This is a genomic window from Tellurirhabdus bombi, assembly GCF_021484805.1.
GTDB classification, from domain to species: Bacteria; Bacteroidota; Bacteroidia; order Cytophagales; family Spirosomataceae; genus Tellurirhabdus; species Tellurirhabdus bombi.
Genome location: NZ_CP090557.1, coordinates 3,228,675 through 3,459,360, shown reverse-complemented (window position 1 = coordinate 3,459,360; position 230,686 = coordinate 3,228,675). Strand labels below are relative to the sequence as shown.

The window sequence follows — 230,686 nt, the reverse complement described above, 5'->3', positions numbered from 1 at the left end:
GGTCTACAACGTTGTTTTCGCCTATCAGGAAGAACAGGCAGGTCGGTTTGCCGCCGAGGCCGCCGTTCGGATTGCCCAGGCCCTGATTGACGCCCAACCTTATGATCTTCAGCAGGATATTGATGAATTAAAACGACTATGCGAGGCAGAAAGGCTCGGTCCCAGTACCTCCGCCATTGTCGAGGCCTGCGCCCGGAAAGGAATTCCCCACATTCGACTCGATGATGACTTCTACATCCAGCTTGGTTACGGTGCCCGGCAAAAACGCATTCTAGGTAGTATTTCGAGCCAGACCAGTTCCATCGCGGTGGACATTGCCTGCGACAAAGCCGAAACAAAAAGGACGCTCGATCAGGCAGGTATCCCGATTGCGGTAGGAACCGTCGTTCAGCACGAAAACGAATTGCCGGAAGCAATCGAGCAGGTAGGCTTTCCCCTGGTCATCAAACCACTGGACGGCAACCACGGTCGGGGCGTTTCGACAAATGTTCAAAATGCCGACGAAGTGCGCCACGCTTTCCATACCGCCCAGACTTGTTCCAATTCCCGGCGTGTCATTATCGAACAGTTTATTTCCGGTCACGATTACCGCTTACTGGTGGTTAATTATAAATTCTGTGCAGCGGCCCTCCGCAAACCCGCCAGCGTTACCGGCGACGGCCAGTCAACCCTGGCCGCCCTCATCGAACAAGCCAACAGCGATCCCCGTCGGGGCAATGGCCACACAAATCTCCTGACGAAAATTGAGATCGACGATTGCACAAAGCATATTTTAATCCAAAATAACCTGACGCTTGAAGCGGTCCTACCAGCGGGTCAGGTTCTGGAATTAAAGAAAACGGCCAACCTCAGCACCGGAGGCACCGCCGTTGACGTCACCGACCTCATTCATCCCGAAATTGCCTTTATGGCCGAACGGGTAGCCCGGGCCGTTGGTCTGGACATCTGCGGCATCGACCTCATGGCCAAAGACATCAGCCTTTCCTTGAAAAAATCGGGTGCTACCGTCATTGAAGTCAATGCCAGCCCCGGTTTGCGAATGCACCTCGCTCCCACCGAAGGCAAAGCCCGGGATGTCGGGCAGGCGATTGCGGACATGCTTTTTCCGGAAGGGCAAAACGCACGCATTCCCCTGGTGACCGTCACGGGTACCAACGGAAAAACCACCACCACCCGTCTGGCGGCACACCTGATTCGGCAAAAAGGCTACCGCGTTGGCTACACCACTACAGACGGCATTTACATCGACGATTTTTGCATTGAAGAAGGCGATTGCACCGGTCCGGGTAGTACCCGAAAAATTTTGCAGGATTCGCTGGTCGAAGCGGCTGTGCTGGAATGCGCCCGCGGAGGAATGTTGCGGTCCGGCCTGGCCTTCGACCAATGTGACGTAGCGATTGTTACGAACGTAGCCGCCGACCACCTCGGCCTGAAAGGCATTCAAACGGTAGAAGACATGGCGAAAGTCAAAGCTGTGTTGCCCGAAACCGTGAAACCGGATGGTTACGCCGTTCTCAATGCGGACAATGACCATACCTACGCGATGCGCGAACGGTTGAGCTGCCAAATTGCGTTGTTCAGCCTTCACCCCAACAACGAACGCATTTTGGCTCACTGCCAGCAGGGAGGTTTAGCGGCTATATTGGAAAACGGGTACATTACGCTTGTAAGTGGCTCAGACCGTATTCTTCTGGAGCAGGTAAACAACATTCCGCTCGCCTTCGGAGGCAACGCTCCCTTCATGATTGAAAATATTCTGGCGGCCACTTTAGGGGCTTATTGTCAGCAGGTTTCGGTGGAACAGCTTGCCCAGGGTCTACGAACATTTATTCCGTCGGCTTCCAACACGCCGGGTCGGATGAATCTGTTTCAATTCAACGACTTTACGATTTTGGTTGATTACTCCCATAATCCGCATGGCTTGAGTGCCCTCGGTGCTTACCTGAACCAAACGACGGCCACCCGCAAAGTTGGTATCGTTGCCGCCGGTCTGTTCGACGAAATCATCATTCGGCTGGACGAAGATTTGCGGGGCCGCTCCGAGGAAAACATCGTTGAGTTAATTCAACAGGGCATTTCAGCCGCGAGGGTCGCGAAACCAACGGTGGTTATTCCTGAAGAACTCAAAGCCCTGGATTACGCCATCCGACACGCCCAGGCGGGTTCACTCATTGTCCACCTGACGGAGAAAATCAGTAAATCCATTGAGATCATCTCTGGTTTTATGGAACTGGAAGAAAATTACAGCGACGAACAAATCCTCGACGGCGTATAGCCTGTTCCGAACGGAGGCCATTAGTCAGTATATAGGTATTATTGCTAATGGCCTCTTTCTCAAAAAGCTTTTTTCGAAATATTCGGCTAGTTTAGCGACCAGAAACCCATCCAACCTGATCACTGAATGAACCGGCAAAAACTAATTGCATTTTCTTCTTTTTTATTTCTTCTTTCCGCTCTGACGGCAACATTTGGACAATCACGCGCAACCATCGCGCAGCTCCGTCAGCAAATTCAGGATACCCTGGCAAAACAGGAGGGCGTTTTTGCCGTTGCTTTTCGCGATTTGAGCAGTGGACAGCAGCTTTTAATTCGGGAAAACGAAACCTTCCACGCGGCTAGCACCATGAAGACCCCCGTTTTAATTGAGGTCTACAAACAGGCCGCCGAAAAACGTCTGGCGCTGACCGACTCTATCCTCATTAAAAATACCTTCCGCAGCATTGTTGATGGGAGTCCATTTACGCTCGGGAGCGCAGCCGACAGCGAAACAAAGCTCTACGATCGAATAGGCCAGAAAATTCCTTTATCGACGCTGGTCTACGAAATGATTATTATGAGCAGTAACCTGGCGACCAATCTGGTCATTGAGTTGGTCGATGCCAAAAAAGTGACGCAGACCATGCGCGACCTGGGGGCCGCTACCATCCAGGTACGGCGGGGAGTTGAAGACTCCAAAGCCTTCGCCCAGGGGTTAAACAATACCACCACGGCCTACGATCTGTTGGTGATTTTTGAGAAAATAGCCACGGGCAAGGCCGTCAGTCCCGAAGCTTCCCAGGCCATGACGGGAATTTTACTAGATCAACACTTCAATTCGATTATTCCGGCAAACTTGCCGAAAGAGGTTCGGGTAGCGCACAAAACCGGCAGCATCACCGGCGTTCATCACGACTCGGGCTTCGTCATTTTACCCGATGGCCGCCAGTACGTGCTGGCTCTTTTATCCAAAGACCTAAAGAACGACAGCGCCGCCACGAAAGCCATGGCTTCGGTTTCTGAGTTAATCTACCGCTTTGTGACTCAGTAATTTTCAGGTTTGAAAATGGACTAGGCTTCCTGAAGAACCCCACCGCTGCTTTATTTTATCGGATCGGCCAAAACTTTACTCCTGACCGGCGGTTTATTGACTAAGTTCTAAAAAAGAGCTTTTAATTTATTTCGTTTTTTATGGCAGAAATTACCAAAACCGCCCTCATCACCGGTGGCTCAAAGGGCATCGGTTACGGCGTAGCCGAAGTCCTGATCAAACAGGGAATCAACGTCGCTATTACCAGCCGCTCCAAGGAGAATGCCGACGAAGCCGCCGCTTCGTTGAACAAAATAAGACCAGATGCCGCCCTCGGACTAGCTGCCGACGTTCGCGATCTGGCCTCGCAACAGGAAGCCGTAGCCGCTACTCTTCAGCAATGGGGACGGCTCGATTACGTCATCGCCAATGCAGGCGTAGGACACTTTGCTCCTATTCAGGAACTTACGCCCGAACAATGGCAGGAAACCATTGACATTAACCTGACGGGTGTCTTTTACACGGCCAAAGCCACGCTGGATGCGCTGAAGGAAACCGAAGGGTATTTCATCACGATTGCGAGCCTGGCAGGAACCAACTTTTTCGAGAAAGGCGCTGCTTACAACGCCAGCAAGTTCGGTCTGGTCGGCTTTTCGCAGGCCATCATGCTGGACCTGCGCAGTGAAGGCATCAAAGTAACCACCATCATGCCTGGTTCCGTGGCTACCTATTTCGATAACCACCAGCCTACTGAAAAAGACGCCTGGAAAATCCAGCCCGAAGACATTGGCCAGATCGTTTCCGATCTCATTCACATGCCCGCCCGGACACTTCCGAGTAAAATCGAGGTGCGTCCTACCCGACCCGGCGGGAAATAAGCCGTTTAGCCCGGAACTTGCTCCGGGCTACTTACCTTCTTCTTTGACGACGATGTGGCTATTGATCGCTAGCAAATCCCGCAACAAATCAGTGTTATTTTCGGGAGCGATATAAATTTCATCGAACCGATTGTATTTTATTGTCAAGCCTTTGGACGCCAGAGCCGGTTTTAAGCCCGCCCATAGGGTCTTCCCTTTGACGATTTCTTTGATTTGCAGGACATCAATCTCACCCTTCAGAAAACCCGATTTGTACTTCAACTTGGTTTGCTCTAATTGGTAGTAGGTATCAACATAAATCCAGAGCAACAGACCAAGTGGAGCGAGTAAAGGCAACAATAACCACGAACTTTGCAGGAACGTAGCTGAATCCAGGATAATAATCGTCACCAACAAAAGCCCAACCGCTAGAATCAGGTTCTTGAAAAATCCTTTCCGATTGGCTTTGTAGACCTTCATCACGTTGGCAACTTTTTTAGTTTAATAGAACGAAAACCCAATTAGCACTACCGAGCCACCTCAATTTTATACTTCTTTCCCTTCATTTTCTCGGTTTTAAGTCGCTCCAGCAAAGCCTTTACTTTGGCTTTTTTTACGGCGGCGAACGAGCTAAAATCCTTTACTTCAATCCGCCCCAGGTCTCCTTTTTCCAGGTCTCCTTTCTGGGAGAAAAAACCGACGATGTCGCCTTTAGCCAGTTTGTTTTTCTTTCCACCGCTAATGTAAATCGTTTGAAATTCAGGCGGTTCTGGTAATCTATAATGTTGGGGAAGTGCTAACTCCTCGATACCCTCCGGCACGTAGCCCGGTCGTGTGTCCTCCCGATAGAGCAGCAGGTAAGCCGTTCCGGAAGCGTGCATTCGGGCTGTTCGGCCATTGCGGTGCACAAACTCCGACTCGTGCGGCGGCAACTGGTAGTGAATCACGTGTTTCATTTCGGGAATATCCAGCCCACGAGCCGCCAGATCGGTGGTCACCAGGTATGAAACGCTCCCGTTCCGAAACTGAATCAAAGCCCGTTCCCGGTCATCCTGTTCCATACCACCGTGGTAAAAGGCTGCGTATACGCCCTGCTCATTCAGAAAGCCACTGACCCGCTCGGCTACCTCGCGGAGGTTGCAGAAAATCAGGGCTGCCTCCGAGTTCAGCGAGCATACCAAACGGAACAAGGTATCCAACTTATCTTTTTCGTCCGAAAGAACAATTTTGGTGGTCAGGCTGCTTTCGCCCACTTCCTCCGGAATAAAATTTAAGGTTATTGGCTCATCTAAACCTGTAAAAGCAGGTAGTTGAATACCCGACGTAGCCGACACCAGAACGCGTTTGCGCAGGTTTTTCAACGTCTCGATAATAAAAGCCATCTGGTCGTGAAATCCCAGTTCCAGCGATTTGTCAAATTCGTCCAGAACCAAGGTTTGCACCTCATCCAGCCGCACCGTTTTTCGGAGAATATGGTCCGCGATACGCCCCGGCGTTCCAATCAACACCGCTGGTGGGCTGCTCAGATTCTGAATTTCCGTGGCCATCGAATGACCGCCGTAACAAACATTAACTTTGTAGCCTGTTCGCAGACTTTTCCATACCTGTTCGATTTGCAGGGCTAGCTCCCGGGAAGGCGACAGAATAAGACACTGAACCCCACGTTGCTCAGGCTGAAGCAATTGCAGCAACGGCAAAAGGAAACCTAACGTCTTCCCGGAGCCAGTAGGCGACAGTAGAAAAACGTCTTTATCCTGCAAAATAGCTTCGTGTGCGGCCTGCTGCATGGGATTCAGGGCGGTGATGCCCAAGCCCGACAGCATCTGTTCGATGGGTTGGTTACTCTTCATCTTGCAAAGGTAACGCAAAACGCACGCCTTAGCGCTTTAGGTTCGCTTCTTCTTCTGCTAACGATGCGCCGGTAATGCCTTCGGTCTTTGTTTTGTGGCCGGGTTCTGCCTCCGCGGGTGAAAATTCTGTCCCGTCGAGGGCATAAGCGATCTTCGTGCTTAAATCCGTATCCTGCGTTGGATCATCCGCCGTTTGGGAAGGAATCCGTCCGACTGGCTCCGATGGCTTTAGTTCGGTTTCGTCCTTATTGGTCTGATCATCAGGCCGGGTCTGGTCAATGATTTCTTCGTCCGCTTTTGGATCGTGATCCATACCCGATGGTACGGCGCTCAGTGGGTGCAGGTTAGGATTTTTAGACGGGTCCATAGCTGTTGTGGTTTGTGAAAAACAAGTATCTTAATAAAACGCAATTCGCTACGGACTGTTTAACGCAAATTGATAGTCCACAAAAAAGCCGCCTCTTTACGAGGCGGCTTTTTTGTGACGCTGCTACTCAGGAGCCTGCGTGGTGTCGGCCTGTTCTGTTGGTGGAGTGGGCGGTAAAAAGAGCGAGTCGCCGGGGTAGCCTTCCATATCCGTCGAATCGGAATCATCTTCCTCTCGCTCATCATCGTCGTTCGGGCCGCAATTGAGGTAATTCTTAGTAATGGTAATGGTCGGTTTTCCAAACGGCCCCTGGAATACGCCCACCGATTTATCTTCGTAGACTTTTTCCAAGAATCGGCCCACCAGCGGCAGCGCCGTTTTGGCCCCCTCGCCCAAGTCCGTAGATCGGAAGTGAATACTTCGGTCATCCCCTCCCACCCAGGCACCAACGACTAGATCCCGCGAAACGCCAATAAACCAACCATCGGAGTTATTTGAGGTGGTCCCGGTCTTACCGCCAATTTCATTCCGGTTCTTAAACAGGTTGTACGACCAGAGATTCTGGGATGTTCCACCCGATTCTTCCAACCCTCCTCTCAGCATGTGCAGCATCAAAAAAGCCGACTCTTCGCGGATAGCCTGTTTTCGTTCCGGCACAAATTCTTCAATGACTTTTCCCGTACGGTCTTCAATGCGAGTAACCAGTAACGGTTCCGTGTAAACCCCTCGGTTAGCAAACGTGCAGTAGGCCGCAACCATCTCATAAAGAGACACATCCGAAGAACCCAGACCCACCGATGGAACGGCCGCCAGCTTGCTTTTAATTCCCATGCGATGCGCATATTGCACCACTTCCTGCGGAGAAGCTACCTCATTGGTTAGTTGCGCCGTAATGGAGTTGACCGAACGTGCCATCGCGCGGCGTAAGGTCATGTTGGAATACGAAAAATAACCCACCGAGTTTTTGGGCTTCCAGACTTTTTCCTCGCCGTTTTCCGTATAGCGGGCCTCAAAAGGCTTGTCCTGAATCCGGTCGCAGGGGCCCATGTTAATGGTCGAATCGTCAATAACCGTAGTGTACACGAACGGTTTGAACGTCGAGCCTGGCTGGCGTTTTCCCTGTTTAACGTGGTCGTATTTAAAAAATTCATAGTCCAAGCCGCCTACCCACGCTTTGATAAAACCCGATTTCGGATCCATCGCGACCATCCCGGCCTGCAAGAACCGCTTGTAATATTTAATGGAGTCGATGGGCGTCATGTACATCTTTTGGGGGCCTTTCCACGAAAAGACGGTCATGCTGTCTTTCTTTTCGTACAGGTAATAGCGCACGGAATCCGGCTCATTCGGGAAGCGCTGTTGCAGGGACTTATACCGTTCTGTGCGTTGCGCCACCTTATCGATAAAATCCGGAATTTCCTGCCCCTTTTCGTCGGTCCACGGGCTGCGGCCTTTCCAGTGGTTGTCAAACGTGCGCTGCAGCTGCTTCATTTTTTCCGAAACCGCATCTTCCGCGTACGTCTGTATCCGGGAATCGACGGTGGTATACACCTTCAATCCATCCGTATATAAATTGTATCCGTTTTCTTCTCCCCATTTCTCTACAAACGCCACCACGGCATTTTTAAAGTAATTGGCCGGTCCCGAGTACGGGTTATCCGACGTATAGCGGGTACGCAGCGGAAGCGCGCTGATGGAATCGGCCTGATGGGCTGTCAAATAGTTGTATTTGGCCATCTGGCCCAGTACTACATTCCGGCGTGAACGTGATTTCTCTTTGTTTATCAGCGGGTTATAAGTCGTCGTGGCTTTTTGTAAACCTACCAAAACGGCGGACTCCTGCACACTCAGGCTATCGGTTGCTTTCCGAAAATAGGTTCGGGCCGCCGTTTTGATCCCGTACGCATTGCTGCCAAAATCGACCGTGTTAAAGTACATGGTCAGGATTTCATTTTTCGTAAAATTCCGCTCTAGTTTAATGGCCATCAGCCATTCTTTCGTCTTAATGATCAAGGTACGGACGAGCGGAATGTTATAAAGCAGCCCGCGGGACTGTTTGCGGCGGGTCTTGAATAAATTTTTGGCGAGCTGCTGCGTAATCGTACTGCCGCCCCCGGCGCTGTTGCCGGTCAAAACTCCATAAACCGCCCGGCCAATACTGCGCGTATCGATGCCCGAGTGCTGATAGAACCGGACATCTTCCGTAGCGATCAGCGCGTCAATCAAATGCTTCGGTAAATCTTTGTACTGGATGGGCGTCCGATTCTCGGTGAAGAACTTACCAATCAGAACTTTGTCGTACGAGTAAATCTCGGATGACTGCGCTACTTTGGGGTCTGCTAGCTCCTCGACGCTGGGCATTTCGCCACCCAGATACAGGAAATTGGTTTCAATAGAGAAAATATAGAAGATGGCAAACGCAATGCCATACAGGAAGACTTTCCATAGCTTCCAGATAGGTTTGAAATAAGGCGATTGGGTATCGAATTTCTCCGCCGTCCAATTTCGTACGCGCTGGCGGACAGAGCGGTAGGACCCTATCCATGAATCGACCCGTTCCTGTCCGGCAATAGCCGCCATCAAGCGATACACCAGGCCCGAAATCCCGGTGCCGATGCGGCTAAAAAAGCCTCCAATAGCTCTCCGGAAGGCACGAAGCCATTCCCCGATTTCACTCATGCGTGTTTTGTTGTCAGTTAATTAGGATAGACCACAACCCGGAAAGCAAAAGCTCCCCTGCTTGCGTAGCTTCAAAGATAACGGATTTTCGCCGCTATTTGATACAAAAAAGCCGATTCATGACATGAATCGGCCGTTTAAAAAGTCTATTTATCATTCGCCATTTCCAATCCTCCACGCGGAAGCTTCCGCAACGAAACACCTGGCCGGCCTTATTTTTTGGCAAACTCCAACGCATCCCCATTGAGGCAATAGCGCAGGCCGGTCGGCTCGGGCCCATCGTTAAATACATGACCCAGGTGCCCTCCACAAATTCCGCACACGACTTCAGTACGTACCATGCCGTGCGTTTGATCCGTAAAATTAACGACATTTTTCTTGTTGATGGGCTGGTAGAAACTCGGCCAGCCGGTTCCCGACTCAAACTTGGCCGCGGAACTGAAAAGCGGCGTTTTGCAGGCGGCACACCGGTAATCTCCGGCTGCTTTGTTTTTGTTCAGGGGGCTGGAATAAGCCATTTCAGTACCTCGCTCGCGCAAAATATAGTACTGCTCTTTGGTCAGAATCTTTTTCCATTCGGCGTCGGGTTTAGACACCTGCCATTTTCGGGTCGGGCGAGGTTCCTGCTGGCTTTTCGACCAGGTAAACGCCATAAAGATAACTACAGCCGCCAGCAAAAAGGCCGCCAATCCATTCATTGACTTCTTCATAGATGCGTTACTGAGCAAATTAAAGGTGTAGAATTCACGAGTTAATCAGGCTTCTGGGCCTAATTAATTAACAAAAAACAGCACTGATTCATTCAAAATCAGGCATTTGTTTTGCCCATGACAACCATGGTTTCCATGGTTGGAGTAGGATTGCCCCCGCGTTTCTCAACGGTAATGGCGAAAGCCTCAGCCCGGGCGAATTTTTTCTGGGTCTGGACAATGTGCAGCCAATCCTGAATGTCGAAAACGCCCGCGTCAACCGGTTTGCCGTCCACAATAGCCCATAGCTGGTACTGCATGTATTCGGGTGGCCGCACCAGTGAATCAACTTCCAGCCGCACCTCGCCGGTCTGGCTGTTCCAAAAGAGCATGACGGGTCCTTTCTGGCCTTTACCCACCGGATCGAGCTGAATGACCCGCGTTCCCGGCTGTTTAGCAACGGCCAGTGTCTGCTCCGTCCGCTTTTCTGATTCCCGGAGCAACCGGATATCTTCCTGAAATAACCGAGCAGAATCCCGCATCATCGCCATGGTCTGCTGGTTCGTGCGAAGTTGAGAATATAGATAGATGGAAAAAAACAAGAAAAGAAGGCCAATCGACGCCGCTGCGATCCAGGTCCCCCGGAAGGCGGGACGTTCCAATGGAATTAATTCCCGAACCGGTACTACGGACTGGGCGTCTTCTTCGGCGGTAGTCTCCTGCTCTTGGGGCGTAAAATCCAGGCTTTTTAATAATTTGTTTTTTACGTCGGCGGGTGGTTCGCGCCGCAATGTCAAAGCATATTGTTCCAGTGCTACCGACAAAGCATCTAGCTCTTGCTTTATTTCGGGATAAATACCAGACAAACACTCAACTTCCCGCTTTTCCTGCGGATTGACTGTCCCCAGCACATATTCCTCCAAGATGCCCGATGCTATGTAATCGTTAATATTCATGGGTTAAACAACTTCTTCAAGTCTTGTAAAGCGGATCGGACACGGGTTTTTACCGTACCCAAAGGCAAGTTCAAACGCTCGGCCGCTTCTTCATGAGTGTACCCTTTAAAATAGACCAGATCAATGACTTCCTGACGATCAGGTTTTAACTGATTCACTTTATCCGGAATATCGATCAGATCGGAGTTGGGCTGATTCGTATTGTGTTGCTGATCAATTGTATATACGAGACCCGACTCATTTTGGATTGATTCGGTAGAATGACTTGTTCGAAGGGCATCAATAGCCGTATTCCGGGCTACATTCAGCAACCAGGTAAACAAACGGCCTTTTTTACTGTCGTAGTTGGGAAAGTTACGCCAGATCTTAACGAATGCATCCTGCAATACGTCGCGAGCAGCTTCTTCATCCCGTATGATGCGGGAAATTACGCCATACAAAGCTGGGCTATACTGATCGTACAGCAAATGAAAAGCCTGCTCCTCCCGCCGCTGGAGTTGTTCGACTAATCGATCTTCGGAAATTGGCAACTGAGAATGTTTCAAGGTAACAATCCGGATAGAGATATTGAATACCCGGTGAGTCCGTTCAAATATAAACGAAAAAAAAGCCGATATGTCTAACTTTCTCCTAATTCTTGCTCCCTAATACACAAAAAAATGCGCCACCGGGCAAGAATCGGATAGAGTAGCGTATATTTGTTGCCTTAATTGACGGATTTTTTTCATGCAGTTGCAGCATAATCGTTATCAGATTCAGGGTGTCGATGTAGTAGCCATGACCGAAACCTTCGGTTCGCCGCTCTACATCTACGACGCCGACAAGATTATTGAAAAGATTGGGAGGCTCCGCTCCGCTTTTCACGGGGTTAATCTCAAGATTAAATATGCCGCCAAATCGCTCACCAATATTTCGATTCTGAAGCTGATGCGGAGCCAGGGCGTTGACCTCGACGTGGTTTCCTTTAACGAAGCCCAACTGGGAAAACTGGCTGGCTACGAACCGCAACAGATTATGTTTACGCCCAGCGGCAATGCGACTGCCGAAATTCAGGAGGCCATTGAAGCGGGGTTGCAGATCAACGCCGATAGCCTGCCCCTGCTTGAGTGGCTGGGCCAGACGTACGGCAGTCAGGTGCCGGTTTGCATTCGCATTAATCCGCACATTGCCGAAGGCGGTAACATCAAAATTTCGACGGGCCACGCGGATTCCAAATTTGGCATTTCGATTCTGCAACGCGATCAGATGCTGGCCGTTGTAAAGCAGTATAACATCCCAATTGTCGGTTTGCACGTCCACACGGGCTCTGATTTCAAGGACGCCAACACCTTCCTGAAAGGGGCCGAAGTCTTGTTCGAATTAGCCAGCGATTACCCCCAGTTGCAATTTCTGGACTTTGGCAGCGGCTTCAAAGTAGCTTACAAAGAAGGCGATCACATCACCGATATCGATGAGCTAGGTCAGAAAGTATCCGTAGCCTTTCAGCATTTCTGCCGTCAGTACGGTCGCGAGCTGGAATTATGGTTTGAGCCCGGTAAATTTCTGGTTAGTGAAAGTGGGTTTTTAGCGGTGTCGGTTAACGTGGTTAAGCAAAACCCAACCCGAACGTTTGTTGGCGTTGATTCTGGCCTCAACCACCTGATTCGTCCGATGATGTACGACGCCTACCACGACATCATTAATTTATCGAACCCCAACGGAAGCCTACAGACCTACACCGTTGTTGGTTATATTTGTGAAACGGACACCTTCGGGACCGACCGCCGCCTTAACGAAGTGCGCCCCGGTGATGTACTGGCGTTTAAAAATGCCGGTGCCTACGGTTTTAGCATGAGCTCAAACTACAACGCTCGCTTCCGGCCCGCCGAAGTGCTGGTCTACGAAGGCAAACCGTATCTGATCCGCCGCCGCGAAACGTTCGAGGACTTGCTGGCGACCCAGGTGATCATGGAATTTGAAGAAGTAATCGTTAATAAGTAATTTCTTAAACGCAGAGGACACAGTATGGGACGCGCGTTTGAATACCGCAAAGCCAGAAAATTTAAGCGGTGGGGGATGATGGCAAAAACTTTCACCCGGATTGGAAAAGACATTGTCTTAGCCGTAAAAAGCGGCGGACCTGATCCCGAATCCAATGGCCGTCTCCGGGCGATCATCCAGAACGCCAAGGCGGCCAACATGCCGAAGGAAAACGTAGAACGGGCCATTAAAAAGGCTTCATCCAAAGACCAGGAAGATTACAAAGAAATCACCTACGAAGGATACGGCCCCCACGGCATCGCTTTTGTTATTGAAACGGCCACGGACAATCATAACCGGACAGTAGCCAACATTCGTAGTTATTTTAACAAATACGGCGGATCACTGGGTATATCGGGTATGCTCGACTTCATGTTTGACCGGAAATCAGTCTTCCGAATTGCCGCCAATGGCATTGACCCCGAAGAACTTGAGCTGGAAATGATCGACTACGGCGCGGATGAACTGGTGCTTGATGAAGAAACCGGTGATCTCATTATTTACGGAGACTTCACCGCCTTCGGTGCCATTCAGAAGTTTCTGGAGGAGAAAGGCTTTGAAATAAAACAAGCTGAATTTGAGCGCATTGCCAACGACTTTAAAGAGCTGACCGAGGAAGAAATTGCCGAAGTAGAAAAGCTGCTTGAGAAAATTGAAGAGGATGACGACGTGCAGAACGTCTATCACAACATGCGCTAATTCGGAGTGACCAAATAAAAAAGCCAGCGGGTAGAACGCTGGCTTTTTTTATATAGTAAGGTCCAAAAGCATCTTTGACAACCGGCAGGAAGCCCGAACTCAAAAAAGAAGATTTCGTAATTCATCCCGCGTCGGTCGTTCCGTCAGCGCCTCATACCGAAGGCCTGACAAATCCAACTCGTCGACAAAAGAAGCGTATTCTTCGACCGAAAAAAGACAAACGTTTTCGTAAGGTTCGTTGAAAAGCTCCACTTCCGTCAACACCGCTAGCTTCTGCAAGTGCTGGTAAAGACCAGGGGTTAACGCGTCCTGCTTAATGATGAAATGCCACATAGGTTTTAAACCAACGACGCTACGGGGGCGGGATTCATGGCTTTTTCCAGCACATCCGACCAGCGTTTCCCTTGTTTATGCATTAATTCTGTCGTAATGGCCGTCTTGAGGGCTTGCACGTTTACTGGCGTTTCACCCGTCATGACCCGGTGCATCGCCGCTGCCATTTCGGCAATGTTGAATCCTTCGACAAACTCACCCATGCCTTCCTTCACAAACTCCATGATGCCCCCCGAATTAAAACCGACAATGGGTTTGCCTAATATTGCCGCCTCCCGCATAACAATCGGGTAAGAATCTTCGCGGGACGTCAAAGCAAAGCCATCGCAGCAATTGAAATAATCGAAGTACCGATCCGCCTGTTCAGTCAGGAAAATAACATTCTGGTGGTACGTTTTAACGTAGCGTTCGGTGTAATACGTATAGGCTGTTTTGCGGGCCGAACCCATCCAGATGAAATAGGTATCTTTGGGTAAATGCTTCAATAACTGAGGCATAATGTCAAAGCCCTTGCGTGGTGACCAGGCTCCGGACATCAACCAGACAAATGCATTGGTCGGAATACCCAGTTCACGGCGTAACTCCATCCGATCCTGCTTGGTTTTTACATTTTCCACGTTAATCAGTCCGTGCATAACGACGGCTTCGTAGCCCATATCTGCCAGGTTTTCCACGACTGTTTCAGAAGCGCAAAGACGCACCAGGGCGTTGTCCAGCATAAACTGAAAATCATCGTACGACTGAAAATCGTATTCCTGCGGCAATTCATGCACGTGTACGACGTAAGGAACCCCCAACTTTACGGCCAGCCGGGCATAATCAGGCATGGCAATGGTATTGATGTACCACAAGTCAGGCTTAAATTCCTGGTGGGCTTTTACCAGCGCGTCGGCGTGGAAAGTCCGTTTGGTAAACCCTTTGTAAATCGCTTCGGATAAATTATACAAGTACCGATACGAATACCCCCCCGTATACTCTTTAAAAGCAGGCACTTCCGGATAACTAGGTACTTTCCCTTCTAAACGGCTAAAAAAACCAAACTCGTGCTTTCCAGTCGGCGCATACTGCATGTAATTCAGAATGGTAGTTACCGATCCTGACCGATCAGCGGCTGGACTGACAAATAAAATCTTCATAAAAATGGGTGGCTTTTCCCTTTAATTAACTAATCACCTTGTTATCAAACAGCTTCAGGGATAGTATCAGCTACAATTAATATTTCGCAAAAATTAAATCCTATGTATGCGTATTGCCCACAAAAGTAACATCCGGCAAAGATAAGGATACTGACTAAACAATTACTTTTTAACCAGGAAATCGCGCGAAGAGTTAAAAAAGCAATCGACTGGAACGTTCCAAGCGTTCCAGTCGATTGCTTTTCATTATTTATCTATCGCATGGTGGTGCCTTCCCGGATGAGCTGCACCCAGCCCTTGACCGACTCCCGGCTGCCCACCCGGCTCGAGCCGCTGAAAAGCACATTGGCCTCGTAGTAGTACAAACCCGACGACAACGCCTGACCCCCGCTGCTGCGACCGTCCCAGCTTACTTCGCCCCCCCGGCTCTCGTACACCTTCGAGCCGTACCGGTTGTAGACCACAAAAACAACCTCTTCCACCTGACGCGGACAAGCCAGCGCCTGAAATACGTCGTTCTTGCCGTCCCCGTTGGGGGTGAACACGTTCGGCAAGGCAAACCAGGGACAACCCTCCTGACACACCCGGTTCGAGGCCGCGCTGGCCACCCCGCTCCGGGTCACCGCCCGCACGGAGTAACAGCCCCCGTAACCGTCCCCCTTCCGGTGGGCGTACACCTGCTCGGGCGCCGCCACACTCCCCAGCAAACTCGCCGTGCTGTCCTCCCGGTAGCGGCTGTAGTACACCTCGTAGCGCGCAATCCGCAAATCGCAGCCCGAACCGCTGCCCACCTGCCAGCTCAGGTTGTTGATGAACTCACTCTGGTTGCAGCCCGACTCGGCACTCAAAGACCCGCAGGCCAGGGAGTCCAGCCGCAGCACCGGCGCGCAGGGACGCGTCGTGTCGATGGGCGAGGCACAAATCCCCTGCGAGTAGTTCTCCAATAGCGGCAGGTTCACCGCCGGACTCACGTACCGACCGACGGTCAGCACCCGGTAGCAGTAGCTGCTGTCAACCGACAAACGCACGCTCACATTCCCGTCAGCCAGCACCTGGTCGGCCCCCGTGTCGGTAAAGCGGTAGCTCCCCCCACCCGTCACGGCCACCCGGGCGATCTCGTTGAAGGGGCCGTTGGGGCCCCGCTGGCTGCGGAAGATGCGGTGCGTCTGGTTGTCGTTGCTCCAGGGCGTGGACGCCTGCCAGGCGAGTGCGATGGCCCCGCTCTGGCCCACCGCCGACAGGCGCACGCTGCTGGCCGCCTCGCTCACGTCCAGCACCGTGAGCTGGCCCGTGCTCGCCTCGGTGAAGAGAAACTCCACCCGGTAGCGGTAGGCGTTGGCCTCCGTGTTCAGGCCCCGGTCCACAAACACGGTGTCCCCCGCCCCCACCGCCAGGCTCGTCGGTCGGGTCTGAATCAGGCTAAAGTCGGTGCCCGCCAGCCCCGTGGCCCGGTAGAGCCGGTACTGGAAAGGCCCCCCCAGGTCCTGGGGGTTCACCCCGATGGGACGCGTCCAGCGCACGGTGATCCGACCCCCCGTGGTGCTGGTGGTGTCCACCGTGACGTGGGTCATCAGCGGCGTCTGCAGGGGCAGGCTCACGCAGGCCTGGGCCGAGGCCACGCTGGCGCCCCCCCGGGGGCGTTCAAACACGGCCACCAGGCGGTAGCTGTACTGAGCCCCCCGCCGCAGGTTCTGGTTGTCGGTGAAGCTCGTCTGGGTGATGGGCACCTGCCCCACCAGGGTGTAGCCCCCCGCCACCAGGGCCTCGCCCCCGTTGGTGCAGGGGTCCAGGGGCAACGCCTCGCAGCCTTCCCGGCGGTAGACCCGCATCTGGGCCCCGGGCAGGGCGCAGTTGTAGGCCCCCCAGTTCAAAACAATCGACCGCCCCCCCGGGCTGGTGCCCGCCTGGGCGGTGAGGTTCTGGGGGCCGGGGGCGTAGATGCGGATCTGAAACGAAGCCAGCGTGGCCAGCTGGGTCTGGTTGCGGGGGTAGTCCACCACCCGCAGGATCACGTCGTAGGGCTCATCGCGGATGTGGGCGCAGTTGGTCTGCCAGCGGAAGTTGGCCGTCAGGGGCGCGTTGACGATGCCCCCGGGGGGCGTCAGGGTGGCCGCCGCCGGGGCCACCAGGGCCAGGGGCTGGCCGTCGGGGCCTCTGTTGAAGGGCCCCCCGTAGTAGGTCAGCTCGATGCGGTTGCCATCGGGGTCGGTGGCCGTGATGGGCTGGTTAATCAGGGTGCCCGCCTCCACGCAGAGGTCTTGGGGCACCCGCAGCTCGGGTCGTTTGTTGGTGCCATCGACGACGATGATCTGCATGTCGCGGACGATCTCGCCGATTTTGATGCCGTTGCGGTATTCTTCTACGATGAAGGCGATGTTGTACTGGCCCCGTTCGGCGGGGGCGTCCCAGCAGACGTCGCCGGTGAGGGGGTCCACCGTCAGGGTAGCCGGGGCGGTGCCGGCCTCGGTCCGGGGATTGCCCCCGATGAGTTCGGGACGGGAATACCCTAAAACGAGTTGAGGACGGCAAAAGTTATCGGGTCCAATGCGTCCGGCCGGGGTCCAGAGTCGGTAGGAAAGGCTATCGCCGTCGGCATCGTAGGCGGCGGGGTTGTGGCAAAACTTCTGGCCCACGCGGGCGGAGTCCAGGGGCGGGTTGAGCATGACGGGGGTGCTGTTCAGCCCCAGCGAAGCATTCACCAGAATCGTCGTCCGCAATTCAAAGCTGGTATTGATTGAATTGGGAATATTCCGGGTCCCTTCGTTCCGGTTCGTAATGGTAGTGATGATGTTATACGTTCCCGGACCCGGGTAGGTGTAATTAATCCGGTAGATGTTAATGGTGGTGTTGGGATTGATGAACCGGCGAGCAACCCGGGGGGCACGGCCGACTTCATTCCCTACCCCAAAACAGATATCAATATCATTTTGCTGATCGGCGGCGGTTTTTCCTCGGTTCTCGTCATAATAAAGCGTAATTGTTATTTCGTACGTATTATTATTGGAGATACGCCGGGTTGTTATCTCACCCGCCCGTACGTGCGTTGCCTGAACATCTGTAACGGACAGAATTAACAAACAACACAGACTTAGGAGGCCAAGTAAATAATTTGCTTTCATACGCAGGATTAGTTCTGTATAGTCAACAACGAACAGAAGAATAGGTTTTGTATGCAAATCCGCCCGAACTGTACGTTGGAGAGGCACATTTCAATGATGTCGGAATCAATATAGACATAAACCTGCTTATAGCTTATAAAATCCTGGTTTCTTTAGCAATGTTGGCCAGAAAAAGCGTAGAAAAGAGCCAATTTTCCGCGTAAACTCCTTCTGATTATGAAGTTCCGAGAAAGGACCTCTCCCTTTTCGGATGTTGATGATCATTTTCCAGACAAAAATAACCGGCACCATGCTCAGGTAATGCAGAATGAGGACCAGGTACGCCCCCACGCCGTAGGATTTTCGGACCCAAAGCAGACAGGACATCTGCAACTGGGGCTTGAAGCGGTTGATCCACGTCATCTGGGCTTGCTGGTATTCCGGCGAGCTGCCGTATTCCAGGTGGACATAATACGCGTCCCGCAAGAGCAGAATCCGGCCTTGTTTCCAAAGCCGCCAGCCCCACTCAATGTCTTCGCCATACATGAAAAAATCGGGATCCAGCTTACCCGCCTTTTCGATGACCGTACGCCGCGTCATTACAAACGAGCCGGGGAGCCAGTCCACCTGGTTGGGATCGTCATACTTCCGCTCCGGCATGAAAAATTCAAGCAATCGGTCGAAAAAAGGAGTCGGAGGCAATACAAAGAAGAATTTCCGAATCTGATTAAAGCCGTTGTGGGCATCGTAATGCACTTTCCCCGCCCGATTGATTTGCATGGGGCTGACCGCCGCCACATCGGGTTGGGTATCCAGCAGCGTAACGCACCGCTTCAGGACATTATCGATCAGTAAAGTATCGGAATTAAGCAGTAAGATGAGCCGTCCACGGGCGGCGTCGATGCCTTTGTTGTTGGCGCGGGCAAAACCGGCGTTGTATCCCATTTCCAGCCAGCGCACCTCCGGAAAGGCTTCTAAGACGATTTCTTTGCTGTTATCGCCGGAATCGTTATCAACAACAATAACCTCGTAATGAACACCTTGGGTATATTCCCGAATTGACGTCAGACAATCAACAATCAATTTTGGTGTCTTGTAATTAACAATCAGGATGGATAAATCAATGGGGGGCAATGGCTGCATGCCCGCAAAAATAGGCTAAAAGAAAGAAAGGAGAAAAGGAAAGCCTCGTTCCTTCTCTCCGCTTGCGACTTTAATACAAGACCCACGTATCTTTTCCGCCGCCGCCCTGCGAGGAATTCACCACCAGCGATCCTTTCCGCAACGCCACCCGCGTCAGACCACCCGGAATTACGTTGATGCTGTCGCCGTAAAGAATATAAGGTCGTAAATCGACGTGTCGTCCTTCGGCGTGGTCGCCAATCAGGCACGGCACCCGTGACAGGGAGATGGTCGGCTGGGCAATGTAATTGCGCGGATTTTCGCGGATTTTCTGCCGGAATACGGCGTGATCGGCTTTGGTAGCCTGGGGACCGATGAGCATGCCGTACCCGCCCGCTTCGTTGGCTTCCTTGACCACCAGGTCCGCGATATTTTCCAGCACGTATTTGCAATCTTCTTCTTCCCGGCAAATGTACGTTTTCACATTCGGGATGATTGGCTCTTCGTTAAGGTAATATTTGATGATGCGGGGCACATACGCATAAATCACTTTATCATCGGCCACGCCCGTGCCCGGCGCATTGGCCAGCGCAACGCGCCCTTTTTTATAAACCTCAAAAATACCCGGAACCCCCAGCATCGAATCCGGATTGAAGACTTCCGGATCCAGAAACGTATCGTCGAGGCGGCGGTAAATCACATCCACCGTCTGAAAACCTTTGGTGGTCCGCATTTTCACATATCCCCCCGAAACAACCAGGTCACGAGCATCGACCAGTTCCACGCCCATCTGCTGGGCCAGGTAGGAATGCTCAAAATAAGCCGAGTTGTAAATCCCCGGCGTCAGCACCACCACCGTAGGGTCGGGTCGGCCGGCAATGTGCTGGAGCATTTGCAGCAGCCGCGTCGGATAATCCGAAATGGGCTGCACCCCCGTGCGGGCCAGTACTTCCGGAAAGGTCTGTTTTAGCAGTTCCCGGTTTTCGAGCATGTAGGACACCCCCGACGGGCAACGCAGGTTGTCTTCCAGGACCATGAACTGGCCATCATCGCCCCGAATTAAATCGGTTCCCGTAATGTGGCACCAGATTCCTTTGGGTGGTTTCAGGCCCAGGCAGGGTGGCAAGAAGCTTTTGCTCGATTCGATCAGATCGCGGGGAACAACGCCGTCATTCAGAATGTGCTGTTCATTATACACGTCGTCGATGAACATATTGATCGCCGTAATGCGCTGAATTAACCCTTGTTCGAGGCGTCTCCATTCGGCGGCAGCAATGATGCGCGGAATGATGTCAATCGGCATAATCCGCTCCGTCCCCTCCCCTTCTGAATACACATTAAAGGTAATTCCCATCGACATCAGCGCCCGTTCCGCCGCGTGCTGCCGACTCATCAACTCTTCCGACGACAGCTGCTCGACCCGTTGCCGAAGCACGTCGTATCCAGAGCGTACCTGGCCGTCGGCCGTAAACATTTCGTCAAAAAAAGCTTCCGTTTGATACGCACTAAATGAAAATGTAGCCGCTCCCTGCGTCTGCTGCTGTAAATTACCACCTTGAAATTGTCCCTGAAATTGCATCGCGGGTAATGATTTAGCAAAAATTATACGCCAATAAAGTTCTTTACCAAAATAAGATATGGCAAATAGCACAAATATCAGCTATAATCCCTCTATATTCCTGTATTGTTCATAGAATATATCGAAAGCTTACTATTCCACTCGATTTTCACCCACTGGATAGAGTTGTTCTGCGGATTCTTTGCTTTGCCCTTTCTTCGGCTATCTTTGTCGCTCCTACCCCTGATCTCTAAACCCATGATTTTGAAGGCTTGGCTGATGCTGTTGGTTGTATGGCTTGTGGCAGCGCAAACGGTGTCTGGCCAATACCTATCTGGAATCAGTTCGAGCAACTACGCCGGGACCAATGCGCTTTACCAGAATCCAGCCCAGGCTGCCGACTCCCGGTTTAAGGTCTACGTCAATCTGGCTACGGTCGATGCCTACCTCAACAATAGCTTTCTGAGTTGGAACGCGCCCTTTTCTTTTCTGTCTTTTGCTACCAACACGATTCCCAATCAATACCGCAATGAGCGGGGCCAGGTGCGGTGGAGCAAGAGTTACCTGCAGGAACGCCTGAACGGACGGCTCAAACAGCTCACCACCGGGGCGGACCTGCGTGGCCCTTCCCTGCTGATTAACCTCAATGAAGAATGGGGGCTTGGCCTCACAACGCGCGTGCGGAGCGGGGTTTCGTTTCGGAAAACATCCGAAGAGTTTGCCCGCGTGCTGCATTATTCGCCTCAAGTGGCGCAGCTGCTCAACCAGGGCAGCACCAGCCAGCAGGGATACGTCAACGGCAACGCCTATGCCGAATTAGCGGCCACACTCGGAAAAGTCCTGGTCGATAACGGCGAAGATTTCTGGAAAGCGGGGGTTACGCTAAAACGCGTCGTTGGTCTCTACAACGCCCATATCCACGTCGACGAAGCAACCCATACTCTTATTCGCGACCCGCAACGACGCGGCTTTACGGCCCTGGATTTTCCGACCATCCGGGGAGCGGTGGGCTACACCTCGCAGGAAGCCTTCGAAAACGCCAGCCCTAGCCCCGGCTGGCTGCTGGGCAACCAATCGGCTGGTGGCGGCTGGGGCCTTGATCTGGGAATTGTTTATGAGTACCGCCCCAACGCCCGCCGGTACCGCTACCGGGATCGGACCGGCAACCACAGCGACGGTTCCGTGAACAAATACAAATACCGCATTTCAGCCGCACTGCTGGATTTTGGAGCTATCCGCTACAAAAATCCCGCTTATGTCAACCAGTATGAGGTCGATGTACGCAACCGGCGGCTCACGCAGGGTTACTTCAATAACATCAAGAGCAGCGACGAAGCCGGCGAGCGACTGGTTAATTTTACGGGCGTACCGGAATCCGCACGCGGAACAAATTATCGGGCGGGTTTGCCAACGGCCTTAAACCTGAGCATCGACTACCAGGCAACCAACCGGCTTTACGTCAGTGGTTTGTGGACGCACAGCCTGGCTGGCGTTCGGTCGAAGGCCATGCAAACGCCTTCTATGGTTGGCGTGGTGCCCCGCTGGGAAAGCCGCTGGCTGGAAGTGTCGATGCCCGTGCTGCTGCAATCCAATTATTCGATGCTGACGGTGGGTCTGGCCGCTCGCCTGGGCCCTGTTTTTGTCGGCACCGACCATCTGGGTGGTCTGATCAATCTGGGCAACCCACGCGGGGTCAGCGTGTATGCCGGGGCGGGAATTCCGCTTTACCGAAAAGCACCCGGCGACCCCAATCCGTGCTGGGATCCCAATGGAAAGAAAAGTTTTTGGAATATCTTTAGACGAAAAAACTAACTGTCGTTATGAAATACCTGATTTATGCCCTGCTGCTGCTTGGTTTTGCTTCCTGCTCCCGAAAAATGACCTCCAGCCCACGGAACATGAACTCAGTTTCGGCCACTGCCAGCCAGCCGGAATAAAAAGATTATTTGACAAGCGGACTTGCCTTGCTAGTAACTTATGAAAAGGAAGTTTTTGTTGTTTGCTATGGCCGCCTGTTTCAACAGCATCTTTGGCTGCAAACAGGGTGTTACTGATCCGCTATCGCCCACAGAAATAGCCATCGTTCAAAATTCACTCGTAAAGAAAATAGATAAAAAAGAACTTGGCTGCGTAAGCTTTGACTATGATCAGGACTATAAAGTAACCCAAACCACTCATTGTCAGGCTCCCTTATCTTACCAAACTTACTCGTATAGAGATCAAACTGTTTTATTTACCTCTTACTACCTTGATACCTTGTTTTTGAACAAAAAGGGTTACGTTTCGAGGAGCAGGCATAACGGCAGCCGGCCTAGCTATTACCCTATCGGAACCTACGAATACAATGAAGAAGGATACTTGGTTAAAGAAGAGTCGTATCATTACGCAAGTCACCGTGAATCAGCCGCCTGGCTTACCTTTTACCATACGTATGCAGATGGGAACCGGGTTTCAACCCTGGTAAAATTTTTGCCGGATTATAAAACCGTAGCTGATAGCGCCCAAATCAATTACGAATACGATAAATCGAACTATAATCCCAACCTGCCCTATGAAGAGTACGATTTTTTCGGGGCAGAAAGCTTCTCTTCCTATTTTACCACATTTGGCAAACACGCCCATACCTTGTACGGTAAAACGAATAAAAACTTACTTAAAGCGGCTCACGTAACCGTTTTTCAACCCAGGTTTACCCATCGCTCATACGGCTATTTTTACGCGTACATTTTTGACGAAAAAAAGAGGCCTAAAACGCTGGAATTATCCCTGAAAATCGACGACGAATTAAGCTCCACCAGATACCACTGGGAATACGAGTATCTAGAAAGACAATGAACTAAGATTTGCCTTTCATGGAAAATCCACGTGAACAAACCGAACTTGGCCTGTTCACGTGGATTTTTATCCTCTTTTGGCCAATTACAAAATAAACTGGCTCAAATCCCGGTTTTGTACCAGGCCGTTCAGTTTCTCCTGCACCATCTCCTGGGTGATAATCACCTGCGAATCAGCGCCGATTACATCGGGAATATCGAACATGAAGTCGTTGAGTAAGTGGCTCACCACCGTCTGCAAACGCCGGGCACCGATGTTTTCCACTTCGGAATTAACCTGAAACGCAATCCGGGCAATTTCGCGCAGGGCACTGTCTTCAAACGTCAGCTCTACCTTTTCGGCTTCCATCATGGCCTCATACTGCTTCGTGAGCGCGTTTTTGGGCGTTTTCAGAATCTGGTAAAAATCCTCTTCCGACAGGCTTTGTAGCTCTACCCGAATGGGGAAACGGCCCTGTAGCTCGGGAATCAGGTCGCTGGGTTTGGAAACGTGGAAAGCACCCGCCGAAACGAACAGAATGTGGTCGGTGTTGATGACGCCGTATTTGGTATTGATGGCGCTGCCCTCCACAATCGGCAGCAGATCGCGCTGCACCCCTTCGCGACTCACGTCGGGCCCGCCGCCCGATCCGCCGCTGCGACCGGAAGCAATTTTGTCAATCTCGTCAATGAAGATGATGCCGGTATTTTCGGCCTTTCGGATCGCCTCTTCCTTTACCTCATCCATGTCAATCAGTTTGGCCGCCTCTTCTTCCAGCATAATTTTCTTGGCTTCTCCGATGGTCACTTTGCGTTTGCGTCCACGTCGGGGCATCATCCCGCCGATCATTTCCTGAATATTCATCATGGACAGATCATCGACGGAGCCGCCAATCATGCCGATATTGGGCGTTTGGGCCTGCTGTACCTCAATTTCAATTTTCCGGTCGTCCATCTCACCCGAACGGATTTTCTCGCGGAAACGCTCCCGTGTCCGTTCGTTCAGTTCTGCGTCCGAATCGGGCACATCCGTGTTGACCGCTTTGTGGCGGTCGTCCATCACAAAGCCCGGTCCGCTCGCCTGCTTGACGGGAGGAATCAGAATATCAAGAATATTGTCTTCTACCAGTTGCTGGGCCCGCACTTTCACTTCTTCTTTCTTGGCGGCCTTCACCATGTTGACCGATTGTTCGACCAGATCGCGCACCATGCTCTCTACGTCCCGCCCCACATACCCTACTTCGGTAAATTTAGATGCCTCTACTTTAATAAATGGCGCATCGGCTATTTTGGCCAGCCGCCGGGCAATTTCTGTCTTTCCAACCCCCGTCGCACCAATCATCAAAATATTATTGGGAACAATTTCACGCTGCATTTCCGGGGCGCTGTTCATGCGCCGCCAGCGATTCCGAAGGGCAATGGCTACGTTTCGTTTTGCTTCGTGTTGTCCGATAATGTATAAATCCAGTTCAGCAACAATCTGTCGTGGTGTTAAATCTTTCAGCGATTGGGTCATGTTTGTTACATTGAAATCATTTCCTGTAACAAATAAACGCACGAAAGCGGAATTGGTGCGAAGCTACCGTGTTTTTTTGGCTACCGGTCCTTAAAATCAAACCCGGAAGTACGTATTTCACTATTTTTTCCGCAGTACATAGCCTACTTTAAAACCAACAACCAGATCAGGATACGTACTGGATCCTGTACTCCGGAAACGATCAAAAGTCAAAATATCGCCCCGGTTCCAGCCAAAAAATTCCCCCTCGAAGACGGGCCGTTCAACCCAGATATGCCGTAGCCCCAGTCCAAAATAAAAATCGATCACAAACGGGCTCAACGGTTCGTTACGCAACGGCAACTGCCACCCCAATTTGACATAGCCCGCCGCAACGTGCCGTTGTTTGGGAGCATATACCTGCTCCCAATAACCACAGGTACCACCTTCACATCCTCGTCCCGCACTGGTGTATTCGTTCAGTTTCATTTGTTTGTAAAAACCCTCCACGGCAAAATACCTGCCCAGCGGGAAAGCCGGGTATCGCTCCGACCGGGGCCGCTTCCGCGAAGCAAGATACCAGCGCAATTCGCTACGCGTCCGCCACGTCTGCAAGCCCGGACGCGATTGCAGAAAGCGTCCGTACCCCGCCTCGGCCTGCCAGGAAAAAGCCCGGGCGAGCCGAACCTCCGCCCCGAACTGCACGGTTGGGTCAAAGTTCAGCAGGCCCATCGGCGAGAATTTCAGCACCACCCGGGACGCTTTGGCGTAGGCATCGTGGGCCAGCGTATCCTGCGCAAAGGCGGTCGAAAATGAAAAAAGAAAAAGGGCAATCGATAGTACTAGACGAATCATGAAGTGGAGAATAGCGCGTAAACGGGTCTTTTGACAGATTTGCTGGAATTACTGAACAATGGGCATGGAACTCAGCAATTCCAGCTTCAGCGGATTGGCGTAGCTATATTGAAAAATGCCGCTTTTACCCGTCACAATCAGGACTTTACTGCTGGGAATAACGTCATACGTTTGAATATCCGTAATAAACTGAACTTCCTGAATGGCGGTCGGATCAGTAACATCGAGTATCCGCAGCCCATGATCGCCTTCGCAGACAAACAGCAAATTGCCGTCGATGCCTAGTCCGTGGGGGTTTTTCATCGGATAGCTTTTCACCAGCTTGGGCTTGGTGAGGTTGCTGATGTCCACAACGTCGAGCGTATTCAGGTTGTTGTTGCGGCAGGTTGTTCCGCTGCGGAGCGTTATATAGGCATATTTTCCCTGGGCCACTACCGGATCACAGCTCTGAAAATGGTCGTAGAAGGACAGCTGTTGCGGGGATTGAGGTTGGGTAATGTCGAAAATATACATCCCGGTCTGGGTGCCGATAAACAGGTTTTGCTGATATGGGAAAATGGTTTCTACCCCAAAGCCCAGCGAAATTTTTGAACCCGCTTTCGGATTGCTGGTTTGGGAAATATCGTACGCCTGTAAGCTACTGTGTCCCACCGTATACAGCGTATTGCCCGCCACGGTGAAGCGCGCCATTGAACCGCCCGTTCCGGTGCCCGGCGACACGGAGTCTTTGCTGCTGAAATCCGCCGAGCAACTGCTCAGCAACGCACTCCCAATCAGGTAGGCTAGGTATTTTTTCATGGTCTGGAATGGGCTTAGGATTAACGGTAGCATTTAGCATTCTGAATCGTCGCCAGTTCCCAGCGAACCACATACCCTTTTTCTGGATCGGGGCACTCGAATTTAACGTTGCGCTCCGCCGGATGATAGGTAGCCGTAAATGAGTTTTCAATCCGTTTGCTCAGCCGAACACTGTGCGGATTGGAAATATCCAACGCCACCAGATCAATCGCGTTATCGGCATAGAGCGTATTGCCTTTCGCGGCCATGTCGTGATTTCCCGGAATGGAAATGAAGGCAATCGGTGCGGGATGAGCCGGGTCGGTATTATCCACCACATGGATCCCCCGTTCTAATTCGTTGATAAACAGAAACCGGTCTTTGATGTAAATCTTACCGGGCCGTTTCAGTGGCTGCGGCTCCAGGGTTTCAACTTTCCGAATATCCGAGTAGGGCGCGTAAACGGGCCGGTACGTAGGCCAGTTATCCGGCAGATCGGGTTCCGCCTGGGGCGTTGTGCAGGCATCGAGTCCCACAAAAAGGCCGAGCAAAACTACCCAGCTTCGTGTCCATATAAATTGCTTCATAGCGCGTTGCGTTTACCGGTAAGACACCCAAACGTTGCCGAGGGTTGGAGCCGTTTGATAAAAGCGTATAAAGTTTATTTATCAATGGTCATGGTCGGTCAATCCGTCGGGGCAAGCGCAAAAAAAAGCGTTTTATTCTGTGCCCATCCGATAGCTCTTGTGGTCGCAAAATAAAACGCTTCTAATGGTCCGAAAAACGCGTTCAGCCCGAGTTGAAACTTCCGTCCGCCCAACTGCGGCAAACGCCGGCTGAATTAGCTTAGTCGATTTCGACGTAATTGAGGTCTTTGCGGAAGGTTTCTTCCAGAAAGGCCAGGGCAATTAAGGCCAGGACAACTGTGAGGACACCGACGCCCAGGGCGCTGTATAACACCCCGAACTCCGTTTTTCCCCACAAAAACAGGGCAGTCAGCGGAATGACGGCACCCCGGACGAAATTCGGCACGGTAGTCGCCACCGTGGCCCGCAGGTTCGTCCCGAACAGTTCGGCGGCAATGGTCACGAACAAGGCCCAGTAACCGTTGGCGAATCCCAGAAAGATACAGACCAGATAAAACGTGTCGATATCTTTCAGCGGTACCAGCAGATAGACGGTCACAAAAACGAACGACAGCAGAATGAAACCCCGAATCGCTTTTTTCCGGCTTTGAAAATACTGACTCAGCAACCCACTGGCCACATCGCCAACGGCCTGACCCGCAAACGATAGCATCACCGCCTTGCCCGCCACCACGGGTTCCGAAAGCCCCATCGCCTGGCCAAATTCCGGTGAGAACGTGATCAGAATTCCGACGACAAACCAAATCGGCAGCCCGACCAGAATGCATTGCAGGTATTTCAGGAAGCGTGTTTTATTGCCAAATAGCATCCGCAGGTCGCCGCGCTTGACCTGCCGCTCCTTCACGACTTCAAAAATACGGGACTCGAATACATTGATCCGCATCACCAGCAAAAGCAGACCTAACCCGCCGCCAATGAAGTAGGAGTTTCGCCACTCGAAAAGGTCCGCGACAAAGTAGGCCATGATGGCGCCCAGAACCCCCATTGTGGCCACAATCGTAGTCCCGTACCCTCTGATTTTCTTGGGTAATACCTCAGTCACCAGCGTGATGCCCGCGCCCAGCTCGCCCGCCAGACCAACCCCGGCAATAAAACGCAACACGGCATATTGCTCCAGCGTGGTCACTAAACCGTTGCCAATATTAGCCAGCGAATAAATCAGGATGGACCCAAAAAGCACCGAGAGACGTCCGCGTTTATCGCCCAGTACACCCCAAAAAATACCGCCCAACAGCAATCCGGCCATCTGCATGTTAAGCAGCAGTACTCCGTCGGACAGAAGCCGGTCGGCAGGTACTCCCAGAGCTTTCAGGCTCGGCACCCGAACGACACTAAACAGAAAAAGATCATACATATCCACCAGATAACCCAGGGCGGCCACCATGACCGGCAGTTTGAAAAGCGCCTGGCTGGTGGATTGCTCAACTTGAGGATGCTCTACCATTTTTTAGGAAAGAAGGGTTAAGAAATCAGTGGTTGAGTTACACCTGCGTTGGTACCGTGTAAGGAGCGCGGTATTTTCGGCTCAGCATGGCGTTCGCTTCTTTGTCGCCGATGAATTCTTCTTTTTTCGGGTCGAATTTCAGGGTACGCCCCAGCCGGTAGGAAATATTCCCCAGGTGCGCGATGCCCGACGACAGGTGCGCCGTTTCGACGGGGCCGTTCAGCTTGGATTTATCCCGCGCCCGAACCGCTTCGATGAAATTCAGGTAGTGATCGCCCCCCGCTTTTCCCGACGGTCCCGGCTCACGGTCTTTCCCCAAAAAGGTTTTGTAGTCGTTGTAGCCATTGACCACCATATACCCTTTATCGCCGTAGAAAATATTGCCGATATCGACGCCATCTTCCTTGTTGGTCATCCACGGACGCACCTCAAACTGAATGACTTTTCCTTCTTTCGGGTAGTTATAGGTTGACGTCAAGACTTCGGGCGTTTCCTTGCAGTCGTTCCAGAGGTATTTTCCACCCGACGACGAGATGACTTCCGGCAGGCCCACGTCCAGCCCCCACATGCACATATCGGTTTCGTGAATTCCCTGATTGCCAATGTCTCCGTTGCCGTAATCCCAGAACCAGTGCCAGTTGTAATGGACGTAATTTTTACTGAAGTCCCGCGTCTTGGCCGGTCCCTGCCAGAGGTCCCAGCTCAAGCCATCGGGCACCGCCGACGGCCCCTGGTTGCCAATATCAGGCCGCCACTTGTAAACGATTCCGCGCGCCATGTAGACCTTGCCGATCAGCCCATTCCGCAGGTGCTTAACAGCTTCCTGAATGGCAGTAGAACTCCGCAGCTGAACGCCGTGCTGCACGATGCGTTTGTATTTATTGGCCGCCTCCACCATCTGCCGACCCTCGAACAGGTTGTGCGACCCGGGTTTCTCCACGTACACATCTTTCCCCGCCTGACAGGCCCAGATGGTTGCCAGAGCGTGCCAGTGGTTGGGCATGGCGATACTAACCGCATCAATGTTTTTATCGTCGTACACCTGGCGGAGGTCCTGGACCTGCTGTACTTTTTTACCGTGTTTTTTCTCGAATTCGGCGGCACGTTGAGCCAACACCACCTTATCGGCATCGCAGAGCGTCACGACCTCCACATTCGGCAGCCTGGAGTAGCCGTCGATGTGATTCTGGCCACGTCCATTAACGCCCAGCACGGCAACGCGCACCCGGTCGTTGGCCCCAAAGGCGTGGGCCGGAATGATCGTCGGTAAACCCAGCACGGCCAGCGAACCCGTGGCGGCGGTTTTCAGGAAATTTCGTCGGGAATCAGCTTGTTCTTTCATGATTAGATTTGGGTCTAGGAATGTAAAATTCGTTTATAAGCGAGGCAGGGTCATGCCTCCGTCAATCATAATCACCTGTCCCGTCGAATAGGGAAAATCGCCCCGCGCCAGCGCTGCTACAGCCCGACCCACGTCGTCGGGATAGCCCCAGCGTTTCTGGACACAAAGCCCTTCTTCGATCAGTTTATCGTATTTACCCGTTACGCCCGCCGTCATATCGGTGCGGATGATGCCGGGACGAACTTCGTACACCGGAATATCAAATTCACCGAGGCGCGCCGCAAACAACTGGGTCGTCATGCTCAGTCCGGCTTTCGCCACGCAATATTCGCCCCGGTTCACGGACGCCACCGTGGCCGAAACCGACGAAATCGTAATAATCGAGCCCACAAAGTCCGGTGCTGCCGCTTTTTGGGCAATCAGCCAGTTAGCCACCGCCTGCGTCAGAAAATAAGGTCCCTGCAAATTGGTCGTCAAGACGTATTCAAAGCTTTCTTCGGTCGCTTCCAGAATATCCCGGCGTTCTTTCGGAGCCACTCCCGCGTTATTGACCAGCACGTGCAATCGCCCGAAATGCGCCTTAATTTTGGCGAGCATCGCCTCCCTCGCCTCTTTTGACGCAATGTCGCCCGGGCAGTAAATCACCTCCGCGCCCAAAGCCCGCAGGTTTTGCAAGGCGTCGGTGATCAGCTCTTCCGAACGCATTCCGTTGATCGCCAGATCAAAGCCTTCTTTGGCCAAATATTCCGCAATGCCGTAGCCAATGCCCCGGCTTCCGCCCGTTACGAACGCGACTCGTTTCATAGCTCCTGAATATCGACCCAACACCGTTTTTCCCAGCTTTCAATGCCTTTTTCGGCCAGTTGAACCCCTTTGGCTCCTTCCCGCAAATCCCACGGAAACGGCTCATCCTTCACCACGTGCTTTAAAAACAGCTCCCACTGCACCTTGAAGGCGTTGTCGAACGGCTCCTGCTCCGGCACCTTCGCCCAGCCTTCAAAAAACTTGATGGGCTGCTCGATGTCCGGGTTCCAGACGGGTTTGGGCGTATTGCCGTAATGCTGGATGTAACACTCCCGCAGACCCGCCACCGCCGAGCCTTTCGTCCCGTCAACCTGCAACGTTAGCAGATCGTCGCGCCGCACTCGCACCGTCCACGACGAATTGAACTGCGCAATCACGCCGCCTTCGAGTTCGAACGTTGCGTAGGCCGCGTCATCCGCCGTGCAGACATACGGTTTGCCCTGTTCGTCGATGCGTTCGGGAATGTGTGTGGCACCCAAGCAGGAAACGGCTTTCACCTTGCCGAATACGTTGTCCAGCACATAGCGCCAGTGGCAGAGCATGTCTACAATGATTCCCCCGTCGTCTTCCTTGCGGTAATTCCAGGATGGACGCTGCGCCGGAATGGTGTGGCCTTCGAAAACCCAGTAGCCAAACTCACCGCGCACGGACAGAATCTCGCCAAAAAACCCGTTCTGAATCAGACGCTTCAGCTTCAGCAAGCCCGGTAACCAGAGCTTGTCCTGCACGACGCCATTTTTCAGGCCCGCCTCTTTGCAGAGATTGTATAATTCCAGCGCGACTTCCGTACTGACCGCCGTTGGTTTTTCGCAATAAACGTGTTTTCCGGCGAGCACGGCTTTCCGAACGCCCTCGGCCCGACGGCCCGTGGTTTGCGCGTCGAAATAAATGATGTTGTGCGGATCGGCCAGGGCTTCGTCCAGGTTGGTGGTCATTTTCTGCACACCTGACTGTTGACAAAGGGCCGCCAGCTTATCGGCGTTCCGGCCAACCAGAATCGGGTCGGGCATGATCACTTCGTCGGTACCCACTTTAACGCCACCCTGTTTGATGATGGCGGCAATGGAGCGTAGCAGGTGCTGGTTGGTGCCCATCCGGCCCGTTACGCCATTCATAATAATGCCTACTTTGTGTTCTTTCATGTGGGTTTTAGGAATGATTCAGGTATGCGTGTTTAATTTTTTCCAAAAATTGAGCTTGATCCTCAGACCAGTAGCGATTGGAGAATATTTCGACTTCATTAAAGTCGGTAAAGCCCGTAGCTTCCACCCAGCTCCGAATCTGCCGAATGTCGATGCAACCTTCGCCCATCAGTCCCCGGTCGTTCAGAAAATCGAGCGTGGGCGTTTTCCAGTCGCAGATGTGAAACGCGTAGAGATGGCCATTTCGACCGCAGCGCGCAATCTCCGCCTCCAGCGTTGGGTCCCACCACAGGTGGTAGACATCGACGGCCACCCCGACATGCGTCGAAGCCAGCTCTTCGGCCATGTCGTTGGCCTGCGCCAGCGTGTTGATGGCCGAGCGGTTGTCGGCATACATCGGATGCAATGGCTCAATGGCCAGTTTGACGCCAACGGCTTCGGCATGGGGCAGCAGGGCGGCAATCCCGTCCTGTATCTGCTTCCGCGACTCCGTTAAAGGTTGGCCCGGAGCGGCCCCGCAAACCAGCACGACGTGCGGCGCGCCCAGTTCGGCGGCTTCGTCGAGCGCGCGTCGGTTGTCGTCAATGGCGGCTTGGCGTCCCGCCGCGTCCGTGTGCGGGAAAAATCCACCGCGACAAAGCGATACCACGGACAGATTATGGTCCCGCAGCAATTGTCCGGTCTGGGCGATGTTCCGGTTCGCCAGCGCATCCCGCCAGACGGTAATGCCCCCGACACCCGCCTTGGCAAACTGTTCGGCGGCCACTTCGATGGGCCAGGGCTTGGTGGTGATGGTATGCACACACAGCCGAGACAGATCGTTGATCGGTTCTGCGCTCATCGGACGGCTCCAAAAAAGGTGTAATACGGTTCGTTTTTGATGACCCGCTGAAGGTAAAGTGCCACCTCTCGCGCGTGATAATCCCCCCACATACAAGACTCTCCGTACGGGATCTGGCTTTCTTCGGGCACGTAATCCCAGCCGTTAGGACGGTGGTAAATTGTGTGCAGCAGCAATCCCTGATGCGCCGAATCGGCGCTTAGGTAAGGCTCTTCCAGCAAGGTGTCCAGCACGGTTAAGCCCGCCTGCCAGTACCGCTGTCCGGCTTCGGTTTCGCCTTTATCACTCAGGTATTTTCCCAGGCGCAATAGCCCCTGCGCCCCGATGGCCGCGGCAGAGCTATCGACCGGCTCAAAGTCATTGAACGGCTCGGCGGGGCGGTCCAGGTAATCGCCCAATTTATGCAGGTTCGGCGCGCCCGTGTCCCAGTACGGAATGCCATTGATGGGCGTATGATCGATGTAAAAATCGCAGGTTGCTTTGGCGGCGCGGAGCATAAAGGCTTCCAGCGTTTCGCTGCCCCCATGCGCCTGAAGGCCCTTTTTATCCAGCGTATCCAGAAATTCGAGTTGCTCGGCAAAGCCGCACATGGCCCAGGCCAATCCCCGCGTCCAAGTCGTAAAGCCCGAATAACCCTGCTGTGAGTTGGGACAGCGGAAATTGCCGTCTTTGGTATTGAAAACGCTTTCGTGCGCCGTGCGGCCCCAAATGTCGTAGGAGTCACGCCCTTCGCCGTAGAAGACCGAATAGTCGGCGGTGGCTTTCATGTGCAGCAACGCGCGTTCGAGCAGATCAATTTTCACGTCGCCCTCGGCCTGAAATACGTGGCCCAACTGATGACTCAGCACCAGCGCCCGGCAGGAACGAATGGTATCGACAAAAAGCGAATGTGGCCCGTTGAACGAGTGAATAAATCCGGCGGGCGTTCCCGCTCCGTTTTTGATGGTGGTCCAGCGGCTGGCCTGCACCGCCCCGGAGATTTTCAGCGCCAGTTCGTAAAAGGCTTTCTCCCACTCGTTATGAGGTAGCTTCCCTTCGTGCATGAGCCGCAGCAGGTTGCCGTAGGTACTGACGTTGTTGAACCCGTGATCGTGCACGCCGATGTGGCTGACGTGGGGGGCCATCACCTCCACGGTTTTTTTCCGACCGGCTTCCAGAAAATAGGTATCGCCGGTGGCGTCAAATTGAAGAATGGACGACCCGTACTGAAAGCCCTGGGTCCACTCGGTCCAGCCCCGGGTGGTGTATTTTCCCTGGACGGTAAAAACGGGCGAGCCTTTGGAAAGATCGTACTCCTGGTCGATCAGGCGGATTTTTTGCGCGGATAGCTCCCAAAACCGTTGCAGTTTTGGACGAAGGTCTGCCGGTTGAATGGCATTATTAATCTGAATCATTAGACAGGTACTAGGTGATTAGGATACCTGTATAAAGGCATTTAGATTAAATAATTACTATTCAAAATTCGTATTATCAAATTATTAACTTCTACCCGATGCCCTGCACGTTCCAATTTGTATATGTGGGCCTTCTTTGAGGTGCTGACGTGGGCGCGAGGTGAAGACATTTAGGCTGCGGCTGTTAAAAAAACTGTCGTGTTTAATTTCCAACAGCTTTTGTAATGCTTCCTGCAACGCGCTATAGCCACAATAATTACACACTGGCCTTTGGGCGCGAAACCCCACTTTTAACGCTCCTTAACATAAACCCGTAAATTCTGATTATCAGGGCCGTATATGTTTCTGATCTGTGCCCATTGAAAAGAATTCTGAGCAAATTACAAATTTACGTGCTACTTTAGTTACCGCTATCCTTACATAATGAACATTGATAATGAGTACGATTAATGAAATTTTTGAATATCCTTCCTTAGTTAGTTATCTTTCGGGAGCTAGTAATTATTCGTGGGTATACTTCCGGGACGGCCGTAAAACGCTGATTAGCAAACCAATCAGCTATTTCGAAGCCCGGCTTCCTCAGTTTTTACGCATCCACAAAACGGCGCTGATAAATCCTACCTGTATTGATCACCTGGAAAATCCGCCGCGCCCTAAGATGGCCGGGAAAATGTATCTGTTCGATGGTACCGTGTTGCCCGTTAGCCGCCGCCGCTGGAATGACATTACCGCCCTGCTACGCTCCCAGGCTCTGGTAGAACTTCCAGTCGAGAATACCCTTTCTGACCAGCCTCCACAAGGCTCGTCGACGATCATCGCGGTCATGGACAGTGCTGAAGACTTTGTTTTGCTGCAAAAAATGGCCGAGAAAAAATGGCCCAACTATACGCTCCTTCCTTTTCAGAATGGATCTGTTTTACCGCGCGTTCTCCAGACCAATCCGGCTGATGATTTACCGGTGCTGGTTATTCTTGACGCCCGTACGGAAAAGACCGATCGGATGATTACGTTACGAGCCCTGAAGTCAGACCCGCGTTTGTGCGTGATTCCGGTTGTTTTGCTCGTTAATCAGGACACCAAGCAGGAAGTAGAGCAGGGCTACGAATGGCAGGCCAACTCAATTATTGCGCTGGGAAAAGTAAGTAGCCTGCTGGTACAGGCCGTGGATGAAACGTTGTACTATTGGTTGAATATGGCTTCGCTACCGCCTCTGGTCATGACCTAGAGGCCTACGTTTTATAGGTAGAATCGCATCTGGGGCAGTGTTACCGTTTCCCACCAGTAAGACCGGAGGCGCTGAAAGTAAATCAGCCAGTCCTGAAATGCAGTTGGCTTGATTAAATAAGACGCTCCACCGTATTGGTAGACTTGCCGAATATCCTCCGGGCTATTGGAAAAACTAAGCACGACCACGGGAATCTGGTTGAATGGTGCAGGCATGCTTTTGATTTGCTGCAAAAGCTGCCAGCCATTCTCGCGTTTGGGCAGGTATAAATCCAGCAAAATTAATTTGGGCAGTTCCCACTCCTGCAACGAGCCATCCTGTAAAAACCGCAGGGCTTCCTGCTCGGAATGAGCGTGCACTGTTTCTACTTCAGCCAAGCAGTGTTCCGCTGCCTTTTTCATTAGATTCCAATGATCGGGATTATCTTCCACGATCAACATTTTGGCATTACGCAGGTTACGTTTCAATGGAGTAATGGTTTTCGAGACGCTACAAATAGAGGCAATGGATTACCTACAAATATACTAAAACAATACCATCCATTTTGCTATTTATTTATAGCTATACCGCATAAATCAACTAGGTATCTATCTGTTGAAACTCGGCTTACCTATCCTTTTTTCTGTCAGACATGAACAATGAATCTCTTTTCGATCAACAATCTGCCCAGTTAGCCACCTTCTTTTTTGTCCGTCGGGAATCGCTTTTAAACCGATGGCGGCTGCTTTGTAACCAGGATGCAACGCTATTGACGGGTAAAAGTCTTTCCCGGGAAGAATTTAATGATCAGATCCCAACCCTTCTGACGATTTTTGACGTCTGGCTGCGGGGCCAGGAATCTTCTCTGAGCGCTTCTGAGAAGGCCAGTGAACACGGTATGCACCGTTGGCACAAAGGCTACGCCCTGGACGAATTGCTCACCGAGCTGGAATACCTACAGGATACCATTAAGGATGAAATTAAAGCGTATCTGCTGCAATACACAGACACCCAGCCGCAGGTCACAATTCAGGCTTTCGAGCAACTGCTTCGCCTGATTAATGAAATGGTCCGGGGTAGTGTCTGGCAGTACAACCAGCTTTATCAACTCCAGGCGGCCAGCCGCGCCGAAAGCCTGCAACATACGCTCGATGAGTTAAATACGTCCATACGCCAGCGTGGGGAGCACCTGCGGATGAGTACGCACGACCTTCGGGGCAGTTTCGGCACCATTGAAGGGGCGGTGGGCATGTTTGAATGGTCCGGGAAATCAGAGGAAGAACGGGAAGAAACATTGCAAATGCTGGTACGGGCCCTGGCCGCCTCCCGTTCTGTTTTGATGAATCTGACCGATCTGGCCCGGCTCGAAGCGGGGCAGGAAACGGTTCAGATCGAATCGTTTGACGTGGGGACTCTCCTGCGCGATTTCATTACGGGCATCCAACCCCTGGCCGAAGAGCGTAAATTGACCTTGACGCTGGACTGCCCGGAAACGTTGACGGTTGAAAGTGATCCGGTTTTGGTGCTGCGCATTATCCAGAATTTGGTTAATAATGCCCTGAAATACACCCCCAAGGGTTGGATTTCGGTTTCCGTCGCCTTTTACGATGAGTCGCACTGGACACTTAGCGTCCAGGACAGTGGCCCCGGCTTGACCAGTCAGGCGCTGGTTCAACTGGCGAGTAAACTGGATCCGTCGGCCGAGTCGTCGGCTACGCTTCTTCCCTTTGTAGCTGACACCCAAACGCGAATTCCAGCCCCGGCCTTAACGACCGAATCACCGACAATGCCCGATGGCGAGGGCATTGGTTTGATGATTGTCAAGCGGTTGTGCGAACTGCTTCATGCCAGCATGGATATTGAAACCCAGGCCGGAAAAGGAACGCTCTTTCGGATCAAACTCTTGCGCCGCACCCAGTCTAAATCATGAAAAAAGTGGGTTTAGTCCTGGGTTGCTGGTTGGTTTCCTTTTTCGCGTGTGGTCAGGCCAATCGGCTTTTGGATCATAATCAGATTGGTTGGTATCTCTATAATGGCGACCACGTCATTCATAAAAAATGGACCCTTCACACTGAATACCAGTGGCGGCGTATTGACTTTATTAAAACCTGGCAGCAATCTCTGGCGCGCCTGGGGTTCCTGTATAGCCTGACCGATCAGGCGCAGGTTGGTGGAGGCTACACGTTTTTCACCACGTACCCCTACGGTACTTTCCCCGTGGCCGACCTCGGCGTTCCAACTCCCGAACACCGCACCTACCAAGACGTGCAGTGGGACAATGAGTTGGGACGCCTCGCCTTGACGCACCGCCTCCGCCTGGAACAGCGCTGGTTGGGCCAACCAGCTTCGCGGGGCAATCGCCGGATAGCCGATTGGGAATACCAGAACCGCGCCCGTTACCAGCTTGAAGGTCGTTTTCCTTTACAGGGGCCTGCCATCGAAGACGGCGAGTTTTATCTTACGTTTCTGGACGAATTATTCATCAGCTTCGGAAAAAATGTGGGCCAGAATGTCTTTAATCAAAACCGGATTCTGGGCGGCGTTGGCTACCAGTTCCAGGATAGCTTCATGATCGAGCTGGGTTACCTGAATCAAATCACGCAACACGCTGACCCGGACCCGCTTACTGGAAAATCCGTTTTTGAGTTCAACAATGGCTTTCGGCTCAACGTTGTTTACAGCCTCGACTTCACCAAATAAACGACGGGACCGAAGCAGGAGACAGCCTTAATTTTCGGGATGGCATTGAATGAACGAACAGGATCATTCCTTGCTCAATGAGGCGCTGACGCTCCGAATCGGTGGGGCTTATGTTACGAAAGCCGTTGTTCCAGCTCAGCCAGGTGCTCTTCGGTAATGTCCAGATGGGTCACAAACCGAACCAGGTGCTTGCCAAACGTCACGGCCAGAATGCCTTTCTCGGCCAACTGAGCCACATAGTCCGCGGCCAGAATAGGCTCCGGCAATCTGAAAATAACAATATTGGTATCAATGGGATAGATCTCTTCGACCTCGGGCAACCGCTCCAGCATGGCCCCGATTTTCCGGGCGCGGGCGTGGTCCATTTTTAGCCGGTTTACGTGGTGATCCAGCGCATAGATGCCCGCTGCCGCCAGAAAACCCGCCTGGCGCCAGCCCCCGCCCATGAGTTTCCGAAAACGCCGGGCTTGCTTGATAAAGTCTTTTTTTCCGAGTAACAACGACCCCACCGGACAGCCCAACCCTTTCGACAGGCAAATGCTAACCGAATCGAACAGTTGTCCATACGCTTCCGGGCTTTCTCCGGTTTCTACGAGTGCGTTGAACAAACGAGCTCCATCCAGGTGCAGGCGCAGGTTATGCGCATCGCAGACTTGTTTGATGGCCGCAATTTCCGGAACGCTGTAGTAACAACCGCCTCCTTTATTGATGGTATTCTCCAGCGAAACAAGGCGGGTGGTTGGTTTATGAATGTCGTCCGGCTGGATATGATCACGCACCAGATCAGGCGTCAGCTTTCCTTTTACGCCCTGGGGCAAGCTCACCGACGCCAGCGCATTGACCGAAATCCCACCCCCTTCGTAGAGGTAAATATGTGACAGAACATCACAGATTACATCGTCACCCGGGCGGGTGTGCGTGCGAATCGCCAGCTGGTTGGTCATGGTGCCGGAGGGGCAGAACAGGGCGGCTTCCATCCCAAACAGGCGGGCCGCTTTTTCTTCCAGAGCATTCACGGTCGGGTCGTCGCCCAGCACGTCATCGCCCACTTCGGCATTAAACATGGCTTCCCGCATGGCGGGCGTTGGCTTGGTAATGGTATCGCTGCGTAAGTCGATTATCATTTGTTGAGAAGAACATTCTAGTAGGCCAAAGGTCGGAAAGTTTCGGAAAAGTTACCTACCAAAGCGGCTTGAAGAACTTGATTTTTCCCGTTCCCACAAAAAAAAGCCATGCCCAATCTGGGTATGGCTTTCCGTCAACTAAACAACAAATACTATTTCAATCCAAAATTTGAGATCCTGAATTCATCTCTACAACCGAATCCTAGCGTTGAAAGCAATTAAGTTTTCAACGCTTTCTTTCTGGCTCTCAGCTATAAAACTCAAATTGCCAAAGTTAAAGTTCATTACTCGTTCATTTTTCATGAATTACGCGGTAAAAGCGCCCTGGAAATCACTCCACTTAAGCTGGTTGGCCTTCCCTCATCGCTTATAGTCATTAGACGAAAAATAAAGCAAAAGTTACAGGGTCACTGACCAGAAAAATAGCCGCCGTTGACGCGTTAATGACGCAGTTCTTTTCGTCTTCATAAAAAAGGAAAGCGAACTTAACCGAAGCGCACCAATTTGAGTTATAGGAGCATACGTTTTTATGAATCAATGATAAACCCGACGACGCCTGTAAAAATTCTATACGCCTTATTGATTTTCTTTCTTATTCAAAGCGGAGGCAGCCCGAGCGCTCTGGCTCAGACAACCATTAACGTCACTCCCGACTCGGCCCGGAAAGAAGTAGTCGTTATGGGTATTTCGCTGGACACGCTTTTAAAACTACCTAAACCACAGGTAGATACAAATTACGTGGCTAGTTACTTTAACTTTCTGCATCTGCATGTAGTCTCCGAAAACCGCGATTATTTTCTGCGCTTGGTAGGCAATGGAAACCGGGCTATTTACCGGCCTAACGGAGCGAATGCCATTGGGCTGGGCGTCAGTTATTCGTGGCTCAATGTTGATCTGACCATTAGCCAGCCGTTTCAGCAACGCATCACGGAACGGGGCCGCACCCGGCAACTGGGCACCGACATCAGCTACAACGGTCGAAAGCTTTGGTTTACCACGAATCTTCGCCTGTATAAGGGCCTATACTTGAACAACCCGGAAATTATTGACCCCGACTGGTTTGACAAATACACTAATTACCCGCAACGGGGCGATATGCGGGGCCATTTGTGGTACAGCAATATTGCCTATGTTTTTAACAGCCAGCGTTTTGCCAACCCGAACCTCCTGCTTAATCGCGAGCGCCAGAAGAAAAGCGCGGGTTCGTTTCTGGTGGGCGCCAGTTTTGCCTTTACCCAGATTCGTGGCAACTCGCCGCTGTTTCCCGCCATAACTCCGCCCCTTTTTGGCGATGCGGCCAGCCTCATTCGCGTGCGGTCGGTTAGCTACAGCCTTAATGCGGGCTACGTGCAGACCTTTGTTTTTCGCAAGTACTTTTACACCACACTGCAATTGCTGCCGGGGGTTGCGCTCCGCCGAACCAGTAACCTCGACCTGAACCAAACTCGCCAGAAACTACCTTTCCGCTCAGGGATTCTGGGCGACACACGCGCCATCCTGGGTTATAACGACGACAAATTTTACGGCAGTCTCGTTTATTCTGTCATCTTTTCATCCAGCAGCCTCACAACCAGCAATGACTTACGGAGCTACTACACGTACTTTCGGCTGATGGTTGGCAAACGGTTTTCCTACAAGCCCAAAGGCTTTCTCAGACGCATTCCTGGTTTCCAATAGATCGTCCGGCAAACCAACATCCTTTCTTTTTCTTAACGTCTGTTAAACAGGCTTTTTCGGTTTACAACTAGCTCAAATACCGCTAAAATATTTTCCTATTCTGTTAAATGCCAGTCATTTATGGAATAATTTTTATTCGTACAAGTTTCTTTCATATTTAAAAACGATGTATTTTTATTCATAAACTCAGTGTCAATTTTTACATCAATCTATAAGCTCGTTTTATGAAGCACATCTCCTCTATCTATCTAAAATTCTGTTGCCTTATTTTATGCTTGAGCTGCACTTTGCTTGCCCAAGCACAGACCCCACTAGCGGCCAATGGGCGGTTGAAGGTGGTTAATCGACAACTCACCAACGAATCGGGCAAGGCCATTCAGCTGCGTGGCATGAGTTCGCACGGCCTGCAATGGTTCGACCAGTGTTACACCCAGGCTTCGGTTCAGGCCTTGGCTACTGACTGGGGCATCGATCTGTTCCGGGCGGCCATGTACGTTGATGAAGGTGGCTACCTGAATAATCAGAGCGGTTTGCGCGCCAAAATCAATCAAATCGTGGACTGGACCGAACAGGCGGGCGTTTACTGCATCATCGACTGGCACGTGCTGAACCCCGGCAATCCCAACGAACGGCTTTCCTACGCCATTGACTTTTTCCGGACGATGGCCCAGACGCACGCCAACAAAAAACACGTGATTTACGAAATCTGCAACGAGCCCAACGGCGTGAGCTGGAGCCAGATCAAAAGTTACGCCGAGCAGGTGATTCCGGTGATTCGGCAATATGCGCCCGACGCGATTATTCTGGTGGGAACACCCAACTGGTGCCAGCGCCCGCAGGACGTGCTGCCCGATCCGCTGACGGGTGCTAACGCCCACAACATCATGTACACGTTCCACTACTACGCCGCGTCGCATTTTTTCCAGAACGATATACGCTCGGTGGTCAATTCGTTGCCCTTGTTCTGTAGCGAATGGGGCACTTCCACGTATTCCGGCGGCGGCAGCCTCGATTTCAACAACGGGCAAAACTGGCTGGATCTGATGGCGGGGCAAAACCCGGCGGGACAGAAAATTAGCTGGTGCAACTGGACGTTTTCCGACGCGGGCGAATCGTCAGCGGGGCTTAATTCGGGCGCTTGTAACGCGCAGCAATGGAACAATACCAGCCCTTCCGGCACCTGGGTTAAGCAAAAAATCCTGAATCCAGCCGACGATTTTGGCCCAGTGGTGCCTTCGGTGGCGATTACGAGTCCTACCCACAACAGCACGGTTGCCATCGGTACGAACCTGATCATCAATGCCAACGTCAGTAATGCAACCGCCACCAAAGTGGAGTTTTACAACGGAGCGACTAAGTTAGGCGAAGACGCCACCGCCCCGTATTCGTGGACCATTTCGGCTATTCAGCAAGGAACGTACACATTAACTGTCAAAGCATTACGGAGCAGCGGCGAGCCCTTGACTTCCTCAGTGGTACAGGTTACCGCCGCCCCGGCTCCCAACCAGTTACCAACGGTCAGTTTGACGGTTCCGGCCAATAACTCGTCTTTTCCGCTCCCGGCAACGATTAATCTGGCGGCCAACGCCAATGATTCAGACGGCAGCATCGTGAAGGTGGAATTCTATAATGGAAACACAAAATTGGGCGAAGACCTCACGGCCCCTTACACGTTTGCCTGGTCCGGTATGGCGGCGGGTACGTATGCGCTTACGGCAAAGGCTTACGACAACCAAAACGCGGTTACCACGTCCGGATCCATCACCGTGATTGTCTATAATGCTGGCGATCCAGATCCAACAGCCGATCTGATTGGACCCAACTGCGTCTTTGCCAATACGACGCAGGTTTTCGAAGTAAATGCCAGCAAACTGGCTAACGCAACGAATTTTTCGTGGTGGTGCACCGGCTCAACACAGAGCGTTACGGCGATTCAGCCCGGTAAAGTAAGCATTAATTTTGGGCCGCATTTTACCGGCGGACAGGTTTGCGTAGGTATCAACTATTCAGCGGCTCCCTGGTATACCCAATACTGCAAAACCGTGACCGTTTGCCCCGGTACGCCAACAACGCCAACCAACCAGGCACCGAGCGTGAGCTTAACCACGCCCGTCAACAATGCTACCTACACCGCTCCGGCCACGGTTGCCCTTGCCGCCAATGCCAGCGATTCAGATGGCAGCATCGCGAAAGTGGAATTTTACAACGGAAACACAAAATTGGGTGAAGACCTGACGGCTCCATATCAGTTTAGTTGGACGAGTGTGGGTGTGGGAAGTTATAGCTTAAAAGCCATCGCAACGGATAATTCAGGAGCAACCGCCACGTCGGCTCTGGTCAATATTACGGTCAATGCACCGGCTCCGGTTAATCAGGCGCCCACGGTTAGCCTGACCAGCCCCACCAACAGTGCTACGTTCACAGCTCCGGCCACGGTCAACCTGGCCGCTAACGCCAGCGATTCGGATGGCAGCATTGCGAAAGTGGAGTTTTACAACGGAAACACAAAACTAGGCGAGGCAACCGCCGCGCCTTATCAGTTTAGCTGGTCAAGCGTGGGAACCGGCAGCTATTCACTCAAAGCTGTCGCGACCGACAATGGGGGAGCAAAAACAGAATCAGGTACGGTAACGATCACGGTTAAAACGACTACTCCGCCGCCAACCAATCCAACCGCCGACCTGATTGGCCCGGACTGCGTGAGCAAAAATGCCGTACAAACGTTCGAACTAAATGCCAGCAAGTTAACCAATGCGACGAACTTCTCGTGGTGGTGCACCGGTTCGACGCAAAGCATCACGGCGGTGCAACCGGGCAAGGCGAGTATCAATTTCGGCCCGTGGTTTACCGGCGGGCAGGTTTGCGTGGGCGTTAACTACTCGGCGGCTCCGTGGTACGCGCAATACTGCAAATCGATCGCCGTGTGCGGCAGCGCCCGTGTGGGTATCAGCGCGGAAGAACGTAGCGGCACAGGCGTCGTTTTCCCGAGTCCAAGCAGCGAAAGCTTCACGTTTGTAGCCCCCAAAGAGGTGAAGCAATTAACCGTCAACGACTTGTCAGGCCGCGAATGGTTACGCTTCGGAGCGCAAGCCAGCGGCCAGCGCCTTACATTCGGAGAGCGACTCTCCCCCGACACCTATCTTATTCAGATTCAATACACCGACAAAACCCAGCAGGTCATCAAAGTCCTGAAAGTGGGACGGTAATTTTCTCTGTATGTTCTGAAAGAAGTGACTGGCCGTCGGCCAGTCACTTCTTTTTTTATTCGGCTTTCTTCACCAGCCGATTCCATTCTGGGTGGCGTTCCAGAAAGTCGATCACGAAGCCGCAACGTGGTACAACTTTCAGATTATGCTGTTCGGCATAGTCAAAAACGCCTTCCACTAGTTTTGAGCCGATGCCCCGCCCTTCCAGGCTTTCCGGCACTTCCGTATGCGTTAACACGAGCGTCTGCTTGTCGCCCCAGCGGTATTCCAAAATAGCCAGATGGCCCTCAACCGACCATTCAAAGCGCTGAATTTCTGTGTTATTTTCAATCCTTACGTCCTTCATTTTATGCATAAAGCACCCTGATCTGGAATAAACGAATTTGTTTATTCGGTAGGCGCTTACGGGCAAAATAGCACCTTTTAGGGAAGAATTTAATCAGTTCGACAAGAAGCGCTTGTCAAAATTCAACCTTTTCGTGAAATTTACTCATTCCTCAATCGATTCTGACTATGGCATCTGTCACGCTCAATATCAACAACCAAAAACACACCATCGACGCCGACGCACAAATGCCCTTGCTGTGGGCCATCCGTGACTTCGTTGGCCTTAAAGGCACCAAGTTCGGCTGCGGTATTGCCCAATGCGGTGCGTGCACCGTCCACCTGGATGGCTCACCCATCCGCTCCTGCTCCTTCCCCGTTTCGGCGGCAACGGGCAAAAAAATTACGACCATTGAAGGGATCGGTACTGAACAGAAACTGCACCCCGTTCAGAAAGCCTGGATTGACGAACAGGTTCCGCAGTGCGGCTACTGCCAGTCAGGGCAAATTATGTCGGCCGTGGCCTTGCTAAAAAACAAACCCAATCCCACCGATACCGATATTGATCAGGCCATGAGCGGGAATATCTGCCGCTGCGGGACCTACGACCGGGTTCGGAAAGCCATTCACCGCGCGGCTAAAACAAGCAAAGAAATCGCTGAAAGTGGAAAATAACCATCTTTACAGCACCTCTTCTCCCTGTATGATCCCTAAAAGCACGTCTCTTCATGAAACCTTCCCCCATAAATCGTCGTAATTTTCTCAAAGCCGCCAGCCTAACCGGAACGGGGCTGTTTCTGGGTTTTTCGCCCCGCGCGAATGGCCCCGCCGAACTGGTAAATATGAGCAGTCAGCTTGGCGAATCTGCCAACGCGGTGCTTTCTTTTGAACTGAATCCGTTCATCATCATCGATAATGCGGGCACTATAACCCTCATTAACCACCGCCCCGACATGGGCCAGGGCTCCTGGCAGGCCGTTCCGACGTTAATTGCCGAAGAACTGGAAGTCTCTCTGGATCAGATTACGGTGAAACAGTCGGATGGTTTGCGCAAATACGGCAGTCAGCTGTCTGGTGGTAGCAGCACCGTTCGGACGGGCTGGCAACGCCTTCGCGAGGCCGGAGCCGCAGCTCGCCTCATGTTTACGCAGGCCGCCGCCACACGCTGGAACCTGCCCGTTGAGGAATGTTACGCCGAAAACGGCACCATCAAACACAAATCGGGCAAAAGCTTGACTTACGGCGAATTGGTTGACGACGCGTCGAAGCTACCGGTTCCGCAGAAACCCAAACTAAAAGCAAAAAGCGACCTAAAGCTGATCGGCAAGCCGCTGCACCGGTCGGATATTCCGTCGAAAGTAACCGGTAAAGCAGAATTCGGAATGGACATCACCGTGCCCGATATGCTTTACGCCAGCATTGAGCACTGTCCGGTTGTACACGGAAAAGTTGTTTCCATCGACGATACCGCCGCCAAAAAAATTCCGGGCGTCAAAGCGGTCCTGAAAGCCGAACGCCCCATGCCGCACCGCACCTCCGAAGCGGTGGCCGTGGTAGCCACCAACTACTGGGCCGCTTTGCAGGGCCGTCGGGCGTTGAAGGTGACTTGGGACAAGGTCGGTTACGACCAGTCGATGACCACCGATCGGTATTTCCAGGAAATGCGCGAAAAAAGCAAACAGGACGGCATTCCGTTCAGTAGCGTGGGCGACTTCAAGGCCGCTTACGAGGCTGCGCCCAAGAAGCTCGAAGGTCTTTATGAAACGCCCTTTCTGGCCCATGCCCCTATGGAGCCAGAAGTAGCCGTTGCCCACGTCAAGGAAGACGGCACCTGCGAAATCTGGGCACCTGTTCAGGGACCCGACGGAGCCATTCAGGAAGTATCTCGGTACCTGAATATCAAACCGGAAGCTGTCAAGGTAAACGTTCCTTTTCTGGGCGGTGCCTTTGGCCGGAAAGCCTATCTGGACTTTGTGCTTGAGGCGGTCTACCTTTCTAAACAGGTCAAAGCCCCGGTCAAAGTGATCTGGACGCGGGAAGACGACGTGACGCAGGGACCCTACCGCCCAGGCGCTTTGAGCGCCATGCGCGGGGCCGTCGACGCGCATGGGAAGGTCGTTGCTTTCGAACATAAATTCCTGAGCGAATCCATTCAGCGACAGGTTTTTAAAGCACCTATTGACGGCAAAGCCGACGAATGGATGAAAGAAAGCATCGGGGCCGAAGAAAGCCCCTATCAGTTCCCGAATGCCATCATCAGTAACCACGTCGTTAAGACGGAGATTCCCATTCTCTGGTGGCGGTCGGTGTATGCTTCCACAAACAGTTTTGGACACGAATCGTTTATGGATGAACTGGCCCACGCCGCCGGGAAAGATCCGCTGGACTTCCGGCTCAGTCTGCTGGAAAAAGCCGAAGGAAAGGCTACCACCCGGTTTGTCAACGTCCTGAAACAGCTTCGGGAAAAAGCCAACTGGGACAAGCCGCTGCCCGCTGGACAAGGCAAGGGCCTGGCTATTTCGCAGTCGTTTGGCAGTTTGTGCGCCCACGCTTTTTTCGTTACCAAAAAGGACAAAGGCGTCAAAGTAGACCGCGTTGTCTCGGTGCTGGATTGCGGGATGTACGTAAACCCGGATAATGTTCGGGCGCAGACGGAAGGCAACATTGTTTATGGAATGACCGCCGCGATCAAAAATCCGATCACGTTTACGAATGGGCAGGCTGACCAAACGAATTTTCATAATTATACGGTCATGCGGATTGAAGAAATGCCCGTCGTTGACATTCACCTGGTTGAAAACGAAGAAGCGCCGGGCGGCGTGGGCGAACCCGGTTTGCCGCCCGTGGCGCCGGCTTTGTGCAATGCCATTTTTGCGGCGACCGGTAAACGAATTCGAAAATTACCTGTTGATATCACTAACCTTGGATAACCGATGATGAAACTGCGCCTTTTGCTACTCAGCCTTATTCTGGTAACTGCCTTTTACGGGTTTAGTCCGCCTAAAGTAGCCCTCAAAGGGGCCTGGCGGCAAACAGACGCCAAACTCGGCCCGAACGTGGTGATAATTGCGTCGGATGGGTATCTGATGCAGACGACTTATGCGCCCGACCGGTACGTCAGTACGCGGGGGGGCGCGTACCAACAAGACGATAAACTGTTGAAACTAGCCGTTGAGTTTGACACGGAAGACAGTACCCGCGTTGGTCAGCCGGAAACCTACGAAATCGGCTTCACGAACCAGCGACTTGTGTTGCTAGGACCAGGCGGACGCCGTGTCTTTGAACGCATCGATGACGCGGCTCCTTCGGCACAAATGGCGGGTTTGTGGCGAATGGCAGGAAATATTGCCGATGACGGACAAATCAAAACGCGGCCCCGTACCGCCCGCAAAACGCTGAAACTTCTAACGGGAACGCGGTTCCAATGGGCCACGATCAACCCGGAAACGAAGCAGTTTTCCGGTACCGGAGGAGGAACATATACCTATAAAAACGGCAAATACACCGAAACCATCGACTTTTTTTCCCGCGATAATAGCCGTGTAGGTCGTTCTCTGCAATTTGACGCTGAATTAAAGGAAAACAATTGGCTCCACCGGGGGCAAAGCTCCACCGGGGGCAAGGTAAGTGAAGTGTGGACGAGGGAATAAGTAGGTTGTGCTTCGTTTATAGCGCTAAATTTTGACTCATAGAGATACTTATGATCATTTGGCGCGTCATAGATGAAGCACACTATATTTACCCTCACTCATTGTCCAATGACCAAAATTTTCCGTCACCTGGTCTGTCTCGGCATTCTGGTAATGGTTGGTAGTAACCACATTACCTATGCCCAGACCGAATCTTCACCATCTTCCACCACGGCCGCACAGAATGACGAGCGCTGTGAGCCCAACGACAAAATCTGGCAAAAGTCGTCCCGATCAGACCTCGTGCCTGTTACGCAGGCTACGATTCAACGTGCGGGCATCCCGGTAGAAAGCCTCGCCCAATGCGATTCGCAGCAAACGTTTATTTTAAAACGGGGAATCTCTCCCTGGCGCATCGGTTTGTATGCCGGTCCAAACACCGCTTGGTGTGGCAGTTGGGATGGAACTTTTGGGGCTGTCAAGCGGGACAATTCGCTTTACAACGGCATTGGTTTTCACCTCTCCACGAATGTCGATTATTTCTTTCCGACAAAATCGCGGTTCCGGTTTGGTTTGGGCGGTGCTTTGGGGTATCAGAATTTTTTCGCCCGACGAGAATACAAGGATTACTTGCTTTCGCTGGCTACCCAACTATCTCCTTCGGGAAGTCCGGCGCTCCGTAACCGGCCTTCGGAAGACTTTTTTCTGGTCGTTGGTCCGGTTGTTACGTTTGATCTGAAGAAAGGAAGTACCCAAACTTGCTCGTCCTTTCTGGAATTGGCCTTGCGTGGCGGCGTCTACCGCTCCGAAGCAGCGCTGGTCGGTGCTTACCTGCCAAACGAAAATAATCAGCTGGTACGCATGGTCATGCCGGGAGATCGGCTTTACCAACCGGGGGGTAATCTGTCGCTGGGCGCATATTTTCCGTTGCGCAACAACTGGTACTGGGGGGTTCAGGCCCAGGGTTTTATTACACGCCAGCAATACTTTATCATTAATGGCGTTCAGGATCAGCTGTTTGAGTTCAGACGCAGCCACGGTGGCTTCAACGCGGGTCTTGGCTTACGCAAAGGGTTTCAGGAGCGAAAAGTAACGCCTGTTAAGGTGGAATGCCCATCCTGTACCGAAACTCCCGTGGTAACGTTTACATATGCAGGTGCTCAACTGAATGGCACTACCCTACCGAACAGCGTTTTGGCCAGTGGTTTTCAGCCTACCTTGCACTGGCAGAATGTTAACAACGATACAATAAACTACGAATACCAGACGCAGTTGTATTACCAGGGCGTAGTGCCCGGAGCCACCCAGGCCGTTTTGGTCAAAGAGCAGTCTTTCGCGCAGACCCGTCAGTTTGAACCATTACCCAATGACGCCTGGAAAGCCGGCTATTATTTTATGACGGTTCAGATGCGCAAAAAAACACCTTGTGGCACCCTCCTATGCGGATTTACGACTACCAGCTTTGCCATTAAAGATACCTGTGCTCAGTGTCGCTACGTTCACCGCTTCGAACCGAAAAAGGTCTATTACAAAGCTAAATGGAAGGACGTGATTCAGGTATGTTATTGCGATACGCGGGAAGTCAACGCTAAAACGATCCGGCGACCTGTTACCCGGTCGCTTGAGTTATCGGAGCCAATGACCGTTGACACGCTGGATAACTCCCGTCTTCATACACCGGAAGATATTCAGAAGCTTTACCTCGTCGAACGACCAGCCTCAACCCTGATCAAAGGGAAAAAGCAGCCCATTCAGGATACGTATATCACAGCCTATGAAGGGATTTACACCGTTGAAGAACTTTGCGAAGACGGCAAGCCGGTTAGAATCGCGTCTTACAACTTGTCACTTAAGGCGAATCATTTGGGCGACTTTGTGATTGATGTCCTTCGCCCCCACGATGCCTCTTTAATTAAAGCGCCGCTTAAATTAAAGCCTTCCGAAAAACCGGCCCCAGCCAATCCGCTTCCGGCGGTAAAGCCTACCCGAAGCACAAAGCAGACAGCGAAAAAAGCGCCTTTCAAGGCTAAAAAGTAGCGCTTTTTCGTCATCATTTCGAAACTCGTTCCGCTCAACGTTGAGCGGAACGAGTTTCAGTTGAGGTTGTTGCGCATGGTCGTCCCCGCGCCGTTTATTCGGGCTTTTTTGGTTCGTAAACCGCGTGTTGCAATCAGGCGGCCAATAAAAATCAGCAAGCCGATAACGAGAATTACGGTCAAAACAGGCAGCAGAATGGCCAGAAAAGATAATCCAAACGACAGAACGTTTTCGGTGCTGGCCACAACCGGGTTTCCCAAGCCTCCCGTAGTAGCAGTAGAGCCAAGCCGCAACATACTCGTGCCGGTCTGAATCAGACTAGCGGTACCACCGCCCGCAATTATCCCCAAGCCCCATTTCAGTAACGGGATGTCTACATCGACAAAGGAAGTTGTCAGCAGCGTACCCGCGGCAAAAGCCAGTGGCATGGCAATTGTATCGAGGGCATTATCGAGCCAAGGAATGTAATAAGCCCCTACTTCCAGCAACGTGGCCGTGGCCAACACAAAGAAAGCGGTCCAGGTTCCCATCCATTCAAAGCCCGGCGTCATGGCAACCCACCCGAATTTTGTAGCCAAACTTGCTACCAACAGCGGCACAAAAACCCGAAAGCCGCAGCACGCGCTCAATCCAACGCCCAGACAAAGACCAAAAATCCATTCCATAATTCTCAAAAGTTAATTGGCCTATCTCCCGTTCAGCCGTAAATAGCCTATTATCAGGACGAATACTAAAATAGATTCATTCATCCTTTCTCTTACTAAACTCATAATTGAATTTTTGTGTTACACCAAAACATATTCCAACTACATTGCCCCCGTGAATCAGGAAACAAAAAGCGGAAAAATCTTCGATTGGGTGACGCTAAAGCGGCTCTTCAGTTTTGTCCAACCTTATCGGCTTCAGTTCGTTAGCCTTATTGCCATTATCTTGATCAGTGCGGCTTTAGCGCCTTTGCTTCCGCTTTTGATTCGCCACACCATTGACCAGAAAATTGCCGCTGGCGACTATCCGGGCCTGACGATGATGCTCGTACTGATGATTGGTGTTTTAGTGATTCAGGCTATTTTTCAGTTTTTGAACACCTATTTATCGGGCTGGCTGGGGCAGCACGTCATTCGTGACATTCGGGTACAGCTTTACGCCAAAGTCCTGCATCTCCGGCTTAAATTTTTCGACAATACGCCCATTGGGCGGCTGGTCACCCGCACGATTTCGGATATTGAAACCCTGGCCGACGTGTTCAGCGAAGGCATGGCCGCCATTGCGGGCGATATTTTGCAGTTGGTGTTGATCATCGCCGTTATGTTCTATACAGACTGGCGCTTGGCCGCTATCAGCCTCGCCGTTGTGCCCCTGATGTTGCTGAGTACGTATATCTTTAAGGAGAAAATTAAAGAGTCGTTCAACGAGGTTCGCCTGGCGGTTGCCAATCTAAATTCGTTTGTGCAGGAACACATAACCGGCATGAACATCGTTCAGATATTCGGTAGCGAATCCATTGAGTCCGTTAAGTTTCGTGAGATTAACAACCAACACCAAAAGGCTCACATTCGCTCGATCTGGTACTATTCAGTTTATTTTCCGGTGGCAGATATTCTGTCGGCTACCGCAACGGGACTTGTGGTCTGGTATGGTGCTAAAGAGATTCTTAATCAGGAGGTTTCGTTTGGTACGGTGACGGCGTTTATCATGTTCATTAACTTGTTTTTCCGTCCAATCCGCATGTTGGCCGACCGATTCAACACGCTACAGATGGGTATTGTCAGTACCGACCGTATCCTGAAGCTGCTGGATAGTGACGAATTTACAGCCAATCAGGGGACCTATAACCCGGAGGCGATGCGTGGCAACGTCGAGTTTAAGAATGTCTGGTTTGCCTACAACAACGAGGACTACGTTCTAAAAGACATTTCTTTTTCGGCACGGGAAGGCGAAACAGTCGCCTTTGTGGGAGCCACTGGAGCCGGTAAATCCTCCATTATCAATCTATTAAGCCGTTTTTACGAAATTAATAAAGGCGAAATTCTCATCGATGGCCGGGACGTACACGACTACGAACTTGGAGCACTGCGCAGAAACATTGGCGTTGTTTTGCAGGATGTCTTTCTGTTTTCGGATACCATCGAAAATAACATTACGCTGGGCGATAAAACCATCCGGCGCGAAACCATTATCGAAGCGGCGAAGCTGGTCGGTGTTCACGATTTTATTGAACGGTTGCCCGGCGGCTACGACTACAACGTCATGGAGCGGGGTTCAACGCTTTCGGTTGGGCAGCGGCAGCTGATTTCATTTGTGCGGGCGATGGTTCATAATCCGCGCATTATCGTGCTCGACGAGGCAACCTCGTCGGTCGATACCGAAACGGAAGAGATGATCCAGCGGGCCATTGGAAAATTGATGAAGGGCCGGACCGCCATTGTCATTGCGCACCGCCTCTCCACCATCCGGGAAGCCAACAACATCATTGTGGTGGACAAAGGCCGGATCATGGAGCAGGGAACCCACGAAGAATTATTGCAACACGAAGGTTTCTACGCAAATTTGTACCGCATGCAGTACAAAGAAGTGCTGACCTAGTTCCAACGGCCCTGCTCAATTATGACTTTTGACGAATACCTACTTACTAAAAAAATTGACCGGCAGCAGTTCCAGCGGCGGGAACCCGGGCGCTTTTCTGAATGGGCGGCTTTGTTTGACCAAATGCATCCAGAAAGTTTTACCACCCACAAAAAATTCCTGATTAATGAGCTCCGCCGGAAGTACCTTATAGGACCGGTGCCAGAAAACCAATAGTTATTTTCATAAAACTAGCGAGAGGTACACAATAGACCAGCTAATATTGGTTACTTTGGGATAAAGTCATTTTCAACATTTTTCTATATGCATTACGATTTTGCCATAGTGGGGGCAGGATACGCCGGAAGCGTATTGGCCGAACGACTGGCTTCCCAGGCAGGCAAAACCGTGCTGGTCATTGATAAACGACCACACATCGCCGGCAACGCTTACGACTATTACAACCAGGATGGGATTCTGATCCATTTGTATGGACCGCACATCTTTCACACCAACTCTCCTGAAGTCTTTTCTTACCTTTCTCAGTTTACCCAGTGGCGGCCTTACGAGCACCGCGTGCTGGCTCAGGTTGAGGGCAAGCTGCTACCGATCCCCATTAACCTGGATACGGTCAATAAACTGTATGGCTTTAACTTCACCGAAGAAGAGCTAGCCGATTATTTCAAGACCATTGGTGAACCAGTTGCACAGATTCGCACCTCCGAGGATGTGGTTATCAGCCAGGTAGGACGGGATCTGTACGAGAAATTCTTCCAGGGCTACACGCGTAAGCAGTGGGGCTTGGACCCTTCTGAACTGGATAAATCCGTTACCTCCCGGATTCCGACCCGCACCAACCGCGATGACCGCTATTTCGGCGATCAGTACCAGTTCATGCCGCTGGAAGGCTTCACCAAAATGTTTGAGAACATGCTCAAACATCCCAACATCCACCTGATGCTTTCGACTGATTTTCAGGAAGTAAAAGAAACCCTGAGCTACGATCAGCTGATTTTCACGGGTCCGGTAGATGAATACTTTGATCACTGCTACGGCAAACTACCTTACCGGTCGCTGCATTTTGTGCACCAGACAGAGGATGTAGAACAATACCAGCCGGTGGCAGTAGTGAACTATCCCTTGGATCACGAGTATACCCGGGTCACGGAATACAAGCACCTGACGGGCCAGGAACACCCTAAGACCAGCATTACGTTTGAGTACCCACGGGCGGAAGGGGACCCTTACTACCCTATTCCTAAACCTGAAAACGCGGAGCTCTACCGTAAGTACAAGCAATTAGCCGACAGCACACCGAACGTTCATTTCGCGGGCCGTCTGGGCACCTACCGGTACTACAACATGGATCAGGTAGTGGCGCAGGCGTTGACGCTGTATAAAAAGCTAGTAGGCGCTGACTCCCTGGAAGATGTTGTCAACGGCGATTCACCTGCCGCTAAATAAGCAAGCAGCCTTAATCCAATAAAAAAAGCCGACGGAGGTGCATCTTCCGTCGGCTTTTTTGTGCCTTAGATTTGGCGACTGGTATCTACTTGCTACCCTAGAATTAGTTTTCTTAAATCGATCTGATCGAGATAGGCTTCCAAAGGATGAGGACGCTGGATGCAGGCCAGATCTTGCTTGCGAAACGTCAGTACGTCCTGAAAATCATATTTATCCTGAAAGTAGGTTGCCTTCGAAAAATACGCCTCCACAAAAAAATCCCCCAAAGAATACAGTTTAACCAGAAAATGCGGCATTTCCCGGCTTAGTAAGAACGTCCCGTTTTGCCTCAGAAAATCAATTTTTTTCATTATAGGCAGCGTGTTATACTCATACTGACTAAGCATAAAATTTCCAATTGTTCAAAGTGAATACTATCTATCGGGCAGTTGATGCGGCGGCGCTGACTTAAGCCTTAAAATAGTTTATCCGTTGTATAAATAGAAACGAAACCTAGCGTACGGGACATAAGTAACACAGGCTTAACAGCCCGCGTTCCGCTAAAGCTTCCAATTTTTTCTTTTTTTCTGTATATTACCCAGACAATCAATCCTTTCTGCATTATGAAAATCCGGCATGTTCTTCAGGGAAAGAAAATCAACACGATTTATTCCGTTGCATCGAGCTCCACGGTTTACGAAGCGCTTGAGCTAATGGCAGAAAAAAACATCGGTGCTGTGCTTGTTATTGACAACGATGAGTTGGCCGGCATCTTCTCCGAACGCGATTATGCCCGCAAGGTAATTTTGCAGAGTCGGGCTTCCCGCGACACGCTTATCGAGGAAGTAATGACCGCCAAATTAATCACGGTCACCTCCGACCAGCCGCTTGAAGATGCCATGCGGGTGATGTCTGACAAACACATTCGCCACCTGCCGGTAGTGGACGAAGGGCAACTGACCGGTATTATTTCCATCAACGATGTCGTCTCTACCATTATCCGAGACCAGAAAGCCCGCATTGATTCCCTGGAAAACTACATTTCAGGCAGTTATTAACGACCCCGTAGCGGCGGGCCTTATCTGGTTTCCGGCTAAGCCCGCCGCTACCGATCACGAAAGTATCCGGCCTGGTAGCTAACTACGATTCCTTTCCCGTATCTTTGCCATACTAAAAACGGCATTTAATAGAATTGGATAAAGCACGGCAAGAAGTAGTACGGCTGTATGGCAACCGCCTGCGGCTACGGGTGTGCGGACTTTGCCTGATCGATGGCAAGTTACTCATGGTTCGCCACCGCGGAATTAACTCAACCGACACGTTCTGGTGTCCTCCGGGCGGCGGCCCCCAGTTTAGCGAAACCGCCCCCGAAGCCCTCGTTCGCGAATTTCTGGAAGAAACTGGCCTGGAAGTTGTTATTGAAGACTTATTGTTTGTCAATGAGTTCATGCTACCGCCGCTGCATGCGCTGGAGCTATTTTTCAAGGTAAAGATTGTGGGCGGACAGCTTGGTCAGGGCTCTGACCCCGAGATGGACACTGACCAGCAGATCATTACCGAGGTGCGGCTCATGACTTTTGAGGAAATAAAAGCCTACCCGGAAACGGAAGTTCATCAGCTATTTCGACAATGCGATACCATGGACGATATCTTTCGTTTGAGAGGTTATCTGAATAAGTAGTGTAACTGTTTTTGTATTTTTTTTAATTTAAGCGATTATTCATAAAACGACAGTGCATCGGCAAACCGAAACTACCTCTACCGTGACGCCAACCATCGCTATTCGGGATAACCGGTTCGCTCAGGAGCCGTTCGATGCTGCGTTGGCCAGCTCATCTCGCCTCTGTCTGGAAATGAGCAAAGATCACTTTCGGTTTTGCCTGATCAAACCAGCTGAAAAACCCGGCCAGCCTTCGCAATGTTTCTGGCTGGAATCCTATTCGTTTCCGACCTTACTGACCGATACCCCGCTCATTCCCTCCCTGAAAGCCATTTATCAGGATCATCCGGTTCTTCAGGCAGCGTTCTGGAAAGACATTACGGTCTCGGTCAATACGCCGGCTTTTACGCTTGTTCCTTCGAAACTTTTCCGGAAAGAATACGCCGCTAACTACCTTCAGCTGATGCGCGGCAGTGCGCTGCCCCTCACGGAACACATTCAGACCTACGTGCATCCGAACGAAGGCTTTCACTCTGTTTTTAATCTGGACATTCGCCTGGCCGACTGGCTCTCAGCCACCTACCCGCTTCAACAGGTCAAAATTGTCCACCAAACCAGTGCGCTCCTCCAGGCTTCGGTAGCACTCAGCCAAAATAGCCCGCAGACGGTCCTGTTCTATTTTGAAGATGAATACGTAACGGCCATTGTGCGGGAGGGCAAAAGCCTGCGCTTCTGCAATAAGTTTGCGTTTAAAAATACGAGCGATCTGACCTACTACCTGCTGTATATCATCACCGAATTGGACCTGGAACCCACCAAAGTGAACGTGCAGCTTTTCGGGGAGATCACTCCTTTTGCAGACACCTATATTTCGTTGAAGCGTTTTTTACCGCAAATGACGTTTGGTACTTCCCTTCCTGAGTTGTTACTTACGCCCGAATTCGACGAAATCCCTGATCACCGCTACGTCAGTCTGTACGGAGCCGGCCTGTTGCTATGAAAAGAATTGCTTTGTTTCCCGGTTCTTTCGACCCGTTCACCAAAGGGCACGAAGATATTGTTTTGCGCGGTTTACAGCTTTTTGATGAAATTGTGATTGGTATTGGCCGAAATGCCAACAAACAACGCTATTTCGGCCTGGATCAGATGGTGCAGCTCATCGAACATACCTTCGAGAAACACCCCAACGTCCGGGTAGAAGCGTACGACGATCTAACGGCCAACGTCGCTCGGAAGCTGGGCGCCCGTTTTTTGCTCCGTGGCCTGCGTAATACCACGGATTTTGAGTACGAAAACGGCATCTCCCAGGTCAACCGCTACATTTACGGGGATGTCGAAACCGTTTTTTTGATTACCTCGCCGCACCTCGCCCCCATCAGTTCAAGCATTATCCGGGATTTACACCGGTATGGCCAGCGCATCGACGACTTCCTGCCCTATCAATTACATTAAGAAACTGTTATTTTTTTCGAAAATAGTTTTATATTGTATTCGCATAGCTCTCTATCATAAACATAAAGGTACCATGCGAGATACATTCATCCACCTGTTTGGTCAACGACTGACCTACAGGGATTTGATGCAATTGTTGGTTGCATTTCTGCTGTGGAATCTTGTCATGATCTGGCACGACCGCTTCCAGGCTTATAAGCCATTAATCGACATGGTTGTGAGCCACAAGTGGATGCAGTAGCTATACCTCTTTTTCGCCTTCGTATACGGCATCAATCACAAAGCGGATCGAACTAAACGAGTTGGTTAGCAAACGCTGGGCCTCCCGGCGATCCACCCATTCGAGCCGTTCAATGTCTTCTTCGGCTTGGGGCATCATGTGCGATTCGTCCCGACACGTCATCAGGTACCACTTTGTTCGCTTCAGGACCCGGCTACCGTTCATGGTATACGTATGCCAGGTGGTACAAACCCGTTCTTCGACCGATACTTTTACGCCGGTTTCTTCTTCTACTTCCCGTTCCGCTGCCATGCGCGATTTTTCGCCCTCATCCAGCTTGCCTTTGGGTAGATCCCATTTACCCCGCCGGAACATAAGCAGCATTTTTTCGCCTTTGAACACCACGCCACCGGCAGCTTTCACGATTTTAAACAAGCTTTTCAGGCGCTCTTCGGCGGCTTTCTTATCAACGGCTACCAGCGTTACCGAGTGCAGATCCAGTAATTTTGTGCTATTGAGCAGCTGAATTAGCTTCTCCACCATAATCGGTGTTGCATTGAGAATGAGCACATGGCCAAGCAAACTATCAGGCCGAAGCGCTTCCAGGCGGGCGTCAATAATGTGGTCGTAATCGGTACTTGACTCAAGAAGAGCTGCCGCTTTAGGGCCAGTGATGCGGATTGGCCGGTCGTCGATGAATACAATCATTCGGCTAAGATAACGGTGAACGGTTCATTGTAGCAATTGACTCGTAAATTTAGCTAAACGTTGTATACTGAAAGAGTGACCAATATTACTATTTTTGCGACAGGCCAACTTATTCCTACGTGGAACTTTTTATAATTCTCTTTCTTATTATCCTGAACGGTGTTTTCTCCATGTCAGAGATTGCACTGGTTTCTTCCCGGAAAGCCCGTCTTGAAACCGATGCAAAAAACGGGGATAGCCGGGCTCAGGAAGCCCTTCGACTTGCCGAATCTCCCAACCGCTTTTTATCAACCGTTCAGATTGGAATAACCCTGATCGGGATTCTGACGGGTATTTTCAGTGGTGACAGCGTTACTACGCAAATTGCCGGACTCATTGGCCAGATTGCCCTTGTCGCGCCCTACGCCAACAGCATTGCCGTGGTTGTGGTGCTGTTTCTGTTGACCTATTTTTCCCTCGTTCTAGGCGAGCTGGTTCCGAAACGGATTGGTCTATCGAATCCCGAAGCTATTGCCAAGGTCATGGCCGGACCCATGAACGTCCTTTCGCGCATTACCTCTCCTTTTATTGCTTTGCTCAGCTTTTCCAGCGATTTACTCATTCGATTGCTGGGCGTTAAGCAAAACGCGTCGGCCGTAACGGAAGAAGAAATCAAGAGCTTGATTCAGGAGGGAACCACGGGTGGTGTTATTGAAGAAATTGAGCAGGAAATTGTGCAGAACGTTTTTCTGCTGGGCGACCGGAAAATCACCTCCCTGATGACCAACCGCCAGGATGTCGTGTTTCTGGATTTAGAAGAAGATATTGAAGAAAACCGGCAGCGCATTATTGAGCACAAACACTCGATTTACCCGCTCTGCCAGGGAAGCGTTGACGAGATTGTGGGCCTGATTCACAGCAAAGATTTTCTGGGTAAAGACCTCGATGAGCAGCTCACGCAATTAGAAAGCATGAAGCGGGAAGCGCTCTATATTCCCGAAAACAACAAAGCCTATCAAGTACTCGAACGCTTCCGGGAGCGGAAACAATACATCGGGATCATTGTCGATGAATACGGCGGCGTGCTGGGCATTGTGACGCTAAACGACATTCTGGACGCGCTGGTCGGCGATATTTCCGATACCAACGAGTTCGGCTTCGAAATTGTGGAACGCGGCGACGGCAGCTTTTTGATCGATGCCCAGATTCCATTTGATGAATTTTTGGATCATTTTGACATCACCGTTCAGAACCGTAAAGACCTAACCGGCTTCGATACCCTCGGCGGTTTTGCGTTGCATATTCTCAAAGACATTCCTAAAACCGGCGAAACTTTTCACTGGCAGTCTTATCAGTTCGAAATAATTGACATGGACAAAAGCCGGATTGACAAAATTCTGATCAAAAAACTCGAAGAAGAGTAAGCTTTTACCAGGTTGGGTTAAGTGTTGATGCTACTCATGCTTAGCTCGTAACGAATAATTCAAGTATGATTGCAAACCAAATTGCCCGGATGTTGCTGGAAGTGCAAGCCGTACGGCTGCGTCCGGAAGACCCTTTTACGTGGAGTTCAGGGTGGAAATCACCCATTTACTGCGACAACCGGCTGACGCTCTCCTACCCGGACGTACGGACTTTCATTAAAAATGCCCTGGCCGACGCAATTCGCCAGCACTTTCCGGATGTACAGGCCATTGCTGGCGTCGCTACCGCTGGAATTGCGCAGGGTGCCCTGGTCGCCGATGTGCTGAATCTGCCGTACCTCTACGTTCGGCCCGAGCCCAAAAAACACGGCATGGGCAACCAGATCGAAGGCCGCGCTGAGGCGGGCCAGAAAATTGTGGTGATCGAAGATTTGATCTCGACGGGTGGCAGCTCCCTCAAGGTGGTCGATGTGCTTCGTCAGGCAGGTACCGAAGTGTTGGGCATGGCCGCCATTTTCACCTACGGGTTTCCGGTGGCGGCGCAAAACTTCACGGACAAAGCTGTTCAGCTGGTTTGTCTGAGCGATTACGAAACGCTTGTTCAGGAGGCGCAGCAACTCGCCTACATTCCCGCCGAAGCCAGTGCGTCGCTGGCAGCCTGGCGGCAAAACCCTGCTGAGTGGGGCGTATAAGAATTTTAGGCGTAGCCCCCGCTACGCCTTTTTTTTGTCTTTATAAATAAACCGGCAATCCGCTTCGCACGGATTCGTCACAGGCAAAAGCAATGCGCAGGCTATTGACCGCATCCTGCAAATGGTCGGTCAAATCCATATCTTCCTGAATGGCTTTCAGGAAATACCGCTGCTCGCGGTTACATAACTCCTGGTGATCCGGCTCGTCCTGCATATCGACCCACGTATCCGCCTGCGTAAATTGATCTTCACCGTTTAAATCCGCGTAGTGTATCCGCAAGGATTCCGTTTTGGTGTGCGAATCAACGTTGTCCGATTTTCCGGCGGCTCCTGCTTCCTTGGCAACGATGGAAACGCAGCCTTTCGGCCCAATCACGTCTTTCACAAAAAAAGCCGTTTCGCTCATCATAGGCCCCCAACCCGCTTCGTACCATCCTACCGAGCCATCTTCGAACCGGATTTGCAACTGTCCGTAGTTGTAATTATTAGCCGGAATCTCATCAGTTAGCCGGGCGCCAATGGCGTTGACTTGCAGTGGTTTCGAGCGGGTCATCTGGCACATCACATCGATGTAGTGCACGCCGCAATCGACAATCGGGCTAAGGCTTTTCATTAGGTTCCGGTGCACCGTCCACATCGTTCCGTGGCTTTGCTGATTGAGGTTCATGCGCATCACCAGCGGTTTACCGAGTTCCTGAGCCACTTCTACGAATTTCTCCCAGGACGGATGATGCCGCAGAATATAGCCTACCACCACCTTTTTACCTGCTTTTTCAGCCGCCGCCACCACGCGTTCGGCCCCTTCGACCGTATCGGCCAGGGGCTTCTCAATAAATACGTGACAGCCCTGCTCCAGCGACCGAATGGCATACGCTTCGTGCGTATCCGGGTACGTCGAAATACAAACCGCATCCGGCTGCGTCGTGGTCAAAGCCGTTTCAAAATCAGAAAACAAGGCATAGCCTCCTCCGAGTCGCTCGTTCAGAACGTCTTTGCTTTTTCCGGTAGATACCAATCCGCAAATTTCAAATTCATCCAGCAGTTGGTAGGCGAAGGCGTGCGAAGCCCCCATGTTACCACAACCAACGACCAGTACACGTAAGGGTTTCATTGAAGTTGACATGAAATCAGTTTCTAAGAAAGTTAATTAAGCCATTAGATCAGCAAAACAAAGATAGTGACAAACATTCACCAATGGAGCCAGTTAATAAAAGCGATTATAGTCAGGCTAACCACACAACCAAACCATTTCAGCCTATGCAACGATTGCCTTTTTCACGCCGGGATTTTGTGCGCCATGTGAGCTTTGCCTCGCTGGCGTTGCCAGGCCTTGTTACCCTAGCTGGTGTGCAGGCGTGCGGAAATAGTGAGCAGAAAACCTCTGAGGAGAAGGAAGCGACCGAAGCAACGGGTAACCGGAAGCTGGGAATTGCGCTCGTCGGTCTGGGAAAATACAGCGAAGAACAGCTGGCTCCTGCTCTGGAAGAAACGCAGTTCTGCCGCCTGGCAGGCATTGTGACCGGAACGCCCGAAAAAGCCGAAAAGTGGAAGAAAAAATACAACATTCCCGATAAGAACGTCTACGATTACAAGACGTTCGACCAGATAGTTGACAATCCCGACATCGATATTGTTTACGTCGTTTTACCCAACGCGCTACACGCCGAATACACCATCCGGGCCGCCCAGGCGGGCAAGCACGTCATCTGCGAAAAACCCATGGCCACCTCGGCGGAGGACTGCCAGAAGATGATTGACGCCTGCAAGAAAGCAGGCAAGAAGCTTTCCATTGGCTACCGGCTTCATTTTGAGCCCCATAACCTGGAAATGATGCGCCTGGGTCAGCAGGAAGTAATGGGAAAAGTGAACAAAATCATTGCCCACAACGGTCAGGTACAGAGTAATGAAACACCCTGGCGGCTGGGCAAAAGCTTGTCGGGTGGCGGCCCACTGCCGGATGTAGGAATCTACGCCCTCCAGGGAGCGATCTACACCAAAGGAGCCATCCCCATCTCGGTAACGGCCAAGTTCCACCCTATTACAGACAAAGAGAAATTCAAGGAAGTTGAAGAAGGTGTTGATTTTCAACTCCAATTCGCGGACGGTTCACTGGCCGATTGCAAAACCAGCTACAACGATAAATACAATCAACTTCGGGCCGAAGCAGCCAAGGGATGGTTTCAGCTAGAACCGGCTTACGCGTATGATGGCCTGAAAGGCGAGACCAGCCAGGGCAAAATGGACATTAAAAATGTCAACCAGCAAGCCCGACAGATGGATGCCTTTGCCGACTGCGTTCTGAATAATAAAGAAACCACCGTTTCGGGAGAGATGGGCATGCGGGATGTACAGCTGATCGAAGCCATTTATAAGGCGGCAAAAACGGGTCAGAAAGTATCCACAAAAGATGTAATTCAGGTTCTGGATCCGGTTGGGAAACAGGCCTGATGCAGGTTTATAGTCATGCTAGGAAAAATTGGTAGTCAACGCTTTCCCTAAGTCGATACGCCAAGCTTTTCCTAGCATGTCGTCCCAAAACAAGACGGCGAACTCAGCCCTATAATCACTGAGCCCGCCGTCGAATAGACTTGGGTTTATTGCAGATTGGCGTCTTCCCGGCTGTTGAACGTATCGCCCTGGTTGATATCGCCCGTTTGAAAGCCTTTTTTAAACCAGTATACGCGTTGCGCTGAAGTACCGTGCGTGAAAGCGTCGGGCACGACATAACCCTGCGTTTCTTTCTGAATCCGGTCGTCACCAATAGCGCCGGCCGCGTTAATGGCTTCTTCGATGTCGCCTTCTTCCAGAATGTTTTTCATTTTTTGCGCGTGATGCGCCCAAACGCCCGCCAGAAAATCGGCCTGTAATTCGAGTCGTACGGAGAGCCGATTATTTTCGGTTTTACTCAACTGGCCCCGTGCCTGCGCCATTTTATCGGTAATGCCCCATTCGTCCTGAATGTAATGGCCCACTTCGTGCGCCACCACATAGGCCATGGCAAAATCGCCGGGTGCCTGAAAACGCTGGGCCAGTTCATCGTAAAACGACAAATCAATGTATAGCTTTTTGTCGCCAGGACAATAGAACGGGCCACTAGCTGCCGACGCCATGCCGCACCCGGATTGGGTTTGTCCCCGAAATAGCACCAGCGTTGGCGGTCGGTATTGCTCCCCCTGCTCGGCCAGCAGTTTCGTCCAGACATCTTCCGTATCCGCCAGCACTACCTTGACAAACGAAGCTGCCTTGTCGTTTTCTGGACTGGTTTGGGTTGCCTGGGTAGTTTGACTTTCTTCGGTTCCTGTCCCTATGTATCCGGACGGATCACCACCCAGCAGATAGATGATAATCGCAATGACGACGGTACCAATACCGCCCCCCACGACCATACCCCCGCCTCCGCTCCCACGGCGGTCTTCTACGTTTTCGCTTTCGCGTCTACCTAACCAACGCATCTGAAATTGAAGTTAAAATTCGGATATATAACCCGCTACCGTTCTGTTTGGTTACGCAAAAATGATTCTAAAAAGTGGCAAACTGTTCATACCTGGTATTTTCACTCCCGAAGGAGCTTGGTTTTTCATAAATAGTTGCTGATTTTTAGACAATTGCCCGCATTTACTAAGCCTGTCACCTTATGAATTCTTCTTTTCTGCCTGTTTGGACAACAAGGGCTTTCTGGAATACTCTCACTACATTTTCGTTTTTTGGCGCGGCCATGAGCGTATTTTTCCAGGAATCGCCGGGTGGCTGCGGCGATTACCCTCAGAACTTTGAAGTTCTTTACCTGGGCGTGAGCATTGGCACTTTTGCGGGACTACTCGTCGGGCTGCTTGCGCCCCGTTTCCCAAGCCTGCATTGGGCCCAACCCGTTGTACTTACCCTCATCCGTTATTTTTTAGCCAGCATACTGCTCAGTTACGGATTTGCGAAAGTCTTTTATTCGCAGTTTCCCCACATGCAAGCCAACATGGACGCCCGGCTAATTGAGCTCTCTCCCATGCGCATGGCGTGGGCTTTTTTTGGGTATTCGCGGGGCTATCAGATGTTTTTAGGTTGGGGTGAAGTCATCCCGGCGCTTCTGCTCCTTTTCCGACGCACAGCCACCATGGGTGCCTTGGCGATGTTTGTGGTAATGCTCAATGTGTTCGTGATCAACATCTTCTTTGATGTTTGCGTCAAACTTAATTCGGGTCTTTACATGGTTCTGGCCCTGCATATTTTGCTCAACGACAGCCATCGACTTTGGCTGGCTTTTTTCACCAACGGTTCAGTCCCGGCGCGCAGGTCGCCTGATCCGATCAAGCAACGCTGGTTGCGCATTACAGGAGTAGTTATCAACGCTTTAATTGTCGGATTAATTCTGCTTACGAACGGACTACAAGCCTACAGGTCTTTCCAGTCTCTCCAGACACGGGGCGTTTCTAGTCTCCTTGACGGTGCCTGGCGGGTTACCGAAATGCAGCGCTGGCACAATCAGAAGTGGCAGCCCCTTACTGAAGACGACTCGACTTACCTGGATCGGGTTTATTTTGAAGGAAGCAACGGGATTCTGAAAGGTCCACTCCGGCGCGACCGCTTTCGCTTTAGTCTGGACGAAAAACATAAAACCCTTGCGCTACAGTTTACTAACCCCCAGAATGAATGGAATACCCCGGCCCGACAATGGAGCTTTCAGACGAGCGATAAAAATCATTTAAAACTAACGGGGCGTTGCGGCAGCGATTCTGTACAGGCTTTTTGCCAGCTTCGCACCGAGAAATTATCGCTTTATTGAGCCGGTTTCTGTTGGCTCACCCAGATAAACATAAGATTACCAATCTTGTTATGGGTGTAGTTCCTCTCTACTTCATCCCAGAAAGCTATGTGGTTTGTTTTTAGTTTATTGGCTGCTCTCTCGGCCGCCGTAGTCGTTACGTTATCGAAAGTAGGCATTAGAAATGTAGACTCCACGGTTGGCTTTGCAATCCAGTCGGTACTTATTTTGCTGGTTTCGTGGGGCATTGTCATTGGACAGGGCAACTTATCCCAATTGTCCCGCATTGATCGGCGCTCCTGGATTTTTCTAATCATCGCGGGTGTGATCACCTGTCTTTCGTCAGTATTTTCGTTTCGTGCCCTGAAGCTGGGAGATGCTTCCAGAGCGGGTTCATTAGATAAAGTCTCTCTGGTTTTTATTATTATCCTGGCAGCGGTATTTCTGAAAGAGAAATTAAACTGGCAGGTTATTGTGGGGGGATTAATGATGGGCGCCGGTGCCATTGTGATTGCGCTGGCCAGAGATACCGGTAATTAAGCACTACCCATAAAAAAGCCGCCCTTGAATCATCAAGGGCGGCTTTTTTATGGCAATCAAAAGGGCTTACCGTGCAACTTCTATGTTTACACGACGGCCTTTGATGGTATTTCCTTCCATCGCATCCAGAACGCGGGTTACCACGTCGCGAGGAACATCTACCAACGTATGTTTATCGAAAATGTCGATGTGTCCAATCGTACCGCCCGGAATGTTGGCTTCACCCGCCAGCGCTCCGACGATATCGCCCGGCCGCACAAAGTCGCGACGGCCAATGCTCACGAACAAACGCACCATGTTGGCTTCACGCTCCCGTGGCTGGCGATCGCGGTCGCTGAAACGACCCCTCTCCTCACCGCGAGTTCCACCGTCACGATCCCGGCCAAAACGACCTTCGCCCCGACGAGCACCGTCCCGGCTTCCACCGTCACGGCTGCGGTCACCAAAACGGCCCCGCTCTTCCCGGCCTGCAAAACGCGAACCGCCTTCCCGGTCGCCTAAGCGGCCTCCACGCTCCCGACGATCGTCGTCCAGCGCCAGATTTTGGTCAGCAAATTCGTTTTTCTCCAGACCCATGCTGCGTTTTACCAGGGCAGCCACAATCTGCTCCGTCGTGAAACCGGCGTGATGCAGGTTTGTCAGCATGTCGTCGTACAGATTCAGGTCCTTATCTTTCTCAATCGTTTCTCTGATCTGCTCAATGAAACGCGCTTTCCGGATACCAACGATATCTTCAAAGGTAGGAATAACGCCCTTTTCGACTTTTACTTTTGTGTAATTCTGAATTTCGCGGAAACGATATTTTTCGTCTTTACCGACCATCGAGAAAGCTTTTCCCGACTTTCCGGCGCGACCCGTCCGACCAATCCGGTGCACGTAATATTCTTCATCCAGCGGAATATCGTAGTTAATTACCGCGTCTACGTCATCCACGTCAATTCCACGAGCGGCTACGTCAGTAGCAACCAGAATGTTGGTTACGCCCGAGCGGAATTTCGACATAACGTTGTTCCGTTGAGCCTGGCGTAAATCACCGTGCAGACCTTCGGCCTGATAGCCCCGGATTTGCAGATCTTCAACGATTTCGTCAACGCGTTTTTTCGTATTACAGAATACGAGCATCAGTTTCAGGTTGTGCATGTCGATCAGACGGCACATCACTTCTACTTTCGCCTTTGGTTTTACTTCGAAATATACCTGCTCAATGTTTTTGTTCGTCAACTCATTTTTGACGACTTTAATTAAGACAGGATCTTTCTGGAAACGCTGCGTGATGGTCATGATCGGCTTCGACATGGTAGCCGAGAACAGAATGGTCTGACGCTCTTCGGGCATTTCTTCCAGAATGCTTTCAATATCTTCCCGGAAGCCCATATCGAGCATTTCGTCGGCCTCATCCAGAATCATCATCCGGATGCTGTCCAGTTTCAGGGTCCGACGTTCCATGTGATCCATCACACGGCCCGGCGTACCGATCACGATATGAACCCCGCTCTTCAGCGATTTAATCTGGCGCTCGATGGAGTCACCTCCGTAAATCGATTCAACCCGAAGTCCTTTTTTATATTTAGCTAATTTTTTAATTTCATCAGCTACTTGAAGGGCCAGTTCGCGGGTTGGGCAAAGCACCAATACCTGCGGCTGACGGCTCTCAATATCAATCAGTTCGAGGGCTGGAATCCCGAAGGCAGCCGTCTTTCCTGTACCTGTTTGGGCCTGTCCAATAACATCACGACCCGCTAAAATTGGAGGAATACCTTCTGCCTGAATGGGCGAAGGGTGGGTGAAGCCCATGTCCGTAACGGCTTTCAAAATGGGTTCCGAAACGTTCAGGTCTTCAAATGTGCGCTGGGGAGCTACTGGTTTTGCGATCTCCTGCACAGCTTCAATTTCTTGATTCATAAAACTTTTTGTAACAATAAAAATGGACGATGAACAAGCGCCGGGTAGGTTTGCGCAGACAGCACGAATTGTGCTTGCTCAAAGCGATGTGCACGGCAGACGAAGACCGCTAAAATAGCTTCTTGTCATGAACCCGTTACAGTTGCGGCTGGAAAGTTAGATATGCCCCACAAAAGCCCCTACGACAACGGATAATGCAACCCCAATCCCGGTCGACATCCGTTGGTGGCTCTGTGAAAGTGAGAGAAGAACTCAAAGGTAAAAACCCCGCTACAGAGAATTAGGACGGATGTCCGCTTGAATAATTTTTACAAAGGTACGCTTTTTTTTGGTATTAGTAAAGGGGCAACATTAAAATTGCATTATTTTATGCCCACATCTAGTCTGCCGAATAGATTTCAAATCCTTTATTGCAATACGGAAAGTATTGCCTGTGCTTTTAACAAACATTCTTCATACTCCGCCTCCGGGTCGGCATCGTACGTAATGGCACTTCCCACCGAAAAAGACAGATAGCCCGTCTTTTCATTATAGAGTATGCTGCGGATGACTACATTGAAATCAAAATCGCCTTCGGGCGTAATAAAACCAACCGCGCCGGAATACAAGCCCCGCCGACTGCTCTCATACTGGTCAATCAACTCCATGGCCCGCACTTTCGGCGCTCCCGTCATGCTGCCCATCGGAAAAGCGTGCCGAATGGCGTCTGCCCAGGACATATTCTCCCGCAAGGTGGCCGATACCGTCGAAATCATCTGGTGTACCTGCTGGAAACTATAGATTCCGAACAACTCCTCTACCCGCACAGAACCGGTTTCGGCACTTCGGGCCAGGTCATTCCGCACCAGATCGACAATCATCAGATTTTCCGCCTGCTCTTTTTCATTGTTCCGCAGGTGATGCTTCAGGCGCTCGTCTTCTTCGATGGTTTTCCCCCGCCGAGCCGTCCCTTTAATGGGCTGCGAAACGAGTTTACGGCCATCTTTTTTCAAGAATCGCTCGGGAGAAGCGCATAACAGATACTGGTCACCTATTTTCTGAAACACCGAAAAAGGCATTGGCGACTTCTCGTTCAATTGCCGATAGGTTTGCAGGGGATCGATAACGGCGTTTTCAGCAAAAAACTCAATGCAATAATTTAGTTCGTACACATCCCCTTCCAGAATGTGCCGCTGAATCTGCCGAACACGCTCTACATACTCGGTTCGGCTAACCCGACACTTTACCTGACCAGGCGCTAGCTTATCAACTGATTTAATTTTAGCAGCCCGCAAATTTGATGCACCTGCATACCCAGCCAGCAATTCGGCAAGTGTACCCCCATCTTCCAGAGACCGGATCACCACAGTATCTGACTCAAAATCAAGCACATGCCGAGGCTGGTAAAAAGAGCAGTCGGGCCAGCCCGTTCGGTTTGGGTGGCGACTTTCCAACGCTTCCAACTTGTTTTTGAGGTCATAGACCCAAAAACCAATCAGAAAATCCGGCTGTTCGTGATGATAGGCCCAAAGCTGTTGAAAAGGATCTTTCCCGGATGCATCGACGGCCTGGTACTTTCCAAGCGCCAGCCGATCCGGGAAAAAACCATGCGGATACGCCAGACTTATCTGCGCCGAACGATTGCTGTTGAAGAATGTTACATCCTCATCCTGATCGATGGCCCACTGTAACAAATCCCACCGCAATGCATCGGTTGGAATGGCGGTCACTCGCTGCTCCTCTCTCACGGGTTGCCGGAGCATTTCTTAGTTAATTCGCAGCCGAACATCCACCGCAATGTCTTTTCCTTCCGCATTTTTTCCAATTCGGAAGGACACTTCATCGTCGGGCTGTAGCTCGTTGAAGTCCGAATCAATCAGGCTGGTATGGTGGAAAAACAGGTTATTGGGCGGGTAGTTAATGAAACCATATCCATTTTTCAGGTTTCGGATAGAGCTGATTTTGGCTTCCGAGTCTTCGTCATCATCAAACGAAAAACCATTCGTGCCGATCAGCACCGGGTTATTTTCATTCAATACCCGGGTAGGCTGCTTTACGAACAGATTCTGAATGAGCGGTTCATTATTCCGCAAATTCCGTTCGATCAGATCGTGCATAGCCACCGGATAAGACACATCTTCCAGCAAATCCTGCGAAGTCCGCGTCACCATCCGCTCGCCTTCGTCGTTGAAATATTCAAAATCCCAGCTCAACACCATGGCCCGCGTACCGAGCGTATTGAGTTTGCGAATCAACGGAACGTAATCACCGTCGGCGGTGATGAGCACCAGTACGTCAAAATGCTTGTAAAAAGTCAGTTCAAAGGCTTCCAGTGCCAACCAGACATCAATGCCTTTCTCCTGCCGGTTCCCCTGGAAAGTCTTTACGGGCAGATAGTGAGTTACTACCCCCTCAGACATCAAAATATCGTCAAAAAGCCGGTCGTAAAAGAGTTGATTACCGCGCTGGCTGGCTTCGTGCGCGTTCAAACGCCCCCGAAAGTAGTGGGCATCGACAATCTGACACAGACGAATGTCCGTGTTTTCTTCTTCGGCAACCTGGTGACGGATAAACTCATGCAGGCCTGAAATGCTAATGCGGCTGCGTCTTTCGTGTGAATAATTGTAATAATTGCTTACATGTAGGAAGTAATTACCATCATAAAATACGGCGATACGTGTCAATTTGCTACTTTTTTTATCCTGCATTTCTAATAAAATAATATATAATTTAAGCTAATTCAGTTTCTTTTCAAGCGTATATGAGCCACCGGCTTGGTTGACAATCAAGACAAATAACTGTCAATCAGTGGCGTATTTTCTTTGCGGTAAGATTTTAAATTAAGCAGTTTCAGTAGGAGGACTTTACGCTATAAGCTGTAGAATTGCAAAGGTAACGGTTTTAACAAATTATGAAAAAAATTCTGCCTTTGCTTTTTTTAGGCCGCTTTTTAGGAAAACACTACCTTTGTCGGGCCTTTTAATGGATTGTATGCAGAACGTACTTTTTATCGACCGAGACGGTACTATCATTATCGAACCTCAGCCAAGTCAGCAGGTCGATTCCCTCCAAAAACTCGAATTTGCCCCTAAAGTGTTGTCTAATCTCCGGCGTGTGGCCGAGGAAACCGATTTCCGCCTGGTTATGGTCACTAATCAGGATGGTTTGGGTACAGATTCGTTTCCGGAAGATACTTTTTGGGAACCGCAAAACAAGATGATGCAAACGCTGGCGGGCGAAAACATTCATTTTGACGCAGTTCACATCGACCGAACTTTTGTCTACGAAAACGCGCCCACCCGCAAACCCGGCACCGGCCTCCTGACGGAATACCTGACTGGCTCGTACAACCTGGCCAGCAGCTACGTTATCGGCGACCGTCTTACCGACGTTCAGCTAGCGGTCAATTTAGGGGCAAAAGCCATTCTGTACCTACCGCCCAACCTTACCCAGAACGCACAGCTAGCCGATGTTACGGGTCTAACGCCCGAAATGGAAGCAGCCATTGCGCTGAAAACCAATGACTGGGACGAAATTTATAGCTTTCTAAAACTGCCCGCGCGTACGGCATCGGTGACGCGGGAGACAAAAGAAACCCAGATTCAGATTGACCTTAACTTGGATGGGCAAGGCCGTTCGGACATCCAGACGGGGCTTGGTTTCTTCGATCACATGCTCGATCAGGTGGCCAAACATTCTGGTGCCGATCTGCACATCCGCGTTCAGGGCGATTTACACATTGACGAACATCACACCATCGAAGATACCGCTTTGGCTTTGGGGGAAGCTTACCGCAAGGCGCTGGGCGACAAGCGCGGAATTAGCCGATACGGCTTTCTGCTTCCGATGGACGAGGCACTGGCGCAGGTGGCCATTGATTTTTCCGGTCGGCCGTGGCTGGTCTGGGACGCTGAATTCCGGCGGGAAAAAATCGGTGAGATGCCTACTGAGATGTTCTTTCACTTTTTTAAATCTTTCTCAGATACCGCACTTTGTAATCTGAATATCAAGGTGGAAGGCGATAACGAGCACCACAAAATAGAAGCCATTTACAAAGCATTTGCGAAATCGATTAAGATGGCCGTCAAGCGTGACCTCAAAGAACTGGACAGTTTACCCAGCACCAAAGGCGTGCTTTAAGCTCTTTTTATTGCGTCTAAATTTCGTAGCAATCGGCGTTCATGCTGGTTTATTTGTTAGTTTTGCAGCATAATCTCATTCAATCTGATACGACTATGTTAATGGATATCGTTACTATTGCGTTTTTTGCGGTTCTGTTGATCGCCGCCTTTATTGCAGGCAAGTGGCTGGAAGGAAAAGAACGCAAGTACTAGTCTTGATTTTCAGACGTATACTGAGGCCCCAAATGGGGCCTTTTCTTTTTTGCGAAAAAATTAGCAGACATTACAACCCTTTCAGATACGCAGGAGTCTTCAGAAAAAGCAAACAAATACCATGAAAAGCAATCTGAAGTTTTCTGCATCTACCTTACTCCTGTTGGCGGGCATTTTATTTGCCGCCTGCGATTCCAACAAAGTTACCCCAACAACTGAAACGCTGGACCCCGTCGTTGTTTCAGCGACTAAATCTGCTCGTTTAAAGCACGACGTTAATCTGAAAGTTACCAAGATTGAAGATAACCGGTGCCCAGCCAATGCAATCTGTATTCAGGCAGGAAGTGCCAACGTATTCTTTACCCTGGAAGCCAACAACGAGACAAAAAGCAGCGAACTCTGTCTGGGGGCATGCAGTCCAACCTCTAAAGTGAGTGACAAGGCCCTTGTTCAGGTGGGAGGCACTGAATATGAAGTTCTGCTGAAAGAAGTAACGCCTTACCCCGGTACAAGCCCAGAGCCCAGAGAGCGGGAAGCGACCATCCAGGTAACTGCTCGTAAATAGGCTATAACAAGCCTTCGTCCGCGAAACTAAAGAAAGCCCGGTCGGTGAAGATAAGATGATCCAGTATCGGTATATCGAGTAACCGTCCGGCTTCTTTCAGTTTACGGGTTAAATCTTTATCCGCTTGCGAGGGTTGCAGACTCCCCGACGGATGGTTGTGAAACAGGATCATCGAACTCGCCAGATGCTCCAGAGCGTGTTTAAAAATAATTTTGGGATCGGCTACCGTTCCAGAAACACCTCCCGTACTAATCTGCACGGGCCTCATTACTTCATTAGCCCGATTTAGCAGCAAAATCCAGAACTCTTCGTGGGGTTTATCCAGCAGATACGGCTTTATCTCTTCGTACGCATCTCGGGAGCTTGTGATCCGGGCGCGTTGTGGCCTATCCTGCTCTTTGCGCCGACGGCCCAGTTCCAGGGCGGCAACAATGCTAATGGCTTTGGCTTCACCGATGCCTTTAAATTTCGACAAATCTTTGACGCTTAACCGGGCTAACTCATTCAGGTTAGAGCCTACGTGCTGAAGAATAACCTTTGCCAGATCTACCGCCGACATATCCCGCGTACCGGAGCCAATCAAAATGGCAATGAGTTCGGCGTCGGTAAGCACCGACCGGCCTTTCAGCATCAGTTTTTCCCGCGGGCGATCTTCTTCGGCCCAGCTTAGAATGCGGCGATTGTTTTCGTAGTTTACGGACGAGGCATCTTTACTCACTTCTAGTAGCTTTTTTTGCGGGATTAGTTACAAGGGGTATAAATGCAAAAACCTTACCCGTTAGTCGAGTAAGGTCAAAGGGAGAACTCCAACGAAAACTTAAGCCGCAGCCGCTACTGACAAGCCATTTACGTACTTGGCCAGTTTCGATTTGTTGTTAGCTGCTTTGTTTTTGTGGATAATGTTCCGTTTTGCCAATTTATCTAGCAAAGATGATACGGTTTTGTACAGCGTTAGAGCTGCGTCTTTCTCAGTAGTCAGACGAAGCTTTTTAATCATCGTACGAGTTGTCTTGTGCTGGAAGCGGTTCAGCAGGCGCTTCTTCTCATTTGCGCGAATCCGCTTTAATGCTGATTTATGATTTGCCATTTTTTATAAAACTGTATTCAGTTGTCTCTCAAAAGGTCTGCAAAATTAGACTTTTACCGTTAACATTCCAAATAAATAGAAATCAGTATTAGCTGGTTTTCTTATTTTTTCGCGATTTGTTAGCTTAAAATGCCCGCCAATCCTGGTTTACATCCATTCTGGATGCGTTTATTGTCTGATATCAGAATTAATGACCATCACGTCTTCCCAATTATCCTGATTCCTTTTAACAAATTCCTGATACTTTTCATTCCTACCATACGTCTCAATATCGGCTTCAGTTTGAAAAGTCAGGTAGTGCATAACGTCATAAGTGGCGGTTTTCCCTTCTTCACTCTTTAACGTGGTCCCGGCAGAGTACGAAATGATCTGTGGAATTTCATGCTTTAGCATTGCAAATTCACGCATATGTTTTTCAACTGCCTCATTTTTAATGCCTTCTTTGAATTTAAAACAGACTATTCGCTGTTTTTGGGCTTTTCTGGCGGGTGAGTAAGCGCCGTAGATGATTAACCCGAAAATACCAAACATCAAAATAATGAATGTGTAGCCTATTGTTTTGCGTTGCATGTTGATTGTATTATGCCAATTTTTCGAAATATAATTCTGTTAAGCACAACCATTTATAAATAAAGTATAATGTTTTCTATTAAAAATGCTATGCTTGGACAAAAGTACCAAATAACGGTTCGGCTGCAAGTTTTCTCTGTAGTTTTTTTTCTAAGCAGCTTGTTGCTTTTACCGGTTCAGGCAAACAATCCTTCATCTGCGCCCGTCTGGGGGTTCTATGCCCACCAGCAAATCAACCGACTAGCAGTCTTTACCTTACCTGTCGAGATGATCCCGTTTTATAAAAAGCATATTGATTATCTGACCGAAAATGCCGTTAATCCCGACAAACGCAGATACGCCGTGGCTGGTGAAGCACCTCGCCATTTTATTGATCTGGATGCCTATGCTGATACGAGTAAAACGACCTTACCGCGTTACTGGCCTGAAGCGGTGACCCGTTATAGCGAGGATACGCTGGCTTTACACGGCATTGTTCCCTGGCATATTCAATTGGTTAAATACCAGCTTACAGAAGCCTTTAAAACCCACAATGCAGGCCGCATTTTAAGACTCTCCGCCGATCTGGGTCACTACATCGCTGATGCCAACGTGCCTCTCCATACTACCCGCAATTACAACGGCCAGCTTAGTAATCAACAGGGCATTCATGGATTCTGGGAGTCGCGCTTGCCCGAATTATTTAGCGCTAAGTATGACTTTCTGGTTGGAATCGCCACTTACGTTGAATCACCACAGAAAGCGGCCTGGCGGGCTGTGTTTAACGCCAATGCTGCCTTGGATTCTGTATTGCGATTTGAAGAGATGCTCACCGCTCAAATGGGAGAGACTAAAAAATATAGCTTTGAAGACAGGAATGGCGTGCTTGTAAAAGTAGCCTCAGCGGAGTTTTCGCGCCAATACCACGATCGACTACAGGGACAAGTTGAACGGCAAATGCGGGCATCGATCAAAATGATTGGTGATTTCTGGTACACCTGCTGGGTAGATGCCGGTCAGCCCGATCTGCGCAAGCTGGCCCGTTTGCCGCTTTCAGGAGTAACCCAAGAAGGGGAAGAAGAAAAGAAAAGCTGGCTAAAAAGGCTTTTCATCGTTCGCAGCGAAGATTGATGCACGAAAAAACGCAAGCCAGATTGTTCAGCTTCTCGCCTCAAGACCTGACTTGCGTTGACTCTTTAGTTAAACAACCAGTGCTTTCATGTACTGGGCATCGATCTCAATGCTTTCCATGGACGACTTAGGGTATTCTTCCTGCTCAACCAGAAAATGCTTCATGCCATTATCAAGGGCGGCCCGCACAATCTTTTTGTAATTCACTTCACCGGTACCTAAATCGGTTTGCTTGATGCCTTTTTCGACGCGTTTGAAATCTTTGATATGGCAAAGTTCATAGCGTTTACCGTACTTCTCCAGGTGTTGAACAGCACCGATTCCTGCGGCTTCAATCCAGCAAAGGTCCAGCTCAAACATGACGGCCTTAGGATCGGTATTTGCCAGCAGAAACTCTTGAGGAAGCTGGCCGTTCAATGGCTTGAATGAGTAATCATGGTTGTGATAGCCAAACTTCAGACCACCTTTCCGTACCTGCTCCCCTACTTTGTTAAACTGATCAGCGATGCGTTTCCAGTCATCCATCGACTTTTGAGGCCCTAGATAAGGACACAGCAAGTACGACAAGCCCGCTTCGCTGGCCATATCGATGCTTTTTTTCAGTTTATCTGGATCTTTGGACTGCGCATTATAGTCAAAGTGCGTACTAACCATTTTTACCCCTATATCCTTTAGGAATGATTTCGCTTCTTTAGGCTGCATTCCCCAAAGGAAACCTTGGTCACCCTGGTAGCTTTCAAATTTCTGGTAACCCATTTTAGCCAGCTTTGTCATTACCCCTTTTGGATCTTTGGGTAACACATCGCGAACACTGTACAATTGCAAACCAAATTGCTTGATCGTTCCAGCTTGCAATGAAGAATGGGAAATGGCAAAGGCACTGGCCGTCAGCACGCCAGTCTGTTTCAGAAAATCTCTGCGATTCATGTTTTTTAATAGGAGAAAAAATTCGGACCGAAAGTTGATAAATATTGAGTGATTAATCACAAGAGTCCAAACGTTTTTTCGCAAATCATGCGCAGAACACTCTAACGTCGAAAACGAAGGCCTTATTCCTCGCCATCTGATTTCCGATCAAGAAGCCTTAAAAAGCCTTCAAAACGATCCCGATAGGCAGCTCCGATGGGTATTTTATTATTACCAATCGTGACGTTTCGGTACGTATAGCTGCTAATTTTAGACAGATTGATAATATACGATTTATGAATTCTTAAGAATTGTTGCTTCGGTAAATTGTTTTCCAAATTAGAAATGGCGTCGTTTACAACTGAAATTTTCTGACTGCTACTTATTTTACAATATATTCCGTAGGCCTGAATAAAATCAATATCTGCATAATCAAACCGCTGGACTGTATGCCCAATCTTGAGGTAAACAAACTCCTGCTCGATCAGGCTATTATTCACAAACCGGACGCCCAGGGCCCGATTCAATGCGCGTGTAAAGCGCTGAAACGTAAATGGTTTTAGCAGGTAATCAGCAACATCCAGATCATAGCTATCAACAGCGTAGTTGGCGTTGGCGGTTGTAACAATCACTGGTAATGGCCTGGGAAACGAGTGCAGCAATTCAATTCCTGATTGATCGGGCAAATTAATATCGAGGAAAATCAGGTCGAATGGCTGCTGCTGGATAAATGATAATGCTTCAGCCACTGTACCACAGACTGCCGGCGGTAAAAAGAAAGGCAAACGAGCAATATATTCCTTTAATAAACTGACGGAAGAGGGCGAATCTTCCACAATTAGACATTGGCGTTGTTTCATACTTAAGCTGATAGAGGCAACAATATCCACGTGTATTGGCACTAAATTAGTGAACCCTCGTCAAAGCAGGTCAATAGCAGCAACAATTTACATGCTAACGTTCTATTAACTGATAGTATTTCCACTAAATATATTGGGCATACATAACCCAGAACGTGAAGTTTAACCCAACAAAGTGCCTTTTTGTATAATTTCTATTTTGCGTGAAGTTACCAACTAATTGCCGAAAAAAGATAAACAAGCCTATGTAAACCAATTCGATCAGTTTATATATTTTATGTATACGTTTATACAAGTAACGTATATTATGTACGGTAATTGGCTGGATATTTGCAAACTTAACATATGATCCAACTCCAATGTGGCCATTGAGCGCTATTTTTTAATATTTTTTACACTTAGTAAATCATAAATGGAAAAAAAATTGAGTGATGAAGAAATTATTCACATCTACCGAAGTACGCTTTGTAAAGATTACCTCGCTATTCTCTACAAACGCTACGTAAAAAAAGTACATCGAACCTGTCTATCATTCACCAGAAATTATTGCGATGCCGAAGACTTTACGCATGATATTTTCATAAGAGCTTTTTCTAAAATTGAACAATTCAAGGAACGATCTTCTTTCTCTACCTGGCTTTATGCCATTGCGCACAACTACTGCCAGGACCAGCTTCGGGCGGCTAAGCGGCTACCTGTTACAGGTATAAGTGAGAATGAGGCAGATAATGTTCCGGAGTATACGGATATAGACAGTAGTCAGCTAATGCTCCAGCAGTTAGCACAATTACTGGATACAATCTCACCTGATAAGCTTACTTTGCTGCGGCTTAAATACGAAGATGATCTCGATTCGAAAGAGATTGCCCAACTGTATAACCTGAAAAACAGCACGGTTAAAATGCGCCTGAAACGCACCCGGGATCAGCTATTTGATTCTTACCGCACTTTGTTTCTGGCCAGTTAGCTTTTGGCTAATGAGGAAAAGGATCGTTTCTTTATAGACTTTGCCTAAACCTTTGCGACCTTTGCATTGGTTTGCCGTTTGGCTCTAAAAAGCAACGAATGAATTACCCTAAAATCTATTTACAAGCCGGACGGGAAGAAGCCGTCCGGCGCTTTCATCCCTGGATCTTTTCGGGCGCCATCGCACGCATTGAAGGGCAACCACAGGACGGGGATGTAGTGGAAGTTTTTACCAAAAAAGGCGCATATCTGGCTACCGGCCATTACCACGATGGCAGCATTACGGTACGCATTTTTTCGTTTGGTACTTCACAGGGCCAGGGAGTCACGCCTGATATTCCCTACTGGACCGAAAAGTTACGCCTAATCAAACAGGTGCGCCAGGCGGTGGTTCCCCCACAAACCAATTGTTACCGACTGGTTCACGGGGAAGGCGATGGCTGCTCGGGGCTGATCATCGATTATTACAACGGGGTGGCGGTTATTCAGGCGCACTCCATCGGTATGCACCGCGAACGGGAGCAAATTACCGAAGCGCTCAAGGTTGTTTACAGGAGTGAGCTGGTTGCTGTCTACGACAAAAGCGCCGAAACCTTGCCTGACAAATATGCTGCCCACGTAGAAAATGGATACCGATTTGGCGCCGCCGAGGTTCCGCATGCGGTTCAGGAAAATGGCCATACGTTTCTGGTTGATTGGATAACGGGTCAGAAAACCGGCTTCTTTCTCGACCAGCGCGATAACCGCAGTCTGCTGGCCCGCTACGCAGCGGGCAAAAAAGTGCTGAACGCTTTCTGCTATTCGGGTGGCTTTTCGGTTTACGCACTGAAGGCCGACGCTGAGCTAGTTCATTCCGTGGATGTGTCTCAGAAGGCTATTGCCTTGACAAACCGTAACGTAGCGGCAAATTTTGACCAGGCCGTTAATCACGAAGCCTACGCCGAGGATGTGATGAAATACCTCAAAGCCCACGATCACCTTTACGACATCGTCGTGCTTGATCCACCGGCTTACGCCAAAAGTCTTTCGGCACGGCACCGGGCAGTGCAAGGCTACAAGCGACTGAATGCCGAGGGACTTCGGCGCGTGGCCAAAGGCGGCATCCTGTTTACGTTTTCCTGTTCGCAGGTAGTTGACCGGGAGTTGTTTTACAACACCATCGTCGCGGCGGCTATCGAAGCGGGGCGGCAAGTTCGTGTGCTGCATCACTTGAGCCAGCCTGCCGATCACCCGGTTAATCTGTTCCATCCAGAAGGCGGCTACCTTAAAGGACTAGTTCTTTGGGTTGAGTAAAGCGCTTCCTAAACAAAGAAAGCCCAACGATGGTGTCGTTGGGCTTTCTTTGTATTATCAAGGCGTTGATTAATTAATTTTCAGTACGGCCATAAAAGCTTCCTGTGGGATTTCAACGTTACCAACCTGACGCATCCGTTTCTTTCCTTTTTTCTGTTTTTCAAGTAGCTTCCGTTTCCGGCTAATATCCCCACCGTAACATTTTGCCAAAACGTCCTTCCGTAGTGCTTTGACAGTTTCGCGGGCGATGATTTTCTGACCAATTGCCGCCTGGATGGCAATTTCAAACTGTTGACGCGGCAGCAACTCACGGAGTTTCTCGCATAACTTTTTACCCCATTCGTAGGCTTTGTCGCGGTGAACGATAGCCGAAAGGGCATCAACCCGGTCGCCGTTTAGCATGATATCCAGCTTAACCATGGTGGACTCCCGGTTACCCAAGAATTCGTAATCGAGAGAAGCATAGCCCCGGGAGATTGTTTTCAGCTTATCAAAAAAGTCAAAAACAACTTCGGCCAGTGGCATTTCAAATTGCAGCTCAACCCGCTCAGAAGTCAGATAAACCTGGTTTTTCAGCAAACTGCGCTTATCCATACACAGCCCCATAATGGCTCCGACGTACTCGGATTTGGTAATGATTTGCGCTTTGATGAATGGCTCTTCAATCCAGTCAATGCTGCTTGGGTCCGGCATCTCGGCAGGGGCCGATACCTGTAGGGTTTCTCCTTTTGTTGTGATTACCTCAAACCGCACGGACGGTACGGTGGTGATAACAGTCATGTCAAATTCACGCTCCAGCCGCTCCTGCACAATTTCCATATGCAGCATGCCTAGAAAACCGCATCGGAAACCAAAGCCTAAGGCTGCCGACGTTTCAGGCTCCCAAACGAGCGCGGCGTCATTTAGCTGCAATTTTTCCATGGCTTCCCGCAGGTCTTCATACTCGCTGGTTTCTACGGGATAAATACCGGCAAAAACCATCGGCTTCACCTCCTCAAAACCCTGAATTGGTTTGCCAGCCGGTCTATCCGTGTGGCTGATCGTATCTCCAACCTTTACCTCTTTGGCTACCTTAATTCCTGAAATCAAATACCCTACATCGCCGCATTCAACAACGTCTTTGGGTTCTTTTTCCAGGCGAAGTGTACCAATCTCATCGGCAAAATATTCTTTGCCCGTTGCCATAAACTTTACTTTATCGCCTTTGCGAATGCTCCCGTTTACGACCCGGAAAATAACTTCAATACCGCGGTACGAATTAAACTGCGAATCAAAGATCAACGCCTGCAAATCTCCCTGGGGATTGCCTTTCGGCGCGGGGACGCGTTCGACGATGGCGTTCAGAATAGCTTCAATCCCGATTCCTTCTTTCCCACTGGCCGGAATAATTTCGTCCCGTTCACAACCGATCAGGTCTACCATCTCATCCTTTACCTCTTCCGGCATGGCACCTGGCAAGTCGATCTTGTTCAGAACTGGGATGATAACCAGATCGTTGTTCATGGCCAGATACAAGTTCGAAATGGTCTGTGCCTCTGTTCCCTGCGAAGCGTCTACCAGCAGCAAAGCCCCTTCACAGGCAGCAATGGAGCGTGACACTTCATAGGAAAAGTCCACGTGGCCCGGCGTATCAATCAGATTGAGCGTATATTTTTCCCCCTTATACACGTAATCCATCTGGATCGCGTGGCTCTTGATCGTAATACCACGCTCCCGCTCAAGGTCCATATCATCGAGCAACTGCGCTTGCATATCGCGGTGCGAAACGGTATTGGTAAACTCCAGCAGACGGTCAGCCAAGGTGCTTTTACCGTGGTCAATATGGGCAATGATGCAAAAATTGCGAATATGCTTCACGTAAATGAGTCAGTTTTCAGCTTAATAAAAAACAAAAATACGCAAAAAGTAGCGATCTAATTCGCCGAACTTACTATCTGTGAGAATCAATCTGAAGAATACGGCTTATGGCGAGGCCAATTGCATCAGAATCCCACACACGTAACCCATGTAGGTGCCAACTGCATAACCCAGAATGGCCATCAGCACGCCCACCGGCGCCAGCACCGGATGAAAAGCTGCCGCAATAATCGGAGCGGTAGCCGGTCCACCGATACAGGCCTGGCTACCTACCGCTAGAAAAAAATACGGAGCCCGAATCAGCCGGCTGAACAAAATCATCAATAAAACGTGAAAAGCCATCCAGATAATACCGACTAAAATAAGACCCGGATGATCGGCAATAGCTAGGATGTTCATCTTCAACCCGATGGTGGCAATCATCAGGTACAGAAAAACGGTCGCCACTTTCGAAGCCCCTGCCCTTTCCAGTTGCCGCGCCTTCGTAAAAGACAACGCAATGCCAAGGGCGGTTGCCAGCCCAACAATCCAGAAAAAAGGTGCATCTAAGCTAAACCGGCTCAGCAGCGGATAATTAGCGCCAATCCAGGGAGCAATGGTATCGGCCAGGGCGTGCGCAATGGCAGTTGCTCCGAAGCCTACAGCCAGAATAACGATGAGATCGGTAGATGAAGCGATGCGGCGGGTCGCTTCAACTTCCTGTTGCACCCGCGCTTTAACCTCTTCGACGGCACTGGCATCGGCCCGGAGCCAACGGTCAATCCGGGCCGACTGCCCGGCTCCGTAGAGCAAAGCACCTAGCCATAAATTAGACACAAAGACATCGACCGTTACGATGGCCGAAAAAAGATTGCTGCTCGGCTGAAAAACTTCTTTCAGGGCGGTCTGGTTAGCCCCTCCCCCAATCCAGGTTCCGGCCAGCGTGGCCAGCCCCCGCCAAACGGCATCGGGACCCTGCCCCCCAACCAATTCCGGTGCCAGATGCGCCAGCAGCCACACGGCCAACGGGCCACCCAGCATGATGGAAACCGCCGAAGCCGCGAACATCAAGATTGATTTTCGCCCCAATCGCTGAAAAGCCCGTAAATCAACACTCAACGTAAAGAGGACCAGCGAAGCCGGCAACAAAACCCGCGAAACAATGGGATAAAGGGCTGTATTCTCCCCATCGACCCAACCAGCGGTGTTCAGGAGGGACGGAAGAAAGTAACAGAGTAAAGTAGGGGGAACGTAATTAAAAAAACGGCGCCAGAAAGGATGAGCACTGTCGGCAAGGGTTAAGACGGCGGCAAGAATCAGGAGAAGTACGCCGAGCGTTACGGTATCATTCATGAAGCAAATATATAACAAACAACGCCGGCCTCAACTTGAGCCGGCGTGTCAAGATTACACTTCATCAACAAACTAAAAACCAAATAAACCCTTGTTCCAGCTAATTGTCAAGTGACAACCGATGGCATTCCGGTAAAACGATATATTTTATCGTTTTAGTGCTGTAGGAGGGGGATTCGAACCACCCACGGTGCGGTTAGCCGCAGCACAAACCTGGTGGTCAACCCCAGTCCGCGTATAGCGGGCATTATGCTGTGTTTATCCCTTTCCACCACCCCCGAGACAGGAGGGCACGTCTGCCAGTTTCGACACCCTACAGTATAGACAAAGAAGGTAACAAATTGTAACTTGCGCTACGGTTATCCCTTATTGTTACACAAAGATAAAGCGGCAGCCCAACACTTTGCAAATTTTTTAACATATTTTTTCCAAAATTTTTTTGTTGGCAAAAAATGTTACCTTTCGTTGCAGAATTTTAAATGTAGTTACTTTAAATTATGGACAAGAATCCGGAGATCGACTCAGTAGATCTGAAAATATTAAACCTACTGATGGAAGACGCCAACATGCCTTATACCGAAATTGGTAAGCGTATTCAGGTATCAGGAGGTACAATCCACGTCCGGATGAAAAAAATGGAGCAAATGGGAATTGTTAAAGGTTCTCAATTGATCATCGACCATACCAAGCTCGGCTGGGACATCAGCGCCTTTTTGGGCATTTACCTGGACAAAAGCTCGCTCTACGACGAAGTGGCCTCTGAAATGCAAAAAATTCCAGAAGTGGTCAACATTCATTATACAACGGGTATCTACAGTATCTTCGCTAAAATCGTCTGTCGCGACACCCAGCATCTGCGCGAGGTCTTGCACGATAAAATCCAGAAAGTAGGGGGCATCCAACGAACCGAAACCTTTATTTCTCTGGAAGAGCGCGTCAACCGCCCTATCCCATTTGGTGATACCAACCAGCTGGATAGCTACTAACGGCCCCTCTTTGCAACCTTCCGTCGAAGCAGTTGATATTTTTACGATATTTGTCGTCCGGCTAAGGAACAGCCGCTCCATGCAATTTGTTAACCAAGTGACGAATTGTGTAAAATCACAACCGCCACCTCTACCATGAGCAAAGACGTTGAAATTTTAGAGAGTATTACCAACTCCGAATATAAGTACGGATTCGAAACCTTGATTGAGGCCGACGAAGCCCCTGCTGGTCTGGACGAGACGACAGTTCGGTTCATTTCTGCCAAGAAGAATGAACCAGAATGGATGCTCGAATGGCGGCTTAAGTCCTTCCGGCACTGGCAAGGACTGAAAGAACCGCACTGGCCTAATGTTTCTTATCCAGCAATCGATTACCAAGCCATTAAATATTATTCAGCGCCTAAACAGAAGAAAGTCGTTAATAGCCTGGATGATATTGATCCTGAATTGCGGGATACATTTGAACGGCTGGGCATTTCCCTGAAAGAACAGGAGCGTCTGGCTGGCGTTGCGGTGGATGCTGTCATTGACTCGGTGTCGATTGCCACTACCTTTAAAGACAAACTCAGAGATCTGGGCATTATTTTTTGCTCAATTTCGGAAGCCATTCAGGAGCACCCCGAACTGGTTCGAAAATACATGGGCTCCGTAGTTCCTCCAAAAGACAACTATTTTGCAGCCCTGAACTCGGCGGTTTTCTCTGACGGATCGTTCTGTTACATTCCTAAGGGCGTTCGTTGCCCAATGGAACTGTCAACCTATTTCCGGATTAATGCGGCGGGAACAGGCCAGTTTGAGCGGACGTTGATTATCGCCGACGAAGGTTCGTACGTGAGCTACCTCGAAGGCTGTACGGCTCCCATGCGCGACGAGAACCAGCTACACGCTGCCGTTGTCGAATTGGTTGCGGCCAAGGAATCGGAGATCAAGTACTCAACCGTGCAGAACTGGTATCCGGGCGACAAGGAAGGCCGGGGCGGTATTTATAACTTCGTTACAAAGCGTGGTATCTGCGACGGTCCTAATGCCAAAATTTCTTGGACACAGGTTGAAACAGGCTCGGCCATTACCTGGAAATATCCGTCTGTTATCCTAAAAGGTGATAACTCCATTGGCGAATTTTATTCGGTGGCAGTAACGAACAACATGCAGCAGGCCGACACCGGAACGAAAATGGTGCACATCGGGAAAAACACCAAAAGCCGGATTGTCTCGAAAGGGATTTCGGCGGGAAAAAGCCAGAACTCCTACCGGGGTTTGGTGCAGGTGTTCAAACGGGCCGAAAACGCCCGGAATTTCTCGCAATGCGACTCCCTCCTACTCGGTGACAAATGCGGTGCTCATACGTTCCCGTACATTGAAGTGAACAACCAATCGGCCACAGTCGAGCACGAAGCGACCACGTCAAAAATTGGAGAAGATCAGTTGTTTTATTGCAACCAGCGCGGTATTCCTACCGAGCAGGCTGTGGCGCTGATTATCAACGGATACGCTAAGGAAGTTCTAAACCAGCTACCGATGGAGTTTGCTGTCGAAGCTCAGAAACTGCTGGAAATCAGCCTGGAAGGTTCAGTTGGTTGATTGATATACCATACATTTAATACTAAAAAAGCCCCTACGGAGATGTAGAGGCTTTTTTGTTATTAGCTCAGTCGATCTTTAAAACTCTCGTAGCCGTACGACTTCACCAGTTCAAAACGCCCCTCCTTCCAGATGCCAATGGACGGCAAACCAACGCCATTGAACGAGGTCGTTTTCACCATTGTGTAGTGAATCATGTCATCAAATACCAGCTTCTGTCCGATCTGCAACGGTTCGTCGAAGGAATAATCGCCCATGAAATCGCCGGCCAGACAGGTCATCCCACCCAGACGATAAGTCGGTTTGCCAGTCACCGGCTCGTGGTAAGAATCCAGGATACGCGGCTTGTAGGGCATTTCTAGCGTGTCGGGCATGTGGTTGGAAAACGAGGTATCCAGCATCGCTACGGCAATACCCTGGCTATCCAGAAGATCCAGTACGGTGGCAACTAGCACACCTGTTTGCCAGGCAATAGCAGAGCCAGGTTCCAGAATCACATCAACGTTGTATTTTTCGCGAAACGCTTTCAACAAGCCAATGAGGTGATCGGTATTGTATCCCTCCCGGGTCATCAGGTGGCCACCGCCCATGTTTACCCATTTAGCCTGGTGAAGCAGGCTGGCAAACCGGCTTTCCAGCGCCTCCAGCGTCCGCTCCAGCGTGTACGAATCGTTTTCGCAAAGCGTATGGAAGTGAATTCCTTCAAGGCCTTCGGGTAAGTTATCGCCCAATTGATCGCGGGTTACGCCCAACCGAGAACCGGGAACGCAAGGGTTGTATAAATCGGTACCGACCTCCGAATATTGCGGATTGACCCGAATCCCGCAGGAAATACCGCTTCCCTGTACCTGGTCTTTGAAGTGCTCCCACTGATTCAGGGAGTTAAACGTAATGTGGCTGCTGCCTTTTTTTATTTCTTCAAATTCATCGTCCCGGTAAGCGGGGGCGTACGTGTGCGACTTTACGCCCATGTACTCGTTGATTAGCTTTACTTCGTTGAGAGACGAGGCTGTAGCGCCGCCCAGGTACTCTTTCACAAGCGGGAAAGCACTGTACATCGAAAACCCTTTCAGGGCCAGGATGATCCGAATACCTGCCGATTGCTGAACCTGATCAATAAGACTCAAATTCTTACGAAGTTTGGCTTCGTCTAGTACAAAACAGGGCGAGGGAATTTGTGTGTAGTCCATTTTATATACTTAGCCGGGTCGCGGACGATCCGTTTTTTTCGTGTTTAAGGTTGCAAAAATAGCCAATGCTAAACCTCTAACAACAAAAACCGCCGGTTGCTTAACCGGCGGGGCACTATTTATGAAGGGTTAATTGAAAACTTATTCTAGGGCAAACACAATGGGCAGGTTAAATTTCACCCGCACGGGCCTCCCCGACTGTTTGCCCGGTCGCCACTTAGGCATTTTTTTCACGACTCGAAGCGCTTCTTCGTCGCAGCCAAACCCGATCCCTTTCGTGACCTGCTCATCCACAATACTGCCATCGGCGTTAACCACAAAGGAGAGATACACTTTGCCGGAAATGTTGCTTCGGGCTGCCGCTGGCGGATATTTCATATTTTTGCTCAGCCACTCATACATGGCCGCCGGACCACCCGGAAATTCGGGCTGCTGCTCCACAAAAAGAAGCGGCTCTTCTTCTTTTTTCTCTACTTCAATCGCCTTTTCGACCACTGTCGGTCCAGCCGCCGTACTTGGCGCTTCAATCATTTCACCGGCATTCGGATCACCCTCTACCGTTTTGTCGCTGGGCGCGGCTTTCTCGAGGTCATCTACCGTTGGTACCGTTGTTTCATCGGGAGCCTCAGCCGTAACCAGAGGCGGCAAATCACGCACTTGTGGCACCTCTACTTGCTGGGCTGGCGGCGGTGTCACAATCGGCGGCGTTTCTGTCTTCTCCGGCGGAGGCAGTTGCTCAAACTTCACTTCATCCATATACACCTCTTGCTCAGCCGGTTTTAGCTGATCAATCAGGCTGGGAATGGCCAGCGCTCCTACAAACAAGACGATCCCCATCCAGAGTGCGGTGCGCGTATGGCGTCCGTAGTGTTGCCGCAGATCGTAGGCCCCATAGGCTTTATTCCGATGCTCAAATACAATATCATCCAGCGAAGCAAACTTCCATTGGTTCGTAGCCATGATCTTATTTCTTTAACTGGTTATCCGCTTTTTTTTGCATTAATGCCGTATTCTTCCGGGCCGTTTGCATCCATTCTGGCTCTACAAACCGAACTTTGGCGTGCTTGACCGACTCGCTTCGCCGGTGCGACACATTGTGATTCACGTGCCAGCTCAGGCTAAAGATCGCCAGCGCAAACAGTAAAAATCCCCACAGCAAAGCCCGTTCCGCCGCCCAGGAGTATTGCATCCGCAGGTCATAGGCTCCGTAGGCTTTATTCCGATTCAGAAAAACAATGTCATTCAGCGTAGCAGGCTGGCTATCAGGCAGAGCCAGAATAGAGTCGTACTCTTCCTGAAGCTGCGCCATATTTTTCAGGTCAGCGCCCTGTATCACCGTATCCAGTGCTGTTTCAAACGAATTTCCCTCCCACATCGCGTTTTCCAGGTCACAGGCCAAATGATCCGTCAGCTCAGTAAGTAAATCTGCCGAAACACCGCTGCGGAGTACGTGATTGCGCAGGGCTTCGATTTGTTCAGATGTAAGCAGATACATAAACAGGACAGGTTAATGTGGAATAGGAATCAGTTCGTAGCTAGCCCGGGAGCTGGCCCCATCAGTGCTTTCATTGCATTCATAAAATTCTCAAACTCAGAAACTTTTGTTTGAGCCGTTTCGGTGCCGGCAGCCGTCAACGAATAATATTTCCGAAGGCGACCATCCACCTCTTCCGACTCCGTCACCAGAAAACCTTCGTCTTCCAGTTTGTGCAACACCGGGTACAAAGCGCCGTAAGTCAGCGTGATTTCTCCTTTCGTACGTTCTTTTACCTGCTGGGTAAGCTCGTAGCCGTACATTCGCTTGTTTTCGGCCAGCATCTTCAGAACGATGGTGCGAAGCGTTCCTCGTAGCAACTCCCGCGATTCAGTCTGGTTCATGGATTTGTGCATTATTGATGACACGAATATATATAAGAAATCTATATATACAAGAAAGATAGCGAAAAATATTTTTCGGCGATTGGCTTAAGTCGCTTTTTTTCTTGCAGCTTTAGTAGTTGATGCCTGTTTCGGGTAACAATTTCTGGAAAAAGCGTCAGACAACACGTGCTATGAAAACAACGCGTATCCTCACCTTGCTTCTTTTTTTCGTTAGCATCCACAATACAGTCACTGGTCAGGCGGTATTTTCCAGGAGCTTTCTGGATTCGCTGCAACGCGATACGTTCCGCTATTTTTGGGAGTTGGGCGACAACCCGAACGGCCTCATCCCCGACCGATACCCAACGCCTTCTTTTTCAAGCATTGCCGCCACGGGGTTCGGCCTGACCACCTATCTGGTCGGGGTTGAGCGCGGCTACATTAGCCGCACCGAGGCCGCCGAACGCACCCGCCGGACACTCTACTTTTTTGCCAACGCAAGTCAGTCAGACCAGCCAGCCAACGTTACGGGCTACAAAGGATTTTTTTATCATTTTCTGGATATGAAGACGGGGCATCGTTTCAAAACGGTGGAACTTTCGTCCATCGACACGGCCCTGTTGCTGGCAGGGATTCTGAGTTGCCAGGCTTATTTTGACCAGCGTACACCGATAGAACGCGAAATCCGCACGCTGGCCGATCAGCTATATCGCCGCGTTGACTGGCGCTGGATGCAGGCCCGTAAGCCGCTCCTCAGCATGGGCTGGCACCCGGAGAAAGGTTTTATCGAAGCCGATTGGAAAGGATACAACGAAGCCATGCTTTTGTATGTGCTGGCGCTTGGTTCACCCACCTTTTCTATTGAGCCAGAAGCCTGGACCACCTGGACCCAAACCTACGATTGGAATGCCTTCTACAAGTACGAACACATCAATTTTGAGCCGCTTTTTGGGCACCAATATTCCCACATATGGATTGATTTTCGGGACATAAAAGACGCTTATAACCGGCAGAAAGGAATCTCCTATTTTGAAAACAGCCGCCGGGCTACTTACGCAAATCGGGCTTACTGCCTGGATAATCCGCTGAAGTGGCGCGGCTATAGTGCCACCATCTGGGGCTTGACTGCCTGTGATGGCCCTAAAGATACCTTGATTAACAGCCGCCCGTTTTTTTCTTACCGGGCGCGCGGGGCTGCCGCAACAGGAGTTGTTGATGACGGCACGATTGCGCCAACGGCGGCGGGAGGCTCTATCCCGTTTGCGCCGGAAATCTGCATTCCGGCGCTCCAGGCGATGAAAAGTAAATTTGGCAGTAACATTTACGGGCGGTACGGCTTTAAGGATGCCTTTAACCTTTCCTACCCTAGCCCATCCTCAGCCAATCAAAGCGGCTGGTTTGATGTGGATTATTTGGGCATTGATAGTGGCCCGATTCTGCTTATGGCCGAAAATTACCGCACCGGGCTTGTCTGGAACCTGATGATGAAGAATCCTTACATCCGGCGGGGGCTGCAACGGGCTGGCTTTCGCGGAGGCTGGCTGGGGCGTTAGTTTTACAGCGAAGCATAAAAAGCCGAACGGCAATCCCCAGTCATTCCTGACTGGCGATTGCCGTTCGTTAAGAAGCACGCAAACATACACTATTTGTCCCACCAGACAGGCTGGTAAATATCGCCAATGACAACGGCATTCGGATTGTAGTTTCGTTCTTCCTGTGAGGTCGGAAAACGCACGGGAATGGCCTTCTGCTGCGAATTCTGGTTGGGTGTCAGCTTTGGGAATCCCGTACGCCGCCAGTCGTGGTAGCCTTCTGGCTGGGTGAACAGGGCGACGTACTTCTGGTTAATTATTTTTTCCAGCGTAATGGAGGCGGCTGTTTCACTGGCCACGGCTTGCTTAAAGAGGGCGGGAATAGCTGCCTCCGTGACCCGTTGCACCGAAGCGGCAACCGCCACATTGAAAGCCGCCGCTGCTTCAGCCCCTTTGCCTAAACGCAACTGCGCTTCGGCCTCAATGAATTTGGCCTCGGCATAGGTCGCCATCGGAATAGGTGCGTCCGGACCGGTCACCCCTTCGCCCGGAAACGAGCCTGTAGTCAGGTTGGTTTGTTCCGGCGTCTGTCCGGTGTAACCGCCTTGCTCATCTTTCGTCGCAAAAAACGGCAGGCGCGGGTCATTGGTGTTCTTCAGGTAGTCGATAAAAAACTTACCCATCCGAACGTAATTAGGTCGGGCCGAGATGAAATCATACCACTGGTTGTAGCTCCCGGCTACATCGAAAAATTTCGCTTCAAAATCCGGCTGATCGGCGCTGACGTGGCTCAGAAATTGGAGAGCCTGGTTTGCGCTTCCCTGCGGATCAATCTGGCTCAGCCGGTTGGCATAACGGGCTTTAATGATGTACGCCGCGTTAACCCAGGCTTTGGTATTTCCTCCAAAAATCAAATCGTCCGCTCCCGGAAGCGATACATTGGCTGTAGCGGGTTTGTTCAGGTCCGCAATGGCTTCGTCCAGTTGCGTCTGGATGTACTTGAGTACTTCTTCCTGCTTTTCGTATTTAGGCGTAAAATTACCATCCAGTGCCCGCCCCGCCTCGGCGGTTGGTACGTCGCCCCAGAAATCAGTAGCCAGTCCCAGGTTGAAAGCCATCAATATTTTGGTCATGCCCACATAATAGGGATTCCCCGCCCCATGCCGGTCAATCAAGGTCCGACCGTTGATAATTGTTCCGTTGAAGAGCGTCCGCCATTCGCCCGTAATATCTGCTTCCGTAAGAATATAGCGCCCATAGGTTTGGAGTTGTTCCTGGTTCCCGGCGGCCTGCTGCACTAAAATAGCACTGATGATGCTGAGATTCCCACTAACGGCGGCAAAAGTAGCCACTTCGGCTCCCGATAGCAGCAAGGCCGCCGACGCTTCTTCTGGCTGATTGGGATTGACGTTATATTCATCCATTTGTTTCTGACAGGCGCTGGTAATCAGCACTGTGGCCAGAAAGGATACGAGTATTTTTTTCATTGTGTAAAGTCGTTTATGAATCGAGGTAGCTTTTCTCACCCGTTTGTCGATGGGTTGCCTGAAGGGGGGCGGCACTTTCTAGAAGCCGATATTGACCCCAAAAATATAAGACCGGGTTCCTGGGTTGTTGAAGTAGTCGAAGCCTTGCAGGTTCGAACCAGCGCCCGTTAGGCTCGTCTCGGGATCAACACCTTTGTAATTGGTATTGAGCCAGAGGTTGCGGCCCGTAAATGATACATCGACATAATCGAGAAACTTCCTGCCTACTTTGAAGCGGTAGCTCAGGCCTAACTCGCGCAGACGCACCCAATTCACATTTTCCACAAATTCCTCGGCAGCACCACCGCTATCGCCCACATAAAACGAATAATAATCCACCGCCGGAATAGCGATGTTATTAGGCGTGCCATCTTCTAAAACCCCTGGTATCACGTACGTGCGCTCCCGATCAGCCGACTCCTGCGTAACACCCAATCGTTGCAGACGGGCGTAGGTTCCGTTCCAGATGGCTCCACCCCGGCGAATATCCAGCAGCGCCGTTAACGAAACTCCTTTGTAGGTAAACGTATTGCGCACGTTCCCCAACCAGGTGGGATAAGGGTTGCCAATGTTTCCCTGCTTTTCCTGTAAAATGGGCAATCCGTCGGCACCAATCAAGAACTGTCCCTGCTCATTGCGCTCCCACTTGCTGCCGTATAAGACGCCAAGCGGCTCACCCACAATGGCATACCCACCAATCCCCGTAAAAGCCGATTCCAGACTTACTTCACTGACTCCTTCGATCAGACTCAGCACTTTGCTGCGGTTCATGGACCAGTTCAGGGCGACATCCCAGGAAAATGCCGGCGTTTTAAGAGCATTGATCCCCAGCATCACCTCTACGCCCCGGTTACGCAACGAAGCCGCGTTGATGTAGCGCGCCGGAAACCCCGACGCGGGTGCCGTTGGCTGCGAAAGCAGAATATCGACGGTTTTCTGGTTGTAAAGCGTTACGTCCAGATCCAGCTTATTTTGCAACAGCTTTAGATTCAAGCCCAATTCGGTTCCTTTCACGCGTTCCGGGCGCAGGTTCGGCGTACCCACAACCCCATTGTTATACGCATACCCATTGATGCCGTTGTACGGAAAGTTCAAGCCATTGGTGAAGCCGTCGGTGAAGGAGGGCTTGCTTAGGTATGTCCGGGTCCGATACGGTACGGGAGGAATACCCGCTTCGGCATACGCCAGACGCAGTTTACCAAATGACAACAGGCTGCTTTCCGGCAGATTTTCCGTAAAAATCCAGGAAGCCGAGACAGAAGGATACAAGAAATTATTTTTAATTGTTCGCTCGTAGGTAGAAGCCCACTCGTTCCGGGCACCGACGGAGAGATACAGCTGGTCGGCCAGGTCAAAATCAAGCTGCCCAAATACGGCTGTTGTCAACCGACGCTGATCGACCCCGTTGGAAGCATACAATTCGGCGGCATTGCCCAGGTTGTAGAAATTCGGAATGGACAGGTTCCGGCCCCGGGCGAAGTTACTCGTAAAATTATACGTCGTAATATTATGACCGAGGGTATAGTTAACGCCCATTTTCTCCGTAAACCGGTGCTCGCCCCGCCAGATTAAATCGGCATAGATGTCGCGGCTCGTGATGTTGTCGTAATTAACCTGCCCATACCGCTGTCCGTTGTCATCCCCGTTGGAACTGATGGCAAAAACCTGCCGTCTGAAGTCCGAATACGCGTCGGCACCGACTTTGTAGGTCAGATCGAAGTACTTGGACGGACGATAATTAACGAACACATTTCCCAGAAACCGATTGATGTCATCCGTGAATGGATTTTTATAGACCGTATAATATGGGTTGTCATACGAGTAATAATAATTGCGATTGAACCCGTTCTCAAACTGATAATTGCGCAAATCGAACGAGGCGGGTGCGCGAAGCAAACTCAGCATAACCCCCGCCAGGTTGCTTCCGTTCTGCGCTTTAACGCCGCCCGATTTGGTGTAACTCGCTGTCCCGCCAATTTTGAGGTTATCGAGCATGTTTCCTTCCGCCGTAATCCGCACGTTGTTCCGAACATAATCGGTGTTTGGGATCACCCCGTTCTGGGTTAGATTCCCGAATGCGATTCGGAAGTTGGCTTTTTCATTGCCCCCAACCAACGCCACGTTCGTATTGTGCGACACCGCCGTTTTAAAGAAATTGCCCCCATTATCAAACGATTGCAGCGTTGGGTCACTCGCGATTTTCGGTCCCCAGCTGTTGGTACTCCCGATATTCCCGTCATCGTCGGTTCCATGCTGGTTGTCTGGTCCGGCATCGGCCGTAATGTATTTTCCGCCAACGCCCTGGGCGTATTCCCGTTGCAATTTGGGCAGTTTGTTCACCTGCGAGAGTTCCAGGCGGTAGTTCAGCGTAATACCGATGCCTTTTTGCTTGCGTCCTTTTTTGGTGGTGTACACAATGGCTCCGTTTCCAGCCCGGGCACCGTACAGGGCAGCGGCGGCGGGGCCTTTCAGGATCGTCACCGACTCAATATCGTCCGGGTTCAAGTCCAGCGCCCGGTTCGAGTTGTTCACCCCTTGCAAGTTGGCATTGTACGGATAATCAGCCGAAGAAGACGTGAACGTTTCATTATTAATCGGTACGCCGTCCACCACAATAAGAGGCTGTTGCTGCCCCGTAAACGTCGAAGGTCCGCGCAGCACCACCTTACTCGAAGCTCCCGGTGTCCCGGCGGAACCCGTGACAATCACGCCTGCCGTTTTGGCGGCCAACCCCTGAATGACGTTGGCTTCTCCCGACCGGGTCAGTTCTTCGCCCTTCAAATCAGAAACGGCATAACCTAGCGTCCGCTTTTCCCGCTGGGCACCCAGGGCCGTAACGACCACTTCCTGAAGCTGTTTGGTATCCGCTTTCAGCGCCACGTTGATCGTCGTCTGCGTGCCTACCCTAACCTCCTGCGATTCGACGCCAATAAAACTGAAAATAAGGGTATTTTCTCCGCCGACACTAATGCGATAGGCTCCGTCGGCCCCGGCGGTTGTGCCCCGCGTTGTGCCTTTGATCTGCACCGTCACGCCGGGCAGTGGTGTCCCCTCTTCGGCTGTCGTAACGCGTCCCGTCACCTCGCGCTCCTGGGCAAACGCGTAGCTCATGAGGCTAAGCATTGCCATCAATGGTAGAACTTTTTTCATAGAAATAATCCGTTGTATTTGATGATTACTAGCTACGATAATACCATAATGAATTGGCTTGCAGTGAGGCAGTTAGGCAATATCCCCTTTTCTGGGTGACCAAAAAAGAGCCTTTTTTACTTAACGTCGCAAATTGGGGGAGATGGGTTAGTCAAGTGGAAAAAGTCCCCTTAAATGCGAAAAACCACCGGGGTTGCCGGTGGTTTTTCGCTGTAATTAATTACTCAGTAAGCTGCCTAAGCTTCTACGCTCAGTGGTTCGTTCACCTTGTCCTGGACGGGTAGACCCTGGCGATTCATCTGTTCGATAAATGGATCTGGATCAAGTTCTTCGCAGTTCCAAACGCCTGGTTTCATCCAGACGCCTTTCAGCATCAGCATGGCGCCAATCATGGCAGGCACACCCGTTGTATAGCTTACGGCCTGCCCGCGCACCTCCTTGTACGTTTCGGCATGGTCGCAGTTGTTCCAGATAAAATAAGTTTTTTCCTGACCATCTTTGATGCCTTTGATCTGGCAGCCAATGGAGGTTTGTCCGGTATAATTCTCACCCAATGAGTCGGGCGGCGGCAATACCGCTTTCAGAAACTCTAGCGGCACAATGTCCATGCCCTGGAACTGGATCGGCTTAATGCTGGTCATGCCCACATTTTCCAGCACCTGCAAGTGCGTGATGTACTGCTGCCCAAAGGTCATCCAGAAACGGGCGCGTTTCAGGGTTGGGAAGTTTTTAACCAGCGACTCAAGTTCTTCGTGATACAGCACATACGACTCCCGCTCCCCTATTCCGGGGTACTCGATCGGCTTATGAATCGACATGGCCGGGATTTCGACCCATTCGCCGTTTTCCCAGTAGCGGCCCGGTTGGGTGATCTCGCGGATATTGATTTCCGGATTAAAGTTAGTAGCAAATGCTTTCCCGTGATTGCCGGCGTTGCAGTCCACAATATCGAGGTAATGCATTTCGTCGAACTGATGCTTGGCTGCGTAAGCCGTGAACACCTGGGTGGCACCCGGGTCGAAGCCGCAGCCAAGTAAGGCCATCAGGCCTGCCTGCTCAAACCGCTCTTTATAAGCCCATTGCCAGCTGTATTCAAACTTAGCAACGTCTTTGGGTTCGTAGTTGGCCGTATCTAAATAATGAACTTTGGTTTCCAGACAGGCATCCATGATGGGCAGATCCTGATAAGGCAAAGCCACGTTAATGACCAATACCGGATTAAACCGTTTGATAAGCAGCACCGTTTCGGCCACCACATCGGCATCGACCTGGGCCGTTTGTATCGTTACGCCGTGTAATTCTTTAATTTCGGCGGCAATTTTGTCACATTTAGCAAGTGTTCGGCTGGCCAGCATAATTTCCGTAAATACATCGGAATTCATCGCGCACTTGTGGGCTACGACACTGCCTACACCGCCGGCACCGATAATCAGCACTTTTGCCATGTTTGTGGTTTGGTAGTTATTGATTAGTAATTCTTAATTGAAATCGACCGCAAAGATAGAAACCCGCGTCAAGCGGTCAGGCACCTCGCTCTAAAAAGATTCGCTTCGTCATTAAAAAATGAGCTTTGCCCCTATTTCATCAAACCCCCTCCCTAAAATAATTGTTTTAAGGTTAACTCACATCAAAGTTCTTAACACCATGAGACTCACTTCCTCTACCGGCACCTTTGAATTTAAGATTATTGGCTATAGTCCCGAAGATGCCGACTGGCGCGACCGAAACAGCCTCCTCTGCGAATTATCAACGGTTTCCAACCAGGAAAAACACACCCAGGAAACCCCCATACGGACCTGGGAACTCAACCGACTGCTGGAAAACCTGCAAAAAATCGCGAACCAGTCCAGCAGCCACCTTACCCTTAACTTCTCCGAGCCGGGTTTGAGCATGGAACTGGTAGCCTTACCCGCGGAGCAGTATCACCTCCAAGTGCAGCTAGATCATGACCTGACGCCTTCGTGGCATCCCTACAATGATTTTCCCTGTCAACTGGAAATTACGCTATCGCGCCAGCAACTCCAGGAAGCGATCCACGATTTAGCGCGGCAACTAGAAGCCTACCCCGAGCGCTGATTCCCCTCAGATTGCGCTTGTTTATGCATCCAAAAAATCGTTACATTCTTGCTTTTTCTCTACCCTTTTAGAAAAGCCGTCGCGACGCAGGCGTGAACTGCTGGCAGCGTTCTATGGGTCTTCCTGGAACATTTAAACGGAGACGATGCTTAAAAGGACAAAAAACACCTAACAAACTCGTTTTTAACACGCTAACTAAGTATTCTATTAATAAAAAGACTCTTTTTTGCTTCTTGCATGAATCGAACTTACTTTAGGTTTTGCAACTATTAATGCGTAAAACTCCGCCGTAAGTCAGCCGAAAAAAGTAACGTTTAAACGGGTTGCTGCTTCATGAAAAAGATAGCTAAACGGAATCGTCAGATGACCATGCAACGCATCCTGGCTGCCTTGGGAGACGTTATTGCCGAGCAGGGTGCTGACAAAGCCGGAATCAACGCAGTTGCCGACAAAGCGGGCATCAACAAGGTATTGATCTATCGCTATTTTGGTGGCTACGAAGGGCTTATGCAATCCTTCACGGAGCAGAGTGATTTCTGGACGATTTTTAACGATCAGTTTCTGGAGAATAATCGGGAAAGGATGACTACCTCTTCCCAAAATCAGGTTTGGTCGGATTATATGGTTCAGTTTGCACGGGCGTTCAGGCACCGCCGCGTTGCCCAGGAGCTACTGAAATGGGAAATAGCCAACTCAGGTTCGGCCCTAAGTGCGCACATGACCCAAACCCGGCAAGAGGCGTTGCAAAAATTGGTGAACCAGCTTTCGCCGGATACCCGTCACGATACCAAAGCGGTCGCCGCCATCCTGCTGGCGGCCATTACGCAACTTTCCTTTTTAGCCTCGGCTAACTACAAGCTGTTCGATATTGACCTGCAATCGGACGAAGGTTGGCAGCGCATTGAGCGGGCTATTCGCCAGATCTATACCTGCGTAGACCAAGCTTAACCCCAAAATCCGGCGGCTTATTCAGGCCGTTTAAATCCAGAAAAACCGCCCGATCTTTGTTCTGAAAAAGCTTAGAAAAACCTTAGAATTGCATTATCTCCAAGCCACCTGTGCTTTCTTTTAGTTAGTATAATAAAGAAATAGTACAACATTTTTTGAAACTCCGGCTTCCACGCTTACCGGATAAAAGGCAACGTTATGGTTTTAATCAATTCAGGAAAAGAGAAATTGCTCGAACTAGCCGAGCAGAAGCACAAGCATTCTATATCTATTTTTATGCCCACCCATCGCCGGGGGAAAGAGGTTCTCGAACGGCAGGATGCGCTTACGTTTAAGAATCATATTCAAACAGCCAGGCAAACGCTGAAGAGTCAGGAGGTACGCCCGGAGGAGATTGACGAGTTAATGCAGCCGCTGGAAACCCTGCTCGACGATCCGAATTTCTGGCGTCACCAGCAAGAAGGATTGGCGGCTTTCAGAAACCCCGACTACTTTGCGGTTTACCACAGTCCGCTGCCGTTGGAGAATACCTTTCATATAAATTCCCGCTTTCTATTGCAGCCGTTGCTTCCGTTTGCCCAACCTTTCCCGGAATACTACGTGTTGCAACTTGGCAAAAACGGAGTGGCCCTCTACCGGGCTAATTATTTTTCTATCGTCCCACTCGATTCGGAGGAAGAAATGCCGTCCAGCATGGATAAAGTGACGAAATACTACCGGTTCGAGAAAGAGTTGCAGGGATTCAATGCCGGTATGGCGGGTCAGGGGGGCGTAGCGGCCATGTACACCAGCGACGATCTGGCTAATAAGGAAAAAAATCACCTTCTGGCCGATTTCTTCCGCCTGATCGACGAAGGCATTCGCAACCTGATTGGTGATCAAAACGCGCCGCTCGTTATCGCCTCCGTAGAGTATTTGCAGCCTATTTACCGGGAAGTTAATACCTATCCGCATCTGCACGAAAGCGGTCTAACGGGTAATTTTGACAACGTTGACATTAACGAAATTCACCGCATGGCCAACGAGCTGTTGGGGGATAGCTTAGAAACAAAACGACAGCTGCGCATCGAGCAGTACCAAAATAACAACGATAACGGATTAGGCTCTACTGATATCCGGGAACTGCTGGAAGCCGCCGCATCGGCACGAATCGAAGCCCTTTTTGTGCAGACCCATACCGATGTGTGGGGGCACTTCGACGAAGAAACAATGGCGCTTACCATTCACGATTCCCAGCAGGAAGAGAGCGAATCGCTGATCGACAAACTAGCCTTGCTGACCATGCGGTATAACGGCGAAGTGTACGTTCTGGACGAAGTAAATCTGCTTGGACAGCAGGAACCGATAACAGCAGCGGCTTTATTTCGGTTTTAAGGGTAGTTCAGTTCTTTAACAACAAAAGAGAATCACTATGGAATACAATATAGAGGGCATTAAAATGGATCTGCAAACAGTGGGCTTTGACGAATCGCCCGAGTTGCTCGACCTGGTTGAAAAAGAGCTTCGGCGGATCATGCGCTTTCGAAAGGACATTGTAGCCTCCGATATTTACCTGCGCGAAGATGGTAACAATCCGGAAAACAATAAAGTAGTTCGCTGGCGGCTGGGCATTCCGGGGAATGATCTGTTTGCCGAAGGAAACGGCGGATCGTGGCCGGAAAGCATGCGGGCCACGGGCGAAAAGCTACGTCGGCAATTTGTAGACTAAGCTGCTCACGAAGCAAAAACCTCCTGAAAGTGGCGATTTTGTCACCGTCAGGAGGTTTTTTATTTTGTTCAATCTTCCGGGCGAACGGCGTTTATTCGTTCATCAGATCTTCGATTTCCTCGATTTCCACCGGCGTGGAAGCCATCAGATCGATGTTGCCATTTTCGGTAATCACGATGTTATTTTCCAGCCGAATCCCCAAGCCTTCCTCGCGGATGTAGATGCCGGGTTCGCAGGTAAAGACCATTCCCGCTTCGAAACGGCGGTATTTGTTGCCAACGTCGTGTACGTCCAGCCCCAGGAAGTGCGACGTTCCGTGCATGAAGTATTTCTTGTAAAGCGGCGCATTGGGGTTTTGCGCTTCCACTTCGTGTTTCTTCAGCAGGCCAAGGCCAATCAGTTCGGATTCCATAATCTTGCCGACTTCCTTGTGGTATTCGTCCCAGATATTGCCCGGCACCAGCATGGCCGTTGCCTCCTTCATCACCCGCAGCACGGCGCTATACACGTCTTTCTGGCGTTGGGTAAACCGACCACTCACGGGAATGGTCCGCGTTAGATCGGCATTGTAATTGGCATATTCGGCGGCTACGTCCAGCAGAATTACCTCCCCGGCCTTGCACTCCATGCTGTTCTCCAGGTAATGCAACACGCAGGCATTGGCCCCCGTGGCGATAATCGGCTGGTAGGCAAATCCGCGCGAGCGCTGCCGGATGTATTCATGCGCTAGTTCCGCTTCGATTTCGTATTCCCAGACGCCCGGTTTTACGAACTTCAGGAGCCGCCGGAAACCGTCTTCCGTAATTCGTACAGCCTCTTTCAGCAGTTCTACTTCTTCCGGCTGCTTGATGGCGCGCAGGTTATGCATCAGCGGTGCCAGTCGTTCGAGGCGGTGCAGCGGGTATTTTTCTTTGAATTCGCGGATGTAGCGGCTTTCGCGCGTTTCCACCTCCGACGAGTTCCGGGTGTGTTCGTTGGTGCTGAGGTAAACCTGCTCGGCCTCAAAAACGAGGTTCACAAACACGGTTTCGAATTGGTGCGTCCAGTAAATCTGGCTTTGCGGAATGCCCGTCAACTGCTCGGCTTCTTCCTTGGTGAGCTTGTGCCCCTCCCAGATTTCGATCAGCTCACTGCTTTCGCGGAGAAACAGCAATTCGCGGTATTTTTCGTCGGGATGGTCGGGAAACAACACCAGCCGGGTTTCTTCCTGATCGACGCCGGAAAGATAAAACAGATCGGTATTCTGCCGAAAACCCATGGACCCGTCGGCATTGGTTGGCATGATGTCGTTGGCGTTCAGCACCACCAGGGATTTAGGCTTAAGTAAGGCAGCCAGCCGGTTCCGGTTCCGGACAAACAATTCGTTGGATAGTTGATTATAGCGCATAAAAAAATTATTGACAAGAAGGCGGCGGAAAACAGACCCTACTAGTTTACCAATTTATTGATTTAGTAACGATGGTTCTGGTTTACCCAATCTGCGTTCCCGTTCAATTCTTCGATTTTTGTTTGTATCTTAAGCCATAAAATTGACAGTTTCCTTTCAATGAAAAAAATTATCGCCCTGTTTTTAGGGCTGACCACTGGACTTTCTTCCACGACGCTGGCCCAAACAAAATTCTGGATTTTATTGGCTGACAAACCCTTATCGGCGGTTCCTTCCCTTTCTCCCCTTTCCGTAGTTAATCGACAGAATCAGGGTTTATCCATTGACGAAACTGATCTTCCCCTTAATTCATCGTACCTCGAGCAGCTAAGCCAGCAGGGAATACGCCCTTTGTTTCGCTCCCGCTGGCTCAATGCCGTTTCGGCGGAGCTGACCACTACGCAAATGCAGCAGGTGCGTCGGTTGCCCTTTGTGAAAAGCCTCGTACCAATCGATAAAAATCTGGTCATCACCAGCACAGAAATTCCTGGTAGCCAAGTGCAGATGGCCCCCGTGATGTCGCAGATTCAGGCTAACGTATTCACTACATCCGGTCTTACGGCCAAAAACGTAACCATCGGCGTTATCGACGCCGGCTTTTTCGGAGCCGATTCCACCAGCGCCCTGAAGCACATTTTCAAACGCAACGGCATTCGCGACATTCGTGATTACGTCAATAAACTGCGTCCGTCCAACCGCTTTTTCAGCTCGCTGGAAAGCATGTCGGATTTTCACGGCACGGAAGTCATGGCCGCCATTGCGGGCGTTGATCTAACCGAAAACATTCAGTATGGGCTGGCTACCGACGCTTCCTTTTACCTGGCCCGCACGGACCACGGTGGCCGCGAGTTCCGGGGCGAAGAAGACAACTGGATTTCGGCGATGGAATGGATGGATAGCCTTGGCGTCCGAATCATCAACACCTCACTGGGCTACGCCAAAGGCTTCTCCGATCCAAAAGAAAACTACCAGCCCGCGCAGATGGACGGTCATACCAGCCTCATCAGCAAAGCGGCGCAACTGGCCGCCGACAAAAAAGGCATTCTGGTCATTGTGTCCGCCGGTAACGAAGGCGACGACCGGGCGTGGCGCATCATCTCCACGCCCGCCGACGCCCAAGGCGTTTTGGCCGTGGGGGCCACCAATGCCCGCGTCTGGAACCGCATTGGCTACAGCAGCATCGGCCCCGAATTTCTGCCTTACCTGAAGCCCAACGTTTCGTGTTTTTCGTTGTATGGTACGTCGTTATCCGCTCCCGTCATCACCGGTTTTGCGGCCTGTCTGATGCAAGCTAATCCGAAACTTACCAATAAAGAGCTGATTTCCATTATCGAAAAATCATCACACCTTTATCCTTACGGCAACAACTTTATCGGCTACGGCGTGCCGCAGGCTTCGCGAGCACTGGCTTTGGCGAGAGGACAGTTTGTTGCCCCGTCGGCTAAATCCGTGACCGTAACCGGCAAAACGTATACGCTCAAATTAGCCGACTATACCGAACCAAGCGTATCGGTTTTCCGCAAAAAAGACGCCACCCGCGTTCTGAATCAGGAATCGGTTCGGGTTCAGAATGGGAAAATCACGCTAACCCGCGCCAACCACGAGAAACAAACAACGGTCGATCTGAAGCGCGAGGTAATCGAGGTTATTTGGGAATAAAGCCGCCTAAACCGTTTTTCGGTAGCTCCACGAAGCCAGGCTAATCAGCGCCAGGGCCATCAGGGCCAGCGTAATCGCCTGTTGCTGTACATCCCGGAATGTGCTGCCTTTGAGCATCACGTTCCGGCCCACTTCGATGATGTATTTGAGCGGATTGATCACATTGAGGTACTGCGCCCAACCGGGCATATTTTCCGTGGCCGAAAACAGCCCACTCAACAGAATAAACAAGACCAGACAAAAGAAAGCGGCAAACATGGCTTGCTGCTGCGTATCCGAAACCGCCGAAATCAGCAGGCCCAGGCCCACGCTGAGCAGCAAAAACAGAAACGCAAACCCGTACATCAACGCCAAACTTCCTTCAAACGGAATCCGAAACCAGAATACGCCGATCAGCAGGCCGAGACTGAATTGCACCAGACCAATGATCACGAAGGGAATCAGTTTGCCCAGAATAAATTCGTATTTCCGAATGGGCGTTACGTTGAGTTGCTCCTGGGTGCCAATCTCTTTTTCCCGCACGATGTTGAGCGCCGCAATCAGCCCGCCGACCAAAATCAGAATTTCAAACAGAATGCCGGGAACCATGAACGTTTTGTACTCCAGTCGGGGATTAAACCAGTATTGATTTTCAATCGTCACCCGCGCCAATCCAGTCGTACTAACCGCCAAGGCTTCCGCCCGCACGTCTTCGTTAAAACTTCGAATAATCTGCTGGGCGTACCCCGCTGCGATCCCCGCCTTTGACCCATCGATGGCGTTCACCAAGAGTTGGACGGCACCCCGGTTTTCTTTCCCCAAATCCCGTTCGAAATGGGGCGGAATAACCAACACCAGATCAGCATTGCCGGAGAGCAGTTGCTGGTAAGCAGGTTTGTAGGCGGGCAAATAACCCAGAAAACGAAAATTATCAATGTACCGAAACTTGCTGACCATCCGCTGGGAATACGTCGTATGATCCTGATCGACCACGGCAATCGTCAGGTTTTTTACTTCAAAATTCGCCGCATACGACAGCAGAATCAACTGCATAACGGGTGCTCCCAGCAGCATCCGCAACAACACTTTGTTCCGAAAAATCTGCTTGAATTCTTTTTCAATGATATAGCCAATGCGGTTCATGCGAGGCGCGTTTTAAGATTTCGTAAACTCAGGCCGGTCAAAACCAGCGAGATCGTCAACAGGGTGAGCGTTTCTTTCCACAGATAAGTCAGCCCAACGCCTTTGATCATGATGCCTTTCACGATGGCGATGAAATACTTGGCCGGAATGATGCTGGAAATAAGTTGCAGGGGTCGGGGCATGCTTTCCACCGGAAAAATAAACCCGGACAGAAAGATGGTGGGCAGCAGCATAATGACCAGCGAGGCAAACATGGCCACCAACTGCGTCTCCGCCAGCGTGGAAATCAGAATACCAATCGACAACGCCAGGAAAATGAACAGCAGCGTTTCGGCCAGCAGCAAGAGCAAGCTGCCCTGCATCGGCACACCCAACAGCCAGACGCCCAGCGCAATGATCAGACAGCCGTTCAAAAACGACATCAGCAAGTAAGGCAATACTTTTCCGAACAGAATCTGCAATTGCGTCAGGGGCGATACCATCAGCACTTCCATCGTACCGGTTTCTTTTTCGCGGGCAATAGTCACCGAGGTCATCAGGGCCGACACCAGCAGCAACACTAGCGCCATCACGCCCGGCACAAACACAAACGCCCCTTTCAGCTCTGGGTTGAACACCATTCGGGTCTGAATGTCAATTGCCAAGGGGAGCGCCTGAACCGCGCCAGTTTGTTCACGCAAGTAGTCCTGAATAATGGCCGTGGCGTAATTAGTCAGGCTGATTGCCGTGTTCTGCTCCGAGGCGTCGGCCAGGAGTTGAATTTGTGCTTGTTTGCCGTGGGTATAATCGTTGGTAAAGTTGGCCGGAAACACGATGGCCATTTTCACCACACCCCGCCGGAAAGCGGCCTCCAACTCTTTATACGATTGCAGATTTTCCGCCACCTGAAAATAGCCCGACGATAAGAGCCGGTCCGTGAGCTGGCGGCTGTGCTGACCGTGGTCATAATCCAGCAGCGCGATTTTGGCGTTTTTGATCTCATTTGTCAGCGCAAAACCAAATAAAATCACCTGAACAAACGGCAACCCGAACAGAATCAGCAGCGTTCGCCGGTCGCGCAGGATGTGGAAAAATTCTTTTTTGACAAAAGCGAGAAAGCGTTTCATGTTTTTGTTGTTTCGTCCTACTTGGTGGAAGTGCCCCGCGCCAGAATCTGGAACACTGCGTCCATAGAATCAACGCCATACGTTTTTTTCAGACCGCCGGGTGTGTCCAGCGCCTTGATTCGGCCATCGACCATGATCGAGACGCGGTTGCAGTACTCGGCTTCGTCCATGTAGTGGGTAGTGACAAAAATGGTGGTTCCCCGGTTGGCCGCTTCGTAAATCATGTCCCAGAACTGGCGTCTGGTGATGGGGTCAACCCCGCCCGTTGGCTCGTCCAGAAACACGATTTTTGGATTGTGGAGCAAAGCCACCGAAAAAGCCAGGCGTTGTTTCCAGCCCAGCGGCAGGGAAACAACGAGTTTATCCGCTACGCTCTCCAATCCCAATTGCTGGATGATCTGTGCCGATTTTTCCCGCAGTTCAGCACGATTTAAGCCGTAGATTCCGCCGTAGAACCGAATGTTTTCCCGAACGCTCAGGTCTTCGTACAGGGAAAATCGCTGGCTCATGTAGCCAATGACCTGCTTGATTTGCTCAGTCTGCCGGTAAACGTCGAAGCCCGCAATGGTGGCTTCCCCGGACGTGGGTTTAAGCAACCCGCACAGCATGCGGATGGCGGTGGTTTTTCCGGCTCCATTGGCCCCTAAAAACCCAAAAATCTCGCCTTGCCCGACCTCAAACGTGATCTCGTTCGTCGCAATGAAGTCGCCGAACCGTTTGGTTAATTTGTTGATAACAACTGCCTTATTCATCGTGCATCAGTGCCATAAAACTATCTTCTATGCCCGCCCGAATCGGCTTTACGTCAAGATTACGGTGCTGCCGATTGTCCAGATAAACCCTGATTTCGCCGGGGCTTATGCCCTCGTTCGTGGTCAGGTGCAGGTACTCGCCAAAAGCGTAGCAGGTTACGGTAAAGGGGGCCTGCCGCAAATCCTGAATCAGCCGATACGTTTCGTCGGCCCGCACGGCGTAGAGTGGTCGGGCAAAACTGTTTTCTATTCCCTTTGGGGTATCAATGGCTAGAATCCGCCCCGTTTGAATCAGGGCCACCCGGTCGCACAAACTGGCCTCGTCCATGTACGGCGTCGAAACCAGCATGGTCAGACCGCGCGTTTTCAGGCGGTGCAGCATTTCCCAGAATTCCTTGCGCGAAACCGCATCCACACCGGTTGTTGGTTCATCCAGAAAAAGCACTTTTGGCTTGTGAATCAGCGCGCAACAAAGCGCCAGTTTCTGTTTCATTCCGCCCGACAAAGCCCCCGCCCGCCGATTTTTGAACGGCTCAAGCTGGACGTAAATATCCCGGATCAGCTCATAATTTGCTTCGATGGTCGTGCCGAATACGGTCGCAAAAAAATCCAGGTTTTCCCGAATACTCAGGTCAGGATACAGCGAAAAACGCCCCGGCATGTAGCCAATGTGCGTACGCAACTGGCGGTAATCCCGAACCACATCGTACCCAGCCACCATTGCCCGCCCCGCATCGGGCCGCAGCAGGGTGACGAGCATTTTAAACAAGGTCGTTTTTCCCGCTCCATCCGGTCCGATTAGCCCGAACAGTTCGCCGGCCTCAATCGATAGCGAGACGTCCTGCACCGCCTTGGTTTCCCCGAACGTCTTCGAAACTCCCTCAACAAAAATGGTTTCCGTAGCCATCTACTGCTTGTTTACTGCCGCCTGAAACCGCACTTCGCCGGGCATTCCAATTTTCAAGCCGCCGTCATTTTTCACCTGAATCTTCAGCGCGTAGACTAGATTCACCCGCTCGTCTTTGGTCTGGATCACTTTGGGCGTAAACTCCGCCTTGCTCGCAATCCAGCGCACGGTTCCCTCGTAAGGCTTTAACTGATTGTCGGGCGCATCGACTAGTACCTGCACGTTTTGTCCAACCCGCACATTCACCAGTTGATCGCCACTGACGTACGCCCGAAGCGTGATGGTATCCAGCGTGGCTACTTTGTACAAAGGCTTGCCGTAACTGACCACCTCGCCGGGTTCGGCGTACTTCACCGTTAGGGTTCCAGCAACCGGATTGACGATGGATGATTTTTTGATCTGATCGTCCAACTGCTTTACTTGCTGGGCCAGGGGCGCCGTTTCGGCCACGGTTCCGCTCCGTTGCGTCCCCAAAGCCGATGCCTGGGCGCTCCGCTGTTGCTTGATGAGGGCAATTTGCCGCTCCATAACCGCCATTTGCGCTTCGATATCGTCTAGCTGTTTGGTGGGCGCGGCCCCCGCCGCAATCAGGTTTTGGGTGCGCTCTTTTTCGCGTTGAAGCGTCCGAAGCTGCTGTTCCTGCACCGCGATTTGCTGCCCATAAGCCGATAATTGAGCCGATACATTGGGCGTCCGGCTCCGCACGGCTTGCTCACTGGCCAGCAGTTGCGCCTTCCGTAGCTGTAATTGTTCGGTATCAACCTGGCCTACAACCTGGCCCGCCTGAAGGGTTTGGCCTTCCTCTACGTCGAAGCGCTGCAAAGCTCCAGTGGCTTCCGCCGAAACGATGGTTTCGACGGCTTCAAAATTGCCGTAGGCATCCGACTTGGTTTCTTCTTGTTGGCAGGCAGTCAGTATTATCACCAGACCGGCCAGCATCCATTTTGCGTTCATGGTATCTCTTCAATGAGTTTGATCGAATGTTTACTTTCTAAAAATTAGCTTAATTTCCGGTTAGTGTCCGGTACTGCACCCGCGCCAGTAGCAGTTGCAGTTCATGGAATTTCTGGTTGAGCAAGGCCTGGTTTTCGTTGTTTAGCTCGGTGGTGTAGTCGCGAGCCGCAATGGCCCCGTTGTCCAGTTGCGCGGCGGCGGCTTTCCGCACTTTTTCCCGCAAGGCAATAATAGTCCCGTCTTTGTCCAGCAACGCTTGCAAACGCTCAATTTCGGTCTGCTGCTGCCGCAACTGAATACGTAATGCTTTTTCGAAGGTTGCCTGCTGGACGTCCACCACTTCCCGATTCAAAGCCACTACTTGGCGGTCGTTCCGTAGCGTGTAACCGGCCGACAAATTCCAACTCAACCGCAACCCGCCAATGAAGAAGCCCCGGAAATCGTTATTCAGAAAATTCAAGGCTGGTCGCCCAGCTCCACCCTGACCGAACAAACTTAATCGCGGACGAAATTTAGTATCGGTTAGCGCCAGCTGTGCTGCATACAAGGACCTCTGGGCGTCATAAAGTTTTAGTTCAGGCCGGTTAACGGGTTGATTGGATTTAATCGCCAGAGGGTTTTCCTCCACCACGAGCCGCGTGCTATCATCAATGGATAGGTTCGTCAGCAGGCTCAGGGCATCACGCAGTCCCCGACGGGCAGCCGTCAACTCGGCCAGCCGCTGCTCGGAGCGGAGCGCTTCAGCTTGTAACCCATCGAGATTCATCTGGGAGGCCGTACCGAAACGAACACTGGCTTTTATTTTTTCCGTACGATTGTGAAGCTCTTCCAGCATGATTTGGGTCAATCGCAGGTTCTCGTCGGTGAGTAGCGCCTGAAGAAACAAGCCGTTTACCTGATCCTTAACCTTGTGTAATTCGACATCGATCTGCTGCTGGGCAGTTGCCGTGGTCGCTTGCTGCAACGCGGTTTGCAAACGGGTGAGATTTCCGTCGTAGAGTGCATAACTCGCATCGAGGGCCAGCTTGTACTGGTCTTTGCTGAGCGTAGGAATAACCAGATTGGGCAGTTCAATCGGCAACTGCGTTACTTCCGATTGCCAGGTTGCCTGTCCGTTTAGAGCTAGTTGCGGCAACCGGCGGTTCGTCGCCAGACTAGCAACCGCCAGTTCTCCCGACTGCTGAATAAGGGCCTTTTGTTTTGTTAACGGGTACGTTTCCCGCACGGCCGTGTAACATTGCTCCAGCGTTATAATTGGCTGTCCCTGTGTGGGCAACCAGAGCAGCCAAAGCAAACAGATCAGGTACTTCTTCATGATACATTACATTGTTGTTTTAAACATTTGTTTAATTAAAGGGCAAAAAAATTACACCTGCCTCAGGTAAGCCATAACCATTTCGGGTACTAATCGCTTTCTTTCTTCCATGAATTGCCGAAAGCCGGTCTCATCAAGTGTGCCTACATACGAGAGCACGGGTTTAGCCAAAATAGGGAAAACGATATTGCCTATAATCGTAAAAATTACCTGCAAAGGCTGGATGGACCGGATTGTTCCTTTGGCGGCTTCGTCGGCCAGCTGTTTCGTAAAATACGACGTAGCAATGATGCCTTTCACGTCAATATCTTTAAAAAAGGTGGCTTCTCCTCGTCTAAATTCAGATAAGACAAAAATAGGAATCAACGGGTTATCTATCAGAAAATCAGTATATTGATCTACGATTTTCCAAACTTTCACCTCTAAAGGCACTTGTTCTTCGAGCATCATGGCCAGCCTTCCCAGAAAATCCCGGAAAGCATCCATATAAATACTTTTAAATAGCTGGTCTTTGCTGCGAAAATAATAATTCACCAAGGCAATGTTGACGCCCGCCTCTTCCGCTATCTGCCGAATTTTAGCACCCTCGTACCCCTGCGCCAAAAAAACTTTCTTGGCGGCCTCTTTAATCTTCGATTCGGTATCTACTTCTTCTGCCATAACTTTCTAACCTGCTACAAAGGTAATGGTTTAAAATTGATTTAAACAAATGTTTAAATCAATTTTTTTCAAAAAGAAGCCGGATGATTACTCACCCGGCTTCCGCTTCAGCATCCTAATTAGGGCAATTTATAAGTAAGTTTCTGTCACCAGGTAGTTTTGCACATAATCCTGAATTCCTTCTTCCAATGTGCAAAAAGGCTTTGTATACCCAATTGATCGGAGTTTGCTCATACTAGCCTGGGTGAAATACTGGTATTTGTCGCGAATATCTTCGGGAGTATCCACAAAGGAAATTTGCGGCGTTACATCCATCGCCTGGAAAGTGGCCTGCGCCAAGTCGATAAACGTCCGGGCTTTGCCACTACCGAGGTTGTAGATACCGGAGTTGCGGCGGTGATGCATCAAAAACAGACACACGTTAATGACATCTTTTACGTAAACGAAATCGCGCATTTGCTCGCCGTCCTGAAAATTAGGATGATGCGAACGAAACAGCTTCATTGATCCCTGCTGGCGAATTTGGTTGTAGGCGTGAAAAATCACCGACGCCATGCGGTTTTTATGGTACTCATTGGGCCCGTAGACATTGAAAAACTTCAGTCCTGCCCAGAAAAACGGCTTTTTCTCCTGCTCCAGCGCCCAGATGTCAAATTCGTTTTTAGAAACACCGTAGGGATTCAGTGGCTTGAGCTGCGGAACAAGCTGTTCGTTGTCGTCATACCCCAATTCACCAAGTCCGTAGGTAGCTGCTGATGAAGCGTAAACCAGCGGAATTTGGTAATCTATGCATTTTTGCCAGATTTTCTTGGAATACGAAACGTTCAGATGTTCTAGAATTCGGCGATCAAATTCGGTGGTGTCGGTGCGGGCTCCGATGTGGAAGATAAACTCAACTTCGTAATAATTTTGATCGAGCCAGTCAAAGAACTGCTCCCGGTCTACGCGCTCCTGAATGCGTTTTCCTTCGAGATTAGGCAGCTTCTCGGTCTGCGAAAAATCATCGACGGCGATGATAAAATTGAAATTTTCCTGATTTAGCCGAGAGATCAAACCACTCCCGATAAAACCTGCAGCGCCCGTAACGATAATCATACTACCTTAAAATTGAGCAATATATTCTTGAAAGTATTCGATAGTTCTTACGTATTAGCTGTTAATCTTAAGTTAACAGGGTGTAAAATTAGGATAAATAAATGCAATAGACTATCCACGTTTTTACGAAAAAATAGTATTTTTTCAATATTTACCTACAAATTTAATTAGAAATCCATTAGATTCTCATCTGATTCAAAAAGCAGCCGTCTGTCTGATCAAGGATTTTTTTAAGAAGCACTTTGGCGTAATTTTGCAAAAAAGTTGCGCTTTAACAGCTGAAAGTTGATTACGGGTTGTTTTCTACTTTTGGCGCTATCAATATGGTTTACGTTACACGGAAAGAGCATTTTAATGCGGCACACCGGCTTTACAACCCGATGTGGTCTGAGGAAAAAAATAAGGAAGTTTTTGGCCTTTGCGCCAACACCAACTGGCACGGTCATAATTTTGAGCTGATCGTGACGGTGAAGGGGGAGCCTAACCCAGAAACAGGCTTTGTCATTGACCTTAAATTGTTAGGCGATCTGATCAAAAGTGAAATAATTGATAAGGTAGATCATAAAAACCTGAACCTGGACGTCGATTTCATGCAGGGCAAGATGGCTTCGTGCGAGATTTTCGTTATGGAGATCTGGAAAATTCTGGAACGCGCCCTTAGCAAAGTGACCGAATCTCGCCTGTATCGCATCCGGCTTATTGAAACCCCTAAAAATTACGTCGATTATTACGGAGAATAAGCATCCATGACCTATTATCTCATTGCCGGTGAGCGCTCTGGCGATCTACACGGAAGCAACCTCATTCAGGCTATTCGTCGCCATGATTCATCGGCAACGTTCCGGGCCTGGGGCGGCGAGCAAATGCAGGCAGCCGGGGCTGTTTTAGTGCGCCATTACCGGGAAATGGCTTTTATGGGTTTTTTGGAAGTCGTGCAAAATTTAAGCACGATTCGCCGCAACTTTCGGGATTGCGAACGCGACTTGCTCCAACACCGCCCCGATGTGCTTATTTTGATCGATTATGCGGGCTTTAACCTGCGCATGGCTCGTTTTGCCAAGCGGCATGGCATTCGGGTTTTTTATTACATTTCACCAAAAGTCTGGGCCTGGAACCAGAAACGTGCCCTGAAAATCAAAGCCCTGGTAGATCGCCTGTTTGTTATCCTTCCTTTTGAAGTGGACTTTTTTCAGAAGTACGCCTATCAAGTGGATTATGTAGGCAATCCGCTGATGGACGCCATCGCCGCTTTCCAGCCCGATCCTGCCTTCCGGGAACAGTTTGCCAAAATTTCCAACCGCCCCGTTATTGCTTTGTTACCGGGGAGTCGTAAGCAGGAAGTTGAAGGAATGCTTCCTCTGATGCTATCAGCCTGCAAGGAATTTGTTAATTATCAGTTTGTTGTCGCAGGAGTTAGCAACCTTCCTTCAAGTCTCTACCAACAGCATTTAGCCGCCTACCCGAATATTCCAGTCATCACCGACGATGCCTACAACCTGCTTTCAATTGCTGAAGCGGCCTTGGTCACCTCTGGAACGGCTACGCTGGAAACGGCTTTGCTCCATGTGCCGCAGGTAGTTTGCTACCGCACAGGTACGATTTCTTACCTTATTGCCAGACAGCTTATTGCGGTTGATCATATTTCTCTCGTTAACCTCATTCTTAATAAAGAGGCGGTGAAAGAGCTAATTCAAAATGATTTAAATCCAGCGAATATTCGTACTGAACTGAGTAAAATTTTAATAAACGGACAGAACCGACAAAGCCAGTTAGCGGATTATGCCCGCTTGCAACAGATTGTTGGTGGCCCCGGTGCTTCTGATCGGGCTGGTGAATTGATGGTGAAATATGCCCAAGAAGCACGCTAACTTAACTCATCCCCTATTTCAATAAATTGAACTATTAGAAGATTAAAAATTATTAATCTATTTTTAAGTCATATTTAACGAGCAGAATCACTCAATTTTTCACCTTTGTGCTACTAACCGCAGCGCAATTATGAACGCTTTTTACACCATTCACCACCACGCAGGCAATAATACGATTATCTATCATAGCTCAGAGAAAGAAGCATTTGCGTTCTTGGATCACCTTACTCAGACGAATAAGGTAGATCGGAAAGATAGCCTGGGGGTTGGCCGTACGTTTGATAATTACGTTCTTTTTTTGGGGCGTAAGCAAGAACTCTTCTGGCGGCGCGAAAAAGCAGCTTCGTTCGGATATAAGCGGTCGTATATCAGCGTACTTATGGTACTCAGTAAAATGGCTTGGACTGTATTTGGCTTGTAAGTTCTTTTCTTCTCCTATTGAGAGCTTAGTTAATACTCCCTGTCTCTTCGTACCGTTTGAGCCAGTCTTTGCGCTTTCCCTGAACGCGACTGAAAAAATCGTATACTAGCCGAATATCCGCTTCAAAATCGCCAGTCATATACAAAGGTTCGCTCAGTACAACCGCCTTTCGGGGATAATCGAAGCCAGTTAAGATCAAAGGCGCCCCCGATTTAAGGGCCATGTAGTAGAAGCCCGTTTTCAGTTTGCTCACGTTGCTGCGCGTGCCTTCTGGTGTGATGCAAATGTGCAGGCGGTCGTGCTGATTCAATACATCCACCACTGCATCGACCAAGTTATTTGCTCGGCTCCGATCCACGGGTTTGCCCCCTAACAGCCGAAAAAGCCAGCCAGCATACCACGAAAACAACTCTTTCTTGGCCAGATACTGAATCCAGATTCGCAATTCGGCCCGTGCGCCAACACCAACTGGAAAGTCCCAATTTGAATTATGCGGCGCAATAACCCAGATACCTTTGGGTACAGTTGGTCGAGGTCCGAGCACTTTCCAGCCTCTTTGTGCAAATAGCCAGCGTGCAAATGCAGAAAACATATGTATGGAGTTAGGAAAATATAAACGGCTTGGGACTAAAACAGAGGATAAATACCACCAATGCCAGCCAGCCTAATACTTTGCGTTTTGTATCCAGCGGCTTGTCTTCTTCCGTATCTGGGTGATAAATACCCAAAAATCTCCCTAAAATGAAAATAAATAATAAAAAATTAGGATAACCCTCCCAATCAGGGCGTAGATAACCGATGAGGAATTGGCCCGCTACCACACTCAATGCAATTAGCAAGCCTGTCACGCGATCATCATTAATGCGGATGCAGGCCAGATACAGCGCAAAGATATAAAACCCTAGCTTCCACAACTGATCCATAAAACGCACGTCGTTGCCGGTGGCAAAGTCCGACGGCTTGAAAAAACCGATGCCCGCGTAAAACATGAACCCAATGAACAACACGGGTGCAACCTGCCGGAACGCGCGCCGACCAATCAGCCCGTACAAAATATGCCCCCCATCCAGTTGACCGATGGGCATTAGATTCAGAGCGGTAAAGAAAAGCGAGAAATAACCAGCCAGCAGAAACGGGTAGTGAATCATCTCGTAGGGATGCGGCAGCAAGGCCGGATCGGCGACGTAATTCTTGAAAAACCAGAAAATCAGGTTGTCACCGAACGACATTAAACTGTCGGGGGGCAGGTTTTTGTAGACGTGGGCCGGGTAGTCCAGGCCGTACTGCTGCCAATCGGGGTGAATGGTAAAAATGTGCTCGGGCGGGGGCAGATGGGTAAAACCATACCACAGTACCCCAAGAGCGGCCACAAAGCCTGCCAGCGGCCCGGCAATCCCAATATCGAAGTATTTCTTCCGGCTACTGATGTAATCCTGAATGCGGATAAAGGCACCCAGCGTTCCAAAGCTCTGCCCAATGCCAATCCAGAGCGGAATATAATACGGCAATGTTACCCGAACCTGGTGCATTCTGGCCGTGAAGTAATGCCCAAACTCATGAACGGTCAGAATACCCAGCAATGGCAGGGAGTATTGCAAACCCGCCAGGAAATCAGGCCAGCCCAGGTTCGACTCCGGGTCAATAAAAAAGCGGCCGGTCATCCATTCTGTACCGGCCAGTGTTGTTGTAATAAGCGTTAAGATAGCCAGGCTAACCTGCACTAGAAGCGTCTTCGTTCGTGGGTTCATCACGCAGATAATCAAGAATCGTCAGCGGCGGTTGTACGTGTACCGCCTGAATACCTAACTCAGCCGCCGAACGGATGTTATCCGCATTATCATCCAAGAACACAGTTTCTTCCGCTACCAGACCGGCATCGTTCAAAACATACTGGTAGATATCCGGAGACGGCTTCATTATTTTAATCTCATAAGAATAATAGACCTTCTCAAACAACTCATTCAACTGGGGTAAACCCGTTAGCTCTTTCAGCTTCCGGTTTACTTCTTTGATGTGAATGGCGCTGGTATTACTCAGCAGAAAAAGGCGGTATTGACCGCGCAATTGCTGAATCCGTTCAATCCGTTCAATCGGAAACTCGAGCAGCAGCGTATTCCAGGCTTCGTCAATCACCTCATCCGCCCATTCCTTGTTGTTCAGGATCTGCCGAATGTGGTCGCGGAAGCCTTTGTCATCCACCAGACCCGTTTCGTATTGTTGAAAAACCTGGTGTTCCCGGAATAGAACCTGTACCTGCTCCAGGGTTAAAGCCGTCAAACGCGCAAAAGCCAACGCTGTCAGCGGCGGATTGATCGGAATAATCACATCACCAAGATCAAAGATGATGTTTTTGATTTGAGGAGTTAAAACGCTTGCCATATTGATTTATTCAACCACCACACCCATTGAACAGAATTTCTCAATCCGTTGGTCAATTCGCTCTTCGGGCGTCAGTTGGGCTAATTCAGCAATGGTATCCAGAATGGTTTTTTTCAAACGCTGGGCCATGTCTGCCGGATCGTTGTGCGCGCCACCCGTTGGCTCTTCCACGATGCCATCGACCAGACCGTATTTCTGCATGTCGCGGGCGGTTGGCTTCATGGCTTCGGCGGCCTGCTCCTTGAAATTCCAGCTACGCCACAAAATAGTCGAGCAGTTTTCGGGAGAAATCACGGAATACCAGGTATTTTCGAGCATCAACACCCGGTCGCCGATGGCAATACCCAGGGCTCCACCTGAAGCGCCTTCACCAATGACAATGCAAATAACCGGCACCCGCAGCATGAACATTTCTTTCAGGTTCCGGGCGATGGCTTCACCCTGGCCGCGCTCTTCGGCTTCCAGGCCCGGAAAGGCCCCCGGCGTATCGATCAGCGTAACAATGGGTTTATTGAATTTTTCGGCCAGTTTCATCAGCCGGAGCGCCTTACGGTATCCTTCGGGGTTAGGCATTCCAAAGTTACGGTGCTGACGCTGCTTGGTATTGCGGCCTTTTTGCTGGCCAATGATCATCACCGTCTGGCCAGCGATTTCACCGAACCCACCCACCATAGCCGGGTCGTCGCGAACAGTGCGATCCCCGTGAAGTTCAATAAACTGGTCGCACATCTGCTCGATGTAGTCCAGCGTATAAGGACGGTCTGGATGACGAGAAAGTTGAACACGCTGCCAGCGGGTCAGGTCCTCAAAGATCTCGTGACGAAGCCGATCAATGCTGATTTCCAGCGAGCGAACGGCTTCACTGACGTCCACATTGCTGTTTTCCGCCAGTTTTTTCATCTCAACCAATTTCGACTCCAGGTCTGCTATGGGTTTTTCAAAATCTAAGTATGTCCTCATTCAAATGCTGTATCGTACAAGATAAGAGCCACAAAGTTAACGGAAAATCCCGATTGACAGTACCAATCCAACGAATCGCGCCCGGTTATAGCACATACGTCTGACCCCGCTTCGGAATTTCCACGTTAGGGAAACCTTCCTCCTTCAGGGTTTCCTGGAAGGCCATCATGCTGGTATATTCCCCGTGTACTAAAAATAATTTCTGCAACTTTTCGGGATTCTGCTGTTTCACAAACCGAACCAGATCATCCCGGTCGCCGTGGCCACTGAACACATCCGTACGCTCTACTTTCGCCATTACAGGCTCGTCTTTTCCTTTGATGGAGATGGTGCTCTGACCGTTCAACAAGCGCCAGCCGAGGGTTCCTTCGGCGCAATAGCCAATGATGAAAATGGTACTATAGGGATTGCTGATGTTCGCTGCAACGTGGTATTCAACGCGTCCCCCCTGCACCATGCCGGAAGACGAAATAATAATGCAGGGTTGGTTATAATTCGAGACGGCCTTGCTGGCTTTGGAACTTTCCAGAAACTCGAAATTCTCGAAATCGAACAGAGATTCATTATCCTCTACAAATTCTTTGGCTTCCTTGTTCAGCAACCGCAGGTTTTTCTGATACACTTTCGTGCTTTCCAACGCCAGAGGACTGTCCGAGAAAACTTTAATGGGCGGGAAATTAAGCTCGGAGTATAGCCGGTTCAGCGTATAGAGCAAGGCCTGGGTTCGTCCAACGGAAAACGATGGAATAATCAGACGCCCCGGAATATCGATGCAGGTTCGTTTGATGATGTCCGCCAGCACCGCTTCGGGCGTTTCCTGATCGACGTGCAGGCGATTGCCATACGTCGACTCGCAAATGAGGTAATCAACCGCGGGCACCGGTTCAGGATCGCCCAGCAGCGGATAATTGTGTCGGCCAATGTCGCCCGAAAAACAGATGCTTTTTTTGCGCCCGTCTTCATAAACATTGATTACGATGTGCGCAGCTCCCAACAAATGCCCCGCCGGGACAAACGTGACATCCACCCCATCAGCCACCCTGAATTTGCGATTAAAGGCAATCGGCACCACATTTACCATCGACTCCCGCACCTGTTTTTCCAGGAAAAGCTCTTTTTGAAGCTCATTGAACCGCTTTTTGACCCGCTGTTTTTTACTACGGCCCATTTCGTTTAGTCGCCGCTGGTTTAGCGAAGCGGCGTCCCGCAGGAGCAGTTCAGTCAGATCGTAGGTTGGTTCGGTGCAAAGAATCTGCCCTTCGTAGCCTTCCAGGAAAAGATTGGGAATCCGACCGCTATGGTCAATATGGGCGTGGGTCAGTAAGACTAAATTAATACCAGACGCCTCAAACGGGAAAACGCCGGTATGATTTTCGGTTGGAGACTCGCTGTTGGCCACCGAACGATCCAGATCCGATCCACAATCAATCAAAATCCGAAAATCGTCGTCTGTTTCCAGTAGAAACATACTGCCGGTAACTTGCCGGGTAGCCCCCCAAAATGTCAACTTCATTCGTGTATTATCTATGCTATTTTAGCTAGTGATCTATCTTTTTTTCGCTTTGTCGATACGCTGGCGTATAGCCAGCGCCCTAATTTTAGTAAACAACAAAAAAGGAGACAAGATTCGACTATTTTTGCAAAGCTACGAAAACCTTTGGCAAACCGATACAGAGGTGCTCTTTGTCTAAAAAGCTTGCCAATTCGCTTAATTGCATGCATTATTTAACTGTTTTCTTCGTCAGTGTTCTTTTTCTGACCGGACGGCCTTCCACCGCCACCTCTTCTTCCCGGTCGCTCCAATCCGATTCGGCGGCGATTCTGCAACTGCAACAGACCCTCAATAGGCTGCAAACCAGTCCATTGCTGCAAAATGGCACCGTAGCACTTTCCGTGCGTCGGGCCAAAGATGGGCAAACGTTGCTTGATTACCATGCAAACCTGAGTTTACCGCCCGCATCAACCTTGAAACTGGTAACGACGGCTACTGCATTAACGGTTCTCGGAACCAATTATACCTATCAAACGCACCTTGAATACGACGGAACCTTGCGGGATAGTGTGCTAACGGGAAATCTTTACCTTCGGGGCACGGGCGACCCCTCACTCGGTAGCAGCCGTTTTGCGGAGTTTTCCGACGCGCCAACGCTCTTGCGGACCTGGCTGGACGTGGTGCGTCAAGCGGGCATCAAACGCATTGAGGGAGCCATTGTTGGCGATGCAACCGCCATTCAGACGCTACCAGTCCCCGACAACTGGATTTGGGGCGATATGGGGAATTATTATGGTGCGGGCTTAAGCGGCCTCAATTTCAACGAAAACCTGTACCGCGTCGTTTTCCAACCCGCCAAGACGGTCGGGCAGCCTGCTCTGGTTTTACGCACGGAACCAGCCACGCCTTACCTGCGAATGCTCAACCGCGTGAGTACCGGGGCGGCGGGTTCGGGCGATGAAGTGGTTATTTACAATGCGCCATATTCTAATCAGGTTTTTCTGGAAGGCACGGTCCCGACGGGGGTGGCCAGCTTTGGGGTGAAAGGCTCCTTGCCCGACCCGGCCTTTAGCGCCGCGTTTGCCCTGCACGAATACCTGAGCAAAGCCGGCGTTTCTATCCTAAACGCTCCGCTTTCCTACGGTCCGGGCTCCATCACGGGCAGCGAGCCCGTTGCCAAGCCACCTAAAAGAACAACCTTGCATTTGCACTCCTCACCGCTCTTGGGTGAACTGGCGCAGCAAACCAACCACCAGAGCATTAACCTCTACGCCGAAGCGCTGCTCATCGCAGCCGGTTCCGGGCTGGCCAAAAAGCCAGTTACAACCGCCGAAGCCGTCCGGAAAGTCGGGCAGTTCTGGCAATCGAAAGGAGTTGATCTGGGCGGGTTTCGCATGAAAGATGGCAGCGGATTATCACCAAGCGGCAGCTTGACGACGGCGAACCTAACAGGGATTCTGGCCGCCATAACCCGCGAAAAATCGTTTGCTGCCTTTTACGAGAGTATCCCCGTTGTGGGCGAATCAGGAACAGTGAAGAGTTTGGCCCGCCGAACGGCTGCGGCGGGCAATGTTCGGGCAAAAAGCGGCACCATTGAAGGCGTTCGCTCCTACGCGGGCTACGTTACGGGAGCCGATGGAGAATTACTCACCTTCTCGCTGATTGTCAACAAATACCAGCCGGGCATGCTTTCCTCCGTTATGAAGCACCTGGAGCAAATCATGGTTCAGATGACGGCCCTGACTGGAACGCCGTCTACTCCTTAGTCCAGACGCATGCTGATTTTAACCACATTAAACCAGTAGTTCCCAATTGCCTTGGTCACATCAATTAGTTTCTGGTAGGACGTAGGCTTTGTAATAAAACTATTGGCACCCCAGAAGTACGAATTTTCAATATCATCCTGGGCATCCGACGTGCTCAGGACGATAATGGGAACATGACGCAAGCTCGGGTCTTTTTTGATTTCCTGCAACGCTTCCCGACCGTCTTTACGGGGCATATTCAGATCCAGCAAAATCAGTTCTGGAAGCCCATGATCAGCGTTTTCGTAACGCCCGGTTCGCCGAAGGTACTCAATCAGCTCTTCTCCGTCCTCCACGAATTGCATCGACGTAGCGGGAAAATGATGCTGAAAAGCTTCGCGCGTCAGAAAACGGTCGTCTTCATCATCATCCGCCAACAAGATGCGAATGGGTTTCGTGGATTGTTGTTGTACCATGCTTGGATTGATTTTGATGTTCGGGTAACACGACAATAAAAGTAGCTCCGGAACCGGGCTGGCTATGGGCCGTAATCAGCCCTTTGTGGTAGCTGACAATGCGCTTACAAATCGCCAGACCAATTCCAGTACCTTCGTAGGTACTTTTACCGTGAAGCCGCTGAAAAATTTTAAAAATGTGATCCAGGTATTTTTCGTCGAAGCCGATCCCGTTGTCTTTAATCAGTATTCGATAATACGTTTTTTCCGGGATCAGGTCTTCATATACCTCCCCACTAACGGCCTCGGCCTGAATTGACACAACCGGCTTTTCGTCCGATTTACTAAACTTTAATGCGTTAGAAATCAGGTTAGTAAACAAATGCGTCATTTGGTTGGAAACGGCATCCACAACGGGCATACGCCCAATGACCATATCGGCTCCAATGGTTTTTATTTTCAACTCCTGATCACTCAGGATACCGCCGAAGACATCGTTAAGATCCACCGGTTGAAACGGCTCCTGCTTGTTTGAGATCCGGGAAAAGTTCAGCAAATCCTTGATCATCTTGGACATGCGCTCCGCCGATTGCAGGATTTTCCCCAAGAAAATGCCCCCATCCTCCCCCAGCGCCGGCTCATACTTGTCGCGAATCAGAAACCCAAAGGACTGAATTTTCCGAAGTGGCTCCTGCATGTCGTGCGAGGCTACAAACGCAAAGCGCTCCAGTTCCTCGTTCGACATTTCCAGCAGGTTGATTTTTTCCTTTAAATCCTCCTCGTAAGCGCGCAACTGGTCTTCGGTTTTCTGACGGGTATTTAGTTCGCTTTCCAGCAGATTATAACAAACAATCAGGGTAATGAATGTCAATAGCGAGAGCAAAAAGGTAATGATCACCGTGGTCCGAAACGATTTCGTAGCGGCCTCGGTGAGTTCATCCATCCGGTGATGCTCCTGCTGCTGCATGGTGTTGATCAAGACCCGAATGCGGTCCATCCGTATTTTTCCAATCAGCATGTAGGTTTTCATGATGCTGATGGCCGTACGCGCCCGCATGGCTTTCTGCTGCCGACTCACAATTTCCAGATTATCTTTGGTCAGCAACCGCAGTGAATCCAGGTTGCGAAGCTGCATCGAATCATCCTTGAGCAAACTTTGCAGGGAGTCCAGAATCACCGGCACCTGCGTAACCGCTGCCCGGTGCGTTTCCAGAAAAATAGTATCGTTCGTGGCCACGTAGCCCCGTACGGTATTCTCCACATCAACGAGCATTAGTAAAATCCGACCCAATTGATTGGATACTTCATACGAGCGCTCCACACGGGCGCGGTCTTCTCCATTTTCACTATAGCTATTCAGCGTCAGCACGAACCCGAGTGCAATCAGGCCCAATGCTGTCCCAAAGCCATATCGAATACGCCTTCTGACCGGATTTTGTCCTCCTCTCCGGAATACATTCATAGTGGTTTATCAACAAATAGTGATAAAACGACGTCTTGACGGAGCTCCATTAATCCAATTTTCTTTACACCGTCTCGACTGTCAAGTTATGGTTGGTATAAATACAAATATCAGCGGCAATGTGCAGGCTTTCGCGCACCATTTCTTCCGCACTGAGCTGGGGCGCATGTTTTTTCAGGGCAATGGCGGCTGCTTGCGCATACATACTTCCCGATCCAATGGCGGCTACACCGCTGTCAGGTTCCAGTACGTCGCCCGTTCCGGAGATAACCAGCATGTCTTCTTTAGTTGCTACGATCAGCATGGCCTCCAGCTTGCGCAGGTAGCGATCGGTCCGCCAGTCTTTTGCCAGCTCGATAGCGGCCCGCTTCAGGTTTCCACCGTAGCCGTTCAGTTTTTCTTCAAACCGTTCGATCAACGTAAATGCATCGGCGGTTGAACCCGCAAAACCCGCCAGTACTTTTCCACCCAACAGCGTTCTTACTTTGCGAACGTTGCTTTTTGCAATTGTATTGCCCATTGTCGCCTGCCCGTCGGCCCCCAGCGATACCTGTCCGTTATGAACGATCCCAACGACCGTTGTAGCGTGAATTGGTTGTTGCATCTTAAATCAAAAATAGAGGAGCAATGTTACTAATTTCAACGCATCTTCGCCGAAAATCTTCGCCAATAGCTTTTTGTTGAGTCTATACCCCATAAAACAACGGTGACACCCTTTTGTACGAGGTGTCACCGTAAAAATTTAGTATGAATAATTGATCCTTAAAGGAAAAAGGCGTTTTCTTTGGCCTTAAACCAGCATTTTCATTGGATCTTCCAGGAAGCCTTTCAGCGTTTGCAGGAAAGCAGCACCGCTCGCGCCATCAACCGTACGGTGATCGCAGGAGAGCGTTACTTTCATGACATTGGTTGGCTTAGCGACCTCGCCTTCAAACTTAACCGTCTGTTTGATGGCACCAACCGCCAGAATACACGAATCAGGTGGGTTGATGATGGCCGTAAACTCATCGATACCAAACATACCTAGGTTCGAAATTGAGAACGTACTGCCTTCCCAGTCTTTCGGTTGCAGTTTTTTGTCTTTCGCTTTTCCGGCCAGTTCTTTCACTTCTCCGGCAACGGTTGACAGCGTTTTCTGATCGGCATTGCGAATAACGGGTACTAACAAACCTTCATCAACCGCCACGGCGACTCCAATGTTGACGTATTTGTAACGACGGATCTTGTCGCCCAACCACGAAGAATTGACGGCCGGGTGTTTTTTCAGGGCCAGCGCCGCCGCCTTGATCACGAAATCGTTGAACGACACCTTCGCCGACGCGACTTCGTTGACTTTACCGCGCAAATCGATTGCTTTGTCCATGTTGATTTCCATCGTCAGATAGAAATGCGGTGCTCCAAACTGGCTTTCGGTCAAACGACGAGAAATCGTTTTACGCATCTGCGTAACCGGAATATCCTCGTACTCGCCCGACGCAGGTGCACTCTGAGCGGCTGGTGCCGGAGCCGACTGAGCGGCCGGTGCTGCTTTCTCCGCTGGTTTTTCGGCGGGTTGCGCTGCGGGGGCTGCTTTTTCCGAAGGCTTGAAGGTTTCCACATCGCGTTTCACAATGCGTCCTTCCGGCCCAGTTCCTTTCACTTCGCCCAGACTGATTCCTTTGTCTTCGGCAATGCGTTTGGCCAGCGGAGACGCTTTAACGCGGTCGGCTTCAGCATTGGCCGAATGGCCTTTATCGCCGCCACCGTAAGAAAGATCCGTATCGGCGTTGGCGGGTAGGTCCGCCTGCGGGTTTTGCTCCGCCGTGGATGAACCCGATGAGGAATCAGACGATTCACCCGATCCGGAACCTCCTTCTATCAATACTTTAAAGTTGGCCCCTTTTTCACCGATGACCGCAATAACGGCATCCACCGCTACGGCATCGCCTTCTTTAACGCCAACGTATAACAACGTGCCTTCTTCGTAAGCTTCCAGATCCATTGTTGCCTTGTCGGTTTCGACTTCGGCCAGAATATCACCGGACTTAACGGTATCGCCTTCTTTTTTCAACCACTTAACGAGCGTGCCTTCGGTCATGGTATCGCTCATTTTTGGCATTCGGACAATCGTTGCATTGACATCCTCGGCGGGAGCTGCGGCGACCGCCTTCTGATCGGGCAGTTCGGTTTTAGACGCTTTCTCGTCTGCCTTCCCTCCTTCGGGGGTAGGGGCGGGCGATGCTTCTTTCTTTTCGTTTGCTTTTGGCTCTTCGGCGGGGGCACCGTTGCCACCATCACCATCCAGCAGCGCCTGATAATCTTCGCCTTTTTCACCAACCACCGCAATGACGGCATCGATGGCTACAGCCTGGCCTTTTTCAACACCAATATAGAGAAGCGTTCCTTCGTCATATGCTTCCAGATCCATCGTAGCCTTGTCGGTTTCAACTTCGGCCAGGACATCGCCGGACTTGACGGTATCGCCCACTTTCTTATGCCACTCGGCGATGACACCTTCGGTCATGGTGTCGCTCATCTTAGGCATCCGGATTAATTCTGCCATATGCGGTTTTGTATCGGATTATTCTGTGAATTTCTTCAAAGCCCCAAAATTAGCGGAAAGCCCGGAAAGTTGGTTAACTTGGCCAAAGTTTCCGCTCAGGAAGCGATCAGGAACTTACTGAAAGTTTCTTAGCCAAGATGCAAGAAACACTATTTTAAGAGTAAATACTTGATTATCAAACAGCTATTTAATTCAGATGAAAAAGCAGACCCCGTATCTGAATTTTGGTTTTAGTGCATTTTTGTTACTGCTGTTACTTCTGACTGGCTTTTTGGCCACATCTCAAACGGTCGACAGCTTACAACAAGCGCCCGTACTTAGCGCACCAAACGCGGCATCCCTCACCCCTTCCTACACGGAACCGGCACAGGATGACCTGTTCATGCCGGGTGCTTTTGCTCTTTTATTCATAGCGGGCTTTTTCTTTGTTTTTGCCGGGATTGGTGCCATGCTGACGCTTCTTTTTGTGCTGGGTATTGCCGGGCTTGTTTCGGTAGGGATGCTGTCGGCTTCCATCCTGGTGGGGATTCACCAGAAATCATTCGAAAGAGGCTTCCGAACGCTGGTAATCCTTTTTTCTGGTTCCGGGGGGTTGGTTTTAGGTGCGGTTAGTCTCTTTATCGCCAATGAATTTTTTCACTGGTGGACAACGAAATCAGCGCTTTTAATCGGCTCGGGCAGTGGGGTTTTTGCCGGTCTTGGCCTGGGTTTTCTGGCCCTTCTCATCCTGAAACGGCTAACTGATTTTTTAAAACAGCGCTTTCAATTCTTGTCTTATTCAAAACAAACTTTGTCCTAAATTCCAAGACTTTATCATTCGGTTTCAATTTCCATGTCTACTTATTCTAAAACATCGCACGTTCTCTTTTTTTCGCTTGCTTTTTTGCTGGTAGCGAGTGCTATTCAGGTGGTTGGGTTCGCTCCAAAACGCGAGTTTTACCAACTTAAAATTTATCACCTTAAAGACGACAGCCAGCAGGAACGCCTGGAAAAATACCTGGAACAGGCTTATTTGCCCGCCCTGCACCGCGCGGGTGTCGGTAAGGTGGGCGTTTTTAAGCCCGCGCCAGCCGCCGCTACGGGCAATACTCCTGCCGAAAAGCTGGTTTATTTGCTGATCCCGTTTAAGTCGTCCGAGCAGGTTTTCCGGCTGCCCGAAACTTTGGCCAAAGATAAGCAGTACCAAACTGCCGCCCAGGATTACATCAATGCCGAATACAACAACCCTGTTTTCAGCCATTTTGAAACGATTGTGATGGAAGCTTTCGCCACGATGCCAACCCTCGCAACGCCTTCGCTGAAAGCCAGCCCAGCCGAGCGGGTTTACGAACTGCGCAGCTACGAAGCCGCCACGGAAAAGCTGCACGAAAACAAAATCCGGCAGTTCGATAATGGCGAATTAGGCATTTTCAAGCGATTGGGTTTTAACACCATTTTTTGTGGGCAGGTTAAAGCGGGGCATCACATGCCGAACATGATGTACATGACCTCCTTCGAAAACAAAGCGGAGCGTGATGCCCACTGGAAAGCCTTCAGCGCCGACCCGGAATGGAAAAAACTCAATTCCCTGCCCGAATACGCCCATAATTTTCTGCGAGCAGACATCTTTCTGCTGCACCCAACTGCTTATTCGGAGATTTGACCTATTTCTTCCCACATTGCTCAGGCCCGCTTTCCCTTCCGAGAGCGGGCTTTTTTTGCGCATATCCGGGTAGAAAAAAATAGGAAATGGCCCAAAAAAATGGATTCAGTAACCTTTCTACCTAGTAACGGTTAATCATTTGGTTTAGCTAGTAGCGCTTTTCTATAACAATTGCTGATTATTCACTACAACACCATGTACAATCCTGTCTCAACGTATCGAATACAATTCCATAAAGCATTTACCTTCAGCGATTTTGAAAATATCATTGCCTATTTGCAAAAATTAGGCGTGGGCACAATCTATGCCTCTCCCCTTCTCGAATCAACGCCCGGCAGCACCCACGGCTACGACGGTGTCAATCCGCACCAGATTCATCCCGAGATTGGCACCGAAAAACGCTTGAAAGCCATTGGTAAAAAGCTGCAAAAAAACGGCATGGGCTGGCTTCAGGATATTGTGCCCAACCACATGGCCTACCATGTTGGCAATCCGTGGTTGATGGACGTACTGGAAAAAGGGCCGCTTTCGCAATATGCGCCGTTTTTCGATTCCACCTGGACCAGCTCCTTTTATCAGGGTCGCATCATGATTCCGTTTTTGGGGGCACCTTTGGCAGAGGTCATTGAAAAAAAGCAACTCAAGGTCAGTTTTCAGGACGGGCGGCTGGTGCTGCGTTATTTCGAAAACGATTATCCGCTGCACCTTAGATCCTACGCGACCATTCTTCAGGCCGGCGAAAACCCCGGTGATAACATTCAGCAACTGCTTGATCAGCTCACGCAACTGCAACGCGTGGATGATGCCAAAACTTACGCACTGGAAGTAACTGAATTTCAGCAGCAACTGGCCTCGCAGACGAAGCACCCAGACACTAAAAAGTACCTTCAAAGCTGCCTGAAAGCGATCAATGGCAACCCAGAGCAGCTACAACAGATTGCTGATTCCCAGGTTTACGAGCTTTGCTACCACCAGGACACGGATCAGCGCATCAATTTCCGCCGTTTCTTCACGGTCACCAGCCTTATCTGCCTGAATATTCAGGACGAAGCGGTTTTTCAGCATTACCACCAGCTAATCAAGTCGTTGCAGGATATTGGGATTTTCCAGGGCTTACGCATCGACCACATTGATGGGCTGTATGATCCAAGCCAGTACCTGGCCCGCCTACGGGAGCTAACCGGCGAAGAAACGTACCTTACTGTCGAGAAAATTCTGGAGCCGGGGGAACCCCTGCCGCAGAACTGGCCGATTCAGGGTAGCACAGGATATGAGTTTTTGGCCCTCGTCAACAACTTATTTACCAGACAGAAAAGCAAAGCCGATTTCACGGCCTTTTATAACGATCTGGTCGGAAAACAAACGCCAGTTCAGGAGCAGATTCACCAGAAGAAAGCGCATATCCTGAATAATCACATGGTTGGTGAGTTGGAAAACCTCTGCCAGTTTTTTATCGAATCGACTTTAGTTAGTGAGGACGAATTAAATACGGTTTCGCACGAAGAACTCAAAGAAGCTATCGGGGCAGTGCTGATCCATTGCCCGGTTTACCGCTATTATGGCAATCGCTTTCCGCTTGATTCCTCCGAAGTGGCGGCGGTTAAGGACATCTTCGACCAGGTTCGGAAAGGCAAGCCAAAACTGGCTACCGCACTCGGGCTACTAGAAGCTAGCCTCCTTCATAAGCCCTTGGATAACAATCCCGAATACAACCACCGGGCCTTGTCTTTTTACCAGCGTCTGATGCAATTCACGGGGCCGCTTATGGCAAAAGGTGTGGAAGACACGCTCATGTACACCTACAACCGGTTTATCGGACACAATGAAGTGGGCGACGCTCCGGAGTCGTTTGGGCTATCTATTTCTGACTTCCACCAGCAAATGGAAGATCGGCAGAAATACTGGCCACTCGCTTTGAACGCAACCTCAACACACGACACCAAACGGGGTGAAGACGTTCGGGCCCGTCTCAACGTCCTCACGGATATTTCTAACGAATGGTTTGCCACCGTTCAGGAATGGCAACAAATAAACGCTAAGCTTAAAAAAGAAAATTCGCCCGACGAGAACGATGAATATTTTATTTATCAGACTTTAATTGGCGCTTATCCAATGCCGGAGCAGGGTGAAGATGATTTTGGACAGCGCATTCAGGCGTATCTGGAAAAAGCCTTGCGCGAAGCTAAAAGACATTCTCAGTGGGACACCCCTGATGAAGCCTACGAAGAAGCGGCTAAGGCTTTTGCTACCAACCTGTTAAATCCCAAAAAACCATTCTGGAAGAGCTTTCAAAAGCTTCATCGGAAGGTGGCGGATTTTGGAATTATCAATTCGCTGGCCCAGGTACTGCTTAAGGCGACCTGTCCCGGCGTACCGGATATTTACCAGGGAACTGAGCTTTGGGATTTAAGTCTGGTAGACCCTGACAACCGCCGTCCGGTGGATTATAACCAGCGTCAACAATGGCTGGAAAGTCTGGAAGCCAACGACGAAGCGCAGACCGAAGCCCTTTTGACGGAGCTTTGGCAGAACCGCTACGACGCCCGCATCAAACTCTGGCTGATTTATAAGTTACTGAATGAACGCAAGCAACAACCTGATGTTTTTGCGGAGGGCCAGTATATTCCGCTAACGGTTAAAGGAGCTTATAAAGAGCATGTTATGGCGTTTGCCCGGCGCCATAAGCAGACTTGGTACGTAACTGCGGTTCCTTTACACCTGGCCTTTTTAAGCCAGCAACAAAAACGCGATGCATTGGCTGTCGACTGGAAAGATACCCGCATTGTGATGCCTCCCGAAGCGCCTTTGGAATGGTGCAACGAGCTAGCCAATACGAGTGGAAAATTTGAAGATGACATTGCTGTTAATCTGATTTTCAAGCCTTTTCCGCTGGCTTTACTAAAATTGCAGCAGCCTATCAACAACCGTAGCGCTGGGATTTTGTTATCGCTTACGTCGTTGGCCTCCCCTTTTGGCATTGGCGACATGGGGCCCGCTGCAACCGAATTTGCGGATTTTCTGAGCCGTAGCCGCCAGACCTACTGGCAACTGTTACCCCTTAATCCAACGGAACAGGGCCAGGGACACTCTCCTTATAGTTCCATTTCCAGCATGGCTGGTAACACCTTATTGATTAGTCCAGACTTATTGGCACAAGAGGGTTTGCTGGATTCAGAAGCACTTGTTCAGCATCATTTGCCACCTAGTGATAAAACCGATTACACCAAAGCGGAGCGGGTAAAAAATAAACTTTTTGACGAAGCATACCAGAATTTCAGCGAAGGAAGAGCCGAAGGGCTCCAGGTTGAGTTCAACCTCTTTTGCGAACAGGAAGCGTACTGGCTGGATGATTTCGCTCTTTTTGTCGTCCTGAAACAAAAGCAGGATGACAAAGCCTGGTTCCAGTGGCCCAAGCCTTTTAAACTGCGGGAGCCGGAAGCGCTTGCCACGTTTACAGCAGAAAATCAGCGGGTATTGGACCAGACCAAATGGCTTCAGTTTATCTTCGCCCGGCAGTGGAAAGACCTCAAAGCGTATTGCAACAACCTGAATATTAAACTATTCGGCGACCTTCCTTTTTACACCAGCTATGATTCGGCGGATGTGTGGGCGAATCCGTCAATTTTCAGTGTTGACGAAGAAGGAAAAATGATTGGCGTGGCGGGCGTGCCTCCCGATTATTTCAATGCCGAAGGGCAGCTTTGGGGAATGCCCGTTTTTCGGTGGGATGTGTTGAAAGAGCAGGGTTATTCCTGGTGGATCGACCGCCTTCGAAAAAACATGGAACTCTATGATTTACTGCGCCTTGACCATTTTCGGGCTTTCGCCAATTACTGGGAAGTTCCCTCGTCTGAAAAGACGGCCATCAACGGCGAATGGAGACAAGGACCGGGTTCCGATTTCTTTCTGACGATGCAACAGGCGTTGGGAGAGCTTCCGTTTGTGGCGGAAGATTTGGGCGATATCAACGATGCGGTGTATGAATTGCGGGATGAATTTATGCTTCCAGGCATGAAGGTGTTGCAGTTTGCCTTCACCGATGATATGATCCATTCTGTTAACGTACCCCATAATTTTACGCCCATTGGCATTGCCTATACTGGTACGCATGACAACAACACAACGCGCGGCTGGTACCGCCAGGATGCGACCAAAGAAGAGCGAAAAATGCTGGAAAGATACACGGGCTACCCAATTTCGGATCGGAATGTGCACCAGGTGCTGAGTCGGATGGCTTATGCGTGCGTTGCCAAGATTGTCATTCTGCCCCTTCAGGATGTGTTGGGTCTCGATGAATCGGCTCGCATGAATACGCCAGCCTCCACGAAAAATAACTGGGTCTGGCGGCTTCTGCCGGATCAGATTACGCCCGCTTCCGAGGTCCAGCTTCGGGAATGGGTGTTATTGTATGGCCGGGGCTAAAATTGAGTTAATGAAAAAGGCCGCCGCCCTCACTAAGGGCGGCGGCCTTTTTTTAGTGGTTAAACCGGCTTTTTCGCCCAGATTAATCCGTAATCCATTTGCGTTGGGATGTTTTCGTCCGTTGGCACCAATCCCGCTTTTCCCAGCCAGCCACGGTATTCTTTTCGGCTGTAAATCCGCCCTTTCGTTCCCCAGAAAAGCTGTGCCGAATAATCGGTAGCGGCTAAGGGACCATCCAGCGTATCATTCAAAAAAGCATCGTGCACCCATAATTCACCGCCCGGACGCACCGCTGCGGCAAAACGGTTGGCTAAATGCTGGCAGGTTTCCGTCGGCCAATCATGGAAAAGGCTGGCGGCCAGCAGCAAATCGGTTTCCGGTAGTTCATCGACCAGCATATCACCGGGCTGAAACGTCACTCGTTCACGAACCGTATCAGCGCCGGGCCGACCACTTTTTCCAAAGGCATCCAGCAGTTCCGCCGCCACGTTCAGCACCTGCTGGCGGTCAAAAACGGTGGCCGTTGAAGTCGGGTTAGCCAACAACCATTCGTAGGTAAAATAACCGGTTCCGCCCGCTACATCGAGCAGATGGCCGTCGCGTTTGCTCATCCGGGCCGCCACAATGGGCGACAGGTGCTGCGCCCGTCCGGCCAGACCCAGCGTCAAGGCGCGGGCCAGGGCCGGATCGTCCATCGGCGAAGGACCTTCGCCTTCTTTCACGAAGGAAATACCCGCTGAAATGTCGCGCGGTCCGTCGTTTTGGAGACGCTCCACCATTTCCAGCACGCCCGAATCGTCTTTTTCCAGACCGACATACCCAACCAGATTGGGGTTTCCTCCCTGGGTCAAAAAGCGCCCCAATGGGGTTAGGGACAGGTTTTTCGCCTCATCTATGGCTAAAAAACCCATGGCGCAAAGAGCGGGAAAGAGCACCATCGCCGGTCGGTCGGCCAGGTGCATGCGCGTTTGTAACTCACTGAAGCTGACGGGTCCTTTATCCAGAATTTCGAAAACGTCCAGATGATTTACCGCCGCAATTAAAAGCCGGGAACCGAACATGGCGCGCAAATGGCGGGTGATCGGAGCCAGATCGGGTTTAGTCATTTCATGCATGAGAGATAGCCATTCTTTTTGCAAATATTTCCTTTTCCGGCCTAAATCCCACCTTATTCACTGCCTCTTATGCGAAAAACTGCTCCCTCCAGATTTTCATTGACCCGTAACTGGCAGGCCAAACGACTGGCAGAATCAGCGTCCGGCAGGGTATCCAGCATGTCTAGTTCGGCATCGTTTGCGGATGGCAGGGCCTCTTCGCCTTCCAGCACCTGAACGTGGCAGGTAGCGCACAAAGCCATGCCGCCGCACGTGGCCAGAATATTGTACTCCGACGCTTTCAGCACTTCCATCAAACTCAGGTTAATGCCTTCCGGGATTTCCAGCGTTTGCCGACTACCATCGCGATCTTCTATGGTGAAACTGATCATCTTAAAAAGTGGGAATGCCGTTAACGGTGGTGTATTTAAAACTCAATTTCTGATTGGGGTAAACAAACTTAAACGCACTCTGGCACATGAGCGCCGCTTCGTGAAAACCGCACAAAATCAGTTTCAGCTTGCCCGGATAGGTGTTGATATCCCCAATGGCATAAATCCGTTCCACATTGGTGGAATAATCCGTTGTATTGACGTTGATGGCGGATTTGTCGATCTGCAAACCCCAATCGGCAATGGGACCCAGTTTAGGCGTTAGTCCAAAAAGCGGAATCAGGTTATCGGCTTCCAATTGCGTTACGGATTTGTCTTTTGCCGTAATCGTCACTTCCTGCAAATGCCCTGTTCCATCAATTTTGGTGATATTCGACTGTAGAATTAGCCTGATTCGTCCCTGCTTCGCCAGTTCAAACACTTTCTCCGCCGAGTCGGGCGCTCCCCGGAATGAATCGCCCCGGTGCACGAGTGTTACTTCTTGGGCAATATTGGCCAGAAAAACGGTCCAGTCAAGGGCTGAGTCGCCGCCGCCAGCCAGCACTACCCGGCGACCACGGAGGCTTTCCGGGTTCTTCACCATGTAGGCAACGCCTTTGCCTTCAAACGCTTCCAGGTTTTCAATCTCCGGTTTCCGTGGTTCGAAGCAACCGAGTCCGCCGGCAATAACCACCACCTGGCAATGCACCGCTGTTCCTTCGTTGGTTTTGACGATCAGCGAGCCATCGGCCTGGCGGTCGAGGCTTTCCACGCGTTCTCCCAGCGTAAACGTAGGGTGAAACGGGTTGATTTGTTCCATCAGATTATCAACCAGCTCCTGCGCTTTTACTTCTGGATAGCCAGGAATATCGTAAATCGGCTTTTGCGGATAAATCTCGGAGAGTTGCCCACCCACCTGCGGCAGCGCATCAATTAAATGGCAACGCATTTTCAAGAGTCCTGCTTCGAAAACGGCAAACAAACCCACTGGGCCCGCGCCGATAATGCACATATCTGTTGTTATCATTTTTTGAGTAAGTTCTGCTTGCGTATAGGCATGGCCGCCCCGCCAGAAACTTTTTTAATCAGGTGAATCATTCGACCGTAAAGGTAAACGCCCGAGCCTCGGAAAGGGTTGAAAACAAACTATGATAATTCAGAATGAGCAATAAGCGTAGAGAATACCTGTTCACTAACTTTATTTGTAAATTGCCTGTTGATAACCCCTCATTAACCATGAAAAAAATTTCATTCCTCCTGATCGCTCTCTTGCTGGCTCCTTTCGTGCAGGCCCAGCAAGGGTCTGTTGAGTATAAAATCAGCATGAAGAGCGGTAACCAAAACATAAATTCAAGCAGTGTGATGTACTTCTCCAACGGTAACGTTCGCACGGAAATGAGTATTCCCCTTCCGGGCGCCCCCAAGCCGATCAAGCAAACGATGCTTCTCCTGACGAGCAAGCCCAACACGGTATATCTCCTGAATGAGGCGACAAAAACGTACACCGAAAACGCGACCAACACCGCCTCTAAAACCAATCCTGGGAAAATAACCGTTAAAGTACTCGGTAAAGAAAAAATCCAAAACATGAACTGCACGCACGCCGTGGTTACCACCGATAAAGGAAATGTGGAAGTCTGGACGACCAAGGAAATTCCAGGCTACGAAAAACTGATTTCTTACTGGAGTTCCAGCAAAAACTTTGGCGTAGATAACATGTACAGCGAATTGAAAAAGAATGATGCTGAGGGCTTTTTTGTTCGGATGCAGAACAACGCCGCGCCAGGAGGCATGGTTATGGATCTGGTTCGCTACGACACGAAAGCCATCCCAGCCTCGCAGTTTGAGATTCCCAAAGATTTTAAAAAAGGCATGTCATACGATCCCGAAAAAATGAAAAATATGTCACCGGCGGAGCGGCAGAAAGCCGTGGAAGAAATGATGAAGCAATACGGCCTCAAGCAATAAGAGGAACAGACTTTATAACGAAAAGAGCCCTGCTATCAACGGGGCTCTTTTTTAATTCATTATCTATCCTTTATTGAATGACAATTTTCCTGACCAGGGTTTCATCTTCCCAGCTCAACCGAAGCGAATAGACGCCCGGCGGGACTGACCCGACCTCCAGATTGATGGAACGGCCCCCGGACATTGTCTGCCGAAGCAAGGTGCGTCCCGTTAAATCCACAACGGATACCTGAAGTTTCTGGAACTGGTGTTTTTCCGGTATGTCGCACTGGAGAGAAGATCGGGTAGGAATCGGGTAAACCCTCAAATTTTGCACTGAAACCGGCTCTATACCCAGCACCAAGGGGGTCACTTCCGCCAGGTTTGAGAACGGCGACTCGGCTTTGGCGTTCACGGAAGCTACCCGGTAGTAAAACCGCTGGCTATTTCCGGGTACAATCCGGTCTGAGTAAGCAAAGGTTCGCGCATTTACCTGGGCAATTTCCTTAAAATTGTCTGGCGTATTTGCCGACCGTTCGATGCTGTATGCATTGCCTTCGGCAGCGCCCTGATCCCAGTTCAGGTTGATTTGTGTATCCGATATAGCCTCGGCTATCAGGTTCAGCGGGGGCGGCGTGGCGGCAGCAATGGGGTATTTATAAAAGGTCAGTGCCCGCATACCCCGGGAGTTTTTGAGTACGGGTCCGTTGTAATAAGGCGTGACGCTGCTGCCAAAAAAGTCCGGCAGATACGTGATCGTTTGGGCTTTAATCTTTTGATTCAGCTTCAGGACAATTCGATTTCCATCGGCCCGGCCACTATCAACCAGCCGATCCTGCTGGCGGCTTACATCGTAGTCAAAGTAGAGAAAAGTCCGTAAATCCAGGATGTAATTACCCGGACCATTGAATGAATTATTAACCAGCGCCGTATCCTGCGTCCAGACCATTTTTGCGGAAGGATCAAACTCCAAGACTACCTCCTGCTGATCGGGAGTCAGGTAATACGCGCGTTGGATGGCTGGCGACGAAATTTCCGTAGTATCGGTAGAACCGTAAAAATCCCGCCCTAAAAGCCGGGACAACTCTACCGCAAATTGCTTGTAGCCAGCATGTTGGTAGTGAACCCCATCATAGACAGGCAAGCCCACCGTCGCGATGGCTTCCGTGTTTGGATACAGGTAGGCCATCCGCCGTTGAAGATCCCGTACCCAACCAGCCCTGGCGTTTGGATCGGCCAGCAGGTTCAGTTGGGAAACATAGATTTTCTTGACATTCTTGTAGTCGGCTTTCCAGTTCGCAAACAACGTATCGATTCCTTTGTCGTAATCGATGGCACTCCCTCCCCCGGCTTCGTTTTCCCCCTGCCACCACGCAATAGCCTTTATTTTGTCCGCAACCCCTGCCTTTCGCGCCCGGTACAGCAGCCTTCCGTAAATCGTTGACAGATCGGTAGGGTTGTTTTTGTTACGGGCTATGTTTGCCCAGATGCCCGTTCCTCCCATGGCTCCGTTGAGGATGCAGGTTGGCATTTGATACGTTTCGAGAATAATGCGCTGAATCTCTGTGCCCACCAGCCCAGCCTGCCCGCTCATGCTATTGGAAACCCGCCAGAGCGTATCGCCGGGTGATTCGGTTCCGTAGCTGCCAAAAGTGCGCAGGAATTTGTTGGTATAGCTGTAATTTTCGGGGTAAAATACAGCAATGTTTGACTGGCCAGCCAACAAAAAAACGTCCCCGCACAGAATGCTGTCCCGCGAAGCAACCAGCAGCGAATCCCGACCAGCTACGGCATACAAGCGAAAACTATATTCGTTTAGGCCTGCCTCGATGGTTGGGTTAAACGCAAACTGAGCCTGGTTGCCATTTCTAACGGTTGCCCCCCGAACGTTTTTCCATAGCCTCCCATTTTGATAAATAAGCAGCGAAGCCGTGGAATAAGTCGCTGACTGGAACTGACCCGCCACGGGAACCTCCGCTTTGTTTTGGGCATCCCTGGGATAAAGTTGCTTTTGGGCAGGCCACTGGCGCCAGGTCACGTTTACTTGGGCAACGGACGAAAAGGAAGAAATAATTAACAAAAATAAACCTATGCAGGGAAACAGGTGCTTCATAAGCAAAGAACTCCAAGCCTGCAAAAATGTTAGTAATTAAGCTGTTGTTCAGAATAAAAAAAGGTTAAAACGAATTTTAACCTTTCCCTATCAGCAAATGCGCTAAAATAGTTACCTTTTCTTTTGTCTCCTTTTTGGTTTGGCGCGCTGCTTCTGGCTCCCATCGTTACTCATAGCGTAAGGCTTCTATAGGATCTAGCTTGGAAGCTTTGAAAGCTGGATAAATTCCCGAAAACAGCCCCACTACAACGCAAACAACAATACCTACAGCCATCCAGAACCAGGGCACAATAAACCCTCCTTTTCCCTGCATGATGATGGATGAAATCAGGTTGCCAATGCCCAGGCCCAGCACAATACCGCCGATGCCTCCCATAATACAAATGACGATGGCTTCAATCAGGAATTGCTCCCGGATCCGCTGCGGCGTGGCTCCCAGCGACTTACGAATCCCGATTTCCCGCGTTCGTTCTGTAACGGATACCATCATGATGTTCATCAGCGCAATGGAGGCTCCCAGCAGTGTGATGAACCCAATGCCAAATCCTCCAATACGCAGGTAGCCTGTAATGTCGCCAAAGTCTTTGGCCAGTTCATCGGCCCGTTCGATGGCAAAGGAATCTGGTTTTCCCAAAGGATCACGGCGAATTTGCCGCATCATGCCCCGCCCCTCGCCCATGGCTGTTTCCTGGTCTTCCAGACTAGGCACGGAGCCGGTAATGTCAAAGGTCAGGGTCCGGCCTGCGGCCAGGGCGCGGGCATTTTCCAGCGGCAGCAACACCAGCCGGTCGTCACCACCTCCCGAAAAACCGCCTTTTTTCTCTAGTACGCCAATTACTTTGTATTTCCCACCCAATACTGAGATTTCCTTGTTCAACGGATTGGCGTTTCGCTCGAATAATTTGCCAACCAGTTCATTCCCGATGATGACCACATTCAGCGCGTTTTCCAGATCATTGGGCGAGAAATTACGTCCTAACTGCAATTTATACGCTTTGACGCCCAGATAATTATCTTCTACGCCCACCACCTGAACGTTTGGATTGGTTTTTTTAGAGGCGTACTTTACCTGACCGGCTCCCGTCACTGCCGCCGAAACGGAAACCAGCGCGCCGTAGCCATCCCCGAACCGCTGCTTAAAGGCCATGGCCTGGTGGTAATCAATGGGCGGCGACTGCTTCTCGGTTCGTCCACCGGAGCGGCGGTACAAACGAGGTTGCGTGATGCTAAACGTGTTAGCTCCCAGCCCGGAAAAGCTATCGTCCACCGAGCTTTGCAGCCCATCAATGGCCGTCAGGATCCCCACCAGTGAGGTAATCCCAATGGCGATGATGGCCGAAGTCAGAATCGTTCGCAGGCGATTCGAGGCAATTGACCGAAGCCCTTCCCGGATATTTTCGAGTAAATCCATAGCGGCAATGAATTAATGACGGCAAGAAACAAATTGAAGCTAGACAAAACTAATCGGTTAGGGGATTCCGGTAAAATTCTATACCTTTAACCTTTCCTCCCCAAAGTCCTTACTCCCGGTATTCGTTCCTCCTTTCTAAAACAATTGAATATAATTGAACTTATATTCGTTAGAAACGAAGATTACAAATCTAATACGGTACAAATTTAAATCAGATACCGATGAAACGGTTGCTGCTACCACTTATACTTTTTTTGCTGCTTACGGCCCCGGCCTTTGCGTCAAAAATTCTGGTTCCCATGGACGAATCGCAGAAGAATCACCTTAAGGCCTACGGGATTGCTTACTGGGTTCTGAAAGACTTCGAAATCGAAATCGACTGGTTACTTAACTACCGGGGCGGGAGCTTTATGATGCCTGTCAATCAGAAGTTTATCAATGAGATGGTAATTCGGGGCATCAGTTATGAAGTAATCTCGGACGCACAAGGGTCCCAGATTCTGGCCCAGATTGCTTCCCCCGACGCGAACATGGATGCCGTAAAATTACAGAAAGTCCCGAAAGTTGCCGTTTATTCGCCAAAAACCAAACAGCCCTGGGACGACGCGGTAACGCTCGTGATGACCTACGCCGAAATTCCTTACGATATCGTTTATGACGATGAAATTATGGAGGGCAAGCTGGCTCAGTACGACTGGCTGCACTTGCACCACGAAGATTTTACCGGCCAGTTCGGAAAGTTTTACCAATTCCGCGACATGCCCTGGTACGTGGCCCAAAAGCGGGAAGCCGAGCAGATTGCCCGGAAACATGGCCTGACGAAAGTCTCGCAACTAAAGCTATCCGTTGCTAAGAAAATTCGGGAGTATTGCCTGGGAGGCGGTTATATGTTTGCCATGTGTAACGCCACGGATACCTACGACATTGCCCTGGCGTCGCATGCTACCGACATTGCCGAATCCATTTATGACGGCGACGCGGCAGACCCGGCTGCCAACAGCAAGCTGGATTTTAATCAGACGATGGCCTTCCGTAATTTTCAGGTATATACTAACCCCTACCTGGTTGAGTTTTCCAACATTGACAATCAGCCCGACGAGCGCGGCCTTACCGAGCAAAACGACTATTTTACGTTGTTTCAGTTCTCGGCCAAATGGGACCCTATCCCGACCATGCTGACCCAGAACCACGCCAACATCATTAAGGGGTTTATGGGCCAGACCACCGCTTTCAAAAAGAATCTGATCAAACCGGAAGTGATCGTTTTAGCTGAAAGTAAGGCAGCCAACGAAGCGCGGTATATTCACAGCCCTTACGGAAAAGGATTTTTTACGTTCTACGGTGGCCACGATCCCGAAGACTATCGCCATGAAATCAATGAAGAGCCAACCGATCTCGCCCTGCACCCAAACTCAGCGGGCTACCGGCTCATTTTGAACAATATCCTGTTCCCGGCGGCAAAAAAGAAGAAGCAGAAAACTTGAGAACGGGTAAAAAGGTCAAGTAACAACGCCTAATTTCGGGCGTATCTACAATCAATTTTAGTAAAATGGGTCTGCTTACGAGTAGACCCATTTTACTATGTTCAAACGCGTCCTGCTCCTCATCTTTTCATCTCGGCTTCGGCTCTTTTCTTCTGCCGGGTTGCCTTCCAGGCGATGATTACAACTGTCCCGCACCCAATGCCAACTTCGCCGTAGAAATTAGTCTAGAACTGGAAAATGGACAGGTCTTCTCGACACCACTAAAGATATTTCCATCATTCAATAGCAATGCTGTTTTGATTTATCGGTCAGATTCTGGCGTTTTCAGATTCTTTTCCGGCACCAAATGACACCCTTTTTCATGGGCTTGTTCGCCATCTTTGTGCAGTTTATTGACGACCGCTTTAACGCATCATTTATTTTTAGTAGCTTAAAATCAGTCGTCTAATCCACACCACATTCCATGAAAATTATCCAGTTCGAATTATTGACCAATGATCTGAACAGCACGCAGGACTTTTACGCGGGCAAGCTTGGTCTGCCGCTGCTAGCCCGCCGGGCTGATTCGTATTTGTTTCAGGTTGGCTGGAGTTCGCTGCTGTTCCGCCTGACTGATCAGCCCGTCGCGTCCTACCATTTTGCATTTAATGTTCAGCCAGGAACCCTTGATCAGCTTGTTAACCGGCTGCCGCTTTCCTTCTTGGATGCAGGTCAACCTGGAGAGCCTATCGCCCATTTCCCCGACTGGAAGGCGCGTGCCTGCTACTTTCAGGACCCGAACGATAATGTGGTCGAATTGATTGAGCGGCGGGACGCGGCCTATGCGGGCGCTCTTTTCTCCCCCATCCAGGGCATTAGTGAAGTGGGTTTGGTAACCGATGATGTACCCAGCCTATCCCGGCAGTTAACAACGGCATATAACCTGGAACAATTTGATAAGACATTGCCCAAAGAAGACTTCAACGCCATTGGCGACGATTTTGGTTTGTTTATTCTGTCCCAGACCGCTAGAAAATGGTTATTTACGGATATTCCGGCGCTTGCCCAACACAGCCGGGTGTTATTTACAGACCATTACAACGTACCGCACTTGTTGACGACAAGCGCCCAAGATGAGGTTTTAGTAAGCCTTTGACAGGATTCAGAAACCTGTATGAAACAACAAAACTAATTTCAAGCCCGCTTTCCAGGTATCAACCTGTCAGCTTGGCCCTTCGATTCTACCCCTTAAGTAAATCAGAATTACCTAGTTTTTAATGGGAGGCACCATGGTAGGATTGGCATCCGCCCCTATCGTTTGCACTTTATCCAACACGCGGTCCGTTAAACTCAAGGTCAAAATCGCTATTGTAGCGCTTACACTCATGCCTGCTATGATCGACACCAGCGCAATGACGATGCGGTGCAGATAAGGCTTCCAAAAGTCAATTTCCATCAAGAAATTAGCAGCCAGGAACCAGACTACCAAAAAAACGAAAACTGTGAATTGTTTTTTCATTCGCTGAGTGAATTAAAGAGATAGAATTTTCTGGAGCAACTCCAACACTGAAAGCGCCTTACCGGCAAAAAAGGAAGCAATTGCTTCAAGAGAAACGGTCTCGGGATCCGCTCCACTGTGCTAAAATGGCAGGCAGGACATTTTAAGGACATAGGTCAGTATCGTTACGAGTAAGTCTTTCGAATATTATAAAATAACTGCCTAGCTGCCAATGCCTTAACCCTAAAGTACAATAAAATATGATTATAAGTATACGAAATCTACTGTTCGGTATCATGCTTCTAGGCGACATGCTCCTTATGAACGCTTAATCGATGGCACCGACTTTCTTCTCCTCCTCAGGAAGTCCTTCTTTCCGCCTATTATCTTTTGCGGTCTAGCTCTAAATCCAACGTTAATACCGGAAGCAAATCGCTTTTTCGCTGCACTGATAGGCATTTGCTGTTGAGTTGCTTCCTATTAAAACTACAATTCAGGCATGGATTAGCCACAATTGCCACAGCAATATGAGCAAATCATGCAGGACTTAATTGTCATGCGACCCGCAAGGTGCTAGGTTTGTCAACGAAACAACAACAAATCTACTGAATCGCTTCGGCGAAAAACACCATGAAAAAGCTCGTTTTAGTTACTCTGTTCGTCTGGATCATTGCCTTGCTCGTGATGCCAGCCAAAGCCCAGCAGAAACCCGTTGCCAAGCCAGCGACCGCCAAGGCCAAACCACAAAGTTCCGCCGTCGCGTCTAGCAAACTCACTACCAAATCGACCGCTGCTAAACCAACAGTAACCAGGCCCGCAACTGCCGCCAAGCCTGCTCCCGCAACCAAGCCCGTCGCGGAAAGTACCCCAGCGGAAACCACCTCACCAGCGGCAGAAACCAAACCGGTAGCCGATAAAACGAGTACGCCGGTTGGCAAAACAGCCTACGCCAAACAATCTTCGCCTCGCGCCAGCAGTTCACGCAACGCGTATCTGAACGCAGGACTCGGTCTTGGCTCTTACGTCTATGCCGGCATCCCAATTGGCGCTTCGTTTGAAGTTGACATACAGGATAATATTTCTGTCGGTGGCTCTTTTGACTTCGCCAGCTCTGGATACGATTATGGACGGTATACATTCATGTATTTCGGTGCTCGTGGCTCCTACCACCTCGGCGAATTATTGAATGTTGATAGCAAATTTGATCCATACGTGGGCCTTTCACTCGGCTTCCGGACAGCCCGCTACAAAGACACCCACGGCCGTGGTTATGACTACGTTAACTCCTACGGCAACGGCCTGTTCTTCGCTGGTTACATTGGTTCCCGGTATCTGTTCTCCGAAAAATTAGGTGCTTTCGCCGAAGTAGGTTATGGGGTTGCCGCCCTGCGTTTAGGGATCACCGCAAAGTTTTGATCATGAAAAAGACGAGAACGTTTGTTTTTATTCTTTTGGCGGGCGTTAGCGGCGTACTTTTCGAAGCCTTCCGCCCCGCCGACATCCTGGCTGATTTAGGCATGAATCCTGCCAGTACGAAAGAACAAATCATAGCTAACCTAAAGCATACGGATTACTGGAACTTTCGGACGACCAGTACCATGCGCCAGATGGCCCGGCAAATCCCCGAAGGCTCACGGGCCGCCGCCGTTCAGGCACTGGGCAAGGTTGTACGCATGTTCGTTGAGTCTGCCGAATGTCAGCAAGCTTACCGCGAATGGATGAAGTCAAAATACCCGGTTGATTCCGAGAGTGATTACGACCGGCTTCGGGCGCAGGGGCAGTCGGAAGAAGCATTGAGAAAAACCTACCAGAATAGCCTCCAGCAAAGCGTAGCGGCAACCAATCAGGCGATGGCCCAACTCTCCCCGGAAATGCTGGCGATGGCGCTTAGTGCCCAGCTCCAGGCTACGGAACAGGAACTGGCCAGCCTGACGGGTGAAGAACGGACCGCCAAAGCGCAAGAAATTAATAGCCTGAAAAAACAACTTGCCCTGGCCAAAACCAATCCGGCGCAGTTCAAAAAGCAGTATCTCGCCACCATCAACCAGCAGGCCAGCCAGCTCATGGCTGAAAACGAGCAGGAACTGGCCAACGCCCGGCAGCAGTCCGAAAAACGCAAGCAGCAGCTAGCCGAACTCAAGGCGCACTCGGAGGTGAAGCCCGTAGTTAAACAACGTCTCCGCGACTTTATTGCCCTGAGCAGCACGGTTGATTTTGAGGCCAAAGTAGTGCCGATGGGTTACAAGAAAGAATTTGTGAATCCGGTCTACAAGAATAAGGGCAGAGATTGGAAATTTCTGTACCGCCTGGGAAAAGAACCCGTGATGGCTGCCCGCGCTTTTGCGCAGAACTGGCTGAACGAGTTGGAAAACAGCGGCTCAACGGCTAAACGTAACTAAGTAAGTTCATTTAACCAACAAGGCTCAGACCTGGCACAAAGGATTTTTTTGCGCTTCAGGCTGAGCCTTTTCGTGTTTTATTTTGGGTAATACTTACAGACTAAACCACTGGCTGACAACCTCCCTTGGCCGGGCACTTTCCAGCTTTTTTTCCAGATCGTCGGGAATTTTGGGGAAGAAATCAATGCCGGTCATGCGCTCCACCTCATCGACGGTGACCACAAATTGCTTCAATGAACTTTCCGAACCTTTGTTGGGCAAAAGAAGCGCGATCATACGGATATCTGGATTGTTGCAGTAAAGAATTACCTTATAAAAATGACCCGGCACCGCCACCTGGTTTTTCGTACCAATGGTCGGTAAACCGCGCTTCAAGACGGGTCCCGTCACGACGTAAAGCCCTTTATCACGCACCGCCCAAGTCCGAACCTGGTCTTCCAGTTGTTGCCAGATGCCCCGGTTGAATTCTGGAACCTGCGGGCTGATGTTGCTCATAAAAAAAGACTCTCTCATCAGCCGCTGCGAAAATTTGAAGTCGCCTGCGGGGGCCAGGTGACCCCGGTCGTACCCCGAACGCGTGTAATCAGACGGCAAAGCGGTGCCGCCTGCCACGAGCGGATCGGGCCGAAATTGCTCGTTTTTCCGATCAGCATCGCCAAAAAGCTCGTTTTCCAACAAAGGATAGGCTACCCAATCGGCCTGTTTATACGCTTCCTGAAAGCGTAGCGTGTAGCCTTCGTGCCGAATAATCTCATCGGATGACTTAAAGGCGGGAAGAATGAAATCAACCTCTTTCTCAAAGGCAAACCGCGGGCCGGGCGGCGTCTTTGTTCTTTTCTTTCCTTTGGCGCGTTTATTGGCCGAAGCCTCGCCAGCCGTGGATTCCGAGTTGTCGGCAGTAGCAACGTCTTCATCGGGCTCCGGTGCCTTGTAGGGGTTATCTGCGGTCCGATCGGCTGGCGACGTTCGAATGCCAACCAGCCCTTTCAGGTCGTTCCAGAAAGCCACGACGGGTTTGGTTTTTCCGCCGTAATGCAGAAAAAGACCAATCATAAAGAAAATCAGCAGCAATATAATCGTATTGCCCCGGAGCCGTAACCCATTCCGGGAATAACCATTCCGGAATGATCCCCGGCGTGAATATTTGCGATTTGATCGAAAAAAAGAATTGAAGAACATAATGCGGACAAAACTACAGGAATATTACGAACTAATGAACGGTTTTGCGCTGTTGGCCTACTATGTCAGGTCTGAAAATAGTTGTCATTGGTGGTGGAGCAGCCGGTTTTTTCGGTGCCATTGCCGCCGCCGAAACATTCCCGAACGCCACGGTAACCATTCTTGAAAAAAACAATTCGGTACTAAACAAAGTCCGTATTTCGGGAGGTGGCCGTTGCAATGTAACCCACGCGTGCTTCGATCACCGAAAATTGGTTAAAAACTACCCACGCGGCGAGTCTTTTCTACGGCCCCTGCTCAAACGCTTCGACGCCTCAGCCACCGTCGCGTGGTTTGAAAAACGCGGCGTGCCTCTAAAAACCGAAGCCGACGGACGGATGTTTCCGGTCACGGATTCTTCCGAAACCATCATTAACTGCCTGTTGCGCGAAACCGAACGGCTGGGCATTTCCATTCGTACGCGCTGCGGGGTTGCGTCCCTCACTCCCACTGAAAACGGCTGGGAGCTCGTCTTGTTTAATGATGGTTCCAACACGGGTTCGGTTTTGCAGGCCGACCGGTTACTACTGGCCGTGGGCGGCTACCCACAAACGCCCTCTTACCGCTGGATTCCTGGCCTTGATCACGCAGAAACGCTGATGGCTCCGGTTCCTTCCCTGTTTACGTTTAATACGCCGGGCAATCCGCTGCTGGCGCTGGCGGGGGTTTCCGTCTCAGATGCGCTGGTGAAGATTCCGACCTTCAAACACGAATACCGGGGGCCTGTCCTGGTGACGCACTGGGGCTTTAGCGGGCCTGCCGTTTTGAAGCTGTCGGCCTGGGCCGCCCGTGAGCTGGCCAACTGTCAGTATAAGTTTGAGTGCCGCATCAACTGGATTCCTTTGCTGAATGAAACCCAAATTCGCGAGCAGATTCAGGCGTTTCGGCAGGCGCACCCCAAAAAACAAGTCGCCTCACAAGCCCTTTTTAGCCTGCCCAACCGGCTCTGGACGGCTCTGGCTACCGAAGCAGGCATTGACGAAGGTGTCCGGTGGGGCGAGTTTCCGGCCAAAGTGCAGAACCGTTTGATTAATCTATTAACCAATAGCTCATTTCAGGTATCTGGCAAAAGCACCTTTAAAGAAGAGTTTGTAACTTGTGGGGGGGTCGCTCTTTCCGCCATTCACCCCGAAACGCTAGAAAGTCGGCAGCACAAAGGGCTTTTTTTCGCGGGCGAAGTGCTGGACGTGGATGGCATTACGGGCGGTTTCAACTTTCAGAATGCCTGGACAACGGGTTATGTCGCGGGTCAGCAAATTGGGCTGTAACGCTTCGTAGTCAACGTTTCTGTTCAACTTATAACGGACGTAGGTTCGTACTTACTTTATGCTCAAACAAATACAGGAAGTCGCTCAATTTATTCGGGCTTTTAATACGCCATTGCCCACCGTCGGTATTATTCTCGGCACGGGTTTAGGCGCTTTGGTCAATGAGGTTACTATTGAGGTTGAAATTCCCTACGAAACCATTCCGCATTTTCCGGTATCAACGGTTGAATCGCATTCCGGTCGTTTGATTTTGGGAACGCTTGCCGGTAAATCTGTCCTCATTATGCAGGGGCGTTTTCATTATTACGAAGGTTATTCCATGCAGCAGGTTACGTTTCCGGTTCGGGTTATGAAGTGGCTGGGTATTCAGACGCTGCTCGTATCGAATGCCGCCGGGGGGTTGAATCCGGCTTTTTCCGTTAGCGACCTGATGATTATCAACGATCACATTAGTTTGCTGCTGCCAGAAAACCCGCTGCGAGGCCAGCTTCCCGCCGAATTTGGCGACCGTTTCCCCGACATGAGCGATCCATACAGCCCCGACCTCATCGAAAAAGCGCTCACCATTGCCGACGAACTTGCGTTACCGCTTCAGCAAGGTGTTTACGTTAGTGTTACCGGCCCGCAGTTGGAAACCCGGTCAGAATACCGACTCCTTCGCCAGTGGGGAGCCGATGCGGTGGGAATGTCTACCGTCCCGGAAGTAATCACTGCGCACCAGATGGGCATGCAGGTATTTGGCTGTTCCGTCATTACGGACCTATGTATTCCTGAAACGCTGGAAAAAGCAAGCTTGCCCAAAATTCTGGCCGCTGCCGCTGTGGCCGAACCAAAGCTAACTGCGCTGATAAAAAGGCTAGTGGGCCGGTTGTGAAGTATTTCGTTTATATTTAACTTAAAGTTACCATATTGCAAATTCAAATGCTTTAGATATGCTTTTTACTCTACTAGTTGACGATGCTATTTCTTTTCTCCGACCATCAATCGCTTCCGCCTTCTAAGCACATAAACCCGACCAAAAAAGTGGCCTGGTCGGGTAAAGCAACTTTATTTCTGCTTTTTCTTACCTTCTCTTCCTGGCCTGCTTTTGCCAGACACATCATTGGCGGGAGCATCAGCATGATCGCTGATCCCAGTGTGCAAGGCCGCTTTACCCTCAACCTTTACCAGTATTGGGATGATCAAACTACGGAGGCAGGCTCCCAGGACCCCAACGCTACCCTCCTGATTTATAGCAAAAATGGAAATGTCTTAGTTGAGACGATCACCTTACCCTTGCTGGCAAAAACGGGAGTTAGTTATGGCAATACGGCCTGCGCGCAGACTCTCTCCCTGCGTACCACGCAAGCCCGCTACTCGGCAACCCGCACCTTCGACTGGCGTACCTACAACGATCCACAGGGCTACTACATCGTTTGGGAACGCTGCTGTCGGAATAATAATGTCTCCAACATTGCCAATCCGGTTAACGTAGGCATGGTTTTTTACCTGGAATTTCCGCCGATGAACGTAAACGGCAATTTCCGTCTTAATTCCACGCCGTCCTACATCATCCCCAACGGCGAATACATTTGCATCAACAAGCCCTTTACCATGCCCATGCAGGCTACCGATGCCGATGGGGATGAGCTCCGGTACTCGCTGGTTACGCCCATGCGCGGTTATACTAGTGATCGGCAGGTAAATGGCCAGTCGCTTTCCTACACGTCTTATCCACTGGTTCAGTGGGGTACGGGTTATTCCCTGCAACAGATTATTCCCGGCAATCCCGCACTCACGATCAATCAGCAGACGGGTCAAATAAGCGTCACGGCCAATCAGCAGGGCTTATTTTTGTTTACCATTTTGTGCGAAGAATACCGGAATGGCCAACGCATTGGTGCCGTTCGCCTGGATTTCCAATTACCCGTAGTGGATTGCCCATTAACGAACCCACCGCCCGCCGTTGTTTCCAACAAAGGTCAGAAAGTGAGTCAGATGCAATTTTGCCAGGGCATGAAGGATACGTTGCATACCGAAAGTGCCGCCGACTGGAATTTGCAGTGGCAACGGGATGGCATCAATATTCCCAATGAAACCAAACCTTATCTGGTCACTTCTGAAGCCGGAGTCTATACGGTTCGGAAAAGTGCCGCCCGCACCTGCGGACGCGATACGGTCTCCGAAAAGGTCACGGTTACGGTATTGCCCAGTCCCGACGCAAGCATCACCGCGGCTCCGTCCGGCACCATTTGCGCTGGCAACAGTGTCACGCTTTCGACAACGCTGGGAAATGGCTACCAATACGAATGGACCAAAGACGGGGTTGCGATGGCCAATGCCAATACGGGCTCTGTATCGGTTAAAGAGCAGGGCGTTTATGCCGTGAGTGTTAATTCTCAGGCCAGTAGCTGTAAAGGCACCGCCTCCCAGCGCGTTGAGGTGAAGCCTTTACCAACTGTCACCTTAACGCCCAATTCGCTGTCGGTCTGCGCTGGCGAAACGGCTACTCTTGAAGCCAAAGGGACCGGTGGCGTTTCCTATATTTGGTATTTTAATGGAAATATCCTCACGGCCAAAGACGCCAACTTGAACACGACGCAGGCGGGGATTTACCAGGTTCGGGTGACCGATGCCGTTGGCTGCACCAACCTGTCTACCGTGGCGATTGTGAGCCAAACGGCGGCTCCGACCATTCGGTGGGATTCGATCAATCCGATCTGTCTGGAGGCGCCTGCCTTTGCTCTGGCAGCAGCACCGGGAGGTGGCATCTACACGGGTATGGGCATCGATGGTGCTCAATTTGACCCCAAGAAAGCTGGTGTTGGGATTCATACGGTTACGTACAAAACGGCAGCGGTGGGCAACTGCTCCGCTAGTATCACTAAACGAGTCGAAGTACTGGCTCCTCCCCAGTTGCAGGCCAAGACGCACTACCGCATTTTGCAAGGCAGTGGACGAAGCGTTACTTTAGAAGCTTCAGCTACCCCTACGCCGGTTACTTATACGTGGTCGCCGCCAACTGGTCTGGACAATCCAAATCAGCAGAATCCGAAAGCGTTACCGACCGAAACGACTACCTATCAAGTAGTTGCTACAACGCCCGAGGGGTGCCAGGCTTCGGCGCTGGTCACTGTTGAGCTGAGCAGTATGTTGTTTATTCCCGATGCTTTCAGCCCTAATGCGGATGGCGTCAATGACACGTGGATGATTGAAAACATGACGGCTAATCCAACGTATGAGGTCCTGATTTACAACCGCTGGGGTTCACTTGTCTATCTATCGCAAGGGTACCAAACGCCCTGGGATGGCACCTACGAAGGCCAGCCAGCGCCCGCAGGTGGTTACCCGTACCTGATTCGGGATAGCGACAAAAATGTCGTTTACCGGGGGCAAGTTTTCCTCGTTCGCTAATCAATACAACCCAACAAAAAAGCCGAGACTAGTAGCCTCGGCTTTTTTGTTGGGTTGCACCCAGTTCACTTCGTTACTTTCCGACCAGAACCTTAACCGGGCTTACTTTTACGTTGCCTGTCTCGTTCAGACGAATAAAGTATTGACCGCCAGCAAGCGTTGACACATCGATAGAAACCTCGTTGCGGTCCTGCGTCAGTTTAACATCGCGGCTCAGTACAATGCGGCCTTGTCCGTCTATTAATTGCAGATTAGCCTGTTTCAAATTCAGATCGCGCCGACGGAGAATTCTTACATTAAGTTCCGAAGATGACGGATTGGGGAATACGTTGACTTCAACCGCCAGATCAGGATCGATATAAGCTGAGCGTATTTGGCTTAGAGAATATTTACCATCCACATCGAATTGTCTGAGGCGGTAGTAGTTGGTTATGCCTTTAGGTGCTTCGTGGATAAAGCTGTAGTTACGCAATTCCGCAGCACTCGTGTTTCCGGCTCCTTTTACGCTACCGACAGTCTCAAACGACAAGCCATCCTGTGAGTGCTGCACTTCGAAGTGACTGTTTCCCTTCTCGTCTGCTGTTTGCCAGAACAAATCTACTTTTCCTTCACGAGTTCTTGCCTCGAATTGCTTGAGGTTAACAGGAAGAGCCGAAGCTGAAGCAAAGGCGTAGTATACATTGTAACTTTCAGCAGCACCAACGCCTATTGTTGCTCCAGCCGTAAACGTAATATCAATTCTATTCCAGGGTAAAGTTGGCGTTATAGCCAAACGGTATTTATTAGTTGCTCCACCAATTAAACCTGCGGATAATAAATTTCCTCCATTGCCAAACGTTTGCTGCAAAGTTTCCCCCAAATAAGTCCGAATCTGAACGCGAGATCCTAATACAGATACATCAGCAAGGCTTGTATTCGTACTAACTACGTATCCGGCTTGTTGCCCATTTGCCGGAAAAGGACTAGCTAGATTTGAACGTACCGAAACATTTGCCGCCCCTGTGAGGGGAGCGTTTATATCTGGTAATGGAAATGGTAGATCTACGGATATCCCTACTCCTAATGTCACATTAACAACAGCGGCGTCACTTATATCTGAATTAGTGATATTCCCTGTGTTGAGCGCACTTGAAAGATTTAAGTCAATATTAGGAATAGGTATACCAAGGCCTTGTAGAGTGTTAATAGCTGTTTGGACAAGAGCTGTAACAACTGTCGCATTATTAAAAGATGCGCTTGCTCCCGGAACTGCTGGCTGAACAATCGGAGCATCCTGCCCATATGCCGTCCCGGCGAAAACGGTTCCGCACCAGAGTAAAGTGTGGAACGATAGCCTCTTGAGCTTGGTAGAGATTGTGTTACTCATAATGGTGCTTTTTATGTGTTGATAGACAGAAAGATGCAATTATTCACCAATCTTATGCAATAAGTAACAATTTGTCAATCAAAATGTTGAGCTAGAAACACTCAAAAGCTGTTAAACCTGCATATGTAACTGAAATTCAATTACATATGCAGGTTTAAATTTTCCATTAAATCCCCTGTTTTTACCTAACGGTGAACTATATAGTTGTACTTTTTCTTAGAACATTTCAAGACCCTACAGATGCCTCACCCTATAGATAGACCATAGTTTCCAGACAGCTAAATCGTCTTTAGATACGCAATACTCTGCGGCACCTGCTGCTCAGCAGACGAACTTTCATCTTCGATGTAAAAAAATTCAATGGAAGACTTCCGCGCTGCTTTCAAAACGGCAGGCAGATTGATCTGCCCGGTGCCTAGAGCAACGTCGTTGTCGGGGGGCGTGCCGCCGGAAAGGTTACCCTCCACGCCTTTTTTCAGGTCTTTCAGGTGCATCAGCTTAAACCGCTTAGGATATTTTTTGAGCAGGGCCGCCGGATCCTGGCCCGGAAAAAACACCCACAGAATATCCATTTCGTAACTTACATACTCCGGCTTGGTTTCTTTCATCAACACATCAAACAAGGTACCCTTCTCGTGCGGCTGAAACTCATATCCGTGGTTGTGGTACACAAACGTCAAGCCACTGTTGTGCAGCTGCTCGCCAAACTTGTTGAAATCAGCGGCAGCTTTTTGAATACCTGCCAGATCCATAGCGCCTTTGTGCGGAATCCAGGCCACCCGCACGTACTTCGCGCCCAGCGCTTTGGCATTCTGAATCACGGTTTCCATCTTGTTCGCCAGATCGTCGTAATTAACGCCGTAGCTGGTGCAGCGCATTCCCCGCTCATCGAGCCAGGTTCGGATTTCGCTCGCCTGTTTTCCAAACAGGTTAGACATTTCCATATTCGTGACGCCCATTGCTTTGATTTTGTCGAGCGTACCGGGTACATCTTTAGCAAACTGGTTACGAAAAGTATACGAAACCATTCCTGGTGTTTCTTTCAGCGTTTTACTGAACGATTGGGCAAAAGCAGTTCCATAGTACACAAAGAGACAGACTAGTAAGGGGATAATGCGTTTCATGAACGATTAGGTTTGGTAAGTAAATGGGTTTAAAACCGAGTTTTGGATAAGCTCAAAGATCGTCATCCTGAAACATCCGGTACGCGCGGGTCAGCTCATCAACTGTTTTCTGGTTACCCGCCGAACGCGCCAACTCTATGCCCCGCTGGTAGAGAATATCGGCTTTAGGCCGGTCATCCAGGTCGGCGTAGAGAGCCGCCGCGTGGTAGTACGTGGGCAGATAGTCCGGATGTCTGTCGAGCAATTGTTCAAAATAATGCAACGCCTGGCCCGGTTGCGCAGTCAGGTATTCCATAGCCAGGGCGTAAACATTGAAAGGATCGTCCGGTTCTTCCTGAACGAACGCTAGTAATTGCTGAATTCGTTGGTTATTCATAAAATAAAATTAGTATGCTTGCATACGGATTATTTGTAACTTTGTATTTTAGCCGCGAAAAATTGTCTTTAACGGTTCTGAAGGATGACTTCGCTCTTCGTCAAGTTAATAAATAAGGATAGCGATCAGAATCATAAGGACAACTAAACCACAAACAACATGAAAATTTTAGTATGTGTAACGAGCGTGCCCGACACGACGACTAAAATCACGTTCACCGACAATAATACCAAATTAAACAAAGCAGGCGTTCAGTTTATCACGGGGCCTTACGATGACTATGCGTTGTCGCGGGCGGTTGAACTCAAAGAACAGACGGGTGGCACCGTTACCGTTCTGAACGTAGGCGAAGCGGATGCTGAGCCTGTTATCCGCAAATGCCTGGCTATCGGCGCCGACGACGCCATCCGCGTCAACGCCGACCCCACCGATGCGTATTTTGTTGCCGAACAAATTGCCGCTATTGCCAAAGAAAACCAGTACGACCTAATCATGATGGGCCGCGAGACGATTGACTACAACGGCGGTCAGGTTCACGGCATTGTTGGCGAAATGCTCGGCATTCCGTCCATTTCTCCCGTTATGAAGCTGGCCATCAGCGGAAATACTGCCCAGATTACCCGCGAAATTGAAGGCGGAAAAGAAGAACTGGAAGCCAACCTGCCGCTGGTGCTGGGTTGTCAGGAACCCATTGCCGACTGGAAAATCCCGAACATGCGCGGCATCATGTCCGCTCGGACAAAGCCTCTGAAAGTAGTGGAGCCAACAGGTACCGACAAGCTTACGCAGGTAGCCAGCTACGAACTCCCTGCCCCGCGCGGAGCCTGTAAAATGATTCCTGCCGACGAAGCAGAAACACTCATTAAACTACTGCGGACCGAAGCTAAAGTGCTGTGATTTGCGTCTGCATTCGCCATGAATTGTTCAGACCAGTCATCTGGCACCACACAACCTTAAAATAATAAAACTATGTCAGTCTTAGTTTTTGTAGAACTTGATGAAGGAACGCTGAAAGCTTCCTCGCTCGAAGCAGTCTATTACGGCTCTAAAGTGGCCGAAAAATTAAATACATCCGTTACGGCCATTGCGCTTGGCGAAGCCAGCCAAGATGCCCTGGCGCAAGCGGGTCGGTTTGGCGCTCAGAAGGTACTTCACGCCAGCAATGCCCAACTCAACGAAGGCAACACGGTGGCCTACGCCAGCGCCGTGGCCGAAGCGGCCAATCAGGAAGGTTCAACGGTGATCGTTCTAGCCAAATCCTCATTGGGCGACGCCATGGCCGCCCGTCTGGCCGGAAAATTGAAAGCAGGTTTAGCTGCCAATGTGATCGACTTGCCCGATCTGTCGAATGGCTTCCGGGTTAAGCGGAGCATTTACACGGGTAAAGCTTTCGCCTACACGGAGTTAACCGCCGACAAGAAAATTCTGGCGATCAAAAAAAATACGCTCACGCCCGAAGAAAGCGACGCCACGGCACCGGTCGAAACATTCCAGCCTACGCTGAACGAAGCGGATTTTGGCACCATTAAGGTGACCAACGTGGAAAAAGCCACGGGTGATGTGTTGCTGCCGGAAGCGGATCTAGTGGTTTCTGCCGGACGCGGTTTGAAAGGACCAGAAAACTGGGGCATTGTCGAAGATTTGGCCCAAGCTCTTGGCGCGGCCACGGCCTGCTCGAAGCCGGTTTCGGACCTCGACTGGCGCCCGCACCACGAACACGTGGGGCAAACCGGCATTAAGGTTAGTCCTAATCTTTACATTGCCTGTGGCATTTCAGGAGCTATTCAACATCTGGCCGGCGTAAACTCTTCTAAGGTAATTGTAGTTATCAACAAAGACCCGGAAGCACCGTTCTTTAAATCGGCGGATTACGGCATTGTCGGCGATGTTTTCGATGTGCTACCCCGATTGACAAAAGCGGTGAAAGAAGGGGTTTAAGGTAATTAGGTAAGGTTTAACGCCATTTTGGGTCGTTAGGGAGTATAAATTTGCGGGTTTTCTGGATATATCTATCTTTAAACCTTAAACTTCAAGCCCTTAAACGTTAAACCTTACCTGCTCTTTACTAAATTTGCCTCGTGGAGAAGATCAAATTAGAAATATTAGGTTTATCACCCAGTCAGTCGCAATCGGGTTCGTTTGCGTTAGTATTAGGGGAAGAATATGGTAACCGCCGGTTGCCCATCATCATCGGCATGTTTGAAGCGCAAGCGATTGCCATCGAAATTGAAAAAATAGTGCCCAATAGGCCGATGACGCACGACTTGTTTAAGTCGTTTGCTGAAAAATTTGGTTTCACCGTGCGGGAAATCGTTATTTCAGACCTGCGTGAAGGCATTTTCTTCGCGCGCATTGTCTGCACCGATGGAACGCGTGAAACCGTGGTTGACGCCCGGCCTTCAGATGCCATCGCCATTGGCATTCGATTTAGCGTTCCAATTTATACGTACGAAGCCATTCTTTCGGAAGCCGGAATTACCGCCAGTGCTGCTGATGAAGTGGATGACCCGGAAGAATTGGTTTCGCAGTCGATTCGCTCAACCCGCTCGTTGTCGGAACAGTTGAAAGACATGACCCACGACGAATTGCAGAAAATGCTGGACGAAGCGCTGGCTAAAGAAGAATACGAAAAAGCTGCCAAAATTCGGGACGAGATGAGCCGCCGGAATTAAATCATAGACACTCCAAGACAAAGCCCCGAATCCGGGGCTTTTTTCATTCCCGTCTTTCCCTTAATTTGTGTCGCTTTAATCAGGCTCGACCATGCACAAATTTGTACCTACCCTTTATTTTTCCCTGCTAACAGGATTCGTTTTTGCTCAGACCAGGCCAGCACCAGCCAGCCAGGTCACGGTTTCCAAACCCGCCGTTGCTCCGGCAGCCGCCCCTGCTGCGCGCGGCACCCTCGTTGAAGCCCCGCCACAAACGGTGGGTTTTAGCCCGGACCGCCTCCAGCGCATTGACCGCTTTCTGCAGGAATACGCCGATAGAAAACAAATTCCCGGGGCGGTGGCTTTAATTGCCCGGCGTGGCCAGATTGTTTACTACAAAGGCATCGGTCTGGACGACGCTCAAGCCAACAAACCACTCAAGCGTGACGCCATCTTTCGGATTGCCTCGCAGACAAAAGCAATTACGAGTGTAGCCATCATGATGCTGTACGAAGAAGGCAAGCTGCTGCTCGACGACCCAATTTCGCGCTACATTCCCGAGTTTCGCACTACTAAAGTACTGGGCCGGTTCAACCCAAAAGATACAACGTTTACCACGGTTCCCGCCAAAGCTCAAATAAGCATTCGCCATCTATTGACGCATACTTCTGGCATCGGCTATCCGATTCCGGGAATTGGTTCGCGGGAAGCCCTGTCGATTTACGCAAAATACCGCGTTCCCAACGGCATCGGTACGCCTAACGCCAACATGGCGGGCGTTGTGAAAACACTGGCTCAGCTTCCGCTGCTCCACCAGCCCGGCGAACGCTTTACTTATGGGCTCAGCACAGACGTGTTGGGTTATCTGGTTGAAATTATCTCGGGCCAAAAACTGGATCAATTTCTGCAAAGTCGCCTTTTTGAGCCGCTGGGCATGAAAGACACCTATTTTTACCTGCCTGCCGACAAAGCCGAGCGCCTGACTGTGCTACATACCGAAGACTCCACCCGCGCTTACCGTCGGATGCCCGTGCGTGGCGGCAGCAATCCCGACTACTATAAAAGCACAGGCACCTTTCTGTCGGGCGGCTCCGGACTGTGTTCCACGGCTTTCGATTACGCCATTTTCCTGCAAATGCTCCTCAACGGCGGAAACTACAACGGCAAGCAGATTCTAAGCCCTTCTTCGGTGCGGATGATGACCAGCAACCAGATTGGAGGAATTAGTCTGGCCAATTATAAATTTGGACTCGGATTCTCGCTGGCCACCGAACTGTCAGCCATCCTGCAACCGGCCTCCGTTGGTACGTTTGGCTGGTCCGGGATTCTGGGAACCAATTACTGGGCCGATCCCAAGGAGGAACTGGTTATTCTGCTGATGACGCAGAAATACCCCAATAGCTTTAGCGATATCGACGAGAAATTTCAATCGCTGGTTTATCAGGCCTTGATCGACCCCACCTCCCCCCCTTTTCAGGCGAATCGATAATTTATTCTTAAATTTTCCTAAAAGAGCAGCTCTATAATCGGTATTAACGGTACGGTTTGGTCAAAATGCCTATTTTTGCACCTGATGTAGGCAGGTTTGGCAGCGAAATAGCTTAATTATCACCTATATTGGCACATTAGCGGTACTGTTCAGGATGGCATCAAAGAAGAAAGTGGGTTCGTATCCGAGTGGGATGATTCTTTTCAGCCTAACCTCGGCTTTGTTTTTGATTGGTTTTTGCGGCCTGCTGGCGCTTCAGTCGAAAAGGCTGGTGCAGTATATTAAAGAAAATAACGAAGTGCGGGTTTTCTTAGATAAAGACCTCAACGAAAGCAAGTTACAGACTTTACAGGGCAAGTTGAACCAAAAGCCTTACGTGCTTTACAATGGCTCGGCTCCGGCCATTACGTTTGTTAGCAAAGATGAAGCCGCCAAAGAATTTATTGCCGAAACCAAAGAAAACTTCAACGACTTTTTGTCTGAGAATCCGCTCCGCGATAGCTACCGGATTAAACTGCGGGAAGACTACTTTGAAGAAGCTAAATTACAGGGTGTAAAAGACGATCTGGAAGAAGTAGACGGCGTTTTTGAGGTAATTTACCAGGAAAACATCGTCGACGAGATCAACCGGAATTTGACAAAAGTATACATCGTGCTTTCGTGCTTTGCCGTTATTTTGCTGTTCATTATTGTTGTGCTCATGAACAACACCATCCGGCTGGCGCTTTATTCGCAGCGGTTGCTGATTCGGAGTATGCAGCTGGTCGGTGCGACGAATGCGTTTATTCAAAAGCCTTTTCTGTGGCGCGGCATTGTGCAGGGCTTCATTGCGGGCGTTATTGCGGTGGTTCTGATTGCCCTCTTGCAGCAACTGGCTAACCAGAATATCGAAGGTTGGGCTATGTTGCAGGAGTTCGATAAGCTGGGTATGCTCATGGCTGGCTTGCTGGTGTTGGGTATGATCATTGGTCTGGTCAGTACATTCCAGGCGGTGCATCGTTACCTGCGCCTGTCGCTGGATGAATTATATTGAATTTGTTAATTATAAAAGAATGAATAAACTTCCTTTTGGTAAATCCAACTACACGCTGATGATTATCGGGGTAGTCGTTATTCTGCTGGGCTTTTTCATCATGAGCCTGGACAGCGAAGAATTTGGTTTCGGTACACTGGGTCTAACCGTCGGTCCGCTGGTGGTGATGAGTGGTTTTATTCTTGAATTCTTTGCCATTCTGCGCAATCCCAGCCAGAACACTCCTTCTTAATTAATGAGTCTTTTTCACGCGATTATGTTAGCCATCATCGAAGGGCTAACCGAATTTTTGCCGGTTTCTTCGACTGGCCACATGATTATTTACTCATCGCTGGCGGGCATTAGCAGCAACGAATTTACGAAGCTGTTTACGGTCAACATCCAGTTTGGCTGTATTCTTTCCGTGCTGGTTTTATACCACCGTCGCTTTCTGGTGGAGGCCCGCAAAGCCGAGAATACCATTCCCTTCTGGTATCCGGTTCTGCCCGCTTCGTTGCAACGGCTGACGAAAGCCCGCATGGGCTTGCTCGATTTTTACGTTAAAATCCTGATTGCGTTTCTTCCCGCCGCCGTCATTGGCTTTCTGCTGAATGACCTGATCGATGCGATGCTGGAAAACATCGTGGTGGTGGCCATCTCGCTGCTTCTCGGTGGAATTATTCTGGTTTACATCGACCGGCTCATCAAGACGCTCCCCCGCGACTACGATGTTACGGCCCCGGAAGCGCTAAAAATTGGTTTTTTTCAGTGTATTGCGATGATTCCGGGCGTTTCGCGTTCGGCAGCAACCATCATTGGTGGGATGTTTCAGGGCCTTTCGCGGACCCAAGCAGCGGAGTTCTCGTTCTTTCTGGCCGTTCCGACGATGGCTGCCGCAACGGGGTACAAGCTCCTGAAATCGTACAAACTGCTTCAACCGGACGATATTCAGATTTTACTGATTGGAAATGCCGTCGCATTTGTTGTGGGTCTTCTGGCCATTCGTGGCTTTGTCAACTTTCTGACAAAATACGGTTTCAAGGTGTTTGGCTATTATCGAATTGCGCTCGGCTTGCTTCTATTGGGCCTGATGGCGTCGGGGGTCAAGCTGGATATTTTGTAGTAAAAGTGGGCTTTACGCATTATTTGGGCACGCTCACAACGCCTGGATAATGCGTATTTTCGTTAAAGTCCTACTTCTTTTTCGCTCCACTCCCACAACCTACGGGCTAAGCCATCGTCCTGCGCTTTTTTCGAGGGGGTAGCAATTTTCATTTTGTAAAAGTATCGACCGCTGAACTGGCCTACTTCCGGGCTACTGGCCAGATAAACAGCGGTTTTAGCGCCTTCGGCGGGTGTTAGAAAGAAAGGCTTCAACAGAGAATAAACCCATTTGCCAAACCCCGTTTCCCGGCTAATTCCCAAATTGGTCGTTACGGCTCCGGGATGCACGCTGTTAACGGTTACCCGACTACCTGCTACCCGTTTAGCCAGCTCCCGCGTGAACAAAATATTGGCCAGCTTGGATTGTGCATAGCCTTTAACGACGTTGAACGAGTGGGAAAGATGCGGATCCTCAAAGTGAATTTTTCCAACCTTGTGGGCATCCGACGAGACATTCACGATTCGGCCCTGGCTCCCCTTTTGCAACGCCTCCAGCAGCAGATTGGTCAGCAGAAAATGCCCCAGATGATTCACGCCCAACATCATTTCGAAGCCATCAGCGGTAGTTTGCCGCTTCAAATTGACAACGCCCGCATTGTTAATCAGCACATCCACAACGGGATAGCGCGCATTGATTTTTTCGGCAACCGCCCGAATGCTGGCCAATGACGCTAAATCGCACTGCATCAATGCTATCCGATCCGAGCCGCTTTGCGTTCTGGCCGTTCGCAGCGCCTCCTGCCCCCGTTCTTCGTTTCGGCACAACATCACAACCTCAGCCCCTTTCCGGGCCAATTCCACGGAGGTTGCCATGCCCATTCCTGAGTTGGCGCCGGTCACCAGAACAATTTTGTTTTGCATAGGACGTAATCGATCAATAACTCCATTCTCGTTTACCAAACAAGCCGGGAAAAGCCATTTGTGTTTTTAATCGCGAAATTTTAGCGTAAAATCTTATCTTGAGTTGCTTTTATAGACTGCATACCTAATCCCATTAACTTTATGTCTTCTTCCCGCCGCACATTTATTAAAACGCTGTCGTCGGCAGCCGCCTTGGTGACAGGCCAGAGCATGGCTAAACCTTTTGTTCCCCAGCCTTTTTCCATTATTCGTGATCTAAAAAAAATTAGTCCAAACGACAAAATTCGGATTGCTACCATTGGCATGGGTATCCAGGGAAACTACGATACGCAGGCCGCCCTCCGCAATCCGGATGTTGAACTGGTGGCGGTCGCTGATTTATACGCCGGGCGACTTGAGCGGGCTAAAATAGCTTTTAATAATCCGGGACTATTCGTCACCCGCGATTTTCGCGAGATTCTGGCCCGCCCAGACGTTGACGCCGTGCTGGTTGTCACGCCCGACCACTGGCACGATCACATCACCATTGCGGCCCTAAAAGCCGGTAAGCACGTTTACTGCGAAAAGCCAATGGTGCAGCACCTGAACGAAGGAAAAGCGGTGATTGATGCCTGGAAAAAGTCGGGTAAAACCATGCAGGTGGGTAGCCAGCGGATCAGTAGCGCAGCCTTTCAGGAGGCCAAGCGACTGGTACAGGCCGGTGATATTGGGCAGATTAATTATATCGAGTCCAACAGTGATCGATTCAACGCCATTGGTGCCTGGAACTACTCCGTCCCACCCGATGCTACCCCCCAAACCGTTGATTGGGACCGTTTCCTGGGCGATGCACCCAAGCGGCCTTTCGATCCCATCCGTTTTTTCCGCTGGCGGAACTTCAAGGATTATGGCACGGGCGTAGCTGGTGACTTGTTTGTTCACCTGATTACGGGCGTTCACTTCGTCACTAACACGCTGGGACCCACCCGAATTTATTCGTCAGGCAACCTGGCCTATTGGAAAGAGCACCGCGATGTTCCGGATATCATGACCAGCATCATGGATTACCCAAAAACCGACCAGCACGAAGCGTTCCAGATGGTGCTGCGGGTGAACTTTGCCAATGCAGGAAAAATCAGCAATGTCACCCGGATTATCGGGAATGAAGGAACCGTGGAGTTTTCGGAGAATAACCTGATCCTGACCAAGAAAAAATTACCGATTGCGCCTGGTTACGGCAATTACGACAGCTTCTTTACCTTTACAGAGCCCGTACAGCAGGAGTTTGTCCGGCAATATGACGCTAAATATCCGCCTGAAACCCGCACGGCAGAACCCGTCAAAGAAGTGCGCTTTGAAGCTCCGAAGGACGATGATGCGCACGCCAAACACTTCGGCGACTTCTTCACCAACGTCCGAAATGGCAGCCAGGGAACCATTGAAGATCCGGTGTTTGGCTTCCGCGCCGCTGCGCCGGTACTCGCCTGCAACGAAAGTTATTTCGAAAACAAGGTGGTGCATTGGGACCCGGTTACAATGACCCAAAAAGGTCCGGCAACAACCGCCCCGGCGAAAAAGAAGACGCCGACGAAAAAGCCAACGACCACTAAAAAACCAATCGCCGCAGTTTCCAAAAAATAACCCGTTTGACTTTAGCGAAAAAGGCGACCTGAGCCGCCTTTTTCGCTATTGCCTTATTTCGACAGTTCCTCAAACTCTTCTTCGGTTAGCTCAATTTCGGAAGCTTTCAGATTTTCTTCCAAATGTCCTATCGAACTGGTTCCGGGAATTAATAAGATATTCTCGGAGCGTTTTAGTAACCAGGCCAGCGCGATCTGCGCCGTTGTCGCTTCGTACTTTTCGGCAATGTGGCTAATTTTTTCCTTCAGCTTGTCGGGGCCCGAAGCCAGCGGATACCAGGGAATAAACGCCATTTCCCGCTGGGCCGTGTAGTCCACGAGTTCCTCCCATTGCCGATTCCCCAGGTTATACAGGTTCTGCACGGACACAATCGGCACTATTTTTTCGGCTTCTTCGATCTGCTCAATGCTCACCTCGGATAATCCCACGTACCGGATTTTACCCGCCTCGACCGCCGCAACAACCGGCTCCAGTGTTTTTTCAATCGGCGTATTCGGATCGAAGCGGTGGAGTTGCCACAGGTCGATGGTGTCTACTTTCAAGCGTTGCAGACTTCCTTCGATGTTCTGGCGGATAAATTCAGCATCCCCCTTAGGCACCCATTTGTTAGGTCCTGGCCGGTCAAAGCCGCCTTTGGTCGCAATAACCACCCCTTCGGCATACGGATAGAGCGCATCCGCAATCAGCGATTCGTTGAACTGTGGGCCGTACGCTTCGGCCGTATCGATAAAATTAACGCCAGCAGCCACGGCAGCTTGTAGCACTTTCTTCGCATTTTCGCGGTCATTTACTTCGCCAAATACGCCAGAGCCCGTTAATTGCATAGCTCCGTAACCCATCCGGCGGATGGAAAGCTGACCTCCTAACTTAAAGGTCGATGTGTGTTGAATGGCAGTCATTGTGATAAGATTGAACGATTCCTCTTAATAACCCTAGTTTCCCGGGCTTGTTGACTAATCGACCTAAATACTTACGCGCTACTGACCCATTCGGCGTTGCTCGTCGTCGGAAACTGTCCGGCGGTTGCTGTTGTTGGTCTTCAGCTCCCGGTTTCCAAAATTATACGTAAAAGTCAGGCGGGCGATGCGGGTTTCCCCGTACGTCGCGTAGCGAAAGTCCATGTTCTGGAACCGCAGCGTTCCCCAAAAGCGTTGGGTCTGCAATAAATCGCTCCAGTTGAAACGCAGGACGGCTCGCTTTTTCCAAAGATTTTTCTGTAGCCCAATGCTCAACTGCCCAAAAGCCCGGATTCGGTTCTGGCTGAAAACATAAGGCGAATTATACGAAGCCACCGCTTCGGCAGTTAGGCCATAGGGTAACACAAACGAATGCGTACTCGATAGCGTTGTTGATAGCTGGCCTAGTTCGAAAGCCGTGCCGCCTATTTCAGCCTGGTAGCGGTTATGGAAAATACTAGCCGCCTGGCGGGAACTCCACCAACGATTGAACCGGAAAGGTGCGCTCAGATTTAAGCTCATGTTGGTTAGCTGCGCAAGATTCGCATACGTAATTTGGGTTACGCCCGTTGCATCATCCTGCACATTGATGTCAGCAATAACGTCTCTGGTGCGGTTATACCCAAAACTGATCGTCGTTTCTTCCTTGTAGCTGTACCCTACCTGAAAAGCATCGGTGTACTGCGGCTTGAGGTACGGATTTCCCTGCTGGTAGGCATACGGATTGATAACCCGAATAAAGGGATTCAGCGCATTATAGATGGGTCGATCAATGCGCTGGCTAAACGAGTACTGGAATTTATGCTTCTCCCCCAGAGTTCGCGTCAGAAAAATACTTGGAAAGACATTCAGGTAGGAACGCTCTACCCTGGTGTTGGCCGTCACTGAATAGGCCTCGGTTTGCGTCATTTCCGCCCGAACGCCTAGCTGCAACGTCCACGGTCCCCACATACGGCGCCCCGTTAAGTAAGCGGCGTGGATATTTTCCTGATACGCAAACTGGTTGCTTCGGCTGCTATCCACCCGCCAGGGAATGGCTTGCTCTGATCCGGCACGGCCAGTATTTACCCGCAAATCATTACTCAGGGAAACAAAACTGCTTTTCCAGCCGACCTCAAACGTCGTTCGTTTATCAAATGGGTAGATGTAATCGGCCTTGGCCGCCCGAATAATTGACTTGGCGGTACTGTTGAGTTGTTGAAAATAACGCAGCTCCGCTTCTCTTCCCTGAGCATCAAAATAACGCGTCATGAATTGATCATTGGGTATAAATGACGCATCCGAATAATCCATGTCAACGAGCAATTCCTGCCCTTCGCCACCCCGGCGGGTTGAATCAAACTGGTGCCGGAATGTCAGGTTTGCCGCCAGCCGATCCGTGGTTCGGTGGTTGTCGTTGGTGGTTGGCTCCGAAGCCGTTAGTTGATTGGCCGCGTAAATTTTCGTTTCCGTACCGCCCTGTGATTTGCCTCGCCCATACAGGCCATTGAGCAACACGCCTACCGTGCTTCGTTTCCCGAGTGTATAATCAGCTCCAAACCGAACGTTGTGGCTCTGGTTCTGCGCCGGGCGGTAGCTATCCTGCCGGATCAACGTGGGTGGAACGGCCTGGTCCAAACGGCGGTCGATGTTGGCCACCAGCCAGTAGTCGCGCTGGTCGAGGGTGTAATTACCGAACAAACTCCACCGCCCTGGGCGGGCATTCAAAGTCAATCCGGCGTTGTATTTCGGAAAACGACCGTAGCCCAGTCCGGCGGTCACGTTGCCGTTGAGCGGCTGGGGTGATTTGTTGCGTTTGAGCCTAATATTGATAATCCCCGCCGTTCCCGCCGCATCGTACCGCAATGAAGGATTGCTGATGAGCTCAATTGTTTCGACGTTATTACTGGGAGTATTGCGTAACAAATCCAGCACTTCCGTTGGACTCAGGTAGGTAGGTTTCCCGTCCAGCATTACCAGCACGTTTTCCCGTCCTTTCAGGCTAATCCGCTCCGCCTGCGCATCCACGACCACGCCAGGGGCTTTTTCCAGAATTTCCAGGGCCGATCCGCCACTCGCCACAAGGCTATTTTCGACGTTTAGAACGGTTTTATCCAGCTGCTGCTCAATAAAAGGTTTTTGTCCTTTTACCGTGACGTGGGCTAATTGCTGCGATTCGTCCTTAGCTATCAGTGGTGGCAGCGTATGCGATTCCGTAGCGTTTGTTTCGATTGCGAAAATCGCCGAATAGGCTTTTTGATAACCGATTGACGAAACCGCTACCCGGTACGAACCCGGCGCAACTGCTTCAAAATGATAACGTCCCTGTGCATCACTTACCGCTCCTTTTACCAGACTTGAATCTACCGCCTTAAGTAGCAAAATAGTCGCCAGTTCCAGCGGTTTTCCCTGCTGGTCCTGTACCAGGCCGGTCACCGCGTTGGTAGTCTGGGCCAGCAAGTGCGATGAAACGGCCAGCAACAGTACGATCCATAAAAGTTTCATGCCTTATTTGTTGGTTACGAACTGAGTTTGACCGACAAAACTTCGTGCGCCAGTTGCCAGCTTCCGGCCCGTTTTCGCCAGATGCGCAGGTAACCCTGTCTGTTTTGTTTGAACATGGCGTAACCATATGTATACCCAAAATCCCCCGAAGGCGCCGTAATGGCCTGAATCGGCTGGTACTCTACCTGATGGGCTGCGGCTTCGACCAGCTTTCTGGCAGCGGCTCCTTCATAGACAACCGACCCTTCGCGCAACAAACGGACGGAATCACTGGCCGGTAAGACCCGGGCATAGGCATCCCGCAGGTTTTGGGTGCGGGCGATCTGCGCAAACATCATTTCAGTCTGCATCAACTCTTTATTTATCACCGATGTATCCAGCGCAGCGAGAGACTTAACAGCGAATTGCGTGGGTGACTTCAGCTCAGAAATTAGCCCGGTGGGTTTGGCGTGGGTGCATCCAAAGTCAATCAGGGCTTTCCATTCGCCGCTGGGTGTTTTGTGCCAAACGCTGGTATATTGGCCGTAGGCAACCGGTGCTTCGTCCGACGATTTGGCCCGAAATTCAAAGGGACCGGTGGTATAGCCCAGCGTTCCCGATGCAGCGATTTCCGCGTAATTTGGACGCCAGGTTAGCTTCCCCGATGAAGCTGGCTGCTTTTGGTAGGTAGCTTTTCCGGGCAGAAACTGATTCTGGAAGACAACCGAATTTTCATCCAGATTCGCGACAAAGGCCTCGCGTAGACCCAAATCAAGGGCGGATTGGGCGAAGTTTCGTTCGGCGGCGACCAGTTTTTCGTAATCGGCCTGGACGGTGCGGGGTTTGTCTTTTAACGGCGTAGGCCCTGCCAGCAGGGAAGTAAACCAAAGTGTGAGTAGGAAATGCATCGCAGTTAATGAAGGGAAGTGATCCCGACAAAATACCGCCTTATCCCTTTCTCTTCCACCTCATACTATCTCAACTGACTGATTGAATGGTTAAACTGCCAGGAGTAGCGTCTGAAATGTACCTAAAATTGAGTTGTTTATCCCGTTAAAGCAAAAAAGTCTGAGTAAGCCTTCCATGGACAAGGCTTACTCAGACTGACTTTTTATTTCCGACGCAAAGGCAGGAGCCTACCGCTTCGGCCCCACCGAATCATAAACGGCCACCTTCTCCCAAAGTGACGAATAATCCTTTACGAATTTAAGGTGGATCGGGTGTTTCTGGTATACTTCTTCCTCTTCCAGGCTATCGAAAAAACACAGCCAGGAAATGGAGTAATCCCGCACAATCACGTCCCGGTTAGTCGTAGCGGGCGTTCCAATATGGACAAATTTGATCGTTGGTACTTTGGCCAGTTTGTTTAATCCTTCTAGTAATTTTGCCTTGTCGTCGGCGCTATTGGGATTTTTCAGGTAAAAATAAACGTGGTGGACAAACAGGGTTTTCGCTGCGCTAACGGGAAGGCTAGCGCCTAGTCCGGCCACAACGCTACTTTTCACAAATGCTCTGCGTGATTGTTCTTTCATTGAATGGCTTGAGTTTAACGGAAGATTCAACGGCAAATTTGGCTAATAATCGCGTAAGTTAACGCACTTCTTTGGCAAAACCACCCCAGTATTGTTCGCTTTGCACGCAGAAACGCCCGGACAAATTGGTATTTGCCCGGGCGCAACTTATTTATTAAGCCCCTCTTGGTTTAAAATTCCCAGCGATAAGCCAGAATTGGCAATAAGCCCAGCTGGTTTTTACGGACGACTTTGCCCTGCACGGCATCAAAATAAAAATAAGCGGCATTTTTGGCACTCGTCAGGTTTTGCAGATCCAGCGAGAGCGTCCGGCTGTAACGCGCTTTGCTTTTTTTCCAGTAAATCCGCAGGTCGGTCCGGAAATAGTCCGGCAGTTTTACGTTGTAATCTTGGCTGCTATAGACGGTATAGCCTTGCTGTACCGACAGTGCCGCATCAATAGGCCGATCCCGGAAGCCGCCGAGGTAGGAGATCCGGCCATTGACGCCCCAAATCCGGCTATTTGACCCGTCCGAGCTTTTACGCTGCCATTCTTTTCCACCGGTCAGGTTGGTTGTAAACCGCCCATCGAAGCGCGTACTGTACCACGTTTTGGTCGTCATCCGGTAGTATTGTGAACTATAGACAGACCCGGAAGCGAGTAGGTAATAGCTCTTCGACAAATATTTCTGATACGTTAATTCAACGCCCCGATTGCGGGCACTGCCTGTATTCGTCAGATTACCAATCATGTAATCGGTATTTATCTGGTTCAGTACCGCGTAGTTTTCCTGATTCGAACCGAGACTCAATACGGGCACGTCAAACAACTGTTGCCAGTATGCTTCGGCTTTGAAATAAGAGGCATCGCTCAACTGCCGTGTGTAGTTCAACACCCAGTGATGTGCTTTGGTAAAACCTACGTGATCACTGATTAATTTGTCCGTACCATTGGCCGGGAAACTCAGGTAAACAGCAGGTTGCTGCGTCTGGCTATGGAGTCCGTACGCCAGCGAGAACGTCTGCCCCGGACGCGCCTCCCACTGTACGGAAGCCCGTGGCTCCAGCGAGCGACTCGCCGAATTCAGCGTAAAATGATTGTAGTGCAAACCCGCGTTGATCGTCAACCGATCGACGGGCTGCCATTGATAATCCACGTATGGCTCAATTAGCCAGCCATTGATGTGATTTTCGTCTAGAACCTCATCAAAGCTCTGGTCTTTAACGGCTGCATTATCACCGCCCAAATAAAGCTGTGCACCGTACCAGCGAGTCAGGTAAACGCCCGCCTGCAAGCGATGCCGGTTTGAAAGCCGATACGAAAAGGAATTTAAGAGTGAGCTGCGGGAATTGGCGTTGTAATCAAATTGATAAGCGGGCAATCCAGTACTGGTCCTTGCCAAAATCTGGTCGCGGTCGTTCCGGTTGGCCGAAATGACCAACGCTGTTTTCCAGAGGCCACGCTGGCCCAACGGCTGCGTAAAGGTAAAGCCCCCCACTCCCATCCGCGACTTGTAATAAATGGAATACCGGTCTTTGTCTTCGACCTGCTCCGAATCGGCTTTTGCCGTGAAATCATTGCGGCTCGTACCCCCTACGCCAAACACCGTGAACCGGCCACCTTTACGGGTCGGAAAAACCAGATTGAATGATAAATCCTGAAACCGGATGTCTTCGCCGCCGAACGACACGCCCATCGCGCCGAGCAAGCCAGTGAACGAATACCGGTAATTGACGATATACGATGAACCCTTTGCTTTAGAAATAGGCCCTTCAGCGGCTACATCCAGCCCGATCAGACCCGCCTGCGCCGTAAATTCGTGTTTTTCGTTGTTGCCACGCCGCAATCCCATATCCATAACTCCGCCGATAGTGTTGCCGTATTCAGGCGAAAAAGCGCCGGTCATAAATCGGGTCGTACCCAGCAACTGCGCACTCAGAATGTTCACGCCGCCGCCCGAAGCCGTTGGCCGGTCGCCAATCGTTCCGGCATTGCTGAGGTGATTGGGGTTCACGATTTCCACGCCTTCCAGCCGCCAGATCAGGCTATTGGGTGAATTTCCCCGCACCGAAATGTTATTTGCCTGGTCGTTGGTGTTCACCACGCCCGCGTAGGCCGTTGCCAGCCGAGCCGGATCGAGGTACGTGGCCGGAAAACGGAGTACCTGCTCCGCCGTGATGTGCTCCGCGCTGATGGTTCGGTCGGTTCGGGCACCGCTGACGGTGGCTTCACCGAGTTGGGTAGCTCCGGGTTGCAAGCGTATTTCCAGCACCTGCTCCTTACCAGACTCCACCAAGACTTCGTTGATAACGGTTGACTCATACCCAATAAACGACACGCTCACTTGATGCCGTCCAAGGGGAACATTGGTTAGGCGAAAGCGTCCCTGCTCGTCGGTGATGACGCCCGACACTGTGCCCCCCCGCAGGGAAACCGAAGCGCCCGAAAGCGGCTGCCATTGCTGGGCATCATAGACCACCCCGCGAATGGTTTGCGTGGGGGTTTGAGCAAGACTATTAAAATAAAAAAGAGATAAAATGAAGGAAAGGAATGCTACAGTAAAGAATGGTCTCATTGCTTGATCGAAAGTGCAAAGATAGCAACAAAGACCCAGACCAACTTTTGCCCGTTGGACAATAATCGCATCCTTTTCTTGAATATGCGTTAAAGCCGTTTGGCAACATGGTCGCCATTTTGATGCACCACCAGTTGCGACACCTTCCCACCAGCGTCTTTGTCAAACGTAAGCTGTACATCAATAACTTTCAGGAAGAAATTCGTTTCGTTTTCGGCAAACATTTCAAACTTGGGCTGGCCCGTAACCTGTAAAAAAAGCTTACTTGCCTCAAGCGTCACTGCTATTGTCCGTTCTGCGTCCAGGCGATACGTGCCTACATATTGCCGCAGCACGCTTTCGTCAACGGCTACTGCTTTACGTTCAACTGGTAGTTGATACGGCATGTTATACATGATTTTCAAAAGATCGGTTGCGATGGGTTCTAGGGAAGTGAGATCCGACGTATCGTCTACATTGCAAAGTAGAATAATGACCACATCATCTTCGGGGACCTGTATGTAAAAAGTGGCAAAACCCGGAATATTTCCGTTCTGAAAAATCAGCTTTTTCCCTTCGTTAAAATAACTAACGCCCCATCCGTAGCCCCAGGCTCCCTGGTTTGGTGGTGTCAGCGCCGAGTCCCAGGTTTCTGGTTTCAGCATTGTCCGGTTTTGCACCACGCGCGACCAGCGGTATAAATCGTCTACTGTGCTGTACATGCCACCCGCCGCGTAGGCAACCGTCGAATCGACAGCTGGCGTTTCTACTAGTACCGAATCTTTCCAGAAAATATAGCCCGTGGTTTTTCCGCTATTTTTCAGATTGATCAGATCAAAGCCGGTCTTCGTCAGCCGCAATGGTTTCAGAAATCGCTCCCGCACGACCGTTTCAAAGGGTTTACCGGTTACTTTCTCAACAATTAAACCCAATAGAAAATAACCGGAATTGGTATAGTTGACCGCCGTTCCCGGCTCCGCCCTCAGCGGCTTGTCCTTAAATTGGGCTAACACCCACGCTTTCGAAACCGGCCTGGTTACCTTAGCGCTATCCGGACCGTATAAAATTGACTTGAAATCATAGATCCCGGAGGTATGATAAAATAACTGCTCCAGCGTAATCTTGTCTCCGTTGGGATAATCGGGAAAGAACTTGTGCAGCTTGTCTTTCAGCGACAGCTTGTTTTCTTCCTGCAATTTTAGAATAACGGCACCCGTAAACGTTTTGGTAATCGAGCCTAGTTGATAGATGCTGTTGGTATCGTTGGGGATTTTTTTACTGACATTTCGCCAGCCATACCCTTTCTTCAGTAGTATCGTTCCTTTCCGCGCGGCTAGCACTGTGCCGTTGAAGCGCTGTAACTTGGCGCATTTTGTTAGGTATTCCTCTACTTTTTCGGCGGTTGTTTTCGAACTAGTCTTTTGCTGCGCCCAAACCTGAACGGGCGCAGCAAGGGTAGCTAACAGGAGCAGGAAACTTATAACGGTTTGCATGGTTTTTGTTTTTAACCTAAACCAAGCGTTTATGGCCTCTATAAGCTACTCAAATCCGGATTTGAGCGCTCTTTCAAGCTAATTTGGCCATTTTGTCCTCGAAAAGCATTTCCAGCATCCGCTCAAATTCTAGCTGTAAAGGTGCCGTAATGGTTATCTTTTCCGCCGTACGGGGGTGCTGAAACTGAATCTGAGTGGCATGTAGCAGCATCGTATCCATCCCAAAACGGCCTTTAAAAAGTCGGTTCTGCTTATTACACCCGTGCGGACGATCCCCAATAATCGGATGAAAAATATGCGCCATGTGCTTCCGAAGCTGGTGCATGCGCCCGGTTGTCGGGGTAAGTTCAACGAGCGAATACCGCGATGTTTCGTGCTTGCCGAGCGGCAAGGGTACTTCCGTACGCCGCAGCGTTTTCAAGACCGTAAAAGCGTCCTGCACCACCCCATCGTCGCGCCGGAGCGGGTAATCGATTTCCTGGTAATCGTCTGTATAGCCCCGCACAATGGCCAGGTACGTTTTCTGCACGCCCCCGTCCATGAACAGGGTTTGCATGGTCGCGTTCATCGCTTCGTCCAGCGCAAAAAGAAGTACACCGCCCGTTTTTCGATCCAGACGATGCACCGGATAAACCCGCTGGCCCAACTGATCGCGCAGGAGCTGCACCGCAAATTCGCTGGCATCACTCGCAATGGGCGACCGGTGTACCAGCAAACCGTGCGGCTTATTGATAGCCACTAAGTCCGGTGACTGATACACCAGACTTAGTGGCAAATAATCCTGTTTTTCTTCAGACACGGGCCGTTCTTCCATCAATACTTTTGCAATAAGGTTAGTAGCTTTCGGTCCAGTTTATGCCCGTGCCAATCTTCATAGGCAACGTCGGCCCGCTTGGAATCTAGAATTCCGAAATCGCCGATAAACTCCCAGAGGGCAAATCCGATTCCGTTGCTCGACAGAATATCCAAAACATCGCCAAACCAGGCCAGAAAAACATCGTGTGGGGTTTTGTTCCAGCACCCGCACTCGCCACAGTGCACGCCAACGCCTTTATTGACTAGCTCAATCCACGGCTGGTAGAACGTTTCGAGCATGGCACGACTCAGGTATTTATCGCCAACTTGTCCCGGCCATTTGGGAATGGGTAGATTCTCGGGGTCTTTGTTGGCCCAAGGTGCTTTGTAATGCGAAATGATTCCGGGATGGTATCCCCGGCAACTCTGCGCAATGTCCAGATCGGTCAGCGAGGGCACGACTGAGGAACCGCCATCGTTGCCATCAGCAATCACCAGATGCTTCGGATTTTCCCGCCGGATGGCTTCCGCCGCTGCTTTCGCCACTTTGCGGTAGACATCGCCCGGCACCGAACTATGTTTGGAATGCTGGTCGTTCATGTCGGCCCGCATGCTGGGTTCATTCAGCAGATCAAAGCTGATTTTGTCGGACGAAACGTTTTTGTACCGTTTTGCCCACATCGCCCAGTGAAAGTTAAAGGCATCCTGCGCCGCCTGGTCCATCCAAAGGTTATACGGTTCGTGAAAGCCCGCGTTGATGCAGTATCCCGGCGCGCGGTGCAGGTTCAAACTAACGTGCAAGCCAGCTTTGTGGGCCATGTGTACCAGCTTATCGATTCGCTCCACGCCCCGTTCGTCAATTTGGTAGATTTCTTCGGGGGTAATGTTCCGGCTGCGATCAAATTTGACGTAGACTGGATACGCCATTGGTATACGCACAAAATCAAAACCCCAGTCCCGTATCCATTTCAGCTCTTCTTCCTGCGTGGCTCGTCGGCCTGCCGAGGGGTTGGGTACAAAGAAATCAAGCAGATTAAAGCCTTTCCATTTAGGCAGTTTATTTTTCGCTTTCGGTTCGGCACCGGCCAATACCGCTGGGCCAGAAGCACCAACGGCTGCCGCCAGTAAGCCTGTATTTTTGACAAATGTTCTCCGTTGCATTTAGGTAGGGTTTACGATCGGCAAACCTACTCAAATTGCAGCAAATCCACTTACTTATTGCCTCCTTTAGCGAACCCCTTTATTGCCGAATGGCTTTAATCGTGTGATTCTGGATCAAGGTAGGCTCACTATCGAGATACGTTTCTTTCAGGATTAACGTCAGCTCATCGCCGGCCAACGTCGCATTGCCTTCGACCTGAATGCTGGGATCAAATCCGGTATTTTGCATTGGGAGCGTCAGGCGGTTTTCCTGCGTTGTGGCCGACCAGGGATCTTCCATCGGTGCCGATTCTTCGCTGCTGAGCAGTAACAAAACTTCACCGCTTTTCGCGCCCGCCCGGATGGTAACCTTACTTTTAGACGTTGCTGTCGTTGTTTGAGTACCCAAAACAAATTTAGTTGTAATAGTACCTACGTATGTTCCAGGCCAGTTAGTTGGCTTTGGGTTAGTTTGAGGATTATTGCAACCAATCAGCAGAACTAGCAAAAAGTAAGCAACCAGGCCATGACTTACTGAGAGTAAGTTGCCACCTAAAAAGTGGTTGCAAAACAGGGAAGAGTTTCTTTGATGCATAGTAGCTTAATGTTCATTGTTATTGCTTTGACAAGCAATATGTTACGGTTTTTTAATTTTATAATAAGGAGGCTAGTGTTGATTCGTCGAAAACATAGTATCCCAAAACCAACGTTTCTGCCTGACACGATTGCTGTTTTTTGTTGAGCTTATAAACGCAAAAATAATATTCACATACATAAATATTCATATTACATTACTTAAATAAGAAAAAATATAGGGTTGAAAACTGCTTAGGTAAGCAGTTTTCAACCCTATATCAACAAAATCACGTTAGGATGGCGCGAAATTACAGGCTAAGCTGAAACGAAACCTTTACGGCAAAGGGCGTTACCCCCGGGCTCTGGCGGTACGTGAGTCGGTGCAGGGCTTCGACCCGAACCAGGCGGAAAATATTCTCGATCCCATAACCTACCTCAACATAAGGCTCTTTTTTGAGCGAGTTTATGGATTGCAGCGGCAAACCTTCCTTGCTCTGAGTGGCAATCAAGCCGCGATTGGCTTCACTTAATGTCCCCCAAAGAACCTTACCGGTTACAAAATTTCGCCAGCCCCAGCGCCGGATCATCGGCAGTCGATTGGTCAGCAAACCTTCAAATTTGTGTTCGAGTGCCAGCGAAACGTAACGATCACTTACGAACTCGGCGTAATTCATCAGGTTATAGGCGTTCCGGTTGTGGAACGGAGTCTGGTTGCCGAGGTGTACCTGAAGCAGTGGATAAGGTATCGTTGACGGTGTATATCTCGCTTGAAGCGTATACTGCGTGCGCCCCAGTAACCCCCAACGTAGCGCATGGTCCAGTTTTAGCTGAAACTTGTGGTAATCTCCAATTACCTGACCCTGAAAAGAACTGCTCGTTCCGTAGGTATAGCGCATCGTAATAACCGGGGCGGATTCGGTGGCCCGGCGTTGCAGGCGGCGCGCTGGTACCCGCCGGGATGGTAAGCGCCCTGGAGCATAACGCGCTTCCAGAAACGCCTCGGTTCCCCAGAATTCGTTGATCAGCAAGGGTTGGGAATCCTGAGCAGCGGGTAACTGAATGGCAAAAGGAAAAGCCGGGTTAAAGCGGTGGTAGCGAAGCCCTACGGTATGGGTAAAATTCGGACCGAAATCGCGTTGCACCGTCAGCAACGATTCGTGTTGGTAATAGGCTTGTGGGTAAGGCCCGAAGCGGTTGGCGAACCGAAGAAAGGGATTCTCGGCCAGATCTTCCATCCGAACGCCGAGTTGTTCCAGATCATACGTATTTTTTAGCGTGACGATGGTCAATGGTTTTCGGGATGGGATATAGACAATTTCACTCGATGCTTTCCAGATCCGATCCCGGGTTCCGTAGGCCCCGTAGGCAGATAGTTGCCAGTTTCGGCTAAACTGATTACTGGTTTTTAAACCCACTTGCAGCCGGTGGCCTTCTACCGGATTATACGCCCAGAGCGAAAACACCGACCCTGCTTCGATTCCCCGGCCCAGCGGAATGTTGCCCCCGTTGAGCACAAATTGAGCCGCCCGCGAATACGCCTTGATCAACGGCAAATCACGTACCGCATTCAAGGTGGCCCGCGTTGCATCGCTGGCTTCCGACTGTGGAACGGCCTGGCGCTGGGCCTGCCAATAGTCCGCCGAACTTTCCGCCCGATCTTCCGCCATTTCAACTTCCGTATCGAAGAAATCAAGATCCTTTACCGCCCCAACCTGCGGCTCGCGCACGGATGTCATGTAATCAACCGTCGCACCAAACGTGTTTTTCACCACTTCGTCAACGCTAATTGTCAGACGCGTAACTTCTGGTAACCAGGCACCCGGGGCATCATCGACCGTTTCGTAGGTCTGTTCAATATCGACACCCCGAATAAAGTTGATGTTTGCTTCCGCTCCGACGTGCGCATCGATCTGCACCAAGGCGTAACTTAGGGTATCTATCCACATTTTGCCCTGCATCACCAGGTCGCGCTTGTTTTTAGGGTCGAAATCGATTTCGTAGCAAACATGCTGACCAATCTGGGCCGTATCGGCGAGAAAATATTTATAGGCGGCCCGGCCTCCTTCGGCCAGTGGGGAAATGAACTCTTTCTTAAACAGACTAACCTGCTTCCCGTAGAAATTAAGCGTGTTGAATCCGGCTCCGGTAAACATGGCAATAAAACTATCGTCGGTCAGACCGGCACTGGTGATGTTGGTTTTCAGAATCTGTTCTTTCTGGCGTTGTGGTTGATGGCGGGCGTATACCTGCGACACCGTTTCGGACAGAAAAATAGGAACCGTTGTGGCTTCCTTGCCCGCCTGTTTTTCCTGCAACGCTTTCATAATGGCCTGAACCGGTTTACGTTTCCGAAACTTTTCGGACATTTCGCTGATGCTGATGGCTAGTTGGCTATAAGCCTGGTATTCATAACCAGCCAGTTGCTGAAAGTCATTCTGGGAGCGGTGGGCAATTACTTTTCGCAGGATGCCGTAAGCCGGATTTTCGCCTGCCCGCACAACTACTTCCTGCAATTGAGCGGCAACCGGGGTTAATTTGATCGGGATAATTTGCGTAATCTGTTGCGGATTAACTGGCACCGTGATTGTCTGAAAACCCATCGCCGACACCAGCAGCGAGTCGGCAGCCTGGCGCAAAATGAGTTGGTAGTTTCCTTCAGCATCAGCCTGCGTTCCGATAGGTTTTCCTTTTACGGCGACGGAAGCGAACGGCACCGCCTGCCCTGTTCCCGCCTCAGTAATCTGCCCTGAGATCGTCTGCGTTGGGGCCTGACCGAAAAGCACATTGGCATTTAACAGCAGTATCAAACTATAAAACGGCGTTAAACGGCTCTTTTTAAATGGATTGTGGCAAGAAACTACATTCTTTACGTACTGGGTAATCGCGTTCATGATGTTGTTTACTGTGTTCTTTGTAGTAAAGACCGATTAAAGGCCCTTTCCCCCTACTGGAAAAATGATTGGTTGATTAAACGGCAATCGTTTATCTCCCTGAGCTGCCAAAGGTAGAATGAGAGACTCTGTAAGTCAGCTTCTTGTATTCTGAACTGCGATTATCAATACCTGAGTTGTTATAAAATTTAGCAGAAGTCCTTGTTTACCTTGACCGATAGTCCGACGCGGAAAAGGATATTTCCAGCGTTAAAAGGTCATAAAAAATCGGGTTTTCGCCCGCTGACGTACGCCAGTGGACAAAAACCCGAGTTCATTTTTCACTTAGTAGATCTTATTAATTCGCGCCCCGGTGTTGGACCAGATAACTTGTTCGACGCCTACGCTCAAGCCAAGTACTTAAGTTGCCAGAGAAAGAGCGTAGACGGCCAATTTTTACCGCAATCGATTGCGTTTGACGCCTTCTACCGTAATCTGAACGGGTTTGATGAAGCCTTTTTCGTCAAAATTAAGCTGATCAATACAGGTTTCGCGGTGATTGCCGTCGGTTTCCGTTAATGGGCGACGGTGATAAACAATATACCACTGGTCTTTGCCCGGTACCTGAATTACTGAATGATGCCCCGCACCCGTCGCCACTTTAGGGTCTTGCTGTAAGATTTTTCCAACGCGCTCAAATGGACCAAACGGTGAATCGGCCATGGCGTAAGCCACGGAATAATTTGGCCCAGTCCATCCGCCTTCCGACCACATGAAGTAATATTTACCGTTCCGAATGAACATAAAAGGCCCTTCAACGTAGTTTTTTGGGGTAATTTCCTTAAAAGTCGTCCCATCGTCGAAAGGCACAAACCCCGTAAAATCGTCTTTCAGCTTCGCAATGTTGCAATGCCGCCAGCCGCCATAAATCATGTAGTACTGACCGTCTTTGTCTTTAAAAACAAACTGGTCGATGGGCTGGGCCCCGTTGTGAAACCGGTCAATCAGTGGTTTTCCCAAGTGATCCCGGAATGGACCAGCGGGATTGTCGGCTACGGCCACGCCAATCCCGCCCAATTCTTTGTCACTTTGAATGTCATTTGCACCAAAGAACAGGTAATATTTTCCGCCTTTCTCAATGATGGCTGGTGCCCACATCGCTCGCTTCGCCCATTTGATGGACGTTGTATCAATAATGCGGCTGTGTTTTGTCCAGTTGACCAGATCAGACGAAGAAAAGGCATCCATAAAAACCTGCTGATTATACGGCGCCGAAAAGGTTGGATAAATCCAGTATTTTTTTCCAAAAATGATTCCTTCCGGGTCGGCATACCAACCGGGAAAAACCGGATTTCCGGACATGTCTTTCTTTTTGGCTGCTTTTGTGGACGCGCCAGTTCCCTGCGAAAAAGCTTGAAAGGCACTACTAATCAGGATAAATAAGAGAATTGTTTTTTTCATGGATATATCCGCCTGGGTCAGTGAAGCGGTAAAAATACACGTTTTTTGCAAGGCTCTTACTAAATTGCTTGACTAAGCCATTTTGATGCCTTTCTCTTTAAATTTGCGGTAAATATTCAGCAGGATTTCGCTGCGGAAGTTATCTTCTTTGTTCACCGCGTTGGTCCATACCTGGACTTTCAATTCCAAGGTTTCATTGGTAATCGTTGAGACAAATATTTCGGGCTGCATTCGCTTAATCGCATTCGGATGCTTCGAGATTTCCTGTTTAATGAGTGTTTTTAGGGTCTGCAAATCCTGTTCGGCGTCTGTCTTCAAGGTCAGTTCAATGCGTTTCGCCTTGTGGTTGATTGTCCAGTTAATCACCTGCCCCGACAGCAGGTCGCCATTGGGAATAATCACTTCAGAGCCTTCGGTCGTCAGCAAGCGGCTCGAACGGATACCGATATTCTTGACCCTTCCTTTTTTATTGGTAATTTCGATGTAATCGCCAATTTGAAACGGTTTATCAAAAATTAGAATAATCCCCGAAACCAGATTATTGACAATATTCTGAAGACCTAACCCGATCCCAACCCCTAGCGCACCGACAATTACGGTAACCTTATCCAGCCCGATTCCTGAGGCGACAATGGCTAGCAGAAAGCCCCCGATCAGCATAAAAAGCCGAATAATTACCAAGCGCGAATCTGTCTTTCCAATCGTGCCGCCAAGGTCGTCGTCCGTCTCGCCAAAGAAGTAACCGATGTATTTTCGTAAAACACCGGACAAGTACAACACAATAAAGAAAAGCACAATATTTCCCCAGGTAAATGTGGTACTACCTACCTTCCGCTCAGCCGTTAAAACACGCTCGATTAAAGCATAAACATCGTTGTAAATGTACAGGTTATTCGTAAATATAATTACCCAGGCTACTATGGCAATAAAGCTCAGAGCATGATGCAAGCCAACTTCAAGGCGGGTGTAATTAAAGCGGGATGCAACACCTTTTGATAATTTACCGCTGGCTACTTGTAAACGAAAAGCTTCATTTACAATTTGAACCAATATAAATAAGCCGACGGCTTGCGTTAAACCGAAGATAGATGCTGTACTAAATATTTTTGCCAGACTAATGCGACCAATAATATTACAGATAACCGCTAGAATATTTAATAATATGTATATAAAAGAAACCTGTTTTATAAATCCGGTCAGAGATAGAGCTTGCCGTATTCGAGTTACAAAAAGATAACCAAATAGTATCGAAATAGCATTTAAGCATAGTAGCCAAAGTCTGAAAAATAGTCCCGGATCAATGATCGATGACCTAGTAATAACAACCAAAATGTAAAGTGTAACAATGGCTAACCAATAATAAAATAGTTGCCGAGGCCAGCGCCTGAAAAATAACAGCGTAAGTATGACTAATAAAATAAATTGCGTTAATTCTACATATACGGCAGGTGGACGTAAGTCGAAGAAAGGCGCAAAATTAAAGACGATAACTAAGGTCGCTAAAAAAGGGACAGGTTCAATATATTGTAATTTTAAATCCTTGAGGGTAACAATGGCACTCTCCCCCTGATTTTTAATAAAGGCCCGATTTCTGGCAATCCAGACAAAGAAAAGCACACCGACAACCAGCATATAAAACCAGTTGGCAGCGCTTCGGTTTAGGTAATATAAAAGCATATCCCGTTGCCCTTCGTACGATTTAGCAACCAGGTGGTCCAAGTTATTATCCGTACCAATATCTTTTGGAATCGCCCATATAAAGTCAGTTTCTTTACCAGCAATCCGTGCATTAAATTCCCGAATGCGTTCATTGACTACATTAGTTTGTTCAGCTACTTCGAAATAGCTATCTGAAACAGAAGCCTGCAGTTTATTTATTCGCGTTAAATTCTTATTGGTTGATTCGCTAGCGTCAAGCCACTGCTTCCTTAAATCATTCAGAGAGTTAAAATACAAAGCCCTGTAGGCGCTATCGGTAGGTAAAACAAGCACTGAATCGCGCGCAATAGAAATTAGGGCACCATTCATTTCAGACAGTTCTTTTTCATAACCCGATAGCTGTTCCCGCCAAGTTTTAAGCTGCCTTTGAATATCGCCCAATAGCACCTGAAACATGAGTAAATTTTTCATGTCATGCACCTTATTGTAAAGCGACAAATTCGTTCGTATACTACTAACATACGATTGCACTTCAGGAAGCCGCTCATCAATTTGCCACGTACTAAAACTACGCTTTGTGCGGTTCGTAATGTCATTCAATGCTGTATGTCCTTTTTCAAGACGCGCAATAATACTATCGACTGGAATTTCTGGTCTGGAGACAATAGGCAAGCTATCAACCTCGGTCATGACGGTTGTTTCCTGTGCCCATACCAGCGAAGAATAAAAACTGAAAACTAAACTTATAAGACTTACTAAAATTCGATTTTTACTGATTAGCATTGCAATTCTTTTAAATAGCAAATGCAGTAAGTCCAGTGGCTTACTGCATTCATTAATAATCTTACTTATTTGTTTACAACCTGAACCTGGTACGTTTTTCGCAATTGGCCATTTCCGGTTTCGCCAGCCATTTTTTCATAAAACATGACTTTCGCCGTACCCGTAGTTACCCCTTTAATTTGGAAAATAACCGGTTCTGGATTTGTTTTTTTAAGCGTATCAATAGCCGGAGTTAACTGTTGCCGGGATACGTCGACAACCTCGGTATTGTCGGAGTTACCAATCAACTGAGCCTGATTATCACCCCGCCCCGATAGCTTTATCTCTTTGATTTCGCCAACTTTCACGCGAAGCTTTTTAGCCGGACCAGGCGAGTTGGCTTCCGTCAGAGACCTGCTTTGACTACAGGCGCTAGCACCAACCATACAGAGAATGATGCAGAGTGACGCCAGGCGCCGGGCGAAGGGGATGAGCAGCTTTTCCATATCCTTATAACTACACAACCAGACCAACGGTTTTAATCACCGCTTATTGGTCTCGTGAAGAAACAAAGAATACGCTGGCGCAAATCGTACAACCGATCAGGACGCTCGTTTCCGGAAAATGATTCCTTAGAAGCTGTTATTGCGTAATTCTAATGAGCAGGTCTTTTAGCTGCTGGGCTTGAAAAGGTTTTGGCAAAAAGCCCGCAAAGCCCGCTTCTTTTACTTTATCAGACGCCTCCGAGCTTTCGTCTGCCGACAAAGCGATGATCGGTGTATCTGGTTGTAATGGACGTAGGGCCGCCGCTAGTTCGTAACCGTCCAGATACGGCATGTGCAGATCCAGCAGGATACCTTTGTATTGGGTATTTTTAGCTGATTCCAAGGCTTCCAGAGGAGAGTTAAAAACGGCAACCTGTACGCCGTATTTTTTGAAAAAGTAAGTTAAAATTTTGGTATTAAAGGGGTTATCATCAACGGCCATGTAAGTTCCTTCTAACCACGATTCCTCATTCATAACCTGGGGCGTTTTAGCCACTTCAATCGCCAACGTCAATTGAAACCAGAATGTCGTTCCTTGACCAACTACGCTACGTACTTCTAATCGACTTCCCATCAGTTCGAGCAACTGCCGACTAATGGCCAGCCCCAGACCAGTTCCCCCGTATTCGCGGGTTGTGGACACCGAAACCTGGATGTATTCATTGAATAGATGCTTGATGGCTTCCTGCGGAATTCCAATACCCGTGTCATTCACTTCGACGATTAGGGTCGCGTGCGTTTGTGAAGCCTCTAGGAGCCGCGCCCGAAGCTCAATTTCACCCTCTCGCGTGAACTTCAGCGCATTGCTGAGCAGATTGGTCATTACCTGCAATAAACGTGTCGAATCACCTTTGAGGGTAGTCGGTATATTTTTGTCAACTTCTACACTCAGCTTTAGTCCTTTTTGCCGCGCTTGCCATTCCTGTAAATTAGCCGTTTCCTGCAAAAGCTCCGACAAAGAAAAAGAGGCTTCTTCCAGCAACACCTTATTTGCCTGTAATTTACTGTAATCCAAAATATTATTTACCATGCGAACCAAGGTCCTGCCTACATTTTGCAGGCGTTTCAAGTCTTTTTGTTGAGTAGTTTCTTTTGTATTATCTAATAAGGCCTGCGTATACCCTTCCAACGCGTGCAGCGGCGTACGGATTTCGTGGCTGAGCGTAGCCAGCAAGTAAGCTTTTTGTTGAGCTAGTTCTTCGGCATCCCGGCGGGCTTCGGCCAGCTCAGCGTTGGTCTTGCGCAACTCCATTAATAGCACCACCTGCTGAGCCAATGCCTTCATGGCTATCTGCTGGTCCTGGGCCAACTGGCGCGGTTGATGATCAATCACGCAGATTGACCCTACGGCAAACCCATCCGAAGAGATGAGCGGAATTCCCGCGTAAAAAATGATATAAGGCTGATTAATTACCGCCGGATTGTCCCAAAAACGCTCATCTTTTGTCGTATCTTCGACAATTAAAGGATGATCATAATTGATGGTATGTGCACAGGGAGAGATGTCACGCGGGACTTCACTGACGGCTAGTCCATAGTGTGATTTAACCCATTGCCTTTTTTCATCAATTAAACTAATTAAGGCAACCGGCGTCTGACAAAGCTCGGAAGCAATGCAGGTAATCCGATCATATTCCGCCTCTGGCAACGTGTCTAAAAGTGCATATCGCTGCACGGCAGCCAGACGTTGTAGTTCGTTAACTGGAATTGGAGCAACAATCATGCGTAATCAAAGCCTGATTTATTTGTTCGACAAATATAAACTTAACTTAGTTCGATTTTGCTCTTTTATTCCGTAAATTCCTATCCAAGGCCATACCTCTTCCCTGGTAGCGAACGGATTATCCCTTTAAATTCCAGATTGAGGAGTAAAGCAGCCAATGTTCCCATGGGCAAACCGGTTTTCCAGCTTATATCATCGATGTGCTCGTCTGTTAATTGACGCAGCAAAGCAATCACCTGGCTTTCTTCTTCCGTAAAATCCAACGCTCGGTCTAACAAAGGATTGGTATGCATCTCCAAAGGCTTATCCCAATTCAGGGCTTCTACCAAATCTTCAGGACGGGTGTAAATCTGGGCTTTATTTTCACGAATAAGCTTATTGCAACCCTGCGAAAACGACTGATTTACCTGCCCCGGCACGGCAAAAACGTCCCGGTGGTAGTTGTTGGCGTATTCGGCGGTGATGAGAGCTCCACCTTTGGCCGCCGCCTCAACCACAATAACCACATCGCTGAGGCCGGCAATGATCCGATTTCGGGCCGGAAACAGATGCGCATCGGGTTTCGTCCCGGGCCTACTTTCGGTCAGCAATGCCCCATGGTGCCGCATTTCCTGGGCTGTTTTCTGATGAACAGACGGATAGATGACATCAATTCCGGAGGCCATTACCCCAATGGTTGGTAGCCCATGCTGGAGGCTGGCCCGATGGGCAGCGATATCTATTCCATAGGCAAGTCCGCTGATTATTAGCGGTTGGTAAGCTTTCAGGGCCTGAATAATTTCCTCGGTCATCCGGCGGCCATAGTCCGTTGCCTGCCGTGTCCCAACGATACCAAGCGTACGTCCCGTGTTCAGGTCGGCATTTCCCTGCCAGTAAAACAGCGCGGGAGCATCGTACAGAGATTTCAGACGCGATGGATAGCACTTGTCGGTATAAAAAACGGTTTTGACGCCGAGCGCCTCTGTTTGCTGCGTAACCCGCTCTGCTTCTTTAAGTACTTCCGGTGATAAAATTGCCCGCGCTGTTACTTCGCCAACGCCCGGTATTTTCATCAGCTTGCCTGCTGAAGATTGAAACACTGCCGTAGCTGAGCCGCTATAACTAATTAGGTGCCGAATCAGGACATCTCCCACGCCAGCTACCAGCGTCAGGGCAAGTTGATAAAAGGATTCAGATTGGTTCACACGTCTTAACAGTTTGCTATCTGGACGTATCGGAATCGCCAGAGTAACGATCAATCAGAAATAAATTACGTATCTGCATCAGACCGGAAAGACAAAGCTTTCTTCCTCAGGACCGTCTCATTCTGCGCTAGCGCACCTCTTAGATAAAGGACCTACGGCGGCTGGTATTTAGCCACTACCCGTTGGCTAAACTAACTGGACTTTCATACAATTTCTGCCCAATTATTTAACCATCTCCCCTACTGGAAGTTACAAGAAATGTGTATCTTTTATTCATACCAATTTTAACGTTATGAGTTATATCCAAGCCGCCCCCGATGTTAGCCTGTTCTATCAGGATTGGGGAACCGGACAGCCTGTTGTTTTCATTCACGGCTGGCCATTAAGCCACGAAATGTGGGAAAACCAATTGACGGAACTTCCTCAGCAAGGCCTTCGCTGCATCGCATACGACCGCCGTGGTTTCGGAAAATCCAGCAAACCATGGAGTGGTTACGATTATGACACGCTGGCAGATGACCTGCGGGCGGTTCTTGAAGAACTTGATTTACAAAATGTAACCCTGGTCGGCTTCTCCATGGGCGGCGGGGAAGTAGCCCGTTACATGAGCAAATATGCCGGAGACCGGGTTTCGAAAGTAGTGTTTATTAGCGCCGTAACGCCTTATCTGGTTCAGACGGAGGACAACCCGGATGGCGTTGATCGCAGCACGTTCGACGAAATGGTTGAAAACATCAAAAAAGACCGGGCCGATTTTCTGGATACATTCGGAAAGCAGTTCTACGGGGTCAACTTGCTAAGCCACCCGGTTAGCCAGTCGCTGCTGGATTGGAACAAAACGCTCGCCTTGTTTGGCTCGCCAAAAGCTACGCTGGATTGCGTACGGTCTTTCTCCGAAACGGATTTTCGGGCTGATTTACCGACCATCAGCGTTCCAACCTTGATTATTCACGGGGACTCGGACAAAACGGTTCCTTTCGAGTCTTCAGGTCAACAAACGCACCGACTCATTCCCCAGTCAACTTTATTGGTTTACGAAGGAGAGCCGCACGGCCTTTTTGTAACCAGCAAAGATCAGTTGAATGAGGATTTGCTGAGCTTTATTCTGGCTCGTACAACGGTAACAGAACCGGCATACTAATCAATTGGTACTATTCTTTTATACCCCATTTCTGCTCTAACTTGGGCCGAAGTGGGGTATTTTTTAAAACTGAAGTGCCGCTAGTTCCTGCCACGAAATAAGCCCGATTGCCACAATAGCCAGTCCCAGGCCAACTTTATTGGGGGTAGACAGGGTCTCTTTGAAGAAAACCGCTGCTGTCAGGGCGGCTACCAGAATAACGCCAATGTTGTACAGTGGATAGACAAAAGCCCCATTGCCCCCAAAAGCAGAGAGCGCCAGTAGCAAGGTATAAAAACTCAGATAATTCGGAATGCCTAGCGTTACGGCACCCACCATCGAGCGCCAGGAAATGGTTTCCTGCCCGCGAATGATCCGAACAAACAGCATTAGAAAACCCGCGACCACCGCCCCCGCCACCATGGTTAGGGTGACTGCCGTGGTTTTGTCCGCCGACGGTATATAACGGATATTCATGTAATTGATCAATGTGTTGGTGATGCCGTACATCAGAAACACGCCTATCGGCAACAGGATATTTAGGCCTAGCTTTTTGGCATTTATTCCGGCTTCGGCCTCAGGTTCTTTCTGAAGGGTACTCAGTCCAACCGCCACTAGTGCCAACACCAGGCCCAGGTAATTTAAACTGTCAAATTGTTTTCCGCCCGCTTTAAATACAAACAGGCTAAAGCAAACCGGAATAACCAAAGACAGGTTATTGGCCAGCGAAGTTACGGTCATACCCATGCGTTGCGTCGAGGCCCCCGACAACAGAAACGTCACGATAAAGCCAACGCCCAACCCCAATGCCAACCAGGTCCAGGTTTGCGAGAAATCAATACTGAATGTCTGGTTAGTGGGCAACAATAGATAACCCGTTAGAAAGCAAATCACATAATTAAACACAATCGCCTGGAAGGTATTAACTTGAAAACGGGGAAAAAGACGAAAATTAAGAAGAAGCAGTACAGAAAGTAAAATGCTGAGAATGAGATAAAGCATAGAAAAAGCCGACCCAGTATACCCTTATTTTTGTGTAAGTATAATCAAATTATGATACCAAATAGTTTAACTTAAACCCAAATTGAAAACTTATATTCTAACCCGGTATGAAGGCCGCCGCTATAACTGATAATGAAGAAGAGCGCTTAAAAGCTTTGGCTAGCTATAATTTGCTTGATACCCTCCCCGAAGCTGACTACGACGCCATTACGCTACTAGCCTCCGAAATTTGCCGTACCCCGATTTCTGCCATTAGCCTGATCGACAAAGACCGGCAGTGGTTTAAATCCAAACAGCGCTTAAAAGCCAGCGAAACCCCCAGGGAGCAGTCGTTCTGTGCCCACGCTATTCTGGAACCGGATGAGATTTTTATCGTTCCCGACGCCCGACTCGACGACCGCTTTTCCGACAATCCACTGACTACCGGCTACCCGAATGTGGTTTTTTATGCGGGCGTTCCCCTGATGGATGCGGAAGGTTATTCCCTCGGCGCGTTGTGTGTGATCGACAGCCGCCCCCGTACTCTAACGCAGAACCAGCTTCTGGCACTCAAAGCGTTAGCCCAGTTAGTTAATACTCATTTTGAATTAAGACGCACAAAAGATGAGCTGGAACGCACCCGTGCAGAGCTCCAGCAAGCGCTTCAGAAACCGTCTTAGGCCTCTCAGAAGTCAGGCTGTTAATTCATCGAACCCGATGGATAAACTTTGCCGGAGAATTCATGGATCTGTTGGTTACAAGAATAAATGATAACAACTTTGCCCAAACTTTCTTTTTGAAGTCATGCAAATCACAAAACACAAAGTGGCTGCTATCCACTACACGCTGCGCGACAATTCAGGTAAAATCCTTGACTCAAGCGCTGGACGCGAGCCACTGTACTACCTTCATGGTGAAGGAAATTTGATTCCAGGAATGGAAGAAGGACTCGAAGGGAAAGAACCCGGCGACCATTTCCAACTAAATGTATCTCCCGAAAAAGGCTACGGCGAACGGGATCCTGAGCAAATCCAGGAGGTTCCGATGAGTGCTTTCGGCGGGCAGAAAGTGGAAGTTGGCATGCAGTTTCACGCCAATCATGGTCAGGTGGTAACGGTTACAAGCGTTGCGGGAGATGCCGTAACAATCGACGCCAACCATCCACTGGCTGGGCAGGAATTGAACTTTGACGTAGAAGTCGTAGAAGTACGCGACGCAACCGCCGACGAAGTGGCCCACGGTCACGTTCACGGCCCCGGCGGAGCTAATCACTAAAAAATTAGTTAGAGGAGTTATGGAGCTTAACAGCAAATCTATAACTCCTCTTTTTTTTAAACCCTTTGCTGACTTCACCAAAATAGACCCCAAGCAATTATTGCGCAACAGCAGTCGGTGAGAAACTAGTCCATAAACTACCTAAATAGACCGGGCTAGCTTATATTTGTTACTATTGTATACTCAACAGTTACTTTTAATTATACCCAACCAGCATGACAGCCATCGATGAGCGCATCCATATTCTGATTATTGAGGATGAAGGCATTCTGGCAATGGAACTCAGCGATAGTCTGGAAGAAGAAGGCTACTACGTGGTGGGCGTCGCCAGTAATGGCCGCAAAGCATTCGACATTTTCCGACGGCAGCACGTCGATCTGCTGCTATGCGACATCACTCTTAAAGGCGATTGGGATGGCATTGAAACAGTCCAGCACTTAACGGCCGAACGACCCGTCCCCGTCATCTATCTGACGGCGCTGAGTGATCGCGAGACGCTGAACCGCGCTAAACAGACCTACCCCGCTGCTTACGTCAACAAACCCTATCAGTTAGCCAGTCTCCGTACCGCCATCGAGCTGGCCATTCATAACTTTACCCAGCGCAAAAAGCCCGCAACTCCCTCCCCCACCGAGCGCAACCACCTCGACCGCGAAACCATTCTGCAAATCAACGATTACGTTTTTATCAAGCAGAATTACCAGTTTGTTAAAGTTAACCTGACCGATTTGCTGTATTTGGAAGCGGACAATGTGTATACTTCGTTGATTACAACCGACCGCAAGTACGTTCTCCGGCAAACACTGAGCGGTATCTTGGAGCGTGTACAACAGCCCGGACTTGTCCGGGTTCATCGTTCTTACGCCGTTAACATCAACAAAGTTGAGTCGTTTAATGAAACCGAAATTGTGATTGGCACGCAGCAGATTCCGATGAGCCGGAGCTATAAAGAGAGCTTTTTACAGCAATTCAATCCCCGTTGATGGCCCAAAAAGAGGAGTTCCTATGATAAAAAGCACGTAGAAACCCTTTTTTTATCAGCACCAGGGGAGTATTTCGGGTATATTTTTGCGGCTACATCACTCCTTAAAGCCTTATGAAGATTACCTTTTTCAGTTCGAAAGCGTACGACACCCATTTTTTCACGGAAATGAACGAGCCTTTTGGCTATGAACTGTCCTTTCTCGACGTTCATTTAAACCAAACAACGGCCAGTTTGGTCCAGGACTCGGAGGTTGTCTGCGCTTTCGTGAATGATAAGGTTGACGAAACGGTTGTTCGGAAACTGCGCGACCAGGGTGTCCAATTGCTGGCTCTGCGTTGTGCTGGTTTCAACAACGTTGATCTGTCCGCTTGCCATGAGGCGGGCATTCGGGTGGTACGCGTTCCGGCCTACTCGCCCTATTCAGTTGCAGAACACACCATTGCGCTCATTCTGACGCTTAATCGCAAAACGCACCGCGCCTACAACCGCGTCAAAGAAGGCAACTTTTCCCTGAATGGGTTGATGGGTTTTGACCTCTACCAACGCACGGTTGGTTTGCTGGGGTTAGGAAAAATTGGTAACGTGACGGCCCGCATTCTGAAAGGTTTTGGCTGCCAGGTTCTTGCTTATGACTTGGTTCAGGATGATGAAGCTCACGAAATCGGTATCGAGTATGTGTCGCTGGACCAGCTCTTTAGCGAATCCGATATTCTTTCGCTCCACTGCCCCCTCACGCCGGAAACCCACCACATTATCAACGAAAAAACCATCCAGCAAATGAAGAAAGGCGTTATGCTGATCAATACGGGGCGGGGCGCGTTGATTGACACCCAAGCCGCCATCGAAGCGCTCAAAAGCGAGCACATTGGCTACCTGGGCCTGGATGTGTATGAAGAAGAAGGCGATTTATTCTTCGAAGATTTGTCCAGCACGGTCATTAAAGATGATGCCTTCATGCGCTTGCTGACGTTTCCTAACGTGCTGATCACGGGTCATCAAGCCTTTTTTACCCAAAATGCCTTGCAGGGTATTGCGCAGACTACCCTGCAAAACATTCAGGATTTTGACCAGCAACGGGCGTTAAAAAACGAGGTACTTATTTCTTAGCCACCGTGTTTCACCGAATGGGTGTGTCTCTCGAATCCGCGTACGCTTTGCCAAAATCTACCTTCCCGACCTGGCCAGCTACGTAGCGAATGCCCTGAAAAATGTGCTGGACAAAAAGCGGGTCTTCGTAGTCTTTTTTGTGGTGACCCAAGGCGGTACACCAGGTATACCCACCGTCGAAGTTGTAATACCAGGCGGCGGGGTACAGTGCGGTATACGACCCACCAAACGTTTTAATTTTCTCCGCTTCAGCCTGGTCGAGCGAAGTCAGATCGTGGGCCATGATCACCGTTGGACCTGGCGACATTTCCTTGGCAAAATAACACTCGTCTTCTTTTTCCCAGACACGGGGCAAGCCTTCCATCGAAGGGTGTTTCGGGTCGATTACGTCAATCTTAAGCTTCTGAAAACGCGGATGCCAGGCAAACGTGCCGCCCAGCATCCGCTTGAACCAGGTCCAGTTCCGCTCCGTTCCCATGACGGAATGGATGCCAACAAAGCCGCCCCCCGCTTCGATATACCGCCGGAAAGCCAGCCGCTGCGCGTCGGTGTCAAATACGTCGTTGTTGGTACTCGGGAAAATAAGCAGCGTGTATTTTTTAAGATTCTCTTCCGAAAAAACCGCTGGCTCGTCCGAAACATCGACTTTAAACCCGTGTTGTTTTCCTAACTTCTGGATGCATTGCACGGCGTTGGGTATATTGTCATGAACATATCCTTTCCCGTTTTTAGTATACACTAGCACACTGACTTTCTTCCAGTTAACACCATCTTTGGACCAGCCAAGACCAGCGGTCAACAGCCAAAAGATTAGCCCGAGTACTCCTACGTTTGCACATCGATTTTTTCGCATAGGGACTTATTGCTTAAGCGTTGGGTTCTGTGCCTGCTTTTGCGCTTTCAGGGCTAGTTCAGTCGCCAGAAAACAATGCGCCTGCGACATGGCCGTTTCGGTCCGATTCAGAATATCATCCACCAGTTGCTCGCCATACGGAAGCGGTTGTTTGCTACAGTCGATGTAACGCGTCTCTTTCTGATCGACCAGAATCAGGTGATTTCCACCGCTTCGTCCGGCAATGTCCACGTTTTTCCGGAGTTCGATAAATCCATCCGTACCCAGAATTGTCAGACGCCCATCACCCCAGGTTTTTAAACCGTCCGGCGTAAACCAGTCTACCCGAATGTAACCCGTTCCGGCATCGCCGCGCAGCATCAGATCGCCAAAATCCTCGAACTTCGGGTACTGCGGATGATGCACGTTGCCCGCTTGCGCAGCCACCACTTCAGCCTTGGTTGAGCCGGTAAAGAACAGAAATTGGTCACACTGGTGGGAGCCAATGTCGCAGATAATGCCGCCGAAGCGTTTGCGGTCAAAAAACCAGTCGGGCCGCGATTTGGGGTTCATCTGGTGTGGACCTAGCCCAATGGTCTGAATCACCTGGCCGATTGCCCCGGCTTTTACGAGTTCACCCGCCTTGACCGTGGCCCGGTTGCCAAAACGCTCACTGTACATGATCGAGAAAATACGCTTGGTATCTTTCTGCACCCGACGCACTTCGGCAAGTTGCTCCAGACTCGTAATACCCGGTTTATCAACCATATAATCTTTCCCGGCCCGCATAACCCGCACGCCAAGCGGAGCCCGTTCGTCGGGGATGGAGGCGCTGACGACCAGTTGAATTGACTGGTCTTCCAGAATTTCTTTTTCGCTGCCTGCCTGTTTGGCCTGCGGGTAGCGTTTGGCAAAAGCCGCCGCCAGATCTGGCTCTTTGGCATAGAACGAAACCAGCTGACCGCCTCCCGCCGTTACAGCATCAACCTGCCCGTTGATATGCCCGTGGTTCAGCCCGATTACCGAAAACCGAATCCGAGCGGCTGTCGGCTTTTGAATGGTTCTCCCGTGCGCATCCGCCAGCGGGGAAGTGGATCTGATTGCCGGAGCGCCGAGCGATTCCACAGGCAAGGCAGCCATGCCTGTCAAACCAGCCGCTGTTGCAAACGATTCTTTAATAAACTGACGCCGATTGGCTTGTGATTCTTTCATTTTAAAGAGCGAAAGTGGGGATGAGTGAAAGAATGAAGGGAGGAAAGAGCGAATGAGTAAATGAGCGTTTCAGGAATCCAGCAAAGGGACCGAATAAGCTATGAGCCCATTCGGTCCCGGTCTGTTACTTTTTAGCTACTGCACTTTTGGTTTTTTTCGCTAGTTCCAGGGCTTGTGTGGTGGTGTAGTATTTGGAAATCATGTTGGGTACTTCCCATTCCGGCAGCTTGCCCGCTTTCAGGTATTCCATGTATTTCTGCGCCACCCGCCCAAAATGCGCCTCGTGGCCTTCTTTGTATTTTTCCGGGATAATCACTTCCCAACCGGCCCCCGATTTTTTGACGTCAACACCCGGAAACTCCTGTTTGATCGCTGGCAGAGACTTCGTCAAAGAGGCTTCCAAAGTTGTGTTGCCCGCTACTGGTTCAATATACAGCGTTGGTTTATACTGCTGGGCCGCGCCCTGGCGAATAATCAGATTGGCTTTGGTGCCGCGCATGATGGAATAGTGCGTATCGCCCGTTCCCTCGGGTGCTTTATAGGCCCAAATCACCGATACTTTGGCGTGTACGCCCCGAAGCTGGTAATTGATTTCGCCATTGCAATACACCTGTAAAACACTGTCTTTGGTCACATCCTTCTTGAGGTAATCCGGGAAAGCATCCTGCTTGGTGATGGCTTTGAACTGGCTCAACGTCATATCCGTTGTCCAGCGCCGCGCCGATGTTAGATTAATATCTTTCAGGTAATCAATCGTTTGCTCTGGAAAACACTCCCATTGCACCAGATCAACCAAGTGCGTGGTTACGTCCACAATCCCTTCGCCCTGCTGTGCCACATCCATAAACCAGGCCGGACGTGTCAGCACGCTTCCCGAAACGTTTTTGTAAAAGTGGTGCACACTTTCTTTCGTAACCGCCGGATTTTCGGGGGTGCCTTTTTCCAGCGTTCCGAACACGTCCAGTTGCTGCGAAAAAGCCCGTTGCAGCATGGTCGAAATTTCGTAACGTTCGGTCATGATGTCGTAAAGCAGCACGTTCTTCTGTTTTGCCGTCTCAAACGCATCTTTCAGCTTCTGGAAGTTGGCTCCGTCAATGGTCATGGGTTTATCGGCCAGCACATTGAAGCCCGCCGCCACAGATTTCTGAATGTAATCCGTTTTCAAGCGGTTATTACCCGCCATAACAACAACATTACCCGCTTTGTCGGCCAGCATTTTTTCCAGAAAATCAGGTCCCCGGTAAACCTCTTCTTTCCAGTGAGTCGGGTCTTCGGTGCGGGTGTTGAAGCCCTGAATTTTGTCCAGATGGAGTTGCACGTCCGATCCCTCGGGGGCGTATACATGCACAACTGAATCGACCCCATCAAACATTGTTTTCTGTACCAAAGCAGCGTGAAAATGGCCAGGATCCAGGGTAATCAGACGAATGGTGTCGTCATCTTTTTTGTCCGATGACTGACAGGCAGCAATCAGCGTAGCCATGAACAGGCTACCAACAGCAGGCAATAACTTCATGATAAATAATTAGTTAACAACGAATTAACGGGTTTTAGTAGTGGCCAGCGCTTTAATGGCATACGGCTCCCGTTGTGAACGAGACAGCAATTTATTCGCTTCCGGATCATTTTTAAACTGTTCCTTCTTCGGATCCTAGTATAGCTTTCGGTTCAGTTTCATGGCGGCGTGGTGCAGCAAACAGGCCGAGCAGGAACGGTGGCCTACCTCCGCCGGGGCAATGGGTTCTTTGCGGCTTGCAATGCTTTCGAGCCAGTTACCATGATGTTCCTTACTGACAGTCAGGTGTGTTTCGTTCGGTCCGATTACCGATTCAATGATTTTCGGATCGCTGGCATCCAGCGCCTTGGCGGCTTTCTGCTTGGCAATCGGGTCGCTGGCCGTCACAGAGGAATCGCCCCGGGACACGAAAATCCAGCCTTCGGTACCTTCAAATTTAATGCCGTTGGGTAGCTCGTTGCTCACAATCATGTGAACCCCATTGTCATAAAGCGCCTCGGTCCGGAAAATGCCGTGTACATCCCACAGCCCTTTTTTAGGAAAATCTGCTTTTCCCCATATTTCGATCGGCCCTGTATGTTCGGTATTCATCGCCCAATGCGAACAGTCGATGTGGTGGGAGCCCCAGCCCGTGATCATGCCCGCACCAAACTGCTCGCAACGCAACCAGCCGGGACGGTCGTAATCTTTCTGTGGATGAACTCGTTTTTCGGTGTAGTAGACTTCCGGCGTTGTCCCTAGCCACATGTCGTAATTCAGGTTCTTCGGAATCGGCATTTCAGCTTCTTCTTCGCCCGACGGATCACCGGGCAAACCCACGTATACGGTCTTTAGCTGTCCAATACGCCCGTTTCGTACTAACTCGGCGGCATACCGAAACTGGTGTGATGACCGCTGCTGGCTTCCCACCTGCACAATCCGTTTGGTCCGTTTAACGGCATCGGCCATCATCCGACCCTCCGAAATAGTCAGCGAAGCGGGTTTTTGCATGTATACATCTTTCCCGGCTTCGACGGCGTGCACCACCATCGGCGCGTGCCAGTGGTCGGGCGTGCTCACCAGCACAGCATCAATGTCTTTATTACCTAATAGTTCGCGGTAATCCGTGTACACGCGCACTCCGTCATAGTCTTTGCCTGCTTTTTTGGTGTAAAAACCATTTACCAGCTTTTTGGCGTCTTCGGCCCGTTTGCTATCCACATCACAAACCGCCATAATCAGCGCATTGTCATATTGCAGGACGCCCGGAATGTCGTGTCCCCGCGAGATCCGTCCTGTTCCAATGGCTCCAACATTGATTCGATTGCTGGGCGCATTTTTACCAAATACTGAAGCGGGCACAATGGTAGGAAAGCCACTGAGGATTGCCGTAGATACCAGCGTTCCTTTCGCCGTCAGGTCGAGAAAGGCCCGCCGCGAGACTGTTGATTTTTGTTCCTTTGACATATCACATGGGGTTTAGGCTGCTTTTCGGACCTTTCGGCCTTCTTGTGTCTATAAGTTACAAAAGGCTGATTTTTACTTTCCGTTCTTCCTGTACATTAAATCATTCTTCTTGCTAATTGCTCTTCCTGCGCAAAGACACAAACGAATCTAAACTCCCGGCTTATTCGTATATATACCTGACACTGTAGGAAGTGTGATTTTGTTGAGTTAATAATAGTGTGGAAGGAAATGCTGATCCACTCTTGAGAACAGTGTTTTTCGTGGATACTTTAGTGTGTAGCAATAAACCCCGGCTCGTTTGTACCGGGGTTTATTACTTAAAGGGTATTTCTGAACGGGCAATCAACAAAATTTGTTACTTAATTACAACCCTTTTTACTATGAAATCTATTCAGGCTCTGTTTGTTACAACATTGTTATGGTTGGCCTATTCTCAGGGTCAAACGCAGGATACCAAGCCCGCCAAACTGCCAACGCCTAAACCCGGTGAGGCGGTTGCGACCTTTGCCGGCGGCTGTTTCTGGGCGCAGGAAGAAGGCTTTGACCAGCTTCGGGGCGTTCGGGAAGTGGTTTCGGGGTACGCGGGCGGTGACCTGAAAAACCCGACCTACGAACAGGTTAGTACCGACAAGACAGGCCATGCGGAATCCGTACAGGTCTATTACGACCCCAAAGTAATCAGCTATGCCGATTTGTTGACCGCTTTCTTTGCCGGACACGATCCTACCACACCCAACCGCCAGGGACCAGATGTTGGACGGGATTATCGCTCGATGGCTTTTTATCGGACTCCAGCGGAAAAGCAAGCCCTTGAAGCCGCCATTCGGAAAGTCAACTCGTCGAAGCATTATAGCAATCCCGTCGTGACGGAGGTGGTTCCTTTCAGCGTGTTTTACCCCGCCGAGAATTACCACCAGAATTACTTTAAATTACACCCAGACCAGCCTTATATCCGCAGTGTTTCGCTTCCCAAAGTAGAAAAACTGCGCAAAGCAATGCCTGGTAAACTGAAGAAAGAAACGCTAAGCTAATCAGTCATACTCCGGCTTGAAACAGCCTCCGGGAATCGTATGAGTGGTTATAATCCCGCTTAATTCGGGTAAATCCATACGAATCGGTGGCCTTTTCCGTTGTAAATTTGATGTAACTTCCCAAGCGGTATGAAGCGACTTTTTATCTATGGTTTACTGGCTTTAAGTGGTTCGATTGGCTTTATGTGGTCGTGTGATCGCCCGGAATCGGTGACGCCCTCCGGCCAATTACAAATTCGATTTGACAATGTAGCTGGTAATCAGGATCTGAAGTTAACCACCGATTCGTACAAAAACAGTTCGGGAGAAACCTTCAACGTAACGCTTTTTAATTACTACATCAGCAATATCCGCCTCCGCAAAGCCGACGGCACTGAATATACCGTGCCCCAGGATAGCAGCTATTTTCTCGTCAAAGAATCGGATCCTGCTTCCCAACTCATTACGTTGCGCAACATTCCGGTTGGCGATTATACCAGCCTTACTTATCTGGTTGGCGTTGATAGTCTGCGCAATACGATGGACATCAGCAAGCGGACGGGCGTACTTGATCCGGCGGGGGGCCATTTGGGCGGTATGTACTGGAACTGGAATTCGGGGTATATTTTCCTGAAGTTGGAAGGTAGTTCGCCGCAAATCACCAAAGAAACCGGTAACACCTTTACGTACCACATTGGTCTTTTTGGCGGCTACAGCGGTCGGACGTTGAATAATCTGAAAACGATTACGGTTGCTTTCAAGGGAACCATCGCGCAGGTCAGTGAAACGAAGGTTCCGCAAGTGATGATCAAAGCCGATGTTTTGCGCGTTTTCGACGGTCCCAACCGCTTAAGCTTGCGGCAATATTCAGACATTGCAGTAGCGAATGTCTCGGCAGAAGTTGCCGCCAATTATGCCCAGATGTTTGAGTTTACCGGCTTGAAAGCCAATTGATCACATGAGTCGCTGGCAAAAAATAGGGTTTTTACTGGTCGCTGCACTGTGGGCATTTATCCTTGGCTGCCAATCCGACTCGCCCGCCAACGAGGAGCCGAAGCCAAATCCAAACCCTGTCGAATACAAAGCCACGCCTTATAACTGGATTAAACCGGCTAATTTTCCTGATCCACTTTACGATTTTAAGAACAACCCACTGACGGTTGAAGGAGTGGCCCTCGGCAAGGCGCTTTTTTACGACGGAAAACTCTCGCAAAACGGCATCATCACCTGCGATTTTTGCCACCAGCCCTCTACGGCTTTCGCTCATACCGATCACCCCCTGAGCCACGGCATCGAAGACAAAGTAGGTACCCGCAACGTTCCAGCCATTCAGAATGTGGCCTGGAGCTCGCATTTTTTCTGGGATGGCGGGATCGTTGATCTGGATTTGCTGCCGCTCTCGCCCATTCAGAACCCGGTTGAGATGGGCGACACAATGGCCAATGTGCTGAAAAAAGTGCAGACCGACGGGCGCTACCCGGCCCTGTTCAAAGCGGCTTATGGCTCCGAACAGATTACGAACGAGCGTTTTCTGAAAGCTTTGTCGCAGTTTATGCTGACGTTGGTGTCGGCCAATTCAAAATACGATAAATACGTACGGAAAGAATCCGGGGGTAATCTTTCCACCGAAGAGCTGCGGGGCTTGGCACTTTTCCAGGAAAAATGCGCCTCCTGCCACAAAGGCGAACTGTTCACCGACCAAAGTTTTCGTAACAATGGTTTGCCCCCCTCCCCGACCAATCAACAGCCCGATCCGGGGCGTTCCAGCATTACGTTGCAGGAGACTGATAAGAATAAATTTCACGTTCCCAGCCTGCGAAACGTAGCGATTACGGTGCCGTATATGCATGATGGGCGGTTCGCCACGCTTGAGGCCGTTCTAAAGCATTACGCCTCTGGAATGGAAGATAATCCGCAATTAGATCCGCTTTTCCGGCAAAATAACCGCGTCGGCATCCCACTAACGGCTTCAGAACAGCAGGATATTATTGCGTTTCTCCGTACCCTGACCGACTACGATTTTATCACGAATCGAAAGTTTCAGCCTTGAATCTTTTCTTCTGAATTGGGGCACCATTGCGTTCTTTTCGCCCCAAAAACGTCATTTTTATAATTCTAACCACTCTTGGAATACTTCAAGAATTATTTTAATCCCATTGCCAAAGTTTAACTAGTAAATTCTTGCCCTATTTTGCTTATTTAGCTATCACTCAAGATGGTTCTCTGTTGTAAGCAATCCCTGGTGCATGAAAAAACTATTACTCCCCATATTCACCTGTTTTATAACCTGCGCCTGGGCCCAACAACCCGCCTCGCCGCCTAAACTACCGTCTGTTTTACCCACGCTTAAACCCAATGCCAAAGGCTTTCGCATCACTGGCGTGGTGATGGATCCAACGCTGAACAAACCCGTGGAATTTGCCACGGTCGCGTTGCTGGATCCAGAAACGGGGAAACCGGTCGGCGGGATTACCTCGGATGAGAACGGGAAGTTTGCTATCAACAACGTAGCAGCCGGGACGTACAAGGTGGTGATCAGTTTTATTGGCTACGAAAGCAAAACGATTAACAACGTACTGGTTAGTGCGGAGAAGCCGGATGTGGCGCTGGGGGATGTTCAGATGCAGGCCGATAACCGCACCCTTAACGAAGTGGTCGTCACCGGCGAAAAATCCCTGATTGAAGACAAAGATGATCGGCTGGTCTACAATGCCGAAAAAGACATGACCAATGCAGGCGGAACCGCCGTCGATGTTCTCAAAAAAGTACCGCTTCTGACCGTAGACCCGGACGGTACCATCCAGCTAAAAGGCAGCAGCAGCATTAAAGTACTGATCAACAACAAGCCATCAAGTATTATGGCGCGGAGCATCAGCGAAGCGCTCCAGATGATTCCCGCTGAAGTTATCAAGTCGGTGGAGGTGATCACGGCCCCTTCGGCTAAATACGACAGCGAGGGAACGGCGGGCGTGATTAACATCATTACTAAAAATCAACTCCAAGGCTTAACCGGCGGCCTCAACGCTACGGCTGGCAATCGCCGAAATAATTTAGGCGGGAATTTTAACCTCAAACGCGAAAAATTGAGCATCACGGCGTTCGGGGGCGGCTCCTGGAACAACAATTTCGGAGGTACTGAAAACTTCCGGCAAAACTTCCGCAACGGCCAGCAAATCAGCGAAATCAAGCAGTCGAGCTTCTACCGGAACCGGGGCGATTCACGAACGGGCTCCATCAGCATCGACTATGACCTGGACTCGACCAACCGCATTGGCATGGATGCCAGCTTCGGCGGCGAATTTCGCACGACCAATTCCACGCGGGATACCCGCCAAGTATCGAGTACGCCCCAGGAGTTTCGTCGGTACAACACCACCAAAAATCAGAATCACAGCATGGATGTCAACTTTAACTACACCAAGACATTCAAGCGAAACCCCGAGCAGGAATACACGTTTCTGGCCCAGTATAACCAAAATGAAAACGAGAGTCGCTACGCCCTGAATCAATTTCCGCTGCCGGAAAGCGAGGTGATTAACTACCGGGAGCGGAACAACAACGAAAACCACCAGAAGGAATTTACCTTACAAACCGATTACACCCACCCGTTTTCGGCCAACCGGCGGCGCGTGCTCGAAGTTGGTTCGAAAGCCATTTTGCGCGATGTGAGCAGTGACTACCGCCTGGAAAATGCGCCGAACGAAACAACCGAGTTTAAAGAAGATCCGCGTCGGGCCAACAAATTCGATTACCAGCAATGGGTTTGGTCTTCCTACGCCACCTTCCGGCTTCGGACGGCTAACAAATGGAGTTTTAACCTCGGTGGCCGGATGGAATTGACCGACATCAACGCCAACTTTATTTCTACCCAAACCAAATTTAAGGACCGGTACCAAAACTTTCTGCCGAACATCACCATCTCAAAGCGGCTCGATGAGGCCCAGCGCCTGAAACTAAATTACAGCCAACGGATTCAACGCCCAACCATTGCGTACCTCAACCCTTACGTGAACTATTCCGACCCAAAGAACATCCGGTCGGGAAACCCGTATCTGGAACCAGAAGTGGCCCATTCCGTGGAGTTTACCTATAGCACCTATACGAAAAAGGGCCTCAGCGTCAACGCCATGGTGTTTGGCCGCCTCACCGACAACGCCATTGAGCAAATTACGACGGTTGATACCAGCGGCGTGTCGAACAGTTCTTACCGCAACATTGCCCAGAACGCCACGTATGGTCTGAACCTCTTTAGCTCGGCCCGGCCCGTCAAGCAGTGGAACATCAGCGGCTCCTTCGGGCTGAATTATAATTTACTGAATAGCACGGCGCTGCAAATCGTCAACCAGAACTGGAGCTACCGTTTCAACCTGAACTCCTCGCTTCAATTGCCCAAAAATGTAAGCTTGCAGGTCAACGGATCCTATACCTCCCGGCGCATCTTGCTCCAGGGGCAGTCTTCGGGCTTTTATTACTACAGTTTCTCGGCTCGCAAAGAATTTAAAAAGCAAAACCTGACGGCCACTGCCAACATTGACAACCCGTTTCGCCAGTACAACATCATTGAGAATCGCTACCGCACGGCCACGTTCAACTCCGACGGCGAGAACTACAACGCCATTCGAAATTTCCGGCTTTCGCTCAACTGGCGATTTGGAAAGATGAGTGCAGGACCCAATCGGGGGAAAAAGAAAATCTCCAACGACGATAAAAAATAGCGTCTTTTTTGCTCATTAATCGCTCGTTAAACCGAGCCTAAGAAGCACACAGGCAAGCCTTGATCTCCACGGGGCTTGCTTTTTTTGTGATAGGCGTTCTGAGGTTATCTGCGAAAAATGAAACCATTTATGAACAATTTGCCGGAAAAACTTGTAAAGTTTAAAGAATGTTCAGCACAAATCGACCAAAATGACTTAATAAACAAAAGGTTTTATTAAGTTCCCCCAATAGCTGGTTACATTTGTTGTGTGCTAGTATGAAAAAACGGTATAAATATAAATTTCTGCACCGGCTCCTTTGTTGGTTGATGGCCATTCATGTCATCAACATAAGCATCGATGCGCCGGATAATTACTTGCCACCGACCCTCCAGAGTGGCTTGCAGAAAGACTTATCCGTAAACGAAATTGAAAGCCTGGGCGAGCTGATTCTGGAAGACTGGTTCGGTATCACCGATGCCTTTCCTGAGCACGATAACTCCAATAAAGAATCGCATCTGACGCAGGTTGAATCCGATTATATTTTTTCGCAGCCTTTTGTTTTTACAGTAGTACCGATTTCCTGGCATCTGGTCACCAATCCGGCTACGTTCAGCCTGATTCGTGTATTGACGCACATTGAGGAGATTACGCCTCCCCCTCCCAAAGCCTGACCTCCTTTTACTCTGCCTGTCCATCACGCCATTGACGCGGGATAAGCAGCTATAAGCTCGATTACAACAAAACCTCTTTCGTATTGGTACAGATTCCAGCAGGAATGCTGTCCATTCATTCTGGTTATACGGCAGTTCTAGCAGCTACGAATGCATCGCATTTGTAGTCGTATAATGCTATGAATTGTCGATCCGTGAAAACCCAAAATAGGGGCATCCATCAATAAAAGAATCTCTTACTCTAGTAGCCTTAATTATGAGAAATTTCCCAAGTATAACGGTGCTTGCCATCAGCACGTTACTTGCCAGTTGCACAACTCAGGAAAAAGAAAAAGAATCCACTGAAAAACAGGCCTTTCCAGTCATTGAACTTACCGAGCAGGCAACGACCCTGCAACGGGAATACGTTGGTGACCTGGAAGCCATTCGGAATGTAGAAATCCGTGCCCGGGTTGCTGGCTTTTTAGATAAAGTTTTTGTCGATGAAGGACAGTCGGTGAAGAAAGGACAGCTTCTTTTCCGCATCAATGAAGGCGAATACCAGGCTGAATTAGCCAAAGCAAAAGCCAACTTGAAAAGCGCCGTAGCCGAGGCAAAAACGGCTGAGCTGGAACTGGGTCGCGTGCGGCTACTGGTCGATAAGAAAATCATTTCTGCTTCCGAAATGGAGCTGGCCAAAGCCAAACTGGATGCGGCCAAAGCGGCCATTGAAGAAGCCCAATCGGTACAAACCAACGCTTCGCTTCGCTTATCGCACGCTAACATCCGCGCTCCTTTCGATGGCGTGATCAACCGAATTCCCTTTAAAATGGGTAGCCTAATCGAAGAAGGTGCCCTGCTGACTACGGTTTCAGATACTAAAGAAGTATACGCCTATTTCGATGTTTCGGAGAAAGAGTACCTGGAATACATCAAAAAAAGACGCCAGCAACCCGGCCACCGCAGCCAGGAGGTTGATTTGCTTCTCGCCGATAATTCGTCTTATTCGCATAAAGGAAAAATTGAAACCATGGAAACCGTGTTCGAAGGCAACTCCGGCACCATTGCTTTCCGGGCTCGTTTTCCAAATCCCGATAAGCTCCTCAAACACGGTGCCACCGGGAAAGTTCGCTTAGCCAGCGCCGTTACGGACGCCGTTCTGGTACCCCAGAAAGCCGTTTTCGAAATCCAGGACAAGAATTACGTCTTTGTCGTTGATGACTCGAATAAAGTCAAAATGAAGAGCTTCATTCCCCAAAGCCGCATTGACCAGTTTTACCTGGTTAGCTCTGGCCTGGAGCCCGGCGAAACGGTGGTCTATGAAGGCATTCAGAACATCCGGGATGGGATGGAGATCACGCCAAAACCCCTTTCAGCTGATAGCGTTCTCGCGTTAACTGCGGCAAAATAAAAAGCTATCGTACCGGTCAAACCTGGTTTGACCGGTTTCCTCAGAATGGATTTTCAGCAATATCGGCTTGAGCCAGATGGCTTGGCTGGTAAGGTATGTGATGTGCTTACGCCAACCGGGTAAGCTCGCATTTCTATTCAAAATCAAACTAAACTATGTTTAATACCTTCATAAAAAGGCCACTGCTTTCGGCGGTGATCTCAGTGGTGATTTTACTGCTTGGATTGTTGGCGTTAACGACATTACCCGTTACCCAATTTCCTGATATTGTTCCGCCTTCGGTTACGGTAACAGCCAACTATACAGGAGCCAACGCCCAGGTAAGTACCAAGGCCGTTGCCATGCCTATTGAACGTGCCATCAACGGGGTGCCGGACATGACCTACATGACCTCCATTTCCGGGAACGATGGTTCAACGCTGATTCAGGTGTTTTTTAAAGTGGGCACCGACCCCGATTTGGCCGCCGTCAACGTGCAAAACCGGGTGACCACCGTGCTGGATGAGCTTCCGGAAGAGGTTATTAAAGCCGGGGTAACGACCGAAAAGGAAGTAAACAGTATGCTGCTTTATCTTAACCTGATCAGCAGTGATTCAACGGTCGATGAGAAGTTCATCTATAACTTTGCTGACATTAACTTATTTCCTGAGCTAAAGCGGATTGATGGCGTTGGTTTTGTGGATATTCTGGGAGCGCGGGAATACTCCATGCGGGTATGGCTCAAACCGGATCGGATGACCGTTTATCAGGTTTCTCCCGACGATGTAATTAATGCCATTCGGAAGCAAAACGTGGAAGCAGCCCCGGGAAAAGCGGGTGAAAGTGCCGACCGTGATGCGCAGGTATTGCAGTATGTTTTGCGTTATACCGGTAAATTTTTCGAGCCAGCCCAATACGAAAACATCATTATCCGTGCCGAAGAAGGAGGCTCTATTTTGCGCTTGAAAGACGTTGCCGACGTTGAATTTGGCTCCCTGGACTACGGGATTTTGTCTAAAAATGACGGTCGCCCGTCGGCAGCCATCATGCTGAAACAGCGTCCGGGTTCTAACGCGCAGGATGTTATTAATAACGTGAAGGCCAAGATGGCCGAGTTGAAGGAAACAACTTTTCCTCCGGGCATGACTTACAACTTTGCCTACGATGTTTCGCGCTTCCTGGACGCTTCCATTCACGAAGTACTTCGGACACTGGTCGAGGCGTTTATTTTGGTATTTATCGTCGTATTCCTCTTTCTGCAAGACTGGCGCTCGACCTTGATTTGCGCTTTGGCGGTGCCGGTAGCCCTGGTTGGTACGTTTGCCTTCATGAATACCATCGGTTTTTCGATTAACTTGCTCACTCTGTTTGCGTTGGTTCTGGCCATTGGGATTGTCGTCGATAACGCCATCGTCGTGGTCGAAGCCGTACACGCCAAAATGCACGAAGAACACCTCTCCCCCCGGGCGGCAACCTTTGCCGCGATGAAGGAAATCAGCGGTGCCATCGTAGCCATCACGCTGGTGATGTCGGCGGTATTTATTCCGGTGGCCTTTCTGGATGGACCGGTCGGTATTTTCTACCGCCAGTTCTCTCTGACGCTGGCGATCTCCATTGTGATTTCGGGGATCAACGCCGTTACGCTGACTCCGGCCCTGTGTGCCTTGTTGCTCCGTCCCATACACGGCGAACAAAAAGGATTACTGGGCCGCTTTTTTGCTGGATTTAACCGAGGATACGATTCTTTATCGGGCAAATACCAGAAGATTCTGAGTCCGTTTGTGAACCGGCGGGTTGTTACCTGGGCTACTTTGTTTTTGTTCATTGCGGCCACCTGGGGCATTAATACCATTTTGCCCGCGGGCTTTATTCCTACCGAAGATCAGGGAATGATTTATGCCAACGTAACCACCCCCGTTGGCGCCACCGTGGAACGAACGGAGGAAGTGATGGATCAGGTGCAGGAAGCGGCGGCCACCATCGAGTCGGTCGAAAACGTATCTACCCTGGCCGGTCTTAGCCTGATGACCGACGGAGCGGGGGCTTCCTACGGCATGGGCATGATCAACCTGAAGCACTGGGATGAGCGAAAAGAGTCGGTCGACGACGTTATTGCCGTCCTGGCCGAAAAAACGAAGCACATCAACGATGCCAGCATTCAGTTTTTCTCCCCTCCTACCGTTCCTGGTTTCGGTAATTCCAGTGGATTTGAGCTTCGGATGCTTGACCGTACGCGAAGCGACGATCTGCAAAAAACCAAAAAAGTAGCCGATGACTTTATTGCCGCGCTGGAAAAACGCCCCGAAATCACCCGGGTTTTTACCAGTTTCGACCCTAGTTATCCTCAATACGTGCTGCACGTCGATCAGGAAAAAGCCGCCCAGAAAGGCGTTTCTATCGACAATGCCATGAGTACGCTGCAAACCCTGATGGGGAGTTTTTACGCCTCCAACTTCATCCGGTTCAATCAGATGTATAAAGTAATGGTACAAGCCGCACCGAACTACCGCGCGAAACCGGAAGATGTCCTGGCAATGCACGTAAAGAACGACAAGGGTGAGATGGTCCCCTACTCCAACTTTATCCGGCTGGAACGCGTCTACGGCCCGGAGCAGCTTACCCGCTACAACATGTTTACCTCGGCCATGATCAACGGAGAAGCCGCACCGGGTTACAGTAGCGGCGACGCGATCAAAGCTATTGAAGAAGTGGCGGCCAAAACCCTGCCACGGGGGTATGGCTTTGAATGGTCGGGTATGACGCGTGAAGAAGTGCTTTCGGGCGACCAGGCGCTTTACATTTTTGCGATCTGTCTGGTGTTTGTGTACCTCCTGCTGGTGGCGCAGTACGAAAGTTTGTTTTTGCCCCTGGCGGTGTTGCTCTCGCTTCCGGCCGGGATTTTCGGCTCGTTCCTCTGCCTGCAACTAGCTGGTTTACAGAACAATATTTACGCGCAGGTATCACTGGTTATGCTTATCGGTCTGCTGGGTAAAAATGCCATTCTGATCGTAGAGTTTGCCAATCAGCGGCAGAAAGAGGGACTGCCCATCATCAAAGCGGCCATCGAGGGAGCCGTCTCCCGTTTACGCCCTATTTTGATGACTTCGTTTGCGTTCATTGCGGGTCTGATTCCGCTTTGTGTCGCGTCCGGCGCTGGTGCGTTAGGAAACCGCTCTATTGGTACGGCAGCAGCAGGCGGGATGTTTATCGGTACGTTCTTCGGTCTTTTCCTGATTCCTGGTCTGTATGTCATTTTTGCCAAATTGGCCGAGAAACTGCAATCGAAAAAGACCATTGATGAAGACCACGATTCGTATGAAGAAGACGAGTCAGAACTGGTTCCTGTATTAACTCAAACCCACGTAAACGGTGCAAAAAAACATAATTAAGACCCTTCATTCTGCTGCTTATTTCGCGGTATTCGTTCTGGCATTAAGTAGTTGCAAAGTATCTGCCCCTTTGCAACTGCCCACCGCCACCCGGATGCCAGCCACGTTTTCCGGGAGTGCCGATTCGACCAATATCGGAGCGATGGATTGGAAGTCCTTTTTTACGGACGCCAACCTGATTAGCCTGATTGATACCGCACTAAACCGTAACCTGGACTTACAGGTTGCTACGCAGCGGATCGAGTTTGCCCGGGCTAGCTTTCTGTTGAGTCGGGGGGCTTTTGCTCCTGCGGTGAGCGCTGTTGCGTCGGTCGGTGTAGATCGGTACGGTGATTATACGCTAAATGGTATTGGTAATTATGACACGAACTTATCGCCCAATATTGACGGTAAGCAGCGGATTCCTACCCGACCAACACCGGACTATTTTCTGGGTTTTCGAAGCGCCTGGGAAGTGGATCTCTGGGGTAAATTGAGAGCCAGAAAACGGGCCGCTTACATACGTTTCCTGGCCTCTGAAAAAGGGCGTCATTTGATAACTACGTCGCTTATTTCCGAAGTTGCCCGCCTTTACTATACCCTGCTGGCGCTGGATGGTGAATTGGAAATCATTCAGGATAACATCGACTTGCAGCAGAAAGCCGTTGAACTGGTGGATGTGCAGAAACAAGCGGGCCGGGTGACCGAACTGGCCGTGCAGCAATTTTCGGCTCAGCTTCTGAACACACGCAGTCTGGCGGGGCAGGTTCAGCAACAGATCATTGAAACCGAAACACAGTTGAACAACCTGCTGGGGCGTTTCCCGCAACCCATCGTCCGTGGGCGCTCGATTCGGGAGCAGAACCTACCCGCCAATATTGCGGCGGGTATTCCGTCCCAGATGTTGCGCCGGCGACCAGATATCCGGCAGGCCGAACTGGAAATGGAAGCGGCCAAGGTAGACGTACAAGCTGCTCAGGCGGAATTTTATCCGGCTTTGGTTCTTTCCCCGTATGTGGGCCTGAACGCCTTCCGGGCCTCGGTGCTTTTCAACCCCGCCTCACTTGCCTTTGGTGTTCTGGGCGGACTAGCGGCACCCGTTTTTAACCGCCGGATACTTAAAGCCAATTATAATGTTTCCAATGCGCAGGCTCGCGAAGCTTTTTTCAACTACCAGAAAGCGGTTATCAACGGCTTTGGCGAAGTGTTCACGAACCTGAAAGGTCTGGATAACTACCGGCAGGTGGCCGAGCTGAAAAGCCAGGAAGTTACCGTTCTAGGCCAAGCCGCCTCAATTTCAAACGATTTGTTTGTTACCGGATATGCGTCATATCTGGAAGTGATTACGGCGCAACGCAGCGTACTGGAGGCCGAATTGGCCTTGATCAATACCAAACGTGCGGAATTCCTGTCGCTGATTGGATTATACCAATCGCTGGGCGGCGGCTGGCGTTAGGTCAAACCGTAGTCTGATTGAAACATCCTGATTTACCGCGCTTTGAAAAGGCTGGTAGGTCAGGATGTTTGCATTTATCTTGGTCTGGACCAAGATTATCCAGTTGGAAGTCGTGTAGGTTTGTCCCAAAATTTTGCGCCATGTCCAACCACGATCAGCCATACCATCCTACTTCAGACTCACACCACATTACGGCTTCCGTTCGGGCGCCACTCATCACGGGCGGGAAAACCTACGCCGACGTGACGGAAGACATTTGCCGACAGGTCGAAGGAAAACCCACCCGCGCCTGGATCATCGCTTTTGGCATTTCGTTCCTGGTTTTGCTTTACGGATCTGTCTGCGTCTTCTGGACCTGGTGGGAAGGGCTCGGCGTCTGGGGTTTGAACAAGACCGTGGGCTGGGCCTGGGACATCACCAACTTTGTGTGGTGGGTCGGTATTGGGCACGCCGGGACGCTGATTTCGGCCATTTTGCTGCTTTTTCGCATGAAATACCGGACGTCGATCAACCGGGCAGCTGAAGCCATGACCATTTTCGCCGTGATTTGCGCGGCTAGTTTTATCCTCATGCACGCCGGACGGCCGTGGCTCGCCTACTGGTGTATTCCCTTTCCGAACGCGTACGGCTCCTTGTGGGTTAATTTCAACTCGCCGCTGGTTTGGGATGTTTTTGCCATCAGCACGTACTTCACCGTCTCGCTGGTGTTCTGGTACATCGGCCTGATTCCCGATCTGGCCACCATTCGCGACCGGGCCACCCACCGCGTTTCCCGCTTTCTGTATGGCATGTTTTCGTTGGGCTGGAATGGCGGGGCGCGGACGTGGGCACGCTACGAATACGTTAGCTTGATTCTGGCGGGAATTTCAACGCCGCTGGTTTTATCGGTACACACGATTGTTAGTATGGACTTTGCTACGTCCGTTATTCCGGGCTGGCACACCACTATTTTTCCGCCTTATTTCGTGGCCGGAGCCATTTTTTCCGGCTTTGCGATGGTGCAGAACCTGATGCTGATTACGCGGGTCGTATTCAAGCTGGAAGATTACATCACGTTTGAACACATCGAATCGATGAACAAAATCATCACGTTGACCGGCTCCATTGTGGGTGTCGCCTACCTGACTGAGTTTTTTATTGCCTGGTATTCAGGCGTGGAATACGAACGATACGCGTTCATCAACCGTGCCTTCGGACCTTACTGGTGGGCGTATTGGGCCATGATGACCTGCAATGTGATTTCGCCGCAACTATTCTGGTCGCGGAAAATTCGGCGGAGCATTACCTGGACGTTTGTTCTGTCGGTAATTGTCAATATTGGTATGTGGTTCGAGCGCTTTGTGATCATCGTCACTTCGCTGCACCGCGATTATTTGCCATCCAGCTGGGCCATGTTTTCGCCAACCCTGTTCGACATTAGCGATTATATTTTTTCGTTCGGTTTATTCTTTACGCTCTTTCTTTTGTTCGCCAAGTTTCTGCCCGTTATCAATATGTTTGAAGTTAAAGCGATTATCAAATCCTCATCGGAGAAACCGCCGAAACCGGTTTATGCAGAGAAAGAAACCGTGTAAACCACCAAAGACAAAACCCGCTGGAAATCCGGCGGGTTTGTACACTTCCTCTTAAAACAAACTATAAGGTTATAAGTCAACGAGTGCTTTCTGACGGTAGAATACGTAAAACAAGAGCGGAAACACCAGCAAGGTCAGGAAGGTAGCCGTAATCAGTCCGCCAATCACCACGATCGCTAGCGGCTTCGACGTTTCAGACCCAATCCCAGTCGAAATGGCCGCCGGAATCAACCCGATGGCCGCCATCATGGCCGTCATCACCACGGGCCGCACCCGCGAAATGACCCCCTGCCGAATGGACTCGTTCAGCGACAGCCGATTGTGCAGGTTCTTTTTGAATACGGAGATCAGGATAACCCCGTTCTGAATACAGATACCAAACAACGCAATGAAGCCAATCCCCGCCGAAATGCTGAAGTTGACGTGCGTAATCAGCAAGGCCGCGATGCCGCCAATGATGGCGAAAGGCACGTTTAACAGCACTAGCCCCGCATCTTTGACATTCCCGAACAGCACAAACAGAATAAAGAAAATCCCCAATAAACTGATCGGCACCACCTGCTCCAGCCGCAATGTAGCCCGTTGCTGGTTTTCAAAATCACCCGCCCATTTGATGGTGTAGCCTTGGGGTAATTTCACGTTGGCGGTCACTTTTTGCTGCGCTTCGGTCACGGCTCCACCCATGTCGCGGCCTCGCACCGAAAACTTCACGGCACCATAGCGCTGGTTTCCTTCGCGGTAGATCAGGATCGGGCCTGTTTGAGTGTAAACGCGGGCGATTTCCTTGATGGGTATTTCAGAGCCATTCTGCGTCGGCACCATCAGGTTTCCAATCTCAGACTCGTTAGAGCGGAAGGGCCGGTCGTACCGGATACGCAGATCAAATTTGCGTTCGCCCTCGTAAATCTGGGTGGCTGCTTTGCCCCCGATAGCCATCTCGATGACTGCCTCGGCATCGGCCTTGTCAACGCCATAGGCCGCCAATTTCTGTTCATCAAGTTCGATCCGTAGCTCTGGCTGACCAATGTTCCGAATGACGCCTAAGTCTTCAATTCCCTGAACCGTAGCCAGTTGCTTTTGAATCTCGGTCGATTTTTCTTCCAGCGTATATAAATCGGGTCCGTACACTTTGACTGCAATGGAGCCTTTCACGCCCGAAACGGCCTCCGACACATTGTCCATAATCGGCTGCGAAAATCCGAAATCCACGCCAGGGAACACTTTCAGTTTCTCCTGCATCTGCCCGATGAGCTGCTGTTTCGTTAACCCACTTTTCCACGCTTCTTTGGGAAATATACTGACCAGAAACTCAATGTTGTAGAAACCCGTCGGGTCGGTTCCATCGTTGGGGCGGCCTGTCTGCGAAATAACGCCTTTCACTTCCGGAAACGCCTCGAACACGTGCCGCATCTGGGTTGTCAGCTTCACCGATTCGGGCAGCGAAATGCTCATCGGCATACTCGCCCGCACGTAAATTGACCCTTCGTCCAGTTCCGGCAGAAATTCCGTACCTAGCAGTTTAAAGCCCGACAAACCGATCACAACCAGTCCAACCGATACCAACAAAGTCAGTTTTTTATGGGCAAAAGTGAACCCAAAGCCGCGGGTTGCGTGGCGCGTCAGGAACTCGACAAATGGATTGTGTTTCTCACGAACGTTCTTTTTCAGCAGAAAGCTAGCCAGGACCGGAACCAGCGTCAACGTAAAGAACAAGGCCCCCAGCAGCGCAAAACCCAGTGTCCAGGCGAGGGGCGAAAACATTTTACCTTCTACTTTCTGGAACGAGAAAATAGGAATCAAACAGGTGATAATGATCAGCTTAGAGAAGAAAATCGCTTTTCCCATTTCGGTTCCGGTTTTGCGCAGAATGCCGAGCTTGGCCAGCTTGTTGAACCTTTCCATACCGTTATGATGCGCCATTTCGTCCAGCGTCACGAAGATTCCCTCGACCATCACCACCGCACCGTCCACGATAATTCCGAAATCTATTGCGCCCATGGACAGCAGGTTGGCCGACATTCCCTTTAAACGCAGACAGATAAAGGCAAACAGCAATGCCAGCGGAATAATGATGGACACCGTGATGGTGGTCCGCCAGTCGGCCATGAACAGGAACACAATGACGGTCACAAAAACGAGCCCTTCGATGAGGTTGTGCGTTACGGTGTGCGTCGCGAAGTGAATCAGCGTTTCCCGGTTGTAAAACGTGTCAATTTTGACGTCGGCGGGCAGAATAGTGCTGTTCAGCTCGTCAATTTTGGCTTTCACGGACTCAATCACCTCGCTGGGATTTTCGCCTTTGCGCATCACCACAATACATTCCACCACATCGTTCTGGTTGTCGCGGCCCGCCTGTCCCAAACGGGGCAGCGCCGATTCCGACACCTGGGCAACATTCCGCACCATGATGGGCGTGCCTTTGACGTTCTTGATGATGATATTCTCAATATCCTGGCTATTTTTCAGCAGCCCGATGCCACGTACCACGTACGCCTCGGAATTCTTTTCGATCACATCGCCACCCACATTGACGTTGGAATTGGCCACCGCCTGATAGAGTTGCAAAGGCGTAATGTCGAAGTTCTGCAACCGGCGCGGATCGACAGAAATCTCGTACGTTTTCACCTCACCGCCGAAGCTAACCACGTCGGCCACGCCCGGAACACTTTTTAACTGTCGTTCAATCTGCCAGTCCTGCAAAGTTTTCAGTTCGCGTGCGGTGCGGGTGCTGCTCTTGAGCGTGTAGCGAAAAATCTCACCGGTAGGGCCATACGGCGGCTGCACGTCTGGTTTGACGCCATCGGGCAACTCGACGCCGCCCAACAGGTTGTTAACCTGCTGCCGGGCAAAAGCATCATCGACCCCATCGTCGAACATAACTTTCACCACCGAAAGCCCAAAGAGCGTTGTTGAACGAACGTCCGTTTTTTTCTGCACTGAATTCAGGCCAATTTCCAGCGGAATTGTTACAAACTTCTCGATTTCCTCGGCGCTGCGGCCCGGCCACTGCGTGATGATCGTAATTTGGGTATTGGTAACATCCGGGAACGCTTCAATCGGTGTATTCTGGTAGCTGATAAATCCAGCCACTACGACCAATCCCGTCAGGAAGAACACGAAAAATCGGTTCTTCAGCGAGAAGGAGATTATATTTTTGATGAATTTATTCATGGCAATTTAAAGAGTGAATGAGCGAGCGAAAGAGTGAAAGCGATAAAGCGCGAAAGGATTTCGACACACTCTTTCACTCTTTATCGCTTTCACTCATTAATTTCCAAGTGCACTGTAAATGAGAAGCTGGTTCTGCGAGACGACCCGTTCGCCGGCTTGCAGGCCGCTGTTGAGGTAGGTTTTATCACCAATGGTTTTGAAGATATCTACCTCGCGCACAACCGGCTGGTTGTTTGCCGTTACGGCCACCACAAAGTTTCGGCTTTTGTCAAAGACGATGGACTTGGCGGGCACCGCCACGCGCTGGTCCTTCCCGGCGTACTGAAGGCTGACATTGGCAAACATTTCCGGTTTCAGCATGTAGTCCGAGCGTCCGGCCACGCGATTGGGCAGTGTTACCCGCACTTTCATGGTTTTGCTGTCGGGGTCAAGGACGTTGAAGATTTTATCAATTTTACCCTTGAAAACCAAGTCTGGGTACGAAAGCGTCGTGATGGAAGCTTCGTAGCCTTCCCGCACCTTGGCCAGATCAGATTCATAGACGTTCGCCAAGACCCAGACCTGATCCAGATTGGAGATGGTGAACAAGTTCTCGGGATCATCGGACCGTAGTTCCATGCCCTGCGAGGCATTTTTCTCTACCACAAAACCGTCAACCGGGGCCTTCACCACGTAGGTGGAACCGGAGCCGCCCAGAATGCTTTTGCGTTCGTTCACGCGGTTGACTTCGCCCTGCGCAGCCTGCAACTGCTCGCGAGCTGCCACCAAATCCCGCTGCGAATTAAGCCCCGATTTGGCCATATCTTCGGTAACCTGTAGGTTTTTCCGCGCTACTGATAACTGGCCTTTGGCGGCGATGGCCTGCTGTGCGAGGTCGGCCATATCGCCCGAACGGATGATGGCCAACACCTGCCCTTTCTTCACGTAATCGCCCAGATCAGCTTTTACCTGGTCGATGTGGCCGCCCACGAGCGGAAATACCTTCACCACTTTGTCCTGATTGAAGGTTATTTTACCGGTCAGTTTCAGTTCGTTATTGACGGTTGCTTCTTTGGCCGTATCCAGCTTAGCCGTTGTCAGTAAGTTAGGTGCGGTCGCAATTTCCTGCTCGGTTTCGCTTGCCGACGATTGGCAGCCTGTTAAACCACTGGATAACAAAGTGGTAACCACGAGAAAAAGGCCGACAGTTTGCGTATAACGGATACTTATTGATTTCAATTTCATCGTTTGTTTTGCTATCCGTAGCCGGACAGCGGCTTAATTATTGGGCGAATAGGTTTGTTCCAACGGCGTAGTTCAGCTCTTCCAGACTTTGCATCCGGTCGTTCTGTAGCTGCGTGTACTGAATCTGACTGACTTTATACGAATCGAAGAAGTCCAGAAACTCAACCACATCGATGTTCTGTTTTTTGTAGTTCACCGTAACCCCTTGAATCAGCTTGCCGAAATCGTCGTTGAAGCGCTGGTCAAACGTGCGGTACAGGCGGTCGGTCAGAAGGGCTTTCTGGTAAGCGCGCTGCACTTCGCTGTCCACCTGAAGGCGGTAGGCATCCGTTGCCTGCTGGCTGCTTTGGGTCCGGATGGTGGCCGCCCGGATATTGCCCTGATTTTTATTAAAAACCGGCAGGTTAATCCCTACGCCAAGACCAAAATAGTTTGGAATGTAACCGGCATTTCGGTCGTAGGTGGCCTGTACCTGCAAGTCAGGAACCGCCAGCGCTTTTTGCAACGTCAGGTTCTGTTTTTCCTGGATGACCAGATCGCGGAAGGCTTTCAGATCGTAGCGGTTGTCTTCCGCTGTTTTGTACAACTCATTGATTGACAGTTGACCGACGGCAGACGGAGCGGCTCCGTTCGGGCGCAACTCGTCAGGTCGCGCGCCCGTATTTTCCAGCGCTGGCTGAATGATCGTGGAAGGGCTGGCATTCAGTAATAGGGCCAGATCAGCCTGGTCGTCGGTCGATTTTTTAAGTAGCTGCTGCTGCTCCGTTGTCAGTGTAAACAAGTACGCTTTCAGCCGCGACAAATCTTTCAGCGGGACATTGCCTTTTTCGTATTGCTGCTGGAACAGGTTGACGGTTTGCCGGAGTGTACCGATTTCTTCCCCATACACCGCCAGCGACTGCCGGGTATAATACAGGTCGTAGAAGGTAGTTCGGAGCTGGTAGTTGAGTGTCCGCAGCAAGTCATAAAAGCGGTCGGCAGCAATCTCCGTATTAGTTTTAGCGATGGCCAGTTGTTTGTTTCGTTTGCCAGCCAATAATAAAAGCTGTTGAAACTGCAGAACTTGCTCCGAATTGCGTTGCCGCAACGGCATCACTTCTTTAGTTTGGCTGTTATAGGGCATCTGTTCAACGTAGATGCTTGGATTATTCCAGAGTTTGGATTGCCACTCATACGCCTGGTTTTCGCTGATTCCCAGCTTACTGGCCATGAGTTGAAGATTACGCTGCCGAAACTGCGCTTCAGCCTGGGGTAGTGTAATGCGCAGGGTATCCTGGCTTACCTGTGCCCGCAAGGGTGTTATAGCAATCCACCCAAAAACGAAAAGCAGTAGCTTTTTCATGGGGGTTATGTGTGTTTTAAGAGAAGAATGCGCCGGACCGTTCCGTGGAACAGTCGGCTTTGATTGTCAGGAAATTTGATGCAGAAATGAGTCAGTAAAACTCATTCGTGGGGAAGTGACAGCCCAAAGAGATAGGAACGGGCTGGGATTAAGCTTGTAAGGGAATGCGGAGCGAGCAGAAAAGCAGGTAATAAGGCAACGCAGGACCCGCCCGTTTTCCAACCGGAATTGTTGTCAGGCCGGCCGAGAGAACCGAGACGTTGCAGCTGGCCAATTGCATCGCCAGCGGTAAATCAAAAAGAGGCAAATAGTCGGTTGAACTAGAATCCTGCTCGTCTTCAGTTTGCAGTGAAGCAACGGCTGCCGCACCGTCTGTGTTACTAGGATTCTTCTCCTTTTCAGAAGAAACGACAGCACAGCCCAGGGAATGTGCAGGCCATAACTCCTGACCCATAGCCGGATAGACTCGGAGCGCTAACGCCCAGATTAGCCCAATGGCCAGTGCTATGTTTTTGAAGAAGCCCATGTAGTGCCGTATTGATGGGCCAAAGTAAAACTACTTAGATTTATAATGTATAAAATAAGCGTTAAAAAAGAGTTAAAAATACACAAAGATACATCATGAATTAGCTCATTAAGCTTCCAACTTCCTGTAGAGCCGTCAGTTCTTTTTTCTCTATCATTCGGCAAATCATTATTGAAAGAAAAGCCACTGAGTAAATACCCTTATTTCTACAGGCTCACACGAATGAATAACTTTTGTCACCTCCAACCATACGACCTGTTCCGGATCACCGAAAAGTTTTTTTAGCTCCTCTTTGGTGGGTTGTATCCAATCGCCCTGGTGTGGAATCATGGCGTTTGCCGTCATGATTGAACTGGTATCGAACAACAATCGCTCGGCTGGCCCGCCTTCACGGAGCGGATAAAATACTTGGATTTGGGTAGGCATACGTCAGGATTTTTTCTGATGCTGGCGAAAGCAAAATGCTAGAACCGACAAGTAATTAACGGCCAAATGAGGGCGGTCGTATTTCTGCGACGCAGAAAGATCGGCTGATAAACCGATCCATAAGTCAGTTCCTCTTCAAGGCTCAGAAAGTACAATTCAGCTATAAAAAACCACGCTTCAGCCAATATTACCTGGATTTAGGCCCTTTATAAGCGAACTTTGTTCCTGCAAAGCAATAGCTTTCCACTGTTCAGACGAAGTAAACAACAAATACCACCTTTCTCTTTCCAGACTGACTATGCAAACAAATTTGTATTTGAGACGGCTCGGTTATTCGGGATATTTAGATAACCCACTGGATGTATTAAAGCAACTTCATAAAAACCACCTCTTAACGGTTCCCCTCGAAAACCTGGATATTCATTACGGAAAGGAAATAACGCTGGATATTCCCACGCTGTTTCATAAAATCATTATCAAAAGGCGGGGTGGTTTTTGCTATGAGCTCAACAGTCTGTTTTACGAGCTTCTAAAGTCAATTGGTTACCAGGTCGAGATGATTTCAGGACGCGTCTACGAAGTGGAAAAAGGCTTTAAGGATGAATTTGACCATCTGGCGGTCGTAGCTCACATCGATGACGAATCGTGGCTGGTTGACGTTGGATTTGGCCGCCGCTTTGGGCACCATCCACTGCGCATCAACCTAAATGAGATTCAGGAAGACGAAACAGGCCGTTACCGCATTATTCAGCACGACAACCGTTATTTGGCCGTCCAGCAGCAGCACGAAATGGGTGATTGGGTTACGTCTTATATTTTTACGCTTGTTCCCCGCAAACTGTCGGAGTTTACCGCGATGTGCGATTTCCACCAGACTTCCCACGCTTCGTTTTTTACCCGCAATAAACTCTGTACCATTGCTACCCCAACTGGCCGAATAACGCTGACTGACAGTATGCTGAAAATTACCGAGCATGCCCGTGTCCATGAATTTCCGATTCTGGATTCAGAGGATTTTGAGCAGAAATTGACCGATTATTTTGGGATTCGGCTGCCCAAAATGGCCCTGGCCGCTTAACTCAAAAACGGAACGGCCGTACAAAAGACCCTCGATTTAACCGATAGTAGCGGTGGATGATCCACGAAATAGGCAGTCCCACCAAAAACATAAGCAACAATATTCCTACCAGAACATTTTGCCAGGTAAACGGTGTAGGTGGAACATTAGACAAGGGTAATACCACGAAATTCATGATTACCCATACGCAAATGCCATAGAGTAAGCCACTGGCGATCTTTTCCTTGCGCAGAAAAGGCAGGTACGGGAAAATAAAGAAGTAAACCAGTGTGAAGGCCAAGGCGATCAAATAGTGGAATAGAACGCCATAGCCAACCATGTCGATACCACCCGTAAACGCCTCCCGGCCAAAAAATCCGCTCGCAATGTATTTAAAAACAGGAATTGCCTTCATTTTACCCAAAACAACAACGGCTGCTAGTGCATCCAGTGTTCCGGCTACAAAGCCCGCCCATAGAATTGCCTTTAGCGCTGATGGCGAAGTAGTTGATAACGACATGGTAGTTTTGTTGTAAAAGCTGATCCTTTTAAATTCTTGCTTATTCACCTCATTCAGCGAATAATTTTAACCGTTAACTTCCGTAATAACGGCTAGATGCTGCAAATTGGCTTCAAAAATACTTATAATGCTGTAAAAAATAGCAAAAGTACTATCTATGAGGTATTTTCAGCTTTTTATACCTTATGAAGCCCATTGTTCAACTCTCGCTGGATTTAACCAATATTGACGAAGCGCTGGAAACAGCCGCCTTAGCCATGCGCGCCGGGATCGACTGGCTGGAAGCAGGGACACCGCTCATTCTCGCCGAAGGTTTGCACGGTGTACGTGCCTTGCGTAGTGCCTTCCCGAATGTGCCGATTGTGGCCGATCTGAAAACCATGGATGGCGGGTATCTGGAAGCCGAGATGATGGCTAAAGCGGGTGCTACGCACGTGGTAGTGATGGCCCGTGCCCACGACGAAACCATTCGCTGCGTGGTTCAAGCTGGTCGCGATTTTGGGGTTAAAGTTATGGGCGACAACATGGTTTGCCGCGATATGGTGGCGGGTGCCCGACGGCTTGAGGAACTGGGTTGCGACTACATTATTCATCACATTGGCTACGACGAACGGCGGGGAATTGCCGCGCGTGGCGAACGCATGCCTAGTCCGCTGGACCAGCTCCGGGAGGTTGTTCAGGCGGTGAACGTTCCCGTTCAGGCGGTTGGTGGACTTTCGCTGGAACAGGCCATTCGCTGTCCCGAATACGGCGCGCCGCTGGTGGTGCTTGGCGCTCCCCTGACCATTGATGCCGATTCGTTCAAAACCGCTTCCGGCGATCTGGAAAGCTCCCTCCGCCTGATTTGCTCTAAAATTCACGCCTATGGGGATGTTCCTGTTGGTACAATGCCCCACGTATAAAGTCCTGTTTATCTACAAGTTTACTAAACCCTTTCATGAAATCTGCCGCTGTTGTTAACTATGCGCCGGAAAAAGGCTCTGTTGAAATCCGTGAAATTCCCAAACCAATTATTGGCGACGAGGATGTACTCCTTGAAGTGGCCAACGTTGGCGTTTGTGGCAGCGACCTCCACCAGTGGACCTCCGACCACAGCTGGCCCGTTAATTATCCGGTTGTTTTAGGTCACGAATTTGGTGGTTACATTGCTGAGGTTGGCAGTCGTGTCGTAGGCTGGAAAGAAGGCGACCGCGTGGTTAGCGAGACGGCCGCCGTTATTGATCCGACCAATCCCATGTCGCGAAGTGGCCGCTACAACCTTGACCCCACTCGCAAAGGCTTCGGCTACGGCGTCAACGGAGCCATGACCCGCTTCGTTAGCGTTCCGGCCCGCTGCCTCCACGCTGTTCCGGCGGGTCTGGCTTTCGAAGAAGCCTGTTTGACCGAACCCTGCTGCGTGGCCTTCAACGCCGTTGTCGAGAACTCGCGCATTAAACCCAGTGACCGTGTGCTTGTACTTGGCCCCGGCACCATCGGTATTTTGTGCGCGGCGGTCGCTAAACTTTGCGGCGCGGAAGTAGCCATTGTCGGTCTGGAAGCCGATCGGCACCGGCTGGCCATTGCGCAACAATATGGCTGCGAAGCCATTATCGGTGATGCGACCGCCTGGGCGCAGGCCCGCGACGGGCTTGGTGCCGACTGCATTATCGACGCCGCCGGAATCAGTCTCACCTTGAAACTCGCTTTGCAACTGGTTCGCCCTAATGGCCACATCACTAAAGTGGGTTGGGGGGCACAGCCGCTGGGTTTTTCGCTTGATCCGCTTGTTCAGAAAAATGTTACGCTACAGGGGAGCTTTAGCCATCACTGGACCATCTGGGAACGCGTTTTGACTTTGCTGGCTAGCCGACAATTAGACGTGCGCCCCATTATTGGTGGGGTTTGGCCCATTTCCGAATGGCACGAAGCCTTTGAGAAAATGCACCAGGGCAGCGTAGTCAAAAGCGTGCTCCGCCCCATTTAAGGCCTTCTTTACCCCCGGGCAACTCTCAAAACGAAAGCCTCATGCGTCTAAAAAATAAAGTTATTCTTGTTACCGGAAGCTGCACTGGCATTGGCAAAGCCATTGCCGAACGTTGTGTAGCCGAAGGTGCCCGCGTTGTCGTTCACGGACTGGAACAGGAAATGGGAGAAGCGGTTGTGGCCAATCTAGGCTCTGACAAAGCCGTATTGCACATTGAGGACCTCACCGCTGAGCACGCCGCCCAGCATTTAGTTACCAAGGCTTTGCAAACTTTTGGTCGGCTGGATGCTGTGGTGAACAACGCCGCGCTGGTAGCTTCGTCCAACATTCATACTACCGACCTCTCTTTTTTTCGCAAGATACTAGAAATCAACACCCTCGCTCCGTTTTCACTCATTCAGGCTGCCTTACCCCATCTGCGGGAGGCACGGGGTTGTGTGCTGAACATTGGATCGGTTAACGCCTGGTGTGGTGAACCCAACTTGATGGCCTACAGCGTGTCGAAGGGGGCGCTCATGACCCTGACCCGCAATCTGGGTGATACGCTCCACCGGGAAGAGGGCGTGCGCGTTAATCAGATTAATCCCGGCTGGGTACTCACCGAAAACGAGGCCCAGCGAAAGCACGAGCACGGCCTTGCTCCCGATTGGTACAAAGACGTTCCGCCCCAATTTGCGCCTGCGGGTCGTATCCTGTGGCCCGCCGAGATCGCCGCCGCCGCTGTTTATTGGCTGGCCGATGAAAGTGGGCCCATTAGCGGCCAAGTCGTTGATCTGGAACAACATCCGTTTATCGGACGCAATCCTCCTAAATAAAAGCCCCGTTCTTTTTTACTTACGCTTTATTTCCATGCCTAAACTAGCTGCTTTTCCCAAAGCATTTATGCAAGCCCTCTGCAAAGACAGCACCATGCGCCTATCTGATTGGATCAAACTAGCCGTCAAACTCGACATTGACGGTCTGGAATGGTATGCGGGTTTTCTTGAGATGGCCGATGAAGCGGCCTGGCCCCGGTTCCGCCAGCAGGTTGAACAACACGGTAAAGTGATTCCCATGATGTGCTGCTCTCCTGACTTCACGCATCCGGACGCTGCTTTTCGCCAGCGGGAGATTACCAAACAAAAACGGTGGATTGATATGACGTATGCCCTGGGTGGTTCTTACTGCCGAGTGCTTTCCGGTCAACGCCGCCCAGAACTTACTGTTGATGAGGGTGTTAATCTAGCCGCTGAATGCATTGAAGCCTGTTTACCCTATGCCCAAGAGCATGGTATTACGCTCATTATCGAAAATCATTACAAAGATGATTTCTGGGAATATCCTGAATTTGCCCAGAAAATGGCCGTTTTTTGCCAGCTTGTCGAGCAAATTGAACACCCGAATTTTGGGGTGAATTATGACCCCAGCAATACCTATCTGGCCGGGGAAGATCCGCTGGAACTGCTCAAACGCGTTTCGCACCGCGTAGTGACCATGCACGCCAGCGACCGATACCTGCTTGAAGGAACCATTGCCGATTTGCAACGCGAAGAAAGCGGTTCAGCAGGTTATGCTAAACGGCTGCGTCACGGAGAAATTGGCAAAGGGCTCAATGATTACGACGCCATTTTCACGGAACTAAAGCGCGTTGGCTTTGACAGTTGGATCAGCATTGAAGACGGCGTGGATGGGATGGAGCAACTGGAACGAAGCGTTGCCTTTTTGCGGCACAAAATGGCGCAGTACTGGCCATAAGGTTTTCAAGACACAAAAAAAGCGGAAGCAACTGCCTCCGCTTTAATCATTTTCAGGTTGTATTACGTATTAAGGTCAATTCGGTTAACCGCGTCGGCTATCGTAGCGATTGTCGCGCCGATTCCGTTCGAGTTGGTAAAGTCGGTCGCGTTGGCTAGGCGTCAGTACCGACAGCATTTCGCGTTGCTTTTGCTGTTGCATCTGGCGGTAAGCATTTCGGTTGTTCTGGCTCCGGCGTTCGTATTTGTTTTGAATTTGTTGCAGATCCCGGACTTGCCGACGGCTTAAATTTAATTCACCGGCGTATCGTTCCAGACGTTCTTCCAGGCGGTCGTCGGCGTACCGTTCGTTACGCTGCTCATACCTGTTTTTCGGATCATATCTATCTCTGTCGTATCGGCCACTTGTTGTTGGTTGCTGGGTTGCGCAGCCACCCAGTGTCAATCCGACTGCGACGGCTACTATCATTAGTTTGTTCATTGTCGTTTTGTCTTTGTTCTTGTTGTAGCCGTTTGACACCGGGTTTTGTCAGAGGTTTAATGAGGTGATTTATTTTTAACAAAAAAGGTCGCCTTTCCAGGCGACCTTTTTTAATAGTAATGTTTTTATGTTACTAGCTTATGGTTTTCGTAGCTCTCTTCCTTCTTGATTGTCAAATCTGGTAGCTACCGATGTCCCCTTATTTTAGTCCACGTACGAACTTCCGGATTGCTTCCCGGTAAATTTGTTCCGATTGCTCAAGCGATTGTTTATTCCGAAGTAGCAGAGCCAGCGCAATCATGCCGTGTGACATTGACCACCACTCAAAATAAAGCTTCTGAATACTTTCTTTAGATTTGGGAATAAACGAAAAAATGATCAGTCGCACGACATCACTCATTTTTTCCATATCGTCTGAGTCACTAACAGGCAGTGCACAATAAGCACCGTTCAGGTTGTACATAACCTGGTATATTTCCGTGTTTTCCAGCGCAAATTGCCACTGGATCATTGACGTTTCGAACAACCGTTTTTCAGGGTCGCGGTAGAGATTTCTGATGCGTTCATATTCGCTTTGCAGGTAGCGAAAACCCTCGTTCCGAATTTCGTTGATCAGCACATCTTTGCTATCAAAATATTCGTAAACAACCGGAGCACTGTAATCAATAGCCTCGGCAATTTTTCGGATCGACACCGCCTGCCATCCTTCGCGACGAGCAATATCTTTCGCAGTTAGTATGATTCCGCTACGTGTCTGTTCTCTACTACGTTGCTTACGTTCCAGAGTTTCCATGTAGTTTGAGTATCAATTTAACAGTGTTAATTTAACCGTTAAACTAGCGAAATGATTTGACCTTTTCCTTAAAAAATCCAAATTACTTTATATAATCCAATTATAGTGCACAATCTTTATACTATACTAATAATTAGATACTTTACAAGGATTAATTAGCCGAACCTGCTCTGTTACCAATTGTTGATTAAACTAAACTACTTTCCACCGTAAATAGTAGGGCTTTCTATATGGGCTTAATGACCCTTCTAATCTGGTAATTTCTCGGCAAGAATCAACAAACGTTCATCGCCTAGTACAAATTCGCTGCCATCAAGGGCGGAAAAAGTTTCCGTGATTTCCAATCCAGCCTCCCTGAATAAGCGACGTAACTCGGCATAGGTATACACATAATGCTGAGCGGTTCGCGACTCGGTCTGCCCATTTTGTAAGTAGGTCAGGTGCGAGTTAATCCGGCTTTCGGCCACTTCGTATTCATTTTCCATCAAAAAAGTCAGATCGCCAATTTTCATCCAGCTCCGTTCCTGAAAATCCGGTAAAACGCTTTCGGCAACCATTCCGGTATCGGCCATAAACTTTCCCCCAACCGGCAATTGGTCCGCGATTTTCTGAAGAAAACGCCGCATGTCGTCGTATGGAAAAAAACTGAAACTGTTACCAAAGCAATAAGCCGCTTCGTAGCTCTGCTCCAGTGGGGCAACCATAAAATCAGCGCAAATACCTTTTATAGGCAACTGCTCGTCCTGGGCTACTGTCTGAATCTCCGCAATGTATTCTTCAGAAATATCCACGCCCGTCACCACACAGCCCAACCGGGCTAACTCAAGCGCGTGCCGTCCGTAGCCACAAAACACATCCAGTACCCGTTGTCCGGGCTGAAGCGCCAGCAAATCACAAATAAAATCGACCTCCTGGGCCGTCTGTTCCTCATCCTGGGCCTCTTTCCAGGCTTGCTGAACGAGACCGTGAAAAAAATTAGTATACCAGGGCATTTTGGGAAATCAATAAATAAAAATCACTTCAATGAAGACGCAATCTCGTGGTAGTTTTCAAGAATCCCAGCGGATTGGCGTAAAGATCCGGTAATTGATAACGATATTGGGTTAAATTCGCGCAATTTATGCAGAAACCTGCTGTTGCCCGATTGAATTCCAAACCATATTAATCGATTATCTATGCAAACCTACTGGGGAATCGACCTGGGTGGTACTAAAATTGAAGGTGCCATTTTATCTGCGCCTTCACCCGACGCCGTGGTTATCCGAAAGCGCATTGCTACCGAAGCCGATAAAGGCTACGAACATATCATTAGTCAGGTTGCCCGCCTTGTGGACATGCTGAAAGCAGAGACGGGCTACCAACCCGACCGGATTGGTTTTGGGACACCCGGCACCTTTGATCCCCGCCTGAAAGTGATGAAGGGCAGCAATACTACCTCCATGAACGGCAGAAACATGCCCCTTGACCTGGAAAAGGCACTGGGTACTGCGGTGGCAATCGCTAACGATGCCAACTGTTTCGCGCTTGCCGAAGCCACTTTAGGAGCCGTCCCCGAGGTGGCACCCGATTACCGCTGCGTTTTTGGCGTTATTATGGGTACGGGCGTTGGCGGTGGTGTGGTGTTTCGCGGGCACGATGGCGTTCCTTTTGTGCAGAATGGCTTGCAGGGAATTGGGGGCGAATGGGGCCATAACATCTTGGAAGAGAACGGTTACTCTTGCTACTGCGGCAAGCAGGGCTGTAACGAACAGGTTTTCTCGGGTCCGGCGCTCCAGCGTTTTTACAAAGACATTAGCGGCGATGAACGAAACTTGAAAGAGATTCTGGCCCGTCACGAGGCGGGTACCGACCCTTACGCAAGCCAAACCATCGACCGCTTGCTGGAATACTTTGGCCGGGCTATTTCGACGATTATTAACTTCATGGACCCCGATGCCATTGTGCTGGGCGGTGGCGTCGGCAACATTGATCTGCTTTATACGGAAGGGGTTGAACGGGCCAAGAAATACGTCTTTAACAACGGAGTTATCGACACGCACATTCTCAAGCCGAAACTCGGCGACAGCGCGGGCGTTTTCGGGGCAGCCATGCTCTAAGACATACTGTTATAAAAAAAGGGAAGCGCTGAGCTTCCCTTTTTTTATTCTTTTAATCCTTATTATTGCTGCTTGCTCTCTCCGCTTTCGCCCTGCTTCACGTCATCGTTGGTCACCGATTTTTTGCGGCGGCGCGATTGCTGATCGAAGCCCATTTTGCCAAACCGGTAGCTGAAGTTCACCCGTACGCCCCGGTTGTAAAGTCGGGTCAGGCTGCTTTGTGTAAATTCTGGAGTTTGTAGTTCGTTACGGATTTTGAACGCCTTCATCACAAAATTTTCTCCGGCCAGTCCGATGCTTCCGCGTTTGTTTTTGAAGTCTTTCTTCACACCCAGACTATAGAACGTAAATCCGCCCTGCGTTCCCTGAAGCTGCACGCGTCTTCCCTGCGAAAAAGCAAAGCCCTGGAAACCCCAGCCGCTTTTCAATTGCAGGCTAGTAAACAGCCGTCCACTCACGACCATACCGCTATTGCTGAACCGGGGCTGTCCGTTGTTGCCATTGTTGCTCAGGTAAGCATAGAAAGCTTCCGCACCACCACCGATTTGCCATTTGGAAAATAGCGTCAGGTTTCCGAAAACGTTGGCGCCATAGGCATCCTGTTTCCCAATATTCTGGAAAGTCGTCTGGATAGTATCCGTGCCGATTAGCTGGCGCACACTTTCAATCGAATTATTTGTCGTGCGGCCATAGCCCGTAAAATTCAGGTAAAGCGTTTTTATCGTTGTACTGTATGTCAACTCAACGTTATCGGTTAGCTCCGGCCGCAGATACGGATTTCCGAATGAGATATTGCGCGGGTTGGCCGCATTGACATTCGGATTCAGGAACTGAATACCGGGACGTTGCAAACGACGGTTATACCCTAATCGTAGCATTTTACCGCCTTTCAGGGCTTTCGAGATGTTGACGCTCGGCACAAAATTACCGTAATCGGGCACATCGATTTTCTGCTCCGCGCTAAAAGTGGCGTTGATCATCGTGTATTCATACCGCCCCCCTACTTTAAACGTATACTTGTTCTTGGTCGAATACGTATACGACAGATAAGAAGCCACCACGTTCTGATCGTAGTTCAGCATGTTAGCCGGACGATTCGGGTTCAGTTGGTAAGCGCCGTTCGCTCCTTCGGCAATCAGGTATTGATACGTGCTTTCAACCTGCCGGAAAATGCCTTTACCACCTAGTTCCAACTGCTGGTTAGCACGGATGGGCGTCTGGTAGTCCGCCTGAATGGTAGTTTCCTGGTTAAAGCTGCCGTTATCGTTGCGTTCGCGGCCCACAATCGTTTTGTTGCCATCGAGCAGGTCAGCCACAAAGTCGTTCGTACGGTTATTCCGACTAAAAAGCGTCAGGATACTGAATTCCTGTTGGGGCTTTTTCAGCGTTCGGGTGTAGTCCACGTTCACGTCAACCGTCCCCGACAAGTCTTTGATATCCACATCGCGGATAGGCGTACCCGCGGCGGGTGTCGTAATGAGGTACTGCGAGTTTGTCCCGTTGCGAGCGCCATAACGGACACCAGCCGTAACCACGTTATTTTTATTAATGTCGTAATCCCAACCTAACTGATACGTACCGAACGTAAACTGGTTCTTGGTGTCAGCCGTTTGCCGGGTTACATACGTCGCCCCGTCCCGAATACTGGTCTGGGTGTTGTCGAACGTACCTTTAATGTTGTAGTTGGCCCGTCCGAAGCCGCTCAGCGTAAAGCCCATTTTGCCCGTCCGCAGGTTTCCGTTTACGCCCAGGTTAGAGCCCCGGTTACCGGCACCCACGTCCACGCTGAGCGTGGCTCCCTGCAAGTTGTTTTTCTTGGTAATGACGTTGATAATCCCCGCCGAGCCTTCCGCATCGTATTTAGCCGATGGCGACGTAATCACCTCCACCGACTTAATCATATCCGCTGGAATTTGCTTCAGGGCATCGGCCACGCTGCTGGCAATGATGGTCGAAGGCTTGTTGTTGATCAAAACCCGCACGTTCTGGCTGCCCCGCAGGGTAACGTTTCCGTCCAGGTCAACCGATAACAGGGGCACACGGCGCATGACGTCGGTCGCATCACCGCCCTTGGTAGTCAGGTCTTTTTCGGCGTTGTAAACCAGGCGGTCCACTTTCTCTTCGATCATGGCTGCCTGACCAGTCACCGTTACTTCTTTCAGCGTCTTAACATCCGGCGCAATTTGCACATTCCCAAGGTTGATGTCTGTACCCCGGTCGATTTTAACCAGACCGCTTTCCTTCAATCTATACCCAATAAATGAAAACTGAACGCGGTAATTTCCGTTCGCTACTTTCGTCAGCGCAAATTTTCCTTTGTCGTCCGTAGTTGTTCCGTCGATGGGCTTATTCGTTTCGAGGCTAATCAGGGCTACCGTTGCAAATTCGACGGGCTTTTTTGTGGTTGAATCCACCAAAACACCCACTATTTTACCATTTCCGCGTGGTGTGTTGTCGTTTGCCGTGCCGGGAATGGCGACAGCGGGTCGATTGCCAGGATTTCCGCCTACTGGTGCCGTTTGGGCCAGCGCAACCGTGGAGCAACCTAAAAATAAAAGCAATAGATTTTTCTTCATATAGAGAGTTTACTGGACTTTTCCTGGTGAAAAAGCCTACAAATATTGGTTAGGAATGCATTTAATTACCGGTCAAATCCGAGAACGGCTTATGCGTTGGGCGGGAGGAAATCAGAAAGGATGAATGGAATAGGCAGGCAGGAACATGCTCGTGAGGCGCCAAACATCCTGCCTGACCACCTTACGAGTAGTACATCGTTCTTAAAATACTACGCAAAAAGTTCTTTTTTACTTTCTAGTTCTGGATAGGTAAAGGTTTCCAGAACTTCGGGAGCGTCGGATGGCTCTGTGCGGGACGTAATGCGCTTGCTGATGCTGTAGCTATGCATTTTTTTGTCGGGGTAAAGATTTGCGGTCAAATCCAGTACCTCCTGTTGGTTCAGGTCTTCGTGCAACCAAGCGTGTTCGGCTTCGGGCGTCAGCAGGACCGGCATCCGTTTTTTCGTATTATGAATGTTGGCCAATAAATCGTTGGCTTCGGTTGTTAGCAGACTGTAAGTCGGTGTCACTTCACCCGTTTCTGGATCGGCCCACTCGTCCCAAATTCCGGCGATTGAGAAAATAGGCTGGTCTTTGGTTTGGATGAAGAACGGGTATTTTTTCTTACCCTGCGTATACCATTCAAAAAAGCCAGTAACCGGAATCAGGCACCGTCGCCCCGCCGAAATGCTTTGCCGAAACGAGGGCTTTTCAAACAGCGTCTCCGCCTTTGCATTCAGGGTGCGAGCGCGAATTTCGTCGGCATCACTGCTGCTTTTAACCCAGCGCGGCACCAACCCCCAGCGTACCAGCTGTAACTTGCCCGGTTCCTGCCGGGTCACAATGGGCCAGGCGGGAAACTGGAAACCCGCAGCGTGATAAATAGGCTGGTAATCTGCCTTTTGCGGAAACGATGCGTCATACCGCTCTTCGAGCTTGGCGGCGTTGACGTTGAGTGACTTATGGTAGCACATACTCTTATAACCAGGTGCTTATAATAACTGTTTCAGCTGATCTAACTCTTTTAGGCTTTCTTTCAAGGCTTCCGCCTGTGGGTCTTCGAAGGCGCGAAAAACCCATTTTGCTAACCCATAGAGTACCAGAATAATTCCAACCTGAAGGCCCAAAAAAGTTACCGTCTTTGCCATTCCGTAAGCATCAAAATTCCGGCTTACCAGCGCAACACCCAGTAAAAAACCAGCTACCATAAACAGTAACCAAACCTTGCCGAGTATCCTTTGCGTCTGCTCGTGCGATTGAATTACTTTGGCGAGACTGTCGCGCAAGTTTTCCCGACTCAAATTAACCTGATTCAACTGGCGGTGCTCTTTCACTATAATCACCAACGCAAAAAGCCCCAGTACGAGATACAAAACCATCGGTACGTACGAATACCAATTTGTAAAATCAAAGGGATTGCCCAAGATAGCCGCGGTAAAGAAAAGGATGGTTCCTACCATGATTGTACCGGCCAGCCTGATCTTCTGCCCCATTTTTGCCAGGTTACTTTTCGAACGATCCTTAATCATCGAAAGAAACATTTGCTCATTTAACTGCTGCTGCCGACTGATTTTTTCGTCGTATACTCTCCAGCTTGCTTTCAATTCATCCAGTTCCATTATCGTTTACTGTTTACAGGGTTATTGTTTTGATTAATTTTTCCAGTTTTGCTTTGATGCGGTTCAGTTTCACCCCCACATTGGATTTGGAAATGCCCAGAATAGCCGCCATTTCCTCATAGTTGTGATCATCCAGATACAGCGTAATAACGGCCTTTTCGACGGGCGACAGCTGCTCAATGGCGGCGTATAACCGCCGGGAATCTTCGTGCGCCACGGTATCCTGCAAGTCCGGAATCTGAAAAATTCCTTCCGAAAGTGGCAATGGGAGGGGTTTCCGGGTCTGCTTCCGGTAATTGGAAATCGCCGTGTTCAAGGCAATTCGGTACATCCAGGTTGTAGCCATTGCTTCTTCCCGGAAGGCCGGAAATGCTTTCCAGAGCTGAAGCACCATTTCCTGAAAAAGGTCTTTTCGATCTTCGTCATCCTTGCAGTACAGCGAACAGACTTTGTACAAAATGCCCGGGTGCCGATTTAACAGGCTGATAAACTCTTTTTCCATCACGGCGATACCTTAATGTTGAATTTCAGACTATTAGTCGCGCAAGCAGTAGAAATATTACAGGATAACCGGAAATAAAAAACGCCGAACGATCTCGTTCGGCGTTCTTTGCCAGTATCAGAAGATTAGATCAGGCTTTTGCTTCAATCAGGACGCCTTGTTTGATATCCTCCACCACATTCGGGTCGAGCAGCGTTGAGGTATCGCCCAGGTTTTTGGTGTCTCCCTCGGCAATTTTACGCAAAATCCGGCGCATGATTTTCCCCGAACGCGTTTTGGGTAAGCCTCGCACAAATTGAATCTTATCCGGTTTTGCAATTGGCCCGATGATGCGGCTGACGGTGGCCAGAATATCCCGACGAATCAGGTCTTCTTCGTGCGCGGTATCACTTTCCGTAATCACATAGGCGTAAATTCCCTGGCCTTTGATGTCGTGCGGATAACCCACCACGGCGCTTTCCACGACGCCCGTGTGCATGTTAATGGCGTTTTCGACTTCAGCCGTTCCAATCCGGTGACCCGATACGTTCAGGACATCATCGACGCGGCCCGTAATCCGATAGTAGCCATCCTCATCGCGGAGGCAGCCATCGCCGGTGAAATACAGCCCTTTGTAGGTACTGAAATAGGTCTGGCGGCACCGTTCGTGGTCGCCGTAGGTCGTGCGTAGGATGCCCGGCCACGGAAATTTCATGCATAGGTTACCACTGACGCCATTGCCTTCAATTTCGACGCCGTTTTCATCGACCAGAATGGGTTGCACGCCCGGCAGCGGTAGCGTCGCGTAGGTTGGTTTGGTTTTAGTAATGCCCGCAATTGGCGAAATCAGAATACCGCCGGTTTCGGTTTGCCACCAGGTATCGACAATCGGGCAGCGATTTTTGCCAATGTTGTCGTCGTACCAGTGCCAGGCTTCTTCGTTAATCGGTTCACCCACCGAGCCTAACACTTTCAGACTGCTTAAATCTTTTCCTTCCACCGGCTCCGTTCCAAAGCTCATCAGCGAGCGAATGGCGGTCGGGGCCGTATACAGAATATTTACTTTGTGCTTATCAACAATGTCCCAGAAACGCCCCGCGTCTGGCCAGGTTGGAACCCCTTCGAACAGCAGCGTGGTCGCGCCGTTGGCCAAAGGTCCGTAAACGATGTAACTGTGGCCTGTGATCCAGCCAATATCGGCCGTACAGAAATGCACGTCCCCCAGTTCGTACTGGAAAACATTCTGGAACGTATAAGCCGTAAAGACCATGTACCCCCCGCAGGTGTGCACTACGCCTTTGGGTTTGCCGGTTGAGCCGGATGTATACAGGATAAACAGCATGTCCTCCGCGTCCATTTCTTCGGCGGGACATTCGCTGGTAACCTGCTTCATTTCGGTTTCCCACCACACGTCGCGTCCTTTGATCATCGACACCGCTGAGCGCGTTTGCGTCAACACAATCACGCGCTTCACGGACGGACAGGCAATCAGGGCGTCGTCTACCGTGTCTTTCATCGGAATGACTTTGTTGCCCCGCACAGCCCCATCCGACGTAACAACGATTGAACACTCGGCATCATTGATCCGGTCTGCAATGGAACGCGCTGAAAACCCACCAAACACCACTGAGTGAATCGCTCCGATGCGGGCGCACGCCAACACGGCCACGGCCAGTTCGGGCACCATCGGCATATAAATACAAATCCGGTCGCCTTTTTTAGCTCCGTTGCGTTTCAGCACGTTGGCAAAGCGGCAAACCTGATCGTAGAGCATCTGATACGTCAGCGTAACAGTCGGTTCGCTCGGGTCGTTGGGTTCCCAGATAATAGCGGGCTGATCAGCGCGGTCTTTCAGGTGCCGATCAAGGCAATTTTCGGTGATATTTAGCTTGCCGCCTTCAAACCATTTAATGCTTGGTTCGTCGAAATTCCACTGTAAAACGCGTTTCCACGGCTTTCGCCACTGGAACTCCTGCGCGATCTCGGCCCAAAAGTTTTCTGGATCTTCAACGCTCTGGCGATAGGCCTCCTGATATTGGTCAAAGGTTTGGATTTTCATGGGTTAACGGACTGTATGTGCAATAATATGCATTAAAGGTAAAAAGCTCTTCTGGAAAGTCTTCAACGAAATCGCCAAAAATAGCTATTTATCAAATAACGTCCTCACGACTTCAGATCATACTCGCCTTTTAGCGCGTAATAGCCAAATGTTACTAACCCACCTACAATAATTGGCATCAGGATAAAGAGAATAATGATTCCAAACACCAAATCCTCCTGGTTACCAGAAGCCAATTTAGGTAAGCCAAAATGCACAATTCCGAAATAACCAGCCAGAGCGGCAATGAACAACCAGGCAGCGCCCAATATTCGTTTAATTGTATTCATCTGTTTCGCAGACTATTGTCTTAATTAATAATTCAGAATTAATCGTCTACCTGCGTATCTTTTCCATTGATGTAAACCAGCCCGATCACGAAGCAGACGCCCGCTACCACAATGGGATACCACAACCCTTCCAGATAAGGCGCCTTATAAGGCAGTGCCGCTCCCGCCTTGATGGCCACTCCGTTTGCATCATTGGCTTTGGTAGCGAGATACGTGGCGACGGCGGGCAACAACCCCCCAAAAACACCATTCCCAATGTGGTAGGGCAATGACATGGACGTATACCGAATGCGGGTTGGGAACATTTCCACCAGAAACGCCGCAATGGGTCCGTACACCATCGTGACGAACAACACCTGTAAAAACACCAGCCAGATCAGCGTCCATTTGTCTCTGCTGTTCAGCGTGATTGTTTTTTTCACGCCCGTCGGCGTTGCCGACCCCGCTTTGATTTTAGCAGTTTCGACTACTTTCGTTCCGTCGGTGTATTCCCGGTTTGTTGTGGTTGTTGTTATCAACGTGCCCGGATTTTTTTCGTCGGGCGTGCTTAGGGTCTGGATGGTTGTATTAGGCGTTAGTTCGGTTTTTGCGGTTAGATTAGTCGTCTGGTACATCTTTTCGTAGATGGGCCGGTAAGACAGAATGGCGATAAGCATCCCGGTCAGCATAATTCCTTTCCGACCAATTTTATCAGACAACCAGCCGAATAGCACAAAAAAAGGCGTTCCCAGCAGCAAAGCAATTGTCATCAGCCCATCCGACTGCATCTTATCGACATTGCATATTTTTTCGATAAAACTCATGGCGTAGAACTGACCAGTATACCAGACAACCCCCTGCCCCATCGTGGCTCCAAAAAGAGCCAGCAGTACGAATTTGAAATTGTATTTGTTACCGAAACTTTCTTTCAGCGGGTTGGTCGATGTGTTACCCTCTGCTTTTGCTTTCGCAAACAGCGGCGACTCGTGCATGTTCCTCCGAATCACGTACGAAATCGCTATCATAATAATTGACGCCCAGAACGGAACGCGCCAGCCCCAATCATCGAACGCCTCTTTTGACACGGCCAGACGGGTAAGCATAATCACCAGCAGCGACACGAATAAGCCGACCGTGGCGGTCGTCTGAATCCAGGATGTCCAGAAGCCTCGCTGGTGGCTGGGCGCGTGTTCGGCCACGTAGGTGGCCGCTCCGCCGTATTCACCGCCCAGCGCCAGTCCTTGCAGCAGGCGCAGCACCAACACCAGCAAAGGAGCCAGAAAGCCGATGGTTTCATAGCCCGGCACCAGCCCGATGGCAAACGTGGCTCCACCCATCAGTAGCAAGGTGACCATAAACGTATATTTCCGGCCAATCAGATCTCCCAAACGCCCAAAAAACAAAGCCCCGAAAGGCCGTACCACAAAGCCCGCCGCAAAGGTTGCCAAGGTTGAAAGAAACGCCGCCGTCGGGTTGCCTTCTGGAAAAAATTTGGTGGAAAGTATGGTTGCCAGCGAGCCGAAAATGTAAAAATCGTACCACTCAATCAGCGTCCCTACCGACGAGGCTGAAATGACACTGAAGAGGGTTCGCTTGTCAGCAACCTTCTGCTTGGTTGATTCAGAAATCATGAAATTTAAAAGCGTGAGGGTTTTAGGAGAAACTTAGGGTGCTATCGTTCCTAAGTAAATATAGGAAATCCAGCGATTATGAAAGGATATATTTCTTTTATTATACTATCCAGTGCTTGGAAAAACAAAAAGCTGTCTGGCTTTCCAAACAGCTTTTTTTACTGGTCCACCCCCGAAAGATCACTGGGCGATGGCCGCCCGTACTTTTGCGTAATTGCGAATTCTTCGTTTCTCCAGCGTTACGTTTTTCAGTTCGTAGCTAATATTCATTGAATCAGCTGTTTCCTGAAACTCCTGGAGCATGGTGTAAATGTCATTGTCGATAAAGGTGGCATTCGTGCCATCAATCAAAACCTGATCGCCGGGTTGTAACTGCCGCAATTCTTCTTTAAGCTGCGGTTTATTGATAAAATAGACGTCTTTCTGAAACTTGATCAATACGTGATTTCCATCGCGGATGACGCGGAAGGCCATTTGAAAGTTCGTATACAGCACAAAAAGGATTCCAACGACCAAACCAATTCCGATCCCAATCAACAGATCGGTAAAGACAATCCCTAAAACGGTGACAACGAACGGAATGAACTGATTCATCCCTTGCTTGTAAGTGGCTACAAATATTTTAGGTTTGGCGAGTTTGTAACCGACCATAATCAGAACAGCGGCCAGACAGGACAACGGAATCCGGTTCAGAAATGGAGCTGTCAGAAATACGGCCAGCATGAGCAAAATGCCGTGAATAACTGCCGACATACGCGTTCTGGAGCCGCCGTATACATTTGCGGATGACCGCACAACCACCGACGTGACGGGTAATCCACCGACAAGCCCAGAAACGATGTTGCCAATTCCCTGCGCGACCATTTCCTGATCGGGCGACGACACTCGCCGCTGCGGGTCCAGGCGGTCCGAAGCCTCCAGGTTCAGGAGCGTTTCCAGACTGGCAACGATGGCAATGGTTCCGGCCGTTTTATAGACCTGAAGGTTATTTAGTGCGCTAAAATCTGGAAAATCAAAGATCGAGAAAAAGCTTTCGCCGGCCTTAATCTGCGGAATCTGCACCATGTGCTGGTGTGCCGAATCGCCCAGATACCAGTTTGGCATGAAGGCCAGGAATAACTCGTTCAGAATGGTTCCGGCAAATACGGCCAGCAAGGCGCCAGGTAACAGGCGAACAAAATTGAAGCCCCGCCCCGTGAGCTTTTCCCAAGAAATAAGGATGGCAAACGAAACCAAACTGATGACCACCGCGCCGGGGCTAAATGTTACCACCGCCCGGTATATCTCGGAGAGTGTATTTTCGCCATCGGCC

General features: G+C 50.1%; 196 protein-coding genes and 1 pseudogene (2 of these 197 only partly in view). 84 read left to right on the top strand and 113 right to left on the bottom strand.

Going from position 1 to position 230,686, the window contains the following annotated elements:
• The 3 genes from cphA to L0Y31_RS14720 form a co-directional block, all read left to right on the top strand.
• A protein-coding gene (gene cphA / locus L0Y31_RS14730; RefSeq protein ID WP_234733839.1) for a cyanophycin synthetase crosses the window boundary here: on the top strand, positions 1-2,275 show its 3' portion. Its footprint begins 323 nt before the window's first position; the window shows 2,275 of its 2,598 coding nt (coding positions 324-2,598); its start codon lies off the left edge, out of view; the stop codon is at positions 2,273-2,275.
• Positions 2,276-2,401: 126 nt separating this feature from the next.
• Positions 2,402-3,307 (top strand): serine hydrolase, encoded by a 906-nt coding sequence (locus L0Y31_RS14725; protein ID WP_234733838.1) that lies wholly within the window; start codon positions 2,402-2,404, stop codon positions 3,305-3,307.
• A 140-nt stretch (positions 3,308-3,447) separates the two neighbouring features.
• Positions 3,448-4,164 carry an SDR family oxidoreductase gene (locus L0Y31_RS14720; RefSeq protein ID WP_234733837.1) on the top strand — a complete coding sequence of 239 codons (717 nt, stop codon included), beginning with the start codon at positions 3,448-3,450 and terminating at the stop codon, positions 4,162-4,164.
• A 27-nt stretch (positions 4,165-4,191) separates the two neighbouring features.
• Here the strand turns inward: L0Y31_RS14720 and L0Y31_RS14715 are convergent, their stop codons facing one another.
• From L0Y31_RS14715 to L0Y31_RS14685, 7 genes are all read right to left on the bottom strand, one after another.
• On the bottom strand, positions 4,192-4,623 hold the full coding sequence (locus tag L0Y31_RS14715; protein ID WP_234733836.1) for a PH domain-containing protein: 432 nt from the start codon (positions 4,621-4,623) through the stop codon (positions 4,192-4,194).
• A gap of 47 nt (positions 4,624-4,670) precedes the next feature.
• Entirely contained in the window at positions 4,671-5,993 is a 1,323-nt protein-coding gene (locus L0Y31_RS14710; RefSeq protein WP_234733835.1) for a DEAD/DEAH box helicase, read from the bottom strand.
• Between the two features lie 28 nt (positions 5,994-6,021).
• Entirely contained in the window at positions 6,022-6,360 is a 339-nt protein-coding gene (locus L0Y31_RS14705; RefSeq protein WP_234733834.1) for a hypothetical protein, read from the bottom strand.
• A 123-nt stretch (positions 6,361-6,483) separates the two neighbouring features.
• Positions 6,484-9,039: a penicillin-binding protein 1A gene (locus tag L0Y31_RS14700; protein ID WP_234733833.1), complete on the bottom strand. Its 2,556-nt coding sequence runs from the start codon at positions 9,037-9,039 to the stop codon at positions 6,484-6,486.
• A gap of 212 nt (positions 9,040-9,251) precedes the next feature.
• Positions 9,252-9,749 (bottom strand): peptide-methionine (R)-S-oxide reductase MsrB, encoded by a 498-nt coding sequence (msrB, locus tag L0Y31_RS14695; protein WP_234733832.1) that lies wholly within the window; start codon positions 9,747-9,749, stop codon positions 9,252-9,254.
• Between the two features lie 98 nt (positions 9,750-9,847).
• A complete protein-coding gene (locus tag L0Y31_RS14690) occupies positions 9,848-10,684 on the bottom strand; it encodes an anti-sigma factor (RefSeq protein WP_234733831.1) in 837 nt (278 codons plus the stop codon).
• The gene (locus tag L0Y31_RS14685; protein ID WP_234733830.1) at positions 10,681-11,229 is read right to left on the bottom strand and encodes an RNA polymerase sigma factor; all 549 of its coding nucleotides are present in this window, start codon (positions 11,227-11,229) and stop codon (positions 10,681-10,683) included. Before L0Y31_RS14685 ends, L0Y31_RS14690 begins: the two co-directional genes overlap by 4 nt.
• A gap of 181 nt (positions 11,230-11,410) precedes the next feature.
• Here L0Y31_RS14685 and lysA point away from each other — a divergent pair, with 181 nt between their 5' ends.
• On the top strand, positions 11,411-12,664 hold the full coding sequence (gene lysA / locus L0Y31_RS14680; protein ID WP_234733829.1) for a diaminopimelate decarboxylase: 1,254 nt from the start codon (positions 11,411-11,413) through the stop codon (positions 12,662-12,664).
• 24 nt (positions 12,665-12,688) lie between these two features.
• A complete protein-coding gene (locus L0Y31_RS14675) occupies positions 12,689-13,402 on the top strand; it encodes a YebC/PmpR family DNA-binding transcriptional regulator (RefSeq protein ID WP_234733828.1) in 714 nt (237 codons plus the stop codon).
• Between the two features lie 99 nt (positions 13,403-13,501).
• Here L0Y31_RS14675 and L0Y31_RS14670 read toward each other — a convergent pair whose 3' ends face one another.
• The 5 genes from L0Y31_RS14670 to L0Y31_RS14650 all read right to left on the bottom strand — a co-directional run bounded on the left by L0Y31_RS14670 (position 13,502) and on the right by L0Y31_RS14650 (position 20,670).
• Complete coding sequence (locus L0Y31_RS14670) at positions 13,502-13,735, bottom strand: hypothetical protein (protein WP_234733827.1); 234 nt, start codon at positions 13,733-13,735, stop codon at positions 13,502-13,504.
• Positions 13,736-13,740: 5 nt separating this feature from the next.
• Positions 13,741-14,871, bottom strand: a complete 1,131-nt coding sequence (locus L0Y31_RS14665) for a glycosyltransferase (protein WP_234733826.1) — start codon at positions 14,869-14,871, stop codon at positions 13,741-13,743.
• 254 nt (positions 14,872-15,125) lie between these two features.
• Positions 15,126-17,990 carry a T9SS type B sorting domain-containing protein gene (locus L0Y31_RS14660; protein ID WP_234733825.1) on the bottom strand — a complete coding sequence of 955 codons (2,865 nt, stop codon included), beginning with the start codon at positions 17,988-17,990 and terminating at the stop codon, positions 15,126-15,128.
• Between the two features lie 126 nt (positions 17,991-18,116).
• Entirely contained in the window at positions 18,117-19,112 is a 996-nt protein-coding gene (locus L0Y31_RS14655) for a glycosyltransferase family 2 protein (RefSeq protein WP_234733824.1), read from the bottom strand.
• Positions 19,113-19,182: 70 nt separating this feature from the next.
• Positions 19,183-20,670 carry a circularly permuted type 2 ATP-grasp protein gene (locus L0Y31_RS14650; RefSeq protein ID WP_407084036.1) on the bottom strand — a complete coding sequence of 496 codons (1,488 nt, stop codon included), beginning with the start codon at positions 20,668-20,670 and terminating at the stop codon, positions 19,183-19,185.
• Positions 20,671-20,907: 237 nt separating this feature from the next.
• Here L0Y31_RS14650 and L0Y31_RS14645 point away from each other — a divergent pair, with 237 nt between their 5' ends.
• On the top strand, positions 20,908-22,461 hold the full coding sequence (locus L0Y31_RS14645; protein WP_234733823.1) for a DUF5723 family protein: 1,554 nt from the start codon (positions 20,908-20,910) through the stop codon (positions 22,459-22,461).
• A 165-nt stretch (positions 22,462-22,626) separates the two neighbouring features.
• Positions 22,627-23,484, top strand: a complete 858-nt coding sequence (locus L0Y31_RS14640) for a hypothetical protein (protein WP_234733822.1) — start codon at positions 22,627-22,629, stop codon at positions 23,482-23,484.
• Positions 23,485-23,568: 84 nt separating this feature from the next.
• Here the strand turns inward: L0Y31_RS14640 and hslU are convergent, their stop codons facing one another.
• From hslU to L0Y31_RS14590, 10 genes are all read right to left on the bottom strand, one after another.
• On the bottom strand, positions 23,569-24,978 hold the full coding sequence (hslU, locus tag L0Y31_RS14635) for an ATP-dependent protease ATPase subunit HslU (protein WP_234733821.1): 1,410 nt from the start codon (positions 24,976-24,978) through the stop codon (positions 23,569-23,571).
• A gap of 120 nt (positions 24,979-25,098) precedes the next feature.
• Complete coding sequence (locus L0Y31_RS14630) at positions 25,099-25,812, bottom strand: hypothetical protein (RefSeq protein ID WP_234733820.1); 714 nt, start codon at positions 25,810-25,812, stop codon at positions 25,099-25,101.
• Between the two features lie 48 nt (positions 25,813-25,860).
• Complete coding sequence (locus tag L0Y31_RS14625) at positions 25,861-26,610, bottom strand: LVIVD repeat-containing protein (RefSeq protein WP_234733819.1); 750 nt, start codon at positions 26,608-26,610, stop codon at positions 25,861-25,863.
• A gap of 20 nt (positions 26,611-26,630) precedes the next feature.
• Positions 26,631-27,176 carry an LVIVD repeat-containing protein gene (locus L0Y31_RS14620; RefSeq protein WP_234733818.1) on the bottom strand — a complete coding sequence of 182 codons (546 nt, stop codon included), beginning with the start codon at positions 27,174-27,176 and terminating at the stop codon, positions 26,631-26,633.
• Between the two features lie 259 nt (positions 27,177-27,435).
• Entirely contained in the window at positions 27,436-28,680 is a 1,245-nt protein-coding gene (locus L0Y31_RS14615) for an MFS transporter (protein WP_234733817.1), read from the bottom strand.
• Positions 28,681-28,717: 37 nt separating this feature from the next.
• On the bottom strand, positions 28,718-30,022 hold the full coding sequence (locus L0Y31_RS14610; protein WP_234733816.1) for a Gfo/Idh/MocA family oxidoreductase: 1,305 nt from the start codon (positions 30,020-30,022) through the stop codon (positions 28,718-28,720).
• A 33-nt stretch (positions 30,023-30,055) separates the two neighbouring features.
• Positions 30,056-30,826 carry a 3-ketoacyl-ACP reductase gene (locus L0Y31_RS14605; protein WP_234733815.1) on the bottom strand — a complete coding sequence of 257 codons (771 nt, stop codon included), beginning with the start codon at positions 30,824-30,826 and terminating at the stop codon, positions 30,056-30,058.
• Positions 30,823-31,968 carry a Gfo/Idh/MocA family protein gene (locus L0Y31_RS14600; RefSeq protein ID WP_234733814.1) on the bottom strand — a complete coding sequence of 382 codons (1,146 nt, stop codon included), beginning with the start codon at positions 31,966-31,968 and terminating at the stop codon, positions 30,823-30,825. Before L0Y31_RS14600 ends, L0Y31_RS14605 begins: the two co-directional genes overlap by 4 nt.
• Before the next feature lie 7 nt (positions 31,969-31,975).
• Positions 31,976-32,809 (bottom strand): sugar phosphate isomerase/epimerase family protein, encoded by an 834-nt coding sequence (locus L0Y31_RS14595; protein WP_234733813.1) that lies wholly within the window; start codon positions 32,807-32,809, stop codon positions 31,976-31,978.
• Complete coding sequence (locus tag L0Y31_RS14590; protein WP_234733812.1) at positions 32,806-34,203, bottom strand: glycosyl hydrolase; 1,398 nt, start codon at positions 34,201-34,203, stop codon at positions 32,806-32,808. Before L0Y31_RS14590 ends, L0Y31_RS14595 begins: the two co-directional genes overlap by 4 nt.
• A 436-nt stretch (positions 34,204-34,639) precedes the next feature.
• Between L0Y31_RS14590 and L0Y31_RS14585 the strand changes: the two genes are divergently transcribed.
• Positions 34,640-35,428 (top strand): response regulator transcription factor, encoded by a 789-nt coding sequence (locus tag L0Y31_RS14585; protein WP_234733811.1) that lies wholly within the window; start codon positions 34,640-34,642, stop codon positions 35,426-35,428.
• Positions 35,429-35,439: 11 nt separating this feature from the next.
• Here L0Y31_RS14585 and L0Y31_RS14580 read toward each other — a convergent pair whose 3' ends face one another.
• Positions 35,440-35,895 carry a response regulator gene (locus tag L0Y31_RS14580; RefSeq protein WP_234733810.1) on the bottom strand — a complete coding sequence of 152 codons (456 nt, stop codon included), beginning with the start codon at positions 35,893-35,895 and terminating at the stop codon, positions 35,440-35,442.
• A gap of 164 nt (positions 35,896-36,059) precedes the next feature.
• Here L0Y31_RS14580 and L0Y31_RS14575 point away from each other — a divergent pair, with 164 nt between their 5' ends.
• The gene (locus L0Y31_RS14575; protein WP_234733809.1) at positions 36,060-37,337 is read left to right on the top strand and encodes a sensor histidine kinase; all 1,278 of its coding nucleotides are present in this window, start codon (positions 36,060-36,062) and stop codon (positions 37,335-37,337) included.
• Complete coding sequence (locus L0Y31_RS14570; protein ID WP_234733808.1) at positions 37,334-38,107, top strand: DUF2490 domain-containing protein; 774 nt, start codon at positions 37,334-37,336, stop codon at positions 38,105-38,107. The genes L0Y31_RS14575 and L0Y31_RS14570 overlap by 4 nt, the downstream gene beginning before the upstream one ends.
• Before the next feature lie 113 nt (positions 38,108-38,220).
• Here L0Y31_RS14570 and L0Y31_RS14565 read toward each other — a convergent pair whose 3' ends face one another.
• Positions 38,221-39,231 (bottom strand): threonine aldolase family protein, encoded by a 1,011-nt coding sequence (locus tag L0Y31_RS14565; protein ID WP_234733807.1) that lies wholly within the window; start codon positions 39,229-39,231, stop codon positions 38,221-38,223.
• Between the two features lie 537 nt (positions 39,232-39,768).
• Here L0Y31_RS14565 and L0Y31_RS14560 point away from each other — a divergent pair.
• Positions 39,769-40,908 carry a DUF4421 family protein gene (locus L0Y31_RS14560; protein ID WP_234733806.1) on the top strand — a complete coding sequence of 380 codons (1,140 nt, stop codon included), beginning with the start codon at positions 39,769-39,771 and terminating at the stop codon, positions 40,906-40,908.
• A 287-nt stretch (positions 40,909-41,195) separates the two neighbouring features.
• Entirely contained in the window at positions 41,196-44,114 is a 2,919-nt protein-coding gene (locus L0Y31_RS14555) for an Ig-like domain-containing protein (RefSeq protein WP_234733805.1), read from the top strand.
• A gap of 55 nt (positions 44,115-44,169) precedes the next feature.
• On the opposite strand, the gene L0Y31_RS14550 is transcribed toward L0Y31_RS14555, so the two are convergent.
• On the bottom strand, positions 44,170-44,460 hold the full coding sequence (locus L0Y31_RS14550) for a GNAT family N-acetyltransferase (protein ID WP_234733804.1): 291 nt from the start codon (positions 44,458-44,460) through the stop codon (positions 44,170-44,172).
• Between the two features lie 167 nt (positions 44,461-44,627).
• Between L0Y31_RS14550 and L0Y31_RS14545 the strand changes: the two genes are divergently transcribed.
• The 4 genes from L0Y31_RS14545 (at position 44,628) to L0Y31_RS14530 (ending at position 50,104) form a co-directional block, all read left to right on the top strand.
• A complete protein-coding gene (locus L0Y31_RS14545; RefSeq protein WP_255772831.1) occupies positions 44,628-45,113 on the top strand; it encodes a (2Fe-2S)-binding protein in 486 nt (161 codons plus the stop codon).
• 53 nt (positions 45,114-45,166) lie between these two features.
• A complete protein-coding gene (locus L0Y31_RS14540; RefSeq protein WP_234733803.1) occupies positions 45,167-47,368 on the top strand; it encodes a xanthine dehydrogenase family protein molybdopterin-binding subunit in 2,202 nt (733 codons plus the stop codon).
• A 3-nt stretch (positions 47,369-47,371) separates the two neighbouring features.
• Complete coding sequence (locus L0Y31_RS14535; RefSeq protein WP_234733802.1) at positions 47,372-48,088, top strand: membrane or secreted protein; 717 nt, start codon at positions 47,372-47,374, stop codon at positions 48,086-48,088.
• A 108-nt stretch (positions 48,089-48,196) separates the two neighbouring features.
• Positions 48,197-50,104, top strand: coding sequence for a hypothetical protein (locus tag L0Y31_RS14530; protein ID WP_234733801.1), 1,908 nt, complete (start codon positions 48,197-48,199; stop codon positions 50,102-50,104).
• Between the two features lie 56 nt (positions 50,105-50,160).
• Here the strand turns inward: L0Y31_RS14530 and L0Y31_RS14525 are convergent, their stop codons facing one another.
• Positions 50,161-50,769 carry a DUF4126 domain-containing protein gene (locus tag L0Y31_RS14525; protein ID WP_234733800.1) on the bottom strand — a complete coding sequence of 203 codons (609 nt, stop codon included), beginning with the start codon at positions 50,767-50,769 and terminating at the stop codon, positions 50,161-50,163.
• A 154-nt stretch (positions 50,770-50,923) separates the two neighbouring features.
• On the opposite strand from L0Y31_RS14525, the gene L0Y31_RS14520 reads away from it, so the two are divergent.
• Both L0Y31_RS14520 and glf read left to right on the top strand, forming a co-directional pair.
• Entirely contained in the window at positions 50,924-52,687 is a 1,764-nt protein-coding gene (locus L0Y31_RS14520; RefSeq protein ID WP_234733799.1) for an ABC transporter ATP-binding protein, read from the top strand.
• Between the two features lie 303 nt (positions 52,688-52,990).
• A complete protein-coding gene (gene glf / locus L0Y31_RS14510) occupies positions 52,991-54,130 on the top strand; it encodes a UDP-galactopyranose mutase (protein ID WP_234733797.1) in 1,140 nt (379 codons plus the stop codon).
• Between the two features lie 92 nt (positions 54,131-54,222).
• On the opposite strand, the gene L0Y31_RS14505 is transcribed toward glf, so the two are convergent.
• A complete protein-coding gene (locus L0Y31_RS14505; protein WP_234733796.1) occupies positions 54,223-54,480 on the bottom strand; it encodes a hypothetical protein in 258 nt (85 codons plus the stop codon).
• 252 nt (positions 54,481-54,732) lie between these two features.
• Between L0Y31_RS14505 and L0Y31_RS14500 the strand changes: the two genes are divergently transcribed.
• From L0Y31_RS14500 to L0Y31_RS14480, 5 genes are all read left to right on the top strand, one after another.
• Positions 54,733-55,167 (top strand): CBS domain-containing protein, encoded by a 435-nt coding sequence (locus tag L0Y31_RS14500; RefSeq protein WP_234733795.1) that lies wholly within the window; start codon positions 54,733-54,735, stop codon positions 55,165-55,167.
• Between the two features lie 134 nt (positions 55,168-55,301).
• A complete protein-coding gene (locus L0Y31_RS14495) occupies positions 55,302-55,790 on the top strand; it encodes an NUDIX domain-containing protein (protein WP_234733794.1) in 489 nt (162 codons plus the stop codon).
• Positions 55,791-55,842: 52 nt separating this feature from the next.
• Positions 55,843-56,769: a DUF3822 family protein gene (locus L0Y31_RS14490; protein WP_234733793.1), complete on the top strand. Its 927-nt coding sequence runs from the start codon at positions 55,843-55,845 to the stop codon at positions 56,767-56,769.
• A complete protein-coding gene (gene coaD, locus L0Y31_RS14485; RefSeq protein WP_234733792.1) occupies positions 56,766-57,221 on the top strand; it encodes a pantetheine-phosphate adenylyltransferase in 456 nt (151 codons plus the stop codon). Before L0Y31_RS14490 ends, coaD begins: the two co-directional genes overlap by 4 nt.
• Before the next feature lie 73 nt (positions 57,222-57,294).
• Entirely contained in the window at positions 57,295-57,462 is a 168-nt protein-coding gene (locus tag L0Y31_RS14480) for a hypothetical protein (RefSeq protein WP_234733791.1), read from the top strand.
• Here L0Y31_RS14480 and L0Y31_RS14475 read toward each other — a convergent pair whose 3' ends face one another.
• Positions 57,463-58,149, bottom strand: coding sequence for an NUDIX hydrolase (locus L0Y31_RS14475; RefSeq protein WP_234733790.1), 687 nt, complete (start codon positions 58,147-58,149; stop codon positions 57,463-57,465).
• A 119-nt stretch (positions 58,150-58,268) separates the two neighbouring features.
• Between L0Y31_RS14475 and L0Y31_RS14470 the strand changes: the two genes are divergently transcribed.
• Both L0Y31_RS14470 and pyrE read left to right on the top strand, forming a co-directional pair.
• Complete coding sequence (locus L0Y31_RS14470; RefSeq protein ID WP_255772830.1) at positions 58,269-59,552, top strand: hemolysin family protein; 1,284 nt, start codon at positions 58,269-58,271, stop codon at positions 59,550-59,552.
• Positions 59,553-59,617: 65 nt separating this feature from the next.
• Positions 59,618-60,244, top strand: a complete 627-nt coding sequence (gene pyrE, locus L0Y31_RS14465) for an orotate phosphoribosyltransferase (RefSeq protein ID WP_305067601.1) — start codon at positions 59,618-59,620, stop codon at positions 60,242-60,244.
• Between the two features lie 40 nt (positions 60,245-60,284).
• Here the strand turns inward: pyrE and L0Y31_RS14460 are convergent, their stop codons facing one another.
• Complete coding sequence (locus L0Y31_RS14460) at positions 60,285-61,367, bottom strand: Gfo/Idh/MocA family oxidoreductase (protein WP_234733788.1); 1,083 nt, start codon at positions 61,365-61,367, stop codon at positions 60,285-60,287.
• A gap of 134 nt (positions 61,368-61,501) precedes the next feature.
• Between L0Y31_RS14460 and L0Y31_RS14455 the strand changes: the two genes are divergently transcribed.
• Positions 61,502-62,692: a Gfo/Idh/MocA family protein gene (locus L0Y31_RS14455; RefSeq protein ID WP_234733787.1), complete on the top strand. Its 1,191-nt coding sequence runs from the start codon at positions 61,502-61,504 to the stop codon at positions 62,690-62,692.
• A gap of 146 nt (positions 62,693-62,838) precedes the next feature.
• Here the strand turns inward: L0Y31_RS14455 and ypfJ are convergent, their stop codons facing one another.
• Positions 62,839-63,696 carry a KPN_02809 family neutral zinc metallopeptidase gene (ypfJ, locus tag L0Y31_RS14450; RefSeq protein WP_234733786.1) on the bottom strand — a complete coding sequence of 286 codons (858 nt, stop codon included), beginning with the start codon at positions 63,694-63,696 and terminating at the stop codon, positions 62,839-62,841.
• A gap of 182 nt (positions 63,697-63,878) precedes the next feature.
• Here ypfJ and L0Y31_RS14445 point away from each other — a divergent pair, with 182 nt between their 5' ends.
• Positions 63,879-65,018, top strand: coding sequence for a hypothetical protein (locus L0Y31_RS14445; protein WP_234733785.1), 1,140 nt, complete (start codon positions 63,879-63,881; stop codon positions 65,016-65,018).
• An 87-nt stretch (positions 65,019-65,105) separates the two neighbouring features.
• The gene (locus L0Y31_RS14440; protein ID WP_234733784.1) at positions 65,106-65,537 is read left to right on the top strand and encodes an EamA family transporter; all 432 of its coding nucleotides are present in this window, start codon (positions 65,106-65,108) and stop codon (positions 65,535-65,537) included.
• A gap of 66 nt (positions 65,538-65,603) precedes the next feature.
• On the opposite strand, the gene L0Y31_RS14435 is transcribed toward L0Y31_RS14440, so the two are convergent.
• The 3 genes from L0Y31_RS14435 to L0Y31_RS14425 all read right to left on the bottom strand — a co-directional run bounded on the left by L0Y31_RS14435 (position 65,604) and on the right by L0Y31_RS14425 (position 70,126).
• Positions 65,604-67,439, bottom strand: coding sequence for a DEAD/DEAH box helicase (locus L0Y31_RS14435; RefSeq protein ID WP_234733783.1), 1,836 nt, complete (start codon positions 67,437-67,439; stop codon positions 65,604-65,606).
• Positions 67,440-67,846: 407 nt separating this feature from the next.
• The gene (locus tag L0Y31_RS14430; protein ID WP_234733782.1) at positions 67,847-69,181 is read right to left on the bottom strand and encodes an anthranilate synthase component I family protein; all 1,335 of its coding nucleotides are present in this window, start codon (positions 69,179-69,181) and stop codon (positions 67,847-67,849) included.
• Between the two features lie 3 nt (positions 69,182-69,184).
• A complete protein-coding gene (locus L0Y31_RS14425; protein ID WP_234733781.1) occupies positions 69,185-70,126 on the bottom strand; it encodes an NYN domain-containing protein in 942 nt (313 codons plus the stop codon).
• Positions 70,127-70,409: 283 nt separating this feature from the next.
• On the opposite strand from L0Y31_RS14425, the gene hisB reads away from it, so the two are divergent.
• Both hisB and L0Y31_RS14415 read left to right on the top strand, forming a co-directional pair.
• Positions 70,410-71,558: a bifunctional histidinol-phosphatase/imidazoleglycerol-phosphate dehydratase HisB gene (gene hisB / locus L0Y31_RS14420; RefSeq protein WP_234733780.1), complete on the top strand. Its 1,149-nt coding sequence runs from the start codon at positions 70,410-70,412 to the stop codon at positions 71,556-71,558.
• Positions 71,559-71,873: 315 nt separating this feature from the next.
• Positions 71,874-72,317 (top strand): hypothetical protein, encoded by a 444-nt coding sequence (locus tag L0Y31_RS14415; protein WP_234733779.1) that lies wholly within the window; start codon positions 71,874-71,876, stop codon positions 72,315-72,317.
• A gap of 1 nt (position 72,318) precedes the next feature.
• Here L0Y31_RS14415 and radC read toward each other — a convergent pair whose 3' ends face one another.
• The 3 genes from radC to L0Y31_RS14400 all read right to left on the bottom strand — a co-directional run bounded on the left by radC (position 72,319) and on the right by L0Y31_RS14400 (position 73,974).
• Complete coding sequence (gene radC / locus L0Y31_RS14410) at positions 72,319-73,035, bottom strand: RadC family protein (protein ID WP_255772829.1); 717 nt, start codon at positions 73,033-73,035, stop codon at positions 72,319-72,321.
• 99 nt (positions 73,036-73,134) lie between these two features.
• Complete coding sequence (gene rpsT, locus L0Y31_RS14405) at positions 73,135-73,404, bottom strand: 30S ribosomal protein S20 (RefSeq protein ID WP_234733778.1); 270 nt, start codon at positions 73,402-73,404, stop codon at positions 73,135-73,137.
• A 168-nt stretch (positions 73,405-73,572) separates the two neighbouring features.
• Positions 73,573-73,974, bottom strand: coding sequence for a Dabb family protein (locus tag L0Y31_RS14400; protein WP_234733777.1), 402 nt, complete (start codon positions 73,972-73,974; stop codon positions 73,573-73,575).
• A 90-nt stretch (positions 73,975-74,064) separates the two neighbouring features.
• Here L0Y31_RS14400 and L0Y31_RS14395 point away from each other — a divergent pair, with 90 nt between their 5' ends.
• Positions 74,065-75,084 carry a zinc dependent phospholipase C family protein gene (locus L0Y31_RS14395; RefSeq protein WP_234733776.1) on the top strand — a complete coding sequence of 340 codons (1,020 nt, stop codon included), beginning with the start codon at positions 74,065-74,067 and terminating at the stop codon, positions 75,082-75,084.
• A 69-nt stretch (positions 75,085-75,153) separates the two neighbouring features.
• Here the strand turns inward: L0Y31_RS14395 and L0Y31_RS14390 are convergent, their stop codons facing one another.
• Together L0Y31_RS14390 and L0Y31_RS14385 are read right to left on the bottom strand one after the other, a co-directional pair.
• Positions 75,154-76,011 carry a sugar phosphate isomerase/epimerase family protein gene (locus L0Y31_RS14390; protein ID WP_234733775.1) on the bottom strand — a complete coding sequence of 286 codons (858 nt, stop codon included), beginning with the start codon at positions 76,009-76,011 and terminating at the stop codon, positions 75,154-75,156.
• Positions 76,012-76,133: 122 nt separating this feature from the next.
• Positions 76,134-76,850: a LytR/AlgR family response regulator transcription factor gene (locus L0Y31_RS14385; RefSeq protein ID WP_234733774.1), complete on the bottom strand. Its 717-nt coding sequence runs from the start codon at positions 76,848-76,850 to the stop codon at positions 76,134-76,136.
• A 412-nt stretch (positions 76,851-77,262) separates the two neighbouring features.
• On the opposite strand from L0Y31_RS14385, the gene L0Y31_RS14380 reads away from it, so the two are divergent.
• Both L0Y31_RS14380 and L0Y31_RS14375 read left to right on the top strand, forming a co-directional pair.
• The gene (locus tag L0Y31_RS14380) at positions 77,263-77,817 is read left to right on the top strand and encodes an RNA polymerase sigma factor (protein WP_234733773.1); all 555 of its coding nucleotides are present in this window, start codon (positions 77,263-77,265) and stop codon (positions 77,815-77,817) included.
• 98 nt (positions 77,818-77,915) lie between these two features.
• Complete coding sequence (locus L0Y31_RS14375; RefSeq protein ID WP_234733772.1) at positions 77,916-79,109, top strand: class I SAM-dependent rRNA methyltransferase; 1,194 nt, start codon at positions 77,916-77,918, stop codon at positions 79,107-79,109.
• Between the two features lie 69 nt (positions 79,110-79,178).
• On the opposite strand, the gene lepA is transcribed toward L0Y31_RS14375, so the two are convergent.
• Both lepA and L0Y31_RS14365 read right to left on the bottom strand, forming a co-directional pair.
• On the bottom strand, positions 79,179-80,966 hold the full coding sequence (gene lepA / locus L0Y31_RS14370; RefSeq protein ID WP_234733771.1) for a translation elongation factor 4: 1,788 nt from the start codon (positions 80,964-80,966) through the stop codon (positions 79,179-79,181).
• A 105-nt stretch (positions 80,967-81,071) separates the two neighbouring features.
• The gene (locus L0Y31_RS14365; RefSeq protein WP_234733770.1) at positions 81,072-82,298 is read right to left on the bottom strand and encodes a DUF819 family protein; all 1,227 of its coding nucleotides are present in this window, start codon (positions 82,296-82,298) and stop codon (positions 81,072-81,074) included.
• Positions 82,299-82,795: 497 nt separating this feature from the next.
• Between L0Y31_RS14365 and L0Y31_RS14360 the strand changes: the two genes are divergently transcribed.
• Together L0Y31_RS14360 and sufB are read left to right on the top strand one after the other, a co-directional pair.
• Entirely contained in the window at positions 82,796-83,284 is a 489-nt protein-coding gene (locus L0Y31_RS14360) for an Lrp/AsnC ligand binding domain-containing protein (RefSeq protein WP_234733769.1), read from the top strand.
• Between the two features lie 135 nt (positions 83,285-83,419).
• A complete protein-coding gene (gene sufB, locus L0Y31_RS14355) occupies positions 83,420-84,865 on the top strand; it encodes a Fe-S cluster assembly protein SufB (protein ID WP_234733768.1) in 1,446 nt (481 codons plus the stop codon).
• Between the two features lie 62 nt (positions 84,866-84,927).
• Here the strand turns inward: sufB and nspC are convergent, their stop codons facing one another.
• The 4 genes from nspC to L0Y31_RS14335 form a co-directional block, all read right to left on the bottom strand.
• On the bottom strand, positions 84,928-86,055 hold the full coding sequence (gene nspC, locus L0Y31_RS14350) for a carboxynorspermidine decarboxylase (RefSeq protein ID WP_234733767.1): 1,128 nt from the start codon (positions 86,053-86,055) through the stop codon (positions 84,928-84,930).
• A gap of 141 nt (positions 86,056-86,196) precedes the next feature.
• Positions 86,197-87,015 (bottom strand): energy transducer TonB, encoded by an 819-nt coding sequence (locus tag L0Y31_RS14345; RefSeq protein WP_234733766.1) that lies wholly within the window; start codon positions 87,013-87,015, stop codon positions 86,197-86,199.
• A 4-nt stretch (positions 87,016-87,019) separates the two neighbouring features.
• Positions 87,020-87,550, bottom strand: a complete 531-nt coding sequence (locus L0Y31_RS14340; protein WP_234733765.1) for a hypothetical protein — start codon at positions 87,548-87,550, stop codon at positions 87,020-87,022.
• A 29-nt stretch (positions 87,551-87,579) separates the two neighbouring features.
• Positions 87,580-87,933 carry a PadR family transcriptional regulator gene (locus tag L0Y31_RS14335; RefSeq protein WP_234733764.1) on the bottom strand — a complete coding sequence of 118 codons (354 nt, stop codon included), beginning with the start codon at positions 87,931-87,933 and terminating at the stop codon, positions 87,580-87,582.
• A 173-nt stretch (positions 87,934-88,106) separates the two neighbouring features.
• Between L0Y31_RS14335 and L0Y31_RS14330 the strand changes: the two genes are divergently transcribed.
• A complete protein-coding gene (locus L0Y31_RS14330) occupies positions 88,107-89,468 on the top strand; it encodes a glucoamylase family protein (RefSeq protein WP_234733763.1) in 1,362 nt (453 codons plus the stop codon).
• Positions 89,469-89,557: 89 nt separating this feature from the next.
• On the opposite strand, the gene L0Y31_RS14325 is transcribed toward L0Y31_RS14330, so the two are convergent.
• The 3 genes from L0Y31_RS14325 to L0Y31_RS14315 all read right to left on the bottom strand — a co-directional run bounded on the left by L0Y31_RS14325 (position 89,558) and on the right by L0Y31_RS14315 (position 95,592).
• Entirely contained in the window at positions 89,558-90,934 is a 1,377-nt protein-coding gene (locus L0Y31_RS14325; RefSeq protein ID WP_234733762.1) for a SusD/RagB family nutrient-binding outer membrane lipoprotein, read from the bottom strand.
• Between the two features lie 78 nt (positions 90,935-91,012).
• Positions 91,013-94,123, bottom strand: a complete 3,111-nt coding sequence (locus tag L0Y31_RS14320) for a SusC/RagA family TonB-linked outer membrane protein (protein WP_234733761.1) — start codon at positions 94,121-94,123, stop codon at positions 91,013-91,015.
• A gap of 236 nt (positions 94,124-94,359) precedes the next feature.
• The gene (locus L0Y31_RS14315) at positions 94,360-95,592 is read right to left on the bottom strand and encodes a saccharopine dehydrogenase family protein (RefSeq protein ID WP_305067610.1); all 1,233 of its coding nucleotides are present in this window, start codon (positions 95,590-95,592) and stop codon (positions 94,360-94,362) included.
• A 175-nt stretch (positions 95,593-95,767) separates the two neighbouring features.
• Between L0Y31_RS14315 and L0Y31_RS14310 the strand changes: the two genes are divergently transcribed.
• The 4 genes from L0Y31_RS14310 (at position 95,768) to L0Y31_RS14295 (ending at position 98,855) form a co-directional block, all read left to right on the top strand.
• Positions 95,768-96,199 carry a WapI family immunity protein gene (locus L0Y31_RS14310; RefSeq protein ID WP_234733759.1) on the top strand — a complete coding sequence of 144 codons (432 nt, stop codon included), beginning with the start codon at positions 95,768-95,770 and terminating at the stop codon, positions 96,197-96,199.
• A 333-nt stretch (positions 96,200-96,532) separates the two neighbouring features.
• Positions 96,533-97,147: a TetR/AcrR family transcriptional regulator gene (locus tag L0Y31_RS14305; protein WP_234733758.1), complete on the top strand. Its 615-nt coding sequence runs from the start codon at positions 96,533-96,535 to the stop codon at positions 97,145-97,147.
• 198 nt (positions 97,148-97,345) lie between these two features.
• Positions 97,346-98,521 carry a baeRF7 domain-containing protein gene (locus L0Y31_RS14300; protein ID WP_234733757.1) on the top strand — a complete coding sequence of 392 codons (1,176 nt, stop codon included), beginning with the start codon at positions 97,346-97,348 and terminating at the stop codon, positions 98,519-98,521.
• A gap of 37 nt (positions 98,522-98,558) precedes the next feature.
• The gene (locus tag L0Y31_RS14295; protein ID WP_234733756.1) at positions 98,559-98,855 is read left to right on the top strand and encodes an HPF/RaiA family ribosome-associated protein; all 297 of its coding nucleotides are present in this window, start codon (positions 98,559-98,561) and stop codon (positions 98,853-98,855) included.
• Positions 98,856-98,946: 91 nt separating this feature from the next.
• On the opposite strand, the gene L0Y31_RS14290 is transcribed toward L0Y31_RS14295, so the two are convergent.
• A complete protein-coding gene (locus tag L0Y31_RS14290; protein WP_234733755.1) occupies positions 98,947-100,242 on the bottom strand; it encodes an aminopeptidase P family protein in 1,296 nt (431 codons plus the stop codon).
• 159 nt (positions 100,243-100,401) lie between these two features.
• On the opposite strand from L0Y31_RS14290, the gene L0Y31_RS14285 reads away from it, so the two are divergent.
• A complete protein-coding gene (locus tag L0Y31_RS14285; RefSeq protein WP_234733754.1) occupies positions 100,402-101,940 on the top strand; it encodes a S8 family serine peptidase in 1,539 nt (512 codons plus the stop codon).
• Between the two features lie 6 nt (positions 101,941-101,946).
• Here the strand turns inward: L0Y31_RS14285 and L0Y31_RS14280 are convergent, their stop codons facing one another.
• The 8 genes from L0Y31_RS14280 to rfaD form a co-directional block, all read right to left on the bottom strand.
• Positions 101,947-103,062 carry an ABC transporter permease gene (locus L0Y31_RS14280; protein WP_234733753.1) on the bottom strand — a complete coding sequence of 372 codons (1,116 nt, stop codon included), beginning with the start codon at positions 103,060-103,062 and terminating at the stop codon, positions 101,947-101,949.
• A complete protein-coding gene (locus L0Y31_RS14275) occupies positions 103,059-104,168 on the bottom strand; it encodes an ABC transporter permease (RefSeq protein ID WP_234733752.1) in 1,110 nt (369 codons plus the stop codon). The genes L0Y31_RS14280 and L0Y31_RS14275 overlap by 4 nt, the downstream gene beginning before the upstream one ends.
• 17 nt (positions 104,169-104,185) lie before the next feature.
• On the bottom strand, positions 104,186-104,920 hold the full coding sequence (locus tag L0Y31_RS14270; protein WP_234733751.1) for an ABC transporter ATP-binding protein: 735 nt from the start codon (positions 104,918-104,920) through the stop codon (positions 104,186-104,188).
• Positions 104,913-105,827: an ABC transporter ATP-binding protein gene (locus L0Y31_RS14265; RefSeq protein ID WP_234733750.1), complete on the bottom strand. Its 915-nt coding sequence runs from the start codon at positions 105,825-105,827 to the stop codon at positions 104,913-104,915. Before L0Y31_RS14265 ends, L0Y31_RS14270 begins: the two co-directional genes overlap by 8 nt.
• Entirely contained in the window at positions 105,828-106,781 is a 954-nt protein-coding gene (locus L0Y31_RS14260; protein WP_234733749.1) for an HlyD family secretion protein, read from the bottom strand.
• Between the two features lie 49 nt (positions 106,782-106,830).
• A complete protein-coding gene (locus L0Y31_RS14255) occupies positions 106,831-108,096 on the bottom strand; it encodes a TolC family protein (protein WP_234733748.1) in 1,266 nt (421 codons plus the stop codon).
• Between the two features lie 51 nt (positions 108,097-108,147).
• Positions 108,148-108,756: a TetR/AcrR family transcriptional regulator gene (locus L0Y31_RS14250; protein WP_234733747.1), complete on the bottom strand. Its 609-nt coding sequence runs from the start codon at positions 108,754-108,756 to the stop codon at positions 108,148-108,150.
• A gap of 129 nt (positions 108,757-108,885) precedes the next feature.
• The gene (rfaD, locus tag L0Y31_RS14245) at positions 108,886-109,851 is read right to left on the bottom strand and encodes an ADP-glyceromanno-heptose 6-epimerase (protein WP_234733746.1); all 966 of its coding nucleotides are present in this window, start codon (positions 109,849-109,851) and stop codon (positions 108,886-108,888) included.
• A gap of 323 nt (positions 109,852-110,174) precedes the next feature.
• Between rfaD and L0Y31_RS14240 the strand changes: the two genes are divergently transcribed.
• From L0Y31_RS14240 to L0Y31_RS14230, 3 genes are all read left to right on the top strand, one after another.
• Entirely contained in the window at positions 110,175-110,591 is a 417-nt protein-coding gene (locus L0Y31_RS14240) for a 6-pyruvoyl trahydropterin synthase family protein (protein WP_234733745.1), read from the top strand.
• Positions 110,592-110,597: 6 nt separating this feature from the next.
• The gene (gene lpxB / locus L0Y31_RS14235; protein WP_234733744.1) at positions 110,598-111,719 is read left to right on the top strand and encodes a lipid-A-disaccharide synthase; all 1,122 of its coding nucleotides are present in this window, start codon (positions 110,598-110,600) and stop codon (positions 111,717-111,719) included.
• 130 nt (positions 111,720-111,849) lie between these two features.
• A complete protein-coding gene (locus tag L0Y31_RS14230; protein WP_234733743.1) occupies positions 111,850-112,140 on the top strand; it encodes a hypothetical protein in 291 nt (96 codons plus the stop codon).
• A 25-nt stretch (positions 112,141-112,165) separates the two neighbouring features.
• Here L0Y31_RS14230 and L0Y31_RS14225 read toward each other — a convergent pair whose 3' ends face one another.
• From L0Y31_RS14225 to L0Y31_RS14205, 5 genes are all read right to left on the bottom strand, one after another.
• Positions 112,166-112,732 carry a 1-acyl-sn-glycerol-3-phosphate acyltransferase gene (locus L0Y31_RS14225; protein WP_234733742.1) on the bottom strand — a complete coding sequence of 189 codons (567 nt, stop codon included), beginning with the start codon at positions 112,730-112,732 and terminating at the stop codon, positions 112,166-112,168.
• Positions 112,733-112,742: 10 nt separating this feature from the next.
• Positions 112,743-113,888, bottom strand: a complete 1,146-nt coding sequence (locus tag L0Y31_RS14220; protein WP_234733741.1) for a site-2 protease family protein — start codon at positions 113,886-113,888, stop codon at positions 112,743-112,745.
• Positions 113,851-114,519 (bottom strand): HAD family hydrolase, encoded by a 669-nt coding sequence (locus L0Y31_RS14215; RefSeq protein WP_234733740.1) that lies wholly within the window; start codon positions 114,517-114,519, stop codon positions 113,851-113,853. The genes L0Y31_RS14220 and L0Y31_RS14215 overlap by 38 nt, the downstream gene beginning before the upstream one ends.
• A gap of 6 nt (positions 114,520-114,525) precedes the next feature.
• Positions 114,526-115,479 carry an acetyl-CoA carboxylase carboxyltransferase subunit alpha gene (locus L0Y31_RS14210; protein ID WP_234733739.1) on the bottom strand — a complete coding sequence of 318 codons (954 nt, stop codon included), beginning with the start codon at positions 115,477-115,479 and terminating at the stop codon, positions 114,526-114,528.
• An 85-nt stretch (positions 115,480-115,564) separates the two neighbouring features.
• Entirely contained in the window at positions 115,565-116,992 is a 1,428-nt protein-coding gene (locus L0Y31_RS14205) for an MBL fold metallo-hydrolase RNA specificity domain-containing protein (RefSeq protein WP_234733738.1), read from the bottom strand.
• A 203-nt stretch (positions 116,993-117,195) separates the two neighbouring features.
• Between L0Y31_RS14205 and dacB the strand changes: the two genes are divergently transcribed.
• On the top strand, positions 117,196-118,737 hold the full coding sequence (gene dacB, locus L0Y31_RS14200) for a D-alanyl-D-alanine carboxypeptidase/D-alanyl-D-alanine endopeptidase (protein ID WP_234733737.1): 1,542 nt from the start codon (positions 117,196-117,198) through the stop codon (positions 118,735-118,737).
• Here the strand turns inward: dacB and L0Y31_RS14195 are convergent.
• From L0Y31_RS14195 to L0Y31_RS14180, 4 genes are all read right to left on the bottom strand, one after another.
• The gene (locus tag L0Y31_RS14195) at positions 118,734-119,192 is read right to left on the bottom strand and encodes a response regulator (protein ID WP_234733736.1); all 459 of its coding nucleotides are present in this window, start codon (positions 119,190-119,192) and stop codon (positions 118,734-118,736) included. The two genes, dacB and L0Y31_RS14195, sit on opposite strands and share 4 nt — an antisense overlap.
• Positions 119,143-120,633, bottom strand: a complete 1,491-nt coding sequence (locus L0Y31_RS14190) for a sensor histidine kinase (protein ID WP_234733735.1) — start codon at positions 120,631-120,633, stop codon at positions 119,143-119,145. The genes L0Y31_RS14195 and L0Y31_RS14190 overlap by 50 nt, the downstream gene beginning before the upstream one ends.
• 64 nt (positions 120,634-120,697) lie before the next feature.
• Positions 120,698-121,237 (bottom strand): ATP-dependent protease subunit HslV, encoded by a 540-nt coding sequence (gene hslV / locus L0Y31_RS14185; protein ID WP_234733734.1) that lies wholly within the window; start codon positions 121,235-121,237, stop codon positions 120,698-120,700.
• Positions 121,238-121,423: 186 nt separating this feature from the next.
• Entirely contained in the window at positions 121,424-123,175 is a 1,752-nt protein-coding gene (locus L0Y31_RS14180) for a pyruvate dehydrogenase complex dihydrolipoamide acetyltransferase (protein WP_234733733.1), read from the bottom strand.
• A gap of 196 nt (positions 123,176-123,371) precedes the next feature.
• Here L0Y31_RS14180 and L0Y31_RS14175 point away from each other — a divergent pair, with 196 nt between their 5' ends.
• The 3 genes from L0Y31_RS14175 (at position 123,372) to treY (ending at position 129,239) form a co-directional block, all read left to right on the top strand.
• Positions 123,372-123,974: a hypothetical protein gene (locus L0Y31_RS14175; RefSeq protein ID WP_234733732.1), complete on the top strand. Its 603-nt coding sequence runs from the start codon at positions 123,372-123,374 to the stop codon at positions 123,972-123,974.
• A gap of 33 nt (positions 123,975-124,007) precedes the next feature.
• Positions 124,008-124,817 carry an NIPSNAP family protein gene (locus L0Y31_RS14170; protein ID WP_234733731.1) on the top strand — a complete coding sequence of 270 codons (810 nt, stop codon included), beginning with the start codon at positions 124,008-124,010 and terminating at the stop codon, positions 124,815-124,817.
• Between the two features lie 195 nt (positions 124,818-125,012).
• Positions 125,013-129,239: a malto-oligosyltrehalose synthase gene (gene treY / locus L0Y31_RS14165; RefSeq protein WP_234733730.1), complete on the top strand. Its 4,227-nt coding sequence runs from the start codon at positions 125,013-125,015 to the stop codon at positions 129,237-129,239.
• Positions 129,240-129,298: 59 nt separating this feature from the next.
• Here treY and L0Y31_RS14160 read toward each other — a convergent pair whose 3' ends face one another.
• Genes L0Y31_RS14160 through L0Y31_RS14150 form a run of 3 tightly spaced genes read right to left on the bottom strand, consistent with a single transcriptional unit; the run spans position 129,299 to position 131,731 of the window.
• Entirely contained in the window at positions 129,299-130,354 is a 1,056-nt protein-coding gene (locus tag L0Y31_RS14160) for a methyltransferase (protein WP_234733729.1), read from the bottom strand.
• 53 nt (positions 130,355-130,407) lie between these two features.
• Entirely contained in the window at positions 130,408-130,725 is a 318-nt protein-coding gene (locus L0Y31_RS14155; RefSeq protein ID WP_234733728.1) for a 2Fe-2S iron-sulfur cluster-binding protein, read from the bottom strand.
• A 1-nt stretch (position 130,726) separates the two neighbouring features.
• Positions 130,727-131,731, bottom strand: a complete 1,005-nt coding sequence (locus L0Y31_RS14150) for an NAD(P)/FAD-dependent oxidoreductase (RefSeq protein ID WP_234733727.1) — start codon at positions 131,729-131,731, stop codon at positions 130,727-130,729.
• 209 nt (positions 131,732-131,940) lie between these two features.
• Here L0Y31_RS14150 and L0Y31_RS14145 point away from each other — a divergent pair, with 209 nt between their 5' ends.
• A complete protein-coding gene (locus L0Y31_RS14145; RefSeq protein ID WP_234733726.1) occupies positions 131,941-132,672 on the top strand; it encodes a DUF4412 domain-containing protein in 732 nt (243 codons plus the stop codon).
• Positions 132,673-132,742: 70 nt separating this feature from the next.
• Here the strand turns inward: L0Y31_RS14145 and L0Y31_RS14140 are convergent, their stop codons facing one another.
• Positions 132,743-134,764, bottom strand: coding sequence for a sialate O-acetylesterase (locus L0Y31_RS14140; RefSeq protein WP_234733725.1), 2,022 nt, complete (start codon positions 134,762-134,764; stop codon positions 132,743-132,745).
• A 166-nt stretch (positions 134,765-134,930) separates the two neighbouring features.
• Positions 134,931-136,175: an ABC transporter permease gene (locus tag L0Y31_RS14135; protein WP_234733724.1), complete on the bottom strand. Its 1,245-nt coding sequence runs from the start codon at positions 136,173-136,175 to the stop codon at positions 134,931-134,933.
• A 221-nt stretch (positions 136,176-136,396) separates the two neighbouring features.
• Here L0Y31_RS14135 and L0Y31_RS14130 point away from each other — a divergent pair, with 221 nt between their 5' ends.
• Positions 136,397-137,659 (top strand): asparagine synthetase B, encoded by a 1,263-nt coding sequence (locus L0Y31_RS14130; RefSeq protein ID WP_234733723.1) that lies wholly within the window; start codon positions 136,397-136,399, stop codon positions 137,657-137,659.
• A 463-nt stretch (positions 137,660-138,122) separates the two neighbouring features.
• Positions 138,123-138,794: a hypothetical protein gene (locus L0Y31_RS14125; protein WP_234733722.1), complete on the top strand. Its 672-nt coding sequence runs from the start codon at positions 138,123-138,125 to the stop codon at positions 138,792-138,794.
• A 111-nt stretch (positions 138,795-138,905) separates the two neighbouring features.
• Here the strand turns inward: L0Y31_RS14125 and L0Y31_RS14120 are convergent, their stop codons facing one another.
• The gene (locus tag L0Y31_RS14120; protein WP_234733721.1) at positions 138,906-139,157 is read right to left on the bottom strand and encodes a hypothetical protein; all 252 of its coding nucleotides are present in this window, start codon (positions 139,155-139,157) and stop codon (positions 138,906-138,908) included.
• A gap of 609 nt (positions 139,158-139,766) precedes the next feature.
• Here L0Y31_RS14120 and L0Y31_RS14115 point away from each other — a divergent pair.
• Positions 139,767-140,552 (top strand): hypothetical protein, encoded by a 786-nt coding sequence (locus tag L0Y31_RS14115; protein ID WP_234733720.1) that lies wholly within the window; start codon positions 139,767-139,769, stop codon positions 140,550-140,552.
• Between the two features lie 2 nt (positions 140,553-140,554).
• Entirely contained in the window at positions 140,555-141,535 is a 981-nt protein-coding gene (locus L0Y31_RS14110; RefSeq protein ID WP_234733719.1) for a hypothetical protein, read from the top strand.
• Between the two features lie 93 nt (positions 141,536-141,628).
• Here L0Y31_RS14110 and L0Y31_RS14105 read toward each other — a convergent pair whose 3' ends face one another.
• Entirely contained in the window at positions 141,629-142,714 is a 1,086-nt protein-coding gene (locus L0Y31_RS14105) for a DNA/RNA non-specific endonuclease (protein WP_234733718.1), read from the bottom strand.
• Positions 142,715-142,776: 62 nt separating this feature from the next.
• On the opposite strand from L0Y31_RS14105, the gene L0Y31_RS14100 reads away from it, so the two are divergent.
• The 3 genes from L0Y31_RS14100 to L0Y31_RS14090 all read left to right on the top strand — a co-directional run bounded on the left by L0Y31_RS14100 (position 142,777) and on the right by L0Y31_RS14090 (position 147,414).
• On the top strand, positions 142,777-144,021 hold the full coding sequence (locus tag L0Y31_RS14100) for a BaiN/RdsA family NAD(P)/FAD-dependent oxidoreductase (RefSeq protein WP_234733717.1): 1,245 nt from the start codon (positions 142,777-142,779) through the stop codon (positions 144,019-144,021).
• A gap of 58 nt (positions 144,022-144,079) precedes the next feature.
• Complete coding sequence (locus L0Y31_RS14095; RefSeq protein WP_234733716.1) at positions 144,080-144,895, top strand: purine-nucleoside phosphorylase; 816 nt, start codon at positions 144,080-144,082, stop codon at positions 144,893-144,895.
• Positions 144,896-144,978: 83 nt separating this feature from the next.
• On the top strand, positions 144,979-147,414 hold the full coding sequence (locus tag L0Y31_RS14090; RefSeq protein WP_234733715.1) for a gliding motility-associated C-terminal domain-containing protein: 2,436 nt from the start codon (positions 144,979-144,981) through the stop codon (positions 147,412-147,414).
• A 73-nt stretch (positions 147,415-147,487) separates the two neighbouring features.
• Here L0Y31_RS14090 and L0Y31_RS14085 read toward each other — a convergent pair whose 3' ends face one another.
• The 3 genes from L0Y31_RS14085 to L0Y31_RS14075 form a co-directional block, all read right to left on the bottom strand.
• The gene (locus L0Y31_RS14085; protein WP_234733714.1) at positions 147,488-148,780 is read right to left on the bottom strand and encodes a T9SS type A sorting domain-containing protein; all 1,293 of its coding nucleotides are present in this window, start codon (positions 148,778-148,780) and stop codon (positions 147,488-147,490) included.
• 278 nt (positions 148,781-149,058) lie between these two features.
• Entirely contained in the window at positions 149,059-149,904 is an 846-nt protein-coding gene (locus L0Y31_RS14080; RefSeq protein ID WP_234733713.1) for a sugar phosphate isomerase/epimerase family protein, read from the bottom strand.
• Between the two features lie 52 nt (positions 149,905-149,956).
• Positions 149,957-150,280: a tetratricopeptide repeat protein gene (locus L0Y31_RS14075; protein WP_234733712.1), complete on the bottom strand. Its 324-nt coding sequence runs from the start codon at positions 150,278-150,280 to the stop codon at positions 149,957-149,959.
• A 159-nt stretch (positions 150,281-150,439) separates the two neighbouring features.
• Here L0Y31_RS14075 and L0Y31_RS14070 point away from each other — a divergent pair, with 159 nt between their 5' ends.
• From L0Y31_RS14070 to L0Y31_RS14040, 7 genes are all read left to right on the top strand, one after another.
• Positions 150,440-151,177: an electron transfer flavoprotein subunit beta/FixA family protein gene (locus L0Y31_RS14070; RefSeq protein ID WP_234733711.1), complete on the top strand. Its 738-nt coding sequence runs from the start codon at positions 150,440-150,442 to the stop codon at positions 151,175-151,177.
• Between the two features lie 72 nt (positions 151,178-151,249).
• Positions 151,250-152,218: an electron transfer flavoprotein subunit alpha/FixB family protein gene (locus L0Y31_RS14065; RefSeq protein ID WP_234733710.1), complete on the top strand. Its 969-nt coding sequence runs from the start codon at positions 151,250-151,252 to the stop codon at positions 152,216-152,218.
• A gap of 140 nt (positions 152,219-152,358) precedes the next feature.
• Entirely contained in the window at positions 152,359-152,952 is a 594-nt protein-coding gene (locus L0Y31_RS14060; RefSeq protein WP_234733709.1) for a bifunctional nuclease family protein, read from the top strand.
• A gap of 91 nt (positions 152,953-153,043) precedes the next feature.
• Positions 153,044-154,420, top strand: a complete 1,377-nt coding sequence (locus tag L0Y31_RS14055; protein ID WP_234733708.1) for a serine hydrolase domain-containing protein — start codon at positions 153,044-153,046, stop codon at positions 154,418-154,420.
• A gap of 154 nt (positions 154,421-154,574) precedes the next feature.
• Entirely contained in the window at positions 154,575-155,453 is an 879-nt protein-coding gene (locus tag L0Y31_RS14050) for a cell division protein FtsX (RefSeq protein WP_234733707.1), read from the top strand.
• Between the two features lie 19 nt (positions 155,454-155,472).
• Entirely contained in the window at positions 155,473-155,685 is a 213-nt protein-coding gene (locus tag L0Y31_RS14045; RefSeq protein WP_234733706.1) for a DUF3098 domain-containing protein, read from the top strand.
• Positions 155,686-155,688: 3 nt separating this feature from the next.
• Positions 155,689-156,555 (top strand): undecaprenyl-diphosphate phosphatase, encoded by an 867-nt coding sequence (locus L0Y31_RS14040; RefSeq protein ID WP_234733705.1) that lies wholly within the window; start codon positions 155,689-155,691, stop codon positions 156,553-156,555.
• Between the two features lie 62 nt (positions 156,556-156,617).
• Here L0Y31_RS14040 and L0Y31_RS14035 read toward each other — a convergent pair whose 3' ends face one another.
• Positions 156,618-157,457 carry an SDR family oxidoreductase gene (locus L0Y31_RS14035; protein WP_234733704.1) on the bottom strand — a complete coding sequence of 280 codons (840 nt, stop codon included), beginning with the start codon at positions 157,455-157,457 and terminating at the stop codon, positions 156,618-156,620.
• A 141-nt stretch (positions 157,458-157,598) separates the two neighbouring features.
• On the opposite strand from L0Y31_RS14035, the gene L0Y31_RS14030 reads away from it, so the two are divergent.
• On the top strand, positions 157,599-159,077 hold the full coding sequence (locus tag L0Y31_RS14030) for a Gfo/Idh/MocA family protein (protein ID WP_234733703.1): 1,479 nt from the start codon (positions 157,599-157,601) through the stop codon (positions 159,075-159,077).
• A 53-nt stretch (positions 159,078-159,130) separates the two neighbouring features.
• Here the strand turns inward: L0Y31_RS14030 and L0Y31_RS14025 are convergent, their stop codons facing one another.
• The 15 genes from L0Y31_RS14025 to dprA all read right to left on the bottom strand — a co-directional run bounded on the left by L0Y31_RS14025 (position 159,131) and on the right by dprA (position 180,770).
• A complete protein-coding gene (locus L0Y31_RS14025; protein ID WP_234733702.1) occupies positions 159,131-159,976 on the bottom strand; it encodes an aldo/keto reductase in 846 nt (281 codons plus the stop codon).
• 78 nt (positions 159,977-160,054) lie between these two features.
• Positions 160,055-162,517: an outer membrane beta-barrel protein gene (locus tag L0Y31_RS14020; RefSeq protein WP_234733701.1), complete on the bottom strand. Its 2,463-nt coding sequence runs from the start codon at positions 162,515-162,517 to the stop codon at positions 160,055-160,057.
• Positions 162,518-162,531: 14 nt separating this feature from the next.
• Positions 162,532-163,404, bottom strand: coding sequence for a hypothetical protein (locus tag L0Y31_RS14015; RefSeq protein WP_234733700.1), 873 nt, complete (start codon positions 163,402-163,404; stop codon positions 162,532-162,534).
• 228 nt (positions 163,405-163,632) lie between these two features.
• Positions 163,633-164,028 carry a Dabb family protein gene (locus tag L0Y31_RS14010; protein ID WP_234733699.1) on the bottom strand — a complete coding sequence of 132 codons (396 nt, stop codon included), beginning with the start codon at positions 164,026-164,028 and terminating at the stop codon, positions 163,633-163,635.
• 170 nt (positions 164,029-164,198) lie between these two features.
• Positions 164,199-166,583 carry a TonB-dependent receptor gene (locus L0Y31_RS14005; RefSeq protein WP_234733698.1) on the bottom strand — a complete coding sequence of 795 codons (2,385 nt, stop codon included), beginning with the start codon at positions 166,581-166,583 and terminating at the stop codon, positions 164,199-164,201.
• Positions 166,584-166,672: 89 nt separating this feature from the next.
• A complete protein-coding gene (locus L0Y31_RS14000; RefSeq protein WP_234733697.1) occupies positions 166,673-168,055 on the bottom strand; it encodes a serine hydrolase in 1,383 nt (460 codons plus the stop codon).
• Between the two features lie 73 nt (positions 168,056-168,128).
• The gene (locus L0Y31_RS13995) at positions 168,129-168,869 is read right to left on the bottom strand and encodes a pseudouridine synthase (RefSeq protein ID WP_234733696.1); all 741 of its coding nucleotides are present in this window, start codon (positions 168,867-168,869) and stop codon (positions 168,129-168,131) included.
• Positions 168,869-170,011 carry a glycoside hydrolase family 5 protein gene (locus L0Y31_RS13990; RefSeq protein ID WP_234733695.1) on the bottom strand — a complete coding sequence of 381 codons (1,143 nt, stop codon included), beginning with the start codon at positions 170,009-170,011 and terminating at the stop codon, positions 168,869-168,871. The genes L0Y31_RS13995 and L0Y31_RS13990 overlap by 1 nt, the downstream gene beginning before the upstream one ends.
• 79 nt (positions 170,012-170,090) lie before the next feature.
• Complete coding sequence (locus L0Y31_RS13985) at positions 170,091-170,399, bottom strand: hypothetical protein (protein WP_234733694.1); 309 nt, start codon at positions 170,397-170,399, stop codon at positions 170,091-170,093.
• A gap of 475 nt (positions 170,400-170,874) precedes the next feature.
• Entirely contained in the window at positions 170,875-173,457 is a 2,583-nt protein-coding gene (locus tag L0Y31_RS13980; protein WP_234733693.1) for a DUF5686 and carboxypeptidase-like regulatory domain-containing protein, read from the bottom strand.
• Between the two features lie 435 nt (positions 173,458-173,892).
• Positions 173,893-174,798, bottom strand: a complete 906-nt coding sequence (locus L0Y31_RS13975) for a glycoside hydrolase family 43 protein (protein ID WP_234737175.1) — start codon at positions 174,796-174,798, stop codon at positions 173,893-173,895.
• Positions 174,799-174,969: 171 nt separating this feature from the next.
• Positions 174,970-177,246 carry a mechanosensitive ion channel family protein gene (locus L0Y31_RS13970; RefSeq protein ID WP_234733692.1) on the bottom strand — a complete coding sequence of 759 codons (2,277 nt, stop codon included), beginning with the start codon at positions 177,244-177,246 and terminating at the stop codon, positions 174,970-174,972.
• A 158-nt stretch (positions 177,247-177,404) separates the two neighbouring features.
• The gene (locus L0Y31_RS13965) at positions 177,405-177,824 is read right to left on the bottom strand and encodes a hypothetical protein (protein WP_234733691.1); all 420 of its coding nucleotides are present in this window, start codon (positions 177,822-177,824) and stop codon (positions 177,405-177,407) included.
• 136 nt (positions 177,825-177,960) lie between these two features.
• Positions 177,961-179,586, bottom strand: a complete 1,626-nt coding sequence (locus L0Y31_RS13960; RefSeq protein ID WP_234733690.1) for a GAF domain-containing hybrid sensor histidine kinase/response regulator — start codon at positions 179,584-179,586, stop codon at positions 177,961-177,963.
• Positions 179,587-179,666: 80 nt separating this feature from the next.
• Positions 179,667-180,770 carry a DNA-processing protein DprA gene (gene dprA, locus L0Y31_RS13955; RefSeq protein WP_234733689.1) on the bottom strand — a complete coding sequence of 368 codons (1,104 nt, stop codon included), beginning with the start codon at positions 180,768-180,770 and terminating at the stop codon, positions 179,667-179,669.
• A gap of 292 nt (positions 180,771-181,062) precedes the next feature.
• Here dprA and L0Y31_RS13950 point away from each other — a divergent pair, with 292 nt between their 5' ends.
• Entirely contained in the window at positions 181,063-181,911 is an 849-nt protein-coding gene (locus L0Y31_RS13950) for an alpha/beta fold hydrolase (protein WP_234733688.1), read from the top strand.
• Between the two features lie 63 nt (positions 181,912-181,974).
• Here L0Y31_RS13950 and L0Y31_RS13945 read toward each other — a convergent pair whose 3' ends face one another.
• Positions 181,975-182,892 carry an EamA/RhaT family transporter gene (locus tag L0Y31_RS13945; RefSeq protein ID WP_234733687.1) on the bottom strand — a complete coding sequence of 306 codons (918 nt, stop codon included), beginning with the start codon at positions 182,890-182,892 and terminating at the stop codon, positions 181,975-181,977.
• Between the two features lie 107 nt (positions 182,893-182,999).
• On the opposite strand from L0Y31_RS13945, the gene L0Y31_RS13940 reads away from it, so the two are divergent.
• The 4 genes from L0Y31_RS13940 to L0Y31_RS13925 all read left to right on the top strand — a co-directional run bounded on the left by L0Y31_RS13940 (position 183,000) and on the right by L0Y31_RS13925 (position 186,238).
• Complete coding sequence (locus L0Y31_RS13940) at positions 183,000-183,551, top strand: GAF domain-containing protein (RefSeq protein WP_234733686.1); 552 nt, start codon at positions 183,000-183,002, stop codon at positions 183,549-183,551.
• 124 nt (positions 183,552-183,675) lie between these two features.
• A complete protein-coding gene (locus L0Y31_RS13935) occupies positions 183,676-184,146 on the top strand; it encodes an FKBP-type peptidyl-prolyl cis-trans isomerase (protein WP_234733685.1) in 471 nt (156 codons plus the stop codon).
• A 215-nt stretch (positions 184,147-184,361) separates the two neighbouring features.
• A complete protein-coding gene (locus tag L0Y31_RS13930; RefSeq protein ID WP_234733684.1) occupies positions 184,362-185,129 on the top strand; it encodes a response regulator in 768 nt (255 codons plus the stop codon).
• A 113-nt stretch (positions 185,130-185,242) separates the two neighbouring features.
• Positions 185,243-186,238, top strand: a complete 996-nt coding sequence (locus tag L0Y31_RS13925) for a 2-hydroxyacid dehydrogenase (RefSeq protein ID WP_234733683.1) — start codon at positions 185,243-185,245, stop codon at positions 186,236-186,238.
• 10 nt (positions 186,239-186,248) lie between these two features.
• On the opposite strand, the gene L0Y31_RS13920 is transcribed toward L0Y31_RS13925, so the two are convergent.
• The 4 genes and pseudogenes from L0Y31_RS13920 to L0Y31_RS13905 all read right to left on the bottom strand — a co-directional run bounded on the left by L0Y31_RS13920 (position 186,249) and on the right by L0Y31_RS13905 (position 191,244).
• Positions 186,249-187,091 (bottom strand): ThuA domain-containing protein, encoded by an 843-nt coding sequence (locus L0Y31_RS13920; RefSeq protein ID WP_234733682.1) that lies wholly within the window; start codon positions 187,089-187,091, stop codon positions 186,249-186,251.
• 6 nt (positions 187,092-187,097) lie between these two features.
• On the bottom strand, positions 187,098-188,282 hold the full coding sequence (locus tag L0Y31_RS13915) for a Gfo/Idh/MocA family protein (RefSeq protein WP_234733681.1): 1,185 nt from the start codon (positions 188,280-188,282) through the stop codon (positions 187,098-187,100).
• A gap of 124 nt (positions 188,283-188,406) precedes the next feature.
• Positions 188,407-189,798 (bottom strand): putative oxidoreductase C-terminal domain-containing protein, encoded by a 1,392-nt coding sequence (locus L0Y31_RS13910; protein WP_234733680.1) that lies wholly within the window; start codon positions 189,796-189,798, stop codon positions 188,407-188,409.
• Positions 189,799-189,822: 24 nt separating this feature from the next.
• Positions 189,823-191,244: pseudogene (locus L0Y31_RS13905) on the bottom strand (Gfo/Idh/MocA family oxidoreductase).
• A 380-nt stretch (positions 191,245-191,624) separates the two neighbouring features.
• Here L0Y31_RS13905 and msrA point away from each other — a divergent pair.
• The 9 genes from msrA to nrfD all read left to right on the top strand — a co-directional run bounded on the left by msrA (position 191,625) and on the right by nrfD (position 205,389).
• On the top strand, positions 191,625-192,275 hold the full coding sequence (msrA, locus tag L0Y31_RS13900; RefSeq protein WP_234733679.1) for a peptide-methionine (S)-S-oxide reductase MsrA: 651 nt from the start codon (positions 191,625-191,627) through the stop codon (positions 192,273-192,275).
• Between the two features lie 129 nt (positions 192,276-192,404).
• A complete protein-coding gene (locus tag L0Y31_RS13895; RefSeq protein ID WP_234733678.1) occupies positions 192,405-193,208 on the top strand; it encodes an MbnP family protein in 804 nt (267 codons plus the stop codon).
• 4 nt (positions 193,209-193,212) lie between these two features.
• On the top strand, positions 193,213-194,304 hold the full coding sequence (locus L0Y31_RS13890) for a cytochrome-c peroxidase (protein WP_234733677.1): 1,092 nt from the start codon (positions 193,213-193,215) through the stop codon (positions 194,302-194,304).
• 196 nt (positions 194,305-194,500) lie between these two features.
• Positions 194,501-196,969: a TonB-dependent receptor gene (locus L0Y31_RS13885; RefSeq protein ID WP_234733676.1), complete on the top strand. Its 2,469-nt coding sequence runs from the start codon at positions 194,501-194,503 to the stop codon at positions 196,967-196,969.
• 257 nt (positions 196,970-197,226) lie between these two features.
• A complete protein-coding gene (locus L0Y31_RS13880) occupies positions 197,227-197,622 on the top strand; it encodes a hypothetical protein (protein WP_234733675.1) in 396 nt (131 codons plus the stop codon).
• Positions 197,623-197,878: 256 nt separating this feature from the next.
• Entirely contained in the window at positions 197,879-199,012 is a 1,134-nt protein-coding gene (locus L0Y31_RS13875) for an efflux RND transporter periplasmic adaptor subunit (RefSeq protein ID WP_234733674.1), read from the top strand.
• A 155-nt stretch (positions 199,013-199,167) separates the two neighbouring features.
• The gene (locus tag L0Y31_RS13870) at positions 199,168-202,380 is read left to right on the top strand and encodes an efflux RND transporter permease subunit (RefSeq protein ID WP_234733673.1); all 3,213 of its coding nucleotides are present in this window, start codon (positions 199,168-199,170) and stop codon (positions 202,378-202,380) included.
• On the top strand, positions 202,361-203,815 hold the full coding sequence (locus L0Y31_RS13865; RefSeq protein WP_234733672.1) for an efflux transporter outer membrane subunit: 1,455 nt from the start codon (positions 202,361-202,363) through the stop codon (positions 203,813-203,815). Before L0Y31_RS13870 ends, L0Y31_RS13865 begins: the two co-directional genes overlap by 20 nt.
• Before the next feature lie 140 nt (positions 203,816-203,955).
• Complete coding sequence (nrfD, locus tag L0Y31_RS13860; protein WP_234733671.1) at positions 203,956-205,389, top strand: NrfD/PsrC family molybdoenzyme membrane anchor subunit; 1,434 nt, start codon at positions 203,956-203,958, stop codon at positions 205,387-205,389.
• Positions 205,390-205,458: 69 nt separating this feature from the next.
• Here the strand turns inward: nrfD and L0Y31_RS13855 are convergent, their stop codons facing one another.
• The 5 genes from L0Y31_RS13855 to L0Y31_RS13835 all read right to left on the bottom strand — a co-directional run bounded on the left by L0Y31_RS13855 (position 205,459) and on the right by L0Y31_RS13835 (position 212,078).
• The gene (locus L0Y31_RS13855; protein WP_234733670.1) at positions 205,459-208,560 is read right to left on the bottom strand and encodes an efflux RND transporter permease subunit; all 3,102 of its coding nucleotides are present in this window, start codon (positions 208,558-208,560) and stop codon (positions 205,459-205,461) included.
• Positions 208,561-208,656: 96 nt separating this feature from the next.
• Positions 208,657-209,784, bottom strand: coding sequence for an efflux RND transporter periplasmic adaptor subunit (locus L0Y31_RS13850; protein ID WP_234733669.1), 1,128 nt, complete (start codon positions 209,782-209,784; stop codon positions 208,657-208,659).
• Positions 209,785-209,821: 37 nt separating this feature from the next.
• Positions 209,822-211,126 carry a TolC family protein gene (locus L0Y31_RS13845; RefSeq protein ID WP_234733668.1) on the bottom strand — a complete coding sequence of 435 codons (1,305 nt, stop codon included), beginning with the start codon at positions 211,124-211,126 and terminating at the stop codon, positions 209,822-209,824.
• Positions 211,127-211,274: 148 nt separating this feature from the next.
• On the bottom strand, positions 211,275-211,652 hold the full coding sequence (locus tag L0Y31_RS13840; RefSeq protein WP_234733667.1) for a hypothetical protein: 378 nt from the start codon (positions 211,650-211,652) through the stop codon (positions 211,275-211,277).
• 168 nt (positions 211,653-211,820) lie between these two features.
• A complete protein-coding gene (locus tag L0Y31_RS13835; RefSeq protein WP_234733666.1) occupies positions 211,821-212,078 on the bottom strand; it encodes a hypothetical protein in 258 nt (85 codons plus the stop codon).
• 298 nt (positions 212,079-212,376) lie between these two features.
• On the opposite strand from L0Y31_RS13835, the gene L0Y31_RS13830 reads away from it, so the two are divergent.
• Positions 212,377-213,156: an arylamine N-acetyltransferase family protein gene (locus L0Y31_RS13830; RefSeq protein WP_234733665.1), complete on the top strand. Its 780-nt coding sequence runs from the start codon at positions 212,377-212,379 to the stop codon at positions 213,154-213,156.
• 1 nt (position 213,157) lies between these two features.
• Here L0Y31_RS13830 and L0Y31_RS13825 read toward each other — a convergent pair whose 3' ends face one another.
• Positions 213,158-213,655 carry a DUF1440 domain-containing protein gene (locus L0Y31_RS13825; protein WP_234733664.1) on the bottom strand — a complete coding sequence of 166 codons (498 nt, stop codon included), beginning with the start codon at positions 213,653-213,655 and terminating at the stop codon, positions 213,158-213,160.
• A 185-nt stretch (positions 213,656-213,840) separates the two neighbouring features.
• Between L0Y31_RS13825 and L0Y31_RS13820 the strand changes: the two genes are divergently transcribed.
• Genes L0Y31_RS13820 through L0Y31_RS13805 form a run of 4 tightly spaced genes read left to right on the top strand, consistent with a single transcriptional unit; the run spans position 213,841 to position 217,352 of the window.
• Complete coding sequence (locus tag L0Y31_RS13820) at positions 213,841-214,557, top strand: orotidine 5'-phosphate decarboxylase / HUMPS family protein (RefSeq protein ID WP_234733663.1); 717 nt, start codon at positions 213,841-213,843, stop codon at positions 214,555-214,557.
• Between the two features lie 35 nt (positions 214,558-214,592).
• Entirely contained in the window at positions 214,593-215,618 is a 1,026-nt protein-coding gene (locus tag L0Y31_RS13815; protein WP_234733662.1) for a zinc-binding dehydrogenase, read from the top strand.
• Between the two features lie 41 nt (positions 215,619-215,659).
• Positions 215,660-216,433 (top strand): SDR family oxidoreductase, encoded by a 774-nt coding sequence (locus L0Y31_RS13810; RefSeq protein ID WP_234733661.1) that lies wholly within the window; start codon positions 215,660-215,662, stop codon positions 216,431-216,433.
• A 34-nt stretch (positions 216,434-216,467) separates the two neighbouring features.
• A complete protein-coding gene (locus L0Y31_RS13805; protein WP_234733660.1) occupies positions 216,468-217,352 on the top strand; it encodes a sugar phosphate isomerase/epimerase family protein in 885 nt (294 codons plus the stop codon).
• Positions 217,353-217,436: 84 nt separating this feature from the next.
• Here L0Y31_RS13805 and L0Y31_RS13800 read toward each other — a convergent pair whose 3' ends face one another.
• From L0Y31_RS13800 to L0Y31_RS13790, 3 genes are all read right to left on the bottom strand, one after another.
• Positions 217,437-217,820 (bottom strand): hypothetical protein, encoded by a 384-nt coding sequence (locus L0Y31_RS13800; protein ID WP_234733659.1) that lies wholly within the window; start codon positions 217,818-217,820, stop codon positions 217,437-217,439.
• Between the two features lie 211 nt (positions 217,821-218,031).
• Positions 218,032-218,625 carry a TetR/AcrR family transcriptional regulator gene (locus L0Y31_RS13795; protein ID WP_234733658.1) on the bottom strand — a complete coding sequence of 198 codons (594 nt, stop codon included), beginning with the start codon at positions 218,623-218,625 and terminating at the stop codon, positions 218,032-218,034.
• A 248-nt stretch (positions 218,626-218,873) separates the two neighbouring features.
• Positions 218,874-219,617 (bottom strand): class I SAM-dependent methyltransferase, encoded by a 744-nt coding sequence (locus L0Y31_RS13790; protein ID WP_234733657.1) that lies wholly within the window; start codon positions 219,615-219,617, stop codon positions 218,874-218,876.
• Between the two features lie 183 nt (positions 219,618-219,800).
• On the opposite strand from L0Y31_RS13790, the gene L0Y31_RS13785 reads away from it, so the two are divergent.
• Positions 219,801-220,721 (top strand): ROK family protein, encoded by a 921-nt coding sequence (locus L0Y31_RS13785; RefSeq protein ID WP_234733656.1) that lies wholly within the window; start codon positions 219,801-219,803, stop codon positions 220,719-220,721.
• A gap of 62 nt (positions 220,722-220,783) precedes the next feature.
• On the opposite strand, the gene L0Y31_RS13780 is transcribed toward L0Y31_RS13785, so the two are convergent.
• From L0Y31_RS13780 to L0Y31_RS13745, 8 genes are all read right to left on the bottom strand, one after another.
• Positions 220,784-223,297 (bottom strand): TonB-dependent receptor, encoded by a 2,514-nt coding sequence (locus L0Y31_RS13780; protein WP_234733655.1) that lies wholly within the window; start codon positions 223,295-223,297, stop codon positions 220,784-220,786.
• 209 nt (positions 223,298-223,506) lie between these two features.
• On the bottom strand, positions 223,507-224,250 hold the full coding sequence (locus L0Y31_RS13775; RefSeq protein WP_234733654.1) for an SOS response-associated peptidase: 744 nt from the start codon (positions 224,248-224,250) through the stop codon (positions 223,507-223,509).
• An 18-nt stretch (positions 224,251-224,268) separates the two neighbouring features.
• On the bottom strand, positions 224,269-224,895 hold the full coding sequence (locus L0Y31_RS13770; RefSeq protein WP_234733653.1) for a hypothetical protein: 627 nt from the start codon (positions 224,893-224,895) through the stop codon (positions 224,269-224,271).
• A 13-nt stretch (positions 224,896-224,908) separates the two neighbouring features.
• Positions 224,909-225,397 carry an RNA polymerase sigma factor gene (locus L0Y31_RS13765; RefSeq protein WP_234733652.1) on the bottom strand — a complete coding sequence of 163 codons (489 nt, stop codon included), beginning with the start codon at positions 225,395-225,397 and terminating at the stop codon, positions 224,909-224,911.
• Positions 225,398-225,527: 130 nt separating this feature from the next.
• Positions 225,528-227,435 (bottom strand): acetate--CoA ligase, encoded by a 1,908-nt coding sequence (gene acs / locus L0Y31_RS13760; RefSeq protein WP_234733651.1) that lies wholly within the window; start codon positions 227,433-227,435, stop codon positions 225,528-225,530.
• Positions 227,436-227,539: 104 nt separating this feature from the next.
• Positions 227,540-227,764: a DUF6814 family protein gene (locus tag L0Y31_RS13755; protein WP_234733650.1), complete on the bottom strand. Its 225-nt coding sequence runs from the start codon at positions 227,762-227,764 to the stop codon at positions 227,540-227,542.
• Between the two features lie 38 nt (positions 227,765-227,802).
• Positions 227,803-229,374: an MFS transporter gene (locus tag L0Y31_RS13750; RefSeq protein ID WP_234733649.1), complete on the bottom strand. Its 1,572-nt coding sequence runs from the start codon at positions 229,372-229,374 to the stop codon at positions 227,803-227,805.
• Positions 229,375-229,554: 180 nt separating this feature from the next.
• Positions 229,555-230,686: the 3' portion of a SulP family inorganic anion transporter gene (locus L0Y31_RS13745; protein WP_234733648.1), read on the bottom strand. Its footprint extends 482 nt past the window's final position; 1,132 of the gene's 1,614 nt are visible here — the last part of the coding sequence; its start codon lies beyond the right edge, outside the window — the gene reads right to left on this strand; its stop codon occupies positions 229,555-229,557.

Excerpts from the sequence above, each read along its gene's own strand:
- L0Y31_RS14225 (WP_234733742.1), bottom strand. The coding sequence starts at position 112,732 with ATGTTTTCTGCATTTGCACGCTGGCTATTTGCACAAAGAGGCTGGAAA.
- L0Y31_RS14175 (WP_234733732.1), top strand. The coding sequence starts at position 123,372 with ATGAAAAAGCAGACCCCGTATCTGAATTTTGGTTTTAGTGCATTTTTG.
- L0Y31_RS14670 (WP_234733827.1), bottom strand. The coding sequence starts at position 13,735 with ATGTGGCATTTCATCATTAAGCAGGACGCGTTAACCCCTGGTCTTTAC.
- L0Y31_RS14120 (WP_234733721.1), bottom strand. The coding sequence starts at position 139,157 with ATGAAAAAACAATTCACAGTTTTCGTTTTTTTGGTAGTCTGGTTCCTG.
- hisB (WP_234733780.1), top strand. The coding sequence starts at position 70,410 with ATGCAGAACGTACTTTTTATCGACCGAGACGGTACTATCATTATCGAA.
- L0Y31_RS14340 (WP_234733765.1), bottom strand. The coding sequence starts at position 87,550 with ATGTATCTGCTTACATCTGAACAAATCGAAGCCCTGCGCAATCACGTA.
- L0Y31_RS14285 (WP_234733754.1), top strand. The coding sequence starts at position 100,402 with ATGAAAAAAATTATCGCCCTGTTTTTAGGGCTGACCACTGGACTTTCT.
- L0Y31_RS14380 (WP_234733773.1), top strand. The coding sequence starts at position 77,263 with ATGGAAAAAAAATTGAGTGATGAAGAAATTATTCACATCTACCGAAGT.
- L0Y31_RS13780 (WP_234733655.1), bottom strand. The coding sequence starts at position 223,297 with ATGAAGAAAAATCTATTGCTTTTATTTTTAGGTTGCTCCACGGTTGCG.
- L0Y31_RS13890 (WP_234733677.1), top strand. The coding sequence starts at position 193,213 with ATGAGTCGCTGGCAAAAAATAGGGTTTTTACTGGTCGCTGCACTGTGG.
- L0Y31_RS14305 (WP_234733758.1), top strand. The coding sequence starts at position 96,533 with ATGAAAAAGATAGCTAAACGGAATCGTCAGATGACCATGCAACGCATC.
- L0Y31_RS13885 (WP_234733676.1), top strand. The coding sequence starts at position 194,501 with ATGAAAAAACTATTACTCCCCATATTCACCTGTTTTATAACCTGCGCC.
- L0Y31_RS13815 (WP_234733662.1), top strand. The coding sequence starts at position 214,593 with ATGAAATCTGCCGCTGTTGTTAACTATGCGCCGGAAAAAGGCTCTGTT.
- L0Y31_RS13980 (WP_234733693.1), bottom strand. The coding sequence starts at position 173,457 with ATGAACGCGATTACCCAGTACGTAAAGAATGTAGTTTCTTGCCACAAT.
- L0Y31_RS14725 (WP_234733838.1), top strand. The coding sequence starts at position 2,402 with ATGAACCGGCAAAAACTAATTGCATTTTCTTCTTTTTTATTTCTTCTT.
- L0Y31_RS14640 (WP_234733822.1), top strand. The coding sequence starts at position 22,627 with ATGAAAAGGAAGTTTTTGTTGTTTGCTATGGCCGCCTGTTTCAACAGC.
- L0Y31_RS14010 (WP_234733699.1), bottom strand. The coding sequence starts at position 164,028 with ATGAAAGAACAATCACGCAGAGCATTTGTGAAAAGTAGCGTTGTGGCC.
- L0Y31_RS14230 (WP_234733743.1), top strand. The coding sequence starts at position 111,850 with ATGAACGCTTTTTACACCATTCACCACCACGCAGGCAATAATACGATT.
- L0Y31_RS13805 (WP_234733660.1), top strand. The coding sequence starts at position 216,468 with ATGCCTAAACTAGCTGCTTTTCCCAAAGCATTTATGCAAGCCCTCTGC.
- L0Y31_RS14345 (WP_234733766.1), bottom strand. The coding sequence starts at position 87,015 with ATGGCTACGAACCAATGGAAGTTTGCTTCGCTGGATGATATTGTATTT.
- L0Y31_RS13795 (WP_234733658.1), bottom strand. The coding sequence starts at position 218,625 with ATGGAAACTCTGGAACGTAAGCAACGTAGTAGAGAACAGACACGTAGC.
- L0Y31_RS13945 (WP_234733687.1), bottom strand. The coding sequence starts at position 182,892 with ATGCTTTATCTCATTCTCAGCATTTTACTTTCTGTACTGCTTCTTCTT.
- L0Y31_RS13830 (WP_234733665.1), top strand. The coding sequence starts at position 212,377 with ATGCAAACAAATTTGTATTTGAGACGGCTCGGTTATTCGGGATATTTA.
- L0Y31_RS14115 (WP_234733720.1), top strand. The coding sequence starts at position 139,767 with ATGAAAAAGCTCGTTTTAGTTACTCTGTTCGTCTGGATCATTGCCTTG.
- L0Y31_RS14275 (WP_234733752.1), bottom strand. The coding sequence starts at position 104,168 with ATGAAACGCTTTCTCGCTTTTGTCAAAAAAGAATTTTTCCACATCCTG.
- L0Y31_RS14715 (WP_234733836.1), bottom strand. The coding sequence starts at position 4,623 with ATGAAGGTCTACAAAGCCAATCGGAAAGGATTTTTCAAGAACCTGATT.
- L0Y31_RS14255 (WP_234733748.1), bottom strand. The coding sequence starts at position 108,096 with ATGAAGAAGTACCTGATCTGTTTGCTTTGGCTGCTCTGGTTGCCCACA.
- L0Y31_RS14145 (WP_234733726.1), top strand. The coding sequence starts at position 131,941 with ATGAAAAAAATTTCATTCCTCCTGATCGCTCTCTTGCTGGCTCCTTTC.
- L0Y31_RS14065 (WP_234733710.1), top strand. The coding sequence starts at position 151,250 with ATGTCAGTCTTAGTTTTTGTAGAACTTGATGAAGGAACGCTGAAAGCT.
- L0Y31_RS14395 (WP_234733776.1), top strand. The coding sequence starts at position 74,065 with ATGCTTGGACAAAAGTACCAAATAACGGTTCGGCTGCAAGTTTTCTCT.
- L0Y31_RS14195 (WP_234733736.1), bottom strand. The coding sequence starts at position 119,192 with ATGGTACAACAACAATCCACGAAACCCATTCGCATCTTGTTGGCGGAT.
- L0Y31_RS14565 (WP_234733807.1), bottom strand. The coding sequence starts at position 39,231 with ATGATAATCGACTTACGCAGCGATACCATTACCAAGCCAACGCCCGCC.
- L0Y31_RS14055 (WP_234733708.1), top strand. The coding sequence starts at position 153,044 with ATGCACAAATTTGTACCTACCCTTTATTTTTCCCTGCTAACAGGATTC.
- L0Y31_RS14690 (WP_234733831.1), bottom strand. The coding sequence starts at position 10,684 with ATGAATATTAACGATTACATAGCATCGGGCATCTTGGAGGAATATGTG.
- L0Y31_RS13910 (WP_234733680.1), bottom strand. The coding sequence starts at position 189,798 with ATGAAGTTATTGCCTGCTGTTGGTAGCCTGTTCATGGCTACGCTGATT.
- L0Y31_RS14265 (WP_234733750.1), bottom strand. The coding sequence starts at position 105,827 with ATGGCTACGGAAACCATTTTTGTTGAGGGAGTTTCGAAGACGTTCGGG.
- L0Y31_RS14475 (WP_234733790.1), bottom strand. The coding sequence starts at position 58,149 with ATGATTGTATTCATCGACGACCGGCCAATCCGCATCACTGGCCCTAAA.
- L0Y31_RS14085 (WP_234733714.1), bottom strand. The coding sequence starts at position 148,780 with ATGAGTAACACAATCTCTACCAAGCTCAAGAGGCTATCGTTCCACACT.
- L0Y31_RS13810 (WP_234733661.1), top strand. The coding sequence starts at position 215,660 with ATGCGTCTAAAAAATAAAGTTATTCTTGTTACCGGAAGCTGCACTGGC.
- L0Y31_RS14430 (WP_234733782.1), bottom strand. The coding sequence starts at position 69,181 with ATGCTCCGGCAACCCGTGAGAGAGGAGCAGCGAGTGACCGCCATTCCA.
- L0Y31_RS14150 (WP_234733727.1), bottom strand. The coding sequence starts at position 131,731 with ATGATAACAACAGATATGTGCATTATCGGCGCGGGCCCAGTGGGTTTG.
- L0Y31_RS14130 (WP_234733723.1), top strand. The coding sequence starts at position 136,397 with ATGAAACGGTTGCTGCTACCACTTATACTTTTTTTGCTGCTTACGGCC.
- L0Y31_RS13790 (WP_234733657.1), bottom strand. The coding sequence starts at position 219,617 with ATGCCCTGGTATACTAATTTTTTTCACGGTCTCGTTCAGCAAGCCTGG.
- L0Y31_RS14375 (WP_234733772.1), top strand. The coding sequence starts at position 77,916 with ATGAATTACCCTAAAATCTATTTACAAGCCGGACGGGAAGAAGCCGTC.
- L0Y31_RS14155 (WP_234733728.1), bottom strand. The coding sequence starts at position 130,725 with ATGATCAGTTTCACCATAGAAGATCGCGATGGTAGTCGGCAAACGCTG.
- L0Y31_RS14190 (WP_234733735.1), bottom strand. The coding sequence starts at position 120,633 with ATGAATGTATTCCGGAGAGGAGGACAAAATCCGGTCAGAAGGCGTATT.
- L0Y31_RS14440 (WP_234733784.1), top strand. The coding sequence starts at position 65,106 with ATGTGGTTTGTTTTTAGTTTATTGGCTGCTCTCTCGGCCGCCGTAGTC.
- L0Y31_RS14330 (WP_234733763.1), top strand. The coding sequence starts at position 88,107 with ATGAAAACAACGCGTATCCTCACCTTGCTTCTTTTTTTCGTTAGCATC.
- sufB (WP_234733768.1), top strand. The coding sequence starts at position 83,420 with ATGAGCAAAGACGTTGAAATTTTAGAGAGTATTACCAACTCCGAATAT.
- L0Y31_RS14710 (WP_234733835.1), bottom strand. The coding sequence starts at position 5,993 with ATGAAGAGTAACCAACCCATCGAACAGATGCTGTCGGGCTTGGGCATC.
- L0Y31_RS14180 (WP_234733733.1), bottom strand. The coding sequence starts at position 123,175 with ATGGCAGAATTAATCCGGATGCCTAAGATGAGCGACACCATGACCGAA.
- L0Y31_RS14140 (WP_234733725.1), bottom strand. The coding sequence starts at position 134,764 with ATGAAGCACCTGTTTCCCTGCATAGGTTTATTTTTGTTAATTATTTCT.
- L0Y31_RS13820 (WP_234733663.1), top strand. The coding sequence starts at position 213,841 with ATGAAGCCCATTGTTCAACTCTCGCTGGATTTAACCAATATTGACGAA.
- L0Y31_RS14480 (WP_234733791.1), top strand. The coding sequence starts at position 57,295 with ATGCGAGATACATTCATCCACCTGTTTGGTCAACGACTGACCTACAGG.
- L0Y31_RS14050 (WP_234733707.1), top strand. The coding sequence starts at position 154,575 with ATGGCATCAAAGAAGAAAGTGGGTTCGTATCCGAGTGGGATGATTCTT.
- L0Y31_RS14205 (WP_234733738.1), bottom strand. The coding sequence starts at position 116,992 with ATGAAGTTGACATTTTGGGGGGCTACCCGGCAAGTTACCGGCAGTATG.
- L0Y31_RS14535 (WP_234733802.1), top strand. The coding sequence starts at position 47,372 with ATGATGAAACTGCGCCTTTTGCTACTCAGCCTTATTCTGGTAACTGCC.
- L0Y31_RS14700 (WP_234733833.1), bottom strand. The coding sequence starts at position 9,039 with ATGAGTGAAATCGGGGAATGGCTTCGTGCCTTCCGGAGAGCTATTGGA.
- L0Y31_RS14545 (WP_255772831.1), top strand. The coding sequence starts at position 44,628 with ATGGCATCTGTCACGCTCAATATCAACAACCAAAAACACACCATCGAC.
- msrB (WP_234733832.1), bottom strand. The coding sequence starts at position 9,749 with ATGAAGAAGTCAATGAATGGATTGGCGGCCTTTTTGCTGGCGGCTGTA.
- L0Y31_RS14045 (WP_234733706.1), top strand. The coding sequence starts at position 155,473 with ATGAATAAACTTCCTTTTGGTAAATCCAACTACACGCTGATGATTATC.
- L0Y31_RS14500 (WP_234733795.1), top strand. The coding sequence starts at position 54,733 with ATGAAAATCCGGCATGTTCTTCAGGGAAAGAAAATCAACACGATTTAT.
- msrA (WP_234733679.1), top strand. The coding sequence starts at position 191,625 with ATGAAATCTATTCAGGCTCTGTTTGTTACAACATTGTTATGGTTGGCC.
- L0Y31_RS13935 (WP_234733685.1), top strand. The coding sequence starts at position 183,676 with ATGCAAATCACAAAACACAAAGTGGCTGCTATCCACTACACGCTGCGC.
- nspC (WP_234733767.1), bottom strand. The coding sequence starts at position 86,055 with ATGGACTACACACAAATTCCCTCGCCCTGTTTTGTACTAGACGAAGCC.
- L0Y31_RS14025 (WP_234733702.1), bottom strand. The coding sequence starts at position 159,976 with ATGACTGCCATTCAACACACATCGACCTTTAAGTTAGGAGGTCAGCTT.
- L0Y31_RS13855 (WP_234733670.1), bottom strand. The coding sequence starts at position 208,560 with ATGAATAAATTCATCAAAAATATAATCTCCTTCTCGCTGAAGAACCGA.
- L0Y31_RS13765 (WP_234733652.1), bottom strand. The coding sequence starts at position 225,397 with ATGGAAAAAGAGTTTATCAGCCTGTTAAATCGGCACCCGGGCATTTTG.
- L0Y31_RS13825 (WP_234733664.1), bottom strand. The coding sequence starts at position 213,655 with ATGTCGTTATCAACTACTTCGCCATCAGCGCTAAAGGCAATTCTATGG.
- L0Y31_RS14600 (WP_234733814.1), bottom strand. The coding sequence starts at position 31,968 with ATGAAAGAACACAAAGTAGGCATTATTATGAATGGCGTAACGGGCCGG.
- L0Y31_RS14070 (WP_234733711.1), top strand. The coding sequence starts at position 150,440 with ATGAAAATTTTAGTATGTGTAACGAGCGTGCCCGACACGACGACTAAA.
- L0Y31_RS14215 (WP_234733740.1), bottom strand. The coding sequence starts at position 114,519 with ATGGCAAGCGTTTTAACTCCTCAAATCAAAAACATCATCTTTGATCTT.
- L0Y31_RS13965 (WP_234733691.1), bottom strand. The coding sequence starts at position 177,824 with ATGGAAAAGCTGCTCATCCCCTTCGCCCGGCGCCTGGCGTCACTCTGC.
- L0Y31_RS14320 (WP_234733761.1), bottom strand. The coding sequence starts at position 94,123 with ATGAAAAAAGTTCTACCATTGATGGCAATGCTTAGCCTCATGAGCTAC.
- L0Y31_RS14610 (WP_234733816.1), bottom strand. The coding sequence starts at position 30,022 with ATGAAAGAACAAGCTGATTCCCGACGAAATTTCCTGAAAACCGCCGCC.
- L0Y31_RS13845 (WP_234733668.1), bottom strand. The coding sequence starts at position 211,126 with ATGAAAAAGCTACTGCTTTTCGTTTTTGGGTGGATTGCTATAACACCC.
- L0Y31_RS14455 (WP_234733787.1), top strand. The coding sequence starts at position 61,502 with ATGCAACGATTGCCTTTTTCACGCCGGGATTTTGTGCGCCATGTGAGC.
- L0Y31_RS14650 (WP_407084036.1), bottom strand. The coding sequence starts at position 20,670 with ATGCAATTTCAGGGACAATTTCAAGGTGGTAATTTACAGCAGCAGACG.
- L0Y31_RS13870 (WP_234733673.1), top strand. The coding sequence starts at position 199,168 with ATGTTTAATACCTTCATAAAAAGGCCACTGCTTTCGGCGGTGATCTCA.
- L0Y31_RS13785 (WP_234733656.1), top strand. The coding sequence starts at position 219,801 with ATGCAAACCTACTGGGGAATCGACCTGGGTGGTACTAAAATTGAAGGT.
- L0Y31_RS13925 (WP_234733683.1), top strand. The coding sequence starts at position 185,243 with ATGAAGATTACCTTTTTCAGTTCGAAAGCGTACGACACCCATTTTTTC.
- treY (WP_234733730.1), top strand. The coding sequence starts at position 125,013 with ATGTACAATCCTGTCTCAACGTATCGAATACAATTCCATAAAGCATTT.
- L0Y31_RS14030 (WP_234733703.1), top strand. The coding sequence starts at position 157,599 with ATGTCTTCTTCCCGCCGCACATTTATTAAAACGCTGTCGTCGGCAGCC.
- L0Y31_RS14665 (WP_234733826.1), bottom strand. The coding sequence starts at position 14,871 with ATGAAGATTTTATTTGTCAGTCCAGCCGCTGATCGGTCAGGATCGGTA.
- L0Y31_RS14210 (WP_234733739.1), bottom strand. The coding sequence starts at position 115,479 with ATGAGGACATACTTAGATTTTGAAAAACCCATAGCAGACCTGGAGTCG.
- L0Y31_RS14040 (WP_234733705.1), top strand. The coding sequence starts at position 155,689 with ATGAGTCTTTTTCACGCGATTATGTTAGCCATCATCGAAGGGCTAACC.
- L0Y31_RS14300 (WP_234733757.1), top strand. The coding sequence starts at position 97,346 with ATGGTTTTAATCAATTCAGGAAAAGAGAAATTGCTCGAACTAGCCGAG.
- L0Y31_RS14090 (WP_234733715.1), top strand. The coding sequence starts at position 144,979 with ATGCTATTTCTTTTCTCCGACCATCAATCGCTTCCGCCTTCTAAGCAC.
- L0Y31_RS14335 (WP_234733764.1), bottom strand. The coding sequence starts at position 87,933 with ATGAACCAGACTGAATCGCGGGAGTTGCTACGAGGAACGCTTCGCACC.
- rfaD (WP_234733746.1), bottom strand. The coding sequence starts at position 109,851 with ATGATTATCGTTACGGGCGCTGCAGGTTTTATCGGGAGTGGTTTGATC.
- L0Y31_RS14560 (WP_234733806.1), top strand. The coding sequence starts at position 39,769 with ATGATAAACCCGACGACGCCTGTAAAAATTCTATACGCCTTATTGATT.
- L0Y31_RS14530 (WP_234733801.1), top strand. The coding sequence starts at position 48,197 with ATGACCAAAATTTTCCGTCACCTGGTCTGTCTCGGCATTCTGGTAATG.
- L0Y31_RS14460 (WP_234733788.1), bottom strand. The coding sequence starts at position 61,367 with ATGTCAACTTCAATGAAACCCTTACGTGTACTGGTCGTTGGTTGTGGT.
- L0Y31_RS13850 (WP_234733669.1), bottom strand. The coding sequence starts at position 209,784 with ATGAAATTGAAATCAATAAGTATCCGTTATACGCAAACTGTCGGCCTT.
- pyrE (WP_305067601.1), top strand. The coding sequence starts at position 59,618 with ATGATTGCAAACCAAATTGCCCGGATGTTGCTGGAAGTGCAAGCCGTA.
- L0Y31_RS13750 (WP_234733649.1), bottom strand. The coding sequence starts at position 229,374 with ATGATTTCTGAATCAACCAAGCAGAAGGTTGCTGACAAGCGAACCCTC.
- L0Y31_RS14075 (WP_234733712.1), bottom strand. The coding sequence starts at position 150,280 with ATGAATAACCAACGAATTCAGCAATTACTAGCGTTCGTTCAGGAAGAA.
- dacB (WP_234733737.1), top strand. The coding sequence starts at position 117,196 with ATGCATTATTTAACTGTTTTCTTCGTCAGTGTTCTTTTTCTGACCGGA.
- L0Y31_RS14290 (WP_234733755.1), bottom strand. The coding sequence starts at position 100,242 with ATGCGCTATAATCAACTATCCAACGAATTGTTTGTCCGGAACCGGAAC.
- L0Y31_RS13840 (WP_234733667.1), bottom strand. The coding sequence starts at position 211,652 with ATGGGCTTCTTCAAAAACATAGCACTGGCCATTGGGCTAATCTGGGCG.
- L0Y31_RS13995 (WP_234733696.1), bottom strand. The coding sequence starts at position 168,869 with ATGGAAGAACGGCCCGTGTCTGAAGAAAAACAGGATTATTTGCCACTA.
- L0Y31_RS14080 (WP_234733713.1), bottom strand. The coding sequence starts at position 149,904 with ATGAAACGCATTATCCCCTTACTAGTCTGTCTCTTTGTGTACTATGGA.
- L0Y31_RS13940 (WP_234733686.1), top strand. The coding sequence starts at position 183,000 with ATGAAGGCCGCCGCTATAACTGATAATGAAGAAGAGCGCTTAAAAGCT.
- L0Y31_RS14280 (WP_234733753.1), bottom strand. The coding sequence starts at position 103,062 with ATGAACCGCATTGGCTATATCATTGAAAAAGAATTCAAGCAGATTTTT.
- L0Y31_RS14035 (WP_234733704.1), bottom strand. The coding sequence starts at position 157,457 with ATGCAAAACAAAATTGTTCTGGTGACCGGCGCCAACTCAGGAATGGGC.
- lysA (WP_234733829.1), top strand. The coding sequence starts at position 11,411 with ATGCAGTTGCAGCATAATCGTTATCAGATTCAGGGTGTCGATGTAGTA.
- L0Y31_RS14425 (WP_234733781.1), bottom strand. The coding sequence starts at position 70,126 with ATGCAGGATAAAAAAAGTAGCAAATTGACACGTATCGCCGTATTTTAT.
- L0Y31_RS13915 (WP_234733681.1), bottom strand. The coding sequence starts at position 188,282 with ATGAAAGAATCACAAGCCAATCGGCGTCAGTTTATTAAAGAATCGTTT.
- L0Y31_RS14220 (WP_234733741.1), bottom strand. The coding sequence starts at position 113,888 with ATGAACCCACGAACGAAGACGCTTCTAGTGCAGGTTAGCCTGGCTATC.
- L0Y31_RS14675 (WP_234733828.1), top strand. The coding sequence starts at position 12,689 with ATGGGACGCGCGTTTGAATACCGCAAAGCCAGAAAATTTAAGCGGTGG.
- L0Y31_RS14525 (WP_234733800.1), bottom strand. The coding sequence starts at position 50,769 with ATGGAATGGATTTTTGGTCTTTGTCTGGGCGTTGGATTGAGCGCGTGC.
- L0Y31_RS14020 (WP_234733701.1), bottom strand. The coding sequence starts at position 162,517 with ATGAAACTTTTATGGATCGTACTGTTGCTGGCCGTTTCATCGCACTTG.
- L0Y31_RS14260 (WP_234733749.1), bottom strand. The coding sequence starts at position 106,781 with ATGAACGCAAAATGGATGCTGGCCGGTCTGGTGATAATACTGACTGCC.
- L0Y31_RS14295 (WP_234733756.1), top strand. The coding sequence starts at position 98,559 with ATGGAATACAATATAGAGGGCATTAAAATGGATCTGCAAACAGTGGGC.
- L0Y31_RS14605 (WP_234733815.1), bottom strand. The coding sequence starts at position 30,826 with ATGAAACGAGTCGCGTTCGTAACGGGCGGAAGCCGGGGCATTGGCTAC.
- L0Y31_RS14110 (WP_234733719.1), top strand. The coding sequence starts at position 140,555 with ATGAAAAAGACGAGAACGTTTGTTTTTATTCTTTTGGCGGGCGTTAGC.
- L0Y31_RS14135 (WP_234733724.1), bottom strand. The coding sequence starts at position 136,175 with ATGGATTTACTCGAAAATATCCGGGAAGGGCTTCGGTCAATTGCCTCG.
- L0Y31_RS13775 (WP_234733654.1), bottom strand. The coding sequence starts at position 224,250 with ATGTGCTACCATAAGTCACTCAACGTCAACGCCGCCAAGCTCGAAGAG.
- L0Y31_RS13960 (WP_234733690.1), bottom strand. The coding sequence starts at position 179,586 with ATGATTGTTGCTCCAATTCCAGTTAACGAACTACAACGTCTGGCTGCC.
- L0Y31_RS13975 (WP_234737175.1), bottom strand. The coding sequence starts at position 174,798 with ATGTCCGGAAATCCGGTTTTTCCCGGTTGGTATGCCGACCCGGAAGGA.
- L0Y31_RS14595 (WP_234733813.1), bottom strand. The coding sequence starts at position 32,809 with ATGAGCGCAGAACCGATCAACGATCTGTCTCGGCTGTGTGTGCATACC.
- L0Y31_RS14325 (WP_234733762.1), bottom strand. The coding sequence starts at position 90,934 with ATGAAAAAAATACTCGTATCCTTTCTGGCCACAGTGCTGATTACCAGC.
- L0Y31_RS14400 (WP_234733777.1), bottom strand. The coding sequence starts at position 73,974 with ATGCAACGCAAAACAATAGGCTACACATTCATTATTTTGATGTTTGGT.
- L0Y31_RS14645 (WP_234733823.1), top strand. The coding sequence starts at position 20,908 with ATGATTTTGAAGGCTTGGCTGATGCTGTTGGTTGTATGGCTTGTGGCA.
- L0Y31_RS14625 (WP_234733819.1), bottom strand. The coding sequence starts at position 26,610 with ATGAAAAAATACCTAGCCTACCTGATTGGGAGTGCGTTGCTGAGCAGT.
- L0Y31_RS14575 (WP_234733809.1), top strand. The coding sequence starts at position 36,060 with ATGAACAATGAATCTCTTTTCGATCAACAATCTGCCCAGTTAGCCACC.
- L0Y31_RS14655 (WP_234733824.1), bottom strand. The coding sequence starts at position 19,112 with ATGCAGCCATTGCCCCCCATTGATTTATCCATCCTGATTGTTAATTAC.
- L0Y31_RS13755 (WP_234733650.1), bottom strand. The coding sequence starts at position 227,764 with ATGAATACAATTAAACGAATATTGGGCGCTGCCTGGTTGTTCATTGCC.
- L0Y31_RS14015 (WP_234733700.1), bottom strand. The coding sequence starts at position 163,404 with ATGCATTTCCTACTCACACTTTGGTTTACTTCCCTGCTGGCAGGGCCT.
- glf (WP_234733797.1), top strand. The coding sequence starts at position 52,991 with ATGCATTACGATTTTGCCATAGTGGGGGCAGGATACGCCGGAAGCGTA.
- L0Y31_RS14095 (WP_234733716.1), top strand. The coding sequence starts at position 144,080 with ATGCTCAAACAAATACAGGAAGTCGCTCAATTTATTCGGGCTTTTAAT.
- rpsT (WP_234733778.1), bottom strand. The coding sequence starts at position 73,404 with ATGGCAAATCATAAATCAGCATTAAAGCGGATTCGCGCAAATGAGAAG.
- L0Y31_RS14630 (WP_234733820.1), bottom strand. The coding sequence starts at position 25,812 with ATGATTCGTCTAGTACTATCGATTGCCCTTTTTCTTTTTTCATTTTCG.
- L0Y31_RS13895 (WP_234733678.1), top strand. The coding sequence starts at position 192,405 with ATGAAGCGACTTTTTATCTATGGTTTACTGGCTTTAAGTGGTTCGATT.
- L0Y31_RS13970 (WP_234733692.1), bottom strand. The coding sequence starts at position 177,246 with ATGACCGAGGTTGATAGCTTGCCTATTGTCTCCAGACCAGAAATTCCA.
- L0Y31_RS14125 (WP_234733722.1), top strand. The coding sequence starts at position 138,123 with ATGAAAATTATCCAGTTCGAATTATTGACCAATGATCTGAACAGCACG.
- L0Y31_RS14105 (WP_234733718.1), bottom strand. The coding sequence starts at position 142,714 with ATGTTCTTCAATTCTTTTTTTCGATCAAATCGCAAATATTCACGCCGG.
- L0Y31_RS14620 (WP_234733818.1), bottom strand. The coding sequence starts at position 27,176 with ATGAAGCAATTTATATGGACACGAAGCTGGGTAGTTTTGCTCGGCCTT.
- L0Y31_RS13920 (WP_234733682.1), bottom strand. The coding sequence starts at position 187,091 with ATGCGAAAAAATCGATGTGCAAACGTAGGAGTACTCGGGCTAATCTTT.
- nrfD (WP_234733671.1), top strand. The coding sequence starts at position 203,956 with ATGTCCAACCACGATCAGCCATACCATCCTACTTCAGACTCACACCAC.
- L0Y31_RS14570 (WP_234733808.1), top strand. The coding sequence starts at position 37,334 with ATGAAAAAAGTGGGTTTAGTCCTGGGTTGCTGGTTGGTTTCCTTTTTC.
- L0Y31_RS14250 (WP_234733747.1), bottom strand. The coding sequence starts at position 108,756 with ATGGCAGAAGAAGTAGATACCGAATCGAAGATTAAAGAGGCCGCCAAG.
- L0Y31_RS14585 (WP_234733811.1), top strand. The coding sequence starts at position 34,640 with ATGAGTACGATTAATGAAATTTTTGAATATCCTTCCTTAGTTAGTTAT.
- L0Y31_RS13770 (WP_234733653.1), bottom strand. The coding sequence starts at position 224,895 with ATGGAACTGGATGAATTGAAAGCAAGCTGGAGAGTATACGACGAAAAA.
- L0Y31_RS14705 (WP_234733834.1), bottom strand. The coding sequence starts at position 6,360 with ATGGACCCGTCTAAAAATCCTAACCTGCACCCACTGAGCGCCGTACCA.
- L0Y31_RS14385 (WP_234733774.1), bottom strand. The coding sequence starts at position 76,850 with ATGAAACAACGCCAATGTCTAATTGTGGAAGATTCGCCCTCTTCCGTC.
- L0Y31_RS14310 (WP_234733759.1), top strand. The coding sequence starts at position 95,768 with ATGAGACTCACTTCCTCTACCGGCACCTTTGAATTTAAGATTATTGGC.
- L0Y31_RS14505 (WP_234733796.1), bottom strand. The coding sequence starts at position 54,480 with ATGAAAAAAATTGATTTTCTGAGGCAAAACGGGACGTTCTTACTAAGC.
- L0Y31_RS13990 (WP_234733695.1), bottom strand. The coding sequence starts at position 170,011 with ATGCAACGGAGAACATTTGTCAAAAATACAGGCTTACTGGCGGCAGCC.
- L0Y31_RS14415 (WP_234733779.1), top strand. The coding sequence starts at position 71,874 with ATGAAAAGCAATCTGAAGTTTTCTGCATCTACCTTACTCCTGTTGGCG.
- L0Y31_RS14435 (WP_234733783.1), bottom strand. The coding sequence starts at position 67,439 with ATGAATCAAGAAATTGAAGCTGTGCAGGAGATCGCAAAACCAGTAGCT.
- L0Y31_RS13930 (WP_234733684.1), top strand. The coding sequence starts at position 184,362 with ATGACAGCCATCGATGAGCGCATCCATATTCTGATTATTGAGGATGAA.
- L0Y31_RS13950 (WP_234733688.1), top strand. The coding sequence starts at position 181,063 with ATGAGTTATATCCAAGCCGCCCCCGATGTTAGCCTGTTCTATCAGGAT.
- L0Y31_RS14100 (WP_234733717.1), top strand. The coding sequence starts at position 142,777 with ATGTCAGGTCTGAAAATAGTTGTCATTGGTGGTGGAGCAGCCGGTTTT.
- L0Y31_RS14005 (WP_234733698.1), bottom strand. The coding sequence starts at position 166,583 with ATGAGACCATTCTTTACTGTAGCATTCCTTTCCTTCATTTTATCTCTT.
- L0Y31_RS14540 (WP_234733803.1), top strand. The coding sequence starts at position 45,167 with ATGAAACCTTCCCCCATAAATCGTCGTAATTTTCTCAAAGCCGCCAGC.
- L0Y31_RS14550 (WP_234733804.1), bottom strand. The coding sequence starts at position 44,460 with ATGAAGGACGTAAGGATTGAAAATAACACAGAAATTCAGCGCTTTGAA.
- L0Y31_RS13875 (WP_234733674.1), top strand. The coding sequence starts at position 197,879 with ATGAGAAATTTCCCAAGTATAACGGTGCTTGCCATCAGCACGTTACTT.
- L0Y31_RS14240 (WP_234733745.1), top strand. The coding sequence starts at position 110,175 with ATGGTTTACGTTACACGGAAAGAGCATTTTAATGCGGCACACCGGCTT.
- L0Y31_RS13880 (WP_234733675.1), top strand. The coding sequence starts at position 197,227 with ATGAAAAAACGGTATAAATATAAATTTCTGCACCGGCTCCTTTGTTGG.
- hslU (WP_234733821.1), bottom strand. The coding sequence starts at position 24,978 with ATGACCCAATCGCTGAAAGATTTAACACCACGACAGATTGTTGCTGAA.
- L0Y31_RS14160 (WP_234733729.1), bottom strand. The coding sequence starts at position 130,354 with ATGCATGAAATGACTAAACCCGATCTGGCTCCGATCACCCGCCATTTG.
- L0Y31_RS14170 (WP_234733731.1), top strand. The coding sequence starts at position 124,008 with ATGTCTACTTATTCTAAAACATCGCACGTTCTCTTTTTTTCGCTTGCT.
- L0Y31_RS14720 (WP_234733837.1), top strand. The coding sequence starts at position 3,448 with ATGGCAGAAATTACCAAAACCGCCCTCATCACCGGTGGCTCAAAGGGC.
- L0Y31_RS14000 (WP_234733697.1), bottom strand. The coding sequence starts at position 168,055 with ATGCAAACCGTTATAAGTTTCCTGCTCCTGTTAGCTACCCTTGCTGCG.
- L0Y31_RS14615 (WP_234733817.1), bottom strand. The coding sequence starts at position 28,680 with ATGGTAGAGCATCCTCAAGTTGAGCAATCCACCAGCCAGGCGCTTTTC.
- ypfJ (WP_234733786.1), bottom strand. The coding sequence starts at position 63,696 with ATGCGTTGGTTAGGTAGACGCGAAAGCGAAAACGTAGAAGACCGCCGT.
- coaD (WP_234733792.1), top strand. The coding sequence starts at position 56,766 with ATGAAAAGAATTGCTTTGTTTCCCGGTTCTTTCGACCCGTTCACCAAA.
- hslV (WP_234733734.1), bottom strand. The coding sequence starts at position 121,237 with ATGCAACAACCAATTCACGCTACAACGGTCGTTGGGATCGTTCATAAC.
- L0Y31_RS14660 (WP_234733825.1), bottom strand. The coding sequence starts at position 17,990 with ATGAAAGCAAATTATTTACTTGGCCTCCTAAGTCTGTGTTGTTTGTTA.
- L0Y31_RS14360 (WP_234733769.1), top strand. The coding sequence starts at position 82,796 with ATGGACAAGAATCCGGAGATCGACTCAGTAGATCTGAAAATATTAAAC.
- L0Y31_RS13835 (WP_234733666.1), bottom strand. The coding sequence starts at position 212,078 with ATGCCTACCCAAATCCAAGTATTTTATCCGCTCCGTGAAGGCGGGCCA.
- acs (WP_234733651.1), bottom strand. The coding sequence starts at position 227,435 with ATGAAAATCCAAACCTTTGACCAATATCAGGAGGCCTATCGCCAGAGC.
- L0Y31_RS14590 (WP_234733812.1), bottom strand. The coding sequence starts at position 34,203 with ATGATTCAGATTAATAATGCCATTCAACCGGCAGACCTTCGTCCAAAA.
- L0Y31_RS14390 (WP_234733775.1), bottom strand. The coding sequence starts at position 76,011 with ATGAATCGCAGAGATTTTCTGAAACAGACTGGCGTGCTGACGGCCAGT.
- L0Y31_RS14365 (WP_234733770.1), bottom strand. The coding sequence starts at position 82,298 with ATGAATGATACCGTAACGCTCGGCGTACTTCTCCTGATTCTTGCCGCC.
- L0Y31_RS13800 (WP_234733659.1), bottom strand. The coding sequence starts at position 217,820 with ATGATAGTAGCCGTCGCAGTCGGATTGACACTGGGTGGCTGCGCAACC.
- L0Y31_RS14445 (WP_234733785.1), top strand. The coding sequence starts at position 63,879 with ATGAATTCTTCTTTTCTGCCTGTTTGGACAACAAGGGCTTTCTGGAAT.
- lpxB (WP_234733744.1), top strand. The coding sequence starts at position 110,598 with ATGACCTATTATCTCATTGCCGGTGAGCGCTCTGGCGATCTACACGGA.
- L0Y31_RS14270 (WP_234733751.1), bottom strand. The coding sequence starts at position 104,920 with ATGAATAAGGCAGTTGTTATCAACAAATTAACCAAACGGTTCGGCGAC.